The sequence below is a fragment of the Pseudomonas sp. PB3P13 genome, assembly GCF_054897735.1.
In genome coordinates, this window is the sequence record NZ_CM142702.1 from 5,084,828 (window position 1) to 5,304,207 (window position 219,380).

The window sequence follows — 219,380 nt, forward strand, 5'->3', positions numbered from 1 at the left end:
TGAAGTCACGCCGCCGAATACCACGGTCGAGCGCATCGAACAGCGCGTCTTCCGTCTGCCGGCCAATCACAAGCGCTCGCTGCTGGCGCATTTGATCACCGCAGGCGCCTGGGAACAGGTGCTGGTGTTCACCCGCACCAAACACGGCGCCAACCGTCTGGCCGAGTACCTGGACAAACACGGCCTCACCGCCGTCGCCATCCACGGCAACAAAAGCCAGAACGCGCGCACCAAAGCCCTGGCCGACTTCAAGGCTGGCGAAGTGCGCATCCTGGTAGCGACCGACATCGCCGCTCGCGGTCTGGACATCGACCAGCTGCCACACGTGGTCAACTTCGAACTGCCGAACGTCGACGAAGATTACGTCCACCGTATCGGTCGTACCGGCCGTGCCGGTCGTTCGGGCGAGGCGATCTCGCTGGTCGCCCCGGATGAAGAGAAGCTGCTCAAAAGCATCGAGCGCATGACCAAGCAGAAGATTGCCGACGGCGATCTGATGGGCTTCGACTCCAGTGCTGTAGAAGCCGAGAAGCCTGAAGCCCGCGAGCGTCCGGATGTGCGCAACCCGCGCAACCCACGTGGCCCGCGCGGTGATGGCCCGAACGGCAGTGGCGGTGGCGGCGGTCGCAAGGACAAAGGCAAGGACAAGGGCGGCAAGGAAAAACCTGCCGCTACCGGCCGTGGCGATCGTCCGGCGCGTGAGCAAAAACCGCGTGAAGGCACTCCGGCGCGCGAGCAACAGCGTCCGGCGCCACGTGCCGCTTCTGCTGATCGCGCCCCGGACGAGTTCCTCGACGACGACATCGATAACTTCGGTAATCGCGTCGATTACGTTCCGCAGGCCAAACCGGCTCAAGGCCGTGGCCGTCGTCCGGGTGCTCCGGCACCAGGCGCGGCAGCTGGCGCAGGTGCAGGTGCTCCACGCGGCGGCAAGCCACAGGGTCGCCAAAGCGGTCCGCGCAGCAGCGACGGCGCCAGCACTGGCACCCCGCCCGCCAAACGCAGCGGCCCACGCAACGGTGCTCCGCGCGACGGTCAGGCCCGTCGCGAAGAAGGCCGCAGCCGTCGTCCAGCCCGTGACGACCAGCCGCGGTCAGAGCCAGCGGTGCAAAACCCGCGAGGCCCGGCACCGAAGATCATCCACAAGGAGTCGAAAACCGATCGTTTCCCGACACCTGAACAACTTGATCAATTGCCAGGCCGTCCCCGTGGAGAGAAGCCGGCATTGCTGACCCGCAATCGCTGACTTTTCCCCGCCATGAAAAATGCCCCGGATCGTGAGATTCGGGGCATTTTTTTGGGGCGCTGCAAACTGCTTTTGTAGAAGCTGGCGAAGCCTGTGATCTTTTGATCTTGCCCTTATCAGCGGTGATCCTGCAAAGATCGCAACCTGCGGCAGCTCCTACGTCTCAGCATTACTTCGCTTTCACACCTTCAAACGTAACGTACAGCTCGACTGCATCGGACGCTGCGCCCAGGTCTTTCTGCTTGCCGAAATCGGAACGCTTGATGCTGGAGGTGCCTTCAAAGCCGGCACGGTAGCCGCCCCATGGATCCTTGCCTTCGCCCAGGAACGTGGCTTTGACCACGATTGGCTTGGTTACGCCCAGCAGGGTCAGGTCGCCGGTCACGTCAGCAGTCTCTTTACCCGCAGCGTTCTTGCCGGTGGACTTGACGCTGGTGGAAACGAAAGTGGCTTTGCTGCCGTTGAGGAAATCTTTGCTGGCGATGTGTTTATCGCGCTCGGCATGGTTGGTGAAGACGCTGGCGGTGTTCACGTTGAACTCGATCTTGCTGTCTTCCGGCTTGGCAGCGTCGAAGCTGAATTTGCCGTCGATATCCTTGAAGGTACCGGTGATGAAGCTGTAGCCCAGGTGGCTGATCTTGAAGTCAACGAAGGCGTGCTGGCCTTCCTTGTCGACGACGTAGTCAGCGGCCATGGCCTGACCTGCGGACAGCAGCGCGGAGCCGATTGCCAGAGCGGCGAGAGTCTTTTTCAACATGCTTTCTATTCCTTTGGAGTCGAGGTTGAACTTCAGGCTTTGCGACCGAGCATTCGATTCAGGGTCGCATCACGGTCGATAAAGTGGTGTTTCAATGCTGCCAACGCATGGAGCCCGGAAAAAATGACCAGCGCCCACGCTAGATAGAAGTGAATCAAACCAGCGGTGTCTGCCTGGGCCGGTAGCCCGGAAACCAGTGCAGGAACTTCGAACAAGCCAAACACCGGGATCCCGACGCCGTCTGCGGTGGAAATCAGGTAACCGGCAATCATCACAGCGAACAGACTGAGGTACAGAAAAGAATGGCCGAATTTCGCGCCGATGCGCGTCATGCGGCTGTAGCTTTCCAGGGTAGACGGCGGAGGGCTGACAAAGCGCCAGAGCACGCGAATAACCATCACGGCCAACAACACCAGACCGACGCTTTTGTGCAGGTCCGGCGCGTCTTTGCGCCAGGTGCTGTAGTAATCGAGACCGACCATCCACAGGCCCGATGCGAACAAACCAACCACTGCCAGGGCCACTGCCCAATGCATGAAAATGCTGACCCAACCATAGCGCGAAGAAGAGTTACGTAGCTGCATTGCCCAAATCCTGTGAGAAGTGCGACCAAGACTATCGAGTTATGTATCGAATTAAAGCGGAAAATTTCGCTTTGAAATATCGAATAATGCGATCAAGGAATCTGAATCAGGCGCGTTAAGGAAAGATTAAAGGCGATTTTGTGGCGGGATGTTAGTGGCCAGGTGGATTTATGAAATGTCAGTGACGGCCCCCATCGCGAAAGCCAGACGATGAAACGCACATTAAGGAATGGAAATTTTCGCCAGGCCCTCTCTAATCGTCCCTGGCAACCTGGCTATGCATTAATTTTTGAAGACTGGTGGCGGATTCAGGCAGTCATAATTATACGGATCGATGTCACATTTATAAGCCAGCTGACTGCCATGTCCCTTGGGGAAAACTCCCCACTCACACAGCCCGACAGTACGATTACTACGAGTATTGCTACTAGCGCTCTCATATACCCTCCAAATTTCTTGAAGAGCATATGTTTGTAGTTCACGCACTATCGATCATTTGCTTCTGATTATTTTGGGAAACCTCTCGTCCACCGCTGAACCTGTAGGACTGCAATCGTATGAGCAACAAAGCGCGACCCTCGGGCCGCGCTTTTTACACCCAAACGTTACTGAACCTTCGTCTCAATAGTCGCCGCCGGTTTGGCCGCTGGCTTCTTCGCCGGCTCAGCCTTCTTCACGGGTGCTTTTGCCGGCGCCTTCTTGGGCTCGGCCTTCTCCGCTGGCTTTTTAGCCGGCGTCTTGGCCGGGGCTGTTTTAGTTGGCTCGGTTTTCACCGGCGCGGCAGGCTTCGGCGCTTCGACCGGCGCGGGTGCCGGGGCTGGCACTGGAGCAGGCGTCGGAGTCACTGGCGCAGCGGCCTTGACTGGTGCCGGCTTCTTGTCTTCCTCCGACGAACCACCAAACAGATCGCTGAAGAAGTTACCCTTCTTCGCCGCCACCGCGCCCGCAGCAGCAGCAGCCGCCGTTGCTGCAGGCACAACCTTAGCCGGTTCAAACGACTTGCCGGCCGCCAGGTCTTCAACCTGGCTGGCCGCGCGCTGACCGGTGCGCAATGCGCCTTCCAGCGTGCCCGGGTACAAGGTGTCGGTGTGTTCGCCGGCGAACGCTACGCGTTGCAGCGGTCGCTCCCACAGGCGCCAGTATTTGCTGATCTGGCCCGGGCCGAAGGCCAGGTAAGCGCCGCCCATCAATGGGTCGGTGCTGTAGCGACGAATTTCATAACCGGTGAACGAACCGCGCGCCTGTGGATAAAACGCGTGCATGCGAATCAGCACCTGATCGGCCATCTGCTTGTCGCCAAACGCCTGCATCACTCGAGCGTTGTCGCCCGAGAGGTTGATCACCACGTTGGCGCCGCCCTTCAGCGCCGGTTCCACCCACAACATGCCCAGACCGGTGTTGCTGTAGATCTCACCGGACATGCGCGCCTTGCTTTCCCACACCGGCGTCTTGAATTTCAACATGATCTGGTCGCGCCAACCGTAATTGGTGCCCTTGATCGCAGCCAGATGCTGGGCGTCCAGCGCCGGGGTCATCTGGATCTTGTTCAGCGCACGCAACGGCACAGCCACCACTACATAGTCAGCCTGAAAGCCAACGCTGCCGACTTTGACCGTCACGCTGTCCTTGTCCTGAATGATGGCCGACACCGGGGAGCTGGTCTTGATGGTTTTGAGTTGCTTGACGAACGCCTGAGCCAGCACTGGGCTGCCGCCAAGCAGGCGCGAGGCACGCAAATCACGGTCGGATATGCCCTGATAAACGCGGCCCTGCTGTGCGAAATACAGCAGCGACAGGCGCGAAGGTTCGTCATAACGGGAACGAATCTGCTGATTGATCAACTGCCGGGCCGTGGCTGGCAAGGTCAGCCGGTCAAGCCAGTTGGCGACGTTGATCTGATCCAGAGCATGCAGCGTGTTGTTGGCTGCCGGGTTCTGCGGGTCTTCGATGGAACGCGCCAGATCGGCGACGGTTTTTTCGTAGCGCTTGAGCGCTTCGGCCGTCGCCGGTTCCTTGATGGCCAGGTCAGCAGCGGTGTAATACACGCCATCGATCAAGTAGCTCGGGGTGCGCACGAATTCAGGCGCCGGCGTGGTGCCCAGCTTGAAGGTCGAGACGTATTTGTTCAGGACCGGTTGCGTCTTGTCGTTGCCGATCCACTCGCTGCTGGCCATGCCGGAGCGACCGCCAAGGCTTGGCTTGGCTTCCAGCAAGGTCACCTGCCAGCCTTTGTTCTGCAGTTCGTACGCAGCCGTCAGGCCGGACAGGCCGCCGCCGATCACGATTGCTGTTTTATCCTTGGCCAGCGCGGACACGCTGAACAGGCCCAACATCACCAGCGCACAGGCGCGCAGCCAACCAGCAGACATTCAGCGAACTCCGGAAATAACGTAGGAAAAAGCGATTGTGCGAGCACGGCGACTCGACGAGCAGCGAAGAATACGTCAGCCATCAAATGGCCGCCAGCAACGTCTATCAGCCCGTACAAAGTTGCTCAATCGACACAATGGGTTGTTCCTGCGCGACGCATTGCATAGGCTTGCGCGATTGTATGACCGCGCCTGTCGCGGATCGCCTCGAGGAGACTGAACATGGGCCTGAACAACCAGTGGATGCAACGCGACCTCGCGGTGCTGTGGCATCCCTGCACCCAGATGAAAGACCATGAACAACTGCCGCTGATCCCGATCAAGCGCGGCGAAGGCGTGTGGCTCGAAGATTTCGAGGGCAAGCGCTATCTCGACGCGGTCAGCTCCTGGTGGGTCAACGTGTTCGGCCACGCCAACCCGCGGATCAACCAGCGCATCAAGGATCAGGTCGATCAACTGGAGCACGTGATCCTCGCCGGTTTCAGCCATCAGCCGGTTATCGAACTGTCCGAGCGTCTGGTGAAGATGACACCGGATGGTTTGACCCGATGCTTCTACGCCGATAACGGTTCGTCCTGCATCGAGGTCGCGCTGAAAATGAGCTTTCACTATTGGCTCAACCGTGGTCAGCCGAACAAGAAACGCTTCGCCACGCTGACCAACAGTTATCACGGCGAAACCATGGCGGCGATGTCGGTGGGCGACGTGCCGCTGTTCACCGAAACCTATAAAGCGTTATTGCTCGATACGATCAAAGTGCCGAGCCCCGATTGCTATCTGCGTCCTCAGGGCATGAGTTGGGAAGAACACTCGCGCAACATGTTCGCCGCGATGGAGCGGACCCTGGCCGAAAATCACGACACGGTGGCGGCGGTCATTGTCGAACCGCTGATCCAGGGGGCCGGCGGCATGCGTATGTATCACCCGGTTTACCTGAAGTTGCTGCGCGAAGCCTGCGACCGTTACGGCGTGCACTTGATCCACGATGAAATCGCCGTCGGCTTCGGCCGCACTGGCACCCTGTTTGCGTGCGAGCAGGCCGGTATCCGCCCCGATTTCCTCTGCTTGTCCAAGGCACTGACCGGTGGTTATCTGCCGCTGGCGGCGTGCGTCACCACAGAAGATGTCTACAGCGCGTTCTATGACGATTACCCGACCCTGCGCGCGTTCCTGCATTCGCACAGCTACACCGGCAATCCGCTGGCGTGCGCGGCGGCGTTGGCGACGCTGGATATTTTCGAAGAAGACAACGTCATCGAAAACAACAAGGCCCTTGCCCAGCGCATGGCGACCTCGACCGCACACCTGGCCGATCACCCGAACGTGGCGGAAGTGCGTCAGACCGGTATGGTGCTGGCCATCGAGATGGTCAAGGACAAGGCAACAAAAGAAGCCTATCCATGGCAGGAACGCCGTGGCTTGAAGGTGTTTCAGCATGCGCTGGAACGGGGTGCCTTGCTTCGGCCGCTGGGCAGCGTGGTGTATTTCCTGCCGCCTTATGTGATCACGCCGCAGCAAATTGATTTTCTGGCTGAAGTGGCCAGCGAAGGGATCGACATTGCGACCCGCGAAAGCGTCAGTGTGTCGGTGCCGGAAAACTTTCATCCGGGTTTTCGTGATCCGGGCTGAGTAGTTGACACAAGACGCTGTGGTAGCCGGGCCGACGCCTTAGCGGGCAAGCCCGGCTCCCATAATGGCCGCGTTATCCTGTGGTAGCGGGCTTGCCCGCGAATGAAGTCACCACATCGAGCTGATTTAACTTTCTTCAGAGACCCAGCATGAGACTGTCCCGCTTCTTCATCGACGCCCCCCTGAGCATTGGTCAGCACGAACTGCCCGAAGCCCAGGCCCATTACATCAGCCGCGTGCTGCGCATGGCCGAGGGCGATGCGGTGCAATTGTTCGATGGCTCGGGCCATGAGTTTCGCGCGACATTGGCCGAGGTCGGCAAAAAACGCGTCACGGTGCAGATTGATGAAAGCTTCGCCGGGCAAGTCGAGTCGCCGCTGCAGATTCACCTCGGCCAGGGCCTTTCCCGTGGCGAGCGCATGGATTGGGCCATTCAGAAATCCACGGAACTGGGTGTCAGCGAAATTACCCCGATCTTCAGCGATCGCTGCGAAGTCCGGCTGAAGGACGAACGCGCCGACAAACGCCTGATGCACTGGCGCCAGGTGGCGATCAGCGCCTGTGAACAATGCGGGCGTTCGCGAGTGCCGGTGATTCATCCGCCGTTGCTGTTGGCAGATTGGTTGAAGCAGACTGAAGCCGATTTGAAACTGGTGCTGCACCCGGTGGCGGAGCCGCTGGTGAGTCATGCGAAACCGGCAACGCTGGCGTTTCTGATCGGGCCGGAGGGTGGTCTCACCGATGCCGAGGTCGATCAGGCCGAAAGCGCGGGGTTCCATGCCGCACGGCTTGGGCCACGAGTATTGCGCACCGAGACCGCGCCGGTGGTGGCGCTGGCGGTGGCCCAGCAGTTATGGGGTGACTTCTAAGGCCTCCAGGACTCCCAAGACTCTGTGGCGAGGGGGCTTGCCCCCGTTGGGTCGCGAAGCGGCCCTCATGTTCTCGGCCACACATCGCGGAGTCTGGATGACAACTGCTTCGCAGCTGAACGGGGGCAAGCCCCCTCGCCACAGAGTCACAGAGTCACAGAGTCACAGGTTTACAAGACGTAAAACAAAATCGCCACAAAGTGCAGTGCACTCCCGGCGACGACAAACAAATGCCAGATCCCGTGCGCATGCCGCAACCGGTGGTCCAGCGCAAAGAAGATAATCCCCACCGTGTACAAAATCCCACCCGACGCCAGCCAGGCAAAACCGGTGCTGCCCAGCGCCGCCAGCAGTGGCTTGACTGCGATTAACACGATCCAGCCCATCACTGCGTAAATCACGATCGACAGAACCCGCGCCTCCGAGCGTGGTTTTATTTCCTGCACAATGCCGATCAGCGCCAGGCCCCAGACAATCCCGAACAGCGTCCACCCCCACGGCCCGCGCAAAGTCACCAGACAAAACGGTGTGTAACTGCCGGCGATCAGCAGGTAGATCGAAAAGTGATCGACCTTTTGCATGATCGCTTTTTTGCGCCCGCGCACGCTGTGGTACACGGTCGATGCGCTGTAGAGCACCATCAAGGTAAACCCGTAAATCGCCACGCTGACGATCTTCCACGGGCTGCCATCCATGCTGGCCACCACCAGCATCCACACCACCCCCACACACGCTGCAACCGCCCCGACCAAATGCGTCCAGGCGTTCAATTTTTCCCCGTGATACATGTGTTGCTTACCTCGTAATTCAATACAACAGCGTGCAAGGCTCAGTTGCGAGCCTGCTCGCGAAAGAGCCATCAGACCAACCCGGCACTCATCAGCAACTCCTCCAGCGCCAGCAGATCCGGGACCTTCGCCACTTGCTCGCCGACCTGAACCGCCGCCTGCTCCAGCGCGCATAACGGCACATCCACATAGCTCAACTGGCTGTCGAGCTTGTATGAACGAGGTATGCCCTGCACCAGCAAGGCGATGAATTTCAGCTGCGGCCGGCCGCCGAGCGCGTTCAGGATAACGATCCGCGCGCGTTCGCCGATGACGATTTTACTGCCACACGCCGACTCGAAACTCAGCAGCGGGATTTGCCGATTGCGCCACGTGACGAGCCCGAGGTACCACGGCGGCGTATCGAGATCGAATGCCGCAGGCTGATAGTCGATCAACTCGGCGATGGCCACGTTGGGCAAAACAAGGTTGCGGTCCGCCAGGGGCAGCAGCAACCCGGTCAGTTGGCTGGAGCGATGTTCAAGCATGCGAATGGCTCCACAAGGCGATGCTCTCGAGCAGCACCGATTCCTGATACGGCTTGCCCAGGTAATCGTTGACGCCGATAGCCATGGCGCGGTCGCGGTGTTTCTGCCCGGTGCGAGACGTGATCATGATGATCGGCAGGTGCTGCAAGCGTTCGTCGGCGCGTACTTGCGCGGCCACTTCGAAGCCGTCCATGCGCGGCATTTCGATGTCCAGCAACATCAGGTCCGGCAGGTGTTCCTCGAGCAGCAACATGGCGTCGACACCGTCCTTGGCGGTGAGCACGTTCATGCCGTGGCGTTCGAGCAAACGGCTGGTGACCTTGCGCACCGTCACGGAGTCGTCGACCACCAGCACCAGCAATGGCTTGTGCGGCTCGACATCGGCGTCCGGAGCCTGCGGTGTGTGCGGCAACCGCGCCTGCATTGCCCGAATCGGCGCCAGCAGGTCGAGAATCAACACCACCCGGCCATCGCCCAGAATGGTCGCCCCGGCCAAACCCTGAACGGCTGCAAACTGCGGGCCCAGGCTCTTGACTACGATTTCGCGCGTACCGGCCATTGCATCGACTTGCACGGCAATCTGGCGCTCGTTGCACTGCACCAGCAGCACCGGCAAGGGCTGGCTCTGGCCCAACAACTTAGGGCGCGTGCCGGTTTTCAGCAATTCGCCCAGATAGCACAGTTCGTAATGCTGCCCGGCGTATTCGTAAGTCGGCGGATCGAGTCGGTAATGCCCTTCCAGTTCGTTCGGCAACACCCGCACGATGCCGTCGATGGTGTTCAGCGGAATCGCATATTGATCCTCCCCGCACAGCACCATCAGCGCGCGATTGACCGACACGGTGAACGGCAGGCGAATGCGAAAGTGCACACCCTGCCCCGGTATCGAATCGATGGTCATGCTGCCACCCAGTTGCCGAACCTCTGCATGAACCACGTCCATGCCCACGCCCCGTCCGGAAATCTGGGTGATTTTCTCAGCCGTGGAGAAGCCCGGTTGCAGGATAAATTGCAGCGCGTCGCGGTCGCTGATGTCGCTGTCAGGCTGCAGCAAACCGCGCTTGATCGCCTTGCGCCGCACCGCGTCCAGTGGCACGCCGGCACCGTCGTCGCGGAGGTCGAAAATGATGTCGCCGCCCTCGCGCAACAGGTCGAGGGTGATCCGGCCCTGCGCCGGTTTCCCCGCGGCAACCCGCACATCGGCGGCTTCCAGGCCATGATCGACGGCGTTGCGCAGCATATGCTCCAGCGGCGCGGCCATGCGCTCGAGCACATTGCGGTCCATCTCGCCCTCAGCGTTGCCCACCACGAACACAACGTCCTTGCCCAGTTCGCTGGAGACCTGGCGGACGATGCGCTTCAAGCGCGGCAGCATTCGTTCGAACGGCACCATGCGCGTGCGCATCAGGCCTTCCTGCAATTCGGTGTTGATGCGGCCCTGCTGTTGCAACAGGTTTTGCGCATCCTGATTACGCCGCTCGAGCGTTTCCTTGAGATCGAGCAGGTCGGAAGCCGATTCGAACAAGGCACGGGACAATTGCTGCAACTGCGAATGGCGGTCCATCTCCAGCGGGTCGAATTCCTCGTAACCCGAGCGTTCGGCATCGGCGTGCTGGCGACTGAGAATGCGCCCCTGGGTTTCCGTATCGAGCCTGCGCAATTGATCGCGCATTCGCTCGATGGTGGTTTCCATTTCGTTCAGCGCCACCTGCGCATCGTTGACCTGCTGCTCGATCCGGCCACGGAAAATCGAAGTTTCCCCGGCGAGGTTGACCAGATCGTCGAGCAGTTCCGCAGACACCTTGACCATGTCCGCGCCGACGTCGGTTGATGGCGCCAGTGGCTCCACTTTTGGTATCGACAGTGGCTCGACAGATCGCGGCTCAACCGGGTGGCTGAAATTTTTGATCGCTTCGATCAACTGATCAGCTGGCAGCAGCGGCTGTTCGGCGCGTACAGCGTCGAGCATCTGCGCGAGGCGGTCATGGCAACGCTGCAACAGTGCGAACAACGCAGGCGTCGGTTGCAGGGTGCCGGAGGACAGACCTTCGTAGAGAAATTCCAGCTCGTGCGCGAGGTCGCCAATCGGGACGATTTCGACCATCCGCGCGCCGCCCTTGAGCGTGTGCAGGTCGCGCAGCAGGGTTTCAATTTCCTGGCGGCTGGAAGGCTCGGCCTGCCAGCGCAGCAGGGCGGCGCCGGAATTTTCGATGATGTCGAAACCTTCCTCGAGGAAGACGTCCAGCAGCTCCGGGTCATGCCCGGGGGCGCCCTCCGCGCCGGACGGTTCGACCGTGTCTGCCGTGATGATATTGTTCTGGCGGAACTCGCGGATCGCCTCGATCAAATCGTCCGGATCAGCCATGTGCACCTGGCGCTGCAACTGTTCAAGCAGCTGCGCTAGGCGGTCATGGCTTTGTTGCAGCAGTTGCGCCAACGTTTCGCTGTGGTTGTAGCGGCGATCGACGAGTCCTTCGTAAAGGCTTTCCAGCTCGTGGGCGAGATCACCGACCGGTTCGACTTCGGCCATTCGCGCACCGCCCTTGAGGGTGTGCAAGTCACGCTGCAACGACAGCAACGGTGCAGCGTTGTCCGGGTCGCCCAGCCAGCGCTGCAAGGCCTGGCCGGCACCTTCGAGAATATCCACCGCTTCTTCGAGGAAGATCGAGACAATCTCGTCGTCCAGCTCGACTGCACGATCCTTTGTGGGAGCGAGCCCGCTCGCGATGGATTTATAAACGCCGCGGTTATCCTTCGGTAATGCGTCATCGTTGACGTCCATCGCGAGCAGGCTCGCTCCCACAGGGGGGAGTGTGTTTTCAAGTTCGGCGGTGGCGCTGCCCAGTTCGCGAATGCTCAGGGAGCGGCTGCCATCGCTGCGAATCAGGCCCGTCGCCGATGGATCGAGCCCCTCGTCAAGCAATTCGCGCAGCGCTCGCGTGCGTTGCGGTTGCGCGCTGACTTCCTGGCCGGCGGCCAGTTCGTCGAGCATGTTGATCAGCGCTTCGTGGGCACTTTGCGCCTCGTGGAAAAACCGCTCGCTGACCGTCAGGCTGCTTTCTTCGACCGCGCCATATAAATCGAGCAACGCTTCGCACAGTTCATCCACCGGCTGCAAATCGGCCAAATGCGCGCCTTCGCCGAGGGTGGTCAGCTCGTCCAGCAGCGCGCTCAGTTCCTGACGCTCGCCGGGATGCTGCTGCCAGCGCTGCAGCAAACTCTCGGCGTCGAGCAGGATGTCCATGCCCTGGGCCAGGAAATTGTTGATCAACTGCGGGTCGCGTTTGGTCCGCAGCGCGCTGTTCGGCGCTTGCATGTGCGTGTCCAGCCGTGCAGCGAGCAGCGCCTGAGTGCGCTCGATCAACGACAGGGCGCCGGGGATTTCGGCCAGCGGATCGACCTTCAGCTGACGCAGCCCCAAGCGGAACATGCCTTCGGCCTCCAGCAGCAGTTGGACCTCATCAAGGTCCAGGGCAATCAGGTGCGCCTTGTACTCACGGGCCAGTTGATCCAGCGGCGCCGCCAGTTCGGCGATGGGCAGCACGCCGGCCATCGAGGCGCTGCCCTTGAGCGTGTGCAAGGCGCGCTGCAATTCATCGCTGGCCTGCAACGGCAGATGCTCGGCGGCCTGATCGAGGAAGCGGTTGAGGCTGGCCAGATGAGTGTCGGCCTCGTTGCGGAAGATCTCCAGCAGCAGAGGATCGAGGGCCGCGACATCCTCAAGGTCCTCGTCGGCCAGCGGCTGATGCCCCTTGGCAAACGCGTGAGCGCGGGCGGCCAATTGGTCAACATCGTTGCGCTGGCGCTGGGCATTGCCGGCAAATTCAGCGATCAGTTGCGGCAGCAGATCGAGCGTCTCCTCCAGCAGTTGCTGCACGGCGCGTCCAGGCACAACGCTGTTTTCGAGCACCCGATTGAGCAGGTTTTCCACGGCCCAGGCCAACTCGCCGAGCACCAGCGCACGCACCATTCGGCCGCTGCCCTTGAGCGTGTGGAACGCCCGGCGCAATTCGATCAGGGCAGGCTTGTCGCCAGGGCTTGCGGCCCAGCGCGGCAAATATTCGCGAATGGCCTCCAGCACTTCGTCGGTTTCTTCGAGGAAAACTTCGCGCAACTCATCGTCCACCGGCGCTTCGCCCATGGGCGGCGGCAGCAGACTGCCCGGCGTGTTCAGCGCCGGCGGGTTGACCGTCGACGCCGGGCTGGCGAGCACTTGCGCCAACGTTTGCACAACCTCGGGGTCGTCCAGTTCCTGCAGATCCTGCATCACCAGCGCTTCACTCGGGCTGAGCATATCCTCAAGCACCGGCACGTTTTGTTCAGCGGGAAAATAGCCCAGCGACGCCAGGCTTTTTTCGGCGACGTCGAGCAGTTGATCACCCGCGGCCTCGGGGTCGTCGCTGAGGCGCTCAAGGTAATACTCGAGGCTGGAGATGGCGTCTGCCAGGCTGTCGAGTTGCTCCCAGCCGGGCTGGTCCGCGTCGAGCAAAAGATGCTCGCTGATGAAGTGATTGCAGGTCTCGATCAGGCTTGCTGCCCGGCTGAGGGGGATCATCGCCAGCGCGCCGCGCACTTGCGTGAGCAGGGCCGGCAACGGCTGCAGCGGCTGCGGGTCCCAGTCGGCGTCGATGTAGTCGACGATCATGTCCTTGGCCTGCTGCAAGCAGATGCGCGCTTCCTTGATCACAATCTGATGGATCTGCGTCAAGTCAGTGGTGGGCAGCCGGCTTTCTTCCTGGCTCTGCGGCTCGACGGTGCCGACCATGCCGGCAAGCGTTGCCTCGACGTAAAGCAAGGCACCGGCAACGTCCATCAGGATCGCATCGTTGGGTTCGCGCTGGCCCTGGGCGAGGCTCAGGACTACCGCCAGTTGATCGATGATGACCTTGCGTGGCTGGCCAAACCCGAGCACCGCCAGTGTGTCGGCGATCTGCCGCAGCGGCGCCAGCAGGCTGTCGAGGTCCGACGCGTGCTGGCGGTCGCTGCGCACAAACAGGTCGAGGCGCTCCTTGACCCGCACCAGCTCTTCGCACAGCGCTGCCAGCACCGAGCGCATGGCATCGCGATCAGGCCCGGCCAGTCGCGCGCGTTCTTCGTCGACTATCGCGCTGTCAGGCAGCGCGTCGTCCAGTGCATAGCGATCTTTCATGGTCAGCATCTGCCCGGTGGGGTGTTCGGCCTTGGCAATATAGAACAGCAAGCTCTTGAGCAGCTCCGCCGGTGCCGGTTGATTGATGCCGCGCATGCCCTGTTCGAGCAGGCGTTTGAGTTCTTTATCGGCGTCCTTGAACAGGCTGCGCAACGCCGGACTGTTGGCGATCGAGCCGCCGCGCAGGCCTTCGACCAACGCCGACGCCACTTGCCACAGCAGACTCAATGGCGCACTGCCGCACAGGGCTTCGAGGCGTGAGAATACGTTGCTCAGATGACCAAGATGGGGCTCGCTATCCTGTTCGCGGAGCAATCCGACCAGTGCCATCTGCAAAATCTGCCGCAGTTTGCGCAGCACACCCGGCAGATCCGCGGGCTCCAGCAGCGCCAGTGATGCGTGATCCAGCGGCGGCAAGTGCGGCAACCGGGGGGTGAACAGACTGGTTTCCGATAGCAGACTTTCATTGCGGGCGCTACGCACGTCGTTGATCAGCGGCAGCACCACCAGCGGCAGGTCGCGGCGTGCGCCTTGCACGCGGTCGAGGTAGATCGGCAACTGCCCCAAGGCTTGCATCAACAGGTGAAGGGCTTCGTCGCGGTGGCTGACGCGATTGTTCAGCAGGGCGCCGGCCAGGTGTTCCATCTCTTCGGCCAGCAGCGCCGCACCGTAGAACTCAACCATCTGCAAGGCGCCGTGAACCTGATGGATGCACGCCAGACACTCGTCGAGCGGGTGCGTCGCCTGCGGGTCATCCAGCAGCGTTTCGATCGCTTGATGAGCGACTTTCAGCGTTTCGGCAATCTCGCCTTTGACCCACTCGAGGGCCACATAGTCGTGCCGATCACCCATAACCACTCCGAATTACTGCCCTACTCGAAAAATCATCCGCCTGCAGGCGCTTCACACTTTATCCGCGGCCGGCAACGTGAAACCGGACACCGAGCGCCGCAGTTCGCTGGCCATTTTCGCCAGGTTGCCGATGCTGTCGGCAGTGGCGGTCGAACCCGACGACGTCTGCGTGGTGATCTGCTGGATCACGTTCATCGTCAGCGAAATCTGACCGGCCGACGACGTCTGTTGCTGGGCCGCGTTGGAAATACTCTGGATCAACGCCGCGAGGGTTTTCGACACGCCTTCGATTTCTTCCAGGGCCACCCCGGCATCCTGCGCCAGACGCGCGCCGCGCACCACTTCAGTGGTGGTCTGTTCCATGGAGATAACCGCTTCCTTGGTGTCGGCCTGGATCGCCCGCACCAGCGTTTCGATCTGCCGGGTGGCGGCGGATGAGCGCTCGGCCAGGCGCTGTACCTCATCGGCAACCACGGCAAAACCTCGGCCGGCATCACCGGCCATCGACGCCTGAATCGCGGCATTGAGGGCGAGGATGTTGGTCTGATCGGCAATGTCATCGATCAGGCTGACGATGTCGCCGATCTCTTGCGAAGACTCGCCGAGGCGCTTGATGCGTTTGGCGGTGTCTTGAATCTGCTCGCGGATGTTGTCCATGCCATGAATGGTGTTGTGCACCACTTCGTTGCCTTTGTTGGCGATTTCAACCGAACGCTCGGCCACGGCTGAAGACTCGGCCGCGTTCGCCGAGACGTGATCGATGGATTGCACCATGTCGTTGATCGCCGTGGACGCGTCGGAAATTTGCTGCGCCTGATGCTCGGAGGCCTGGGCCAGGTGCATGGCGGTCGCCTGGGTTTCCTGCACGGCAGCGGCCACCTGGCCCGCAGTCAGGTTGATCGTCGCCACCAGGTCACGCAGCTGGTCCACGGAATAGTTGATGGAGTCGGCAATGGTCCCGGTGAAGTCTTCGGTCACCGAGGCCGTGACGGTCAGGTCGCCGTCGGCGAGGTCTTCGATTTCATCCAGCAAGCGCATGATCGCGTTCTGGTTGCGCTCGTTCTTTTCGGCGGTTTCCCGCAGCTGGCGATTGGTCTCGCGCACCATCACCAGACCGATGAGGATGATCGAGGTCAGTGCCAGCAAGCCCAATACGTAGCCGCCGATGGTTTCCAGATCGCGCCCGTCTGCAAGATTTTCAAAGCCTGTGGCCAGGTGGGAAGCTTCATCGAGCAGGGTCTGCGAGAGGCTGAAAATGTGGGTAGCCGATTCGCGAACCTTCAACAGCTCGGGCGAGGTTTCGAGGATTTCATCCACCGAGCCGGAGACAAATTCAAACAGCTCGGATATTTCGATCAAGCGAGCGCGAGCCTCGCGGTCTTCGACCTGACTGACCCTCAACACAGGATTACCTTGCAACATGCCGTTAAGCACCTGACCAAACCGCGCCGCGTCTCGACCGAAAGCATCGGCAGCCTGTTGCGAGTTCTCGTCGCCCGACAGCACAGTGTGCACCGCGCCAAGAATCCTTTCGGCCAGCAGTGATTGACGCTGGGCCATGGCCACCTGCGCGGACGGCGCGCCACGTTGCAGAAGGGTTTCGACAACTTTTTCGTACTCGACCTGCAATTGCGGCACGGTTTCGGCGAGGGTGGCGGCGACTTGATGCAGGGACAACACGGTCTGTTCGCTGGACAGAATCGCGTCGGCGTTCTTCAGCAGGCGCTCCCAGTCCATTTGCACCGCACGCATTTCCGGGCGCACCGTGGACGGCGCTGGCGGCAGGCCAGTGGCCGGGTCACCTTTTTTCAGATAACCCCAGCGCCGGGCAAAATCATTGCGCGCATCACTGAGCAACTTGAACGCGGCAGCCTTGCCGGCGGCGGCTTCGGTGGCGTTTTTGGCAATGCGTTGCGACAACACGCGCAGTTCACCGGCGTGACCGATGTACTGTTTGTCGTACGTCGCCTGGGTGTTGAGGTGCGCGAAGTTGGCGAACAGCAGCATGATGAACACGATCAGTGCGATAAACAGCACGACAATCTGTGTACGACTGCGCGATCCCTCCGGCTTGCCTGTTTTTGTGGTTGTCATCGGTCCTCGCCTGAACAGCTGAATTGGCTGTGATCGCCTGATACTTGCCACCTGCACGATCTCTTGTAGCAGCCTGCGTCCGACTGCGAAGCAGTCGCAAAACTCGGTCCGCGTTATATCTGGAAACCGTACTGCCCCTGCGAGGGCTTCGCCCTCGAACGCAGCCTTCGGCAGCAGCTACATAGGACGATGCGTGTTTGCTCAAATCGCGACCTGCATAAAGCTTTGCGACTGCACCAGCGCAAACGGGCTGAATACCTGCCAGGTCTGCTCGCGCTGAAACCGGCCGCTGACAAACGCAGACATCGGCCCGTGAAGGTCATCCATCAACACCGGCTCCAGTGTGTCCTGGGCAAAGTGTTGAAGACCGAACACTTCATCGACCAGCAACCCGGCGAACACCTCGTTGTGTTCCACCACCAACACGCGCCGCTGTTTGCGCGCCGACGACAGCTCCTGACCGACGAAAGCGCACAAATCCATGATCGGCAACAAGCGCCCACGCAGGTTGGCCACGCCTTTGACCCAGGGTTTTACGCCGGGCAACTGGGTATATCCGGGTTCATGCAGCACTTCGCCGATCTCGCCCATGTGCGCGACGTACCCGTGTTCCCCGAGGCGAAAACCGATACCGCTCCAGCGATCCTGTCGGCTCGGCTGGGACGGCAGGTCCGCCGCCAGCAAGCGACAGCGCTGATCGATCTGCAGCAACAGTTCGAAAGCGGTCAGCGATTCGCTCATGGCCGGGTGATCAAGCGAGCAGCACTTTGTTCAGCGTGGCAATCAGGGTTTCTTCATCGACCGGTTTGGTCAGGTAATCCTTGGCGCCCTGGCGCGTGCCCCAGACCTTGTCGGTATCCTGATCCTTGGTGGTGATGATGATCACCGGGATGTGCCCGGTGTCCGGGTCCTTGGTCAACTGGCGGGTGGCCTGGAAACCGTTGAGACCGGGCATGACGATGTCCATCAGCACCGCGTCGGGTTTTTCCTGACGTGCCAGGGCCACGCCGTCGGCGCCGTTTTCCGCTTTCAACACGGTATGACCGTGCTTTTCCAGCATGCCGGTCAGTTTGTACATTTCGGTCGGCGAATCATCGACGATCAGAATACGTGCCATGGTTTTCCCCATTTTTCTTGTCGACGCCGGGCCCGCTGGCCGGGCGTCATGGTGCATGTCCTACTGCGGCGAAGCCCGGCACATGGGCCTGGATCGCGTTCAGCAGCTCATCCTTGCTAAAAGGCTTGGTCAAAAACTGATCGGAGCCGACGATGCGCCCCTTGGCCTTGTCGAACAGCCCGTCCTTTGACGACAGCATAATCACCGGTGTCGACTTGAACGCACTGTTGTTCTTGATCAACGCGCAGGTCTGATAGCCATCCAGGCGCGGCATCATGATGTCGACAAAGATGATACCGGGATGATGGTCGGCAATCTTCGCCAGCGCATCGAAACCGTCGATGGCCGTAATGACTTCACACCCTACATTCTTCAAAAGCGTTTCAGCGGTGCGGCGAATCGTCTTCGAATCGTCGATCACCATGACCTTCAAGGCGCTGGAATGCTGTTCCATAAATGCTCTACCGTCGCCTTTGCGAATCAATATGACGTTTGCCGGTTATCGGCGGCCCGAAACCCTTGATGGTCAAGGGCCAGCACTGCATCGCAGCCTTTTTAGCACAGTCTCCAGAACCAATCTATCGACTGACCGTCACAGTGGTTTTTCCTTGACCGGGGACACACTCAGCGCCACTCTGACGCCACTTTTATACGGCCGTTCGGACTGATCTTCTGTAGGAGCGAGCCTGCTCGCGATGGTCGCCAACGGTGACGCGTCCTGGCAGGTTAAACGCGGTGTCTTGCAGTCCATCGCGAGCAGGCTCGCTCCCACAGGGATCGGCACAGGCCTCATCTAATTTCAGAGGAGTTACCCATGAGCGTTCGCGTCGGGATTGTCATGGACCCTATTGCCAGCATTTCCTATAAAAAGGATAGCTCGCTCGCCATGCTGCTGGCCGCGCAGAAGCGCGGCTGGGAACTGTTCTATATGGAACAGCGCGATTTGTATCAGGGTGAAGGCGAAGCCCGGGCGAGGATGCGTCCGCTGAAAGTGTTTGCCGACCCGGAAAAATGGTTCGAGCTGGAAGCCGAGACCGATGCGCTGCTGAGTGATCTCGACGTGATCCTGATGCGCAAGGATCCGCCGTTCGACATGGAGTTCGTCTACTCCACCTACTTGCTGGAGCAGGCCGAGCGCGCGGGCGTGCTGATCGTCAACAAGCCGCAGAGCCTGCGCGACTGCAACGAAAAGCTCTTTGCCACATTGTTCCCGCAGTGCACCCCGCCCACCGTGGTCAGCCGCCGCGCCGACGTGCTGCGCGAATTTGCTGCCAAACATGGCGACGTGATCCTCAAACCGCTGGACGGCATGGGCGGCACCTCGATCTTCCGTCACCGTGCTGGCGACCCCAACCTGTCGGTAATCCTGGAAACCCTGACCCTGCTCGGCACCCAGCAGATCATGGCCCAGGCCTACCTGCCAGCGATCAAGGACGGTGATAAACGCATCCTGATGATCGACGGCGAGCCGGTGGATTACTGCCTGGCGCGCATCCCTGCCGCTGGCGAAACCCGTGGCAACCTGGCGGCCGGCGGTCGTGGCGAAGCGCGTCCGTTAAGCGACAAGGATCGCTGGATCGCGTCACAAGTCGGCCCGACCCTGCGCGAAAAAGGCCTGTTGTTTGTCGGCCTCGATGTGATTGGCGAGCACCTGACGGAAATCAACGTCACCAGCCCGACCTGCATCCGCGAGATCGACAATGCCTTTGGCACCGACATCGGCGGACTGCTGATGGAGGCGATTGATCGCCAGCTGCAAGCCGCAAGCTCCAAGCCGCAAGTTTGAAGCCAAACGACAAGCTTTTAACTTGCAGCTTGATGCTTGAAGCTCGCAGCTGCTCCTATGCAGCTTGTCGCTTGAAGCTTGTACCTTGAAGCTAAAAACCAACATTGCGTTATCATGCCCAGCCCCTAAAAACGCGATGTTGGTTTTTTGACCCATGACACTTCCGTCCGATCTGCCCGCTGAACTCGCCCACCGTGGCGTGCGCCCGGCCGATCGTCTCGGTTTTACCCTGTTCCTCGCGGCGCTGATTCACCTGGCTTTGCTGCTGGGTGTCGGCTTCACCATGGTCGAACCCAAGCAGATCACCCGCACGCTGGAAATCACCCTCGCTACCTTCAAAAGCGAGAAAACGCCGGAAAAAGCCGACTTTCTTGCCCAGGAGAACCAGCAAGGCAGCGGCACCCTGGACAAGAAGGCGATCCCCAAGACCACCGAAGTTGCGCCGTTCCAGGACAACAAGGTCAAGAAAGTCACGCCGCCCCCGGCCGCCAAGCCTGAAGTTCAGGAAGCGCCGCCCAAGGCCGCTGTGACCACCGTCGCGCCTAAACCGAAAAAAGCCCCGACCAGGACCGAAGCGCCCAGGACCGAACCGAAGCCAGCCGTCGCCGCGCCGACGTTCGACAGCTCGCAGCTGTCCAGCGACATCGCCAGCCTGGAAGCGGAACTGGCCAACGAACAACAGCTGTACGCCAAGCGCCCGCGCATCCACCGCCTGAGCGCTGCCTCGACCATGCGTGACAAGGGTGCCTGGTACAAGGACGAATGGCGCAAGAAGGTCGAGCGCATCGGGAACCTCAATTACCCCGACGAAGCGCGGCGCAAGCAGATTTACGGCAATTTGCGCCTGATGGTGTCGATCAACCGCGATGGCTCGCTTTACGAAGTACTGGTGCTGGAGTCATCCGGGCAACCGCTGCTGGATCAGGCCGCGCAGCGTATCGTGCGGCTCGCAGCACCGTTCTCGCCGTTTACCGGGGATTTGTCGGACATCGACCGGCTGGAAATCATCCGCACGTGGAAGTTTGCGCGCGGGGACCGCCTCTCGAGCAACTGACACCCCGTAAATCCCCTGCGGGAGCGAGCTTGTTCGCGAATGGGGTGGATCAGCCGATACATTATTGAAAGTGCCGGCCCTTTCGCGAGCAAGCTCGCTCCCACAGGAGTCGACCTCGTTCTCGGGAATTTGCGGCATTTCCTACGCATCCCCGGCTTGTCAGTTCGTCCCTCCAACGCCACACTAGCGCTCATGAAGAACGTCAGCCCCAGCTACCTCAAGCATCACTTCCTGATCGCCATGCCCCACATGGCGGACCCGAACTTTGCGCACACCTTGACCTACATCGTCGAGCACACGGCTGATGGTGCCATGGGGCTGGTGGTGAACCGTCCGCAAGAGCTGAACCTGGCTGATATTCTCGAGCAACTGCGACCCGACATCGAACCGCCAGCACTCTGCCAGCATGTACCGATTTTCATCGGTGGCCCGGTGCAACCCGATCGCGGCTTCGTGCTGCACCCGTCCGGAAAAACCTTTCAGGCGACCGTTGATCTGGAAGGTGATTTGTCATTGTCGACGTCCCAGGATGTGCTGTTCGCCATCGCCGATGGCATGGGCCCGGCGAAAAGTGTGATCACCCTCGGCTACGCCGGTTGGGAAGCCGGGCAGCTCGAGGCCGAACTGGCCGACAACGCCTGGCTGACCTGCCCGTTCGACGCCGACATCCTGTTCAACACCAGCAGCGAATTGCGCCTCGAAGCGGCCGCCAGACACCTCGGTGTCAACCTCAGCCTGCTGACCAGCCAGGCGGGGCACGCCTGATGGCCCTGCGGCTTATTCTGGGTTTTGATTACGGCACCAAACAGATCGGCGTTGCGGTCGGCCAGGTGATTACCGGCCAGGCCCGCGAGCTGTGCACCTTGAAAGCGCAAAACGGCGTTCCCGACTGGAACCAGGTCGAGGCGCTGATCAAGGAATGGAAACCCGACGCCGTCGTGGTCGGCTTGCCTCTGAATATGGACGGCACGCCCAGCGAAATGTGCCTGCGCGCCGAGAAATTCGCCCGCCGCCTCAACGGCCGCTACAACCTGCCCTTCTATACCCACGATGAACGGCTGACCACCTTTGAAGCAAAGGGTGAACGGCGTGACCGTGGCGGACAAAAAGGCAGCTACCGCGACAACCCGGTCGACGCCATCGCTGCCGCACTGCTGCTGCAGGGCTGGCTCGACGAAAACAGCGCACTGTTCGAATCCTGAAGAGGCGCCAGCGCGTCTCTTATAGCTGCAACAACCCGAGCCACCCCACTGGCACAACCGGCTCGGGCCCAAGAAGGAGCTACCATGAGCCTGCCCAATCCCGCCGAACTGATCAGCCAGATGGCGATCCGTCTCGCGGAACATCTGCACCATCGCGGTATCAGCGAACCCCGCTACATCGGCATTCGCACCGGCGGCGTCTGGGTGGCCCAGGCATTGCTCGCCGAGATCGGCAGCGACTCGCCCCTCGGCACGCTGGACGTTTCCTTCTATCGTGACGATTTCAGCCAGAACGGCCTGCACCCGCAAGTGCGCCCGTCGGCCCTGCCGTTTGAAATCGAAGGGCAGCATCTGGTACTGATCGACGACGTGCTGATGAGCGGCCGCACCATCCGCGCGGCCCTCAACGAACTGTTCGACTACGGCCGCCCGGCCAGCGTGACGCTGGTCTGCCTGCTGGACCTGGACGCCGCCGAACTGCCGATCCGTCCGAACGTCGTCGGCGCGACCCTGGCCCTTGCGGCCAACGAGCGCGTCAAATTGTCCGGCCCGGAACTCAAGCTCGAATTCCAGGATATCGCCCCTTAAATCTGCCCTATTGAGAGTCCCCTCGCGATGACGCCTCTAGAAACCAAGCGCCCGCTGCAGCTCAATGATCAGGGCCAGCTGCGCCACTTCCTCTCGCTCGACGGTTTGCGCCGCGAGTTGCTGACGGAAATTCTCGACACCGCTGACTCATTCCTCGAAGTCGGCGCCCGGGCCGTGAAGAAAGTCCCGTTACTGCGCGGCAAAACCGTGTGCAACGTGTTCTTCGAAAACTCCACCCGCACCCGCACCACTTTCGAACTGGCGGCCCAGCGACTGTCGGCGGACGTCATCACGCTCAACGTGTCGACGTCCTCGGCTAGCAAGGGCGAAACCCTGCTCGATACCCTGCGCAATCTCGAAGCCATGGCCGCTGACATGTTTGTCGTGCGTCACGCAGACTCCGGCGCCGCGCACTTCATCGCCGAACACGTGTGCCCGCAAGTGGCGATCATCAATGGCGGCGACGGTCGTCATGCCCACCCGACCCAGGGCATGCTCGACATGCTGACGATCCGTCGGCACAAGGGCGGTTTTGAAAACCTGTCGGTGGCGATTGTCGGTGACATCCTGCATTCGCGGGTTGCCCGGTCAAACATGCTCGCGCTGAAAACCCTCGGCTGCCCGGACATCCGTGTGATCGCGCCAAAAACCCTGCTGCCGATCGGCATCGAGCAATACGGCGTGAAGGTTTACACAGACATGACCGAAGGCCTCAAAGACGTCGACGTGGTGATCATGCTGCGTCTGCAGCGTGAGCGCATGACCGGCGGCCTGCTGCCAAGCGAAGGCGAGTTCTATCGCTTGTTCGGCCTGACCACCGGGCGTCTGGCAGGGGCCAAACCGGACTGCATCGTGATGCACCCGGGTCCGATCAACCGTGGCGTGGAAATTGAGTCGGCGGTGGCCGACGGCCCGCATTCGGTGATTCTCAATCAGGTGACCTACGGGATCGCCATTCGTATGGCCGTGCTGTCCATGGCCATGAGCGGGCAAACCGCCCAGCGCCAATTCGAGCAGGAGAACGCCCAGTGAAGCTCAGCATCCTCGGCGCTCGCGTCATCGATCCCGTCAGCGGACTGGATCAAGTCACCGATATTCACCTTGAAGCCTGCAAGATTGTCGCGATCGGCGCCGCGCCTTCGGGGTTCGTCGCGCTCGACACGATCGACGCTCAAGGGCTGGTGGCAGCTCCCGGCCTGGTTGACCTGAACGTCGCCCTGCGTGAGCCGGGTTACAGCCGCAAAGGCTCGATTGTCAGCGAAACCCGCGCCGCCGCTGCCGGTGGCGTGACCAGCTTGTGCTGCCCGCCGAAAACCAGACCGGTGCTGGACACCTCGGCAGTGGCCGAACTGATCCTGGACCGCGCTCGCGAGGCCGGTAATGCCAAGGTGTTTCCGATCGGCGCCTTGAGTAAAGGTCTTGAGGGTGAGCAGCTTGCAGAGCTCGTGGCACTGCGCGATGCCGGTTGCGTGGCATTCGGCAACGGCCTGGAGAGTTTTCGCAACACGCGCACCCTGTGCCGAGCGCTGGAATACGCGGCAACGTTCGACCTGACAGTGATTTTCAATTCCCAGGATCATGACCTGGCCGAAGGTGGCCTGGCGCATGAAGGCCCGACCGCCAGCTTCCTCGGATTGCCGGGCATTCCTGAAACGGCTGAAACTGTGGCGCTTGCGCGGGATCTGCTGCTGGTCGAACAAAGTGGCGTGCGTGCGCACTTCAGCCAGCTCACCAGTGCTCGCGGCGTAGCGCTGATCGCTCAGGCCCAGGCGCGTGGTCTGCCGGTGACGGCTGATGTGGCACTGTATCAGCTGATTCTGACCGATGAGGCGCTGATCGACTTCAACAGCCTCTATCACGTGCAACCGCCGCTGCGCACGCGCGCGGACCGCGACGGCTTGCGTGAGGCGGTGAAGTCGGGGGTGGTTTCGGCTATCTCCAGTCATCACCAGCCGCATGAGCGGGACGCCAAACTGGCACCGTTCGGTGCGACCGAGCCGGGGATCAGCAGCGTCGAACTGCTGCTGCCGCTGGCAATGACATTGGTCGAGGACGGTTTGCTTGATCTGCCGACGTTACTGGCGCGCCTCAGCGCCGGCCCTGCCGAAGCGCTGCGCTTGCCGGCGGGTAAGCTGGCGGTGGGTGGGCCAGCGGATATTGTGCTGTTCGATCCAGCGGCATCCACCGTGGCCGGCGAAACCTGGCTGTCCAGGGGTGAGAACTGCCCGTTCGTTGGGCATAGCTTGCCAAGCGTGGTGCGTTACACGCTGGTGGATGGGCGGATTAGTCACCAGGCGTAACCAATGTGGAGAGGGTATGTGGCAGGAGGCTGTGTGGCGAGGGGGCTTGCCCCCGTTGGGTCGCGAAGCGGCCCCCAAAAACGCGACTGCTTCGCAGCCGAGCGGGGGCAAGCCCCCTCGCCACAGAAATGTTCTGGTCAAGTTTTTCCGGACACCGATTACGGTGATCAAGCTGCCTGTTGTTCCGTTGCTATTGGCGACAGGTAGCCGTTGTAACTGTGGAGCCTGATTCGGTTGTAGCGCATGAAGAAGCTGGTCATGTCCTTTCTCGCTTCTTCGATCTCTGTATAACCCCTGACAGGCACCCATTCTGATTTGAGCGTGCCAAAGAATCGCTCCGTTGGTGCGTTGTCCCAGCACTGGCCTCTGCGGCTCATACTTTGGATGATGCCGTGTTCAAGCAGTTCTGACTGGAAGCGTTGGCTGGTGTACTGGCAGCCTTGATCCGAATGGAACATCAAACCCGTATGCCTGCCTCTTACTTCAACCGCCATCCTTAGCGCCTTGGTGACCAGGTTGGCGTCATTGATCAGCGAAAACGCCCACCCGACGACCCGTCGGGCGAACAGGTCAATGACCACAGCCAGGTGATACCAGCGCTTCCCAACCATCAGGCTGGTAACGTCGCCGCACCAAACCTGATTGATTGCTGCTGGCTGGAAGTTACGTTCGAGCAGATTCCTGGCCACAAATGCCTCAACACCTCTGGAGCGGTACTGGTGGCGACGACGCTGCCTGCTGGTCAGGTTCGCCTCGGCCATGAGCTTTCCAGCCAGAAACCTTCCAACCCTGAACTGCTGGGCCTTCAAACACTTGGAAATCATTCTCGCACCGGCGCTTTCCCTGCTTTCAGCATGCAATTGCACGACCTTCGCCCTGAGCGCATCACGTTTGGCATTCGGTGCTGAGCGACGATGAAGCCAGTCATAGAACGCGCTGCGGGAAACGCCAAGGACGTCGCAAAGCTGGCTAGTCGGATACGAGCCCGACTCTCTCAGTTCCTCGATCAGGAAAAACGATCGGGATCCGACATCAAGAGAGCGGTAGCCTTTTTTAAGATTTCGGCCTCGGTCTCAAGGCGTTTGATCTTGGCACGTAGCTGCTGGAGTTCACGCTGTTCATCACTGATCGCCATGGTGCCTGCGACTGGCTGTCCTTTTTGACGTTCTTTACGAACCTGATCAACCCAGCGGCGCAGAGCCGTAGGGCCGACTTCCATTGATGCGCAGACGTCGGGAACCGAACAGTTGTCGTCAAGAACCATGCTGGCAGCACGTCGCTTGAACTCGCGGGTATAGGTCTTTCGTTCTTGCATGGAACCTCCTGATTGGGCGAATCATATCGCCCTTAAGAGGTGTCCGGGATCATTAGGCCAGTTCAAAACCCCTCCCGAAGGAGCCGCCTCCGAAGAAGCCTCCTCAACAAACAAGCTTCACGCCACTCCAGCTCCCTCGCCACATGACTTAGCGGAAAGCGCCGCGGTTCTGCGCATTGCGCACGGACACCTGGTCATTCAGCGTCCAGAAGTCATACAGCACCCCCAAAAAGAACAACCCGCCTGTTACCAGGTACAGCAACCCGCTGATCCACTTTCCCTGATACATCCGGTGAACACCAAAGATGCCAAGGAAAGTCAGCAGAATCCACGCGACGTTGTATTCGATCGGTCCGGCGGTAAAGCGCAAATCCGCTTCCCGGTCCATGGCCGGGATCAGGAACAGGTCGATCAGCCAACCGATTCCCAGCAAACCGAATGTGAAGAACCAGATCGTCCCGGTCACGGGCTTGCCGTAATAGAAGCGGTGGGCGCCGGTAAAACCAAGAATCCACAGCAAATAACCAATCAGCTTGCTGTGCGTGTCCTGATGCGAAACGGGATGTTGATAGGTGTTCATTTGGGCCTCGATGCACACGATAGATAAATATTGTTGAATTCTTTGTGACTTTTTTACAAGCGGCCGACGTACGGTCGTTCACACTGAGCGTCTGTTAAAGCCTTGTTGCCCTTAACTTTTGTCCGACAGTCCGGACGGATTCCGGTTTATTTGGTTCCCTTGACCAGTGGCTGAATCGACCAACGGACCCGGAAGGGGCAAAAAAGCTGTTATAAAGTTGCGCGCTAACCTATATGAGCCCTGCCGAATGCGTCCAATTTTCAAGACATGGCTAACCATTTGCCTATTAATGCCACTGGCCGCCCACGCCACCAATCGTGAGCAACGTCTTCCCAACGTCAATGGTTTCACCCCTAAATCTCATGTTGCTGCTCCGGCAAGCAAAAACAAGCAAACTGCTAAACGTCCGACCCAGCTGAGCAAAGCCAACAGCAAACTTGTGCCCCCGATGGGAACCAAGGAAAGCAGCAATGTGTTGAGTCGCGCGGTGAACGTGCTCGGTACACCTTACCGTTGGGGCGGCAGCAGCCCAAGTAAAGGTTTTGATTGCAGCGGTCTGGTGAAATACGCGTTCAACGACGCCACCTTTGACCTGCCGCGCACGTCCAATGCCATGGCCACAGGGCATGGCGAGAAAGTCGATCGCAAGGACCTGAAACCCGGCGACCTGATTTTCTTCAACATCAAGAGCCGCCGGGTCAATCACGTTGCTATCTACCTGGGTAACGACCGTTTCATCCATGCGCCTCGGCGTGGCAAATCGGTCACCATCGACACACTGAAGAAGCCTTACTGGCAGAGCCATTACGTGGTTGCCAAGCGGGTGTTGCCGAAAGAGAAGAGCACGCTGCAGGTTGTTCAGCGCTGATCAATGGTAAGCCCCTGTGGCGAGAAGACTTGTGTGGCTAGGGGGCTTGTGTGGCGAGGGAGCTTGTGTGGCGAGGGGGCTTGCCCCCGCTGGGTTGCGCAGCGACCCCGCTTCTTTGGGCCTGCTACGCATGCCAACGGGGACAAGTCCCCTCGCCACAAAAGCTCCAGCTACAAAGCCCCTGCTACAAAGCCCCTTGCCACATAGCCACCTGCCACAAAAGCCCCTTGCCACATAGCCCCCTCCCATAAAGCCCTTCGCCAGAGGGCCGTGTTCAACGTCAGAAATTATCCGGCGACCGCGCCTTCTCTCGTGCATGTTCGCGACCGATCAACCCTTTGGTCACCAGATCTTTCAGGCACATATCCAGCGTCTGCATCCCCAGGTGTCCTCCGGTCTGAATTGACGAATACATCTGCGCCACCTTGTCCTCGCGAATCAGGTTACGGATTGCCGAGGTGCCGAGCATGATTTCATGCGCGGCGATGCGCCCCCCGCCGACTTTCTTCACCAATGTCTGCGAGACCACCGCCAGCAGTGACTCGGACAGCATCGAGCGCACCATCGACTTTTCGTCCCCCGGGAATACATCCACAACCCTGTCGATGGTTTTCGCTGCCGAGGTGGTGTGCAGTGTGCCGAACACCAGATGGCCAGTCTCGGCCGCTGTCAGCGCGAGGCGGATGGTTTCGAGGTCGCGCAGTTCGCCCACCAGAATTACGTCCGGGTCCTCACGCAGGGCCGAGCGCAATGCGGTGGCGAAGCTGCGGGTATCACGGTGGACTTCGCGCTGATTGATCAGGCATTTGCGCGATTCGTGAACGAACTCGATAGGGTCTTCGATGGTGAGAATGTGATGGTGGCGATGGTTATTCAGGTAATCGATCATCGCCGCCAGTGTCGTCGATTTGCCGGAACCGGTCGGGCCTGTCACCAATACCAGCCCACGAGGCGACTCGGTAATGCGGCGAAACACTTCCCCCATGCCCAGGTCATCCATGCTCAGGACTTTCGAAGGAATGGTCCGGAACACCGCACCCGCACCGCGATTCTGATTGAACGCATTGACCCGAAACCGCGCGACACCGGGCACGTCGAAGGAAAAGTCGGTTTCCAGATGCTTTTCGAAGTCAACCCGCTGAGTGTCGTTCATGATGTCGTAGATCAGCTCCTGCACCTGCTTGTGATCCAGTGCCGGGAGGTTGATGCGGCGCACATCGCCGTCGACGCGAATCATCGGTGGCAGGCCAGCCGACAGGTGCAGGTCGGACGCGCCTTGTTTGGCGCTGAAAGCCAGCAGCTCAGTGATATCCATAGCGCTCCTCAATTCCAGTAGAATGCCGCGAACTCTGACCCGCTGGCGCACATTGAATGTCCACGATAGCAGACAACATCGTTCAGGTTACTTCGCGCATTCAGGCCGCGACTCTTGCCGCCCACCGCGACGAGCACAGCGTGCAACTGCTGGCGGTGAGCAAGACCAAGCCTGCCGAAGCGCTGCGTGAAGCCTGGGCTGCCGGAATCCGCGATTTTGGCGAAAACTATCTGCAGGAAGCCTTGAGCAAACAGCTCGAGTTGGCGGACCTGCCCTTGATCTGGCACTTTATCGGCCCCATTCAATCGAACAAGACTCGTGCAATTGCCGAGCATTTCGCCTGGGTGCATTCCGTGGATCGCTTGAAAATCGCACAACGTCTGTCCGAACAACGTCCCGCCGATTTACCGCCATTGAACATTTGCATCCAGGTCAACGTCAGCGGCGAAGCCAGCAAATCCGGCTGCACTCCCGCTGATCTGCCGGCGCTGGCCAATGCCATCAGTGAACTGCCGCGCTTGACGTTGCGCGGGTTGATGGCCATTCCCGAGCCGACGGAAGAGCGTGCCGCTCAGGACGCAGCGTTTGCCGCCGTACGAAATTTGCAAGCCAGCCTCAATCTGCCGCTCGACACACTTTCCATGGGCATGAGCCACGACCTTGAGTCGGCCATTGCCATGGGCGCCACGTGGGTCCGTGTCGGTACGGCCCTGTTTGGTGCCCGCGACTATCATCAGCCTTGAACCATGGCCGACTCTTCTCTTTATAAGGACCTGACATGAGCAACACTCGTATTGCCTTTATCGGTGCCGGCAACATGGCTGCCAGCCTGATCGGCGGGTTGCGCGCCAAGGGCCTCGACGCCGGACAGATCCGCGCCAGCGATCCAGGCGCCGAGACCCGCGCCAAAGTGAAGGCCGAACACGGCATCGACGTCTTCGCCGACAACGCCGAAGCCATCAATGACGCCGACGTCGTCGTGCTGGCGGTCAAACCCCAGGCGATGAAAGCCGTCTGCGAGGCGATCCGTCCGAGCCTGAAGCCGGATCAACTGATCGTGTCGATTGCGGCGGGCATCACCTGCGCCAGCATGAACAACTGGCTCGGCGCCCAGCCGATCGTGCGCTGCATGCCCAATACCCCGGCGCTGCTGCGTCAGGGTGTGAGCGGTTTGTTCGCCACCGCCGAAGTAACCGCGCAGCAACGCCAGCAGGCGCAAGAACTGCTCTCTGCAGTCGGCATCGCCTTGTGGCTGAATGAAGAACAGCAGCTGGACGCGGTCACCGCGGTGTCCGGTTCAGGCCCGGCCTATTTCTTCCTGTTGATCGAAGCGATGACCGCTGCCGGCGTAAAGCTCGGTCTGCCGGCAGACGTCGCTGCACAACTGACCGTGCAGACCGCTTTGGGCGCCGCGCACATGGCGGTGTCCAGTGACGTCGATGCAGCTGAACTGCGTCGGCGCGTGACTTCACCGTCGGGCACCACGGAAGCTGCGATCAAATCATTCCAGGCCGGGGGCTTTGAAGCCCTGGTCGAAAAAGCACTCGGCGCCGCTGCGCACCGCTCGGCCGAAATGGCCGAACAACTGGGTCAATAAGGAGCCTTACATGATTGGATTGAACACTGCAGCGGTCTACGTGCTGCAAACCCTCGGCAGCCTGTATCTGCTGATCGTGCTGTTGCGCTTCGTACTGCAACTGGTGCGCGCGAACTTCTACAACCCGCTTTGCCAGTTCATCGTCAAAGCCACACAACCGCTGCTCAAACCTCTGCGCCGGATTATTCCGAGCATGTTCGGCCTGGACATGTCTTCGCTGGTGCTGGCGATTCTCGTGCAACTGGTGCTGATGGCCCTGACGCTGCTGCTGACTTACGGCACTACCGGCAATCCGCTGCAATTGTTCATCTGGTCGTTGATCGGCGTCACGGCGCTTTTTCTGAAGATTTTCTTTTTCGCCATGATCATCAGCGTGATCCTGTCCTGGGTCGCACCGGGCAGCCACAACCCTGGCGCTGAACTGGTGAACGACATCTGCGAACCGGCCCTGGCGCCGTTCCGCAAGATCGTGCCGAACCTTGGCGGCCTGGATATTTCGCCAATCCTGGCGTTTCTGGTGCTCAAGCTGATCGACATGCTGGTGATCAATAACCTCGCGGCCATGACGATGATGCCGGAGATCCTGCGCCTGTTGATGTAACCAGCAGGCTCACGGAGTTATCCTTCATCGTCGGAATGCCGCCCAGACCAAGCCCGGCTCCCACAGGATGCAATCTCTGTGGGAGCGTGGCTTGGTCTGGGCGGCATTCCGACGATGGCCGCGCCTCGATCTGACTGAATAAAAACAGCCCCGGCCTTTGCTTGCCGCTGACCCCACCGGTCTTTAGACTTACGCCTCATTTCAACGAGAGCAGGGTCGATGCCAACTGCCTTTCCCGCCGATTCTGTTGGTCTGGTGACGCCGCAAGTGGCGCACTTCAGCGATCCTCTGGCCCTGGCCTGCGGCCGTTCGCTTCCAGCGTATGACCTGATCTACGAAACCTACGGCACGCTTAATGCCGCGGCGAGCAACGCCGTGCTGATCTGCCACGCCTTGTCGGGCCATCATCACGCCGCCGGCTTCCACAGCCCCGACAACCGTAAACCCGGTTGGTGGGACAGCTGCATCGGCCCCGGCAAACCGATCGACACCCACAAATTTTTTGTGGTCAGCCTGAACAACCTCGGCGGCTGCAACGGTTCGACCGGCCCCAGCAGTATCAACCCGGACACCGGCAAGCCTTTTGGCGCCGACTTCCCGGTGCTTACCGTGGAAGACTGGGTGCACAGTCAGGCGCGCCTGTCCGATCTGCTCGGTATCAGTCAGTGGGCCGCGGTCATCGGCGGCAGCCTAGGCGGCATGCAGGCCTTGCAGTGGACCATCACCTATCCAGACCGCGTGCGGCACTGCCTGGCCATCGCCTCGGCACCCAAGCTCTCGGCGCAAAACATTGCCTTCAACGAAGTTGCCCGCCAGGCCATCCTCACCGACCCCGAATTCCATGGCGGTTCGTTTCAGGAAGCAGGCGTGATCCCCAAACGCGGCCTGATGCTGGCGCGGATGGTCGGGCACATCACCTACCTGTCCGACGATTCCATGGGCGAAAAATTCGGCCGTGGCCTCAAGAGCGAAAAGCTTAATTACGACTTCCACAGCGTCGAGTTTCAGGTCGAAAGCTACCTGCGTTATCAGGGCGAAGAGTTTTCCGGACGTTTCGATGCCAACACTTATCTGCTGATGACCAAGGCGCTGGACTACTTTGACCCCGCGGCGAACTTCGACGATGACCTGGCGAAAACCTTCGCCGACGCCTCGGCCAAATTCTGCGTGATGTCCTTCACCACCGACTGGCGCTTCTCCCCTGCCCGCTCGCGAGAACTGGTGGACGCGCTGATGGCGGCCAAAAAAGACGTTTGCTACCTCGAGATCGATGCTCCGCAAGGTCACGATGCCTTCCTGATACCGATCCCGCGCTATCTGCAGGCGTTCAGCAATTACATGAACCGCATCACGTTATGAGAAAGCCATGAGAGCTGATCTGGAAATCATCCAGGAATGGATCCCCGCCGGCAGTCGCGTGCTCGACCTCGGCTGCGGTGATGGCGAGTTGCTGACCTGGCTGCGCGACCACAAGCAAGTGACCGGCTACGGCCTGGAAAACGACCCCGACAACATTGCCGAGTGCGTCGCCAAAGGCATCAATGTGATCGAGCAGGATCTGGACAAAGGCCTCGGCAACTTTGCCAGCAACAGCTTCGACATCGTGGTCATGACCCAGGCGCTGCAAGCCGTGCACTATCCCGACCGGATTCTAGACGAGATGCTGCGGGTCGGTCGTCAGTGCATCATCACGTTCCCCAACTTCGGTCACTGGCGCTGCCGCTGGTACCTGGCAAGCAAGGGACGGATGCCGGTGTCGGAATTCCTTCCTTACACCTGGTACAACACGCCAAACATTCACTTCTGTACCTTCGAAGACTTTGAAGCGTTATGTCGTGAACGTGAAGCCAAGGTCATTGATCGGCTAGCCGTGGATCAACAGCATCGCCACGGGTGGGCCAGCAAGCTATGGCCTAATCTGTTAGGTGAGATCGGCATTTACCGCGTCAGCAGTCCAGGGCTGCAGGATCACCGCATCGCGGTCTGAACCACGCCATATCACGGAGAACGATCATGGGTCGACCAGCACTGTTTTTACTTACTGCCTGCCTGAGCGTCGGCGCCATGGCTGCCGACGTCATCAAGGGCGACCGCCAGGAAAAATTTGGTGATGTGACGGTGCATTACAACACCTTCAACTCGACGTTCCTGACACCGGACATCGCCAAGGCTGCCGAGCTGACACGCAGCAAGAACCAGGGCGTGATCAACGTTTCGGTGCTCAAAGAAGGCAAGCCTCTGATGGCACAGGTCAGCGGCACGGTCAAAGACTTGACCAGCCAGTCGGTGAAGCTCAACTTCCGCCAGATCACCGAGCAAGGCGCGATCTACTACATCGCCCAGTTTCCGGTGGATCAGCAGGAAATCCGCACCTTCGAGATCAAGGTGCAGAACGGTGACAAAATCAACACCATCAATTTCAACCAAGAGCTTTTCCCCGGCGAATGATCAACCTCACTCAACTCGTACTGGCCAGTCACAACGCCGGCAAACTCAAAGAACTGCAAGCCATGCTCGGCGAATCGGTGCAGCTGCGCTCGATCGGCGAATTCAGCAGTGTCGAGCCTGAAGAAACCGGCCTGTCGTTTGTCGAGAACGCTATCCTCAAGGCGCGCAATGCCGCTCGTATTTCCGGGCTACCCGCCCTGGCGGACGATTCCGGCCTGGCAGTGGACTTCCTTGGTGGTGCGCCCGGGATTTACTCAGCCCGTTATGCTGACGGCCAAGGCGATGCGGCGAACAATGCCAAGCTGCTGGATGCGCTGAAGGATGTACCGCCAGCCGAACGCGGTGCGCAGTTTGTCTGCGTGCTCGCGTTGGTCCGTCACGCGGACGATCCGTTGCCGATTCTGTGCGAAGGCCTGTGGCACGGACGCATACTGCCGGCCGCGAGCGGTGCACACGGTTTTGGTTACGACCCGCTGTTCTGGGTGCCGGAGCGTGATTGCTCCAGCGCCGAGCTGAGCCCCAGCGAAAAGAACCTGATCAGCCACCGCGCCCGGGCAATGGATCTGCTGCGCCAGCGTCTGGGCCTGAAATGACCCACGACCGTTCCGCATCACCGCTGATTTTCGGCGGCGCTGCGCAATCGCCTCGGGCGGCCCTCCCCGTGCTGCCGCCACTGGCGTTGTACATCCACATTCCGTGGTGCGTACGCAAATGCCCTTATTGCGACTTCAATTCCCACACCGCCAGCCCGGTGTTGCCGGAGCAAGAGTACGTCGATGCATTGCTCGCCGACCTTGATCAGGACCTGCACGCCGTCTACGGTCGTGAGCTGAGTTCGATCTTCTTCGGCGGCGGCACGCCGAGCCTGTTCAGCGCTGAAGCCTTGGGTCGATTGCTCAAAGGCGTCGAGCAACGCATTGCGTTCGCCAGCGATATCGAAATCACACTGGAAGCCAATCCGGGGACGTTCGAGCAGGAAAAATTCGTGGCCTACCGGGCGCTGGGCATCAATCGGCTGTCGATTGGTATCCAGAGTTTTCAGCAGGCGAAGCTTGAAGCGTTGGGGCGGATTCACAATGGTGATGAAGCGGTACGTGCTGCCGGCATGGCGCGCGAGGCCGGGTTCGACAACTTCAATCTGGACCTGATGCACGGCTTGCCGAATCAGTCGCTGGACGATGCATTGAGCGACCTGCGTCAGGCCATCGCGCTGAAACCCACGCATCTGTCCTGGTACCAGCTGACCCTGGAGCCAAACACGGTGTTCTGGAATCAGCCGCCGACCCTGCCCGAAGATGACACGCTGTGGGACATTCAGGAAGCCGGGCAGGCGCTGCTGGCCGAGCACGGCTACGCGCAATATGAAGTCTCGGCCTATGCTCAGCCTGGTCGCCCGGCGCGGCACAACCTCAATTACTGGAGTTTCGGCGACTTCATCGGCATTGGCGCCGGCGCCCACGGCAAGGTCAGTCACCCGGACGGGCGCATTGTGCGCACCTGGAAGACGCGTTTACCCAAAGACTATTTGAACCCGGCGAAAAACTTCCAGGCGGGCCAGAAAGCCCTGACCAATGAAGAGCTGCCGTTCGAGTTTTTGATGAACGCCTTGCGATTGACGGCAGGGGTTGAATCGCATGTGTATCCCGAACGTACGGGTTTGCCGTTGGAAAGCCTGGCGGAAGGGCGTCGGGAGGCAGAACAAAGTGGCCTGTTGCAGGTCGAACCGTCACGTCTGGCGGCCACCGAGCGCGGACAACTCTTTCTCAATGACTTGCTGCAGAATTTTCTGACCTAAGGAATTCGAATGGATTTGGTACTCGACCTGCTCGCCACGGTGTCACGCTGGAGCCGCAGCAACCTCTCGGAAATCTCTCTGGCGCTGGTGGGCTGCTTGCTGGTGCTGTTCGGCGCGGACATCAAAGGCTGGGTCGATCAACGACTGGGCAGCATCGCTGGCGCTCTGCGCGTCCCGCTGATGGCCCTGGTGTGCATGATCGGCAGCGGCGCGGCGCTGATCTACGCCACCCCGTGGATCATCAAAGGCCTGAGCCAGTTCAACAACTACAGCCTTGCGCCGGTGTTGTTGGTGGTGCTGGTGCTGATTGGCGTGGTCGCTGACCGCCGGTAAATTCAGCTCACACCACAAACTGAAGTGCGCCCCAAAACCTGGACACCGGTTGGCTAAGCTATCGCGAACTGCGCCCTGTACGCTACAGGGCTCAGTCCGCCCAGTTTCATCTTGATTCGATCATGGTTGTAGTAACGGATGTATTCATCCAGCCCGGCTTGCAACTGGGCCACGCTGTCGAAGCGCTCGCGGTAGAAATATTCAGACTTCAATGTGCCAAAAAAGCTCTCCATCGTCGCGTTGTCCAGGCAGTTTCCCTTGCGCGACATGCTTTGTTCCAGGCCCGCTTTTTCCAGGCGTTCCCGGTAATCCGGGTAGCGGTAGTGCCAGCCTTGATCGGAGTGCAGCAGGGGCTTGACAGTCTCAGGTAGCCGCTCCAGAGCTTTCTCCAGCATGTCACCCACCAAGGTATAGCGAGGCCGGGTGGCGGTCTGATAAGCGACAATTTCGCCATTGTAGAGATCCAGCACCGGAGACAAGTACAACTTTTCACCCGCCACTTTGAACTCGGTGACATCCGTGACCCATTTCTGATTCGGCTGCCCGGCCTCGAAATCGCGAGCCAGCGTGTTGGGCGAGGCTTCGCCCATCAGCCCGCGGTATGAGCGGTATTTCTTCGGGCGCACCGTGCACTTGAGACCCAATTCGTCCATCAGCCTTCGCACCGTTTTACTGTTAACCCTCTGGCCGATGTTACGTAGCGCAGCAGTCATCCGACGATAGCCATAACGCCCCTTATGGGTGGCCTGGATGCTCTGGATAGCGGCTTTCAGTGAGGCGAACCGATCTCCACTCGCCATTGCCTTGGCTTGATAGTAGTAAGTGCTGCGTGGCAGGTCGGCGGCTTCAAGCAGCTCATCGAGCGCAAAATGCTCTCGCAACTCAGTAACTAGCGTGGTTTTTTGCCGACGGCTTTCGCCTGCTCCTGCCTTTTCTTCTCCTCCCTGAACTCTTTGAGCTTTTTTAGCCAGGCATTCTCCACCTGGAGCTTGCGAAGCTTGATCAGCAACTCTGCGTGCGAAAGGTCATCATCACTTGGCGATGTCGGGTCAGGAATCTTGTCAGGTGGCAGGGTCATGGCGGTGTTCAATCCTTTCCCTGCAGACAGGGCTTCGAAGCCGCCACTGTAATACCGCTGCTGCCATCTGCCCACCTGGCTTGAGTTGCCAAGATTGAAAAGGGCCGCCACGCGACGTAAAGACAGCTTGTCTCGCCACATGCGCTGTAGAACGCCGAGTTTGAACTCAGGGCTGTAGACCCTGTTGCGAACCTTCAGGCTGGCATCACCATGCAACCGGTAGGCCTCCACCCAGCGGCGAAGCAAGGTAGGGTCCATCTGGAATTGGGCTGCTATGAAGCGAAAACCTCTGCCTCGCTCGAGAAAAGCGGTGATAGCAGACAACTTGAATTGCGATGTGTACTGACTCATGAAAACACCCCAGAGATTGGATTGGATGTCCAACTTCTGGGGCGCACTTCAAACCAATGTGGGAGCGAGCCTGCTCGCGATGGCGGCTTAACAGTCAACATAGACGTTGAATGGGATGGCCTCATCGCGAGCAAGCTCGCTCCCACAGTTTTTACAGTGCTGTGATTCAGGACAGTCTTTCGAACTTCAAATCCCACACGCCATGCCCAAGACGTTCACCGCGGCGTTCGAACTTGGTGATCGGCCGCTCGGCCGGACGCGGCACGCACTTGCCGTCTTCAGCGAGGTTGCGATAACCCGGCGCGCCGCTCATCACTTCCAGCATGTACTCGGCGTACGGTTCCCAGTCGGTGGCCATGTGCAGCACACCACCGACCTTCAATTTGCTGCGCACCAGTTCCGCGAACGACGCCTGAACAATACGGCGCTTGTGGTGACGGCTCTTGTGCCACGGGTCCGGGAAAAACAGCATCAGGCGATCAAGGCTGTTATCGGCGATGCAACGGTTGAGCACTTCGATCGCGTCGCAGTCGTAGACGCGCAAGTTGGTCAGGCCCTGTGTCAGCACGCCATTGAGCAACGCGCCAACCCCCGGGCGGTGCACTTCCACGCCGATGAAATCCTGTTCCGGCGACGCCGCCGCCATTTCCAGCAGCGAGTGCCCCATGCCAAAACCGATTTCCAGCGAGCGCGGTGCCGAGCGACCAAACACTTGGTCGTAGTCGACCGGCGCATCGGCCAGTGGCAGCACGAACAGCGGCGTGCCTTGATCCAGACCGCGTTGCTGGCCTTCGGTCATGCGCCCGGCGCGCATCACGAAACTCTTGATGCGGCGGTGTTGGCGCTCGTCGCCTTCTTCCGTCTGGACGGGCGTGTCGTTCGATTCAGTCATCAATGGCTCTTACTTGATCAGACCATCCAGCGGCGAGGAGGCGCTGGCATAGAGTTTTTTCGGCATGCGACCGGCGAGGTAGGCCAGGCGGCCCGCGACGATCGCGTGTTTCATGGCTTCAGCCATCATGACTGGCTGCTGGGCATGGGCGATGGCCGAGTTCATCAGCACTGCTTCACAACCCAGTTCCATGGCGATGGTGGCATCGGAAGCAGTGCCGACACCGGCATCCACCAACACCGGAATCTTGGCTTCTTCGAGGATGATCTGCAGATTGTACGGGTTGCAGATCCCCAGGCCCGTGCCGATCAGACCGGCCAGCGGCATGACCGCGATGCAGCCAATTTCTGCCAGTTGACGGGCGATGATCGGGTCATCGCTGGTGTAGACCATCACGTCGAAGCCTTCCTTGACCAGCACTTCGGCGGCCTTGAGGGTCTCGATCACGTTAGGGAACAGGGTTTTCTGGTCCGCCAGCACTTCCAGCTTCACCAGGTTGTGGCCGCCGAGCAGCTCACGGGCCAGGCGACAGGTGCGCACAGCCTCAGTGGCGTCAAAGCAACCCGCGGTGTTCGGCAGAAAGGTGTAGCAATCCGGCGAGAGGACTTCGAGCAGGTTCGGTTCACCCGGAGTCTGGCCGAGGTTGGTACGGCGCACAGCGAAAGTGACGATCTCGGCACCCGAGGCTTCGGTGGCCAGGCGGGTTTCTTCCATGTCGCGATACTTGCCGGTACCCACCAGCAAACGCGACTGGAAAGTACGACCGGCCAGGACGAAAGGCTTGTCGTTACGAACGATGCTCATGGGAAATCCTCTGCTGGGGTGAGGTTCTTGCACAATTCTGTGCCGATGCGGATAGAGCGACTAGCCGCCGCCGATGGCGTGCACGACTTCTATTGAGTCGCCGTCATTAAGCGTGGTTTCTGCGTGTTGGCTGCGCGGGACGATATCCAGATTGAGTTCGACCGCCACCCGGCGTCCGGTCAGTTCCAGACGGGTCAGCAGGGCCGCAACGGTTTCACCGTCGGGCAGTTCAAGGGATTCGCCGTTCAACTGAATGCGCATACCGTAAGGCCGCCATCATTTTAGGGGCTGGCATTCTAGCCCGATCAGTCTTGGCGACCCAAGTCATTCGTCTTGAAATGGACTGGCCGGTCAACTCAACCGCCAGGCGGGGCTTCTGCAGCACGGACTAACCCTGCAATACCTTTAGGCTTTCGGCCACTGCGGATCCGTCTATATTTCTCGCTTCGCTTACAAATCAACCGCCAATGCTCATCCATGCAAGGAGGGCCCGTGACGCGCCTGCGATCGACAGCCAACATCCCTGCCATCGACGGCTTGCGCGCGGTGGCAGTGCTGAGCGTGATGATCTTTCACGCCGACTTCCTGGATGTACTGCCAGGCGGTTTTACCGGCGTCGACATTTTCTTCGTCATCTCCGGGTACGTCATCAGCCAGTCACTTTCCGGCCGCTCCGATCAGGGCTTTGCTGCGTATCTGACCGGTTTCTATCGTCGCCGTCTGCTTCGCATCGTGCCGGCACTGCTGGTGGTTCTGCTGACCTGCAGCCTGCTCTCCACGATGTTCGTGCCGCAAACCTGGCTTAGCCAGCAAAATGACAACACCGGCCTCGCGGCTTTTTTTGGTTTGAGCAACTTTTTGCTGGCATGGAACACCGACACCTATTTCTCCCCGTCCGTCTTGCTCAACCCCTACACCCACACCTGGACGCTGGCCGTGGAGGAGCAGTTCTACCTCATATTCCCGCTGATCTATCTCGCCTGGTTGCGCTACAAGGATCGGCACAGATTCGTCTGGCTTATCCTGCCGCTGCTGGCGTTGATATCACTGGTCCTGAGTGCCTTTCAAACACGGGACAGCCCACTCGAAGCGTTTTATCTGCTACCCGGCCGATTCTGGGAGCTCGCCGCCGGAGCCATTCTTTATCAGCTGATCGGGACTGGACGGTTCACCGTGCGCTCGCCTGCCAGCCTGCTTCACGGCGGGTTGGCACTGATCATCGGCGGGTTGTTGCTTGCCAACGAAAACCGGTTTCCGTTCCCCTGGGCACTTGTCACCGTTTCGGGCACCTTGCTCGTCATAACCGCTGTGGTGCAGCAAACGGGTGCGCCATCCTGGCCCTTGCGATTGCTGCAGTCGTCGCCTGCAACGTATATCGGCCGGCTGTCCTATTCGTTGTATCTCTGGCATTGGCCAGTACTGGTGTTCATGCGCTGGACCCTCGGCCTGGAGCAGCTCGCCGTGCAACTGGCCTACCCGGTTATCGTCATGGCACTCGCGGCAGCGTCCTATCACGGTGTTGAAACACCGTTGCGCAACGGCCGTTACTTGCTACCGCGTCGCGCCTGGATGCCGATAGCCGCGTGTCTCATGGCAATCGGCCTGTCCTGGTCGGCTGCGAGGTGGGTCTCCGATAACCCCGAAGTCCTGTCGCTGAGCAAAACTCGCGATACCTCAACCTGGTTTTCCCGACGGATACCCCCCTACCTGGCCAGCGGCCCGATCGAGGACCCGCAATGGCAGGACCGTCAGCTCTTTGTTATCGGCGATTCGCATGCGGCGGCCTATCGCACAATGTTGAGCATCGCCTCCCGACAACTGGGCATCAAGGTTGTGGAATATGAGCGAGGTGGCTGCGCGGTGGTCAACCTCATGGCACCTGACCCGCAAGGTGCGTGCACGCAGGCGCGGGAAAGCGCTCTGCGTAATGTGGAAGCGCAGGCGAATCCGGGAGACATCGTCTTTCTCGCCTCGTTACGCATGCCAGAGCTGGCCGGCCGCGAGTGGGCCCGAGGGGATACAGAAGTGCTCGACGAGGCACTTTCTGAACTCACGCCGCAACGGATCGCAGGCGCCCAAGCTTCCGCCGAGGCCGTGCTGAACCGCCTGATGGCCGCCAAGGTGCACGTGCTGATCGATGCTCCCAAGCCTCTCTTCAAAGCCCCACCCTATCGTTGTTCGGACTGGTTCAACCGGATGAACCCGATCTGCACCCCCGGATTCACCATGGAAAGAGACCAGCTGGAACAGTTACGAGCTCCTCAGATGGCACTGGTCGACCGGCTGACACGTCTATACCCCATGCTTGAGGTGTGGGACCCGCTGCCGCTTTTGTGCCCGGGCCGGACCTGCTCAGCCTTTGCCGACGATAAACCGCTTTTTCGCGACGCTGATCACCTCAGCGGATATGGCAACCGCGTTCTCGAGCCGGACTTTACCCGGGCACTGCTGACCGCCTTGAAAAATGCGGGCTGATGCAGCCATAACTTTACCGACCATTTCAAAAAGACTGCACGGTCAGCTCAACCTCCACGCGCCAAGGCCCAGGCAAAGCCAGCCGATCAAGAATGCCAAGCCACCAAAGGGTGTGATGATCCCAAGCTTGCTGATGCCGGTCATTGTCAGTATGTACAGGCTGCCGGAAAACAACAGGATACCGACGGCAAACGCCACGCCGGCCCACGTCACCCATCGGCCGGGAATCTGCGTCGCCAGCAGCGCTACGCCTAACAGCGCCAGGGTGTGCACCAGTTGGTAAGTCACGCCGGTATGGAAAATCGCCAGATATTCGGATGACAGGCGGCTTTTGAGGCCGTGGGCGGCAAACGCGCCCAATGCAACGCCGGTGAAACCGAAAAAAGCGGCCAGCATCAGAAAGCCACGCAGCATGAAGAACTCCAGTCAGACTCGATCCACAGGGTCTGTATAATGGCCCGCTCAACGGGTTCGGCCAAGCCATCTCTATGCTGCGTTTATTTTTGCGACGTTTTATCAAAGCCCTGCTGTGGTTCACCGGTGGCAGCATTTTGCTGGTTCTGATTTTCCGGGTGGTCCCGCCACCGGGGACGGCGCTGATGGTCGAGCGCAAGATCGAATCGTGGATCGACGGCGAGCCGATCGATCTGCAGCGCACCTGGAAACCCTGGGATGAAATATCGGATGACTTCAAACTGGCGGTGATCGCTGGCGAAGACCAAAAATTCCCGGAACACTGGGGTTTCGACTTCGGGGCGATCCAGAAAGCGTTGGCGCATAACGAACTCGGCGGTACGGTGCGGGGCGCCAGCACCCTGAGCCAGCAGGTCTCGAAAAACCTGTTTCTATGGTCGGGGCGCAGCTGGTTGCGAAAAGGGCTGGAAGCGTGGTTCACCGGACTGATTGAAGTGTTGTGGCCCAAGCAGCGAATTCTTGAGGTTTACCTCAACAGCGTCGAGCTGGATAAAGGTGTATTTGGCGCTGAAGCAGCTGCCCGGCATCACTTTGGCGTGAGCGCCCGGTCGTTGTCACGGCAACAGGCGAGTTTGCTGGCGGCCGTTCTACCCAACCCGCGGGTCTGGAACGCCAGCCGCCCAACCAGTTACGTCGCCCGCCGGGCCGGGTGGATTCGCCAGCAGATGAATCAGTTGGGCGGTGACAGCTATCTGGTAGGGCTCAACGATTCTCGTCGGGCGCCGTGGGCGCAATAACACCGCAAATCCCTTGTGGGAGCGAGCCCGCTCGCGATAGCGGTGGATCAGTCAATGAAGTGTCGACTGACACACCGACAGCGCGAGCAGGCTCGCTTGTATATTGGTTTTGTATCGACGCAAAAAAAACCGGGCACAAATGAAAACGCCCCGATCATCACTGATCGGGGCGTTTTTTATTGCCGGCGCGCCGGTTATGCGGCGATCGACAACTTGAGCTTGTTCATCGCGCTCTTTTCAAGCTGACGAATCCGCTCGGCCGACACGTTGTACTTCTGCGCCAGGTCGTGCAGCGTAGCTTTCTCTTCAGCCAACCAGCGCTGATAAAGAATGTCACGGCTGCGGTCGTCCAGCACTTCCAGCGCTTCGTGCAGGTTGTGGTTGGAGTTGTCGCTCCAGTCGGCATCTTCCAGTTGACGGGCCGGGTCGTACCGGTGGTCCTCCAGATAGTTGGCCGGCGATTGGAAGGCGCTGTCGTCGTCGGCTTCAGCAGCCGGGTCGAAGGCCATGTCATGGCCGGTCAGGCGACTTTCCATCTCGCGAACTTCCCGCGGCTCTACACCGAGGCTTTCCGCCACACGGTGGACTTCCTCGTTGTTCAACCATGCCAGACGTTTCTTCTGGCTGCGCAGGTTGAAGAACAATTTGCGCTGGGCCTTGGTGGTCGCGACTTTCACGATGCGCCAGTTGCGCAGGATGAACTCGTGAATTTCCGCCTTGATCCAGTGCACGGCGAACGACACCAGACGCACACCCATTTCCGGGTTGAAGCGCTTCACGGCCTTCATCAGGCCGACGTTACCTTCCTGGATCAGGTCAGCCTGAGCCAGACCGTAGCCGGAATAGCTACGGGCGATGTGTACGACAAAACGCAGGTGGGCGAGCACCATCTGCCGAGCCGCCCCCAAATCCTGCTCATAGTAGAGACTCTCGGCCAGTTCACGCTCCTGCTCCGGCGTCAGCAGTGGAATGCTGTTCACCGTGTGCACATACGCCTCCAGGTTCGCACCTGGGACCAGAGCATATGCAGGTTGCAAAGAATTGGTCATACGAAAAAACCTCCGTCTTACATAACTCGTGCAGTTCAGCACTGCGAAAATTGACCGGAAACCAAAAGACAAGTTCCCCCAAAAACTGAAAGGTCAATACGCGCAAAAGATACTACTTCGGCGCCAACTCCCTGAGATGACGAGCGACTGCAATCCATGCACCGATATAACCCAACAGCAACGCGCCGAGCAAGAGCGACAGACCGTCTGCCGCTGGCACTCCCGCCAGCGCAAAATCACTGCCGTACAAGCCGGCCAGCCCAACTACCGCATCGTTCAACCAATCAAGTCCGAAGGCCAGAACGCCCCAGGACAAAACCCCGGCACCCAACCCGTACAGCGCGCCCATGTAAAGGAAAGGCCTGCGCACATAGCTGTCAGTGCCACCGACGAGTTTAATCACTTCTATCTCTGTGCGGCGGTTTTCAATATGAAGACGAATGGTATTGCCTATCACCAAAAGTAATGCAGAAACCAGAAGCACGGTCAGACCGAAGACAAAACGGTCGCCCAGCTTGAGGATGGCTGCCAAACGCTCGACCCAGACTAGATCAAGTTGCGCCATTTGTACCTTGGGCAATTCGGAAAGTTTTTGTCGTAATGCTTCAAGCGCGGGCTTGTCGACCTCGTTCGGGGTGACCAGCACCACCCCGGGGAGCGGATTATCCGGCAGTTCCTTGAGTGCATCGCCCAGCCCGGACTGCTGCTGGAATTCTTCCAGCGCCTGGTCCCGGCCCACATATTCAGCTTCGGCGACACCAGGAATGCCTTTGATCTGCTCACGCAACGCTTCGCCCTCGGTCGGGCTGGCGTCCAGTTGCAAGTACAGCGAAATCTGCGCCGCCCGCTGCCAGGAACCGCCCAGACGCTCGACGTTATTCAGCAGAAGTGACAGGCCCATCGGCAGACTGAGCGCCACAGCCATCACCATGCAGGTGAAAAAACTACCAATCGGCTGCTTGCCCAAACGACGCAAGCTGTCGAGCAGACTCGCACGATGGCTTTCAATCCAGGCACGCAACAGTGTGGCGAAATCCGGGCCATCGTCCTCGTCGCGTTTCTTTTTCGGCGCCTGCGGGTCGGCGGCTTTCGGCGCTACTCGCTCAGACACCTTGGGGCTGCGTGTCGCACTCATACGCCTGCCTCCCCGTCGCCGATCAAGCGGCCGCGTTGCAAAGTGAGCATGCGGTGACGCATGCGGGCGATCAGTGCCAGGTCATGGCTGGCGATCAGTACGCTGGTGCCCAGACGATTGATGTCTTCGAACACGCCCATGATCTCGGCGGCCAGACGCGGGTCAAGGTTACCGGTGGGTTCATCGGCAAGCAGCAAGGCCGGGCGATGGACGATGGCGCGGGCGATGCCCACGCGCTGTTGCTGACCGGTGGACAGATCGCCGGGGTACAGATCGGTCTTGTCCGAGAGCGCCACGCGCTCCAGAGCCGAATCCACGCGCTTGGCGATTTCGGCTTTGGACAAACCAAGGATCTGCAACGGCAGCGCGACGTTGTTGAACACCGTTCGATCGAACAGCAGTTGGTGATTCTGGAACACCACGCCGATCTGCCGACGCAGGAATGGAATCTGCGCGTTACTGATGGTGCCGAGGTCTTGCCCGGCCAGCAGCAATTTGCCGGTGGTCGGACGCTCCATGGCCAGCAACAGGCGCAACAGCGTGCTTTTGCCGGCACCGGAATGGCCGGTGACAAACAGAAACTCGCCGCGACGCACTCGAAAGCTCAGCTCATGCAAGCCGACGTGACCGTTCGGGTAGCGTTTACCGACCTGTTCGAAACGAATCATGAACGCTCCCGCTCGGCAAACAATGCCTGGACAAAGGGTTCTGCTTCAAAGGTACGCAAATCATCGATGCCTTCACCGACACCAATGTAGCGAATCGGCAGACCGAACTGCTTGGCCAGGGCGAAAATCACCCCGCCCTTGGCGGTGCCGTCGAGTTTGGTCAGGGCCAAACCCGTCAGCTCGACGGTCTGGTGAAATTGCTTGGCCTGGCTGATGGCGTTTTGGCCGGTGCCCGCGTCGAGCACCAACAGCACTTCGTGCGGCGCATCGGCGTCGAGTTTGCTGATGACCCGGCGAACCTTTTTCAGTTCTTCCATCAGATTGTCTTTGGTGTGCAGACGACCGGCGGTGTCGGCGATCAACACATCGATGCCACGAGCCTTGGCGGCCTGTACGGCGTCGAAAATCACCGAGGCGGAATCGGCGCCGGTGTGCTGGGCGATGACCGGGATCTTGTTGCGCTCACCCCAGACCTGCAACTGCTCGACGGCAGCGGCACGGAAAGTATCGCCAGCCGCGAGCATCACTTTCTTGCCTTCAAGCTGCAGCTTCTTGGCGAGTTTGCCGATGGTGGTGGTTTTGCCGGCGCCATTGACGCCAACGACCAGAATCACGAACGGCTTGTTCTGCGAAGTGATTTTCAACGGCTGCTCGACAGGCTTGAGCATCGCCGCGAGTTCAGCTTGCAAGGATTTGTACAGCGCAGCGGCGTCGGCCAGTTCCTTGCGCGCGACCTTTTGCGTCAGACGCTGAATGATCACCGAGGTCGCTTCGACACCGACATCAGCTGTCAGCAGACGGGTCTCGATGTCTTCGAGCAGCTCGTCATCGATAATCTTTTTGCCGAGGAACAGGCTCGCCATGCCTTCGCCAATGCTGGCGCTGGTCTTGGACAGGCCTTGCTTGAGGCGGGCAAAAAAACCGGCTTTGTTTTCTTCGGTGCGCGGCGGCTCGACGGGGCTGTCGACCGGCGCAACGGGCTCGGCGACTGCGGGAGCCGTAACAGGCGCTGGCGCTGCAATTGCGGGCTCAACCGGAGCAACCGGAGCAATGACAGCCGGTAACTCTGCGACCACAGGCGGGGGCTCGACCACCACTGCCGGTTCAATCACCGGCGTTGGAACAGCCTCGGGAGAAAACGCAGCGGGCGCCGGGATGGGCGGTGCGACATGCGCAAATTGCTCATCTTCAACCAGCGCCACCGGCTCTTCCGCCACTGGCAAGGTCAGCCATGGCTCGCCAGCAGGCGTCAACGGCTGCTCAGTGAAAATTTCCGGTTCAGCCGCTATATCCGGCTGCAGCACGGGCTCGGCGATCGGCAAGACAATCGGCGCCGGCTCTTCTTCCATAAGCGGCGCGGGCGTTGGCTCGGGAAGTGGCTGTGGCTGTTCGACGACGGGTTCCTGCGGTTTTTTGCGCAGCCATCCGAACAGGCTTTTTTTCTCGCCAGCCGCAGCTGGGGCTTTCTTGTCGTCGTTGGAACCAAACATGGAGGACGGCTATCTCACGGTGGCGACGCGCCATGGGCGCCTCGGCAATTAAATATTCGATGCGGAACAGACTCTGATTTGCATAGCTTGTTCACACGCAACAATTTGTAGAGGCGCTCATCGGCATCTCAAGAACCATATAACGCAGGACTGTAGCGGTAAGATCGGCGAAAACACTGAATCCCGCTGATAAAAATCAGCTTACCGTCATAAACCCATACAACCTGACCAGGCAATCAGGCCTGATAGGCGTGGCCGCCGCTCTAACGGGTCAGTATCCTAGCACCCTCTCGCCCGCCGACGCTAAGACCTAGCGGGCAGCCCCAAAGGTTTAAAAACGAATGAATGCTTTTGTCCGCCGCGCTGCAGGCCTGCTGCTCAGCACAGTTTGTCTGCCATTTTCAGTCTTCGCTGCCGACCCGCAACCCACCCACGAATTCACCCTCGACAATGGCCTGAAGGTCGTCGTGCGCGAAGATCATCGCGCTCCGGTGGTCGTTTCTCAGGTCTGGTACAAGGTCGGCTCCAGTTACGAGACGCCGGGCCAAACCGGTTTGTCCCACGCCCTGGAACACATGATGTTCAAGGGCAGCGAGAAAGTCGGGCCCGGCGAAGCGTCGTTGATCCTGCGCGACCTCGGCGCCGAAGAAAACGCCTTCACCAGCGACGACTTCACCGCGTATTACCAGGTGCTGGCCCGCGATCGGCTCGGGGTTGCCTTCGAGCTGGAAGCCGATCGCATGGCCAGCTTGCGCTTGCCAGCCGACGAGTTTGCCCGCGAGATCGAAGTCATCAAGGAAGAACGCCGTTTGCGAACCGACGACAAGCCGATGTCCAAGGCCTATGAACGCTTCAAGGCCATGGCGTATCCCGCCAGCGGCTACCACACGCCGACCATCGGCTGGATGGCTGACCTTGACCGGATGAAGGTCGAGGAACTGCGCCACTGGTATCAATCCTGGTACGCACCGAACAACGCCACGCTGGTGGTGGTCGGCGACGTTACTCCAGACGAAGTCAAAACCCTGGCCCAACGTTATTTCGGCCCGATCGCCAAGCGCGAGATACCGGCAGCGAAAATCCCGCTGGAGCTGGCTGAACCTGGCGAACGGCAGCTTACTCTGCACGTACAGACTCAGTTGCCCAGCCTGATGCTGGGCTTCAACGTGCCAAGTATCGCCACCGCCGACGACAAGCGCCTGGTGAATGCACTGCGCCTGATCTCGGCCCTGCTCGACGGCGGCTACAGCGGACGCATCCCGACGCAACTGGAACGCGGTGAAGAGCTGGTCTCTGGTGGCTCGTCGAGTTACGACGCCTACACCCGCGGCGACAGCCTGTTCACCCTGTCGGCCACGCCGAACATCCAGAAAAACGTCACCATGGCGCAGACCGAAGCCGGCCTGTGGAAGCTGCTCGATCAGCTGAAAACCACCGCGCCGTCCGCCGAAGAGCTGGAACGCGTGCGTGCGCAGGTCATCGCCGGTCTGGTGTATGAGCGCGATTCGATCACCAGCCAGGCCACCGCCATTGGCCAACTGGAAACCGTCGGCCTGTCGTGGAAACTGATGGACAGCGAACTCGCCGACCTGGAAAGCGTGACCCCGGAAGATATCCAGAAAGCCGCCAAGCGCTATTTCATTCGCGAACGTCTCAGCGTCGCCCATGTACTGCCACAGGAGACGACTCATGAGTGAGCGTAAAAATTCGCGCCTGGCGCTGATCGGCCTCGTTGTCGTCGCACTGATCGGCTCTGCCGTTTTCTATTTTTCGAAGACCGATGAGTCCAATGCCAGCGAAGCGCTGGACAAGGCCAAGGCCAGCCAGAAACTGCAATCGCTGACCGAACTCAACGGCAAGGCGCCCAGCCATCGTTCGCTGAACGTGCAAACGTGGAACACCGCCGAAGGCGCCAAGGTGATGTTTGTCGAAGCCCGCGAATTGCCGATGTTCGACATGCGCCTGATTTTCTCCGCCGGCAGCAGCCAGGACGGCAGCGCACCTGGCCTGGCCGTGCTGACCAACGCCATGCTCAATGAAGGTGTCGCCGGCAAAGACGTCGGGGCCATCGCTCAAGGCTTCGAAGGCCTCGGCGCGGACTTTGGCAACGGCGCTTTCAAAGACATGGCGCTGGCCTCATTGCGCAGCCTGAGTGCAGCGGACAAGCGCGAGCCTGCGCTGAAACTGTTTTCCGAAGTGGTTGGCAAACCGACTTTCCCCGCCGACTCCTTCGCACGCATTAAAAACCAGATGCTGGCGGGCTTCGAATACCAGAAACAGAACCCCGGCAAGCTGGCCAGCATCGAGCTGATGAACCGCTTGTACGGCGATCACCCTTACGCCCACTCCAGCGATGGCACGGCGAAAAGCATTCCGTCGATTACCGAGGCGCAACTGCGCTCTTTCCATGCGAAGGCCTACGCCGCCGGTAACGTGGTGATTGCGTTGGTGGGCGATTTGTCGCGCAGCGAAGCCGAGGCAATTGCCGCTCAGGTTTCCGCGGCACTGCCTGCAGGGCCGGCATTGCCGAAACTGGCGCAACCGGCCGAGCCGGCCGCCAGCATTGGCCACATCGAGTTTCCGTCCAAGCAGACCAACCTGATGCTCGCGCAGTTGGGCATCGATCGCGATGATCCGGACTACGCCGCCCTGTCCATGGGCAACCAGATCCTCGGTGGCGGTGGTTTCGGTACGCGTTTGATGAGCGAAGTGCGTGAGAAACGTGGCCTCGCGTATGGCGTGTACTCGGGTTTCACTCCGATGCAGGCGCGTGGTCCGTTCATGATCAACCTGCAAACCCGCGCGGAAATGAGCGAAGGCACGTTGAAGCTGGTACAGGACGTGCTCGCCGATTACCTGAAAACCGGCCCCACCGAAAAAGAACTCGACGACGCCAAGCGTGAACTGGCCGGCAGCTTCCCGCTGTCCACCGCCAGCAACGCCGATATCGTCGGGCAGCTCGGCGCCATGGGTTTCTACAACCTGCCGCTGAACTATCTGGAAGACTTCATGCAGCAGTCCCAGAGCCTGACCGTCGAACAGGTCAGAACTGCACTGAACAAACACTTGAGCACGGACAAAATGGTCATCGTCAGCGCTGGCCCGACCGTGCCGCAAAAGCCGTTACCGGCACCATCTGATAAACCTGCCGAGCAGCCGCTCGGAGTTCCGGAGCATTGATGGCCACTTCCCGTCCAAAAAAACCGGTGCACAACGTGCACAACGTGCACAACGGCGTGAACCAGCTGCGCATCATCGGCGGCGAATGGCGCAGTCGCAAGCTGAGCTTCCCGGACGCCCCGGGCTTGCGACCGACACCGGACCGGGTACGTGAAACCCTGTTCAACTGGCTCGCGCCCTATGTTGCCGGAGCCAGGGTGCTGGATCCGTTCGCCGGTAGCGGCGCGCTGTTTCTCGAAGCCTTGTCGCGTGGCGCGGCCATGGGGCAGGCACTGGATGCCAGCAACATCGCGGTGTCGAGCCTTAAAGAACACCTGGGCACATTGCGCTGCACCACCGGCCAGGTGCAGACGGCCGATGCGTTGCGTTATCTGGAAACCCAGACCGCGGTCGCCTACGATCTGGTGTTCCTCGACCCGCCGTTCAATCAGAACCTGTTGCCGGCCGTCTGCACGCTGCTTGAGGAACGTCAGTGGTTGGCCGATGAGGCCTGGGTGTACACCGAAAGTGAGACCGCGCCCTCGACGCTCGGCTTGCCGGGTAACTGGCGGCTGCATCGCGAGCAAAAATCCGGGCGCGTCTACTATTCTTTGTGGCAGCGTATGGCAGAGATCGCCGGCTAATCGACCGGCTTGAACACGGTGCGTCAGCAATGATGCACCGCTGCATCGAGAAACCTCGTGTCCCATCCCGCAGAACGTTTCACCCCCGCCTTCGGCCTTGGCAACCCACACTTGCAAACCTTGTGGGGACCGCTCTGGCGCAAAACCACCCACATCGACCGTGAACGTGAACGTTTGTGGCTGGGCGATGGCGATTTCCTCGACCTCGACTGGCACGGCCCACACAGCGTCGATGCGCCCCTGGTCCTGGTGTTGCATGGCCTGACTGGTTCGTCGAACTCGCCTTATGTGGCCGGCCTGCAGAAAGTGCTGGGTGCACAGGGCTGGGCGAGTGCCGCGCTGAACTGGCGGGGCTGTTCTGGCGAACCCAATCTGCTGCCGCGCAGCTATCACTCCGGTGCCAGCGAGGACCTCGCCGAGGCCATTGCGCACCTGCGAGCGAAACGCCCGCTTGCGCCGTTGTTCGCTGTCGGCTATTCCCTGGGCGGCAATATCCTGCTCAAGCATCTGGGCGAGACCGGCAGTGACAGCGGGGTCATGGGTGCGGTAGCGGTGTCGGTGCCGTTTCGCCTCGACCAATGCGCCGACCGTATCGGCCAAGGGTTTTCAAAGATCTATCAGGCGCATTTCATGCGCGAAATGGTCGGCTACATCAAGAACAAGCAACGGCAATTCCAGCACGACGGCCGCGAGGACAGCCTGGCAGAGCTGGCAGCGCTCGGCTCACTGGAAAACATGCGCACATTCTGGGATTTCGATGGCCGGGTAACGGCGCCTCTGCATGGATTCACCGATGCGAACGACTACTACCGTCGTGCTTCGAGCCGCTATTTTCTGGGCGAGATTCGCACGCCAACGTTGATCATTCAGGCGGCTGACGATCCGTTTGTGTTTACTCACAGCTTGCCGCAGGCGGATGAATTATCAGCGTGCACGCAATTCGAGTTGCAGCCCAAGGGTGGGCATGTCGGATTTGTCGGCGGCACGCTGCGGCGACCGGATTACTACCTCGAAAGGCGTATTCCGCAATGGCTGGCAAGGCTCGGACAATAAATAGCGATGTGTTTATTCACCGACCGCGATGCCCCGCGCCGGCTCGTTGATCCACTCGCTCCACGATCCGGCATACAAAGCGCCCAGCGGATAACCGGCCAGACACAAGGCAAAAAGGTTATGGCAAGCGGTGACGCCAGAGCCGCAGTAAGCCACCAGGTCATTCGGTGAACGCCCGCCCAGTTTCTCGGCAAACCGTTGCTTGAGTTGATCGGCCGGCAGAAATCGTCCGTCACTGCCCAGGTTGTCGGTGAACGCAGCGCATTGCGCACCGGGAATGTGCCCGGCAACCGGATCAATCGGCTCCACTTCGCCTTTGAAACGCGGCAGTGCGCGGGCGTCGAGCAAGGTCAGCGCAGGCTGGCTCAGACGTTGCTGAAGCTGTTCGGCGTCGACCACCAACGAATCATCCGGTATCCCGATGAAGGTGCCACGGGTGATGGATGGCGCATCAAGGCTCAATGGCAATCCGGCGGCATGCCAGGCCTTGAGGCCGCCATCAAGAATGAACACGCCGTCACGCTTGCCCAGCCATGCCAGCAGCCACCACGCCCGGGCCGCGTAAGCACCGGGACCGTCATCGTACAAAATCACTTCGCTGTCGGCATTGACGCCCCAGGCTTGCAGTCGCTCGATCAGGTCTTGTGCCTGCGGCAACGGGTGACGCCCGGTTACGCCTTTGACCACCGCGCCGCTCAAATCGCGCTCAAGATCGGCGAAGCTCGACCCGGCGATGTGCCCCTCGGCATAGCTGCGCTGCCCGTAGACCGGGTCTTCGAGGGCAAAACGACAATCCAGAATCACCCGCCCCGGCTGCTCTTTCTTCTGGTCCAGTGCTTGCGGGCTGATCAGTTGCGCAATGGGCATAACAGGCTCCTGTGATGGGGACGATGCTGAATCCTACTGCACTTCCTCGAGGGCCTGGGCCAGCGGTACGTAAAACTCTTCGAACAAGGCATTGACCGCCGCGCGCGATTGATCCGTGACGAATCCGGCCTCCAGCACCAGCACTTGATACACGCCGCGTTTAATCGCCTGCTCGCTCAAGTGGCTGGAATTTTCCCGCGTGGTGCACAGAAAACGCACCCACGACGTCAGAATGATCCACGCATTGAGCGTCAGCGATTCGATTTGCACTTTGTCCATGCGCAGAATGCCGGCGTCGACGAAGCCTGCGTAGATGTGGGTGCCATGAATGAGGCAGCGCTGGGAAAAGCGTCGATAACGGGCCGCAAGGTCGGGGTCGCTGTCGAGCAGGTGTTCGAGGTCGCGATGCAGAAAACGATAGCGCCACATCGCGGCCAACAGTTCCTGCAGATAAAAACGCTTGTCATCCACCGTCGCCGGGCGACCTTGTGGTGGACGCAGAAAGCTGTCGACCAGGCTTTCATACTCGCTGAACAGCACGGCAATAATCGCCTGCTTGTTAGGGAAGTGGTAATACAGATTGCCCGGAGAAATCTCCATGTGGGCGGCGATGTGGTTGGTGCTGATGCTGCGCTCGCCCTGTTGATTGAACAGCTCGAGGCTGTTCTGCACGATGCGCTCGCTGGTTTTAATCCGAGGGGCCATGGCTTGAGCTTTAATTCAGAGTGCGATAACCGGCATCTTACGGCCTATCGACGAACGGATAAAACCACACAATGCGAACAGGCCATTTGACTTTTTAGAGTATCCACTCTAAAAACCTCATCATTACAATAAATCCGGAGCCGACGATGACTGCTGAAATTGCCTACCTTCAGAATTTGCAGCAGCCACTGGAAGAACTTCAACAGCGATTCAACGCCCAGCGCGCGGCCTACACTGCCAACCCGATGCCGCCCGCTGCGCAGCGCCTGCAATGGTTGAAAGCCCTGCGGGATCTGTTGAGCAATGAGCGCCAGTGCCTGATCGACGCTATCAGCCAGGATTTCAGCCACCGCAGTGCCGACGAAACCCTGCTTGCCGAACTGATGCCCAGCCTGCACGGCATTCGCTACGCCAGTCGGCATTTGAAAGGCTGGATGAAGGCCTCGCCACGCAAGGTCGGGCTCGCTTTCCAACCGGCCGCGGCCAAAGTGGTTTATCAACCGCTGGGCGTGGTCGGGGTGATCGTGCCGTGGAACTACCCGTTGTATCTGGCGATCGGCCCGCTGGTGGGCGCGCTGTCGGCGGGCAATCGGGTGATGCTCAAACTCAGCGAATCAACCCCCACTACCGGTTTGCTTCTCAAAGAATTGCTCGGCCGGATTTTCCCCGAAGACCTGGTCTGCGTGGTGCTTGGCGAGGCCGACATTGGCGTGGCCTTTTCCAGGCTGCGCTTCGATCACTTGCTGTTCACCGGTGCCACCAGCATCGGCAAGCACGTGATGCGCGCTGCTGCAGAAAACCTGACGCCAGTGACGCTTGAGCTGGGGGGCAAATCGCCTGCCATCGTTTCCCGCGACGTGCCGCTGAACGACGCGGCCGAGCGCATCGCATTCGGCAAGACGCTCAATGCCGGACAAACCTGCGTGGCGCCCGACTATGTTCTGGTGCCGCAGGAACGTGTCGGCGCTTTCGTCGAAGCGTATCGCCAGGCCGTTCGTGGGTTTTATCCGACGCTGACGGATAACCCGGACTACACCGCGATCATCAATGACCGACACCTGGCCCGCCTCAACGGTTACCTCAGCGATGCAACCAGCAAAGGCGCGCTGCTGATTCCGCTGTTCGACAAGAGTCAGGGTCGCCGCATGAGTCATAGCCTGCTGCTGAACGTTACCGACGATATGATGGTGATGCAGGACGAAATCTTCGGGCCGCTGCTGCCGATTGTTCCGTACAAGGATCTTGATGAGGCGTTTGCCTACATCAATCAACGACCTCGGCCACTGGCGCTGTATTACTTCGGTTACGACAAGCGCGAACAAAACCGCGTGTTGCATGAAACCCATTCCGGGGGTGTATGCCTCAACGACACCTTGCTGCACGTTGCTCAGGACGACATGCCTTTCGGCGGCATCGGCGCCTCGGGCATGGGCCATTACCATGGCCGCGAAGGGTTCCTGACGTTCAGCAAGGCCAAGGGCGTGTTGATCAAACAGCGCTTCAATGCGGCGCGACTGATCTATCCGCCATATGGCAAATCCATTCAGAAGCTGATCCAGAAACTGTTCATCCGTTAATAATCGTCTTCACCGGGTAATAACAATAATGAACCCAGGCCTGTCCGGATCACCCGCGCTGTCACGGCGTGGCTTGCTCAAATTCAGCCTGGGCGCGAGCGCTTTCCTGGCCACGGCCGGGCTGGGCGCAAGTCTGAGCGGCTGCTCTTCGAACACGGCCGCCGATGATTTCGCAGCACTGCGTAACGGCGACCTGCTGTTTTTACGCGCAGTGATTCCGGTCATGCTCGACGGGGCGGTGGCCCTGGAAAACATGAGGGCGGCGGTGGAAGGCACGTTGAAAACCCTCGACAACGGGCTCGATCATTTATCGCCGCAAATGCTCGAGCTGACGCGGCAACTGTTCGACGTGCTGGGGCTGGCGGTAACGCGCGGGCCGCTCACCGGGATATGGGGCAGTTGGGAAAATGCCAGTGCCGAAGAGATCCGGCACTTTCTGCAGCGCTGGGAAAACAGTTCGTTGAGTTTGCTGCGCATGGGGCACAGCTCGTTGCTGCAGATGGTGATGATGGCGTGGTATGCCCGCAAGGAATCGTGGGCGCATTGCGGGTATCCGGGGCCGCCTGCGGTTTGATACCGCGTCGCGCCCTTCGCGGGCACCGTTGCTCTTGTGGGAGCGTGGCTTGCCCGCGAAGACGTCAGCCGCATACCTTCAATTCCAGAACAATAAGAGATCATGAACATGCCCGTACCCGACCCCTTCCGCGAAGGCATGGCCCGTGGCTGGAAAACCCACGACGGCTCTCGTCTGACGGAGCACCTGACCCTGGAAGCCGACGTAGCGATCATCGGCAGCGGCGCGGGCGGTGGCACGACGGCGGAAATCCTCAGCGCCGCTGGCTACAAGGTGTTGTTGATCGAAGAAGGCCCGCTGAAAACCAGCAGCGACTTCAAGATGCTCGAAGACCAGGCTTACACCAGCCTGTACCAGGAAGGCATCGGCCGCATGAGCAAGGACGGCGCGATCACCATTCTGCAGGGGCGCGCCGTCGGCGGCACTACACTGATCAACTGGACCTCGAGCTTTCGCACGCCCAACCCGACGCTCGAACACTGGGCCAGTGAACACGAGGTAAAAGGCCACTCCGCCGCCGACATGGCGCCCTGGTTTGAACGCATGGAACGCCGCCTCGGTGTTGCGCCCTGGCAAGTCCCGCCCAATGCCAACAATGACGTGATTCGCAGGGGTTGCGAGCAACTCGGCTACAGCTGGCACGTCATCCCGCGCAACGTGCGCGGTTGCTGGAACATCGGTTATTGCGGCATGGGTTGCCCGACCAACGCCAAGCAGTCGATGCTGGTCACGACCATACCGGCGACCCTGGAATACGGCGGCGAACTGCTGTATCTGGCCCGCGCCGAAAAACTCCTGCTCAGTGGCGATCAAGTTACCGGCCTGCGTTGCGTGGCCATGGACGAACGCTGCGTTGAGCCCACCGGCAAGATCATCACGGTCAAGGCGCGGCATTATGTGCTGGCCGGCGGCGGCATCAACAGCCCCGCCCTGCTCCTGCGCTCCGATGCGCCCGATCCGCACCAGCGGTTGGGCAAGCGCACGTTCCTGCACCTGGTCAACATGTCCGCCGCGCTGTTCGACGAGGTGATCAACCCCTTTTACGGGGCGCCGCAATCGATCTATTCCGACCATTTTCAGTGGCAGGACGGCCTCACCGGCAAGATGTCCTACAAACTGGAAGTGCCGCCCCTGCACCCGGCATTGGCGAGCACCCTGCTGGGCGGCTTCGGCGACGAAAGCGCGCGCCACATGCAGAACCTGCCTCACACCCACGCCATGCTCGCCCTGCTGCGCGATGGCTTTCACCCGGACAGCCCGGGGGGTAGCGTCGAGCTGCGTGGCGATGGCACCCCGGTGCTCGACTACCCGGTTTCACGCTACACCTGGAACGGTTTGCGTCGAGCGTTTCACAGCATGGCCGAAATCCAGTTTGCCGGGGGCGCCAAAGCGGTGATGCCGATGCACGCCGATGCGCACTATGTGAAAAACCTCGGCGAAGCGCGAACGCTGATCGACGGCTTGAGCCTGGAGCTGTACCGCACGCGACTGGGCAGTGCGCATGTAATGGGCGGCTGTGCCATGGGCGAAGATCCGAAAAATGCCGTGACCGACAGCCTTGGCCGTCATCATCAAATTGCCAATCTGTCGATCCACGATGGCTCGCTGTTCCCCACCAGCATTGGCGCAAACCCGCAACTGTCGGTGTACGGACTGACCGCACAACTGGCAACTTCCCTGGCCGAACGTTTAAAAAACAGCTGAAAAGAGAGAATATTCCTATCGTCTATAGTGCCTTCTTACCCAACAGGCGACTTGGCCGACCGGGAAGGCTGCGATACCATCCGACTCCCCAACGGACTCCCGCCAGGACGACGCGATGAACCGAGTGTTGTACCCAGGTACCTTCGACCCTATTACCAAGGGCCATGGCGACTTGGTCGAACGCGCCTCGCGCCTGTTCGATCACGTGATCATTGCTGTCGCTGCCAGCCCCAAGAAAAACCCGTTGTTTCCCCTGGAACAGCGTGTGGACCTGGCCCGCGAAGTCACCAAGCATTTGCCGAACGTTGAAGTCGTCGGTTTCTCGACGCTGTTGGCGCACTTTGCCAAAGAGAAGAACGCCAACGTGTTCCTGCGTGGTTTGCGCGCGGTGTCAGACTTTGAATACGAATTCCAGCTGGCCAACATGAACCGTCAGCTGGCGCCGGATGTGGAGAGTCTGTTTCTGACACCGTCCGAGCGTTATTCCTTCATTTCCTCGACGCTGGTGCGTGAAATCGCAGCACTGGGCGGGGATATCACCAAGTTCGTCCACCCGGCTGTGGCGGACGCGCTGACCGAACGCTTCAAGAAGTAAACTACCGCTCAAGCGGCGCCCGCGTGCACTGCGGGCGCCAATGCGGCACAATTGCGCGCATTGGTTTATTGCGCCCGGGCCCTGCGCCCCGGCTGGAGTTAGCATGTCCCTGATCATCACCGACGATTGCATCAATTGCGACGTCTGCGAACCCGAGTGCCCGAACGCCGCCATTTCCCAAGGCGAAGAGATCTACGTGATCGATCCGAACCTGTGCACGCAGTGCGTGGGTCACTACGACGAACCGCAGTGCCAGCAAGTCTGCCCGGTAGATTGCATCCCGCTGGACGAAGCGCATCCGGAGACGCAAGAGCAGTTGATGGCGAAGTATCGGGTGATTACCGGGAAGGTTTGAATAGTGCGGTGTCCGTCCTGACGCAATCGTCGGATCGCCGCCCGGAGCAAGCCCGCTCCCACAGGGAGATGGGGTGTACACAAATGGTGTGATCAACTCAGAACATTGTGGGAGCTAGCCTGCTAGCGATGAGGTCATCAGCCACACCGAAGAAGTCACCGAGTCCTCACTCCCGCTGCTCGAATCCCTCGCCGATACACCCCAGGCACCGCACAAACGCGGCTTTGCCTGGATCAACCACCAGCGCCTTGCCAGCATCGCCAATGCCGCCACCGAACGCGGTAAACGGCAACGCCACCACGAACAGACCGGCGCCGATCACCGTGGCCACGATCAACAGGGGTCGGGCGATCAACAAGTCCCCGATCATGGCGTAGGCAGGCGGATTCTGGATGGTATAGCGCGGATCGCCACTTCCCACGTTGGCCGCCAGCGCTGGCGTGGCGGTACTGAGCAACAAGACAACCGCGAGCGTTCGAAACAGATTCATGACGCGATCCTTCGACGGGACAGTGAAAACACAGACTATAGACCTAAAGCCCTGTCACCTCTGACAGCGCGGGCAAAACACGCTGGCGCGCTGACCGAGTTTGACTTCGCGCAGCTCGGTTGCGCAGACCTTGCACGGCTTGCCGCCGCGGCCATACACGAACAATTCCTGCTGAAAGTAACCCGGCTGACCGTCGCCACCGATGAAGTCGCGCAACGTCGTGCCGCCACGCTCGATTGCGGCAGCCAGGATGCGTTTGATTTCGACCGCCAGTTTCAGGTAGCGCGCCCTTGAAATGCCCCCGGCCTCGCGACGCGGATCGATCCCGGCGGCGAACAGCGCTTCGGTCGCATAGATATTGCCGACGCCCACCACCACGGCGTTGTCCATGATGAACGGCTTCACCGCCATGGAGCGTCCGCGGGACTGTTGAAACAGGCGATCACCGTCGAACAGGTCGTTCAAGGGCTCCGGTCCCAGGCGCAGCAGTAATTCGTGGTTGTGCGGATCGAGGCTCCAGAGCATCGCACCAAATCGTCGAGGATCTGTGTAACGCAGGGCCAGGCCAGATTCCAGCTCGATGTCGACGTGCTCGTGCTTGGCCGCCGGCATGCCGATCTCCACCAGGCGCAAATTGCCCGACATGCCCAAGTGACTGATCAGCGTGCCGACTTCGGCGTTGATCAGCAGGTACTTGGCGCGCCGCTCGACCAGCACAATGCGCTGGCCGGACAGGCGCACATCCAGGTCCTCCGGGATCGGCCAGCGCAGACGCCGATCACGCACGATCACCCGGCTGACGCGCTGCCCTTCCAGATGGGGCGCGATGCCGCGGCGGGTGGTTTCGACTTCCGGCAGTTCTGGCATGGGGCTCTCGAATCAGGGGCTCAGGTGCGGCGTTGTCCGCGACTCAGCGAGGGGTACCGAGGTCGCGGATGGTTTGCTTGAGGGTTTCGAAGTCGTAGTCCGACAGCCCGACGTAATCCAGCACGATGGGCGCAATGCTGTTCCATTCATGGTCTTCGGCCTGGTTACCCAGCACTCGACAAGACGCACAAATGTGTTCAGCCATTTTCAGAATCGCCAGCAGGTTTTTCAACTGGCTGTTGCGCAACGATTCATCGTTGAAAATCGCCAGGGCATTGTGATGATTCGCAATAGCCGTACTCACATGTTCCGGCAGGCGCCAGGATTTGGCTGTGTAATAACCGACCACCGCGTGGTTGGTATTAAACGCCCGGTTTTCGGTGTCGACCACCCGGCATTCGCTGCTGGCGCTGGCGTAAGCCTCTTCCAGCACCGTCATGTACTCGGGAAAACGCTGGAGCATCAATGGCACGCCGCAGTCGTGGAACAGGCCCAGTGCGTAAGCCTCGTCGCCCGCCTGCACGCCGATGCGCTTGGCCAGGGTCAGGCAGGTCATCGCCACATCCTGGGCGGTGTCCCAGAAACGGTTGAGCGTGACGATGGTGTCATCGTTCATCTCACCCTTGATCGATTGTGCGTTGATCAGGTTGATGATCGAACGGCTGCCCAGAAGATTCACCGCGCGCTGAATCGAGGTGATCTTGTTGCTCAAGCCGTAATACGGCGAATTGACGATTTTCAGCAACGAACCGGAGAGGCCCGGATCCTGGGAGATCAGCTTGGCGATCACTTCCAGGTCGGGATCGGGCATGTACTGTTCCATCTGCAAATCCACCATGATCTGCGGCTGGGCAGGCACGCTGATGCCCTGCAGGGACTGTTGGATCTGTTCGGCGGTCAGCTCTTGGGACATAAGTACACACTCTGGGTCAGGCGCCGATTCTACCCTTTCCGACCCTGGATCCGACACACCAGCGGGCACATCGGAGGAACTTTCATTGTTCGCCAGGCTTCGGACTGTGTAAGGCCCGTGACGGCAAAACACACATTCAATTCAGGAGACTCAATCATGGCCACTTCCCTGAACGGCAAACGTGTTGCGATTCTGGTAACCGATGGTTTCGAGCAGGTCGAGCTGACCGGACCCAAGCAGGCATTGGAGGAAGCCGGCGCACAAGTCGATATTCTTTCCGCCGAGGAAGGCCAGGTAAAAGGCTGGAATCACGACAAACCCGCCGACGACTTCGACGTCGATCAAACCTTCAAAGGCGCCAGCATCGAACAATACGATGCCCTCGTGTTGCCGGGCGGCGTACAGAATTCCGACACAATTCGTATTGATCTCGACGCTCAGCATCTGGTGAAAACCGGTACCTCGGCGGGTAAACCGATTGCGGTGATTTGCCATGGCAGCTGGTTGCTGATTTCCGCCGGGGTGGTCCGTGGCAAGTCGATCACCAGCTACAAAACGCTCAAGGATGACCTGGAAAATGCCGGGGCGAACTGGGTCGACAAGGAAGTGGTCACCGACGGTCATTTGATCAGCAGCCGTCAGCCGGATGATATTCCGGCGTTTAATCGGGAGTTGATTAGCGCGTTGTCGGCCTGACGCCGAACCCTTGTGGCGAGGGGATTTATCCCCGTTGGGCTGCGCAGCGGCCCCAAAACCAATAGCGCAGAGATTACGAAATTCCCTTTGCGATGTGTTGCGGCTGCTGCGCAGCCGGACGGGGGGGGAGTATCAGATTTTTTGTGTGCGGGCCGGTAATGGCCTGCCGTCAGGCAGGCCGTATTTTTACCAGGTCAGCCTGATAAATCTGTCTCCGTACAGAATTGCAAATTGATTCATTGCACTCTTCCAGTCGTGCGCCGCGCTGCCCCAATTGGCGGTGATGTTTTGTAGTGCCAGCCAGATCAGCTTGGTTGCCGCATCGTCGGTTGGGAAGTGCCCGCGGGTCTTGATGATCTTGCGTAGCTGAGCGTTGATGCTCTCGATTGCGTTGGTTGTGTAGATCACTTTTCGAATGGCGGGCGGGAAGACGAAGAATGGAATTACTCGATCCCAAGCGCGCCGCCAGGCTGCCACTACCGTCGGATACTGCTTGCCCCATGGACCGTTTTCAAAAGCATCCAGCGCCTGTTCGGCCGCTTCGGCGGTGACTGCCTGATAGACCGGCTTGAGCGCTTTGGCCAGTTCCCGGCGCTTATCCCACGCCGCGTAATCAAGGCTATTGCGGATCAGATGAACGATGCAGGTTTGCAACGTCGTCGCCGGAAACACCGCGCTCAAGGCTTCTGGCATGCCTTTTAGGCCGTCTGTTACAGCGATCAGCACATCACCGACGCCGCGTGTCTTGAGGTCGTTGAAAACCTTCATCCAGAACTTTGCACCCTCAGTGTTCTCGATCCAGATCCCCAGAATATCGCGCGTTCCATCGGGCAAAACCCCTAATGCCAAATAGATTGCCTTGTTGCGCACCAAGCCCTCTTCACGGATTTTGACGCGCAGGGCATCAAAGAAAATGACCGGGTACATCGGTTCTAAAGGCCGCTGTTGCCACGAAGTGATTTCGTCCATGACTTCGCTGGTGACAGAGCTGATGAAGTCAGGCGAGACATCCGTCCCATATTGCTCGGAGAGAAATGCACGGATTTCCCGGACAGTCATTCCACGGGCATACATGGCGATGATCTTGTCGTCGAAGCCGGTGTACCGCCGCTCGTGTTTCGGAATCAGAATGGGTGAAAAACTACCGTCTCGGTCGCGGGGAATATCCAGCCGCAGCGGGCCGTCACCGGTCAGAACCGTCTTAGCGCTTTTACCATTGCGCTGGTTGGTTTCATCCTCGGGGCGCTGCGCGCCCGGCGGATAGCCCAGATGATGGCCGAGTTCGGCGTTCAAGGCGCGCTCGATCAGAGCCTTCTTGAACGCCGCAGACGCATCCTCGATGGCTTCAGCGGTCATCGGCCCGTCAGCAAACTGCTCGAGCAGCTCTTTCGGTATTTTTGGTAATTCTCGCAACGCGGGTTTCTTTTTGGTTGGCATACATGCACCTCTTGCTCATGTTATGCCCGAACACAAAATTTCTGACAGTCCCGACGGGGGCAAGCCCCCTCGCCACAGGCAAGCCCCTTCGCCACAGGCAAGCTCCCTCGCCACATGTCCACCCGCAAACCTGCGCGGAGCCCAACACGCTATACTCCCGCTCTTTTTTCCGGAGCGACGTCATGTCCCTGCCTAGCCTGCGCCTCAAAGCCAACGCCGACCGCCGCCTGCGAAACGGCCACTTGTGGGTTTACAGCAACGAAATCGACGTAGCTGCCACCCCACTGCACGGCTTCAAGGCCGGTGATCAGGCGATCCTCGAAGCCGCCGGCGGCAAGCTGCTGGGCATCGTTGCCATGAGCCCGAACAACCTGATCTGCGCCCGCCTGCTGTCGCGCGACATCAAGTTGCCGCTGGACAAGTCGCTGCTGGTGCATCGCCTGAATGTCGCCCTCTCCCTGCGCGATCGCCTGTTCGACAAGCCGTTCTATCGCTTGGTCTACGGTGATTCCGATCTGCTGCCAGGTCTGGTCGTCGACCGTTTCGGCGACATCCTGGTGGTGCAGATCGCTTCGGCAACCATGGAAGCGCATAAAGACGACGTGATTGCAGCGCTGACTCAAGTGCTCAAGCCGAGCGGCATTCTGTTCAAGAACGACTCCGCTGCCCGTGACGCCGAAGGCCTCAACCGCTACGTCGAAACCGTGTTTGGCCTGGTGCCGGAATGGGTCGCGCTGGAAGAGAACGGCGTGAAATTCGAAGCACCGGTCATTCAGGGCCAGAAAACCGGCTGGTTCTACGACCACCGCATGAACCGCGCGCGTTTGGCCCCGTATGCCAAAGGCAAGCGCGTGCTCGACCTGTACAGCTACATCGGCGGCTGGGGCGTGCAAGCCGCTGCGTTCGGTGCCAGCGAAGTGTTCTGCGTCGATGCCTCGGCCTTCGCCCTGGACGGTGTCGAGCGCAATGCCGCGCTGAACGGCTTCGCTGAGAAAATGACCTGCCTCGAAGGCGATGTGTTTGATGCCCTGAAAGAGCTGAAAGCCAGCGAAGAACGTTTCGACGTGATCGTTGCCGATCCGCCGGCGTTCATCAAACGCAAGAAAGACATGAAAAATGGCGAAGGCGCCTATCGTCGCCTGAACGAGCAAGCCATGCGCCTGCTCACCAAAGACGGCATCCTGATTAGCGCCTCCTGCTCGATGCACCTGCCGGAAGACGACCTGCAAAACATCCTGCTGACCAGCGCCCGTCATCTGGATCGCAACATCCAGATGCTGGAACGCGGCGGCCAGGGCCCGGACCACCCGGTGCATCCGGCGATTGCCGAGACGCGGTACATCAAGAGCATTACTTGCCGGTTGTTGCCGAATAGCTGATAACGCCGATTGATCGGGGGGGGGCCAATCGGCTCCCCTTCTTATTCATTCCTCCTCTCCTAATCCACCAATCCTAATTAGACGTTATTCCATGATCGCCGGGATTTTGTCGAACAAAACTTAACAAACTTATGCACACGTAGGACCACTCCGACAAAATCACCAGAAAACTCTTACCTGATATTTCCTTGAAAAATACCAGGTAACTTCTATGATTGAATTGTCACTATGAAGTGGCATTTACTTAAAACTACAAGGAGTTCCAAAAATGAAAGCAATTACTCTGGAAGCTTCTACCATCGCCAACCTGGCTTTTCTGGTTTCCCCAAAAGTCTGTTAAGTAAATGAGGCGCTGGGGAGTGCCGGCTACCCAGCGTTTCCTATGGAAGACTAGAGTGGATCGCCAGCCATGCAAATCAATCCTTATATATTCTTGCTTCCTTGCACACCAAACCAAATAGTCTGGGATTACAAAAATCACAAGCAATTTGAACTAAACCTAGAATACTCAACCCGTCTCGCCCGGCTTATCGAAAATCCAGCAAAGTTTGACTACAACAACAAAATAGACATTCAGCTCCTGAACTCAGAAATACTAATAATATCGAAACAAGACACTATCGAATGGGGCTGGGATGAATTATCAAAGATATTCCCTATCGTCACCAAGAACATCCCTTGTAAATATGTCCCTCAAGATATTAACGAATGGTCGAGGCACTACCTGGACCATTGCGCCGACGTATTGGCTACGCCTGCACCAGGGACCAGACTCACCGAGCGTCCGACAGACGAGTGGATTTCCCTGCCTCAACCTACGGGCCTGCCAGTTAATGCTCTTGTAGAGACGTTAATTAAGCGAAAGACCTGTCGCAGTTTCACGGGTGAAGGGGTTTCCCTCGACGAGGTGAGCACCCTCCTATATTTCTCTCTCGGGAATTTGCGTGAGCGCGAAAACGATATCGACGAAACCATTGCCAAAGGTCTCAGCGCCCGGCGCAGTAGCCCATCCGGCGGTGGGCTGAATGCCTGCGAAGGTTTTCTACATGTTCAAAGCGTCAGCGGCCTGAATCCTGGACTCTACGCCTACCACCCCACCGAACATGCGTTGAGCTTCGTCAATCCGGTGCCTGACTCGCCCATGGGGCAGTTGTTGTGTGCGGCTGGGACCAGCGTTTCACCCTCGGCGACTGGAACACCCGAGCCTCGGTACGAACCAGCGAACACACCTACCAGTTGCCGTCAGATCTGGAGCGGCAACTGGAAACACGACATTGGTTCCCGCCGAGCTTCCTGCCCTACCTGAGGCACCCGGCCATCGAAGCAGCAGGCTGCGAGACCACCCATCGATTATCTGCCAATCATCTGGTGTATTTCCTCGATTACACCACCCGACTTGAACATCGGATCGTCAACCGCTCCGTGGAAACCATCGTGCATGACGAACTCGGCCCGTACATCCCACAGCGAATGAAAATAGCCGCCCTTCAGCTCTATACCGATGAGGGTTATCACGCTCTGTTTTCCAGTAGTCTCGCCGAGCAGATAGCAGACCTTTACGGCATGACCCAACGCCCCGTAATGCCCCACCGCATTAGCCGACTGAACACCTTCATCGAGCACACCCCCGACACGCATAAAGCGCTGGCCTGGTTTCTCGTTGGCTTCGTGTCCGAAACAATCATTGCCAGAGAACTGGTTGAAGTTTGCCGCAACGGGCTGGTGTCCAGCGTCCAGGAAATGCTCAGGGACCACCTCACCGACGAGGCCCGACACTGTCGCTACTTTTCCGAAATGTTCCATTATCTGTGGCTGACCCTGAACAGCAGCCAACGCACTTTCGCCGCGGAGTTGCTGGTAGCCGTCATCCCGATGTTCTTTGAGGTCGATGAGCGATGGCTGAAGGAAAGTCTGAACAGTGCCGGCCTCGGCGAGAACTGCGTCGCAGAAATCCTCAGTGCCCTGACCGAACCGCAAGCCTGCCTTCATCGCTCCCGATCGGGTGCAGGCGCGACATTTCTGGCCATGGAAAAGGCAGGTTTTTTCGACCTGCGTTCCAACCAGCAGCTCTTCGTAAAGGCAGGACTTGTCCATGGATGAAGGAAAATCCGCAGTCAGTTTCAAAAACCGTCGGGCCACGGTCATTCTGTTGATGACCATGACGCTGCTCGGCGTCTTCCCCCTTGATGTGGTCCTCCCGTCCTTTCCCGTTCTTTCTGACTACTTTCAGACTTCACCGTCCGAGATCGCCCTGTCCATCAGCGTGTTCGCCATTGGTCTGGCGTTGTCCGTGGTGGTGGTCGGACCGCTGTCAGATTTGTGGGGGCGCAAGAAGCTGCTGCTGGCAGGTATCGCAATTGCGGTGGTCGGTGCGACGGGTTGCCTGGCTTCCAGCGAGTACAGCTGGTTCCTGTTCTTTCGCGTGATCCAGGCGGTTGGTTGCGGATCATTCGTGCTGTCACAGGCACTGGTTCAGGATTTGTTCGTCGGCAAAGAGCAGGAGCGAATCAGAATCTGGATGGTGACGGGCGGCGGGGTGTTCATCTCGATTTCGCCTCTACTGGGGGCCTGGTTGCAATCGCAGCTAGGCTGGCAGGGCAGTTTTTATGTGTTTATCACGCTGGCCGTCATGGTTTGGCTCAAAGCCTGCTTTCTGCTCAAGGAAAACCCGGACCTTCATACGGCATCGCACGGACGATTTTTCAGTGCCTATTGGCGTGTGTGCTCAGATCTACGCTTCATGGCTTACTGGCTAATTTCAGCGTTGGCCTTTGCCTGCCACTTTTCGTTCATCGTCATTTCACCGATCATTTTCATGGAGCGTCTGGCGCTTTCGTCGTACGAATATGCCTGGGCGTTATTGCTGTATGGCGTGGCCTATGTGTTCGGCGGAATCGTTGCCAGCTCGCTGCATCGGCGTCTGCAGGCGAGTACGCAGATTATTGCAGGCCTGGGCCTGATCGCCCTGTCGGGGTTGGTCATGCTCTGGCTGGCGAATCAGTTCGAGCTCAGTGCGGCGGCGGTGCTAGTACCGATGCTCATTTGCACGGCCGGAACCACCATCGCTAGGCCAATCGCCAATTCCAAGGCCATGAGCCTCTATGCGCAGGATGCTGGCACGTCCTCTTCGGTCGGCGGCGTGATGATCTTCATGTGCGGCGGTGTGGTCAGCGTTGTGATCAATCTCGCGTCCGAAAACCTGATCACGGCGCTTGCCCTGTGTTTTCTAATCTTGAGCGCCACGGGTCTTGGCCCGAACGCGTTGATCAGACGGCGACAACTGGCGCTGAACGTGAACTGAACCTGCCGGTCGTCATCCCGCACGGCGCCATCAACCATGGATCAATACGTCATGCCATTCCCTCCCGCCGTCAGCCGTGTAGAATCGCGACATTCATCGCCAGTCATCCCCCGGCGGGTTTATGAGCTCAAGCTGAAGCGCGCGGCGATCCCGCAAAGTTATCGGCAACTTCCGGACACACGGCCATTTCTGAGTGTTCCAGACGTCAACAGAAGCTCACTTCCCTTTTGATACCTGATTAGCCGCCCGGAGTGCTTCATGCCTGATTACCGCTCGAAAACATCCACCCACGGCCGCAACATGGCCGGTGCCCGCGCACTGTGGCGCGCCACGGGGATGAAAGATGACGACTTCAAAAAGCCGATCATCGCCATTGCCAACTCCTTCACCCAGTTCGTACCGGGCCACGTCCACCTCAAGGACCTGGGTCAACTGGTCGCCCGCGAAATCGAACGTGCGGGCGGTGTCGCCAAAGAATTCAACACCATTGCCGTGGATGACGGCATCGCCATGGGTCACGATGGCATGCTGTATTCGCTTCCGAGCCGCGAGATCATTGCCGACTCGGTCGAGTACATGGTCAACGCCCACTGCGCCGATGCGATCGTGTGCATCTCCAACTGCGACAAGATCACCCCGGGCATGTTGATGGCGTCCCTGCGCCTGAACATTCCGGTGATCTTTGTCTCCGGCGGTCCGATGGAGGCGGGCAAGACCAAGCTCGCCTCCCACGGCCTCGACCTGGTCGATGCCATGGTGATCGCCGCCGACGCCAGCGCGTCCGACGAGAAAGTCGCCGAGTACGAGCGCAGCGCCTGCCCGACCTGTGGTTCATGCTCCGGCATGTTCACCGCCAACTCGATGAACTGCCTGGTGGAAGCATTGGGCCTGGCATTGCCAGGCAACGGTTCGACGCTGGCCACCCACAGTGACCGCGAGCAACTGTTCCTGCAGGCCGGCCGCACCATCGTCGAGCTGTGCAAGCGTTACTACACCGACAACGACGAGTCGGTACTGCCGCGCAACATTGCCAACTTCAAGGCGTTCGAAAACGCCATGACGCTGGACATCGCCATGGGCGGTTCCACCAACACCATCCTGCATTTGCTGGCCGCCGCCCAGGAAGCAGAAATCGATTTCGACCTGCGCGACATCGACCGCCTGTCCCGCCACGTGCCGCAGCTGTGCAAAGTCGCGCCGAATATCCAGAAGTACCACATGGAAGACGTGCACCGTGCCGGCGGGATCTTCAGCATCCTCGGTTCGCTGGCCCGTGGCGGCCTGCTGCATACTGAGCTGCCGACCGTGCACAGCAAAACCCTGGCCGAAGGCATCGCCAAGTGGGACATCACCCAGACCGACGACGAAGCTGTGCACACCTTCTTCAAGGCCGGTCCTGCGGGCATCCCGACGCAAACCGCGTTCAGCCAGTCCACCCGTTGGGAAACCCTGGACGATGACCGTGAAAACGGCTGCATCCGCAGTGTCGAGCATGCCTATTCCAAAGAAGGCGGCCTGGCTGTTCTCTATGGCAACATCGCGTTGGACGGCTGCGTAGTGAAAACCGCCGGCGTCGATGAATCGATCCACGTGTTCGAAGGCAACGCGAAAATCTTCGAAAGCCAGGACAGCGCCGTACGCGGCATCCTCGCCGACGAAGTGAAGGCCGGCGACATCGTGATCATCCGCTATGAAGGTCCGAAAGGCGGCCCCGGCATGCAGGAAATGCTCTACCCGACGTCGTACCTCAAATCCAAAGGTCTGGGCAAAGCGTGCGCCCTGCTCACCGACGGCCGTTTCTCCGGCGGCACCTCGGGCCTGTCCATCGGTCACGCTTCGCCGGAAGCAGCAGCGGGCGGCGCGATTGGTTTGGTGCAGGATGGCGACAAAGTGCTGATCGACATTCCGAATCGCTCGATCAACCTGTTGATCAGCGACGAAGAAATGGCCGGCCGCCGCGCCGAGCAGGATCACAAAGGCTGGAAACCGGTTGAGAAACGTCCGCGCAAAGTAACCACGGCACTGAAGGCCTACGCCCTGCTCGCGACCAGCGCCGACAAAGGTGCCGTGCGCAACAAGGCGATGCTCGACGGGCTGTAAGCGCCGACCGCCGCAATAAAAATGCCCCGCCATGTGCGGGGCATTTTTTTGGATAAAACCCGATCAACTGTAGGAGCGAGCCTGCTCGCGAAAAACCTGAGAGCGCCGTGGGGTGTCAGGTAACCAGCATTATCGTTCACGACCATCGCGAGCAGGCTCGCTCCCACATTAAATCTCCAGTGTTTATTGAATCTCAGCCGGCGTCACGATCACCCAGTTTTTGTCCGCCGTCACCGGCAGCCCTTCCTTCGCCTGTGCAGCCGCGTTTTTGGCGATCATGCCGTTGAGCTGAGTCATGTATTTGTCTTTGCGGTTGACCCACAAGTGAATGCCGCCCTTGGCCACGTCGACCCCGTGAAAAAGCATGAAGCCATCGCTGGTCGGGGTGTCGCCGGCGACCAGAATCGGTTTTTTCCATTCATCGATGTAGGTGAGGATCGCGGCGTGTTTGCCGGCCATCCAGGTGGCCGGGGTCCACAGGTAAGGCGTCAGTTCCAGGCCAAGGTTTGCCTGTTCGTCATACTGACCGGCAGTGATCTGTTTGCGCGCCGTGGTCAATGCGCCGGACTCGCGATCCTTGAGCAGCATAGTCACGCCGATCACGTTCTGCGGTTTGACGTTGTAGCCGTACTGCGGATCGGCCGCGACCATGCGCACCAGCTCTTCGGAGGCGGCGGTCATCACGTAGACCTCGATGCCGTTCTCCATCAGTTTGGTGTACAGCTCTTTCTGACCGGTGAAAATCTGTGGCGGGTTGACCTCGATGGTCTTGACCACATCGCCTTCGTAATACGTGCTCGGTACCGGTTTACCGGACGCCATCAACTCGTCGACATAGCCTTTGAGCTCTTTGAGCGTGAAGCCGGAAAACACCTGGGCGACCCACGGGTAACACACCATGTCGTCGAGTTCGCAGAGGCGGTAGTAATAACTGAACAAACTTTCCTTGTGTTCGGCGGTGTCCTTGAACGGAATCAGCTTCAGCGAGGGGTCAAGCTTTTCGCGAGTGATCAGGCCTTTGTTCTCCATGAACGGCAGTAACGACTCTTCCAGATCGTAGCGGTAACTGGTGTTGTCCATGTCGAACACCGCGTAGTTACCTTTGTTCGCGTTGGCGGCAATCATCGCATCCAGCGCCTTGGCCTGATCGCGGGGCCAGTGTTTGAGGTCGGTGGCAAACGCCTGGCCGGCGAGGCCCAGACTCAAGCTTAATCCCACTGCAACAGCCAGAAATTTCGGAGCGAGTTTCATCGGCGTGCTTCCCTTGTGAAAAACCCTAGATCAAAGAAACCGACGCTAGCAAATAACCACAACGTGCTGCGCCTGCCTGCGACCGCTTGAGTCCCTTACGCGTCAGCTGCATCCCTGACAGCGACACCCGCTTATTCCAAAAACGACAGTCACCCTGCTTTTTTGATATTAATTCATTGCAAATCAAGCTGTTAGGCTTTCCGGTTCGCGGCTTCCCCGGAAGGTGGCTGGCACATGTCCTAGTGGAGTTTTTCAATGAACCTGCCGTTGATCCTCAATTTGCTGGTGTTCCTCGCCCTGCTCTTCGGCCTGGCGCAAACCCGTCATACCTCGTGGAGCCTGGCGAAAAAAGTCCTGCTCGCATTGGTGTTGGGCGTGGCGTTCGGCGTCGCGCTGCACACTGTGTACGGTGCCGGCAACCCGGTTTTGAAAGCCTCTATCGGCTGGTTCGATCTGGTGGGCAACGGCTACGTGCAACTGCTGCAAATGATCGTGATCCCGCTGGTCTTTGCCTCGATCCTCAGCGCCGTGGCGCGGCTGCACAATGCGTCGTCGCTGGGCAAGATCAGCTTCCTGACCATCGGCACGCTGCTGTTTACCACCGCCATTGCGGCGCTGATCGGCATCGGCCTGACCAACCTGTTCGGCCTGACGGCTGAAGGGCTGGTTGCCGGCACCCAGGAAATGGCCCGCTTGCAAACCATTCAGAATGATTACGCCGGCAAGGTCGCCGACCTGAATGTGCCGCAGCTGCTGTTGTCGTTCATCCCGCAAAACCCCTTCGCCGACCTGGCCCGGGCCAAGCCGACGTCGATCATCAGCGTGGTGATCTTCGCAGCATTCCTCGGCGTCGCGGCGCTGCAGCTGTTGAAGGAAGACGTCGAAAAAGGTCAGAAAGTGATCAACGCCATCGACACCCTGCAGGCCTGGGTGATGCGTCTGGTGCGTCTGGTGATGAAGTTGACGCCCTACGGCGTCATGGCGCTGATGACCAAAGTGGTCGCCGGCTCCAATGTGCAAGACATCATCAAGCTCGGCGGTTTTGTGGTGGTGTCCTACATCGGCCTGGGCCTGATGTTTGTGGTGCACGGCGTGCTGGTGTCCGCCGCCGGGATTAATCCGCTGCGCTTTTTCCGCAAGATCTGGCCGGTGCTGACTTTTGCTTTCACCAGCCGCTCCAGCGCCGCGACGATTCCTTTGAGCATCGAGGCGCAGACCAGTCGCCTGGGTATCCCGCAGTCGATCGCCAGTTTCGCGGCGTCGTTCGGCGCGACCATCGGCCAGAACGGTTGTGCCGGCCTGTACCCGGCGATGCTGGCGGTGATGGTGGCACCGACCGTGGGCATCAACCCGCTGGACCCGCTGTGGATAGCGACGCTGGTGGCGATCGTCACGCTGAGTTCGGCCGGGGTGGCGGGGGTGGGCGGTGGCGCCACGTTCGCCGCGCTGATCGTGCTGCCGGCGATGGGTTTGCCGGTGTCACTGGTGGCGTTGCTGATCTCGGTTGAGCCGTTGATTGATATGGGTCGTACGGCGCTGAACGTGAGTGGCTCGATTGCGGCGGGGGCGATTACCAGTCAGGTGATGCAGCAGACGGATAAAGAGTTGCTGGGGGCTGATGAGCATGGGGAACTGGCGCACGCTTGATTGGCGTCTGATCAACCGCTATCGCGAGCAAGCTCGCCCCCACTGGATCTGCGGTGTTCACGCGGGCCATGTGGGAGCGAGCTTGCTCGCGATGCTTTTAAGCTCTTTCCCAGACTTCAAAACTGTAAGCCGGTTTGTCATCGACAGCCGGATTCGGGGTATCGGACACCCTCTTCCACACCTTCTCATCGAACTCCGGAAACCACGCATCCCCGGCCGGACTCAACGCCACGCGCGTCAGATACAACCGGTCCGCCTGCGCCAGGCCTTGCGCGTACAACTGCGCCCCACCAATCAACATCAGCTCATCGACGCCCTGCTCCCGCGCCCACGCCTCGGCGCGGACAACGGCGGCGGCCAGCGACGGATAGACTTCCGCACCTTCCAGCACCAGATCCGCCTGGCGGCTGACCACCAGATTCAACCGCCCCGGCAGTGGACGGCCGAGGGAATCCCAGGTCTTGCGGCCCATGATGATCGGCTTGCCGAGCGTGGTCGCCTTGAAGTATTTGAAGTCCCCCGGCAAGTGCCAGGGCATGCTGTTTTCGACCCCGATCACCCGGTTTTCACCGAGGGCTGCGATCAGGCTGAGGGGGAGTGATTTAGTCATGCGGCGAGGATACCAGAGCGTCAGCTTCTCGCAACGTAGCCCCCCGACAAGCGCCACAGCGGTTATGCTCACGGCTCAATGCAGCGACGGGATGACGCGTGACTGAACTGAATACCCTGTGGTTGACCGAAACCATCCGCCTGCGCGAAGAACACGCCGGCCCTCTGGATGATCTGGAAGCCAACCGTCTGGCGCGCAACGCCGGTGGCGACCTGTCGGCACGAATCCAGCGCCGCGCGCTGTGGCTGGCCGAGCGCGACGGGCTGAGCAAGGCCCTCACGCACTGGTTGCAAGGCGCGCGCCTGGCGCTGATCGTCATGGCAGTGCTGGCCGTCGTCACCGGCGCCGGACTGGCTTTCACCGCACTCGGCGACGGCCAGACGCCAGTGAATGTGTTCTGGGCGCTGGGCAGCCTGCTTGGGTTAAACCTGATTTTGCTGTTGAGCTGGGCACTGGGCTCGGTCTTTGCCGGTGACCATGGCGCAACGCTTGGGCGCTTGTGGTTATGGCTCAGCGAAAAACTCGCCCGCGATGCCAAGGCTGCACAACTGGCACCGGCCCTGCTCTTGCTGCTGCAACGGCACAAACTCAATCGCTGGGCGCTCGGTACGCTGGTCAATGGTTTGTGGTTGCTCGCGATGATCAGCGCTCTGGTGATTCTGCTGATGCTGATGGCAACCCGCCGCTATGGCTTCGTCTGGGAAACCACGATCCTCGGCGGCGACACATTCGTGGCCATGACTCAAGCGCTGGGCGCTGTGCCTGCCCTGCTCGGTTTCAGCGTACCGACCGTGGACATGATCCGCGCCAGCGGCGACAGCGCGTTGAATATCGAAAGCGCTCGCCAGGCCTGGGCAGCGTGGCTGGTCGGCGTATTGCTGGTCTACGGGGTGTTGCCGCGACTGCTACTGGCGTTGTTCTGCCTGTGGCGCTGGAAAAACGGCAAAGCCCGTCTGCGTCTGGATCTCAACCTGCCTGGCTACGCGCAATTGCGCGAGCGGCTGATGCCCACCAGCGAACGCCTCGGGATCAGCGATGCGGCGCCCGAACACCTGCATCGCGTCCAAAGCACGGTCAATGCGCTGCAAAGCGACGGCGCGCTGCTGGTGGCGATCGAGCTGGATGATCAACGACCGTGGCCGCCGTCTCTGCCGAAAAATGTCAGCAACGCGGGCATTCTCGACAGTCGCGAGTCGCGCCATAAACTGCTCGAACAGCTCAACCGCTTCCCGCCCGCGCGCCTGGCCATCGCTTGCGATCCGCGCCGTTCGCCGGATCGCGGCAGCCTCGCACTCATCGCCGAACTGGCGCGTAACGCCAGCGACACCCGCGTCTGGCTGCTGCAAGCGCCACCGGGAGAAGCACTGGATGCCGATCGTCTCGGCGACTGGCACCTGGCGCTGCAACAACTGGAACTGGCATTTGCTGACAGCGCGCCGCTGAACTGGCTGGAGACGGGACATGACTAAGCCGGGCAAACCGCCATTGAAACTCGCCGTCGTCGGCCATACCAACGTTGGCAAGACTTCGTTGTTGCGCACCCTGACGCGGGACGTCGGTTTTGGCGAGGTGTCCCACCGGCCCAGCACCACGCGGCATGTCGAAGGCGCGCGGTTATCGGTGGACGGTGAACCCCTGCTCGACCTGTTCGACACGCCGGGGCTGGAAGACGCCATCGCACTGCTCGATTACCTCGAACGCCTGGAGCGTCCCGGCGAACGCCTTGATGGCCCGGCACGACTGGCCCGATTCCTTGAGGGCAGCGAAGCACGGCAACGCTTCGAACAGGAAGCCAAAGTGCTGCGGCAACTGCTGACCTGCGATGCCGGCCTCTATGTGATCGACGCTCGCGAGCCGGTCCTGTCGAAATACCGCGATGAACTGGAAGTACTGGCCAGTTGCGGCAAGCCGTTGCTGCCGGTGCTCAATTTTGTCAGCAGCGCCAACCACCGCGAACCGGATTGGCGCGATGCGTTAGCGCGGTTGGGTTTGCATGCGCTGGTGCGGTTCGACAGCGTCGCGCCGCCGGAAGACGGCGAACGTCGACTCTACGAAAGCCTCGCGCTGCTGCTGGAAACCTCGCGACCACAACTGGAGCGGCTGATTGCCGATCAACAGGCACAACGACTGGCGCGCCAGCACAGTGCGGCGCGGCTGATTGCCGGGTTGCTGATCGATTGCGCGGCGTGCCGGCGCAGTGTGGTCAGCGAGCCGGAGCAGGAACAACAAGCGATCAGCGAACTGCGCAAAGCCGTGCGGCAGCGCGAACAACGTTGTGTCGAAGCGCTGCTCAAGCTTTATGCGTTCCGCCCACAAGACGCGGCGGCCAGCGATCTGCCGCTGCTCGACGGGCGTTGGGGCGACGACTTGTTCAATCCGGAAACGCTCAAACAACTGGGCGTGCGCGTGGGCGGCGGTATCGCGGCGGGCGCGGCGGCAGGGGCTGGCGTGGATCTGCTGGTCGGCGGCCTGACCCTCGGCGCGGCGGCGCTGGCCGGTGCAATTGCCGGCGGCGCCCTGCAAACCGCGCGCAGTTATGGCAGCCGTTTACTCGGCAAGATCAGGGGTCAGCGAGAACTGACCGTCGACGACAGCGTGCTGAGATTGCTGGCGTTGCGTCAACGCCAGCTGTTGCAGGCGCTGAACGCGCGCGGGCACGCGGCGATGGACAGCATTCAGGTCGCCACACCGCAAGACAAGACCTGGCGCGAAGGCAAATTGCCCGAAGCCTTGAACAAGGCTCGGGCGCATCCGCAGTGGTCTTCGCTCAATCCTCATCCGAAGTTGAATGAGGCAGATCGGCAGGAGCAAGTTGAGATGTTGGCACAGCAGTTGTGACGGTCGGGTCGATTATTTGTGGCGACACCGCCGGCCCCATCGCCGCGCCTCGGTCACACCCACTCAGGCAGCCAACAGGCGCACTGCTTTTTCCTTCAATACCGCAAGATCAATCACCGGAACATCCATCTCCTTGGCCAACTCATCCCACTGCCGCATGCGCAGGCTGACCGCGCACAACGGATCACGCTCGAACGCTTCAGCCTCCACCTCGGTCATCACCCCGCCCTGATACTGCAACGTCCGGCGACTGGCTTCACTCAACCGCTCGAAATACCCGGGCTCCCTGAGCGTCAGATACCGCTTGGCCTGCACATGATATTCCACCAGCTGAGCCAGACGTTCGCCGAAGCCGGCGCGACGCAGGTAATCGGCGCCAAGACGCTCATGGCCGACCACGCCAAACCCGCCCATGCTCCGGGCATTTTCGGTGGCGCAGATGTGGCCGATGTCATGGAAGAACGCCGCAAGCACCACTTCATCATCGAAGCCTTCGGCCATGGCCAATTGAGCTGCCTGAGACATGTGCTCGATCTGCGACACGGGCTCGCCGATGTAGTCCGTGTCGCCAAAGCGTTCGTACAGCCCGAACACTTCGTCAATTATTCGCTCATTGCGGCCCATCAACACTCCCCCAACAACGTCGCGACATTACGCTCCGCCATGGCCGGGCCGACGCTCATGCCGACCCCGGTGTGCATCAGGGCCACACTCACGCCCGGCATCGGCCGCAGAAACGAGAACGGCCCTGGCCCCCGTGAGCCATAGACGCCCTGCCAGCGCTCCACCACTTGCACCTTGCAGCCTAGCGTCTGCTCGGCCAGTTCGATCATCCAGTCATCGACCTGCTCGGCGTTGAACGGTGAAGGGTCGCGGCCGTAGTGATGGGAATCGCCGATGATCAACTCCCCGTAAGGCGTCGGGCTGATCAGCAGGTGAATGCCGTTGTCATGCAAGTGTGGTTGCTCGCGCAGGATCTGCGCTTGCACGGCGGCCGCTTCCGGCAGATCGGCGAAGGCGCCGTAGTGCACGCAACTCAAACCGGTGAGCAGCGCGTGTTGCAGATTGAGGTTGATCTGCGGTCGGGCACGGAGCATTTGCAGGCGGCAGATTTGCAAGTCGAGCGCGGCGATCGGTTCTGCCAGCAGCGTCTGATAATCGTGACCGGAACACACGATGATTTGCGCGCCGCTGAAGATGCCCGCGGTGCTGTGCAGGCGACCCGGTTCGATGTCGCGCACCAGCGTCGAGAAATGAAACTCGACGCCGAGTTCGCGGCGCAGGTAGTCGATCAATGCCGGGATCGCTTCGCGCGAGTACAACTGCTGGTCATCCATGCCGTGCAACGCGGCGCGGTGATGGCGGAACTGGCCGCCGTACAGGTCGCGCAGCGCGGCGCCTTGCAACAATTCGACGCGATAGTTGTGCTCCACGGCGCGGCCGGTGCAGAACACTTCCAGCAAATGTTCTTCGGCTTCGGTACGGGGGAACAGGTACGAGCCGTTGCGCTTGAGTTGCAGGCCCGCGTGCCGGGCCCAGTCGCCCCAAATGGTGCGGCTGGCTTTGGCGAGTTCGAGCATCTGGCCCGGTGGCTGGCCGGTGACCAGTGCCTGGCCGAAGTTGCGCACCGACGCGCCAAGCGGGGTTTCACTGCGTTCGAAAACCGTGACCTTGAAGCCGCGTCTGGCAGCGGCGTAGGCATGGGACAGGCCAAGAATGCCGGCGCCGATGATCAGCAGGTCGTTGTGTTGTGTCATTTGAATAATGTCCTGAATGAAAGACCGCTATCGCTGGCAGGCCAGCTCCCACAGGGTTAGCGCTAAACACAAATCCTGTAGCTGCCCTGAAACTGTGGGAGCTGGCCTGCCAGCGATGAGGCCCTGTCAGTCGATGAAGGTTTACTTGGCAGCCACTTTCTCGGACTTGCCGTCATACCGTTTGCGCCACTCGGCCAGGATCGCGTCGCGATTTTTCGAGGCCCAGGCAAAGTCGTTCTTGATCAGCCGCTGCTCATAATCCGCCGGCAATTCGGTCTGCGGCTTGGCGATGCCAGGCTGCGCAAGGACAGCGAAGTTCTCTTTGTACAAATCCATCGCCGCCGGGCTGGCGGAGAAATCAGCCAGTTTCTTCGCCGCTGCTTCGTGCGGTGTGCCTTTGATCACGGCAGTTGCTTCGATCTCCCAGCCCAGGCCTTCTTTAGGCAGGATAATGTCCAGCGGCGCGCCCTGCCGTTTGAGCTGGACAGCCGGGTATTCAAAGGAAATGCCGATCGGGAATTCACCTGCCGCCGCCAGTTTGCAAGGCTTGGAACCGGAGTGAACGTACTGGCCGATGTTCTGGTGCAGGTCGTCCATGTACTGCCAGCCCTGCTTCTCGCCGAAGGTCTGCAGCCAGGCGCTGACGTCGAGGAAACCGGTGCCGGACGACGCCGGGTTAGGCATGACGATCTTGCCCTTGTACTCAGGCTTGGTCAGGTCCTGCCAGCTCACCGGTTTGCTCAAACCCTGCTTCTCGGCTTCGACGGTGTTGAAGCAGATGGTCGCCGCCCACACGTCCATGCCGACCCACGCCGGCGGGTTGGCGGCGTCGCGATAGTTGCCGCCGATCTTGTCCAGGTCCTTCGGCGCGTAACTCTGCAGCATGCCTTGTTGATCGAGAATCGCCAGGCTCGAAGCGGCCAGGCCCCACACGGCATCAGCTTGCGGACGAGCTTTTTCAGCGAGCAATTTGGCGGTGATGATGCCGGTCGAATCGCGTACCCATTTGATCTCGATGTCCGGGTTGGCTGTTTCGAAAGCTTGTTTGTACGTCTTCAACTGTTCGGCTTCGAGGGCGGTGTACACCGTCAACTCGGTGGTCGCCGCGAAAGCGTTCAGGCTGAAAGCGGAGAGGACAGCAGCGGCCAGGGCCAGGGGCTTGAACATGATCTTTTCCTGTTTTGAGTTGAGGGCTTTCGATATAAAAGCAGCGATTTCAGAAGAGCGAATCAGTTGCCGGGCGCGGTCTGCCGCCAGGCCTGGGAGCGGCGCAGCAAACCGCGCGAGGCCCAGGCCAGCAGCAAGGACACGCCCGCCGAGGTGAACAGAATCAGGGTCGACATCGCCGCCGCACCGCCGACGTTGCCGGCGTCGTCCATGTTCAGCACCGCCACCGCCGCGAGGAGGGTGTCGGGGCTGTAGAGGAAGATCGCCGCCGAGACGGTGGTCATGCCCGAGACGAACAGGTAGCGCACGATGTCCAGCAGCGCCGGCAGGCAGATCGGCACGGTGACGCGCAGGAAGTGCCTATACAGGGGCGCCTTGAGCGACAACGCGGCGGCTTCGAACTCGGCATCCAGCTGACGCAGCGCGGTGGTCGCAGTCATTTGCGCGGTGGTCAAATAGTGAGCAATGGTGCAGACGACCAGCAGCGTCATGGTCCCGTAGAGCACATGCAGCGGGTTGCCGCTGAGGTTGAAGAAAAAAACGTAACCCAGACCAAGCACCAGACCGGGCACCGCCATGGGCACGAAACTGAGCATGCCCAGGGTCAGGTTCAGCCCGCGCTGGCCTTTGGTTTTTTCCATCAGGTAGGCGCCGGTGAAAATCAGCACACTGCCGATCAGCGCCGTGCACAGCGCCATCTTCACGCTGTTGCCGTAGGCCAGCCAGCCGCCGCCCGCTGTGTCGTTGAACCGGTAATGGTTGAGCGAAAGCGACAGGTTGTACGGCCAGAATTTCACCAGCGACGAGAACACGGCCATGCCGAACACCAGCAGCAACGCCGCACAGATCAGCAAAACAATGGCGAAGTAGCAACCGTCGCGCAGTTTCGATGGCGCCGGTTGAAAGACCTGGGCCCGACCGCTCATGGAATCGCCATGCCGCCGGCGCAGCCAGGCATCCACCGCAAAACTGAGCAGTGCCGGCAGCAGCAGGACCATGCCGATCAGGGCGCCGCGACCGAATTGCTGCTGGCCGACCACGGCTTTGTAGGCTTCCAGCGCCAGCACCTGATAATCGCCGCCGACCACCACGGGCACCCCAAAATCAGTGATGGTCAAGGTGAACACCAGACAGAACGCGGCAAACACGGCCTGACGCGTCGCCGGCCAGGTGATGCTGCGGAAGGCTTTTGCCGGACTGGCGCCCATGCTGGAGGCAGCATCGAACAGTCGCGCGTCCGCCAGCGACAGCGCCGACAAAAGCATCATCAAGGCGTGTGGGAAGGTGTAGATCACCTCGCCGAGCACAATGCCCCAGAAACCGTAGATATTGTCCGAGAGCAAACCGCGCAACATGCCCTGATTGCCGAACAGATAAACCAGGGCAATCCCCGGCAGCATCGATGGCGCCATCAGCGGCAGCAGCGATATGCCGCGCCAGATACCTTTGCCCGGAATCAACGTGCGTTGCAGGGCGTAGGCAAACAGGTAAGCCAGCGGTACGACAATCGCCGCGACGCTGAGGGAAACTTTCAAACTGTTGCCGAGCAACCAATGGAAATTCGCACTGGTGACCAGTTCACGGGCAGCGACCAGACCACCGCCCTGCCCGGCTTCCGAACTGAAGCCGCGCCAGAAGATCGCCAGCAACGGCATCAACACCGCCACGCCGAGCAACACCAGCAACAGGACTTTGCCACCGACCACGAATACCCGGTCGCCGATTTCGGCACGGGAGGTCTGCCGAACCTGCTTGTGCGGTAACGGCAGCGCGAGGTTCGCGCTCATCAGGCGAACACCTGCAGACTGCGTGGAGGCAAGGCGACCATGATCTGCTGCGCGCCGAGGCGTGGCATGGATTCCGGCGCCAGTTCGGCGAGCAAGGCGTGGCCGGGCAATTGATCGAGTTCAAAGCTCATGCGGCAACGATTGCCGAGAAAGGTGATTTCGCGGATTTTTGCCGGGAACAGGTTTTCCTCATGCACCGGCGGGTTGACGTTGATCGCTTCCGGGCGGCAGAACAAGCGGCCCGACGCAGATTTCGCACTGCCGTCGACCAGACGCATGCTCATGCCGCCGACTTGTGCGTGGCTATCACTGCTGCGGTTGAAGGGCAGCCAGTTACCCTGGCCGACAAATTCCGCCACAAACGGCGTCGCCGGTCGGTCGTAGATGTCTTGCGGCGTGGCGTATTGCTCGACCTTGCCGTTGTTCATCACGGCGATGCGGTCGGCCATCAGCATGGCCTCATCCTGGTTGTGCGTGACCATCAGTGTGGTCACGCCGAGGTTGCGCTGCAGCTGGCGCAGCTCAGTGCACAAGTGCTCGCGAACGCGGGCGTCGAGGGCCGACATCGGTTCGTCGAGCAGCAGCAGCGACGGCGCCGGGGCCAGCGCGCGGGCCAGGGCAACACGTTGCTGCTGGCCGCCGGACAGTTGGCCTGGGTACCTTTTCTCGCTGCCGATCAGGCCGACCAGTTCCAGCATCTGCCCGACGCGCTTGCGCACTTCATCGCGACCATTGCCGGCGAGGCCGTAAGCAATGTTCGCTTCAACGGTGAGATTGGGGAACAGTGCGTAGGACTGAAACAAAATGCCGTAATCCCGAGCCTGCGGTGCCAGATGGGAAACGTCACGGCCACCGAGGTACATCTCGCCGCTGTCCTGCTTCTCGAGACCGGCAATGCAGCGCAGCAGCGTGGTTTTGCCACAGCCCGACGGACCCAGCAGACACACCAGCTCGCCCGCCGCGACGTCGAGCGAGACGTTGTCCAGCGCGGTGAAGGCGCCAAAGCGTTTCTGCACGCCACGCACTTTCATCGGCGCACCGGGGTTGGTCAGGGCAGTTGCGATCGAGTGGTTCATGGACAGGCCTCATCAAGCAGATGAGGCTCATCCTAGGGATGTAATGCGTCTGTCATGTGGCAGCGGAGCAAAAATGGCTGATAGTGGTATTCGGGGATTTGGGTTGGGGAGCTCTGCGGTCTTATGCCGGATGAAATTGTGGCGAGGGGGCTTGTCGGAATGCCGCACCACCCCGTTGGGTCGCGAAGCGGCCGTAAAACCTGTGATCGTGTTTCGTCAGGCAGAGCGCATTCAATGGTTTTACGACTGCTGCGCAGCCGACCGGGGTGGTGCGGCATTCCGACAAGACCCCTCGCCACAGGGATCTAAACAGGCGACATCTCCTGCGCCAACCCAAGAAATGCCGCCGGCAATCGCGCGCCTTTGCGCTCCTTGAGGCAGTACAAATACTCGGGAATCTGCGGTGCATTCTCCAGGGTCAGCACACGCAACTGCGGATCATGGGGAACTTCCTGCCGAGCGATCAGGCTGATGCCGATGTTGCGCAGCACGGCTTCGCGAATCGACTCGCGGCTGCCGATCTCCAGCAACGGGCCGAAGCTGACCCCGGCGCCGGCGAGCAATTGTTCGGTGAGGCAGCGGGTGGTCGAGCCCGACTCGCGCATCAACAAGGTGTGCCCGGCCAAGGCACTGAGCGGCACATGATCGTGCACCGCCAGCGGATGATTGCGATGCACCGCCAGCACCAGCGGATCGCTGCCGAGCACCCGGCGGATCAACCGCGCATCGTCGAGCATCTGCGAAGACGCAGCGACGTCGACCCGGTAATCCTCGAGTGCCTCGATCACCTGCTGGGAATTGCCGATCTCCACCGACACTTCCACCTGCGGCAGGCGCTCGCGAAAAGCCTTCACCAGATCGAGAATGTAATAAGGCGCCGTGGCGGCAATGCGCAATGTGCCCTGAACCTGACCACTGTTGCGCAGGAAAAACTCGATGTCCGCTTCCTGTTGCAACAGCGCCTTTACCATCGGCAGCAGACGCGCGCCGTCGTCACTGACGCTGAGGCGCCGTCCGCCGCGGTAGAACAATTCCACCGAATACTGGCTTTCCAGCTGGCGGATTTGCGTCGTCACGGTGGGCTGACTGAGGCCGAGCTTCTTCGCCGCCAGGGTGATACTGCCCAAACGGGCCACCATATAAAACGCCTTCAGCTCGGCACTCAGCACAGCTTTCCCTCATCGATCATTTACGCAACAGGCGTAAACCGTTGAACACCACCAGCAGGCTGACGCCCATGTCGGCGAAGACTGCCATCCACATCGTGGCAACCCCGGCAAAGGTTACCCCAAGAAAGATCGCTTTGATGACCAATGCCAGCGCAATGTTCTGTTTGAGGATGCGCGAAGTCTGGCGCGACAACTGGATAAACGTCGGGATTTTGCGCAGATCGTCGTCCATAAGGGCTACATCGGCGGTTTCTATTGCCGTGTCGGTACCAGCGGCGGCCATCGCGAAACCAATCTCGGAGCGGGCCAGCGCCGGCGCATCGTTGATGCCGTCGCCGACCATGCCAACTCGATGACCCTGTGCATAAAGTGCTTCGATGGCGTGCAGCTTGTCGGTCGGCAGCAGGTCGCCCTGGGCTTGATCAATGCCGACCTGTGCGGCAATGGCCTGCGCCGTGTGGGCATTGTCGCCGGTGAGCATCAGGGTTTTTATACCCAGCTCATGCAGTTGCCGGATCGCTTCGCGGCTGGACTCTTTCACCGTGTCCGCCACCGCGAACAGCGCCAGCGGGCCGGACGAATCAAGCAGCAACACCGCGGATTTGCCTTGTTTTTCCAGGGCGAACAGTTTCTGCTCCAGCGCGGGCGAACACAGGCCGAGGTCTTCGACCAGGCGGTGATTGCCCAGGTGGTAGGTCTGGCCGTTGATGTCACCGCGCACACCCCGCCCGCCCAGCGCCTCGAAGTTATCCACAGCCAGCATGGCAAAATTTTTGTCCTGCGCCGCATTGGCGATCGCTTGCGACACTGGATGATCCGAACGACCGGCCAGCGCCGCAGCAATCGCCGGAGCAGTTTCATCGACGGTCGGATCCAGCGACTGGTAATCGGTCTGCACCGGTTTGCCGTGGGTGATCGTGCCGGTCTTGTCCAAGGCCAGGTAGTCGAGTTTGTAACCGCCTTCCAGATAGACGCCGCCCTTGACCAGAATGCCTTTGCGCGCCGCTGCGGCGAGACCGCTGACGATGGTCACCGGCGTGGAAATCACCAAGGCGCACGGGCACGCGACCACCAGCAGCACCAGCGCCCGGTAGATCCAGTCGAACCAGAGCGCACCCATGAACAACGGCGGAATCACCGCCACGGCCAGCGCCAGAACAAATACCGCTGGCGTGTAGATTTTCGAGAATCGGTCGACGAAACGCTGGGTCGGCGCCCGCGCGCCCTGGGCCTGTTCGACGGCATGGATAATCCGCGCCAGGGTCGAATGACTGGCCGCAGCCGTCACCGAGTACTCCAGCGACCCGGCCTGGTTGATGGTGCCGGCGAACACCTGGTCGCCAGTGGTCTTCTCGACTGGCAGGCTTTCCCCGGTGATCGGCGCCTGATCGATCGTCGAGTTGCCCGACACCACCTCACCGTCGAGACCGATTCGCTCGCCAGGCCGAACACGTACGCGCGCCCCGAGGTCGACGGTTTTGACATCCTGTAAATGCCAGCTGCCGTCGGCCTGCAACACGGTGGCCTGCTCCGGCGTCATCTGCATCAAACCGCTGATCGCGTTGCGTGCCCGGTCCAGCGATTTCGCCTCGATCAATTCGGCGACGGTGAACAGGAACATCACCATCGCCGCTTCCGGCCACTGGCCGATCAGGATCGCCCCGGTCACCGCGATGCTCATCAACGCGTTGATGTTGAGATTGAAATGTTTCAGGGCGATCCAGCCCTTTTTGTAGGTGTCGAGACCGGCACTGAGGATTGAGAGCAACGCGATCACCGCCACCACCCAGTTGGGCGCGGCGTCGGTGAAGTGGATGACCTCGGCGACCAGCGCGCTCACCCCGGACAGTGCCAGCGGCCACCAGGATTTTTTCTGCGGCACCGGGGCCGGGGCGTCAACGCCCTGCTCCAACGGCTCGGCCTGCATACCCAGGGATTTGATCGCCTCGATGATCGGCGCAGTGCTCGGCAGGTCGTGAGTGACACCCAGCACGCGGTTGATCAGGTTGAATTCCAGTTGCTGCACGCCGGCGAGTTTGCCGAGTTTGTTCTGGATAAGCGTCTGCTCGGTCGGACAATCCATTGCGTCGATACGGAAACGATTCAGCCGTGCGTCGGCGCTGGGTGCCTCGGTCAATTGAACCAGCGACGGCGCTGCGACCTTCGAGGCACAACAGGCATCGGCCTGACCGCCATGCACATGCTTCGGCGCAAGTTGAGGGGTGCTGCAGCAATCATCTGCGACTTCATGTTTGTGCGTGTGCCGGGAATCGCTCATCGGTTTCGTCCATAAAGGTGCCTGTTGCCAAGTAAAGACCCTGTAGCCACTATAGGGTCAAGCACCTATTTGGAAGCAACCCTCATGAAGATCGGAGAACTGGCAAAACTCACCGACTGCGCCGTGGAAACCATCCGCTATTACGAGCGCGAACATCTCCTGCCCGAACCGGCGCGCAGCGACGGCAACTACCGCGTTTACACCCAGGCCCACGCCGAACGCCTGACGTTTATCCGCAACTGCCGGACGCTGGACATGACGCTCGAGGAAATCCGCAGTTTGCTGGCGTTGCGTGACAGCCCACAGGATCAATGCGAAAGCGTGAATGCGCTGGTTGATGAACACATCCATCACGTGAAGGCGCGCATCGACGGCTTGCTGGCGTTACAGGCGCAACTGCTCGACCTGCGCAAACGTTGCGGTGAAGGAATGGAAATCGATCAATGCGGGATTTTGCAACGGCTGGAAGTGAGTGGCGGCGTGGTGGCGACAGAGGTGGAGCACTCGCATGTGGGCCGCAGTCACGGCCACTGAGACCACCCCATAACCAAATGTGGGAGCTAGCTCGCTCGCGATGTCGGCCTGACAGTCAACATGGATGTTGGCTGTGATGGCCTCATCGCGAGCAAGCTCGCTCCCACAGGAATTTGAAGTTCAGGTTTAGACCGCCATTGGCGCGGTCATCGGTGGATGATGCTCATACCCTTCCAGCGAGAAATCACCCGGCTCGATCAGTTCCAGCCACTCGGGCTGATACACACCGGTCTTGGCGAACTCCGGCACGCGATCATTGATTTTCAACTTCGGCATCGGGAACGGCTCGCGCGTGAGCTGCTCGTTGAGCATGTCCAGATGGTTTTCATAAACGTGCGCGTCACCGATGAAATAGGTGAACCAGCGCGGCGTGTAACCGGTCAGGCGACCGATCAGGCTTAACAACGCTGCGCCTTCGGTGAGGTTGAACGGCGTTCCCAGACCCAAGTCGTTGGATCGAATATAAAGCGTCAGCGAAATCTCTTTGGTCGCGACGTTCGGATGAAACTGGTACAGCAGATGACACGGTGGCAAGGCCATTTCATCAAGCTGCGCCACGTTCCAGCCGTGGAACAGGATGCGGCGGCTGCCCGGGTCCTTGATGATGGTGTCGACGCACTGACGAATCTGATCGATCGCTTTGTACAACACCACATAGGCCTGGCCGTCTTCTTCGCCTTCGGCAATCTGACGATAACCCTGGCTCAGGGTTTGCTCGATGGCGGCCTGGTTGCTCATCGGGATCTGCTTGTACGCGGGCCATTTGCGCCACTGCACGCCGTAGATTTCACCGAGGTCGTCTTCGCCCTGACGGAACGGGTTGGCCAGCCACTGCGCGTTTTCGTTGGCATTCTGGTCCCAGACCTTACAGCCCAGAGCGCGGAATTCGGCAGCGTTGTTGACCCCGCGCAGAAAACCACACATCTCGCCGATGGCCGATTTAAAGGCCATTTTGCGCGTGGTGATCGCCGGGAAACCTTCCTTCAGGTCGTAGCGCAGCATGGCGCCCGGGAAACTGATGGTGTTAATGCCGGTGCGGTTGGCCTGTTTGGTGCCGTTCTTGATGACGTGGGCGACCAGTTCGAGATATTGCTTCATGAGTTACCTGTGTCCTTGAACCCGGGGCCGTCACCCCGGCGTTCGAATTTTATACAGCCGCTGCGGGTGTCGCCGGAGCGCGGTGATACGCCAGCCAGATCAGGAACAGTCCGCCAAGAATCATCGGTACGCAGAGCACCTGACCCATGGTCAGCCAGTTCCACGCCAGATAACCGAGCTGCGCGTCGGGAACGCGGACGAATTCGACAATGAAACGGAAAATGCCGTAGAACAGCGCGAACATTCCGGAGACCGCCATGGTTGGCCGCGGCTTGCGCGAAAATATCCACAGGATCGCAAACAGCGCCAGCCCTTCCAGGGCGAACTGGTACAGCTGCGACGGGTGCCTGGCCAGTTGCGCCGGATCGGTCGGGAACACCATCGCCCAAGGAACGTCGGTGGCTTTGCCCCACAACTCGGCGTTGATGAAGTTGCCGATGCGCCCGGCGCCCAGGCCGATCGGCACCATCGGCGCGACGAAGTCCATCAATTGGAAAAACGATTTGCCGTTCTTCTTGCCGAACCACAACGCGGCGAGCATCACGCCGATGAACCCGCCGTGGAACGACATGCCGCCCTTCCACACTTCGAAAATCAACGTCGGGTTGGCGAGGTAGGCGCTCAGGTCGTAAAACAATACATAACCCAAACGACCACCGACGATGACGCCCATCGACATCCAGAACACCATGTCGGAGAGCTTTTCTTTGCTCCAGGTCGGGTCGAAACGGTTGAGCCGGCGCGACGCCAGCAGCCACGCACCGCCGATGCCGATCAGGTACATCAAACCGTACCAGTGGATTTTCAGCGGACCGATGGCCAGGGCCACCGGGTCAATCTGCGGGTAAGGCAGCATTGCGACTCCTCGTTAGAGTTGAAACCTGAAAAATGCCCGGGCGACGCTGTCACGCCAGGATTAAGCCAGCATTGCGGTGCGTGCTAGAGCAAAAAGCTCAGACCGACGCAGAACAGCAATGCGGCGAACAATCTTTTCAGCAGGCGCGGCGACAGGCGATGGGCCAGTCGTGCACCAAAGCGGGCGAAGATCATGCTGGTCAAAGCAATCCCCACCAACGCCGGCAAATAAATGAAACCCAGACTATGGGCCGGCAACAATGGATCGTGCCACCCCAGAATCATGAAACTTGCTGCACTGGCCAGCGCAATCGGCAGACCGCAGGCCGAAGATGTCGCCACTGCTTGCTGCATCGGTACGCTACGCCAGGTCAGGAACGGCACGGTCAACGAGCCGCCGCCAATTCCGAAAATCGCCGACGCCCAGCCAATGACTGTGCCGGCAACGGTCAGCCCGACTTTACCGGGCACTGTGCGGCTGGCCTTGGGCTTGAAGTCCAGCGCAAGCTGAACCGCAATGATCAGCGCAAACACGCCGATGATCTTCTGCAAGTTGGGGCCGGAAATCGCTTCAGCGGTCAGCGCACCAAACCCTGCACCGATCAGAATTCCGGCAGTCATCCAGGCGAAGATCGGCCAACGTACGGCGCCGCGGCGGTGATGCTCGCGCACGGCATTGATCGAGGTGAAGATGATCGTCGCCAGAGACGTACCGACGGCCAAGTGAGTCAGGACCGAGGGATCGAAGCCCTGCAAGGTAAAACTGAACACCAGCACCGGAACAATGATGATCCCGCCGCCCACGCCAAACAGGCCCGCCAGCACGCCCGCGCAGGCGCCGAGCGCCAGATAGAGCAGAATTTCCATGGCCGTCCTGGTCCGCTTCGCAAAATAGCCTCGCATGTTAACGGATGCGTGACCCGAGGCCCACTGCGGATGGCGATGGATCGATCAGCGTCGACTGCGTAGAGTGAGCAAAAAACACACAAGGACCACCTTATGTGCCTGATTGTTTTCGCTTGGCGACCGGGTCATGCGCAACCGTTGATCGTCGCGGCCAACCGTGACGAATTCTACGCCCGGCCGAGCTTGCCACTGGCGCAATGGCCAGAAGTACCGCAGGTTTACGCCGGTCGCGATCTCGAAGCCGGCGGCACCTGGCTCGGCGTCGGCGCAAACGGACGCTTCGCCGCGCTGACCAATATTCGCGTCCCCCATCAACCGCCCGCGCGTAAATCGCGCGGCGAACTGGTGGCGCGCTTTTTGAGTGGCGACATGCCGATTGATGATTATTTGAGCGACGTTGTCGGGCGCTCGCTGGAATATGCAGGGTTTAACCTGCTGATCGGCAATGCGAATGAGCTGTGGCACTTCAACTCGCATGAAACCGAAGCGGTAATGATGCCGCCGGGAGTCTATGGGCTATCGAACGCCGCGCTGGATACGCCGTGGCCCAAACTGCTGAAAGCGCGTGGGGCACTGGAACTGTTGCTGGACGATCCGCAGCCCGAGGCGTTACTGGCCTTGCTGAATGACCCGCAGACCGCGCAGTTTGCCGAATTGCCGGATACCGGGGTGGGGTTGGCGACCGAGACGTTGTTGTCGAGTGTGTTCATTGCCAGCCCGACTTACGGGACCCGGGCGAGTACGGCGCTGATAGTTCAGGCGGATGGGACCCGGCGCATGGTCGAGCGGAGTTTCGGGCCGTATGGGGGACATCTTGGGGAAGTTGAGATCAGGGCCTGATCGTTGTTGTCTGGACTGGCCTCATCGCAGGCAAGCCAGCTCCCACAGGACTTGGGTCGGTTCACTGATTTGAAATCAGCACCAAAACCTGTGGGAGCTGGCTTGCCTGCGATGAGGCCATGAGGGTTTAGAGAGTCTTGGCCGACGCCGGATTGATCATCCGCGCCAGACCCAGATTCTTCAGCGCCAATTGCAGCGAGCTGTGGATAACTTGCGGATTGTCGATGGTCATCAGCTCCGCCAGCAATTCCCTGGCTTTGCTCAGATTGATCTGGCGCAGCATCCACTTCACCTTCGGCAGGTTGGTGGCGTTCATCGACAAGCTGTCAAAACCCATCGCCATCAACAGCACTGCCGCCGCCGGATCACCGGCCATTTCCCCGCAGATACTCACCGGCTTGCCTTCGGCATGGGCGTCGCGCACAACGTTCTGCAAGGCCTGAAGGACCGCCGGGTGCAGGTAATCGTAAAGATCGGCGACCCTTGGGTTGTTGCGGTCAACGGCCAGCAGGTATTGCGTCAAATCGTTGGAACCGACTGACAAAAAGTCCACCTGACGCGCCAGTTCCCTGGTCTGATACACCGCCGCCGGAATCTCGATCATCACGCCAATCGGCGGCATCGGTACGTCAGTGCCTTCATCGCGCACCTCGCCCCACGCCCGGTGGATCAGGTGCAGCGCTTCTTCGAGTTCGTGAGTGCCGGAGATCATCGGCAGCAAAATCCGCAGATTGTTCAGGCCTTCACTGGCCTTGAGCATCGCGCGGGTCTGCACCAGAAAGATTTCCGGGTGGTCGAGGGTCACGCGAATGCCGCGCCAGCCGAGAAACGGGTTGTCTTCCTTGATCGGGAAGTACGACAGCGACTTGTCGCCACCGATGTCCAGGCTGCGCATGGTCACCGGTTGCGGATGGAACGCAGAGAGCTGCTCGCGGTAGATCGCCAGTTGTTCTTTTTCACTCGGGAAGCGCTGGTTGATCATGAACGGCACTTCGGTGCGGTACAGGCCCACGCCTTCCGCTCCACGTTTTTGCGCGCGCGCCACGTCCGCCAGCAGGCCGGTATTAACCCACAGCGGCATGCGGTGGCCGTCAAGGGTCACGCACGGCAGATCGCGCAGCGCGTCCAGCCCGAGGGAGAGTTGTTTTTCTTCCTCGACCACTTCGGCGAACTGCTTGCGCAGCACGTCGCTGGGGTTGGTATAGACCTCGCCGTGGTAGCCATCGACGATCATCTGAATGCCATCGACCTTCGAATACGGCAGATCGACCAGACCCATCACCGTCGGGATGCCCATGGCGCGCGCCAGGATCGCCACGTGGGAGTTGCCGGAGCCGAGTACCGAGACCAGACCGACCAGCTTGCCTTCCGGCACCTCGCCGAGCATCGCCGGCGTCAGTTCTTCACTGATCAGAATGGTGTTGTCCGGGTACACCAGGGTCTGTTGACGCTCTTCTTGCAAATAGGCAAGCAGGCGCCGGCCGAGGTCCTTGACGTCGGAAGCGCGCTCACGCAGGTAGGCGTCGTCCATCAATTCGAAACGGTTGACGTGTTCGGTGACCACCTGACGCAATGCGCCCTGCGCCCACTGGCCGGTCTTGATCACCGTGGTGATTTCGCTGCCGAGCGAGGCATCGTCGAGCATCATCAGGTAGACATCAAACAGCGCGCGTTCTTCCGGGCGCAACTGGTTCGCGAGTTTGGCAGACAGAGCGCGCATGTCGGCGCGCACGCCTTCGATGGCGGTCTTGAACAGCCCGAGTTCCGCAGTGATGTCGGCGATGGTTTTGTCCGGCACCACGTCCAGATCGGCCGGCGGCAACATGACCACCGCAGTACCCACCGCCGCACCCGGCGAGCCCGGTACGCCGACGAACTTTGCCTCCTGAATGCCTTTGCCCTGACGACCCAGACCGCGGATCGAGCCGGTAGCCTCGGCGTGGGCGATAACCCCGGCGAGCTGTGCGCTCATGGTCACGAGGAAGGCTTCTTCACCTTCGTCGAACTGACGGCGTTCCTTTTGCTGAATGACCAACACGCCGACGACGCGGCGGTGGTGGATGATCGGCGCCCCGAGGAAAGACGCATAGCGCTCCTCCCCGGTCTCGGCGAAGTAACGATAACGCGGGTGATCGGCGGCGTTTTCCAGGTTCAGAGGCTCTTCACGCGTGCCCACCAGACCAACCAGACCTTCGTTCGGCGCCATGCTGACCTTGCCGATCGAGCGCTTGTTCAGGCCCTCGGTGGCCATCAGCACGAAGCGATTGGTCTCGGGATCAAGCAGGTAGACCGAGCAGACCTGACTGCCCATCGCCTCTTTCACGCGCAGCACAATAATCCCCAACGCCGCCTTGAGATCCTTGGCGGAGTTAACTTCCTGGACGATCTTGCGCAGCGTATTGAGCATGGCTCGGGGTCGAACTCCGTCGTCAGTCGCGCGTTAAAAGGCGCGGGGCAAGCTCTTTGAGAGCGCGTCGATACACCTCGCGCTTGAATGTCACCACCTGGCCCAACGGATACCAATAACTGACCCAGCGCCAGCCATCGAACTCCGGTTTACCGGTCAAATCCATCCGCACCCGCTGTTCGTTGGAGATCAGGCGCAGGAGAAACCATTTCTGTTTCTGGCCGATGCACAGCGGTTGGCTGTGCGTGCGGACCAGACGTTGCGGCAAACGATAACGCAACCAGCCCCGGGTGCAGGCGAGTATTTCAACATCCTCGCGCTCCAGTCCGACTTCTTCGTTCAACTCGCGATACAAGGCGTCTTCCGGCGTCTCCTGGGGGTTGATACCTCCCTGTGGAAACTGCCAGGCATCCTGATTGATACGGCGAGCCCATAGCACCTGTCCGGCATCATTCGTGAGAATGATCCCGACATTGGGGCGGAAACCATCGGGGTCGATCACGGCAACAACCTCGCAAACGCATGTCGTCGCATTGTTCCACAAAGGTTGTGAAGGCAGCAACGAGGCGGCCTACCTTATGTGCACTCTTGTGAAAAGTCCGTATTCTGGACGCCTTTCTACAAACTTTTCAGCGAGTAAGTGCAATGCGGCTGGCTTTATTCGACTTGGACAACACGCTTTTGGGCGGCGACAGTGACCACGCCTGGGGCGATTATCTGTGCGAGCGCGGCTTCCTCGACGCCGTGGCCTACAAGGCACGCAACGATGAGTTTTATCAGGATTACCTGGCCGGCAAGCTGGATAACGCCGCCTACCTGAATTTTTGCCTGGAAGTGCTCGGCCGCACCGAAATGGCCACGCTTGATCTATGGCACAGCGATTACATGCGCGATTGCATCGAGCCGATAATCTTGCCAAAAGCCGTTGAGCTGCTGGCCAGGCACCGTGAGGCCGGTGACAAACTGGTAATCATCACCGCCACCAACCGTTTCGTGACCGGGCCGATTGCCATGCGCCTGGGCGTCGAAACACTGATCGCCACCGAATGCGAAATGGTGGATGGCCGTTACAGCGGGCGCAGCACCGACATCCCGTGCTTTCGTGAAGGCAAGGTGACGCGGCTGAATCGCTGGCTGGAAGAAACCGGGTTTTCGCTGGAGGACAGCTATTTCTACAGTGACTCGATGAATGATTTGCCGTTGCTGGAACAAGTGGCGAATCCGGTGGCGGTGGATCCGGACCCGAGTCTGCGCGCTGAAGCCCGGAAGCGTGGCTGGCCGGTGATAACTTTGCGCGACTGAAACAACCTCGCGAGCAGGCTCACTCCTACATTGGAATGCGGTGTGAAGTGCGCCCCAGAAGTTGGACATCCAATCCAATCTCTGGGGTGTTTTCATGAGTCAGTACACATCGCAATTCAAGTTGTCTGCTATCACCGCTTTTCTCGAGCGAGGCAGAGGTTTTCGCTTCATAGCAGCCCAATTCCAGATGGACCCTACCTTGCTTCGCCGCTGGGTGGAGGCCTACCGGTTGCATGGTGATGCCAGCCTGAAGGTTCGCAACAGGGTCTACAGCCCTGAGTTCAAACTCGGCGTTCTACAGCGCATGTGGCGAGACAAGCTGTCTTTACGTCGCGTGGCGGCCCTTTTCAATCTTGGCAACTCAAGCCAGGTGGGCAGATGGCAGCAGCGGTATTACAGTGGCGGCTTCGAAGCCCTGTCTGCAGGGAAAGGATTGAACACCGCCATGACCCTGCCACCTGACAAGATTCCTGACCCGACATCGCCAAGTGATGATGACCTTTCGCACGCAGAGTTGCTGATCAAGCTTCGCAAGCTCCAGGTGGAGAATGCCTGGCTAAAAAAGCTCAAAGAGTTCAGGGAGGAGAAGAAAAGGCAGGAGCAGGCGAAAGCCGTCGGCAAAAAACCACGCTAGTTACTGAGTTGCGAGAGCATTTTGCGCTCGATGAGCTGCTTGAAGCCGCCGACCTGCCACGCAGCACTTACTACTATCAAGCCAAGGCAATGGCGAGTGGAGATCGGTTCGCCTCACTGAAAGCCGCTATCCAGAGCATCCAGGCCACCCATAAGGGGCGTTATGGCTATCGTCGGATGACTGCTGCGCTACGTAACATCGGCCAGAGGGTTAACAGTAAAACGGTGCGAAGGCTGATGGACGAATTGGGTCTCAAGTGCACGGTGCGCCCGAAGAAATACCGCTCATACCGCGGGCTGATGGGCGAAGCCTCGCCCAACACGCTGGCTCGCGATTTCGAGGCCGGGCAGCCGAATCAGAAATGGGTCACGGATGTCACCGAGTTCAAAGTGGCGGGTGAAAAGTTGTACTTGTCTCCGGTGCTGGATCTCTACAATGGCGAAATTGTCGCTTATCAGACCGCCACCCGGCCTCGCTATACCTTGGTGGGTGACATGCTGGAGAAAGCTCTGGAGCGGCTACCTGAGACTGTCAAGCCCCTGCTGCACTCCGATCAAGGCTGGCACTACCGCTACCCGGATTACCGGGAACGCCTGGAAAAAGCGGGCCTGGAACAAAGCATGTCGCGCAAGGGAAACTGCCTGGACAACGCGACGATGGAGAGCTTTTTTGGCACATTGAAGTCTGAATATTTCTACCGCGAGCGCTTCGACAGCGTGGCCCAGTTGCAAGCCGGGCTGGATGAATACATCCGTTACTACAACCATGATCGAATCAAGATGAAACTGGGCGGACTGAGCCCTGTAGCGTACAGGGCGCAGTTCGCGATAGCTTAGCCAACCGGTGTCCAGGTTTTGGGGCGCACTTCAGTGCCCTGTAGGAGCGAGCTTGCTCGCGATGGTCGTTAACGATGACGAGGGCTGCCTGAATGGCCACGGCGCACTCAGGTTCCTCGCGAGCAAGCTCGCTCCTACACCGGTTTGGCGCCCATCAATCCGGCAATGGCGACAAAACAGACGAAGCTGATCAGTGCGAGGGCAAAAGTAAACTTGCCGTTCCCTCCCGACGCCTTGCGCAACTTGTTCAGCCGCACCAACAGCCAGAACCAGCCCAATGCCGCCACCGCGTAAAGTACGCTCGAGGCCAGCAACCACGTCTGCCCCAACGGCCAGCCCACCAGGTGCACCATCCACCAACCGGTGAATGGCATGCTCAGCAAGGCAATGCCCATCAACAGCCAGGCGAACAGCCGCGGACGCTGCAGCGTGCGTGCCGCAGCAGTCGCATCGCCCCTGCGCCGTGCTTGCCAAACCCATATCCCCAGCGCCAGCGCACAGCCAAACATGATTGCCGTCGCCGCGGTGTGTGCCATTTTCAGGGCAGTTAACGTTTCCATGGTTCGATATCCTTATGGCGTGCCCATCAGCGTAGCCTTTCAGCCGAGAAACAGCTGATAGGCCGGGTTGTCGCTTTCATCCCAGTACGGGTAGCCAATTTCCTCAAGGGCTGCAGGAACCAGATGACGCTCGTCGTGAGGCACCTGCAAGCCCGCCACCACGCGACCGTCCGCCGCGCCGTGATTGCGGTAATGGAACATCGAGATATTCCAGCGCCCGCCGAGTTTGTTGAGGAAATTGAACAATGCGCCCGGACGCTCCGGGAATTCGAAACGCAGCACCACTTCATCGACGACATGCGCCGCACGCCCGCCGACCATGTGCCGGATGTGCAACTTGGCCAATTCGTTGTCGGTCAGGTCGAGCACCGGAAAACCCTGCCCGGTCAGACTGGCGAGCAATGCACTGCGCGGATCGTTGTCCGGATGCGTCTGCACGCCAACGAAAATGTGCGCCTCGCTGCCGGTGTTGTAACGGTAGTTGAATTCAGTGATCTGGCGTTTGCCGATGGCTTCGCAGAATGCCTTGAAGCTGCCCGGTTTCTCCGGGATGGTCACCGCGATAATGGCTTCGCGGCCCTCGCCCAGCTCGGCGCGTTCAGCGACATGGCGCAAGCGGTCGAAGTTGACGTTGGCGCCGGAATCGATCGCCACGAAGGTGTGGCCGGCGATCCCGTGCCGCTCGACGTATTTCTTGATGCCTGCAACGCCGAGTGCGCCGGCAGGTTCAGTGATCGAGCGGGTATCGTCGTAGATATCCTTGATGGCCGCGCAGATTTCATCGGTGCTGACGGTGATCACTTCATCGACGTGGTCTTTGCAGATTTCAAAGGTGTGTTGACCAATCTGTGCCACTGCAACGCCGTCGGCGAAGATACCCACCGTTGGTAACACCACACGCTCGCCGGCCGCCATGGCCATCTGCAGGCAGTTGGAATCGTCCGGCTCGACGCCGATGATCTTGATCTCCGGGCGCAGGTATTTCACGTAAGCGGCGATGCCGGCGATCAGCCCGCCGCCGCCCACCGGAACGAAGATTGCGTCCAGCCGCCCCGGGTGCTGGCGGAGAATCTCCATGGCCACCGTGCCCTGCCCGGCAATGGTGTGCGGATCGTCGTAAGGGTGAATGTAGACATAGCCCCTTTCGTCGACCAGTTTCAGCGAGTAGGCCAGCGCTTCGGGAAACGAATCCCCGTGCAGGACCACTTTGCCGCCGCGTGAGCGCACGCCTTCGACTTTGATTTCCGGGGTGGTCTTGGGCATGACGATGGTCGCTTTCACGCCCAGCACTTTCGCCGCCAGGGCCAGCCCCTGCGCATGGTTGCCGGCCGATGCAGTGACAACGCCACGGGCACGCTCTTCGTCGCTCAACTGGGTGAGCTTGTTGTAGGCGCCGCGAATCTTGAACGAGAACACGGGCTGCAAGTCTTCACGCTTGAGCCAAATGCTGTTGCCCAACCGCTCGGAGAGCTGGCGAGCAGTCTGCAACGGGGTTTCTACGGCAACGTCATAAACGCGCGAGGTGAGGATCTTTTTGACGTACTGTTCGAGCATCGGAAAGCATCACTGAGCGGGTTGGGCAGGGCCAAGGAGTCTAACCCGGCTTTTGGTTGGGCGACCACACTAAACCGGGGGTTTTAAAGTTACCCACAATCCCTGTGGCGAGGGGGCTTGTCGGAATGCCGCACCACCCCGTTCGGCTGCGTAGCAGTCGTAAAACCTATTCATGCGGTGTGTCAGGAAGAATGCAGGGGAGCGCTTCGCACTCCAACGGGGGCAAGCCCCCTCACCACAGGGTGTTTCCCCCTGCACTATCGCAAAGCCTATAATGCCGGCCTTTCCGTCCCCCTGCCCGCTTTCGGAGCCCGCATGAACCAGGATCAACTCAAACAGGCAGTGGCTCAGGCCGCCGTCGACTTCATCCTCCCGAAACTCGATGACAAGAGCATCATCGGGGTCGGCACCGGCTCCACCGCCAACTGCTTCATCGATGCCCTGGCGCAGCACAAGGGTGCGTTCGACGGCGCGGTCGCCAGCTCCGAAGCGACTGCCGCGCGCCTGAAAGGTCACGGCATTCCGGTGTACGAGCTGAACACCGTCAGCGACCTTGAGTTCTACGTCGACGGCGCCGATGAAAGCGATGAGCACCTGAACCTGATCAAGGGCGGCGGCGCTGCCCTGACCCGCGAGAAGATCGTCGCGGCTGTCGCCAGGACCTTCATCTGCATCGCCGACGCCAGCAAACTGGTTCCGGTCCTCGGCGCGTTCCCGCTGCCGGTGGAAGTGATCCCGATGGCCCGCAGCCATGTCGCCCGTGAGCTGGTGAAACTGGGCGGCGACCCGGTTTACCGTGAAGGCGTGCTGACGGACAACGGCAACATCATTCTGGATGTGTTCAACCTGCAGATTACCCATCCGGTGGAGCTGGAAACGCGGATCAACGCCATCGTCGGCGTGGTCACCAATGGCCTGTTCGCAGCGCGTCCGGCAGACGTGTTGTTGCTGGGGACCAGTGAAGGTGTGAAGACCCTGCGCACAAAATAAGCCGTACACATCCCTTGCAGGAGCTGGCTTGCCAACTCCTGCAAGGTAGACGCTAACGCGTTAAAGCTGTGCAGGTTTCTTGAACACGTAAAACAGGTTTGGCTCGCTCACCACATATATCGTTCCGTCGTCGTCCATGGCGATGCCTTCCGCTTGTGGCACAGATTTTTGCAATCCCTGACGCCCCTTGTTCAACGACAGGGTGCTCAGCGGCCGCCCGTCCACGTCCAGCTCCAGAATCAGCCGCGACTCATCGGACAGCGCCAGCAGATGCCCGCTGCGCTCATCGAATTGCAGGCTGGAGAGGTCCCGCACGAACAGCCCGGCATCGCGCTTCGGGTTATTCACTACGTGCACCGCATAAGACTTTTCCGGATCGTAATAAGGAAAACCCTGAATTTCATAAATCAGCATTGGGTCGCGTTCCTTGGCGACAAAAAGACGCTTGCCCACCGAATCGTACGCCAGCCCTTCAAAGCCTTTATTGCCGTTCATATGCACACCCAGCGTTATCTGCTCCGCATCCGCTGCGTCGAGGAACGCGGTGTCTTCGTCCAGACGAATCTTGATCAGCCGTTGCTGGTGTTCATCGGTGATCACGTAAGTATCTTCGCTGATGAATTCCACGGCTTCCGGATCGCCGAAACCGACCAGCGAGATGCGCCGGATAATCTGGCCTTCCAGCGACAGCTCAACCAGCTCGGAATCTTTGTTGGTCACGGTAAACAGACTTTTGCGCACGGGATCGTAGGTCAGCGCAGAGACATTATCGTTAAGCCCATCGATGACGCGCGCCTCGACCATGACCTGATAGCGATCAAGAGCGATGGACTGGGCGTTTTCCACCTGCCAGAACGTTTGCACATTGAACCAGGCGCGCTCGAACAGGCGCATGAACTGGCCAAGCGCAATCAGCGTGATCAGGGCGATTATCCCGAACATCAGGATCAAGGGTTTGGGACGGGCAAGTCGGCGCATTAAATGGGCTCGGAAACAGGACGGGTGGATGAAATACCACGGCAGTCTGAATTGAAACTTAAAGGCCATTAGCCTTGACCTACAGCCCGGCGTAAGAATTCCTACTCGTCAGTCGATCAGTGCTGCTTTTCGAAACGGTAGAACAGGTTCGGTTCGCTCACGATATACAGCGTGCCGGCCTCGTCCACGGTCACGCCTTCAGCGCGCGGAATGGTGTCTCTCAAACCGTTGAAACCGCCGAGCAAGGTCATGAAACTGACCTGCTTGCCCGTCTCGTCGAGCTCCAGCAGCAGGTGCGAATCGGCAGACAACACCAGCTTGTGGCCGGTGCGCGGGTCGATGGCCAGCGCCGAGAGGTTGCGGATATCCAGTTGGTTGCTGGCAAGCTTCTGCTTGTCGCCGGTCAGCGTCTGGCTGCCATCGCTTTGCCAGGTGAACAATGCCGGAGGACGCTCGTTGCCCAGCAGGATCCGCTGATGTCCCGGGTCCCAGGCAATCGCTTCAAAAGCCTTGTTTTGATTTTCGGAAGGCCCCAGGTCGTATGCAGGGAAGCTGGCGATGTTCAGCTCGCGGGTATCGGCGTCGACCTTGACGATGGACAAGACGTGCTTGCGCTCGTCAACAATAGCCAGCAGACCATTGGCCATGACCGTCAGTCCTTCCGGATTGCTCCAGCCCACCAACGGTATTTTGCGCAACACATCGCCCTGCAGTGTCAGCTCGACCAGAAAAGGATTCTTGCCCATCACCGAGAACAGGGTTTTGGTTTGCCGGTTGTAAGCGATGTCGGACGCTTCGTCCTCTTCCATACCCGGCAGCACTTTCGCGTCGATGACCGCCTTGTAATTGGGCAGCCAGATACTTTCCTGACGCTCCGCCGGGCTTTCGAAACGTTCCATCAACCACAACACACCACGGTCGTCCCAATGCATCGCGAAGGCCAGGCCATACGCAGCGGCGACGATCAGCGCAAGCCAGGCATACCAGCGCATGAAAAAGCGCGGGCGGCGGGCGGTTTCAAATTTTGCAGGTGGTTGGGTGGGCATCGAGGAACGTTCCAGGAATTCAGGCTTTGGGTTGCAGGAGCCGGCTTGGTGGCGATGAGGCAATCACATGCAACATTTATGTTGAATGTACCGCCGCGATCGCCAGCAAGCTGCCTCCTGCAGGGGCTTGCGGTGAACTAGCGGACGCTGCTGTTGAAGCTGCTGGCCCCCGGCAATTCGATCACCAGTTCGTCACCGACATTCAGCGGACCGACACCCACCGGCGTACCTGTCAGAATCACATCGCCGGCCTGCAGCGAGAAGCAACCCGCCATGTGCTGGATCATCGGCACGACAGGATTGAGCATCGCGCTGCTATTGCCGTCCTGGCGCACTTCGCCGTTGATGGTCAGGCGAATGCCAATGTCGGTCAGATCGGCAAAATGGCTGCCCGAAACGAATGGCGCGATGACCGCAGCGCCGTCGAACGACTTGGCGATTTCCCACGGCAAACCCTTGGACTTCAGCTCGGCCTGCTTGTCGCGCAAGGTCAGGTCCAGCGCCGGAGCAAAACCGGAAATGGCATCGAGCACTTCCTCGCGACTCGGTTTGGTGGACAACGGCTTGCCAATCAGCACCGCGATTTCCGCTTCGTAATGCACCGAGCCGCGATCGGTGGGAATGCTGAAACCACCTTCCAGTGGCACCACGCAGCTCCCCGGTTTGATGAACAGCAGCGGCTCGGTAGGCACCGGGTTGTCCAGCTCCTTGGCGTGCTCGGCGTAGTTGCGGCCGATGCACACCACTTTCCCCAGCGGGAAGTGAATACGGGTACCGTCGACATACTGGTGCTGATAGCTCATTGACCGACTCCTGATTCGTTGCACTTGGTTCAAAAAATCAAACAGCGAAAATTTTGCCCGGGTTCATGATGCCGTTCGGATCGAACACCGCTTTGACGGCTTTCATGTACTCGATCTCAACCGGCGAGCGACTGTAGGTCAAGTAATCACGCTTGGTCATGCCCACGCCGTGTTCGGCAGAAATCGAACCGTTGTATTTCTCGACTGTTTCAAACACCCACTTGTTGACGGTTGCACACTTGGCGAAGAACTCGTCTTTGCCGAGGTTTTCCGGCTTGAGGATGTTCAGATGCAGGTTGCCGTCGCCGATGTGACCGAACCAGACGATTTCGAAATCCGGGTAATGTTCGCCTACGATCGCATCGATCTCTTTCAGGAACGCCGGGACTTTCGACACGGTGACCGAGATGTCGTTTTTGTAGGGCGTCCAGTGGGAAATGGTTTCGGAGATGTACTCGCGCAGCTTCCACAGGTTCTGCAACTGCGTTTCGCTCTGGCTCATGACGCCGTCCATCACCCAGCCCTGCTCGACGCAGTGTTCGAAGGTTTCCAGCGCATGATTGGCTACTTCTTCGGTGGTCGCCTCAAATTCCAGCAGCGCGTAGAACGGGCAATCGGTCTCGAACGGCAGCGGTACGTCACCACGCCCCATGACCTTGGCCAAGGCCTTGTCGGAGAAGAATTCGAAAGCGGTCAGGTCGAGCTTGCTCTGGAAAGCGTGCAGCACCGGCATGATCGCGTCGAAATCCGCGGTACCGAGGACCATCGCAGTGAGGTTTTTCGGGGCTCGGTCCAGGCGCATGGTCGCTTCCACCACGAAACCGAGCGTCCCTTCAGCGCCAATGAACAGCTGACGCATGTCGTAACCGGTGGCGTTCTTTATAAGGTCGCGATTGAGTTCGAGCACATCGCCCTTGCCGGTGACGACTTTCATGCCGGCCACCCAGTTGCGCGTCATGCCGTAGCGAATCACCTTGATCCCGCCGGCATTGGTGCCGATGTTGCCGCCAATTTGGCTGGAACCTGCCGATGCGAAGTCCACCGGGTAGTACAGGCCTTTCTCTTCGGCGACATTCTGCAGCTGTTCGGTGACCACGCCTGGCTGACACACCGCGGTGCGGTCAGTCAGGTTGACCTCGAGAATCTGGTTCATATAGTCGAAGGACACCACCACTTCGCCGTTCGCCGCCACGGCAGCTGCCGAAAGACCCGTGCGCCCACCGGAAGGAACCAGGGCCACCTTGTGTTTATTGGCCCACAGGACAATGGCCTGGACCTGCTCGGTGGTCTTGGGAAACACGATGGCCGTCGGGGCCGGGGCGAAATGCTTGGTCCAGTCCTTGCCGTAAGCATTGAGGGAGTCGGCGTCGGTCAGTACCTTGCCAGGCTCAACCAGGGTCTTCAGCTCATCAATCAGCGCAGGATCGGTCATCGACAGAACTCTCGAACAATTCATGGTCATCCTGAGAACGCTTCACGTCGCAGGAATGAGTGTTTAGCGGGGCGCCTATGCTAGCATATCGACCCCGCAGGATAGCGCCCAAAGGCTATTCCGCGGTGACGGCTTTGTTGCCGTGCGGGTCAGCTCCTGTGCCCTGCCTCGTGTAAGGCAGGGCACCTAGCTCCCTTCCCTGCCATTTTTCTCCGGGATACAGGTTTACGCAGATGAGCAAGACTTCTCTCGATAAGAGCAAGATCAAGTTCCTTCTTCTTGAAGGCGTCCACCAATCGGCTGTCGACGTCCTCAAGTCGGCTGGCTACACCAGCATCGAGTACCTCACCGGTTCTCTGCCGGAAGCCCAGCTGAAGGAAAAGATTGCTGACGCTCACTTCATCGGCATTCGTTCCCGCACTCAGCTGACCGAAGAGATCTTCGATCACGCGAAGAAACTCGTGGCGGTCGGCTGCTTCTGCATCGGCACCAACCAGGTCGACCTCAACGCAGCGCGCGAACGCGGGATCGCGGTGTTCAACGCACCGTACTCCAACACCCGCTCCGTGGCCGAGCTGGTACTGGCCGAAGCGATCCTGTTGCTGCGCGGCATCCCTGAGAAAAACGCTTCCTGCCACCGTGGCGGCTGGATCAAGAGCGCAGCCAATTCCTTCGAAATTCGCGGCAAGAAGCTGGGTATCGTTGGTTACGGCTCGATCGGCACCCAACTGTCGGTGTTGGCCGAAGGCCTGGGCATGCAGGTGTATTTCTACGACACCGTGACCAAGCTGCCACTGGGTAACGCCACCCAGGTCAATAATCTGCACGAGCTGCTGGGCATGTCCGACATCGTCACCCTGCACGTGCCGGAAACCGCGGCGACTCAGTGGATGATCGGTGAGAAGGAAATCCGCGCCATCAAGAAGGGCGGCATCCTGATCAACGCCGCTCGCGGCACCGTGGTTGAGCTGCAAGCGCTGGCGGACGCGATCAAGGACAAGCACCTGATCGGCGCGGCCATCGACGTGTTCCCTGTGGAGCCACGCTCCAACGACGAAGAGTTCGAAAGCCCGCTGCGTGGCCTGGACAACGTGATCCTGACCCCGCACATCGGCGGTTCAACGGCTGAAGCGCAGGCCAACATTGGTCTGGAAGTGGCGGAAAAACTGGTCAAGTACAGCGACAACGGCACCTCGGTATCGTCGGTCAACTTCCCGGAAGTTGCCCTGCCGGCTCACCCTGGCAAGCACCGTCTGCTGCACATCCACGAGAACATCCCTGGCGTGATGAGCGAGATCAACAAGGTCTTCGCCGAAAACGGCATCAACATTTCCGGTCAGTTCCTGCAGACCAACGAGAAAGTCGGCTATGTCGTGATCGACGTGGATGCCGATTATTCGGAAATCGCCCAGGAGAAGCTGCAGCACATCAATGGCACCATTCGTTGCCGGGTGTTGTTCTGATCGCTGATTAAGCCAGCTCTGCTAGCAAACAACGCGTGGACTCGCAGGCACTCAGACTGCCCACATAAATGCCAGTCAGCCTAACTGACTGGCATTACACCAAGCGTCCACTGTATGCTAATTTGTTTAACACAGAAAAAATTGTAACCTTGTCTCTGGACTGGACAGATTCGCATTAGCACCAGAGAATCGGACATCCCCGTAGCAACAGATATTGCTTATCGCCCCGAAAGTTGACGGACGCTTGGCAATGTCAATCAAAAGTGTATTTCCCATCTAACATGAACGCGGGCTCTCTCCAGTTAATTCCCCTGACGATTCCAGTCCCATTAGATTCTATAAAGCCCTCGTCGCACATTTCCCACACGATTCGCAACAGCCCCATATTATCCCCCACATGCACCCAATTAGCTTGGTTGTACAGACGATCGAGCCGAGGAAAAGAGATACCTAATTCATTCTTGGTAAGAAAAAGAATTACCTCCTCGGGCCTCTCGTTGAGAACAGCTTTTCCTATAACACTCATTATCACATTCCTCCCAGTTGTTTGTACTCTCTGTCCGATTGCTTCTTATCAGCCTCTAAAGCTTCAGGGGTGTAGAGCAAGGCGGAACTATCTGTCAATTTATAGTCTTCTAGTGTTGCGGCGTGAGTGTTATTCCAAGTGGCACCGTCATCATCTGGCCTTACGCCGTCTGCCACACCTAATGTTCTGAATCGTTCAAGCTCTCTAAGTTCATGAGTATAGAAACGTTTGTCGATAGCCGAAATTATCAATTCACCCCGCAGGATTTTTTCCAGGCGACCAACCATGATGGCATTGGCATCCGAAGGGTCGAAGCGGCCCATATGTAACTTGACAAGGTCAATCCCCGCTTGAGTCACGGAGGCACTCGTCCAATCCAGATCCAGGATTGGGCCCCCAGCTTTGGCAGGATTGAAAAATCGACCGCTGTACTTTCCTCTAGTGGTAGCCCCTTCGTAAGGGCTATTGAAAACAACATAAATCGGCGGCAGGCCGCTGTTGATTGGAAAGCAGTAAATGCAATCCCTGAAGTCTGGTGACTCGAAGGCGGGCAGTGGACTGGGCTGCACGAGCAGTGGCAACAATTCAACGCCAGTGTAATGCGGCACTTGCACTGGTCGAGCAGGTGAAGTGGTTGAACTGCCTTCCCAGTGAATAATTGGAAAACTGAGGGTGATGGGCGGTGTGTCAGCGGAGGTGAAACTGTAACTGTTAGTTTTCTGGTCAAACTCCAGCGCCCGAACCGGCACCGCTGGCGAAATGCTCCCTCCCGCCGGTGTTGCAACCAGTGTGTATTGGCCAAGGTCACCAAAAATCCGATAGGGAAGGTCAATAGTTCCTTCGACAGCGGCGATTTCATTCAGGTTAGACGGTGCATGTGGCAAGACCGTGCTACCCGACAGTTTAAGAACCGTTTGAGGATAACGCTCGCCGTTACCCAGAGTGGGTGAGTAGAGCAAAGCGCCGATCCCAATCGCCGTCGCTCGACTGAGAAGTGCCTCTCCCAAACCCGCCAACAACAGACTGCTTTTACGGATTGCTGCCTCAAAGGTCCAGCCTGGTACGTTTTGGATAGTAGCGGCACCCGCCACAGTTACCATCTGTGCGGACTGACTAAGCGTTAGATTGAAGCTGTAGGCAGTTTCACCCCTAGCCAAGGCAGAATGGATGTCATCATCTATAGCTGGAGAGGCTTCCTCTAATATGGAAACAGCCTCGACAAGAATTCGTTTAACGTAAGCGGCTGTCAGAGACAGCAGAAAACCGTCGTAATAGCTTCGGCGTTCATACTCGTGCTCTGCCGAATCTACATAGGCCGCGAATAGCTCGGCAATGTCCATACTGTCCAAAGACAATGCGTCAATGCCAAAAAACCTACGCGCTTCATACCAGCTCCCATTCGATTCCACTCGCTGCAGGAGCTCGACAATAGTCGCTTTCTTTTTTAAAGCAACTTCCAGCTTATTGAATGGATGGGTAACAACAACTGAATTTATGCGCCGTTCTACTTCATCTCGCACACCCGCCATGCTATTTGCATATACACTTCCTATCTGATCTTGCACCGAAAGTGCTATAGCCACCAATAATGACCATGGATCGGGTTCTGCATTGATAGTTTCAATGCGGTGGGCCACAGTAACCGTCGGAATCGCTCCGTCCCAATTTAGAGCGTATTCAAAATTCGATGGAAATACTGGATATTCCCCTGGTGCGTTTAGCTGAGCCTCCGACGATTCCAGAGGCGGAGGAGAATCGATAGATTTTTGCATGCTGCATTCCTTGCAGTAATGTAAGTTCCATTTGATACAAACAACTAAGTTATGCCGCATCAACGGCAGCCTATCAACAGCAAAATGTTTACTGCATATGCCGTGATCAAATGGAGTAAATTCAACACCGACTAATTTCCACACTAAAAGTCGGTTATGTGGCTTTACTGAAGGGGCATCACATCATGACGCTCACCAGACGTAACTTCTGCTCAGCCTGTAGTCGCTGAAGGTAGTTCGAATCGTCTGATGGAAAGCCCTGTGGCTGAAGGTGTCGCTGCTCGCCTGCTTGAAAAACGCGCTGTTGCTGCTGTTGGTTCGGATTGATTTCAAGGCGACACCATCGCCTGACGCAGTTGCTTCACCGCTACGCCGCGAAAGCCCGGCCTGATCAGCCAGGCTTTCACGGTGAGTCTGCTTAACTGATCGAATCGCCCCTCGGGGCTCCCGTTTTTTATTTCACGTTAACAGTGATCTTCTCCGACACGATCGGCGGATCGAACGGCATGTGGCCGGCGTCGCCCAGTTCGAGCTGCAATGTATGTTTGCCCGGCGCCAGTTTGATGGTGGCCTCGGTTTGCGCCTTGCCGAAATGCATGTGGTTGGCGTCGGTCGGGATCGGCGCGCCGGCGGCAGGCAGATCTTTGACATCGATCAGCAAATGATGGTGGCCGGTGTGCTTGGTGGTATCGCCCGCCGGGGCCAACGAAATGTCCTTCACACCGAACTTGACCTTGAACTCTTGCGGCACGGTGGCGCCATCTTCAGGGGAAACAATGAACGCTTCTGCCCCTTTTGGAGCGGGCGTCGCCGCCGTCGCCAGCATCGAAGCACTCAGCAACAGGCCAGCAAAAGCTGCTCGTGACATAAAGGTTTTCATTTTCTTCTCCAGTTTTTCCGTAAAATCCGCTTGGGCATGACAACTTCATGACCATTCGTTGTCGAAGGCACGCATAACCATAGCAAAGCGAGCCTGATCCTGAGCCTCGCGATAATGAATTCAAAGGAGTGACCATGCGCTTTCTGCCTGGCCTGATCTGCCTGCTACCCCTTCTGAGCCCGGTGGCTCATGCCGAACTGATCGACGACATCAACGACCGCGGCGAACTGCGCATTGCCCTTGAGGCTAATACACCGCCCTTCAATTACAAGGACGACGGCAAACTCGCAGGTTTTGAAGTCGAACTGGGTCAGATGCTGGCCAGTGAACTGGATGTGCGCGCCGACTTTGTCGTCACCGATGCCAACGATCTGCTGGCCGGCGTCGAAAGCGGCAAGTACGACGTCGCCATCAACCACATAGCAATGACCCCGGATCTCAAGGATCGTTTCGACTTCAGCGAACCCTACGCGATTGCCGATGGGCAATTGCTTGCCCAGAAGGAAGAACAACCTCGGCCGATGGTGCTGGTGCAGGCGTTGCAGGAAGCGGCGCCGAAAGCCGAGCCGAAAGTGAGCCTGGCGATTCCGTTTCAGAAAGGTAACCCGGCGTTCCACGCCAGCCTGGAGAACGCGTTGCAGCGGATCAAGGCGGATGGGCGGCTGGCGGCGCTGGAGCAAAAGTGGTTGAAGGCGGATTCAACCGCAAACCCGAAACCTTGAACCTTACGCGATCAACTGTAGTAGCCGGCTTGCTGGCGATTGCGATTTAACATTCAACACTCGCATCGACTGTTACTGCGCTATCGCCGGCAAGCCGGCTACTACAGGGTATTGGGTGGGGTTTGGATTTGCAGGGCGACAGCGGCTTCGGACAATTCCAGCTCACTGAAAACCTGCACGCCGTGGCGCCTGAGTAGCGCCGCCGTCACACCTTCTCCCGGCACTTTCACCCCGCTGAACGTCCCGTCGTAGGTCAACAAATTCCCGCACGACGGGCTGTTGGCCTTCAACACCGCAACCCTAATGCCGTGCTCGCGCACCAACGCCAGCGCCTGATAAGCACCGCTCAGAAACTGCGCACTGACATTCTCGCCATCGGTCGTGATCACCGCGGCCTGTCCATCCAGCACTTCGCCACCCTGCCCGCCCGGGATCTCCGCCGCCGCACGCGGTGTCGGCAAACCGCCAGCCACTTCCGGACACAGCGGCACCACGCGACCCTCATCGAGCCACTGCTCAAGCACCTCAAACGGCCCGTTGGCCCCGCCGTCGTAACGCACGCGGTGACCCAGCAAACAGCGGCTTACCAGAATTTTCTGCATGATCAGAAGGGCTCGTTGCCGCGACGCCGAAACCAACCGGTCAACGACAGGCGATCACGCGTTGCAGGTAGAACTTCGTGGGGCACTTCGCCCGACAGGAACACCACCAGGCATCCGCCGGTCGGCACCACATCGTATTGCGCACCTTCCTTGAGGTACATGCGCAACTGACCACCGTGCTCGGGCAACCAGGCGTCATTGAGGTAGACCACGGCCGAGACCATGCGACGGTCGTCATCGCGAAAACGGTCAAGGTGCTTGAGATAAAAGGCCCCGGGCGGGTACATCGCAAAATGGCTCTCGAAGTCCTCGAGACCCAGGTACAAGCCGCGATTCATCGCCTCGCGCAGGCTGTTCATCAACTGCAGATAGCTGTCGCACGGCCACGCTTGACCCGGCTCGATCCACTGAATGTGATCACCGCGAATGCCCTCGCGAATTTCTGACGTCGGCCCGCGCCCCACGGCAGCCGGGGCCAGTTCACCCTCGGCTGCACGTTTACGGCACTCGGCCGCCAACGCTCGGGTCAGATCCAGAGGCAGGAAGATATTCTGCTGCGACCAGCCCTGTTCGGCCAGGTCATCGACGATACGTAACAGCAGCGGGTGATCAGAGGGTATTTGCATGGCGCGCATAGTATTCCTGTGCCCGAAAATCCGACAGAGCCGTGCAGCGCTTTGATACGAATTCTCGACAAGTCTGTATGCCGCACGGAGAATAGTCGCCTGCTGACAGGAGTCCCTATGCGCCGTTTGCTTTTCTCACTGCTGATGTTCTGCGTAATGCCCGCCTGGGCAGACGGCCACGACCAGTTGTACAAGGTCGCCGGTTGGCCGGAACAGCGCGCGCATTTCAATGACGCCCTGTCGGCGGCCCAGCAACGCTATCAGAACAGCTTGCCGCCGGCGGTGTTTCAAGCACTGGTGAACAACAGCAACAAGCGCTTTGCCCCGCAAGCCGTGGACCAGCGAGCCGAAGCGCAACTGCGCAAGACCCTAGCCGATCCGCAACCGGCACTGGCGTTTTTTCAGTCGCCCTTGGGCAGGAAAATCGTCGCTGCAGAATTGCTGGCGACCCGGCGCGATCAATTGGCAAAAAACGCCAAGGGCCTGCCGAAGATGCAAGTCAGCGATAACCGCCAACTGATCATCGGCCACCTGGCCCAGGCGCTGCCCGCCCGTGAGGCGGGTGCGGAAGTCAGTCTGGCCATTGCCGGTGTTGCCGCCGACAGCCTCAGTTCGATGATCCCCGGCTTGCTGGGGGGTGGACAGGCGCAAGGCATGTTGAATGGGCAGCGCCAGCGTTTGATGGACCAGATCGGCAGTGATTTGAACAATACGCTGCTTTACGTTTACCGCGACCTGTCGGACAACGAACTGGAAGAGTTCGCGACATTTGCCGAGTCCGCTGAGGGCAAGGCTTATTATCAGGCAGCGCTGGCGGCGATTCGGGCGGGGTTGGCGGTGGGGCAGAATCCTTGAGTCCAGATCGGTCATCTTGCGCCGGGCAGATCGCTATCGCTGCGGATCCCGGCCATTGATCCGCTTGCTCAAAAACCCGAAATACTCCTGCCGCATCGCCAACGTCTCGTTCGCCAAATGATGCCGCCCCTGCGGCAGCATGAAAACCTGCGGTCGATCGAACTTGGCGTTCAAGACAGCCAGATTGTGCTGCCAGTCCACCGTCATATCGGCCTGCCCCTGCACAATCAGCGGACGTCGAGTGCTGACCGGTGCACCTTCTATACGCTTGATCCAGCGTGCCAGCGCGCCAACCCACGCGGTCGGCAAGCGCCGCGGCTGTAACGGATCGGCCTGCAGGAATGGCAGAAAATCCGGATCGTTGGAATTCTCGCTGAAGCGTCGGGCGATGCCTTTGACGAAAGGCTTGAGCACGTAATAACTGAGTTGCGACCAGCCCCAGGCGCGCGGCCGCACCAACGGCGACAAGAGGATGACCTGACCTTGTGCCGGGCTGTCCGCGCCCACATTCAACACGTGATCAATCACGATCGCTCCACCGGTGCTTTGCCCGCATAGATGCCACGGCTTCGGCAAATCCAGCGCTTGCGCCTCGATAAACAGTCCTTGCAGCGTGTCTTGATACTCTTCGAAATCCTCGATGCTCGCCCGCTCGCCGCTGGACAGTCCATGCCCGGGCAAGTCGCAGGCAATCACCGCAAAACCCTGATCCAGCGCCCACTCGATCACATGCCGATACAGCCCTGTGTGATCGTAGAAACCGTGGAACAACAGCAGCGTCGCCTTCGCCCGCTTGGGCCACCAGACCTGGCTGACCACTTCGTAACCCCTCACCTCGAAGCGCCCCAGACCGCTGCGCAACTCGCGCCCGGGGAAATCCACACCGTAGAAGCGCCGATAAGCCTGCGCTTGCTCCGACAGCGGCTGCCACTCGGCCAATGGTCCAAGGCTGGCACGCAGAAGATCAGGATCGAAGTTGGCAGGCATGGATGATTCCAAAACATGAAACAGACTTTATGGGCCTGCGATATTCATCTGTCGCGGCAAGCATGGCAAGCTGGGCGATCTTCGAGGACCCCAACCCATGCGTTCGCCACACCGCGCCACACTGCTTGCCTGCCTGCTCGCTCTCGTGTGCGCCGGCGTGTTGTGGGCGGCGTACGACTGGTTTCAGGGGCGCTACCTGCGCGCATTCAGTTCCCACACGGCGGTGTTCTCCGGCGATCCCTTGCGCCTTCCCGATCAGCTCGCCGGCCCCGGCGCGATCCGCCTCGTGCACTTCTGGGATCCGGCCTGCCCATGCAATGTCGGCAATCAACAACACCTCACCGAACTGGTCGCCCGCTACGCGCCCCAAGGTGTGGAATTTTACGCGGTGCAAAAACCGGGCAGCCACGGACAGTTGCCCGAGACGCTGGGGAATCTGAAAAACATTACGGTTTTACCCGGCACGGAACAGGTACCCGCCAGCCCTGCCGTGGCGATCTGGGATCGCAGCGGCAAACTGGCGTACTTCGGGCCATACAGCGAGGGCCTCACGTGCAATTCCAGTAACAGTTTTATCGAGCCGATCCTGCAGGCCTTGAACGAAGGCCGCGCGGTGTATGCCACGCACACGTTGGCAGTGGGGTGCTACTGCCCGTGGCCCGCCACAACTGCGAAGCAGGAAAAACCCGGCAATACGAATCCCTCCTAAGGATGATGGGCCAAGTCAACAAGGCGTGTTAAACAGTGGCGCCGGGGAACTGCTGCCACTCATAACAAGAACAAGGAATTCTCATGAAGCGTCTGCTGACCGCACTCATCCTGCTCATCGTCGTGCTCGTCGCCGGTCTCGGCTGGTACGTCTACAGCAAGCAGCCGACACGCCAGGGCATGGTTGAGTTGCAGCATCTGCAGGGGTCGGTCACCGTGCGCTACGACGAGCGTGGCGTGCCGCATATTCGTGCTGAAAACGAACCGGACCTGTACCGCGCCCTCGGCTATGTGCACGCTCAGGACCGGCTGTTTCAAATGGAAATTCTGCGCCGTCTCGCCCGTGGCGAGCTGGCCGAAGTGCTGGGACCGAAACTGCTCGACAGCGACAAGTTGATGCGCAGCCTGCGCATTCGCGAACGGGCCGAAACCTACCTGGTGAATCTGGACAAGCAGTCACCGACTTTCATCGCCCTGCAGGCCTACCTCGATGGCATCAACCAGTATCAGGACAACCATCCCAAGCCTGCGGAATTCGATGCCCTGGGTATTTCCAGGCGCCCGTTTACCGCGCAGGACACCATCAGCATCGCCGGCTACATGGCTTACAGCTTCGCCGCCGCGTTTCGCACCGAACCCTTGTTGACCTACGTGCGCGATCAGTTGGGCAGCGACTACCTGAACGTGTTTGATCTCGACTGGCAGCCTAACGGCGTGCTGGCCAATCACCGCAAAAACGCCGCTCCAGCGCTTTCCAGCAGCGACTGGCAAGACCTCAACGCCCTCGCCCGCCTCAGCGAACAGGTGCTGGCCGACAACGGCCTGCCGCAGTTCGAAGGCAGCAACGCCTGGGTGGTCGCCGGCAGCCGCACCAAAAGCGGCAAGCCGCTGCTGGCCGGTGATCCGCACATTCGTTTTTCTGCGCCGTCGGTGTGGTACGAAGCGCAGCTTTCGGCGCCGGGCTTTGATCTTTATGGGCACTACCAGGCGTTGATGCCGTTTGCATCCCTCGGTTTGAACAGTCAATTCGGCTGGAGCATCACCATGTTCCAGAACGATGATCTGGATCTGATCGCCGAGAAGGTCAATCCGGACAATCCGAATCAGGTGTGGTATCGCGGCAACTGGGTGGACATGGTCACCAGCGAGCAGCAGATCGCGGTCAAGGGCCAGGCACCGGTGACGCTGGTGCTGCGCCAGTCGCCGCACGGTCCGATCGTCAACGATGCCCTGGGCAAAGGCGTCGGTAAAACGCCGATCGCCATGTGGTGGGGCTTCCTCGAAAGCGAGAACCCGATCCTTGAAGGTTTCTACCAGCTCAACCGCGCCGACACGCTGGCAAAGGCGCGCAGTGCCGCTGCCAAGGTTCAGGCGCCGGGCCTGAACATCGTTTGGGCCAACGCCAAGGGCGACATCGGCTGGTGGGCGGCGGCGCAACTGCCGAGGCGTCCGGCGGGCGCGCGGCCCTGGTTCATCCTCGATGGCGGTAGCGGCGAGGCAGACAAGGAAGGTTTTTACCCGTTCAGCGCCAATCCGCAGGAAGAGAACCCGGCGCGCGGCTACATCGTTTCGGCCAACTTCCAACCGGTGTCACCGGCCGGCATCGAAATCCCGGGCTATTACAACCTGGCCGATCGGGGGCAGCAGCTCAACCTCGAACTCGGCGACAACAACATCAAATGGGATCTGGAGACGAGCAAAAAACTGCAGCTGGGCACCACCACCGGCTACGGTCCGCGCCTGCTCGCGCCGTTGTTGTCGGTGTTGCGCGAAGCGACGAGCGACGCGGGCGAGCTGAAAATGATCGAGCAACTGGCGAAGTGGAAAGGCGACTATCCGCTGGATTCCACCAGCGCCACGCTATTCAACCAGTTTCTGTTCAACCTGGCCGACGCGACGATGCACGACGAACTGGGCAATGACTTTTTCGAAACGCTGCTCTCGACCCGAGTGATCGATGCTGCGCTGCCACGTCTTGCCGCGAATGCCGATTCGCCGTGGTGGGATAACCGCAACACCCTCGACAAGGAAACGCGCGCCGATACGGTGAAGCGGGCATGGCAAGCGAGCCTTGCGCATCTCAGGACCACGCTGGGTAGCGATGCCGGGCAATGGCAGTGGGGCAAGGCGCACACACTGACGCACGGCCATCCGCTGGGTCAGCAGAAGCCGCTGGACCGCGTGTTTAACGTCGGCCCGTTCGCCGCGCCGGGCAGCCATGAAGTGCCGAACAATCTGTCATCGAAAATCGGCCCGGCGCCGTGGCCCGTGACTTACGGCCCCTCGACCCGCCGCCTGATCGACTTCGCCGACCCGGAGCACAGCCTGACCGTCAACCCGGTGGGCCAGAGCGGTGTGCCGCTGGACAAGCACTATGAGGATCAGGCCGAGGCGTATATCGAAGGGGTGTATTTCCAGGCGTATCTCAATGATGAAGAAGTCACGGCCAATACGCGTAGTACGTTGAAGCTGCTGCCAACGAGGTCAGGGCAATAGATTTCTGTTGGCCGGACGGGCGCTTTCGCGGGCAAGTCGGATCGCCGCCCGGCCACCAGCAACAAGTCGTACGCCTCCAACGCTTCGCTGAAATGCCGATGGGCATTGAGCGCCAACCGTTGGAGCAAGGCATCACCCCGTCCGGGTTTCAAGCTTGCCTGTGGTGAGGGAAGGTGTTTTGGCGAGGGGCTTATCGTGGCGAGGGGGCTTGCCCCCGTTGGGCTGCCCAGCGGCCCCGCAAGCATGGGAGTACTGCGCACTCCAACGGGGGCAAGCCCCCTCGCCACAATAAGCCTCTTGGCCGCAACAAACCTCTGGCCACAAAATCGTCCGCTTTCGCGAGCAAGCTCGCTGCCACAGGGGCCAGGTTGACCACAGATTTGTGATCAACCTGATGGCTCAACCGGCTTGCGGCGCTGGCGCCCGACGCACATCCGGCTGCTTCCACGAATCGGCGGCGCTTTCTTCGATCGCTTGCTGAATCGCACGCTTGCGCGCTTCTTCGGCACGGCGGCTGAAGAACCACACCAAAAACGTCATCAGCGACACCGCCAGCAGAATCAGGCTGGCCACGGCGTTGATCTCGGGCTTCACGCCCAGACGCACCGCCGAGAACACTTCCATCGGCAAGGTGGTCGAGCCCGGCCCCGAAACGAAGCTCGCCAGCACCAGATCATCCAGCGACAGCGCGAACGACATCATGGCGCCCGCACCCAGCGACGGCGCGATCATCGGAATGGTGATCAGGAAAAACACCTTCCACGGCCGTGCGCCGAGGTCCATCGCCGCCTCTTCGATGGACAGGTCCAGCTCGCGCAAACGCGCCGACACCACCACCGCCACGTACGCCGAACAGAACGTCGTGTGAGCGATCCAGATGGTGACGATGCCACGCTCCTGCGGCCAACCGATCATCTGCGCCATCGCCACGAACAGCAGCAACAGCGACAGACCGGTGATCACTTCCGGCATCACCAGCGGTGCCGTGACCAGGCCACCGAACAGCGTGCGCCCCTTGAAGTGGCTGATGCGCGTCAGCACGAAGGCCGCCAGCGTGCCCAGCGCCACCGCCGCCACCGCCGTGTAGCAGGCGATCTCCAGCGAACGCAGCACCGAGCCCATCAGTTGCGAGTTGTCCATCAAGCCGACGTACCACTTGATCGACCAGCCGCCCCACACCGTCACCAGTTTCGAGGCGTTGAACGAGTAGATCACCAGGATCAGCATCGGCGCGTAAATGAACAGCAAACCCACGACCAGCATGAAACTCGAGAAACGGAAGCGCTTCATTACTTGCCCTCCATTTCTTTGGCCTGGCTACGGTTGAACAGAATGATCGGCACGATCAGGATCGCCAGCATCACCACCGCCAGGGCAGATGCCACCGGCCAGTCACGGTTATTGAAGAATTCCTGCCACAGCACTTTACCGATCATCAACGTTTCCGGGCCGCCGAGCAGTTCCGGAATCACAAACTCACCCACAACCGGAATGAACACCAGCATGCAGCCGGCGATGATGCCGTTCTTGGACAGTGGAATGGTGATCTTCCAGAAGCTGTTGAAAGTACTTGAACCCAGGTCGGACGCGGCTTCCAGCAAACTGTTGTCGTGCTTCACCAGGTTGGCGTAAAGCGGCAGGATCATGAACGGCAGGTAGGAATAAACAACCCCGATATAAACCGCCAGGTTGGTATTGAGGATTTGCAGCGGCTCGTCGATCCAGCCCATGGTCATCAAAAAACCATTGAGCAAGCCATTGTTACTGAGGATGCCCATCCACGCGTAGACGCGAATCAGAATCGCGGTCCAGGTCGGCATCATGATCAGCAGCACCAGCACCGTCTGCATCTCTTTGCGCGCGCTGGCGATGGCGTAGGCCATCGGGTAACCGATCAGCAGGCAGAGCACGGTGCTGATCAGCGCCATCTTCAGCGAGCCGAGATAGGCGGCGATGTACAACTCGTCGCCGGCCAGCATCGCGTAGTTGCCCAGGTTCAGCAGCAACTGCAATTTTTGCTCGGCGAACGTGTAGATTTCGGTGTACGGCGGAATAGCGACGTCGGCTTCAGCGAAGCTGATCTTCAACACGATGAAGAACGGCAGCATGAAGAACAGGAACAGCCAGATGAATGGAACCCCGATGACCAGCTGACGGCCACCGGGAATTATTCGGTTGAGGCGGCGTTTGAACTTGCGCATGTTCATGAGCGAAGCACCACGCCGCTGTCGTCTTCCCACCAGACGAACACCTGATCGCCCCAGGTCGGACGCTGACCGCGACGCTCGGCGTTGGCGACGAACGACTGCACGATTTTGCCACTCGGCAACTCGACATAGAACACCGAATGGCCGCCGAGGTAGGCGATATCGTGGACCTTGCCGCTCGACCAGTTGTATTCACAGGTCGGCATGTCGGCAGTGACCAGCAACTTTTCCGGGCGGATCGCGTAAGTGACCGACTTGTCCTGCACCGAGGTGCTGATGCCGTGCCCGACGAAAATATTGCGGTCCAGATCCTTGCAAGTAATCAGTGCATGCCCTTCGGCGTCGTCCACCACTTCGCCTTCGAAGATATTGACGTTACCGATGAATTCGCAGACCAGGCGACTGGTCGGGGTTTCGTAGATATCGATCGGGCTGCCGATCTGTGCGATCCAGCCCAGGTGCATGATCGCGATACGCTCGGCCATGGTCATGGCCTCTTCCTGATCGTGCGTTACCATCACGCAGGTTACGCCGACGCGCTCGATGATCTCGACCAGTTCCAGCTGCATTTGCGAACGCAGTTTTTTGTCCAGTGCGCCCATCGGCTCGTCGAGCAGCAACAGCTTGGGACGCTTGGCCAACGAGCGCGCCAGCGCCACACGCTGGCGCTGACCGCCGGACAACTGATGCGGCTTGCGCTTGGCATATTGGCTCATCTGCACCAGCTTGAGCATCTCGGCCACGCGCGCATCGACTTCAGTTGCCGGAATCTTGTCCTGCTTGAGGCCGAAGGCGATGTTCTGCGCCACGGTCATGTGCGGGAACAAGGCGTAGGACTGGAACATCATGTTGATTGGCCGCTCGTACGGCGGCATGTCGGTGATGTCTACGCCATCGAGGAAAATGCGCCCCTCCGTGGGCCGTTCGAAGCCTGCGAGCATGCGCAGCAATGTGGATTTGCCCGATCCCGAGCCGCCAAGCAAGGCGAAGATTTCACCTTTCTTGATCTCCAGGGACACATCGTCCACGGCAATCGTCTCGTCGAACTTCTTGGTGACCCGGTCGATCTTGACCAGCACCTGCTTCGGTGTCTGGTCGCCCTCGAGGGCTTTCTTGTAGGCGCCGGAGGCAACTGCCATTTACGAAACTCCCAACAAAATTGCAGTTCACCTCAAGCGGGCGAACCTTGGATAGTTTGAGCCTTGAAGCTATTTGCCCGACTTGACCTTGGTCCAGCTGCGGGTCATCAAGCGTTGAATGTTCGGTGGTAACTCGATCGACACGTAGGCTTTGTCGAGTACTGCTTGCGGCGGATAAATCGATTCGTCCGTGCGGATGGACTGCTCCATCAACGTGTCTGAGCCAGGGTTAGGGTTGGCGTAACCCACGTAGTCACTGACCTGGGCGATCACCTCAGGTTTGAGCAGATAGTTGATGAAGGCGTGCGCTTGCTTGGCGTTGCCCGAGTCTTTCGGGATTGCCAGCATGTCGAACCAGAGCGCGCCGCCCTCTTTGGGAATCGAGTAGGCAATGTCGACACCTTTGCCCGCTTCGGCCGCGCGGGCCTTGGCCTGGAAGATGTCACCGGAAAAGCCGATGGCGACGCAGATGTCACCATTGGCCAGGTCGGCGATGTATTTGGAGGAGTGGAAATACGTCACGTATGGACGCACTTTCAGCAACTTGGCTTCGGCCTTTTTGTAATCTTCAGGGTTGGTGCTATTGGCGTCGAGGCCCATGTAGTTGAGCACGGTGGGCATCATTTCATCGGCAGAGTCGAGAAATGCCACGCCGCAGCTTTGCAGCTTCTTGATGTTTTCCGGCTCGAAGACCACGTCCCACGATTCGATCTTGTCGAGGCCGAGCACAGCCTTGACCTTTTCAACGTTGTAACCGATGCCGTTGGTGCCCCACAGATACGGCACGGCGTACAGGTTGCCCGGGTCGTTCTGTTCCAGACGCTTGAGCAGCACCGGATCGAGGTTGGCGTAGTTGGGCAGTTGTTTCTTGTCGAGCTTCTGGAAAGCACCGGCCTTGATCTGTTTGCCGAGAAAATGGTTGGACGGCACGACCACGTCGTAACCGGTGCGACCGGCCAGCAGTTTGCCTTCCAGGGTTTCATTGGAGTCGAACACGTCGTAAACCGGTTTGATGCCGGTCTCTTTTTCGAAGTCCGCCAGGGTGGTCTCGCCGACGTAGTCCGACCAATTATAAATATGCACGGTACCGGCAGCCTGAACACCGACCGCCAGCGTGAGCCCGGCGCCGACCAGTAATGCATTGCGTAACAGAGAAAAAATTGGCAAGTGGAGGTCCTCTAAATTAGTTGGGCCCAAGTTGCCCGCGTTACATGACAGCCAAGGCTGTCCGGCAATCAACCGGCGCGCAACTTACCTTCGATAAACCATTCCAGCAAACTTTATGAAAATCCTTGTAGGAACGGGCTTGCTCGCGAAGGTCGCCAACGATGACGCGGAGTGTCTGATAGCCCGCGGTGTTGCGAATTTCTTCGCGAGCAAGCTCGCTCCTACAATGGTCATTTACCGGATTTGATCTTGGTCCAGCTGCGCGTCAGGATCCGCTGGGTCGCGGCCGGCAGGTCGGCAATCGCGTACAGCTTGGCCAGCACGTCCGCAGGCGGGTAGACGCCCGGGTCTTCGGTAATGTCTTTTTCCACCAACGGCGTTGCGGCCGAGTTGCCGTTCGGGAAGCGTACGGCGTTGGTGATTTCAGCCATGATTTCCGGCTTCATCAGGAAGGTCATGAACTTGTAGGCGCCTTCGACGTTTTCGGCATCTTTAGGGATGGCGACCATGTCGTAGAAACTGCCTGCACCTTCTTTCGGAATGTTGTAGCTGACTTTGACCTTGTCACCGGCTTCAGCGGCGCGCGCTTTAGCCTGGTAGATGTCGCCCGAGTAACCCACGGCTACGCAGATGTTGCCGTTGGCCAGGTCAGAGATGTACTTGGACGAATGGAAGTAGCCCACCGAAGGACGGATCTTCAGGAACAGTGCTTCGGCTTCGGCCAATTGTTTTTTGTCCTGGCTGTCGGTTGGATAGCCCAGGTAGTGCAACGCCACCGGAATCATCTCGGTTGGAGAATCGAGGAAACTGATACCGCACGATTTCAACTTCGCAGCGTTTTCAGGTTTGAACAGCAAGTCCCAGGAATTGGTCGGCGCATCGGCACCCAGCGCAGCCTTGACCTTCTCGGCGTTGAAACCAATACCAATCGAACCCCACATGTACGGGAAAGCGTGTTCGTTGCCCGGGTCACTCACCGAGACCGCTTTGAGCAGGTCGGCGTTAAGGTTTTTCCAGTCAGGCAGTTTGGATTTGTCCAACTTCTGATAGACCCCGGCCTTGATCTGCTTGGCCAGGAAGTTGTTCGACGGCACGACGATGTCGTACCCGGACTTGCCTGCCAGCAATTTGGCTTCCAGGGTTTCGTTGCTGTCGAAGACGTCATAAACGACTTTGATCCCCGACTCGGCTTCGAATTTCTTGACGGTATCCGGTGCGATGTAATCGGACCAGTTGTACACGTGCAGGACTTTGTCATCGGCCTGAACTGCGCCTGCCATCACGCCCATCAGGGACATGGCGAGGAGGGTCTTGCCAGCTATCTTCATACCTAATGCCTTCATGGGTAATGCTCCAGTTTTTCTTTTTAACCGCATGCTCGGCAGCCTCTCCCGGTCATCCGAACGGTGGGTAGTCTGGCAAGATCCAGGGCAGGCTTTCAAGGAAAGACCCAGCCTTCGTTTTGCTCCGGGCAAAATGCGCGCATCGCACTTCGCAGAGAGCCTAGCACTTAGCCCTGCAACGCACTCAGCGTCAGGTCCAGACACTTGCGTGCCTTGGTCACCAGCTCATCGATTTCAGCCCTGGTAATCACCAGTGGCGGCGCAATGATCATGGTGTCGCCGACGGCGCGCATGATCAGGCCGTTTTCGAAACAGAACGTGCGGCAGATCATGCCTACACCCTTGCCTTCGTAACGCTTGCGCGTGGCCTTGTCCTGAACCAGTTCGATGGCCCCCAACAGGCCAACCCCGCGCACTTCCCCCACCAACGGGTGATCGTTCAGCTCCCGCAGACGCTTTTGCAAATAGGGTGCCGACTCTGCGTGAACGCGCTCGATAATTTTCTCGTCGCGCATGATGCGGATATTTTCCAGCGCCACCGCCGCTGCCACAGGATGGCCGGAGTACGTGAAACCGTGGTTGAAATCGCCGCCTTCGTTGAGCACCGCGACCACCTCGTCGCGCACGATTAACCCCCCCATCGGGATGTAACCGGAAGTCAGGCCTTTGGCGATGGTCATCATGTCGGGTTTGAGGTCGTAGAAATCGGTACCAAACCACTCACCGGTGCGGCCGAAACCACAGATCACTTCGTCCGCGACGAACAGGATGTCGTACTTGGCGAGGATTTCCTTGATGCGCGGCCAGTAGGTTTCTGGCGGAATAATCACGCCGCCGGCACCCTGGATCGGCTCGGCAATAAAGGCACCGACGTTATCCACGCCCACTTCGAGAATTTTTGCTTCCAGCTGATTGGCCGCCCACACACCGAACTCTTCCGGCGTCATGTCGCCGCCTTCGGCGAACCAGTACGGCTGCGCAATGTGAACGATGCCCGGAATCGGCAAATCGCCCTGCTCGTGCATGTAAGTCATGCCACCCAGGCTCGCGCCGGCCACGGTGGACCCGTGATAACCGTTCTTGCGACTGATGATGACCTTCTTGTTTGGCTGGCCCTTGATCGCCCAGTAATGGCGGACCATACGCAGCATCGTGTCGTTGCCTTCAGAACCGGAACCGGTGAAGAACACGTGGTTCATGCCTTGCGGCGCGATGTCGGCGATGGCTTTGGCCAATTCCAGCACCGGCGGGTGAGCGGTCTGGAAGAACAGGTTGTAATAAGGGAGTTCGCGCATTTGCTTGCTGGCAGCGTCAGCCAGTTCATCACGACCGTAACCGATCGCCACACACCACAGGCCGGCCATGCCGTCGAGAATCTTGTTGCCTTCGCTGTCCCACAGGTACACACCTTTGGCGCTGGTGATGATGCGCGGGCCTTTCTCTTTCAGCTGCTTGAAATCGCTGAACGGGGCCAGGTGATGATCGTTGCTCAGGGTCTGCCATTCACGGGTTTGCGGATTGTTGCTGGTCATGCGAATTCTCCTAAAAAGATCAGCTGAAAGCGCCGCCCGACAGCGGCGGCGCCCGGCGTGTCAGACGGCGAAAAGCAGGAATTCCCGCTCCCACGAACTGATCACGCGCTTGAAGTTTTCATGCTCGGCCCGCTTGACCGCGACGTAGCCCGTGATGAATTTTTTGCCCAGGTATTTCTCGACAGTCGCGCTGTGTTCCATACGTTCCAGCGCGTCTTCGATGGTCAGCGGCAGGCGCAGGTTGCGGCGTTCATAGCCACGACCGACTACCGGCGCGCTTGGGTTCAGCCCTTCGACCATGCCGATGTAGCCGCAGAGCAGGCTCGCGGCAATCGCCAGGTACGGGTTGGCGTCGGCGCCCGGCAGGCGGTTTTCCACCCGACGGTTTTGCGGCCCGGCATCCGGAACCCGCAGGCCCACGGTGCGGTTTTCTTCGCCCCACTCCACGTTCACCGGTGCCGATGTGTCCGGCAGGAAGCGGCGGAACGAATTGACGTTGGGCGCAAACAACGGCAGCAGTTCGGGGATGAGTTTCTGCAAGCCACCGATGTGGTGCAGGAACAACTGGCTCATGGTCCCGTCTTCGTTGGAGAACACGTTTTTGCCGGTCTCGAGGCTGATGATGCTCTGGTGCAAATGCATCGCGCTGCCCGGCTCGCCGGTCATGGGTTTGGCCATGAAGGTCGCCGCGACGTTATGCTTGAGCGCCGCTTCACGCATGGTGCGTTTGAAGATCAGGATCTGGTCGGCGAGGGACAAGGCATCGCCGTGACGGAAGTTGATTTCCATCTGCGCAGTGCCGTCCTCGTGGATCAGCGTATCGAGGTCCAGCTCCTGCAATTCGCACCAGTCGTAAACGTCTTCGAACAGCGGGTCGAACTCGTTCGCCGCTTCGATCGAGAACGACTGGCGGCCAGTTTCCGGACGACCGGAACGGCCAATCGGCGGTTGCAGCGGGTAGTCCGGGTCGTCGCTGCGTTTAGTCAGGTAAAACTCCATTTCCGGCGCCACGATGGGCTGCCAGCCTTTGTCGGCATAGAGCTTCAACACTTTCTTGAGTACGTTACGCGGCGACAGCTCGATCGGGTTGCCTTGCTTGTCATAAGCGTCGTGGATCACCTGAGCGGTCGGCTCGATGGACCAGGGCACCATGTAAACCGCGTTCTGGTCGGGGCGGCAAATCATGTCGATGTCGGCCGGATCGAGCAGTTCGTAATAGATGTCGTCTTCGACATAGTCGCCGGTCACGGTCTGCAACAGAACGCTCTCGGGCAGGCGCATGCCTTTTTCAGCGATGAACTTGTTGGTCGGCGAAATCTTGCCCCGGGTGATCCCGGTCAAGTCGGCGATCATGCATTCGACTTCTGTGATCTTGTGGTCTTTCAACCAATCGGTGAGCTGGTCGAGGTTGTTACTCATAAATGCCTCTTAGGCTGAGTTTCCTGACTTTAATGAGTCAGGCGTTGTTTGACGCATGGGCGTCGCTTGGTACAAATTGCCACTGCCATTACCGCGCACGGATACCCGCCGCGACAGTGGCATGGGCAGGCATTGTAGGGTTTTCGCGGGCAGAATCATGAGCGGTGCAAGACGCATTGTCTGGGCCACACTCGGGAAACAGTTCTATATTGTCAGGAGAGCCGGTAAACAGACTGCCACAGAGCCCGTCCAGAATATCGGACGCTACCGGCACAAAGGTCTGCAGCGGGCAGGTGGTGACGCCGATTAACGGCAGGCAAGACATGAAGCACCCCGGTATTATTGCTGTTATGGGTTTGAATCGAGCTTAGCCTTGTTCATTTTTTTACACAACACCCCCGTAAAAAATACAACACGGTCCGCTCAAGCCCGTGCCAGGCAAAGCGCTCAAACCCATAAAAGCGCCCCAAAGTGCCGCAAAAAAGCCCCACAGGCGCTTTTTCAGGGCAAAAAAGGCCTCGCTTGACTTCGGCATGCCGTTCGGGTTGACTGAAACCCGAAGAGATCAATGATTGATATTTTTAACAACAAAGGTGTTGCATCATGTCGGTACCCCCGCGTGCCGTTCAGCTTAACGAAGCGAACGCGTTCCTTAAGGAACATCCTGAGGTTCTGTACGTCGACCTTCTGATTGCGGATATGAATGGTGTGGTGCGCGGCAAGCGCATCGAACGCACCAGTCTCCACAAGGTTTACGAGAAAGGCATCAACCTGCCGGCCTCCCTATTTGCTCTGGATATCAATGGCTCGACGGTGGAAAGCACCGGCCTGGGTCTGGACATCGGCGATGCTGACCGAATCTGCTATCCAATCCCGGACACCCTGTGCAATGAGCCCTGGCAGAAGCGCCCTACCGCGCAACTGTTAATGACCATGCATGAGCTCGAAGGCCAGCCGTTCTTTGCCGACCCGCGAGAAGTACTGGCCAATGTAGTGCGCAAGTTCGACGACATGGGGCTGACCATCTGCGCCGCGTTCGAACTGGAGTTCTACCTGATCGACCAGGAGAACGTGAACGGTCGTCCGCAACCGCCACGCTCGCCAGTTTCCGGCAAACGCCCGCATTCGACACAGGTTTACCTGATCGACGACCTCGACGAATACGTCGACTGCCTCCAGGACATTCTGGAAGGTGCGAAAGAGCAAGGCATCCCGGCCGACGCGATCGTCAAGGAAAGTGCCCCGGCGCAGTTCGAAGTGAACCTGCACCACGTCGCCGACCCGATCAAGGCGTGCGACTACGCGGTACTGCTCAAGCGTCTGATCAAGAACATCGCCTACGACCATGAAATGGACACCACTTTCATGGCCAAGCCTTACCCGGGCCAGGCCGGCAATGGTCTGCATGTACACATTTCGATTCTTGATAAAGACGGCAAAAATATTTTTGCCAGCGAGGATCCCGAGCAGAACGCCGCGCTGCGTCACGCGATCGGCGGTGTGCTCGAGACCCTGCCGGCGCAGATGGCTTTCCTCTGCCCGAACGTCAACTCGTACCGTCGTTTCGGCGCACAATTTTACGTGCCGAATTCGCCGTGCTGGGGCCTGGACAACCGCACCGTAGCGATTCGCGTGCCGACCGGTTCCTCGGACGCCGTGCGTATCGAACATCGGGTGGCCGGTGCCGATGCCAACCCGTACCTGCTGATGGCTTCGGTCCTGGCGGGCGTGCACCACGGTCTGACCAACAAGATCGAACCGGGCGCACCCGTGGAAGGCAACAGCTACGAGCAGAACGAGCAAAGCCTGCCGAACAACCTGCGCGATGCATTGCGCGAGCTGGACGACAGCGAAGTCATGGCCAGGTACATCGATCCGAAATACATCGATATCTTTGTGGCCTGCAAGGAAAGTGAGCTGGAGGAGTTTGAACACTCCATCTCCGACCTTGAGTACAACTGGTATCTGCATACCGTGTAAGCGGTTGCAGCAAAAAAAGAACGCCGCCGGCCTCACAGCCTGTGGCGTTTTTTTATGGCCGCCGAAACATCCCGTGGCGAGGGGGCTCGCCCCCGCTGGAGTGCGCAGCGCTCCCTTTGATGGCCCGATACAGTTCTGTCAGGCATACCGCACTGGCTGGCTTTGGGGCTGCTGCGCAGCCCAACGGGGGTAAACCCCCTCGCCACAGGTAAACACCCTCACCACAGATAAATCCCCTCGCCACAGGTAAACCCCTCACCACAGGTGAACGTTTTTTTATGGCCGACGAAATATCCCGTGGCGAGGGGGCTTGCCCCCGCTGGAGTGCGCAGCGCTCCCTTTGATGGCGCGATAGAGTTCTGTCAGGCATACCGCACTGGCTGGCTTTGGGGCTGCTGCGCAGCCCAACGGGGGTAAACCCCCTCGCCACAGGTAAACCCCCTCACCAGAGGTAAATACCCTCACCACAGATAAATCCCCTCGCCACAGGTGAACGTTTTTTTATGGCCGACGAAATATCCCGTGGCGAGGGGGCTTGCCCCCGCTGGAGTGCGCAGCGCTCCCTTTGATGGCGCGATAGAGTTCTGTCAGGCATACCGCACTGGCTGGCTTTGGGGCTGCTGCGCAGCCCAACGGGGGTAAACCCCCTCGCCACAGGTAAACACCCTCACCACAGGTGAACCCCTTGCCACAGGTAAACACCCTCACCACAGATAAATCCCCTCACCTCAGGGATGTGGAACATCTCTGCGCTCTGCGTACAATGCCCGCTGCCCCGCAGGAGACTCCAATGACGCGCACCGCCACCGTTCGCAAACCCCGCGCCCGCAGTCAGGCACGGATCGATTCGATACTCGACGCCGCGCGCACGTTGCTGGCGGCCGAGGGCGTGGCCAGCCTGTCGATTTACGGCGTCGCCGAGCGCGCGCAAATCCCGCCCTCCTCCGTCTACCACTTCTTCGCCAGCGTCCCGGCCCTGCTCGAAGCGCTGACCGCCGACGTTCACGCGGCTTTCCGCGCCTGCCTGCAAGCGCCCATCGACCACCATGCCCTGCACAACTGGCACGACCTGTCGCGCCTGGTCGAACAGCGAATGCTTGCGATCTACGACGAAGACGCCGCCGCCCGCCAGTTGATCCTCGCCCAGCACGGTCTGACCGAAGTGACCCAGGCTGACCGTCAGCACGACATCGAACTGGGCGACTTGATGCACAAGCTGTTCGATCACCATTTCGAACTGCCGAAACTGCCCACCGATGTCGACGTGTTCGCGCTGGCCATGGAGCTGGGTGATCGGGTCTACGCGCGCTCGGTGCAGCAACACGGGCAGATTACGCCGCGCATGGCCGAGGAAGGGATGCGGGTGTTTGATGCGTATCTGGGGTTGTATTTGCCGCCGTATCTGCACAAGCGCGCGGTTTCAGGCTGATCTCTGGGGCGGCTGCTATGGCCTCATCGCGAGCAGGCTCGCTCCCACACTGGATCTTCAGTGAACACAGCATGTGTGTACTACAAAAATCCCTGTGGGAGCGAGCCTGCTCGCGATGGCCGCGCCGCTGATATGACCTGTTCACACCCATAAAAAACCCCGAAAGGCTCGCGCCGTCCGGGGCTGCAGGTGGCGCATGCATCACAACTTGGCGATCGACACTTCCGTGGATTTCACAAACGCGATCACCTCGCTGCCGACCACCAGTTCCAGCTCTTTCACCGAGCGTGTGGTGATCACCGAAGTGACGATGCCGGAAGCGGTCTGCACGTCGATTTCCGACAGCACGTCACCCAGCACGATTTCCTTGATGTGGCCTTTGAACTGATTACGCACGTTAATGGCTTTGATGGTCATACGATTTCTCCTAGGGTCGAAAAAATCAGCTGCCAGTGGCAAGCCTCAAACTGCAAGTAAAAGCGATCCACTCCACTTGCAGCTTGTCGCTTGCAACTTGCCGCTGCTTCTATTGCGCCCAGCGCAATTGCGTGGGCAAGGGTGGAACAGGTTCCGGTTCCGGCGGTTGGCCGGGCAATGCGAGAACGCGGTTGAGGACTTCGGTTTCCAGCGTCGCCAGTCGATGAGAGCCACGCACCCGAGGGCGCGGGAGTTCGACGTGCAGATCGAGGCCAACTTCGCCCTCTTCAATCAGGAGCACCCGATCGGCAATTGCCACCGCTTCACTGACGTCATGGGTCACCAGCAACACGGTGAAGCCGTGCTTCAGCCAAAGCCGCTCGATCAGTTGCTGCATTTCAATGCGGGTCAGCGCATCCAGCGCGCCCAATGGCTCGTCCAGCAGGAGCAAGCGCGGTTGATGAATCAGCGCGCGGGCCAGCGCCACCCGTTGCTTTTGCCCGCCGGACAGTGCCGCCGGCCACTCGTTGGCGCGGTCCGCCAGACCGACCGATTCCAACGCTTCCAGCGCTTGAGGCCGCCAGTTGCCGGACAAGCCGAGACCGACGTTGTCGATGACCTTTTTCCAGGGCAGCAAGCGCGCTTCCTGGAACATCAGCCGGGTGTCTTCGCGTGCGTCAGTCAACGCAGCAGAGCCGGCCAGCAATTCACCGCCAGTGGCTTTATCGAGCCCGGCGAGTAAGCGCAGCAAGGTGCTTTTGCCGCAACCACTGCGGCCCACCACGACCACAAATTGCCCGGCCGGAATATGCAGATCAATGCCGCGCAACACTTGCCGTGAGCCAAAGGTTTTCTGCAGTTTGCGCACCGCCAGCGGAATTCCGCGCAACAGGCGTGGGGGTTGTTGAGCCGTCATGCCGCACCTCCCCTGGCAACCTGATACGCCGGATGCCAGCGCAGCCAGACGCGCTCCAGGCCACGGGCCGCGAGGTCGGCCAGCTTGCCGAGCATTGCATATAAAAGAATCGCCAGCACCACCACATCAGTTTGCAAGAATTCCCGGGCATTCATCGCCAGATAGCCGATGCCCGAGCTGGCGGAAATGGTTTCCGCGACGATCAGGGTCAGCCACATAAAGCCCAGGGCGAAGCGTACGCCGACCAGAATCGAAGGCAGCGCACCCGGCAGAATCACTTGGCGGAACAGGCTGAAACCGGACAGGCCGTAACTGCGCGCCATCTCCACCAGCGCCGGATCGACGTTGCGAATGCCGTGATAGGTGTTGAGGTAAATGGGGAACAACGTGCCCAGTGCCACCAGAAAAATCTTCGCCGACTCGTCGATGCCGAACCACAGGATCACCAGCGGAATCAGCGCCAGGTGCGGTACGTTGCGGATCATCTGCACCGAACTGTCGAGCAGTCGTTCACCCCATTTCGACAGGCCGGTGATGAAACCCAGTACCAGGCCGATGCTGCCGCCAATGGTGAACCCCAGCGCCGCACGCCAGCCGCTGATCGCCAGATGCGTCCAGATATCGCCACTTCGCACCAGGCTGATGCCGGCTTCGATCACCGCGAGCGGCGCCGGCAGAATCCGTGTCGACAACCAGCCGGCCGACACTGACAGCTGCCACACCGCCAGCAGCAAAACCGGCAACGCCCAGGGCGCAAGGCTGTGGATGATTTTCTTCATGGCGCGCCTCAGCTCTGCGACGCGGCTTTGGGAAGTATGTCGTTGGCGACCATTTCGCCGAACGGGCTGACGTAGTTGGCGCCTTGCGGCAACGGCGGGCGCTCGATGTCCAGGTGCGGGAACAGCAGCTCGGCGACCCGGTACGACTCTTCCAGGTGCGGATAACCGGAGAAGATGAAGGTGTCGATGCCCAGGTCTGCGTATTCCTTTACGCGCGCGGCCACGGTCGGGCCATCACCCACCAACGCCGTACCGGCACCGCCGCGCACCAGCCCGACACCGGCCCACAGGTTGGGGCTGACTTCGAGGTTGTCGCGGCTACCGCCGTGCAGCGCCGCCATGCGTTGCTGGCCGACCGAATCGAAACGCGCCAGGGAAGCCTGGGCACGGGCGATGGTGTCGTCGTCCAGATGCGAGATCAGGCGATCCGCCGCTTGCCAGGCTTGGGCATTGGTTTCGCGCACGATCACGTGCAGGCGGATGCCGAAGCGCACAGTGCGCCCCAGTTTGGCGGCCTTGGCGCGAACCTGCTCGATTTTCTCCGCGACGGCGGCCGGCGGTTCGCCCCAGGTGAGGACCATTTCTACTTGTTCCGCCGCCAGATCCTGCGCCGCTTCCGAGGAACCGCCAAAGTACAGCGGCGGACGCGGTTGCTGGATCGGCGGATAGAGCAGCTTGGCGCCTTTCACGCTGATGTGCTGGCCGTGGTAATCGACGGTTTCACCTTCCAGCACGCGGCGCCAGATGCGGGTGAATTCCACGGAGGCCTGATAACGTTCTTCGTGCGTCAGGAGCAACCCGTCGCCAGCCAATTCTTCTGGATCACCGCCGGTGACCAGGTTGAACAGTGCACGGCCACCGGACAGGCGATCCAGCGTGGCCGCCTGACGCGCGGCGACTGTCGGGGAAATGATCCCGGGACGCAATGCGACCAGAAATTTCAAGCGCTGAGTCACCGGGATCAGCGACGCGGCGACCAGCCAGGAATCTTCGCAGGAGCGGCCCGTGGGAATCAGCACCCCACCAAACCCGAGACGATCGGCCGCTTGCGCGATCTGCTGCAAATAGCCGTGGTCGACGGCGCGCGCTCCCTCTGAAGTGCCGAGGTAATGGCCATCGCCGTGGGTAGGCAGGAACCAGAAAATGTTGAGGCTCATGGAGTGGTCTCCTTGGGGAATCGAATTATCGCGCGGTGGCAACGGCGGCCGGTGGCGTCCAGATCACGTCTTTGATGCTGAGCGGCTTCGGAATCAATTTGAGCTGGTAGAAGCTGTCGGCGATTTTTTGCTGCGCGGCGACCACTTCCGGAGTCAGGAACAAGGCACCGTAGCCTTGGCGTTTTACCGAAGTCAGGGTGATGTCCGCTGGCAGGCCGAGCAGGGGCGCGACTTGCTGGGTCACGTCTTCAGGATTCGCCCGGGACCACTCGCCCACAGCGCGCACTTCTTCCACGAGGGTCTTGATCACCTGAGGATTTTTCTGTGCGTAGGGTTTGGTCGCGAGGTAGAACTGATGGTTGTCGACGATGCCTTGGCCATCGCGCAGGGTGTGCGCTTGCAACTGCTGTTCGGCGGCGGCCTGGTAGGGATCCCAGATGACCCAGGCGTCTACGCTGCCACGCTCAAAGGCAGCGCGGGCATCGGCGGGCGGCAGAAAAACGGTCTGGATGTCGCTGTATTTGAGGCCGGCCTCTTCCAGCGCACGCACCAGCAGGTAATGCACGTTTGAGCCTTTGTTCAGAGCGATTTTTTTGCCTTTGAGGTCCTGCACCGATTTGATCGGCGAGTCTTTCGGCACCAGGATCGCTTCGCTGTGCGGCGCTGGCGGTTCGTACGCGACGTAGAGCAGATCGGCGCCGGCTGCCTGGGCAAACACCGGCGGGGTTTCGCCGGTAACGCCGAAGTCGATGGAGCCCACGTTCAGGCCTTCAAGCAGTTGCGGGCCACCGGGGAATTCGGTCCATTTCACATCCACGCCTTGCGCGGCGAGACGGTTTTCCAGCGTGCCCTTGGCTTTGAGCAGCACCAGCGTGCCGTACTTCTGATAACCGATTCTTAACGTCTCGGCCTGAGCTTGTGTAATGGCGCCGAAGGACACAGCCGCAGCAAACAGAGCGACCAGACCACGACGCAAAATGACAGTGCGCATAGCGCTCTCCTTTTTGCAGTTGGGTTTTGGCTGCACCTGCTTGCCCGTTAGCGGGCGAGTAAGGTGAGTACATCAAATTCAGGTGTGGTTTGAGTGCGCTTAAATGCTCCAGCGAGCACTCAACAGACGTTCGTTCAATAGGCTCGGATCAAGCGGTTTCGGCCGTCGGGCCATCGCGCTGAAAAACAGTTCCAGTGATTCAGTCAGTCGCTGTTCCAGCTCCGGCGCCAATTGCGCCTGGGCACTGCCTTCGCCGTAAGCAATCTGGCTGTCGACGGCGAATATTCCGTGAAGCATTTCCTGGGCTTTCAACGCCGAGAGTACCGGCTTGAGCGCGTAATCGACCGCGAGCATGTGGGCGATGCTGCCACCGGTGGCGATAGGCAGCACCACTTTGTGCGCCAATGCGCGCTCGGGTAGCAAGTCCAGCAACGTCTTCAATGCACCCGAGAACGAGGCTTTGTAAACCGGCGTGGCAATCACCACGCCGTCGGCATTTTCAATCTGTTGCAGCAGGTCGATCACCTTCGGGCTGTCGAAGCGTGCGTGCAGTAAATCTTCGGCCGGGAAGTCCCGTATCCGGTAACTGACCACTTCCACACCTTGCTCCTGCAACCAGCGGTGCGAGCGTTCCAGCAGCACCCCGGAACGGGAGCGTTGGCTGGGACTGCCACCGAGTGAGACGACCAACATTGGGGTATTCCTTGAACGGTGCAGGCGGTTCGCAGTGTGCGATCTCGCTTTGATGGGATGACCTTAACAGGGGATTTATATATCCATAAATCATATTTATTCATTTGGTTATGCGTTTCAGGACTAAGCGAATTGCTGCATTATGCTTATAAAAAAGGCCGTCGAAACGGCCTGAAAATCCCCTGCTTGTGGTCCCTTGAGATCGTCAACGATTCGGTTGCGGCGTCAGGCGCAGGTAGGGCTTCACCGCGCGGTAGCCCTTGGGAAAACGCTGTCTGATTTCATCTTCATCCTTGAGCGATGGCACTATCACCACCTCGTCACCGTCCTGCCAGTTGGCCGGCGTGGCGACCTTGTAGTTGTCGGTCAATTGCAACGAGTCGATCACGCGCAGGATTTCATGGAAGTTGCGCCCTGTGCTTGCCGGGTAGGTGATGGTCAACCGAATCTTCTTGTTCGGGTCGATCACGAATAGTGAACGCACGGTGAGGGTGTCGTGGGCGTTAGGATGAATCAGGTCATACAGGTCCGAGACCTTGCGATCAGCGTCGGCGAGGATAGGAAAGTTGACGGCGGTGTTCTGGGTTTCGTTGATGTCCTCGATCCATCGGTGGTGCGAGTCCACCGGGTCCACGGACAGCGCAATGACCTTGACCCCGCGCTGGGCGAATTCGTCCTTGAGCCTGGCGGTAAACCCCAGTTCGGTGGTGCACACCGGCGTGAAATCTGCGGGGTGAGAAAACAGCACGCCCCAGCTATCGCCTAGCCATTCGTGAAAACGCAAGGTGCCGGCGCTGGAATCCTGTTCGAAGTCGGGGGCGATGTCGCCGAGTCTGAGGCTCATGGTGCTGCTCCTGGTGAGTGCTGTATGAGCTCACTGTGCCTGCATTTTTTTGTTGTTAAAAAGAATAAATATCAATTTAGTTAGACCTATTGAGAATATATAGATCTTGATGGAGTGGGCCCCTACAACGCAAAAAGCCCCGCTCGGCATAACGCCGGGCGGGGCTTTTTCTCAGCAGTGATGCGAGTGCTGTTACAACAGCGGGATCGAGTAGCTGAGGATCAGGCGGTTTTCATCCTGATCGCGCTGACCTGGAATGTCGTTGCGCCATGTCGCGTTTTTCCACATGAAGCCGACGTTCTTCAACGGACCTGCTGGAACGACATAGGCTACGGTCAGATCGCGCTCCCACTCGGACCGACCGGAACCATTCTCGGCGCCGTTGCTACCCACGGTGTCGATGTTGTCGCCACGCAGGTAAACCATACCGGCGGTCAGGCCTGGCAGGCCGACTTTGGCGAAGTCATACGAATAACGAGCTTGCCAAGTGCGCTCGCCGGCACGTCCGAACTTCTGGATTTGCATATCAGTGATGGTGTAGTTCGACGAACCGTCGCCCTGGTTCAACCAAGGGAAGTCGCTGCTGCCATTGCTGACCTGATAACCACCGCCAAAGGTGTGACCCGCAACGGTGTACAGGAACAGGCCGCTGTACAGGTTGTTGTCGACTTTGCCGCGACCGCTCGCGACGCCCGTGTAATTGCCGTTGCTGTAATAAGCCGGCGTATCACCGTTGGCGCCATCATCCGAGCTGTTGAAATAACGAAGATCAGACTTCAGCACGCCCGGTCCGATAGCCCAGTTGTGCACCAGACCAAGGAAGTGTTGCTTGTAGAAGTCCTCAAGATTGCCGTAGTAGTACTGGGCAGTCAGGTCCTTGGTGATTTTGTAGTCGCCACCGGCGTAGATGAACTTGTTGCTATCGCGACCGGAAACAGTCGGGCTGTTTGCGCCACCAATAGACAGCTGCTCATTGTTGCTGGAGTTACGGCCCTTCACGGATTCAATCTGGCCGCCGACCAACGTCAAATCCTTGATGTCACCTGAAGTAATTTGGCCACCCTGCCAGGTTTGCGGCAATAAACGACCGTCGTTGGTCGCGATCACCGGGTTCTTTGGCTGCAACGTGCCCAGTTTCAATTCGGTCTGGGATATCTTGGCTTTTGCAGTCAGACCCAAGCTGGAGAAGTTATCGACGGCTTCACCGTTAGACTTGCTAGGGAACACGGTGCCGCCATAAGAAGTTGCGGTAGCTCCGTTTGTACCGCCCCCCGAATCCAGACGTACGCCCAGCAGGCCAATTGCGTCTATACCGAAACCGACGGTGCCTTGCGTATAGCCGGAGATAAAGCGCAGGTCGAAACCTTGGCCCCATTCCTCGTTTTTGCTCTGGACACCATTTGTCCGGCTGGCAGGAGTGCCCGCCGCGCCATCACGGTTATCCGTATTGATGTAGAAGTTACGCAGCCCCAACGTGGCCTTGCTGTCTTCGATAAACCCGGCGGCGCTTGCCTGCTGCGCCATAACCCCTGCGACCACAGCCAGGGCCAGAGTGGACTTGTTCATGTGTTTCGCTCCTATCGTTTCTAATTTTTGTCCGGTCGTGAGTCGAATGCTCTGGATCCGGAAATGTGCGTCGGCACCGATCGTGGTTCACGTTTGGTGTGAGCCCAAGCGTCTACGTCAAGGGTCTGGCCACGTTGAAATCGGTGCGCATGGTAAACCTAAAAAAAATTATTTCATTCTTTTTCATGCCGTACGGAAATAAAAAACGACAGCGCTATTTCATTTATGGACCCAAGCTATCGGCCTGGGAGGGATGCACTTTAGGGGCAAAACGTAAAAGCTAAAAAGAATATTAAATTCCAAAGCAAGTCAAAATTGGAATATAAAAAACAGATGAAAAAAAACCTCGCCAAATGGCGAGGCTTTCTTTTTCGAGAGGAGCGTTACAGGAAGCTGTAGGTGTAGTTGAAGATCAGACGGGTCTGGTCTGCATCGCTGATACCGACAGCGTCGCCACGATACGTACCGTGACGGACCGTAGTCCCGAAACCTTTCAAAGCGCCCGTTTGAATCACGTAATCCACACGCAGGTCACGTTCCCACTCGGTGGCATCCGGGCCGCCAACAGTCCGCGATTTGATATCGTCGCCACGCAAGTAAGCAGCCGATGCCTTGAGGCCTGGGACACCCAGTGCAGCGAAGTCGTAAGTGTATTGACCGAAAGTAGTGTTTTCACCGGCACGAACGAAGCCGTTGATCATGGCGTCAGTGAACAGATAGAAGCTGGCACCGCCGGCTTCCTCACTACGACCACCATCGTTGGTCACACTGCCTTGGTTCAAATAAACGAAGCCGCCATCATCCCCGACCTGTTGATGACCCAACAGGAAAGCACTTCCACCCAGGGTGTACGTGAATATCGCACTCCAGGTTTTGTTGTCGACTTCTCCGGCCTTCTTCGCATAACCGCCGTTGTTGTTGAACGCGTAGCCAGCTTCGCCGTTTTTGCCATCGGAACTGCTGTCGAAATAGCGCAGGTCAGTCTTGAAGGATTGATTAGCACTGATCGGGTAAACGTGTGTCAGCCCGAGGAAAGTCTGCTTGTAGAAATTTTCCAGGTTGGAGTGGTAGGCCTGCAGCGTAAGTTCTTTAGTAACCTTCCAGTCAGCGCCCGCGTAACGGAATTGATTGCTTTCCTGAGTTGCACCCGCCACCGACAGCCCCGTTGAGTTGGACGAAGCACGACCCGATGCATGCTCCAGCTGACCAACGTTGAATGTCACGTTGTCAATTTCCTTCGAGGTGATGGTGCCACCTTCAAAGGTCTGCGGCAGCAAACGGCTGTCGTTCGCGACCAAGATCGGCATGTTGGGCTGCAGAGCGCCGCCATAGTGGGCTTCAGTCTTGGAGAAGCGCGCCTTGACGTTACCGTTCACCCGGCTCCATGAATCGGCAGCTGAATTGCCGGACTCACTCGGAAAGAATGAACTCGGGTATGTATGCTTGTTATCGCCACCCAGGTAAATCCCCACGAGGGCTTGAGCGTCAAACCCGAAACCAACAACACCTTGAGTAAAACCGGAAATAAAGTCGAATTTGAAACCCTGCGCGGTCTCACGTTGATCCGCCCCGCCATCACGGTTGTCAGCGTTGAAATACATAGTCCGCGAACTGACGGACGCCTTGCTGTCTTCGATGAAACCGGCGGCGCCTGCCTGCTGCGCCATAACCCCTACAGCCACGGCCAGGGCCAAGGTGGACTTTTTCATTATCAAGCTCCTCTCGTTTCTAATTCTTGTTTTCTTGGTCCGGGGTCGTGCGCCCCGAATTCCTAAGATGGTAGATTAGCGCCGCACCGTGACTAACAAGTCAATCGTAACTATGTGTGCCTACGACCATAGTCTAATCTTCGGTTTCGGGTGCGATTTCGGCCCATTTAATTGCATATAAACCAAATGATTTGACCATTTGAATTTCATACTTTTTCGAAATATAGCCAGTGAACGCGGTGGACGCGTTTAACTCCTGAGCTAACCCCATCGTTATTTACCTGTTTTTTTAGGTCGACTGCTTTGGGCAAATCAATCCAGGAAAAAGGCTCCATAACCACCAGACGCGCACTATCCAGACCATTTGTTACAGTTTTTGTATCGTCCACCGTCTTTTTCGGCGAGCGCGGAATACTCACCGTGGGCTATCAGACGGGCGCCGGTACAGGCAAAGGGGGAATGGCGGTATTGCACCAGCGCTGCGGGTTTCAGGGCGGCTGCGCAGCCCATCGGGGGCAAGCCCCCTCTCCGCACGTCAGAGTGACAGGTACCAGGTCACAGGAACTCGGAACACGCTAAAGCGTCTTTTCGAAGATCTTCGAATTACGCTGATAGTTGTACAGGGACGCCCGTGCCGACGGCAGGCGCTCAACGCTGCTAGGCACGAACCCACGCTCGCGAAACCAGTGAGCGGTACGGGTCGTCAGCACGAACAAGGTATTCAAACCCTGCGCACGCGCACGGGTTTCAATGCGCTCCAGCAGCTCATCGCCACGACCGCCGTGCCGGTATTCCGGGTTCACCGCCAGGCACGCCAGCTCGCCAGCATCCGAATCGGCAATCTGATACAGCGCCGCGCACGCGATGATCATGCCCTCACGCTCCACCACACTGAACTGCTCGATCTCACGCTCCAGCACCTCGCGCGAACGCCGCACCAGAATGCCCTGCTCTTCCAGCGGGCTGATCAGGTCGAGCAGACCGCCGACGTCTTCAATCGCCGCTTCACGGACCACTTCGAACTGCTCCTGCGCCACCAGCGTGCCGCCGCCGTCGCGGGTGAAGAGTTCGGTCAGCAGCGCGCCGTCTTCGGCATAACTGACGATGTGGCTGCGCGCTACCCCCCCGCGGCAGGCCTCGGCTGCAGCGTCGAGCAGCTCGGCCTGGTAATTGTTGCCCAGACGTTGCAGGTGGGCGGGCACCTGTTGCGGACGCAGCTCGCGAACCAGTCGGCCATTCTCGTCGATCAAGCCCATGTCGGCGCCAAACAGCAGCAGCTTGTCTGCGCCAAGATCGATGGCCGCGCGGGTGGCGACGTCTTCACAGGCGAGGTTGAAAATCTCACCGGTCGGCGAGTAGCCCAGTGGCGACAACAGGACGATGGAACGCTCGTCGAGCAGACGATTGATGCCCTTGCGGTCGACCCGACGCACTTCGCCGGTGTGATGATAATCCACACCTTCCAGCACGCCGATGGGCCTGGCTGTGACCAGATTGCCGCTGGCCACCCGCAGGCGCGAGCCCTGCATGGGCGACGAGGCCATGTCCATCGACAGGCGCGCCTCGATGGCGATGCGCAACTGGCCGACCGCGTCTATGACGCACTCAAGCGTCGCGGCATCGGTGACGCGCATGCCGTGGTGGTAATGCGGGGTCAGGCCGCGCGCGGCGAGACGGGTTTCAATTTGCGGACGGGAACCGTGCACCAGCACCAGCCGCACGCCCAGACTGTGCAGCAGCACGAGGTCGTGGACAATGTTGCCGAAGTTCGCGTGCTCGACGCCATCGCCGGGCAGCATGACGACGAAGGTGCAATCGCGGTGAGCGTTGATGTAGGGCGAAGCGTGACGAAGCCAATTAACGTATTCGGGCATGAACCTGGGCCTGTAATAAATAGCAGCCAAAAAATGGGCGAAACGGGAAACGCACAGCGGGCTGATGGTTATCGTCGGAACAGGTTTGGCGACACGCGCGCTCTCCTCATGAATACGGGTTTGAACACCGGCAATTTATAGGTTCAGTCAATCCACTGCGCTCCCACAATGGCTGTGCTCAACCCGGTGTCAGGCAGTAATGCTCAATCAGTTGCCGTAATAGATGCACCGTAGGTTGCAAACGTGACATTTCGAGGTACTCCCCCGGTTGATGAGCGCAGGCGATATCGCCGGGGCCGAGCACCAGGGTTTCGCAGCCAAGGCGCTGAAGATAAGGCGCTTCGGTGCCGAACGCTACTGCTTCGGCGCGATGGCCGGTGAGCTTTTCCGCCACCCGCACCAATTCGGCGTCCTCGGCCTGCTCGAACGGCGGCACTTCAGGGAACAGCGGTGCGTAATCGATCTTAACCTGATGCCGCTCTGCCACAGGTTTGAGTTTCTGCAGGATCTCGGCGCGCAGAGCCTTGGGGTCCATGCCCGGCAAGGGCCGCAGGTCAAACTCCAGCGAGCACTGCCCGCAGATACGGTTGGGGTTGTCACCGCCGTGGATGCAGCCGAAGTTCATCGTCGGCATCGGCACGCCGAACTGTGGATTGCGAAATTCGCGCTGCCACAACAGGCGCAAGCCGCGCAGCTCGCCGATGGCATCGTGCATCGCTTCGAGGGCGCTGTGGCCCAGGCGCGGATCGGAGGAGTGGCCGCTCTGGCCGAGGATGTCGATGCGCTCCATCATGATGCCTTTGTGCATGCGGATCGGCTTGAGCCCGGTCGGCTCGCCGATCACCGCCGCTCGCCCCAGCGGTCGGCCGGCCTCGGCCAGTGCGCGGGCACCGGACATTGAGCTTTCTTCATCGCAGGTGGCGAGAATCAGCAGCGGTTGCTTGAACGGCTTATCGAGCAAAGGCAGGACCGCTTCGATCGCCAGCGCAAAAAAACCCTTCATGTCGCAGCTGCCCAGGCCGACCCAGCGACCATCCACCTCGGTCAGCTTCAGCGGATCGGTCTGCCACAAGGCGCCATCGAACGGTACGGTGTCGCTGTGACCGGCCAGCACCAGCCCACCGGGGCCGGTGCCATAGCTGGCGAGCAAATTGAATTTGCCGGGGCTGACCTGCTGGATATCGCAGGCAAAACCAAGGTCGCCGAGCCAGGTCGCCAGCAAATCGATGACGGGGCGGTTGCTTTGATCGAGGTTGGCCTGTGTGCAACTGACGGACGGCGCGGCGATCAGCGCAGCGAACTGATCTTTCATGGACGGCAAAGGCATCGCTGACTCCAACTCCCGAATTGAAGACCATCATAGAACCATCCGGCGACAGGAATAAACCGCCGCGGCTCGTCACCAAGCGTCAACAGACCCTATCTCGAATGAGTCCTGTACACTGCACGGCCTTGGCAGCCACACATTCGCCCCGGCTGCGCTCCCGATTCTGGATTTTCCGGCCATGCAAAAAGAAACTGAAATCAAACTCCGCGTCAGCCGCGAAACCCTCGCCGCCCTGCGCGAGCACCCGCTGCTGAAAAAACGCAATAAAAGTGGCTGGGAACGCCGAGAACTGATGAACCAGTACTTCGACACGCCTGAGCGCGACCTGGCCCGCGCCAAGGTTGCCCTGCGCCTGCGCCGCGACGGCGAAGAAGTGATTCAGACCCTCAAGACCCGCGGCCACAGTGTCGCCGGTTTGTCCGAGCGTAACGAATACGACTGGAACCTGCCCAAAGCCAAGCTCGACGTGAAAAAGCTCGACGGCGAATGCTGGCCTGACGAATTGGCCGAACTGGACAAGAAAACCCTGAAACCGATCTTCACCACCGATTTTGTTCGCGAACGCGCTGAAATCGCCTGGGGCCGCGGCAAGACCAAAGTGGTCATCGAAGCCGCGCTGGATCTTGGCCACGTAATCGTCGGCAAGCAGAAAGAAGAAATCTGCGAGCTGGAACTGGAGCTGCGCGAAGGCGAGCCGGCCGCCCTGCTGGAACTGGCCGCGGAATTGGCCGCAACCCTGGCGCTGATGCCGTGTGACATCAGCAAGGCCGAGCGCGGTTATCGCCTGTACGACGCCAACAGCTATTCCTTGAGCCTGCCCGCGCCGCAGATCACTGCCGAAACACCGCTGGACGACGCGTTCGCGGCGCTGAGCTGGCACTTGCTGAGCAGCAGCCAGCGGCTGGCCGAACAGTATCGCTTCAATGGCCACTGGCGCCTGTTGCAGGACTGGGTGGAAAACCTGGCCGAATTGCGCGCGTTGCTGAGCAGCCTGGGTCAAGCCGCACCTCGTCAGTCGACGCACGATCTGCGCTTGGCGCTGGATGCTCTGCTCGAAGACTGGCGCCCGCTGATGCTGGCCGGTCTGGATGACGAAGACGTGCGCAAGGCCGCGCCGGAGCAGTTCCTCGAAGAACTGGAAGACCCGCGCTGGGGCCTGTTTTCTCTCAACACTTCGCGCTGGTTACTGGCCCGCACCTGGGCTGCCGATCGCAACGTGCGTGGCAATCGTCAGGGCGCTGCGCAGCTGGGTAGCTGGCTCCCGCGTTTGCTGGGTGAAGAAGCGACGTCCCTGCAACTGCAGCGCTATCAGCAACAGCCGGAAGACCTCGCGGAGCAATTGCCACGCATCGAGCGGATCCAGTCCTGGCTGCATCACGCCCGCGGCGTGCTGGAGATTCCGGAAATGGACCGTCTGTACGGCGAACTGAAGCAGCTTGCTCAATTGGCGAACGAGCCGATCACTGACGAATCGCTGGATGCGCGCAAGCAACAGGCTATTGCGGTTTATCAGAATCGTGCGTGGAAGATGCTGCTGCGTATGTAAGCCCCCTCGCCACAAAAATCGAGCACCGCACACACTGGCATACAAACCCCGACACGGCTTCGTCGGGTAGTGGCCCAACGGTCAGCGATTACGCGACTATCCTTTGCGAACTGTTGTTCATGAGGAGCCCGCATGTCCGTTCAACTTGCCACTCAGGACCGCTGGCTGGATCTCAATGAGTTATTGCGCGAACTGGTCGCGCAAGGCTTTATCAGCCAGGATTCGGCCGAGCTCGCGCTCAATGCGCGCCGCCGCCACACCGCCAGCGGCCAGATGCATCCGCTGGAGTTCATCGCCAGTCAGCAGCTGGACGACCTCAGCCGTGCCGGCAAACACCTCGATCTTGAAAGCCTGACTCTGTGGTTGTCGCAGCAGGCCGGTCAGCCGTACTTGCGCATCGATCCGCTGAAAATCAACGTCGCGGCAGTGACGCCTTTGATGTCCTACGCATTCGCACAGCGCCACAAGATTCTCGCGGTGTCGGTTGACCACGACGCCGTGACCGTGGCCAGCGCCCAACCCTACGTCAACGCATGGGAGGCGGATCTGACCCATGTGCTGAAGCTGCCGATCAAGCGTGTGGTGGCCAACCCGGTAGACATTCAGCGCTTCAGCGTGGAGTTTTTCCGCCTGGCCAAATCGGTCAGCGGCGCCACCAATGCCGATCAGCAGAGCAATACCCTCGGCAATTTCGAACAGTTGCTCAACCTGGGCGCCAGCGATCAGGAGCCGGATGCCAACGATGCGCATATCGTCAACATCGTCGACTGGCTGTTCCAGTACGCCTTTCAGCAACGCGCCAGCGATATCCACATCGAACCCCGCCGCGAGCAAGGCACGGTGCGTTTCCGTATCGACGGCGTGCTGCACAACGTTTACCAATTCCCGCCGCAAGTCACCATGGCCATCGTCAGCCGACTGAAAAGCCTTGGCCGGATGAACGTCGCGGAAAAGCGCAAACCCCAGGACGGCCGGGTGAAGACCAAAACCCCGGAGGGCGGTGAGGTCGAATTGCGACTGTCGACACTGCCCACTGCTTTCGGCGAAAAAATGGTCATGCGGATCTTCGACCCGGAAGTGCTGCTCAAAAACTTCGACCAGTTGGGATTTTCTACCGATGATTTGCGCCGCTGGCAGGACATGACCCGCCAGCCCAATGGCATTATCCTCGTCACCGGGCCGACCGGTTCGGGCAAGACCACCACGCTGTACACCACATTGAAAAAACTGGCGACGCCGGAGGTCAACCTCTGCACCATCGAAGACCCGATCGAGATGGTCGAGCCGGCGTTCAATCAAATGCAGGTTCAGCACAACATCGACCTGACCTTCGCCGCCGGTGTTCGCGCGCTGATGCGGCAAGATCCGGACATCATCATGATTGGCGAGATCCGTGATCTGGAAACGGCAGAAATGGCCATTCAGGCGGCCCTCACGGGTCACCTGGTGTTGTCGACGCTGCACACCAACGATGCACCCAGCGCCATCAGCCGCCTGCTGGAACTCGGCGTGCCGCATTACCTGATCAAGGCCACTGTGTTGGGCGTGATGGCTCAGCGTCTGGTCCGAACGCTGTGCCCGCACTGCAAAGCGCCCCTGACACTGGGCGACGAAGACTGGCAGACGCTCACCAGGCCGTGGCAGGCGCCACTGCCAACCAACGCCCAACGCGCCGTCGGCTGTGTGGAGTGCCGCGACACCGGCTATCGCGGTCGCGCCGGGGTGTACGAAATCATGCAACTGACAGACGGCGTGAAAGCCTTGATCAATCCCGACACCGATCTGCTGTCCATTCGCCGTCAGGCTTTCAAGGAAGGCATGCGCAGCCTTCGGTTGTCCGGGGCGCAGAAAGTCGCGGCGGGGTTGACGACCATTGAGGAAGTGCTGCGCGTAACGCCGCAAAGCGAGCAGAAATAGCGCTGCACTGGACAGCGCTGCGCACCGGTCACGGAACTGGCCAGCGCACTGGCGATCAAACGCGGTAGTTAACCCAGTGGAGTCACCCTATGCGTTTCAAACTTGCTGTCGCTACCCTCGCTTTGCTGTCCCTTCCCGTTGGTTCGGCGATGGCCGACAGCTTCTGGCGTAACGTCATTTCGTCCGGTGCGACCACAGGTTCGACTTACCTGACATTCAAGGACCACAAACTGATTATTGCCGCTCAGGACGATGCGGGCAGTTTCGTCGCCAGTGAGGGTGGCATCCGCGGCCCGTACCTTGAAGCGGCCATGCAGAAAGTCCGCGCCGACAACCCGGGCCTGCAGGCCACCGACATGGAACTGGCGAATGCGATTCTGGCGAAGAACGCCGTTGCATCGGAATAAATGTTTCAGCTGCATAAAAATGCCGCTCACTGAGCGGCATTTTTTTGCCCGCCACAAAACCCCTGTGGATGCTGGCCTGCCAGCTCCCACAGGGGTGATATGCGTAACCGGAGATCAGCGGTAATCATCCACCGGCACACAGGCGCAGTACAGATTCCGGTCGCCATAGACGTTATCCACCCTGTTCACCACCGGCCAGTATTTATGCGCTTTGGTGTGCGCGTCCGGTGTGGCGGCCTGCTCGATGCTGTAGGGCCGCTCCCACACCCCGGTGATGTCGGCCAACGTATGCGGCGCGCGCTTCAGCGGGTTGTCCTCGGCGGGCCAGTTGCCGTTTTGCACCTCGGTGATTTCCGCGCGGATGCTCAGCATCGCTGCGATGAAGCGGTCAAGTTCGGCCTTGGATTCACTTTCAGTCGGCTCGATCATCAATGTCCCCGGCACCGGGAACGACATGGTCGGCGCGTGGAAGCCATAATCCATCAGCCGTTTGGCCACGTCCTCTTCACTGATACCGGTCGATGCCTTGAGCGGTCGCAGATCGAGAATGCACTCATGCGCCACACGACCGTTGCGTCCGGTGTAAAGCACCGGGAACGCTCCTGACAAATGCTGCGCCAGGTAATTCGCCGAGAGGATCGCCACTTCACTGGCGTCCGCCAGTTGCGGCCCCATCATCGCGATGTACATCCAGCTGATCGGCAGAATGCTCGCGCTGCCCCAAGGGGCTGCGCTGACCGCACCGTTCTGCGGCAAGGGTCCGTCGACAGGCACCACCGGATGATTGGCCACGAACGGCGCCAGATGCGCGCGCACTCCGATCGGCCCCATGCCCGGCCCGCCTCCGCCATGCGGGATGCAGAAGGTCTTGTGCAGATTCATGTGAGACACATCGGCGCCGATGTCCGCCGGACGTGCCAATCCCACCTGCGCATTCAGGTTGGCGCCGTCCATGTACACCTGTCCGCCATGGCTGTGGATAACTTCGCAGATCTCGCTGATGCCCTCCTCGTACACACCATGCGTCGAAGGATAGGTCGCCATGAGGCACGCAAGTTTACTGCCGGCCTCGGCAGCCTTGTTTTTCAAGTCATCGAGATCGACATTGCCGGCCCCGTCACACTCGACGATCACCACGCGCATGCCGGCCATCTGTGCCGACGCCGGGTTCGTGCCGTGGGCAGATGACGGAATCAGGCAGATATCCCGTGCACCTTCGTGACGACTCTCGTGGTATTTGCGAATCGCCAGCAGCCCGGCGTATTCGCCTTGAGCGCCGGAGTTCGGCTGCATGCAGATCGCATCGAAGCCAGTGATCGCGCACAGCCAGCGCTCCAGTTCTTCGATCATCAGCGAGTAGCCGCTCGCCTGCTCTTGCGGCACAAAGGGGTGCAGGTTGGCAAACTGCGGCCAGGTGATGGGGATCATCTCGCTGGTGGCGTTGAGCTTCATGGTGCAGGAACCCAAGGGAATCATTGACTGGTTGAGCGCCAGATCTTTGTTCTCCAGTTGCTTGAGGTAACGCAGCATTTCGGTTTCGCTGTGATGCGCGCTGAAGACCGGGTGACGCAGGAAAGGCGACGTGCGCATCAGCCCCTCCGGTATGCCGCAATCCAGCGTTTCAGCATCCAGATCGTCGACGTTCAGCCCATGGTCAGCACCCAGAAACACATCAAACAATTTCGCGACCGTCGTCTCATCCGACGTTTCATCAAGACTGAGGCCTAACTGCCCGCGCCCCAAGATGCGCAAGTTGATCTGCGCCGCCTGAGCGCTTTCGATAATCGCCGTCTGCGTGCCGCCGACCTCCAGGGTCAGCGTGTCGAAAAAGTGCTGATTGAGGCGTGAAATGCCGTGGCGCTCCAGGCCGGCAGCGAGAATGCAGGTCAGGCGGTGAACGCGCTGGGCAATGCGCTTCAACCCTTCCGGACCATGATAAACCGCATAGAAACCGGCAATGTTGGCCAACAGTACCTGGGCAGTGCAGATGTTCGAATTGGCCTTCTCGCGGCGGATGTGTTGTTCACGAGTTTGCAAGGCCATACGCAGCGCGGTGTTGCCGCGCGCATCCTTCGAGACGCCGATGATTCGCCCCGGAATCGCCCGTTTGTACGCCTCGCGGCTGGCAAAAAAAGCCGCATGCGGCCCGCCGTAACCCATCGGCACACCAAAACGCTGGGACGAGCCACACACCACATCGGCGCCCAATTCTCCCGGCGGGGTCAGCAGCAACAGGCTGAGCAGGTCCGTTGCGACGCAAGCCAGCGCTTGTTGGGCGTGCAGATAATCGATCAGCGGGCGCAGATCACGGATCTCGCCGTGTGTGTCGGGGTACTGCAACAGCGCGCCGAACACCGAGTACTGCTGCAAGTTATCCACAGCGTCGACAATCAGCTCGAAGCCGAAACCTTCAGCCCGGGTCTGCACCACGGAAATCGTCTGCGGGTGACAGTTTTCGTCGACGAAGAACAGGTTGCTTTTTGACCTGGCAACGCGCCGCGCCAGCGCCATGGCTTCGGCAGCAGCGGTGGCTTCGTCCAGCAGCGAGGCGTTGGCCAGTTCCAGGCCGGTGAGGTCGATGGTCATTTGCTGAAAGTTAAGCAGCGCCTCGAGCCGGCCCTGCGCGATCTCGGGCTGATAAGGTGTGTACGCGGTGTACCAACCGGGGTTTTCGAGAACGTTGCGCAGAATGACGGTCGGCGTGAGGGTGCCGTGGTAGCCCATGCCGATCAGGCTGGTCCATACCTGATTCTGCTCGGCGTAGCCACGAAGCTTGCCCAGAGCGGCCTGCTCATCGAGCGCTGGCGGCAGATCGAGCGCACGGTTGAGGCGGATGCCCGGCGGTACCGTTTGCTCGATCAGCTCGACCCGACTGCCGAGGCCCAGACTGTCGAGCATCGCCTGCTGCTCGGTCGCGTCTGGCCCGAGGTGGCGGCGAAGAAAGGCGTTGGGGTCGCGTAACTGACTCAAGGAAGGCAACTGGGACATGACGGGGTCTCTCATGACTGGCGCTCAGCGTCGATGCAACACGGTCAAAACAGCATAGCAGCCGATGTCATGGGGCCCTTGGAACATCAGAAGATCTTGATCTGCAAGACGAAAAAAGCCCCGACGGGTCAGGGCTTTGGAGTGACGCTTGGGACTTACTCGCCGATGGCGGCCTTGTAGCCGGCGGCATCGAGCAGGTTGTCCAGCTCAGCCTCATCGCTCGGCTTCAGCTTGAAGATCCACGCGCCGTACGGGTCGGTGTTGAGCGACTCAGGAGAAGTACCCAGCTCTTCGTTGACTGCAATCACTTCGCCGCTCACAGGCGAATAGATATCGGAGGCTGCTTTAACCGACTCGACCACACCGGACGGAACACCGGCCTCGAAGACTTTGCCGACTTCCGGCAGCTCGACAAACACCACGTCACCCAGGGCTTCCTGAGCATGATCGCTGATGCCCACGGTGACGGTGCCATCGGTTTCCAGGCGCGCCCATTCGTGGCTTTCGGCAAAACGCAGGTCGGCAGGGATATCGCTCATGTTCTGTGTCCTCAAGAGAATTATCAGCGGTCAGGCCCGCCGGAAAAGATTAGATCAAGGTTTTGCCATGGCGGACGAAGGTCGGTTTGACCACTCGGACCGGGTACCACTTGCCACGGATTTCCACTTCGGCGCGGTCGGCAGTTGCCATCGGCACGCGCGCCAGTGCAATCGACTTGCTAAGCGTAGGAGAGAAACTACCACTGGTGATCTCCCCTTCGCCAACATTGGCGATCCGGACCACCTGATGAGCGCGTAAAACGCCGCGCTCCTCAAGGACCAGACCGACGAGTTTGTGCTGTATGCCATCGGTGCGTTCGGCTTCCAGCGCCGCGCGGCCGATGAACTGGCGAGCGACCGGATCCCAGGCAATGCTCCAAGCCATGTTGGACGCCAGCGGCGAAACCTCCTGATGGATGTCTTGGCCGTAGAGGTTCATGCCGGCTTCGACCCGTAGGGTATCGCGCGCGCCGAGGCCAATCGGCGAGATGCCTGCGCCCACCAGATCGTTGAAAAATCCTGGAGCCTGGTTGGCCGGCAAAATGATTTCGAGCCCGTCTTCGCCGGTGTAACCGGTGCGCGCAATGAACCAGTCGCCGTCAGGCTGCCCTTCGAAAGGTTTGAGTATCTGGATCAGATTGCCGCGGGACTGGGTCACCAGTTCGGCGATCTTGTGCCGGGCGTGGGGACCTTGAATAGCCAGCATTGACAGTTCGGTGCGCTCATTGATCTGGACATCGAAACCATCGAGATGCGCCTGCATCCACGCCATGTCCTGATTGCGGGTCGAGGCATTGACCACCAGCCGATAACCCTCATCGAGACGGTAAACGATCATGTCGTCCACGATCCCGCCGCGCTCGTTAAGCATGGCGCTGTACAACGCCCGGCCGGGGCTGTGCAGACGCTCGACGTCATTGGCCAGCAAATGCTGGAGCCAAGCCTTGGCCTGGGGCCCGGCGACATCGATCACGGTCATGTGGGATACATCGAAGACCCCGCAATCGCGGCGCACCTGATGGTGCTCCTCAACCTGGGAACCGTAATGCAGAGGCATATCCCAACCGCCAAAATCGACCATCTTCGCACCGAGGGCGAGGTGAAGGTCGTACAGAGGCGTACGCTGTCCCATGGGTTTCTCCTTCCGGGCGTGGCGAAGGTGCGGACCGGTGCCATACCTGCTGCAACCCTTGAAACAGAGGGCTTCTAGCAGATCTCAGCTACCGGGTCTGTAGGACGGACCGCACCGAATGCCGCGCATTGTAGCCTCAAGGTGTAGGACTGGCACCTAGGCGTTTCGATGCGCCGAGCGTCGGATCAATCCGATGACCGGCAACAAGCCGACAAGAACCAGGGTCAAGGCCGGCAACGACGCCCTCGCCCATTCACCTTCGCTGGTCATTTCAAAGACGCGCACCGCCAGCGTATCCCAGCCAAATGGGCGCATCAGCAGGGTCGCGGGCATTTCCTTGAGAACGTCGACGAACACCAACAACGCAGCGCTCAGCGTCCCCGGCAGCAATAACGGCAGATACACTTTGAAAAACAGTCGCGGCCCACTGACCCCGAGGCTACGGGCTGCTTCGGGCAAAGAAGGCCGTATTCGCGCCAGGCTGTTTTCCAGCGGCCCGTAAGCCACGGCGATGAACCGCACCAGATATGCCAGTAACAAGGCCGAGAGACTGCCGAGCAACAATGGTTTACCGGCACCGCCCAGCCAACCCGATAGCGGGATGACCAGCTCGCGATCCAGGTAACTGAACGCCAGCATGATCGACACCGCCAGCACCGACCCCGGCAAGGCGTAGCCGAGATTGGCAAGGCTGACCCCTGAGCGGATCGCCCGGGTTGGCGCCAGTCGGCGGGCGAAGGCCAGCACCAACGCCACGCTGACAGTGATCAACGCGGCCATGCCTCCCAGATATAACGTGTGAACGATCAGGCCGGTGTAACGCTCATCCAGATCAAAACGTCCGCGCTGCCAGAACCACACCACCAGTTGCAGCACCGGAATCACGAATGCACAGGCAAACACCAGAGCGCACCACCCCGTAGCGGCCAGCGCCTTGATGCCTCGCAGGTGATACAGCGCTTTCACCCGCGGCCGCTCATTACTCGCCCGATTGGCGCCGCGCGCGCGGCGTTCGCCGTATAGCACGAGCATCACCACCAGCAGCAACAGGCTGGCCAGTTGCGCTGCAGTAGAGAGGCTGAAGAATCCGTACCAGGTTTTGTAGATGGCGGTGGTGAACGTGTCGAAGTTGAAGACCGACACCGCGCCGAAGTCAGCCAGGGTTTCCATCACTGCCAACGCCACACCCGCACCGATCGCCGGGCGGGCCATGGGCAGGGCTACACGCCAGAACGCGTGCCACGGCGATTGGCCAAGGACGCGCGCCGCTTCCATCAGTCCTTTGCCCTGAGCGAGGAATGCGCTGCGGGCCAGCAGGTAAACGTAGGGATAAAAGACCAGCACCAGAACAAGGATGACCCCACCGGTGGAGCGCACACGGGGCAATCTGAAGCCGCTGCCGAAGCATTCGCGCATGAGAGTTTGCACCGGGCCGGCGAAATCCAGCAGGCCGACGAAGACGAACGCCAGCACGTAGGCGGGAATGGCGAACGGCAGCATCAGTGCCCAATCAAGCCATTTTCTCCCGGGGAATTCACACAGGCTGATAAGCCAGGCGAGGCTTACGCCCAGCAGCGTTACGCCAAGGCCGACGCCGAGCACCAGCGTCAGGGTGTTGCCCAGCAACCGCGGCATTTGCGTGTCCCACAGGTGGGACCAGATTTGCTGATCGAAGGTTTGCCAGGACAACAGCAAAACGCTTAATGGCAACAGGACCAGCGCAGCGATGGCGAAGACCAGGGGATACCAGCGGCGTTGGGCGGGGTGGGCCAAGGGGATTCTCGAGAAAAATTGGCCGGCGCAAGATTAATCGCGACGCCGCACTGTGGCGAGGGGGTTTACCCCCGTTCGGCTGCGAAGCAGTCGTAAATCTGCAGACGCGATAGGTCGGGAGTCATGCAGTCGCTGGCTTTAGGGCCGCTTCGCAGCCCAACGGGGGTAAACCCCTCGCCACACGTGACCACTCGCCGGGATCACAACGGTGTTAGTTCCAGCCGGCCCGATCCATCATCCGGATCGCTTCAGCCTGACGCTTGCCAGCAATTTCCACAGGCAAGGTGTCGGCAACAAACTTGCCCCAGCTTGCCACTTCTGCAGAAGGCGGAACAGCCGGGTTAGCCGGGAATTCCTGGTTTACGTCAGCGAAGATCTTCTGCGCTTCGGCCGTGGTCATCCACTCCACCAATGCCTTGGCCGCTTCCGGGTGCGGTGCGTGCCTGGTCAGGCCAATCCCCGAGAGGTTTACGTGCACGCCGCGATCCGCTTGATTCGGCCAGAACAACTTCACCGCAAGGTCAGGTTTTTGCTTGTGCAGGCGACCGTAGTAGTAAGTGTTAACGATGCCGACGTCGCACTGACCCGCGTTGATCGCCTCCAGCACCGCGATGTCATCCGAGAACACATCCGTGGACAGGTTGTTCACCCAGCCCTTGAGAATCTGCTCGGTTTTGTCAGCGCCGTGCACCTCGATCATGGTGGCAGTGAGGGACTGGTTGTAAACCTTCTTTGCCGTGCGCAGGCACAACCGACCTTCCCAGTTCTTGTCGGCCAGCGCTTCGTAAGTGGTCAGCTCACCCGGTTTCACGCGAGTGGTGGAATAGGCGATGGTTCGCGCGCGCAGGCTCAGGCCGGTCCAGGCATGGGAAGACGAGCGGTATTGCAGCGGAATGTTGGTGTCGATGGTCTTTGAGGTGAAGGGTTGCAGGATGCCCATCTGCTCGGCCTGCCACAGGTTACCGGCATCGACCGTGAGCAACAGGTCGGCGGTGGCATTTTCGCCCTCGGCCTTGATGCGCTGCATCAACGGCGCTTCCTTGTCGGTAATAAACTTCACCTGAACACCGGTCTTGGCCGTGTAGGCATCGAACACCGGTTTGATCAGCTCGTCGATGCGCGAGGAGTAGACCACCACTTCGTCGGCTGCCTGGGCGGCGGTGCTGCCGATCAGGGACAGGGCCAGTGCAGTCAGTAGACGCTTGGGTGCCGACATTGTGGTGGTCTCTCGTTTGAAATTGAGGGCAAATGATAAAGACTCACATTTACCTTCTCAATCGAAGTGTCAATGGAGGCGTAACCAGATGTTGCAGAGTTTAGAAAATGTATGGAATGTGACGAGGCCTTCGCGAAGAGCCCATCAGCCCCCAACGCCAGTCTCAGGCCTTGGCCAGCGCCGGCAAATCGCCAATCAACCCCAAGGCCTCGCGCACAAACAACGCCTTGGCCTCGGGCATCTGATCGACCAGCTTCAACCCGGCATTACGTAACCAGCGCACCGGCAGCGGATCGGCCTGGAACAACCGCTCGAATCCTTCCATCGCCGCCATCAGCGCCAGATTGTGCGGCATGCGCCGCCGCTCGTAGCGGCTGAGCACCTTCACATCCGCCAGACGCTCACCGCGCGCCGCGGCTTTCAGCAGCACCTCAGCCAGCACGGCAGCGTCGAGAAAACCAAGGTTCACGCCCTGCCCCGCCAACGGATGGATGGTGTGCGCGGCGTCGCCGATCAGTGCCAGGCCTTCTGCCACATAACGCTTGGCATGACGCTGACGCAGCGGCACACAAAGACGCGGGTCGGCACTGAGCACCGCGCCGAGTCGGCCTTCGAAAGCGCGCTCCAGCTCCAGACAAAATGCTGCGTCACCCAGGGCCATCAGTCGTTCGGCCTCGTTTGGCGTGGTCGACCAGACAATCGAACACCAATCCTGCTGACCATCACGCTCCAGCGGCAGAAACGCCAGCGGACCATTGTCGGTAAAACGCTGCCAGGCAGTCAGCTGATGAGGCTTGGCGCACCGCACACTGGTGACAATCGCGTGATGCAGGTAATCCCACTCACGGGTCGCCACACCGGTCAGGCGTCGTACCGCCGAGTTGGCACCGTCAGCGGCCACTACCAGCGGCGCGCGCAATGTGCGGCCATCGGCCAGTGTCAGCAGCCAGTCATCACCGGAGCGGCGCATCTGTTCCAGGCGCGCATTGGCCAGCATGCCCAATTCGCATTCATGCAAGCGGTCGAGCAAGGCATCCTGAACCACACGGTTTTCGACGATATGCCCAAGCACCTCGGCGTGCACACTGGCCGCCGAAAAGTGAATTTGCCCGGTGCCGCTGCCGTCCCAGACGTGCATGTCGGTGTAAGGACTGCTGCGTCGGCCGGCGATGCCATCCCAAACGCCCAGCCGCTCAAGTATCCGCTGGCTCGCGCTGGACAAGGCGCTCACGCGCGGCTCAAACGGCGCCTGGCCGTCGAAGGGTTTGACGCTCAGTGGGCTGCCGTCCAGCAACAAGACTTCCAGCCCGCGGTCCTGCAACGCCAGCGCCAAAGCGCTACCGACCATTCCGGCTCCGACAATCAGCAGATCTGCGCGCATGTCCATGCTTTAGCCTGTCTCGCTTGCGGCTTGAGCCGCTGAAAAAATGTGTGTGGATCACGCATCGGGGCGCGTACCCAGCCCCATGGCCTGACGGGCGAACCAGCGCTTGGCCGGTGGCAGCAGATCAAGGCCGAGCAGGCCGATATTGCGCCCCAGCGATACCAATGGCTGGGTGCTGCCGAACAGGCGGGTGACCTGATCGGAAAAGCCCACGGTGAGGTTCTGATCCAGCCGCTGGCGCTCACGATAAGCCTGCAAGGTTGCAAAGTCGCCGGGGGACGTTTGGCTGGCAAGCAGTGCATCGGCCAACGCCTGGGCGTCGCGCAGCGACAGGTTGAAACCCTGTCCGGCGATCGGATGCAGGCTGTGGGCGGCGTTGCCGAGAATCGCCAGATGCGGGCGCACCTGCTCTTCGGCTTCGATCAGTGACAATGGATACAGATGCCGCGCGCCGACTTGTTTCAGCGTGCCCAGACGATAACCGAACACGCCCTGCAATTCGCTGAGGAAACTGCGCTCATCCAGTGTCGCCAGGCGTTGCGCGTCCATGCCCTGGCGGGTCCAGACCAGTGCGCAACGGTTTTCCGGCAACGGCAGCAACGCCATCGGGCCATCGTCGGTAAACCGCTCGAACGCCACGCCGTTGTGCGCTTCGCTCGGGGTGATGTTGGCGATCAGCGCGCTCTGGTTGTACGGGCGCTTCTTGATGCCGACCCCGAGCTGCTCACGCAAGCCCGAACGGCCGCCATCGGCGAGCACCGCGAGATCGCATTCCAGCGTGGTTTCGTCATTCAGGGTCAGGCGGTAGCCGTCGGCCAGTGGCTCCATGCGGGTCACTTCGGCGGGGCAGCGCCAAGTCACAACATCCTTGTCCAGGCCTCGCCACAGACACTGGCCGAGCCAGGCGTTTTCCACCACATAGCCCAAGGCCGGTACGCCCTCTTCCATCGCTGAAAGGCGGGCAGTGGAAAACCGCCCACGGTCGGACACGTGGATTTGTTTGATCGGCTCAGCCCGGCGGGAGATTTCCTGCCACACGCCCAACCGCTGATAAATTTGCCGGGCGCCATAGGACAGCGCCGAAGAACGGGCGTCATAGCTCGGCTGATAGGTATCGCCCGGCGCGAACGGCTCGATCAAGACAATGTGCCAGCCCCGCGCCTTGGCCCCGGCCTGCAAGGCCAATGCCAGGCTAGCCCCGACCAGACCGCCGCCGATGATTGCCAGATTGATTCGACTCATGCCGCTTGCGCCCGCGCCGCAGCCATCAAGGCTTCGATCTCGGCGACCGTTTTCGGCACGCCGTGGGTCAGGATTTCACAGCCGGTTTTAGTCACCACCACGTCGTCCTCAATGCGCACGCCAATGCCGCGCCATTTTTTCGCTACGTTCCGGTTGTCCGGAGCAATGTAGATGCCCGGCTCCACGGTCAGCGCCATGCCGACTTCCAGCACGCGCCACTCACCGCCGACCTTGTACTCGCCCACATCGTGAACGTCCATGCCCAGCCAGTGACCGGCGCGGTGCATGTAGAAAGCCTTATAGGCTTCGCTGGCGATCAACTCGTCAACATCGCCCTGCATCAGGCCCAGTTTCACCAGCCCGGCAGTAATCACGCGTACCGTCGCTTCATGCGCCTGATTCCAGTGCTTGTTCGGGGCAATTTCGGCGAATGCGGCTTCCTGGGAAGCCAGCACCAGTTCGTAAATCGCCTTCTGTTCAGCTGAAAACTTGCCGTTGACTGGCCAGGTGCGGGTGATGTCACTGGCGTAACAATCGATTTCGCAGCCGGCGTCGATCAATACCAGGTCGCCGTCCTTGAGCACTGCATCGTTCTGCTGGTAATGCAGGATGCAACTGTTGCGCCCGGCGGCGACAATCGAACCGTATGCCGGCATCTTCGCCCCGCCCTTGCGAAATTCGTAATCGAGCTCGGCTTCGAGGCTGAACTCATACAGTCCAGCGCGGCTGGCCTGCATCGCGCGAATGTGCGCCTGGCTGGAAATGCGTGCGGCTTCACGCATCACTTTCACTTCTGCCGCCGATTTATACAGGCGCATGTCGTGCAGCAGATGATCCAGGGCAACAAATTCTTTGGGCGGCTGGGCGCCGAGGTGCGCTTTGGAACGGATCACGTTGATCCAGTCCATCAGGTGGCGGTCAAACTCGGGGTTGCTGCCCATCGCCGAATACACGCGGTCGCGCCCTTCGATCAGGCCCGGCAGGATGTCGTCGATATCCGTAATGGGAAACGCGTCGTCGGCGCCGTACTCGCGGATGGCGCCTTCCTGACCGGCACGCAGACCGTCCCATAATTCCCGCTCGGCATTGCGCTCACGGCAAAACAGCACGTACTCGCCGTGCTCGCGACCTGGCATCAGGACGATAACGGCTTGCGGCTCGGGAAAACCGCTGAGGTACTGGAAGTCGCTGTCCTGACGGTAAACGTGCTCGACGTCGCGATTGCGAATGGCGACCGCGGCGGCAGGCAGGATGGCAATGCTGTTGGGTTCCATCTGCGCCATCAGGGCCTTGCGGCGACGGCTGTATTCCGCTTTCGGGATATGAATCATGGGCAGATGGCTTTTCCTGGCTCGCAATTAGTGCAACGAAGGTTTCGCGGCCGCTTCGTCGGTTTTCCTGGTCTCGGTGAACAGCAGCAGCGGCGCGACGCGCAGGTACTCCATGACTTCCATGTAATCACTTTCGCCATCGTCGGATTCTTCCAGCGCGTCTTGCACCTGGGATATTGCTGCCAGGTCCTGCAGGACTTCGCTGGCTTCTTCGCTCAGCGCATATTCGCGGCGGGTCAGGCCAAAGCCGGTGAGAAAGCCCTGGCACCACTGGCCCAATGCGGCAGCGCGCTCGGTCAGCGGCGCGTCGTCGGTGGGCAACAGCAGCACGACGGTCATGTCATCGCTGGTCAGTTCACCTTTGACCATCTCTTGCAGACCGATCAAGGCATTGCGGACGTTATCCTGTGGTTCGCCTTCGAGCAGTTCGGCGGCGTCGGCCAGCCAGCTGTCGGCTTCAAAACCGGCACCGGCGCAACTGCGGCCAAGCAGCAGACCGTGCAGCTCGGCAGGCGAGACAGGATGACCACTGGTGCTCAGCAATGTGGCGAAGGCTTGATACGGGGAATTCTGAATGGGCATGGGCAGCTAGGCGCCAGACGGCGCTATGTCTAGAATGAAGGCCTTGTATCCTACAACGACTCTTCTGCAGGAGCGAGCTTGTTCCGGGCGGCGTTCCGACGATGGTCGCCAAACACGACGCTGGGTACCTGACACCCCACGGCGCTCTCAGGCTCATCGTCGGAACGCCGCCCGGACCAAGCTCGCTCCTACAGTTCAATATCCATCAGACAGTGAAGACAATGGAAGACACCGACGTGCAAGCGCTGATGGCCAGGCTCGAACTGCTAATTAATCGGGTCGAGCAACTTAAGGGTCAAAACGGACTCCTATTAGCTCAGGAAAAAACCTGGCGCGAGGAACGCGCTCACCTCATTGAAAAAAATGAAATCGCCCGGCGTAAGGTCGAATCGATGATTTCGCGCCTCAAGGCCCTGGAGCAAGACTCATGAGTTCAAGCAATAGCGTTACCGTGCAGATTCTCGACAAAGAATATTCGATCATTTGCCCCCAGGAAGAACGCAGCAATCTGGTGAGCGCTGCCCGTTACCTCGACGGCAAGATGCGTGAGATCCGCAGCAGCGGCAAAGTCATCGGCGCCGATCGCATCGCTGTGATGGCCGCGCTGAACATCACTCACGATCTTTTGCACAAGGAAGATCGCCCGGACGTGCAGGCCAGCAGCTCGACCCGCGAGCAGGTGCGCGACCTGCTGGACCGGGTGGATCTGGTGCTCGCCACCGATCCGGACGTCAGCAAGGGCTGATTCGTCGAGCCGCTTGGGTTATACTCGCAGCACTCCCTGGGGTGCTTGCCAGTTGACCACGTCCCTGAGCCGATTCGCACTACCCTGGAGGCTGCACGTTGGGCTGGTGTGCATGTCCGCTAGACGGAAAGCCTTAAAGCCTACTGCATCTTCCACCTTGAACTTTCGGGTTCAAGGGCTAAGTCAGCAGCGGTTCTTCCGGGGAGCCTGATTCGAGTCCGATGCCGGTTTTATTACCGGCATCGGCTTTTTTATGGGTACGCTTCACGTACCTGTCCTGCTGAAGCCGAACTCATGACCGAACCTGCGCTGCTGCCCCGCCCGCAACTTCGACGCATGCTGCGCAAGGCCCGTCGAGCACTGACACCCCATCAGCAGCGCCAGGCCGCCCGCGGGCTGTACCAGCAAATGTCCCAACATTCATTGTTTCGCCGCGCCAAGCACATTTCCCTGTACCTGCCGACTGACGGCGAGATCGACCCGCGCATTTTGCTGCGTGCGGCTCAACGTCGCGGCAAGGCGACGTATCTGCCGGTGCTCAGCGCCTGGCCGCGCACCAAAATGGTCTTCCAGCGCGTTCGCCCTGGCGAAAAACTCAAACCCAACCGTTTCCGGATCCTCGAGCCCAGGCACAATCTCGCCCGTCAACGCAAAGTCTGGGCACTCGATCTGGTGTTGTTGCCACTGGTAGGTTTTGACGATGTCGGCGGACGCCTGGGCATGGGCGGTGGCTTTTATGATCGAAGCCTGGCTTACCTGGCGCGACGCAAAACGTGGCGCAAGCCGACGCTGCTGGGACTGGCCCATGAATGTCAGAAGGTCGAGCGATTGGCTCAAGCAAGCTGGGACGTGCCGCTGCAAGGAACGGTGACAGACAAGGCGTGGTATTTCGCAGGATGACGCCACTGGAATCAGCGGCGCCGGAAGTATAATCCTAGCGCTTGAGCGCGGAAGACTGTTGCGGCTGGGCAATTTCAGGCGGTGCGTCGGTGTTGTTCGACCATAAGCTTTGGGCATAGCCGGTGGTCACGACGCCCAGACCAAACAAAATAACCAATATCCATAGTAAATCCGGTTTGCGTTTCATCGATTGCCCCCCAAAGGCATATCAACACGATGACAGCAGCGGTTTCCGTTTAGGCCGTGCAGCAGCGTCAGGCTTAGAAGGCCGGCATTCTGCGGCAACGTGAACCGACACGCAAACTCTGGCGTCAACCGACTGTCGGTTTCTCATAAAATTGCCCGACAACTTGCCCACCTCACTCACAAGGAGCAAAACCATGGCCTGTTGGCTGATGAAATCGGAGCCGGACGAGTTCGCGATCACCGACCTGGAGAAGCTTGGCAAGGCGCGCTGGGATGGCGTGCGCAACTACCAGGCGCGCAATTTCCTGCGGGCGATGGCGGTCGGTGACGAGTTTTTCTTCTATCACTCCAGCTGCCCGGAGCCAGGGATTGCCGGCATCGGCAAAATCGTCGCGGCGGCATACCCTGACCCAACCGCGCTGGAGCCGCACAGCCATTATTACGATGCGAAGGCTACTCCCGAGAAAAACGCCTGGAGCGCGATCGATGTCGCTCATGTGAAGACGTTTGCGAAAGTGTTGAAGCTGGATTACCTGAAGCAACAGACAGCGCTGGCGCAGATGCCATTGGTGCAGAAGGGATCGAGATTGTCGGTGATGCCGGTCACCAATGAGCAGTGGGCGGCGGTGATCGCTTTAAAGCCTTGAGCCTTGTTGCGGCTGAAAGAATGCATTCGCGAGCAAGCTCGCTCCCACTGGGGATCGCAGTGAACATTTGACCGGGTTCAGCACAAATCCTGTGGGAGCGAGCTTGCTCGCGAAAGCGCCCACCCAGACAGCTAAGGCTTATTGGATGATGAGGTTGTTAAACAACAAATCCTCAACCACCGGCTTGCCGGTCTCGTCATTCATGATTTGCTGAGTCTGCTTAAGCGCTTCCTGCCGCAACTTCTCTTTGGCTTCAACATTGTTCATCGCCTCAGTGGTCTGCTGCGCGAACAGCGCCACCAGTTGATTGCGAATCAACGGTTCGTTGGCCTTGACCAGTTTGGCCGACTCTTCGCCGGTCACCCGCAACGCCACGTCAGCCTTATAGACTTTGAGCTTCGGCGTGCCGTCCAGCCCGTAATTGCCCACGAACGGCGGGCTCAGGGTGATGTAATTCACCTTGGGCGCCTCACCTTCCTTGGCTTCTTCAGCCACTGCTGCCACAGGCAGAGACAGGGCCAGCAACAACATGATCCACGCTTTCACAATTCGCTCCTTATCCGGTTTGCGGCCTAGCATAACCACCCGCCACGCCAGCACAAGCTTATAGCTGACTATCAGGGCGGGGCATGCTCGTTGACCCGTTGACTCACACACCTACACTTATCGGCCATCACTCCCAAAGGAATAGCCCTGATGAAAGCCGTGCTGTGCAAAGCCTTCGGCCCTGCCGAATCGCTGGTGCTGGAAGACGCCGCCAGCCCTGTCGCGAAGAAGAACGAAATCCTGCTGGACGTGCACGCCGCCGGAGTGAATTTCCCGGACACGCTGATCATCGAGGGCAAATACCAGTTCAAGCCGCCCTTCCCGTTTTCCCCGGGTGGCGAAGCCGCGGGCATAGTCAGCGCCGTCGGCGAGAAAGTCAGCCACCTCAAAGTGGGTGATCGAGTCATGGCGCTGACGGGCTGGGGCAGTTTTGCCGAACAGGTCGCCGTGCCGGGCTACAACGTGCTGCCGATTCCGCCTTCGATGGACTTCAACACCGCTGCCGCTTTCAGCATGACCTACGGCACGTCGATGCACGCGCTCAAACAACGCGGCAACCTGCAACCGGGCGAAACCCTGTTGGTGCTCGGCGCATCCGGCGGTGTCGGCCTTGCCGCCGTGGAAATCGGCAAAGCCATGGGCGCCCGTGTCATTGCCGCCGCCAGCAGTGCCGAGAAGCTCGCAGTGGCCAAGGCGGCTGGGGCCGATGAACTGATCAACTACAGCGAGTCCAGCCTCAAGGACGAAATCAAACGCCTGACCGATGGCCAAGGCGCTGATGTGATTTACGATCCGGTCGGCGGCGATCTGTTCGACCAGGCCATTCGCGCCATCGCCTGGAACGGCCGCCTGCTGGTGGTCGGCTTCGCCAGCGGGCGAATCCCGGAGTTGCCCGTCAATCTCGCACTGCTCAAAGGCGCAGCGGTGGTCGGCGTGTTCTGGGGCTCGTTCGCCCAGCGCCAGCCCCAGGACAACGCGGCGAATTTCCAGCAGCTATTCGGCTGGTTTGCCGAGGGCAAGCTGAAACCGCTGGTATCGCAGGTGTATCCACTGAACGAAGCGGCGCAGGCGATCAATGACCTTGGGCAGCGCAAGGCTGTCGGGAAGATTGTTGTGCAGGTTCGCTGACACTGCGCTCAGTAAGTACAGAAGTATTTATCAGCATCAGAGAGAAAACAGACACCCAATTTCACGGAAAGCAACAAGCGCGGCCACAGGGTCGCGCTTCATGTGCGCTAAAGCAGCTCGCGAATTTCCTTTGGAAGAAGGCCTGCATATCGGCTCGCCGGGTACTGATTACACCGCCGAACAATCGCAGAAACACTTTTATTGAGCTTGGCAATCAGCGCGAGACGTCGCTCTTCAGGCAATTGCGCTGGTGCAATGGAATGAGTCAGATAACTCCGCGTCCAGCTGAAGACAGGCAAATCCACCCACGAGAATTCCGAATAATGCCGCGCGACTCGACTGACGTCCGCACAGCGCAATTTTTTCAAGGATTCGTTAGCGTGAAACGGCGGAGTGTCATCCAGCCTGAAGACCATCGGCGCGACGACTTCGATCTGCGCCGGATGCTCATCAGTAATGACCCATGGCTGAAAACGCCATTGGCTCACCGCGGACCGAGCGGCTTCGGCAAGCCCGGGATGAGCGTTAACGGGGACTGCCACTGTGTGAACTGAACCGTCAGCGTGCACAGAAAAACTGACGCGTACTTGCCCCGTCACGCCAGCCCTGTACAGCTCTTCGGGATAAATCGGCTTGGGATTGTCCGCAGGAATCAAAAATACCGACCCCGCCTGCGCTCCGCTGAAGACCACACATAAGAAAACCATTCCATACCACCGCATCGCCGCCCTCCCCTCGTCACTGAAATGCCAGAAACGGCAACAGCACAAAAGGTTAAAGCCCGAGGAGCTGAAACAGAACGCCACGCTTTCCCATAAATCCGCAGGACGTTTCCGAACGCTTCGCGGCATTTCGGACACAACCACCTCATAAAGCTCCGCTCGGTAATCTTTCCTACAACGCCTTTCACATATGCAAAAACGACATGTTCACAAAGGAACATGCGATCTCCAACATTTCTGCTGTTTGCTCGCTGCGACCCAGTGCTATTTTCGGTAACGAAACTGTAACATTCGCATCCGCAGCCAAAACAAGAAATCTGGAGCTTCTGAATGTTTGCTTTCTTTCGACCTGCCGCACATCAGGCTCCCCTGCCTGAAGAAAAAATAGACAACACCTACCGACGCCTTCGCTGGCAGATCTTCGCCGGGATATTCATCGGTTATGCCGGCTATTACCTGCTGCGCAAGAACTTCTCGCTGGCCATGCCGTACCTGATCGAAGAGGGTTATACCCGCGGCGAGCTGGGCCTGGCGCTGTCGGCAATCGCGATTGCTTACGGCTTGTCCAAGTTCCTGATGGGCATCGTCTCCGACCGCTCCAACCCGCGATTCTTCCTGCCATTCGGTTTGCTGGTTTCGGCCGGGGTGATGTTCATATTCGGCTTCGCGCCTTGGGCGACGTCCAGCGTGACCATCATGTTCATCCTGCTGTTTATCAACGGCTGGGCGCAGGGCATGGGCTGGCCACCGAGTGGGCGGACCATGGTTCACTGGTGGTCGCAGAAGGAACGCGGCGGCGTGGTGTCATTGTGGAACGTGGCACACAACGTCGGCGGCGGCCTGATCGGCCCGCTGTTTCTGCTCGGCATGGGCCTGTTCAATGACTGGCACGCGGCGTTCTACGTGCCAGCGGCGGTGGCCATGGCGGTGGCGGTTTTTGCCTTCGTCACCATGCGTGATACGCCGCAATCGGTAGGCCTGCCCCCCATCGAGAAGTACAAGAACGATTACCCGGAGGGCTACGACGCCAGCCACGAAGAAGAATTCAGCGCCAAGGAAATCTTCGTCAAATACGTACTGCGCAACAAAATGCTCTGGTACATCGCCCTCGCCAACGTCTTCGTCTACCTGCTGCGCTACGGCGTGCTGGACTGGGCGCCAACGTACCTCAAGGAAGCCAAAGGCTTCACCGTCGACAAAACCTCGTGGGCGTATTTTTTCTATGAGTGGGCGGGTATTCCGGGGACGCTGCTGTGCGGCTGGATGTCGGACAAGATCTTTCGCGGCAACCGCGGCCTGACCGGCATGGTGTTCATGGCGCTCGTGACCGTGGCAACGCTGGTCTACTGGCTCAACCCGGCCGGCAATCCAACCGTCGACATGATCGCGCTGGTCTCGATCGGCTTTCTGATCTATGGCCCGGTAATGCTGATCGGTTTGCAGGCACTGGAGCTGGCGCCGAAGAAAGCCGCTGGCACGGCTGCGGGTTTCACGGGCCTGTTCGGTTACCTGGGCGGATCGGTCGCGGCCAGTGCAGCCATGGGCTACACCGTGGACCATTTCGGTTGGGATGGCGGTTTCGTATTGCTGATCGGTGCGTGCCTGCTGGCGATGGCGTTTCTTGCGCCAACCCTATGGCACAAGCAGATCGCCAGTCAGAGCCGTGAAGCGGTGGCCTGATCAACCTGTGATTTACAGCGTTTGAGCCGCGCCTCCAGATTACGGTCTGGCATCGCGTGGCTGCGCAGGGCGTTGGCGGTCTGTTCGACATAATCGCGAGTGGTGCCGTAACGCCCGCAGGCGTTTTCGAATACATGGCTCAGCACATGATCCGGCAAGTTGCCCGCATAACTGGGCAGGTGGCGCTCCAAGACAAATCCCAATGCCTGAACCTGGCTGCCATCTTCGAGACGGCAATTGAGCCAGTGCGGGCGATAGGAAGGAAACGGCATTTCACGTTGCCACAGCGCATAAAGTGACGCTTCGAGCTGGTCTTCAGGAAGACGATAGGCAAAGCCGCTGCACGAGCCGCCCCGATCCAGACCAAATACCAGGCCTGGCAATTCCGGCGTGCCGCGATGTTCGTGAGACCACAGGTACAAACCGCGATGGTAACCATGCACCCGACCGCGCCTGCGCTCCACTGCCGCGCACTCTGGACGCCAGATCAACGAGCCATAGGCGAACAGCCAGACGGGTCCACCCTTATGGCGCGCCATGGTCGACTGCATCGAACCGAGCAATTGTTCGTGCGTAAGCTGCGGGCCCAGATCGAGCTGCGGGGGGTAGGCCAGATTCAGAAAAGACGATTCGATAGCGCTCATGGCGATTAGCGTTCAGCTCCCCGCGAATAAAGAATTTCGAAATAGAACGCACCGCTGAAACAATAAGGCACATATGTTTTCAGGCAATTTAAGTGCCATGGCACAGTAAGTTAAATGAACGCCTGAACGGGATATAACCTACCGGTATTTATATTATTTTATAAATACCGATCGGCTATATGAGAAGTTATATGCAGGAGCGAGCCCGCGCGCGTTCAGGTATCCCGCGTTATCGTTGACGAACATCGCGAGCAAGCTCGCTCCCACAGGGATCGCGGATCAAGATCGCGGCGCGTACGCAAACACGTCGGCGCGCATTTGATGGGCATCCATCCCCGCTTCTACCAGCGCATCCAGCGTGCCGTAAACCATCGCCGGCGAGCCGCTGGCGTAGACATGCAACGCTTTCAGTTCAGCGAAATCTTCACACACCGCCTGATGCAGCATCCCGCAGCGCCCTTCCCAACCGCATTGATCACTGACGACTTTATGCAGGAACAGATTCGGCAACTTCAGCCACTCGTCCCAGTGTTCGATTTCATAAAAATCTTCCGGGCGACGCACGCCCCAGTACAGGTGTACCGGGTGCTTGAAGCCTGCGGCGCGGCAGTGTTCGATCAGACCGTGGACCTGCCCCATGCCGGTTCCTGCGGCGATCAACACCAGGGGACCGTCCGGCAATTCCGCCAGGTGGGTATCGCCGAACGGCATCTCGATGCGCACCAGCGGATTGCGCCGCAGCTGTTCGATGAGGTTCAGCGCACTGCTTTCGCGCGCCAGCACATGAATTTCCAGGTCGCGCCCCGAATGCGGTGCCGACGCGAGAGAGAAAGCAGACTTCTCCCCGTTTTCGCGCTCGATCATCAGGTACTGACCGGCGTGGTAGCGCGGCGGTTTTCCGGCCGGCGCACGCAGATGCACGCGGATGGTGTCACCGCCGACATCTTTGCACTCGATGACCTGACACGACAGGCCGCGCACCGGCAACTCGCCCAGCGAGAGCACGCCATCCCAAAGCACGATGCAATCTTCCAGCGGCTGCGCTATGCACGTGTAGAACTCGCCATGGTCTCGCACTGTGCCGGACTGCTCGACGCGACCTTCAACCAGCAACGCAGCGCATACGTGGCAATTGCCGTTGCGGCAGCTTTGCGGGCAGTCAAAGCCCAGACGTCGTGCGCCATCGAGAATTCGCTCGCCCGGTTCGATTTCAAGCACGGCTCCGGAAGGCTGCAAGGTTACGCGCATCAATCTATTCCTAACTGATTCCAGATGTCATCGATCCGTCGGGTGACGGCTTCATCCTTGACAATGACCCGGCCCCACTCGCGAGTGGTTTCGCCCGGCCATTTGTGCGTAGCATCCAGTCCCATTTTCGAGCCCAGACCCGAGACCGGCGAGGCAAAGTCGAGGTAATCGATCGGCGTGTTATCGATCATCACCGTGTCGCGCTTGGGGTCCATGCGCGTGGTAATGGCCCAAATCACGTCGTTCCAGTCCCGCGCGTTGATATCGTCGTCAGTGACAATAACGAACTTGGTGTACATGAACTGTCGCAAAAACGACCAGACACCCAGCATGACTCGCTTGGCATGGCCGGGATACGACTTCTTCATGGTCACAATGGCCATGCGGTACGAGCAACCTTCGGGCGGCAGATAGAAGTCGGTGATCTCCGGAAACTGCTTCTGCAGAATCGGCACAAACACTTCGTTCAAAGCCACGCCCAGAATTGCCGGCTCATCCGGAGGACGACCGGTGTAGGTGCTGTGGTAGACAGGCTTGATCCGGTGAGTGATGCGCTCCACGGTAAACACCGGGAAGCTGTCGACTTCGTTGTAGTAACCGGTGTGGTCGCCGTACGGACCTTCGTCGGCCATCTCGCCCGGATGGATCACGCCTTCGAGAATGATCTCGGCCGTCGCCGGCACTTGCAAATCATTACCGCGGCATTTCACCAGCTCGGTGCGATTGCCCCGCAGCAGCCCGGCAAAGGCGTATTCGGAAAGGCTGTCCGGGACGGGAGTGACGGCACCCAGAATTGTCGCCGGGTCTGCGCCCAGTGCGACGGATACCGGGAACGGCTGGCCAAGATGCTTCTCGCACCATTCGCGGTAGTCCAGCGCGCCTCCCCGGTGGCTGAGCCAGCGCATGATGACCTTGTTGCGGCCAATGACTTGCTGGCGATAGATGCCGAGGTTCTGGCGGTCCTTGTTCGGACCTTTGGTGACGGTCAGGCCCCAGGTGATCAGCGGGCCGACATCGCCGGGCCAGCAGGTCTGCACCGGCAGCATCGCCAGGTCGACGTCGTCGCCTTCGATGACCACTTCCTGGCAGACCGCGTCTTTGACGACTTTCGGCGCCATGGCGATGATCTTGCGGAAAATCGGCAGCTTCGACCATGCATCCTTCAACCCTTTCGGTGGCTCGGGCTCTTTGAGAAACGCCAGCAGCTTGCCGATTTCGCGCAGTTCGCTGACGGCTTCTGCACCCATGCCCAGCGCTACGCGCTCGGGGGTTCCGAACAGGTTGCCGAGTACTGGAATGTCATAACCGGTAGGGTTTTCGAAAAGCAGCGCCGGGCCCTTGGCGCGCAAAGTGCGGTCGCAGACCTCGGTCATTTCCAGCACTGGTGACACCGGAACCTGGATGCGCTTGAGTTCGCCGCGCTTTTCCAGGCCGCTGATAAAGTCGCGCAAGTCGCGATACTGCATGCGTGAGCCTCGTGTTGGCCGTGGCGTTCGGGGCAGGCAGTTTAGCGCCGAACCCCTCTATTCAGAACCACGAACTGCCGATTCATCAACAATCAGATAGCAAAAAGCCGGGTTTCCCCGGCTTTTGCTGACTTTCTGCGAGTTACTTGCGCTTCATCGACAAGAAGAACTCGTCGTTGGTCTTGGTCGTCTTCAACTTGTCGACCAGGAACTCGATGGCGGCGATTTCGTCCATCGGGTGCAGCAGCTTGCGCAGGATCCACATGCGTTGCAACTCGTCATCGGCCGTCAGCAACTCTTCGCGGCGGGTACCGGAACGGTTGATGTTGATGGCCGGGAACACGCGTTTTTCTGCGATGCGGCGATCCAGAGGCAGTTCCATGTTGCCGGTGCCTTTGAATTCTTCGTAGATCACTTCGTCCATCTTCGAGCCGGTTTCAACCAGCGCGGTAGCGATGATGGTCAGCGAGCCGCCTTCTTCGATGTTCCGTGCGGCACCGAAGAAACGTTTCGGTTTCTCCAGGGCGTGGGCATCGACACCACCGGTGAGCACTTTGCCGGAACTCGGGATCACGGTGTTGTAGGCGCGAGCCAGACGGGTAATGGAGTCGAGCAGGATCACCACGTCTTTTTTGTGTTCAACAAGGCGCTTGGCTTTCTCGATCACCATTTCGGCAACCTGCACGTGGCGGGTTGGCGGCTCGTCGAACGTCGAGGCAACCACTTCGCCGCGCACGGTGCGCTGCATTTCGGTCACTTCTTCCGGGCGCTCATCGATCAGCAGAACGATCAGGTGAACTTCAGGATTGTTACGAGCGATATTTGCGGCGATGTTCTGCAGCATGATCGTCTTGCCGGCTTTCGGCGGAGCAACGATCAGACCACGCTGGCCTTTGCCGATCGGGGCGCACAGGTCGATGACACGGCCGGTGAGGTCTTCGGTGGAACCGTTGCCGGCTTCCATCTTCATGCGCACGGTGGGGAACAGCGGGGTCAGGTTCTCGAAGAGAATCTTGTTTTTCGCGTTCTCGGGACGATCGTAGTTGATCGTGTCGACCTTGAGCAGTGCGAAATAACGCTCGCCTTCCTTGGGAGGGCGGATCTTGCCAACGATGGTGTCACCGGTGCGCAAGTTGAAGCGACGGATCTGGCTCGGCGAGACGTAAATGTCATCGGGGCCGGCCAGATAGGAAGCGTCAGCGGAGCGGAGGAAGCCGAAGCCGTCCTGGAGAATCTCCAGCACACCATCACCGGAGATTTCCTCGCCGCTTTTCGCGTGCTTCTTGAGCAGGGAGAAAATCACGTCCTGCTTGCGCGAACGGGCCATATTTTCTATGCCCATCTGTTCGGCCAATTCGAGCAGTTCGGTAATCGGCTTTTGCTTGAGTTCAGTCAGATTCATATAGGAATGACGTAATCATTTATGGAGGGGGGAAAATTAAGCTTTTGGCTTAATGAGGCCGCGCCGCGGAGAAGGCGACAGGATCGCGTACTAATTCGAAAAGGAGTGCGTCGGCGACGGCTTGCAGGGGGCATTGGAGAAACCAGTGCGGGGCCGAATGTACCACCTGAGTTTCGGAGCGTCTAGCCCTGAATAACGAAAAAACCCCGCAATATCAGGCTGTGTGAAAACGCAGCCTGTGCCGGTCAAAAGCAAATGCCCCGACTTGTCGGGGCATTTGCTTTTCCGGTTTTGAAAAGCAAAAAAGGGCTTTTCAGCCCATCAATTCCATCATTCTCCGCACACCCAGCACGTTTATGGCTCTTTTCAGGTTGTACGTTTGTATCGCAAGCGCCATTTCCGTTCGAGCGCCTTTCAGTTGACGCAGTAAAAACCTGGCGTTGCCCATAGACCATTGCTTCAGGTTCCCAAACGGATGCTCAACGATAGATCGCCGCTGGCTCATCATGTCTCGATTGGCTTTCATGCGCCGTTCCATTCGTTCAAATGCGGCTTCGTGGGCATGACGCGTGACGTATCGGCGTTCGGCCTTGGTACATCGGTTTTTCAGCGGACAAACAGTGCAGTCGTCGACGGCGGCGTGATAGACCCGGTCTCCTTTGTTGAGGGCTTTAAGCGTGAGTATCTTGCCGTTTGGGCATTGATAGTTGTCACTTTCTTCGTGGTAATGGAAGAGTGTGCGATCAAAGTTTTGCTCTTCATCACCCTTGGTATTAACGGCTCGGTTTGGCGGGACATAGGGAGTGATGCCAGCGTCTTCACATGCCTGGAATTGACTGCCGTTGGAGTAACCCGCATCAGCAATGACACTGAGTTTGGCCTGCTCCAGCGCCTCTTGGGTAGCCTTGGCCATCGGCTCCAGTTGGCGGTTATCGGTTCCTTCCTGAGTCACTTCATGGTGCACGATCAGGCAGTGTTTTGCGTCAACCGCACTTTGAACGTTATAGGAAATACGCGAGCCTGAAGGGGTGCGCATTTTTTGCGCGTCGGACTCACCCACCACATGCTGCACCAGACCTTGAGCTTGCATCAGCACTTGGCAGGTCTGGTTATTGGCCTTTTTTATCTTCAGTTTCTCAAGCGCCGTCTGCACAGCAGAACGATCAATAGCTTCTTTGTGCTCGCCGCGATCAGCTTCATCAAGCTGAGCCAGATAGTGCGCAATACGCTTGTCGAGCTTTGCCTCGCGCTGTTGGAGCTTTTTAGGGGTGATCTGTTTTCGGTTCGAAGCCACGGCCTGGAACTTGCTGCCATCGATGGCCACCAACTCGCCAGCAATCAGGCCGGCTCCCCGACAAAATCGAACAAACGCACGGCATGTCGCGACAAAAGCTGCGCTGTTGTCGCGCCGGAAGTCGGCGATGGTTTTAAAGTCCGGAGCTAATCGGCCCAACATCCACATGACCTCGACGTTGCGCTGACACTCCGCTTCCAGCCGCCTGGAGGATCGAATTTGTTGGAAATAGCCGTAAAGATAGAGTTTAAGCAGGTCGCCGGGATGGTACGAAGGGCGCCCGGTTGCTTTGGGAGCAGCTTTGTCGAACCCGAGTTGCTCAAGGTCCAGCAGAGAAATGTACGCCTCGATCACCCGAACCAGATGGTCTTCGGGAATGAGTTCGTCCAGTGAGACTGGAAACAGAGTGCCCTGCGTACGATCTTCACCTTGGATGTAGCGCATAAGAAAAATGCCCGTATCTTGCGATACGGGCATTTTCTTAAACCCGGCGGCAGATTGCTAGGTTTTCACACAGCCTGAATATGCGGGGCCTTTTTTCGGACACTTTACGATGACGCTTAGATGTTGGCGTCGAGGAAAGCAGCCAGTTGCGACTTCGACAGTGCGCCGACCTTGGTGGCTTCAACGTTGCCGTTCTTGAACAGCATCAGCGTAGGGATACCACGCACGCCGTGCTTGGCCGGGGTTTCCTGATTTTCGTCAATGTTCAGTTTGGCAATGGTCAGCTTGCCTTTGTAAGTCTCGGCAATCTCGTCCAGGACTGGAGCGATCATTTTGCACGGGCCGCACCATTCAGCCCAGTAGTCGACCAGTACAGCGCCTTCGGCCTTGAGTACATCGGCCTCGAAGCTAGCGTCGCTAACGTGTTTGATAAGATCGCTGCTCATGGAAGTCTCCAGGTTGTAAGCAAAAAAACGTGGCCCATCATAGCTGCCCTTCCCCGGTTCAGGAAGCCGCAGATGATTGAGTCTCGCTATGGTGACGGATGAGTTTGGGTATAGCTCAATTCGACCATCGCGGGAACAGCCGTCAGCGCGATGCACTGTTGCGGTGCATGCGTGACCGCTAATTTTTTGAACACGCTTCAGGGGCAAGACCAACAAAATCAAGGCTCGCAGCGGCCCGATCAGCTGTTGGCACAGCCCGTGCTCTATCGAATCGCAGACATCATATTCAGCCGATTCGGAGCTTCGCCATGACCCAGCGCTACATCGCCCTCCTCGCTACCCTGTTCGCCAGCCTGATGCTGAGCCAGGCACCCGCCCACGCCGATGGTCTGGAAGATGTGGTCAAGCGCGGCGTGCTCAAAGTTGCCGTGCCGCAGGACTTCCCGCCGTTTGGCTCGGTCGGCCCGGACATGAAGCCGCGCGGCCTCGATATCGACACCGCAAAACTGCTGGCCGACCAACTCAAAGTCAAACTCGAACTGACACCGGTCAACAGCACTAACCGCATCCCGTTCCTGACCACTGGCAAGGTCGATCTGGTGATTTCCAGCCTGGGCAAGAATGCCGAACGCGAGAAAGTCATCGATTTCTCCAGCGCCTACGCACCGTTCTACCTGGCGGTATTCGGCCCGCCGGATGCTGACATCAAGAACCTCGATGACCTTAAAGGAAAAACCATCAGCGTCACCCGTGGCGCCATCGAAGACATCGAGCTGAGCAACGTGGCGCCCGAAGGCGTGACCATCAAACGCTTCGAGGACAACAACTCGACCATCGCTGCTTACCTCGCCGGTCAGGTCGACCTGATTGCCAGCGGCAACGTGGTAATGGTGGCGATCACCGAGAAAAATCCGAAGCGCGTGCCTGCGTTGAAAGTGAAGCTCAAGGACTCACCGGTTTACGTCGGCGTGAATAAGAACGAGCCGGCGCTGCTGGGCAAGGTCAACCAGATCCTCGCCACCGCCAAGACCGACGGCGCGCTGGAGAAGAACTCGCAAACCTGGCTGAAAGAGCCGCTGCCGGCCGATTTGTGATCGCCGGGAGGGAGAGGGACCATGGCCTATCAGTTCGATTTTCTACCGGTGGTGCACAACACCGATCTGCTCCTGCGCGGTGCGCTGTTCACCCTTGAACTGACGGCCATCGGCGCCGTATTCGGCGTCGGCCTGGGGATCGTCGGCGCGCTGGTGCGGGCATGGAACATTCGCCCGTTTGCGGCGATTTTCGCGGTCTATGTCGAGTTGATCCGCAACACGCCGTTCCTCGTGCAGCTGTTCTTTATCTTCTTCGGTTTGCCATCGCTGGGCGTGCAGATTTCAGAATGGCAGGCCGCGGTGCTGGCGATGGTGATCAACCTCGGCGCGTATTCGACAGAGATCATTCGTGCGGGCATCCAGGCTATTGCGCGCGGCCAGCTCGAAGCCGCTGCGGCGTTGGCGATGACTCGCTTCGAAGCCTTCCGCCACGTGGTCCTGCTGCCCGCGCTGGGCAAAGTGTGGCCGGCGTTGAGCAGCCAGATCATCATCGTCATGCTCGGCTCGGCGGTCTGCTCGCAGATCGCTACGCAAGAGCTGAGCTTCGCCGCCAACTTCATTCAGTCGCGCAACTTCCGCGCGTTTGAAACCTATGCCCTGACCACGCTCGTTTACCTGTGCATGGCGCTGATGATCCGCCAATTGCTGAACTGGATCGGTCGCCGCTACATCGCCCGGAGCAGCCAATGAGCGATTTCACTTTCTGGGACATCCTGCGCAACCTCCTGACCGGCCTGCAATGGACGTTGGCATTATCGCTGGTGGCGTTTATCGGCGGCGGGTTGATCGGTTTGCTGATCATGGTGATGCGCATTTCGAAAAAAACCTTGCCGCGCAACGTCGCCCGCACCTACATCGAACTGTTTCAGGGCACGCCGTTGCTGATGCAGCTGTTCCTGGTGTTCTTCGGCGTGGCGTTGGCCGGGGTGGAGATTTCGCCGTGGATGGCGGCGGCGGTGGCGCTGACGCTGTTCACCAGCGCCTATCTGGCGGAGATCTGGCGCGGTTGCGTCGAGTCGATCCCGAACGGCCAGTGGGAAGCTTCAGCGAGCCTGGCGCTCAACCCGCTGGAGCAACTGCGTTACGTGATCCTGCCGCAAGCCTTGCGCATCGCCGTGGCGCCGACCGTGGGCTTCTCGGTGCAAGTGGTCAAAGGCACCGCCGTCACTTCGATCATCGGTTTCACCGAGCTGACCAAGACCGGCAGCATGCTCGCCAACGCGACTTTCGAACCCTTCATGGTCTACGGCCTCGTCGCCCTCGGCTACTTCCTGCTCTGCTACCCCTTGTCGCTCAGTGCGCGCTACCTGGAAAGGAGACTGCATGCCCCTGCTTAGAATTTCCGCCCTGCATAAATATTACGGCGATCACCATGTGCTTAAAGGCATCGACCTGAGCGTCGAGGAAGGGCAAGTGGTGGCGATCATTGGTCGCAGCGGCTCGGGCAAATCCACCTTGTTGCGTACGCTCAACGGACTGGAGTCGATCAACGACGGGGTTATCGAAGTCGACGGCGAGTACCTCGATGCGGCCCGCGCCGACCTGCGTACCTTGCGCCAGAAGGTCGGGATGGTGTTCCAGCAGTTCAACCTGTTCCCACACCTGACCGTCGGCGAAAACGTGATGCTCGCGCCGCAAGTGGTACAGAAGGTGCCCAAGGCCAGGGCGGCGGAACTCGCACGGGAGATGCTGGAGCGGGTGGGGCTGGGGGAGAAGTTCGATGCGTTTCCGGATCGACTGTCCGGCGGGCAGCAGCAACGCGTGGCCATCGCGCGTGCCTTGGCAATGTCGCCGAAGGTGTTGCTGTGTGACGAGATTACCTCGGCGCTGGACCCGGAGCTGGTCAACGAAGTGCTGAGTGTGGTTCGCCAACTGGCCAAAGAAGGCATGACGCTGATCATGGTGACTCATGAAATGCGTTTTGCCCGGGAGGTGGGGGACAAGTTGGTGTTCATGCATCAGGGCAAGGTGCATGAGGTGGGAGACCCGAGGGTGTTGTTCGCGCGGCCGCAGACGGCGGAGTTGGCAAATTTTATCGGGACGGTTGAAGCCGGCCCTTAACCCTGTGGTGAGGGGGCTTGCCCGGCTTGCCCTGTGGCGAGGGGGCTTGCCCCCGTTCGACTGCGCAGCAGTCGTAGACCCTGAAGAAACGGTTACCCAGGAAGAATGCAAAGGGCCGCTGCGCGACCCAACGGGGGTAAACCCCCTCGCCACAGGGGGTGTTGGGTCATTGCTTTGAAGGATGCGCGTTGGCGTCAGCGTTTGATCGTGGCAGGATGTCGGGGTTATCGACCGAGACCCCCTGACCATGCCGCAATCCCAAGCCAAGAATCTGTCCCTGATCGCCGCAATCGACCTGGGCTCCAACAGCTTTCACATGGTCGTGGCCAAGGCCCGGAACGGCGAGATCCGCATCCTCGAACGTCTCGGGGAAAAGGTTCAACTGGCCGCCGGCATCAACGATGAGCGCCAGCTCAACGAAGAATCCATGCAGCGCGGGCTCGATTGCCTCAAGCGCTTTGCCCAACTGATCAACGGTATGCCGCTGGGCGCCGTGCGGATTGTGGGCACCAACGCCCTGCGTGAAGCGCGCAACCGCAACGAATTCATTCATCGCGCCGAAGAAATCCTCGGGCACACGGTGGAGGTTATCTCCGGTCGTGAAGAAGCGCGCCTGATTTACCTCGGCGTTTCGCACACCCTCGCCGACACACCGGGCAAGCGCCTGGTGGCCGACATTGGCGGCGGCAGCACCGAGTTCATCATTGGCCAGCGCTTCGAACCCCTGCTGCGCGAAAGCCTGCAAATGGGCTGTGTCAGTTTTACCCAGCGCTACTTCAAGGACGGCAAAATCACCCCGGCCCGCTACGCCCAGGCGTACACGGCGGCGCGGCTAGAAATCATGAGCATCGAACACGCCCTGCACCGCCTGACCTGGGATGAAGCCATTGGCTCGTCGGGCACTATCCGCGCCATCGGCCTGGCGCTAAAGGCCGGCGGGCACGGCACTGGCGAGGTCAATGCCGAAGGTCTGGCGTGGCTCAAGCGCAAGCTGTTCAAGCTGGGTGACGTCGAAAAAATCGATTTTGAAGGGATCAAGCCTGACCGCCGCGCGATTTTTCCGGCCGGCCTGGCGATTCTCGAAGCCATCTTCGATGCCCTCGAACTGCAACGCATGGATCACTGCGAAGGTGCGCTGCGCGAAGGCGTGCTCTATGACCTGCTCGGCCGTCACCACCATGAAGACGTCCGTGAGCGCACGCTCAGCTCATTGATGGAGCGCTATCACGTCGATCTTGATCAGGCCGCGCGCGTTGAACTCAAAGCCCTGCACGCCTTCGATCAAGTGGCGCAAGACTGGGAGCTGGACGACGGTGTCTGGCGCGAGCTGCTCGGCTGGGCCGCCAAGGTTCATGAGGTGGGCCTGGATATCGCTCATTACCACTATCACAAGCACGGCGCCTACCTGATCGAACACTCGGACCTCGCCGGTTTTTCCCGCGAAGACCAGCAAATGCTCGCGCTGCTGGTGCGTGGCCACCGTCGCAACATTCCCCGGGACAAGTTTGCCGATTTCGGCGATGACGGTATCAAACTGATTCGCCTGTGCGTATTGCTGCGCTTTGCGATCCTGTTCCATCACATCCGCGGCACCCAGCAAATGCCTCAGGTCATCCTGCGTGCCAGCGGCGACAGTCTGGATGTCCTGTTCCCCGACAACTGGCTGGACGAAAACCAGTTGACCCAGGCTGATTTTGCACTGGAGGCGGAATGGCTGATGCGGGTGGGGTTTGCCTTGAACGTGCGTTAATCCGACTTTGTGGCGAGGCGATTTATCCCCTCGCCACAGAATCCTTCCATGCCACAGATTTTCTCCCGCCACAGTTATTGAGCTAAAAAAAATGGCGATCCGCAGGGATCGCCATTTTTTATGCCTCTGGCGTGTTAACGCACCGCCAGAATCGGGCTGCCCAGGCGTTCCAGTAGCGTCGCCTGCGCACTGCGCGGGTTCTGGTTGCCGGTTGGCGTGTTGCGAATGTAACGACCGTCCGCCTGCAGGCTCCAGCTGTGGGTGTTGTCGGTCAGATAAAGCTCAAGCTCTTTCTTGACCCGCATGATCAGCTTCCTGCCCTCGACCGGGAAGCAAGTCTCGACGCGCTTGTCGAGGTTGCGCTCCATCCAGTCGGCGCTGGAAAGGAACATCTGCTCCTCGCCACCATTGAGGAAGTAGAACACCCGCGTGTGCTCAAGAAAGCGGCCGATGATCGAACGCACGTGAATGTTATGCGAGACCCCGGCAATTCCCGGTCGCAGGCAGCACATGCCACGCACGACCAGATCGATGCGCACACCGGACTGGCTGGCTTTGTACAGCGCGCGGATGACTTTCGGGTCGGTCAGCGAGTTGAACTTGGCGATGATGTGCGCCGGTTTGCCGTCGAGGGCGAATTGCGTCTCGCGGGCAATCATGTCGAGCATGCCCTTCTTCAGCGTGAACGGTGCGTGCAGCAGCTTCTTCATGCGCAGGGTTTTACCCATGCCGATCAACTGGCTGAACAGTTTTCCGACGTCTTCGCACAAGGCATCGTCGGAGGTCAGCAGGCTGTAGTCGGTGTACAAACGGGCGTTGGCGGCGTGGTAGTTGCCCGTCCCCAAGTGCGCGTAACGGACGATCTCGCCCGCCTCGCGACGCAGGATCAGCATCATTTTGGCGTGGGTCTTGAAACCGACCACGCCATAAATCACCACCGCACCGGCCGCTTGCAGACGGCTGGCCAGCTGCAGGTTGGACTCTTCGTCAAACCGCGCACGCAACTCGATCACTGCCGTGACTTCCTTGCCGTTGCGCGCGGCATCGACCAGCGCATCGACAATTTCCGAGTTAGCGCCGGAGCGGTACAGGGTCTGACGCACCGCCAGCACATGCGGATCTTTCGCCGCCTGACGCAGCAGATCGACCACCGGCGTAAACGACTCGAACGGGTGCAGCAGCAGAATGTCCTGCTTGCTGATCACGCTGAAAATGTTCTCGCTGTTCTGCAGCAGTTTCGGAATCTGCGGCGTGAACGGCAGGTATTGCAGTTCGCGCTGGCTGTCGAGGCCGGTGATGCTGAACAGACGGGTCAGGTTGACCGGGCCATTGACCTGATACAACTCGGATTCGTGCAGGTTGAACTGTTTGAGCAGGTAGTCGGACAGTTGTTTCGGGCAGGTGTCAGCCACTTCCAGACGTACCGCGTCGCCGTAGCGGCGGGAAAACAGTTCACCGCGCAAAGCGCGGGCCAAGTCTTCGACGTCCTCGGAATCCAGCGCCAGGTCGGCGTTACGGGTCAGCCGGAACTGGTAGCAGCCCTTGACCTTCATGCCCTGGAACAGGTCATCGGCGTGCGCGTGGATCATCGACGACAGGAATACGTAGTTGTCGCCCGACCCGCCGACTTCTTCCGGGACCTTGATGACCCGAGGCAACAGGCGCGGTGCCGGAATGATCGCCAGCCCGGAATCGCGACCGAAGGCATCAATACCTTCGAGCTCGACGATGAAGTTCAGGCTCTTGTTCACCAGCAGCGGGAACGGGTGCGTCGGGTCCAGGCCGATCGGGGTGATGATCGGCGCGATCTCGTCGCGAAAAAAGCGGCGTACCCAGGTTTTGATCTTCGTGGTCCAGTGACGCCGACGGATGAAGCGGACCTGATGTTTTTCCAGTTCCGGCAACAGAATGTCGTTGAGGATCGCGTATTGACGGTCAACGTGACCGTGAACCAATTCGCTGATGCGCGCCAGCGCCTGATGCGGTTGCAGGCCATCGGCACCGGCCTGTTCACGGGCGAAGGTAATTTGCTTCTTCAGACCAGCCACGCGAATTTCGAAAAACTCGTCGAGGTTGCTGGAGAAAATCAGCAGAAACTTCAGCCGCTCAAGCAACGGATAGGACTCATCCAGCGCCTGTTCCAGCACACGGATGTTGAACTGCAACTGCGAGAGCTCGCGATGGATGTACAGGCTGCTGTCATCCAGGCCGGGAATGGCAATCGCTGGCGCCGCCGTCGTTTCGGCCACGGTCGCGGGTAGAGCAGGCTCCAGTTCCGGCGGGGATTCGACGACTTGCTCCACCACGGGCAGAGCTTCTTTTACGGCAACTTCAGTGAGGCCTTCGGTATTCATGAAATGTTCCTGGGAGGGCTATTTCTGCTCTCGTAACAGTTGAGCAGCACGGGCGGCAAAGTAGGTCAGGATGCCGTCAGCGCCTGCACGTTTAAAAGCGGTCAGGGATTCAAGGATAACCCCTTCGCTCAACCAGCCATTCTGGATTGCCGCCATGTGCATGGCGTATTCGCCGCTGACTTGATACACAAAAGTCGGGACTTTGAATTCTTCTTTGACGCGGTAGAGGATGTCCAGGTACGGCATGCCTGGCTTGACCATGACCATGTCCGCGCCTTCTGACAAATCGGCCGCCACCTCGTGCAGGGCTTCGTTGCTGTTGGCCGGGTCCATCTGGTACGAAGCCTTGTTGGCCTTGCCCAGGTTTGACGCCGAGCCAACCGCATCGCGGAACGGGCCATAATAGGCGCTCGCGTATTTGGCCGAGTAAGCCATGATGCGCACGTTGACGTGATCGGCCAGTTCAAGGGCTTCGCGGATTGCCTGGATGCGGCCGTCCATCATGTCCGAGGGCGCGACGACCTGTGCGCCGGCCTGGGCGTGGGACAGGGCCTGCCTGACGAGCGCATCGACGGTAATGTCGTTCTGCACGTAGCCTTCTTCGTCGAGGATACCGTCCTGACCGTGAGTGGTGAACGGGTCGAGGGCGACGTCGGTGATCACACCCAGCTCAGGGAAGCGCGCACGCAAGGCGCGAGTGGCGCGTTGGGCAATTCCTTCGGGGTTCCAGGCTTCAGCCGCGTCCAGCGACTTGAGCTCTGGCGGCGTCACCGGGAACAGCGCCAGCGCCGGAATGCCCAGTTCGACCCACTTGGCCGCTTCTTCCAGCAACAGGTCGATGGTCAACCGCTCGACCCCCGGCATCGAGGCCACCGCTTCGCGACGGTTCTCGCCGTCCAGCACAAACACCGGCAGGATCAGGTCATCGACGGTCAAGACGTTTTCACGGACCAGTCGGCGCGAGAAATCATCACGACGGTTGCGGCGCAATCGAGTGGCAGGGAACAGACGGTTGGCGGGGGTAAAACTCACGGCAGACTCCTGAGCCCGCGCTGACGGGCGAGCGTGACAGTTATAAGCGGCCATTATGACGAACAGATGACAGTTATGCTTAGCCCTGTGACCAGGGGGCGTTCCATTGTCCGTGTAGGAAATGTTCACGTCGAGTCACCCCTGCACACTTTCATCAATGTGCCCGAAGGGTTAGGCTGCGCGTTCATTTCGCCAGCACCTAGACAATGCTCCAGCAATTTCTTCAGGAATTCGGGTATTTCGCCCTGTTTCTCGGCACCTTCTTCGAAGGCGAAACCATCCTGGTGCTCGCAGGCTTTCTCGCGTTCCGCGGTTACATGGACATCAAGATTGTCGCGATCGTGGCGTTCTGCGGCAGTTATGCCGGTGACCAATTGTGGTATTTCCTGGGACGCAAGCACGGCCGCAAGCTTTTGGCGCGCAAACCACGCTGGCAATTGATGGGTGACCGGGCGCTGGAACATATCCGCCGGCACCCGGACATCTGGGTGCTGAGTTTCCGTTTTGTCTATGGTTTGCGCACGGTCATGCCCGTGGCGATTGGCTTGTCGGGTTATCCGCCCGCACGTTATCTGCTGCTCAACGGCATTGGCGCAGCGATCTGGGCATGTGCCCTGGCCGCTGCGGCCTATCACTTTGGCGCAGTGCTGGAAGGCATGCTGGGCAGTGTGAAGAAATACGAGTTGTGGGTGCTCGGTGCACTGCTTGTGCTCGGCGTGGGGCTGTGGCTGCGTCGGCGCTTCAAGAATGCCCGTCTGGCGAAGAAGGTCTACGCCGATGAGCAAGCGTTGAAAGCCGAACAGACCAAAACCGCCGGACCTACGACGCCCATCGAGTGAGACGGTTTCTGCACCAGTAGAGGCCGATTGCGCTGAGCAGGCTGTAGCTGAGCAGCACAACCCAACCGATTGCATGGGCGGGCCACAGCCCGACCAGAGGGGCGAGCCATACCAGCGGCAGGTTTGACGCCAGCCGCAGCCACTCAAGCTTCAACGCCCACGGGCGATTTTCCAGCGCCACGCCCAACACGAATAGACCCAACGCCACTGCACCCCAGCCGAGCACCAGCGCCGCGGTCGGCAGCTGCTGCTCGACATTCATCAGGTAGCTGCCCAGTGCGACGTAGATGCAAAACTGCAGCAGCACGTATACCTGCTGACGTCCGTCCAGCGTCACTTCGTATTTGCGAAACTGGCGCAGGTCCGGCTTGCTCAGCGGGTATTGGGCGGCGACGTCTGCCGGACGCCACCCGGTGCGCATGAACCAGATCCGCAGCTTGTCCCACTTGCTCTCGGCCCGTCGGGCGTCGTCCCATAGTTGCGCATAAAACTGCACATTGGCCCACAACGGATTCCAGCTCGCCAACGGCGTGGTGACGCCGAAAATCACTGGCTCGTTATCGTCCTCTTCCTGGAACGAGCCAAATAGACGGTCCCAAATAATGAACACCCCGCCGTAGTTGCGATCCATGTAGAGAGCGTTCTGTGCATGGTGAGCCCGATGATTGGATGGCGTAACGAAGCACCACTCGAACCAGCCAAGTTTCGGAATGTGCCGGGTGTGCACCCAGAATTGATACAGCAGATTCAACGCAGCAACGCTGATGAACACCAGCAGCGGCACGCCGAGCACGGCCATCGGCAGATAGAAAATCCAGCTCAGCAGAAAGCCGGTGCTGGTCTGGCGCAACGCGGTGGAGAGGTTGTAGTCCTCACTCTGGTGATGCACCGAATGCGCAGCCCAGAGGATGTTGCGTTCATGGCCCAGGCGATGCAGCCAGTAGTAGCAAAAGTCATACAGCACGAAGGCGAAGGCCCAAACCCAGACGCTGTCGGCGGACAATTCGAACAGCGCGAGGTGCTTGAGGGCGTACGCGTAAGTGACCAGGCCAACGCCCTTGGTCAGCAGGCCTGTGGTGGTCGACAGCACGCCGGTACTGATGCTGTTGATTGCGTCGGCCAGACGATAATTGCTGACCCCGCGCCAGCGGTCGGCCAACAGCTCGACAGCGATCAGCACAAAGAAAAACGGCACCGCATACAGAATGAAGTCCATGGCGCGTCCTGATCAGAATCCTGAGGACAGATCCTACGTATAGCCGTGAACTAACCCTATGGCAACGAGTGACAAATTAGTGGACATTTAACGCCATAAACAAGGAGAAAAGACCATGAGCAAAAAAGTCGCAGTGATCCTTTCCGGCTGTGGCGTCTATGACGGCGCCGAGATCCACGAAAGCGTGATCACTCTGCTCCGTCTGGACCAGCGTGGCGCCCAGGTGCAGTGCTTTGCACCCAACATCGCCCAATTGCATGTGATCAATCATCTGAACGGCGAAGAGATGCCCGAGTCGCGCAATGTGCTGGTGGAATCGGCGCGGATCGCCCGGGGCAATATCAAGGATCTGCGCGAAGCGAGCGTCGAGGATTTCGATGCCCTGATCGTTCCGGGTGGTTTCGGAGCGGCGAAGAATCTGTCGAACTTTGCCGTCGAAGGTGCCGGTTGCTCGGTGCAACCGCAGGTGCTGGCATTGACCGAGGCCTTTGCCGAGGCCGGTAAACCGGTGGGACTCATCTGCATTTCGCCGGCACTGGCGGCGAAAATCTACGGCCCGGGCGTGACCTGCACGATTGGCAATGATGCCGACACGGCCGCAGCAATGAACAAGATGGGCGCCACGCACACCGAGTGCGCGGTGACCGACATCGTTGAGGACAAGGCGCGCAAACTGGTGAGCACACCGGCCTACATGCTGGCGCAGTCGATCAGCGAGGCGGCATCCGGGATCAACAAACTGGTCGACCGGGTGCTTGAGCTGACCCACGAAAACGACGAGTAACACGATTCGCGTGTGGGAGCGGGCTTGCTCGCGATGACGCCAAGATATCCAGCACACGAGTTGGCTGTCGGAGCGCTATCGCGAGCAAGCTCGCTCCCACCAGGTTGCCAGGCTCAGGACTTGCGATTCAAGCGCGTAAGAATTCGATCCAGCGCATTGGCGAACGCCTGCTTTTCACGCTCGCCAAACGGCGCCGGGCCGCCGCTCAGCTGCCCCTGCTCACGCAAATCGGTGAACAAATTGCGCACCGCCAGCCGATCGCCCATGTTTTGCGCATCGAACTCCTTGCCACGTGGGTCCAGCGCCGACACGCCCTTTTTTACCAAACGGTCGGCCAGCGGCACATCGCTACAGATCACCAGCTCACCCGGCACCGCGTGTTCCACCAGGTAATCGTCGGCTGCATCGGGGCCGCTCGGCACCACGATCAGTTTCACCAGTGCGAGCCCCGGCTTGATCTGCGGCTGCCCCGCCACCAGCACCACTTCGAATTGGCGCTTGAGGGCGAACTTGACCACCAGATCCTTGGCCGCTCGAGGGCAGGCATCGGCATCGATCCAAACGCGCATTGTGTTTACCTCTCAAAAAAATCGCGAGCAGGCTCGCTCCCACAGGTTATACGCGATCCGGTGGGAGCGAGCCTGCTCGCGAGGGTGAGCGCAGCGAATGCTTCAGGAAACCGTCACCCGACGCTTCTCGGCGATCCGACTCCGGCCATACAGCACGATGATCGCAATGATCGCCACCGCCTGCGCTCCCAGCGAATACGCATCGGCGTGAATGCCCAACCAGTCGAAATCAAAGAACGGCACAGGCCGTGTGCCGAAAATGCCGGCTTCCTGCAACGCTTTCACGCCATGCCCGGCGAACACCACCGACAACGCGCAGAGCAAAGCGGCGTTGATGCCGAAGAACAGAGACAACGGCAACTTCGCCGAGCCACGTAAAATCACCCATGCCAGCCCGACCAGCAACACCAGCGCCGTCGCTCCGCCAGCCAGCACCGCGTTATGGCCGGCCGGGCCCGCCTGCAGCCACAGGGTTTCGTAAAACAGGATCACTTCGAACAGCTCGCGATACACCGAGAAAAACGCCAGCGTCGCAAAACCAAAACGCCCGCCACCGCCCACCAGGCTGCTCTTGATGTAATCCTGCCAGGCTGCAGCGTGACGGCGGTCGTGCATCCACACGCCGAGCCACAGCACCATGACGCTGGCGAACAACGCCGTCGCGCCCTCCAGCAACTCACGCTGCGAACCGCTGACATCGATCACATACGCCGCCAGCGCCCACGTCGCCAGACCGGCCACCAAGGCCAGACCCCAACCGACGTTGACGCTGCGCACGGCCGATTGCTGACCGGTGTTACGCAGGAACGCGAGGATAGCGGCGAGCACCAGGATCGCCTCGAGGCCTTCACGCAACAGAATCAGCAAGCCGGAAATGTAGCTCAACGACCAGCTCAGGCCATCGCTGCCCAACAGGCCCGCCGACTCTTTCAACCTGGCTTTGGCCGCGTCCAGACGCTGCTCCACTTCGGCCACCGGCAAGCCGTCCTGCAGCGATTGGCGGTAAGCCATCAGCGATTTTTCAGTGTCCTTGCGCACGTTGGCATCGACGTTGTCGAGGGAGCTTTCGACCAGTTCAAAACCTTCCAGGTACGCCGCCACCGACAAGTCATACGCCTGGTCGTGATCGCCACCGCGATACGCGGCAATACTTTTGTCGAGCGTTGTCGCAGTGTAATCGAGCAATTGCCCCGGGCCACGTTTGACCTGCGGCGGTTGCGCACGCTGGGCACGGAATGTCGCTGCTGCTTGCGAGCCTTCGGCAGCCAGCACTTCGGCTGGCGTCTGACGTGCGAGGTCGGCGATGTTGTAGGTCGTTTCGGATGCAGCGGCAGCCGGATCGGCGCTGAAGCTGGCGATATAGGTCGCCAGGTCCCACTGCTGGCGATCGTCCAGTTGATCGGCGAAGGCCGGCATGTCAGTGCCTTCGACGCCCATCGCCACGGTGTTGTAGATCGCATACAGGCTGAGGCGATCCAGCCGCGCAGCATCGCGCAGGTTGGCCGGTGGCGGCGTCATGCCAACACCGGCAGGGCCGTCACCGGCGCCGGTATCGCCATGGCACACCGAACACTGCTGAAGGTAAAGTGCCGCACCGCGCGTTGGGTCGGGCGTAATCACCGGTGCCTGGCTGACTTCGTAGGCAACGGCAAGCTTTGCGCCCAGTTGCCGCGCCTGGCGGGCGACGTCTGCGCCGTCCTGCCTGGCCGCGACCGCCGCGCGCAACGTGCCAACCCCTTTTTCCAGCTCTTCACGTTCAGGTCTGGGCGGCAACTCGACAATCAGCCCTTGCAGCACGCCGAGAAATTCTTGCTGCTCGCGGTATTCCGACTCATCGATGACCTTGCCTGCCTCAACCGTTGCCGGGTAGTCGGCGCCGATGTAGTCGAGCAAATGCAGAGCCTTGGGCGCTCCTTCAGCGGTTTCGGCCAGCGCATTGAAGCTGCAAAACGCGATGACTGGCAGCGCCAGCCAGGCCAGGAATCGGGAGGAGGCAGTCATGAATGGCTCTCATTTGGAAATACGAAGTAATACATTGTTCACTTCGAATGCGTTCCGCTCAAGTTTTGTAACAATTTCTTTCGATGTCTCTCTCTCTGGCCACCGCGCACCTCGCCTGGCCGCGGACAGACCGGCAATATGATCGTCGCCCAATACCCTCTTATGACGTGCAATCGCGGCCAGCACCGCCGCGCAATAATCTGCCCGCGATACGGCGCCGGTGGTTCTGCGCTGATTTTGGTGGTCGGTCGGCAATATAAAAGGCGACCTGTCGAGGTCGACTTTTCTTTGCCTGAACGGTTTTACACCGGCGCTTTGCGCAACGTCGCCATGAATGCCGCAGCCCCGATGAACAGGCCGGCAAAAGTCCGGTTCATGCGCCTCTGCTGTTTCGGCGTACGCAACAGGCGCAGTACTTTGGATGCCAGGCCGGTGTAGCCAGCCATCACAACCAGATCGACGCAGACCATGGTCACGCCGATGATCAGGTACTGAGCCAGTAACGGCGCGTGCGGGTCAATGAACTGCGGCAGCACCGCCAGCATGAACACCAATGCCTTGGGGTTGCTGATGTTGACCAGAAAACCGCGAAATATCAGGACCAGTGGCTTGCCCATCGGACGCACCGGCGCATCGTCGCTCATGTCGCTGGGCAGTGCGCGCCATTGCTTGACCGCCAGATAAACCAGGTACGCCACGCCAAACCATTTGATCGCGTAGAACGCGGTGGCCGATGCGGTGAGGATCGCGCCGACCCCGGCACCGACAATCGCAATCTGCATCGCCAGACCCACTTGCAGGCCCAAGGCATTCCAATAACCGCGCCAGAACCCGTATTGCAGACCGCTGGACATCGACGCAATGGCGCCGGCACCGGGAGACAGACTGATCACCCAGCAGGCGGCAAAAAACGCCAGCCATGTTTGAAGCTCCATTGCACACCTCGACTCAGACTTGTGACAGATGCCTAAGCTAATGCGGCTTTGGGGAGATGACTACGGGTTTTTTGCTGGATAAGTTTGCGAGGGTCCTATCGCGAGCAAGCTCGCTCCCACAGATTGACCGCGTTGTTAGCAAACGACTCGGTTCAATGTGGGAGCGAGCCTGCTCGCGATAGCGGTGTGTCAGGCACCAAAGGATCTACTTCTCGAAACCACTCGACGCAAGCACATCGGTCCCGCGCCAGCGCCGCACGGAGCGTTGGAAGAACAGGTTGTTGGGCACTTGCACCATCGCACTGCCAGTCCCCGAATCTTCAGCTTCGACCAAGGTGGTGTAAAGCAGGTTGATCGCCACCACTCGCCCCTTGACGCCAGGCTTGTCGGTGGTGTCGACCAGCTCGACCACATCGCCAATGCGAAACGGGCCGACGGTGAAGATCAGCACTGCGCACAGCAGATTGGACAGCACACTCCACATGGCGAAAAACGCTACCGCAGCGACCGCCACGAACCCGGACAAGGCCGTCCACAGCACCGTGGCCGATACGCCCAGCCGCTCCAGAACGAAGATCAGCGCGCTGCCCATGATCAGCCAGCGCAACACGCCACGCAAAGGCATCAGCAATTGCGGCGGGAACGGATAACGCTCACCCAGTCGCGTCAGGCCCCGGGCCACAAATCGTTGCGCGAGATACCCTGCCAGCAAAATCAGGAGGATCTGCACGGTGAACCAGATCGGTTCGATCCAGACGGGCGACATCGACAGCGTGAAGCCTTCCATCAGGACAACGCCTCCAGTTCCGCTTGCATGCTTTCAAGCAGTTCCAGGGCTTCCATCCACGCTTCTTCAAGTTCGGCTTCGCGCACTTTCAGCCTGGCTTGCTCGGCCAGCAGATCGCGCAGATCGTTCTTGCGCGCCGGTTCGTAGATATCGCTGTCGCCAAGGCTGGTGTCGATTTTCGCCAGTTTTTCGTGCAGCTTGCCCAACTCGGCTTCCAGCTTGTCGGCCTCGCGCTTGTGCGGCGCCAGTTGCTGACGCAGCGCGGCTGCGGCCTGACGCTGAGCCTTCTTGTCGGTCTTGTCCGGATTCACCGGCGTGTTGCTGACCGGCGCGTTGCGCTGACGATATTCCACCAGCCAGCGGGTGTAATCCTCAAGGTCGCCGTCGAACTCCTCGACCTTGCCATCGGCCACCAGATAGAAGTTATCCGTGGTGCTCTTGAGCAAATGACGATCGTGGGAGACCACCAATACCGCGCCTGTGAATTCCTGCAGGGCCATGGTCAGCGCCAGGCGCATTTCCAGATCGAGGTGGTTGGTCGGTTCGTCGAGCAGCAACAGGTTCGGTCTGCCCCAGGCGATCAATGCCAAGGCCAGACGCGCCTTTTCCCCACCGGAGAAATTCAGCACCGGTTCATCGATACGTGCGCCACGGAAGTCAAAGCCACCGAGGAAATCGCGCAAGGTCTGCTCGCGCTCGGTCGGCGCCAAGCGCTGCAAATGCAGCAACGGGCTGGCCTTGGAATCGAGGGAGTCGAGTTGATGCTGGGCGAAATAACCGACGACGGTATTTTCGCCGCGAGTCAAACGCCCGGCCAGCGGCTCGAGTTCGCCGGAGAGGTTTTTGATCAGGGTCGACTTGCCTGCACCGTTCGGGCCGAGCAAACCGATGCGCGCGCCCGGGGTCAGTTGCAACCTGACCTTCTCCAGCACGGTTTTGTCGCCATAACCCAGGCGGGCATCAGACAGGTCGATCAGCGGGCTGGAAATCTTGGTCGACTCGCGAAAAACGAAGTCGAACGGCGAGTCCACGTGGGCGGCGGACAACTCTTCCATCCGCTCCAGCGCCTTGATCCTGCTCTGCGCCTGACGGGCTTTGGTGGCCTGGGCCTTGAAGCGGGCGATGTAGCTTTCCATGTGCGCACGTTGCGCCTGCTGCTTTTCGTACGCCTGCTGCTGCTGGGCCAGACGTTCGGCACGGGCGCGTTCGAAAGCGGTGTAGCCGCCGCGATACAAGGTGATCTTGCGCTGATCGACATGGGCGACGTGATCGACCACGGCATCGAGGAAATCCCGGTCGTGGGAAATCAGCATCAGGGTGCCGGGATAGCTCTTGAGCCACTCTTCGAGCCAGATGATGGCGTCGAGGTCCAAGTGGTTGGTCGGTTCGTCGAGCAGCAGCAAGTCCGAAGGACACATCAAGGCCTGCGCCAGATTCAGACGCATCCTCCAGCCACCGGAGAAATCGCCTACCTGGCGATCCATCTGATCGTTGGTGAACCCGAGCCCGGCCAGCAACTTGCGGGCCCGGGCATCGGCGGTGTAACCGTCGGCGCTGTCGAGTTCCGAGTGCAGGCGGGCCTGAGCGGCACCGTCATGCGCCGCTTCGGCGGCAGCGAGGTCGCGTTGCACCTCGCGCAGACGCAAGTCGCCATCGAGCACATAGTCGACCGCGATGCGATCGAGCGTGTCGATCTCCTGGCGCATGTGAGCAATGCGCCAGTCGGCCGGCAGGAAGCAGTCACCCGAATCGGGGTGCAGGTCACCCAGAAGCAAAGCGAACAGGCTCGATTTGCCGGCGCCGTTGGCACCGATGAGGCCGGCTTTGTGGCCGGCGTGCAGGGTCAGCTCGGCATCTTCTAGCAGACGCTGCGGGCCACGCTGTAAAGTCAGGTTCTGAAGTCGAATCATAATGGCGGCGGAGTCTACCAGCTTCGCTCGCAACTGGCGCGAGTAGCACTATGTCCTCTGACCTGTGGAGCTTTTCCCTTGGCACTTATGCCCGCCCGGGCGTTGAGTCGGCGTGCCTGACGTTGCAGTCGTCGGGGGTGAACGTGTGCGTGCTGCTGTGTGGGTTATGGCTGGCGGAACGCGGCGTAGCCTGCAGCCAGCAACGGCTGGAGCAGCTAAAAAGTGTGTCTGAGCCGTGGGAAGCGGATGTCGTGCGGCCACTGCGAGCCTTGCGCGTGCAATGGAAAACCGCAGCTGACGACGATGCCGGGCTGCGCGATCTGCGGGAACGAGTGAAAGCACTGGAGCTGGAAGCCGAGCGGCATCTGTTATTGCGTCTGGAGCGGGCGGCGATCAACTGGCCGCAAGATGAGGCGACCGATCACTCAGCCTGGCTGGACGGTGTGGCGGCAGGTGCCGCCAACCTGGATCGCAACGCGCTGCATCAGCTGCGCGTCGCGTTGACCGGCACTTAGGAAGCGCTGGTTGGAGTGTTGCTGTTCGCCGGGGCCGCAGGCGTTGGCGATGTGGCAGTCGTCGATGTGCTTGCTGCTGGCGCAGAAGCGGCCGGCGACGATGGCGTTGAAGTCGCTGGCTTGGCAGCAGGCACTGCAGTCGGCTTGGTTGCACCAGCCGGCTTTTTCACCGCCGGCTTGGCAGCGGTTCTGGTAGCCGGTTTGGCGACTGCCGGTTTGGCCGCCGCAGGTTTCGCTGCCGGTTTGGAAGCGGCTGGCTTGGCTGCAGCTGGTTTTGCGGCTGCAGGTTTCGCTGCGGTGGCAGGCTTGGCGGCTGCTGTTTTAGTAGCCGGTTTTGCGGCCGCTTTGGCAGCAGGTTTGGCCGCGGTTTTAGCCGCCGGCTTGGCTGCGGTTTTAGCCGCGGCAGGTTTGGCGGCTGGCTTGGCTGCAGAACGTGCGGCTGCGGTTTTAGCTGCCGGTTTTGCAGCAGCCGTGCGGCTCGCAGCTGGTTTGGCAGCAGGTGTTTTCGCAGTCGTTGATTTCGCAGCGGCGGATTTGGCGGCGGTGGTTTTAGCCGGTGGTTTTGCCGCGCTGGCCGCGACTGGTTTTTTTACCGCAGGCTTGGCAGAAACTTTTACCGGTGCCTTGGCGGCAGGAGTCGACGCAGCTTTTGCGGTGACCGATTTAGTTGCCGATTTTTTGGCAGCAACTGCAACAGGCTTGGCCGCACGCGAGGACAACGCCTTGCCGACTGCCTCTTGTACACGACCGATACCCTGGGCCAGTTTCAGGCTCTCCTGAGCATCGCGCTTGAGCTGGACGATGTAGTTACGTGTTTCGGACTGACGATCCTTGAGAGCATCAAGCAGGTCTTCAAGTTCTTTGACCCCACCCTTGGCCTTGGTCTGCGCCTTGGCTTTGCCGGCCGCGGCAGCGTCCTGCAATTTGGTGCGGGATTTGTGCAGTTTTTCCTGGGCCTTGCCGCGCTGCTTTTCCAGTTTGGCGAGCAGTTTTTCAGCATCAGCCAAGGCTTGCGAGCAAGCGGTTTCCAAATGCTCGAGCAGGCTGCCCGAAAGTTGTTGGAGTAAGTGCAACGGAGTATTTACAGGCTTCTTGGTGGCCGACATGGTTTACCTCCTGGCTGACGTGGGTGCGGCTCATACTAGACCTCTGCTGATACCGCCGCTAGGGCATGTTGACAGTATCGAAAGCGCTACGTTGCAACTGAGCGAAAATCTTCCACGCGCGCTTGAATCCAGTTCACCGTTTAACCCGCTCACACTGGCATAATCCGCCGCATCTCAGGTCGGAGAGTGCCCATGCCGCGCTACCTTTTTTTATCGCTGTGCGTGTTTTTTTCAGTAGCTCAGGCTGCGGAGAAATCCGCTGAAAACGAAGCTCACGATCTTGCCTACAGTCTGGGTGCAAGCCTCGGCGAACGCCTGCGTCAAGAGGTTCCCGACTTGCAGCTTCAGGCGCTGGTTGAAGGTTTGCAGCAAGCCTACAAAGGACAACCACTGGCGTTGAAAGATGAGCGGATCGAACAGATCCTGACTGAGCACGAAGCACAGACCGCCTTGAAACACGCCACGCCGCAGAGTGAAGTTGCCGTCGAAAAAGAACAGCGTTTTCTTGCCGAGGAAAAAACCAGACCTGGGGTTCGTGAATTGGCCGATGGAATTCTGCTGACAGAGCTGGCCCCAGGTACCGGTGCGAAAGCGGGGCCCAACGGGAGGGTACAGGTGCTGTATGTCGGCCGACTCCCGGACGGCAGCGTGTTCGATCAGAACAGCCAGCCGCAATGGTTCAGCCTCGACAGTGTTATCAACGGATGGCGCAGCGCGCTGCAAAACATGCCGGTCGGCGCGAAATGGCGGCTGGTGATTCCATCCGCTCAAGCCTATGGCGCAGACGGTGCCGGCGACTTGATCGAGCCTTTTACACCGCTGATTTTCGAAGTGGAATTGCGCGGCGCGACCCGCTGAATGACAGAAACGAAAACGGCGCGCCGAGCGCACCGTTTTGAGGTTTTGCGTGACGCGGTTCAGGCCTGAACCGGGTCCTCTTCCTTGTGAGCAGTGTGCAGCACTTCGATCAGGCAATCTTCCAGCTCGAAGCGTTCATGCAACAGTCCACCCAGTTCCTTGAACTTCTCGGCAACGCACTTGCCTTCGTCGCACAGGTCATTGAAGGCGAGCAGCTTTTCGGTGATGACATCGATGCGCGGATAGATCGTATCGGCGAGTTCCAGACCACGCGTGTCGTTGAAGGCCTTGGCCTCCCCGGTCAACTGTTCGTAGATTTCGAAGTGCCCGGCGGAAACGTAATCAACAAGTACTCCGCAGAATTCCTGCAACGGTTTGCGATTCTCGCTCAGCGCCTCAGGCTTTTCGCCGAGATCATCATAAGCCCGAACCAGTTCGTGACGCTCCTGCAACCAGCGATCGATCAGCAGATGCACTCCACCCCAGCGTTCCTGAGCATTCTGACAACTTTCGAGCATGGTGATCTCTCTTCCCTTGTGGGTCATGCTGCTCTACACCGACCGTCCTCCGGAAATCAGAAATCGGTCAAGCGGAGCGCCATTCGAGCAACATTATTCCAATGACACGTGCCGGCCAGATTATGCCCGCACGCCAATGGCATCAAGGTACGCAGGAGATAAAGTTCATACAAGTGTTTAATCGCCCACCAGTGTGGGGTGCGACGACTCGGCGCTGACAGGGCGCTGACAGACAATCCAGACCTGCCGCATTACCTGGTAGACACACAGGATCGTTATTGCCACGAAGAACAGCAGGCTCCACTCGGCAATGCTCAGATCGAACAGGGTCCAGCTGATTCGGCCGCAATCCGCCGCTCCCGCGAACAGCCGTTGCACGACGCACGTCCACGGCGTAGTCGCGAACAGCTCCGAGAGATCGGTTGGGCAGGTTGCGAACTGTTTTGCCGGATCAGTCTGCAATAGCACCTGACGCCATGCAGTCACCGTACCCGCCAAGGACGCCATCAGTCCCAGGAACCAATACACAAACGTGCCGAAACGTGCGGGACCGTGCACTGACGCCAACAGACAAACGCCCGTGAGCATCGCCAGGCAAACTCGCTGTAACAAACACAGACCGCAAGGTTGCAGGCCGACGGCATATTCCAGGTAATAGGAAACGCCCAGGGCCATGGAGCCGGCAATGAAAACCATGAAAAACAAGGAGCGTGAGCAGGCCGGGGACATGGCTTTTCCGTACCAGTAGAGACAAGTGGTTACGGTAGAGGAAAGCGCGACCGCCTTTCAAGACGCACTACCCGCGACACTTCTGCAAACATGTAGGGAAATCCCGACAGAAACGACCGGACAAGATGTAAACCGTTGTAGGACTTTGCTGAAGACGGAAGAAACGTGTAGGAAATGGAGAACTTCCCCTGTGCAAAAAAGCCCACTCCACGGCGATATGTAACAGCCGGACGCAGGCTGCGCCAGCTGCTTCAGGTAGCAATCATTACACGTGGGCCGGCAAAGGCAACGGCGCCGCCAGCAGACGTTCGTCCAGCAAGCCCAGGCCTTCCTGGAACAATTGATTACTGCGTTCGGTATCGCCCAGTTGTGCCAATAGTCTTGCAAGCTCAGCGCAGGCTTCCGGGTTACGCTGCACGCGCAGGCTGCTTTCGAGATAGTCGCGCGCCTTGCCCCACAAACTGCTTTGCAGGCACAGGCGACCCAGCGTCAACAGCAGGCCTGGGTCGGCCGGATGATCCTTGAGCCACCCCTCGGCCACTTGCAACTGGCGTGCAGGATCACTGCCGCGAACCAATCCGTAAAGACGAGCCAGATGGCTGTCGTACTGGCGCTTGAGCGCGGTGCGCAAAATCTCTTCGGCTTCGGCCTGAGCACCCAACTGTCGCAGCTGCTCGGCATACGCCAACACCAACTGCGGTTCCTGGCGTTGCGCGGAGGTCAGTTGCTGCCAGGCACGGGTCAGTGATTGAAGGCCTACCGTTCCGTCCTCTTCGCGATGCGCCGCCAGAGACAGGTTTTCACCCCACGCCCGACGTTCCAGCTCGGCCAGTTCTGCCGCAGGCAAAACCTTGTCCTTGCGCAGCTCTGGCAGCAGGCGAATCACCGCGGACCAATCGCCGCGCTGTTGATGCAGACGCTGCAACTGACGCAGGGTCTGTGCGTTGTGAGGATGACGCTCGTGCATCGCCTGCAGGGTAGCCAGCGCGCCTTCGGTATCGCCGCGATCAGTTTGCAACTGCGCGTGACTCAGGGCAATTGCCAACTCCGCCTGCGGCTGACGCTCGAGCGCCCGCTCCAGCAGGCTGTCGCTTTCTTCATAGTTTCCCTGCTCGTTGGCGGCACGTGCGGCACCGAGGTAGTAAAGCAGCGGCTGACGTTCTGCTTCGGCGGCGCGATGCAAATGGCGTTGCGCACTGGCCCAGCGGCCCTCGGCAAGATCGAGCTGACCGTGTTCGATCGCGACCTGAACGCGGCGACTGCGATTTCGCCGCGACCAGGGATTAACCACACCGCTGGAAGCCATGACCAACTCGATCAGCGCCTTGATGCCCCAGAACAGCAGCCAGAGCACAGCCACAACTGCGAGGCTCGCCCACAGGCTCGACTCATACCGGAAGCTTCTGTAAGCCACCAGCACGTAACCCGAATGCTCGGCGATGGCTAGCCCCAGTACAGCAGCGGCAGCGATCACCAGAAACACGATCACATAGAGGCGCTTCATGGCGTGGCCTCCGGCGCCGAGCTTGCGGCAGGTTTTTCCATCGGCTTGATCGAATCGACGGCGTTAACGTTACGGCGTTCGAGATAACCCTGAACCGCGCTCAACGTGCCGGCGAGGTCCGGCGTGACCACCGTCACGGGCTCCTTGCTCAACTCGCCGACCTGCTCAAGCATCACTTTGCTCTGTGGATTGTCCGGGTTGAAATTTCCCGCAAGCACATCTCGCGCTTCCGCCAGTGCCTGCGTGTACACCGCAGCCTGACCGTTCAACGCCGCCCATTGCGCCTGCTCCAGTGCGAGGCTGAGCGCCAGACGCACCTGGCTCAGACCCTGACCTGCCAGAAGCGGCCGGACATTCTTGTCGGCGTTGAAATCGATGCGGATGTAGCGCGAGATCTTGTCCCACCACTGCTCCCAACGACTGGTGCCGTCACCATCAGCAGTGAGGCCCAGCAAAGATTCGCCACGGTCCTTGTACTCGGGCGCCAATTCGGTGAGGTTGATGACCTGATCGCGCAGCGCACCCAGTCGCAAAAACAGACCCGTGCGGTCCGGCTGCTCGGTGCTGCGCAGGGCAACCAGGGTTTTGGCGACTTGCTCGCGCGCGGCGAAAGAACCCGGGTCGTTCTGTTCGCGGAGAATTTCGTCGGCACCCTGCACCAGCGCCTGGGCACTGCTGACGTCTTGCAAGGCGGATAGTCGCAGGCTGGCCAGACGCAACAGGTGTTCAGCCTCAGCCAGACGCCAGTCCTTGCGACTGGCGCCGAGCACGGTTTCCAGACGCTGGTTCAGGCGTTGCTGATCGACTTGAAGTTGCGCGACCAGACGACTGCGCGCCTCGAGCTCGTCAGCTGCCGGCATTTCTGCGAGACGAGCCGTCAGGCGTTGTTCGTTGAGTTTCAGGCTCTGCGCCTGATCGTTCAACGCCTGCACCTGACTCAACTGTTGCTGGGTATTGGCTTGCAGGTGACGCACTTGCCAGACTCCCCAGCCGCCCACGGCTACACCGGCGGCGCCCAACAGCAGCGCGACGATTGCCAGCCCGTTGCCCCGGCGCGACGCTGCGGCAGGTGGCGGCGTTCCAACCGGAGCATCAACCGGCGATTCGAGCACGGGCTGGACGTCATCTTTTGGCAAGGTTGTTTCGCTCACGTATCCATCCTTTGCATTAGAGAACGGGTTCGGGATGCTCCCGTAACGCCGTCAGCAAAGCCGTGGCACTGGCGCCACGACAATCCACAACTGTTTGAGCCCCGGCGGCGCGTGCCAGCTCGGCGACCCTTGGGCTTGGAACAAACAACGGCAACTGCGCCAATCGTGGCCAGGCATCGCCAGCCAATTGATGCAGGTGCTCAAAACCCTGTCCACTGCTGACCACCAGCCCGTTCAAGCGTTCCGCTTCGATCCGCTCGGGCAGTGTCGTCGGTGCGTACTGCGGCAACTCGCGACGGTACAACTCCAGATAATCGACATTGGCACCCAGCTCGCGCAACCGCTCTGCAAGCAACTCGCGTCCGCCCTCCCCCCGCAGGATCAACACGCGAGAACCGGATTTGGCGACCGCCTCGCGCAGTTCACTCATTTCCAGCAAGGCTTCGCTATCGTCACCCTCGGCGGGAAAGCACACCGTCAACCCTTGATTCTCGAGGATTTGCGCAGTAGCCGCGCCCACACTGAACCACTGCACAGCCGGCACCTGAGCGCCGAGTTCTGCAACCAGCGCCAAAGCAATTCTGGCGGCCGGCTTGCTGACCACAATGACCGCGCAATAACGCTCCAGGTGCTCGACAACCTCACGCATTGTGGCAGAGACCGCAAGGGGGTGGGTCTCCATCAGCGGCAGGCTGCTGCTGAAAATCCCCGCTTCGGCCAGAATGCTGCCCAGCACCGCAGACTCCTGCGCAGGACGCGTCAGCAGCAGGCGCCAGCCGGTCACTCGTGACCCGCCTCGCCGTACACCGCTTTCAGGATGTCATCGGCGCCTTGACTCAACAGGTCTTCGGCGACTCTGACACCCAACGCTTCGGCATCCCCTCGCGACGCCCGACCTTCAGCCCCCAGCAGTAGCCTACCGTTCGGATCACCTACCAGGCCACGCAGCCAGACCTGTTCCCCTTCCAGTACGGCGTAACAGGCGATTGGCACCTGGCAACCACCGTTCAGGTGTTTGTTGAGTGCTCGCTCGGCGAATACGCGCGTGGCAGTGTCGTCGTGATGCAAAGGCGTCAGCAAGGCCTGGATTTCGCTGTCGGCACTACGGCATTCGATGCCCACTGCGCCCTGCCCGCCGGCCGGCAAGCTGTCATCGACACTGATCGCCGTGGTGATGCGATCCTCGAATCCGAGACGAATCAGGCCGGCCGCCGCCAGGATGATCGCGTCATACTCGCCCGCATCAAGCTTGGCCAGTCGCGTGTTGACGTTGCCGCGCAGGAAGCGTATTTCCAGGTCCGGCCGGCGCGTGAGCAACTGCGCCTGACGACGCAAACTGGAGGTGCCGACGACGCTGCCTTGTGGCAATTCATCCAGGCTGGCACAGGTATTGGAAACGAAGGCATCGCGCGGATCTTCGCGCTCACAGATGCAGAACAGACCAAGACCTTCGGGGAAATCCATCGGCACGTCTTTCATGGAATGCACGGCGATGTCGGCTGCGTTTTCCAGTAGCGCGGTTTCCAGTTCCTTGACGAACAAACCCTTGCCGCCGATTTTCGAAAGTGGCGAGTCGAGCAGTTTGTCGCCGCGACTGACCATGGGAACCAGCGTTACGAGCAAGCCCGGATGAGCTTCTTCAAGCCGCGCTTTGACGTATTCGGCCTGCCACAGGGCAAGAGCACTTTTGCGGGTGGCGATGCGGATTTCGCGAGAGGACATGGATCAATCCGTACTGAATAGATACGGCGGATAATAACAGCTCAGCCAAATCCACTTTGACTTGTATCAGGTAATACCTGGCCTCCCTGGCCCTGAACGTCCGGTATTCGGTTGCGGTATTCGCCTGGTTGCTGCGAATTAAAGCTGTTGCATCATTTTGCGCACACCGGCCACGTGTCTGCGACTGACGATCAATGCATCACCGTTCAGACCTTTGAGGAACAGTTGAAAATGCCCCAGAGGCGTGCGCTGCAGGCGTTCGATACGTTCGCGGGCGACCAGCGCGTTGCGATGAATACGCACGAAGCGATCACCAAATTCATCTTCAAGGGCTTTGAGCGGTTCATCCAGCAACACTTCGCCGCCTTCGTGGCGCAAGGTCACGTACTTGTGATCGGCGATAAAATAAACCACCTGATCCAGCGGAATCAGCTCGATCCCTTTACGGGTACGGGCACTGATGTGGCTGCGCGGACCGCTGCCGGTTTCGGCGGCGGGACGAGTCAAGGCTGCGAGCTGAACGCGATTGGGCCGCTCGGCTTTTTTCAAGGCGTCATGCAATTGTTCTGTACGCACAGGTTTCACCAGATAGCCTACGGCGCTGGCCTGTAAGGCTTCCACGGCAAATTCATCGGGCCCCGTGCAAAACACCACGGCTGGCGGGGTTTCGCGCTCGCACAATCGGGCAGCTACTTGCAGACCATCAAGGCCCGGCATGCGGATATCAAGTAAAACAATATCCGGCTTGTGGCTGTCGATCAGTGCCAACGCTTCTTCGCCATTCGTGGCGCTGGGCTCCAGGACACTGTATCCCTCGAGTTCGCCGACCATTCGGCTCAGGCGCTCGCGGGCCAAGGGTTCGTCATCAACGATCAGGACATTCATATTGCGCTGGATTCCTGCGTGAGTCTCGCACAAGGATAGCGTAGACAAGTGAAGTGACGTCCGTCACCGCGATCCACGCTAAGACTGGCGCGAAGGCCAAAAAGTGCCGTTAGACCGACGGCTAAATTTTCAACTGTCTTGAGTTTGGCGGCCCGGCCCCGCGTTGCCGAGGCATCGCCGTAGGGTTTGCTGGTCAACAATCTGAACACCCCCTCTTCTTATAGTCGCTAAAGCGCCAGGACGTGCGCTGAGCCTACTGTCCAACTGTAGACGGTTGCCGGCGCGATATTGCTCAATCGAAAAATATCGTTGCGTAATTCCTGCAGAGTCCCTGCACACCCGTGGCCGCAGACCGAGGAAATCGTGTCGACCAGTGTCAACGCCAGGGTTGGCAACCCTGTTATTATCCGCGGCAGCTTTCAACGTCATCTTTTTCAGCAGACACGAGCGAATTCATGAGCACTGACAAGACCAATCAGTCCTGGGGCGGCCGCTTCAGTGAACCCGTCGACGCCTTCGTCGCCCGCTTCACCGCCTCCGTCACTTTCGATCAGCGCCTGTATCGCCACGACATCATGGGCTCAATCGCCCACGCCACCATGCTGGCCAAGGTCGGCGTACTGACCGATGCCGAGCGCGACAGCATCGCCGATGGCCTCAAAACCATTCAGGGCGAAATCGAGGCCGGTCAGTTCGACTGGCGTATCGACCTTGAAGACGTGCACATGAATATCGAGGCGCGCCTCACCGACCGCATCGGCGTGACCGGCAAAAAACTTCATACCGGACGCAGCCGAAACGATCAGGTGGCCACCGATATTCGCCTGTGGCTGCGTGACGAAATCGATCTGATTCTGGCTGAAATCACTCGCCTGCAAAAAGGGCTGCTGGAGCAAGCCGAGCGCGAAGCCGCAAGCATCATGCCGGGCTTTACGCACCTGCAAACCGCCCAGCCGGTGACCTTCGGGCACCACATGCTGGCCTGGTTCGAAATGCTCAGCCGCGATTACGAACGTCTGGTCGACTGCCGCAAACGCACCAACCGCATGCCACTGGGCAGCGCTGCACTGGCAGGCACCACCTACCCGATCGACCGCGAATACACCGCGCAGTTGCTGGGTTTCGAGGCAGTCGGTGGCAACTCGCTGGACAACGTTTCCGATCGCGACTTCGCCATCGAGTTCTGCGCGGCCGCGAGCATTGCGATGATGCACTTGTCGCGCTTCTCCGAGGAGCTGGTGCTGTGGACCAGCGCGCAATTCCAGTTTATCGATTTGCCTGACCGCTTCTGCACCGGCAGCTCGATCATGCCGCAAAAGAAAAACCCGGACGTGCCGGAGCTGGTGCGCGGCAAGACTGGCCGTGTGTTCGGGGCGCTGATGGGCCTGCTGACCCTAATGAAGGGCCAGCCGTTGGCCTACAACAAGGACAATCAGGAAGACAAGGAACCGCTTTTCGATGCCGCCGACACACTGCGCGATTCGCTGCGGGCGTTTGCCGACATGATCCCGGCGATCAAACCCAGACACGCCATGATGCGCGAGGCAGCGTTGCGCGGTTTCTCCACTGCCACCGACCTCGCCGACTACCTGGTGCGCCGCGGCCTGCCCTTCCGTGACTGCCACGAAATCGTCGGCCACGCCGTTAAATACGGCGTGGAAAGCGGCAAGGACCTGGCGGAAATGAGCCTGGAAGAGCTGCGTAAATTCAGCGACCAGATCGATCAGGACGTGTTTGCCGTGTTGACCCTGGAAGGCTCGGTGAATGCCCGCGACCATATCGGTGGAACAGCGCCGGCCCAGGTCAGGCAGGCGGTGATTCGCGGCCAGGCGTTGCTCGCCAGCCGCTAAGACACCAGGCAAAAAAACAGCGCGATGGCTGCCCGGCCATCGCGCTTTTTCATGCCTGGCCGGTGGCCCGGCCGACTGCCTGTACGCGTGCCAGGAATGCCGGCGCCTCGGCAAGCCGGTCAGCGGCGATCTTTTGCACATTCGGATGACTGCCCAAACGCTCCAGCAGCAACCGGGCGCCAGGCATATCGGCCAGGAAATCCACGTCGAACAATCGCTTGCCAACTTCCACCGCCAGATCGACGCTGTACAGAAAGTACAAATCGGCCAGGGTGAATTGCTCGCCCGCCACGTACGGCGCAAATCGCCCACGCTGTTTGAGCGCCGTGAATCCTTTGATCAGGTCACGTTCGGACTTGGCTTTTAACGCTTCGGGCGTGGGTCTGCCGCCGAAGAACACTTCGACGTAACAGACTCGCGCAGGCAATTCGATGTACAGCTCGATTTCCTTGGCCAAAGCCCTCACGCCGGCACGAGCAAAGGGGTCTGCGGGCAATAGAGCAATCCCGCGTTGCGTCTCTTCGATGTAATCGAGAATGGCATCCGTTTCACTGAGGAAACCCTGATCGGTTTCCAGCACAGGCACTTTTCCGCGCGGGCTGACGGCGAGGATTTCCGGGTTCTGGCAGCCATGAAACGGGACCGTTTCAAAAGGCACGCGCTTTTCCAGAAGGGCCAGTTTGACCATGTTGAAATAGTTGCTTGCTGCAAAACCGTAAAGCTTGAGCATCATCGGGTCTCCTTGACCATACAGATTCGATGGCCAAGGTAAACATTGCTGAAAATCCTGTACGCGTTTGCTTATTACCGCATGAGACAAAAGTGCCTGGAGACACGGTTTTAAAAGGGTCGCAGCCTTATGGGACAAAAGATTGCAAATTCTCTGACACGCCCCAAAGGCCGCCCGTGCTGTCAGCGCCTGGCTGCAATCATTGCCATAAACGCCGGCATCGCCGCTTCCCGATCCGCAGCGATCCGCTGCACATTGGAGTTCTGTTCAAGACGTTCGAGCAAGGCTTTGGCCGCCGGCATCTGCGCCAACAAATCCAGGTCGAACAGCTTCTTCGCTACTCCACAGGCCAGCGGTACGCTGTAGAGAAAATACAGGTCGGCAATACTCAGGCTTCCGCCCGCGACATAGGGCGAGAACTTGCCGTGGCGTTCAAGCGAGGCAAAACCCAACAGCAATTCAGCTTTGCTCTTTTCCTTGATCGCATCAGGCACCGGCATGCCGAAGAACGCTTCGGGATAACAGGCGCGCCCCGGCAGCTCGATATACAGCTCGATTTCCTTGGCCACCGCCAACACCTGAGCGCGCTCGAAGGGATCGCTCGGCAGCAGCGGCGTTGCCTGCGAACTCTGTTCGATGAACTCGAGAATGACGGAAGTTTCGTTGATGAAACCTTGCTCGACGCCCAGCACAGGCACCTTGCCCCGTGGGCTGATAGCCAGTGCTTCGGGAGTCTGGCCGGCATAAAACGGCACCTCCTCGAACGGCAGGCCCTTCTCCAGCAACGCCAGTTTCACCATGTTGTAGTAGTTGCTGACGGAAAATCCATAAAGCTTGATCATTTCAAAGCCTCCAGGCCGTGCGGGGGTTGGCAGTGCTGTTTATAGAACGCCGGAGCTTGTCTTGCCAACAGCATCACCGTGCTGAATGCAGGTAAACTGACCGCCTTAACTTTGAGGAGCCTGCCATGAGCGAGCCAACAGATATCGAGATGGACGAAGAAGAGTTCGCCGAGACCACATTGACCGAAGCGATCCAGAACCAAATCGACAGCGACAACCCGCCAGCAGCCAAGGCCACTTTCAACAAGCTGACACTCGTGGGTTACGAGCGTGACGAGATTCTGAATCTCATGGCGCACGTTCTGGCGGTGGAAATCGACGCGATTCTGGAAGAAGACCGCGCGTTCAATACCCAATGGTACGAAACAGCGCTGCGCGCCTTGCCAGAGTTGCCGCCGGAAAAGAAATAATCCCCCGTTCCCGTGGGAGCATGGCTTGCCCGCGATTACCGCGCTGCGGCCGGTCAGACGACCTGCTCCAGGTTCATCGCGAGCAAGCTTTGCTTCTACAGAGAATATACGGTGTGAAAAAACCCTGTCTCGAGCACTGGACATGCGCCACGAGCGGGTTCACTTTAGGGGCGCTGTCGTCTAATTCCTAGAAAGTCTGGAGTCCTTATGTCGCTTACCCCTGAGTTGGTTGCCGAACTGGAAATCCTTGCACTCTTCAACCTGGACAGTTCCCAGGAAGGTTTGAAAATTCATCAGACCGCTGCCCCGAAAGCCATTGCCGCCGCTCAACGCCTGTACGAAAAAGAGCTGATCGACCAGCCTGATGGCGGTTACCTGACCAGTCTGGGTCGTGACGCCGCGCAAAACGTGCAGACACTGCTGACCATTCTGAGCGTTCCGCAAACGGCCTGAGCCTTGGCGTATCGCCCGCGCAAAATCCTGATACGGGATTTGCGCGGGCGCACTCACTCTAGCGGTCGGGATTGGCGGTAGAAATCCGATGGTTAAATCAAATTCAGCTTAAATGTCCGGAGAACGAGGCGCTAAACTGCCCGACATCCTGAGACCTTATACGTCCGCGCCCTGCACGCCGGTTTGAGCTGACATGACCCGCACCCACGAAATCCGCCCCGATCTGGACGAGGGAATCGACCGTAAGGTTCTCAGTCAACTGCGCGCGCGTTTTCTGAAACTGAATGAAGGTCGCATGGCTCGCGCCATGGAGGGGTTGTCGACGCGCCAACAAAGCGTGTTGACCCTGCTGCCGCTGTTTTTTCACGTCAATCATCCGCTGTTGCCAGGGTATGTCTCGGGCAGTACGCCCGCCGGATTGTCCAGCTTCGAGCCCGATGCCAACACGCTCGCCGAAGCCCAACGGCTGACCCGTTCGTTTTCCTACAAGCCGCGCCACGGCAGCAATCCGCCGCGACCGATCCACGGGCTGTTCCTGATGGGCAGCCTCGGCACGCTGGCGCAGGAGGATCAGAGCGACATGGATGTGTGGGTCTGCCACGCCCCCGATCTGGACGAAAGCGAACTCGCCGAGCTGCGCAAGAAATGCCAGCTCCTGGAACTGTGGGCGGCGAGCCAGGGCGCTGAAGCGCACTTTTTCCTGATCGATCCCGCCCGCTTCGTACTCGGCGAGCGTGACGCGCAACTGAGTTCGGAAGACTGCGGCACCACCCAGCATTATCTGTTACTGGATGAGTTTTACCGCACGGCCATCTGGCTGGCCGGCCGCACACCAATCTGGTGGCTGGTGCCGGTATACGAAGAATCTTCCTACGACCGCTACACCCATACCTTGTTGTCGAAACGATTCATCCGCGCCGATGAAAGCCTGGACCTGGGGCATATGGCGTATATCCCGCCGGGCGAATTCATCGGTGCCGGGCTCTGGCAATTGTTCAAGGGTATCGAATCGCCCTACAAGTCAGTGCTCAAGCTTTTGCTGATCGAGGTTTATGCCAGCGAGCATCCCAAGGTTCATTGCCTGAGCCTGCGCTTCAAGCAAGCAGTGTTTGCCAATCAACTCGACCTCGACGAGTTGGACCCCTACATCGTGGTCTATCGGCGTATTGAGGAATACCTCATTGCCCGCCGCGAGCCGGAGCGGCTGGAGCTGGTGCGCCGCGCGCTGTATTTGAAGGTCAACCGTAAACTGACCGGCAACAGCCGCACGCAAAGCTGGCAACGTTCGCTGCTGGAGCGACTGGCCCATGAGTGGAACTGGGACGCCCGCCAGCTGGCCTTGCTCGATAGCCGCAGCCAGTGGAAAGTCCGTCAGGTCGGCGCCGAGCGGCGCGCGGTGGTCAACGAACTGAATTACAGCTACCGCTTTCTGCTCGCGCTCGCCCGCAGCGAACAAACCGTCAGCCTGATCAACAAGCGCGACCTCAATGTGCTCGGCAGGCGCCTTTACGCAGCGTTCGAGCGCAAGGCGAACAAAGTCGAATTCATCAACCCGGGCATCGCTCCGGACCTGGCTGAAGACACCCTGACGCTGGTGCATGCGCCGGACAAGAAAGAACCGGGCCAGACTCAGTGGGGCCTGTACAACGGCAGTCTGACCGCCATCGAGTGGGAGAATTTTGCACCGATCAAGCGCAGTCGGCATCTGCTGGAATTGCTGACCTGGTGCCATCGCAACGGCGTGATCGACAGCAGCACGCGTCTGGCGTTGCATCCGGGCGCCACCGACCTGAGCGAGTTCGAGCTGTTCAACCTGCTCGGCAGCCTGCAACAGAGTGTCGCGCTGCCCTTGCCTGCGCTCGCCGAAGAGCCATTACTGCGCGCCAGTGTGCCGAGCGAAGTGCTGATGCTGGTGAATGTCGGCGTGGATCCGCTCAAGCATCATCGCGATCTGAATATTCTGATGACCACCGAGCGCACCGATTCACTGAGTTATGCAGGGGTTCGCGAGAATCTGGTGCTGACCCTGGATCAGGTCACGCTCAATAGCTGGAACGAGGTCATGGTCAGCCGATTTGACGGCCCCCACGCCTTGCTCGACTGTGTTCGCGATTACCTCAACAACCTGCCCAAGGGACTGCAGCAGCCCAGCCTGCGGGTCCGGTGTTTCTGCCATAACCGCGCGCAGTTCATCGCCCGACGGGTCGAAGAAATCGTCGACACTGCGCAAAACCTGCTGTTGAGCAGGCTCAATCATCGTTATCTGATCCAGGTCCAGCAGCACTATCACGTGCTGGAACTGGTGCCGGGCCAAGTCCATCACGTCGCTCTCGCCACACTGCCGGCGCTGTGCGATTACCTCGGCGAAGAGTTGCCGGCCTACAGCCCGCTGCACTTGGACCCAATGGCACTGGAAGACCATGACCTGTCGCTGATTCTGCCCATGGGTCAGCCCGAAAGCCTGCAGGTTTTTTACCGGATCCAGGATGATCAGGCCGATCTGTACGTGCTGGATGAGTTCAATGCGCTGTGGCTACAGCGACTGCCTTATCACGACGAGCAAAGCCTGCTGGTTCCGCTGCAGCGTTTTCTACAGTCCATCGTGTATCGGCGCGACGCCTTGCTGCCGATGGATGCTGCCCAGCCGCAGACACTGGAAGTGTTGTACTACCAGCTGCTGCCTTCCGGCCCCGCGCGCGCCCGTCGGGTCGAGGCCCGCGCCGCGCCGCAAACGCCGGTCAACCAGCCGTTCTACGATGTGCAGGCGATCATCGGCAAGGCCGCGGCGGATGAGGTGCAGGTGACGTTGTACTGCAATCAAAAGGAATTTTCGGAGCTGGAGCATGGCGACCACCTGTTCAATGTGGTCGCCCGGGAAATCGTCGAGCAGCGTCGCGAAATCGAACGCTATCGCTGCTATATCACCGACCTGGATCTGTCGGGCCTGCTCGGTGATGGTCAGAGCTCAAGCAATTTGTATTTGCGCTACAAGGCTGATCTGGAGCGCGCGCTGAATGACGCGCTGGAACAGATCTGAGGACAGTTATTCCGGAAATGCGCCGCCATTGGCCGGCTGCGACTCCACTTCAAGCAGGGTCAGTTTGAGGGTCTTGCCACCTGGCGCTGGCCAGTCTATGTGCTGGCCGACCTTCAGGCCCAGCAGTGCGCTGCCGACCGGTGCAAGAATGGAAATCTTGCCTTCGTCGGCATTGGCGTCCTTGGGATACACCAATGTCAGGTGATAGTCCTTGCCGCTGCTTTCTTCACGGCAATGCACTGTTGAATTCATGGTCACGACATCGGCAGGCACTTCTTCGTGACCGACCAGAGTATCGGCGCGATCCAGTTCGGTTTGCAGCGCGATAACGCCCGGCAGCGTGTCGTCCAGGCTGTCGATCAGGCGCTCCAGACGTTGGACGTCCAGACGGGTAAGGGTGATGGAAGGTGCGGTCATGATCAGGGCAGACTCCTTTCTTCTGCACGAAAAAAGCAAAACCCCGCCAGAAAAAGGCGGGGTTTTCACGGACCTCGATGAGTTGAGGCGTACCCGGACACTATCACAGCTCAATAAATATACAAGCCAGGAGGGGGAGGCGCTTCAGACGAGGGGAATACACGCTGTGGCGAGGGGGCTTGCCCCCGTCGGGTTGAGAGGCAAACCCCAAAGGCTCACGACTGCTTCGCAGCCGAACGGGGCCAGCCCCCTCGCCACAAAAGCGATTAGGCCAGGGCCTTGCGATTGGCAGCCTGGGCACAGATGACCCGGCGCCGCTCGTCATCAGCCGAGCGCCACTCGCGAATGTCTTCGACGTGACGAAAACACCCCAGGCAGACTTTCTGCTCATCCAGCCGGCACACGCCACTGCACGGCGACGGCACCGCCGAGCTGATATTGCTGTAAAGCGGTTTGGGCGCACGAGCGGGTGCTGGCTGGGTCACGAACTCACAGACCTTCGAAATCGAGTTCGACGTCGGCTTGCTGCTTGACGATGCGTTCAAGCATTTCACCCAGTTGCTCTTCGCTCTTGTCACACATCCAGCGCTCGCTCTCGGCGTCGTAGTCGAAGTGGAAACCGCCGGACACTGCCGCCAGCCATAGCTGACGAAGCGGCTCCTGCCGGCTGAAAATCAACTGGCTGCCATTTTCGAATTTGACGGTGAGCACACCGGCAGAGCTTTCCAGATCGAGATCCAGGTCACTCTCATCGAAAATATCCTCCAGCGATTGCTGGGTGGCATCGACCAGATCGTGAAAACGGGCTTCGGTCAAACTCATTACGGCAACCTCAAAAAATGTCTAGTCACGCTCAAGCGCCGCAAGATACGGCCGAGCCCCGGCGATTGCAAAGGATAACCGACGGATCACGAAACCTGTGGGAGCGGGCTTGCTGGCGATGAGGCCATCATATTCAACATAAAGTTGACTGATACTGCGCCATCGCGAGCAAGCTCGCTCCCCAGGGATTGCAGATAACTGGCCGGCACTGCGCCAAGCCCCGCCGGACGGGAGCCCTGTCGCATAGGCAAGCTGCCGGGTGGCCGGTATACTCCGGCGCAATTAAAGTATTTTCAAGGATTTCGCCATGAAGCGCCTGATCTCTTCCCTTGCCGCGCTCGTCGCGGTCGCCTGCCTCGTTTCGGCCTGTGGTCAAAAAGGTCCGTTGTACCTGCCTGACGAAAATCAGGACCCGGTCGAGCAGGCCAAGTCGTCGCAACAACAGCCTGCCTCCAAGGCGCACAAGCACGACGTCTACTAAGGGAACGCCATGGACGCTTTTAACTACCGTGACGGCGAGCTGTTCGCGGAAGGGGTTTCCCTGTCCGCCATCGCCGAACGCTTTGGCACGCCGACTTACGTCTATTCCCGCGCCCACATCCAGGCCCAGTATCTGGCGTACGCCGATGCGCTGGCCGGCGTGCCACACCTGGTGTGCTATGCGGTCAAGGCCAATTCCAACCTGGGCGTGCTGAACGTCCTGGCGCGTATCGGCGCCGGTTTCGACATCGTTTCCCGGGGCGAACTGGAACGCGTACTGGCCGCCGGCGGCAGCGCCGACAAGATCGTCTTCTCCGGTGTCGGCAAGACCCGTGACGACATGCGTCGTGCACTGGAGGTCGGCGTGCATTGCTTCAACGTCGAGTCCACCGACGAGCTGGAGCGCCTGCAGGTGGTCGCCGCCGAGCTGGGCGTTCGCGCTCCGATCTCGCTGCGGGTGAACCCGGACGTCGATGCCGGCACTCACCCGTACATTTCCACCGGCCTCAAAGAGAACAAGTTCGGCATCGCCATTGCCGACGCCGAGGACGTGTACATCCGCGCCGCGCAGTTGCCCAACCTGGAAGTGGTCGGCGTCGATTGCCACATCGGTTCGCAACTGACCACCCTGCCGCCCTTCATCGATGCCCTCGACCGCCTGCTGGGCCTGGTCGATCGCCTCGGCGATTGCGGCATCTATCTGCGCCACATCGATCTTGGTGGCGGGCTGGGCGTGCGCTATCGCGATGAAGAGCCGCCACTGGCGGCCGACTACATCAAAGCCGTGCGCGAGCGACTCGATGGTCGCGACCTGGCGCTGGTGTTCGAGCCGGGACGCTTCATCGTCGCCAACGCCGGTGTACTGCTGACTCAGGTTGAGTATCTCAAGCATACCGAACACAAAGACTTCGCCATCGTCGACGCCGCCATGAACGACCTGATCCGTCCGGCGCTGTACCAGGCCTGGATGGACGTGACGGCCGTGCGCCCGCGCGCAAGCGCTGCCCGGGTCTATGACATCGTCGGACCGATCTGCGAGACCGGCGATTTCCTGGCCAAAGCGCGTGAACTGGCCCTGGCAGAAGGTGATCTGCTGGCCGTGCATTCGGCCGGTGCTTACGGGTTTGTCATGAGTTCCAACTACAACACCCGCGGCCGTGCCGCTGAAGTGTTGGTGGACGGTGATCAGGCATTCGAAGTGCGTCGCCGCGAGACGGTAGCCGAGTTGTTTGCTGGCGAAAGCCTGCTGCCGGAGTAAAACCATGCTGCTGCGCTTTACCAAAATGCACGGCCTGGGCAATGACTTCATGGTCCTCGACCTGGTCAGCCAGCACGCGCACATTCTGCCCAAACACGCAAAGCAATGGGGCGACCGGCACACCGGCATCGGCTTTGATCAGTTACTGATCGTCGAAGCGCCGAGCAACCCGGATGTGGATTTCCGTTATCGGATCTTCAATTCCGACGGCTCTGAAGTTGAACAGTGCGGCAACGGTGCGCGCTGTTTCGCCCGTTTCGTGCTCGACAAGCGCCTGACCGCCAAGCGGCAGATTCGTGTGGAGACCAAAAGCGGCATCATCGAGCTGGATGTGCGCAGCGATGGTCAGATTGGCGTCAACATGGGTGCTCCGCGCCTGGTGCCCGTCGACATTCCTTTCGATGCGCCGGAACAGGCCTTGAGTTACCAGATAGACGTCGACGGCACGCCGGTCGATCTCGCCGCAGTGTCCATGGGCAACCCTCATGCCGTGCTGCGGGTCAGTGATATCAACAACGCGCCGGTGCATGAGCTGGGGCCGAAAATCGAACATCACCCGCGCTTCCCGGCACGGGTCAATGTCGGTTTTCTCCACGTCATCGACCGCAACCGCGCGCAGCTGCGCGTCTGGGAACGCGGAGCCGGGGAAACCCAGGCTTGTGGTACCGGCGCGTGCGCTGCCGCAGTGGCCGCAATCAGCCAGGGGTGGATGGATTCACCGCTATTGATCGACCTGCCCGGCGGGCGTCTGTCCATTGAATGGGCGGGCCCTGGCCAACCGGTCCTGATGACCGGCCCGGCAGTTCGAGTTTACGAAGGACAAGTGCGTCTTTGAGTGAGTCAAACCCATGACCGACAAGCCCCAGGTTCCCGCCCTGCAGCCCGACGAATCCCCTTCCGAAAGCCTCGAGGCGGCGGCAATTGCCGCATACCTGGAGGCTCATCCGGACTTCTTCGTCGAGCACGAGCAATTGCTCGCGACGTTGCGCATCCCGCACCAGCGCGGCGATACCATCTCGCTGGTCGAACGGCAGATGACCATCCTGCGCGACCGCAACATCGAGCTGCGACATCGCCTGTCACACCTGATGGACGTGGCCCGCGACAACGACCGCCTGTTCGACAAGACCCGCCGCCTGGTTCTTGCGCTGATGGACGCCACCAGCCTGGAAGACGTGGTGATCAGCGTCGAAGACAGTTTGCGTCAGGATTTTCAGGTCCCGTTTGTCAGCCTGATCCTGTTGGGCGACAACCCGATGCCGGTCGGCCGCTGGGTAACCCACGCCGATGCGCAAACCGCCATTGGCGGTTTGCTGTCCGAAGACAAAAGCGTCAGCGGCAGCCTGCGCGAGCACGAACTGGACTTTCTGTTTGGCGAAGAACAGCGCAAGCAGATCGGCTCGACCGCCGTCGTCGCCATCAGCCATCAAGGCATTCACGGAATTCTGGCCATCGCCAGCCGGGATCCTCAGCACTACAAAAGCTCGGTCGGCACGTTATTTCTGAGTTACATCGCCGAAGTCATGGGCCGCGTGCTGCCCAGGGTTAACAACCCTCTGCGCTCGGTGCGCTGAGCATGGAACGGCAACTGGACGCTTACTGCGAACACCTGCGCAGTGAGCGGCAGGTGTCGCCTCATACCCTGTATGCCTACCGCCGCGACCTGGATAAAGTGTTGGGCTGGTGCGTCAAACAGAACATCGGCAGTTGGGCTGCGCTGGACATCCAGCGGCTGCGCAGCCTGATTGCGCGCCTGCACTCGCAAGGCCAGTCTTCGCGCAGTCTTGCGCGCCTGCTCTCGGCCGTGCGCGGGCTTTATCATTACCTGAACCGCGAAGGCCTCTGCGATCATGACCCGGCCAATGGCCTGGCACCGCCGAAAGGCGAACGGCGCTTGCCGAAAACCCTGGACACCGACCGCGCGCTGCAACTGCTCGAAGGCGCTGTCGAGGATGATTTTCTGGCCCGTCGCGATCAGGCGATTCTGGAGTTGTTCTATTCCTCGGGTTTGCGACTGTCCGAACTGACCGGGCTCAACCTTGATCAGCTCGATCTGGCGGACGGCATGGTTCAGGTGCTCGGCAAAGGCAGCAAGACCCGCTTGTTACCGGTCGGCAAAAAAGCCCGCGAAGCGCTGGAACTGTGGTTGCCCTTGCGCGCGCTGACCCATCCTGCCGACGATGCCGTGTTCGTCAGTCAGCAAGGCCGGCGCCTGGGTCCGCGGGCGATTCAGGTACGGGTCAAAGCTGCGGGTGAGCGGGAGCTGGGGCAGAACCTGCATCCGCACATGCTGCGGCACTCCTTCGCCAGCCATTTGCTGGAGTCTTCTCAGGACCTGCGTGCCGTGCAGGAATTGCTCGGCCACTCTGACATCAAGACCACCCAGATTTATACCCACCTGGACTTCCAGCACCTGGCGACGGTCTACGACAGTGCCCATCCACGGGCCAAACGTATTAAGGGCGACGATTAATGACTATCCAGTTGATCACCTTCGACCTCGACGACACCCTGTGGGATACCGCTCCGGTGATCGTCAGTGCCGAGGCCGTATTGCGCGAATGGCTGACCGCGCACGCACCGAATCTGGGCGCAGTACCGGTGGAGCATTTGTGGTCAATTCGTGAGCGTGTACTGGGCGAAGAGCCGAGCCTCAAACACCGCATCAGCGCGTTGCGCCGGCGCGTGCTGTTGCATGCGCTGGAGGATGCCGGCTATGCCCATGCCGACGCGGCAGACCTGGCCGATCAGGGTTTTGAAGTGTTTCTGCATGCGCGGCATCAGCTGGAAATTTTCCCTGACGTGCAGCCGACTCTGGAGATTCTCGCTAACCATTACGCCTTGGGCGTGGTCACCAATGGCAACGCCGATGTGCGTCGGCTGGGACTGGCGGATTTTTTCAAGTTTGCGTTGTGCGCCGAAGACATCGGCATCGCCAAGCCTGATGCTCGCCTGTTTCATGAGGCACTGCAGCGTGGCGGTGCGACGGCGCAAACGGCGGTGCATATCGGTGATCATCCCGGCGATGACATTGCCGGAGCGCAACAGGCGGGGTGGCGCGCAATCTGGTTCAACCCGACGGGCAAGGCGTGGGAGGCAGAGAAAGCACCGGATGCCGAAATTCGCAGCCTGACCGAATTACCGGAATTGCTGGCGCGGTGGAATGCCCATCACTGAACTTAAGAATACTGCTTACCCCTGTGGGAGCGAGCTTGCTCGCGATGAGGCCGTAACATTCACAAATGATGCTGACTGACACACCGCCTTCGCGAGCAAGTTGCCCCCACAGGGACCTGTGTCGGACTCAACATTTTTACCCACCCATAAAAAAGCCCGCAGCGACGGCAGGCTTTTTCAGCAAGCAAGGGCAGATGCTTAGATAGGCCGACTGCCGTACTTGTTGTCAGGCTTCTTGGGCGGATCGGCGACCACGTTGGCCTCCACTTCCTGCACCTTGCCACCTTTGGCCAGGAACTCTTCCATGGCCTTGGCCAGGGCGTCGCGTTCCTTGTTCTTGGCTTCGACACTCGGCAGCTCATCGACCGATACCGCAGCCTTGGCCTTGCCTTTGGCAACCGGAACGGGCGCATCACCGCCGTCGTCTTCGGCGACGTCTTCGGCTGCCGCTTCAAGGCCTTCCTCGGTTTCGTCGTCGTCGCCTACTTCGAGTTCGTCGTTTTCCAGATCATCGTCGCTCATGTTCTACCTCATGACTTTCGAAAAGCAGATTAGTTATAGCCCAGCTTCGCCGCCTGTCGACGGCCGCCGGAGAAAATTCCACAACCGCTGGCAACCAGCGGCTCATGCCTCTTCACCGTGCAAGGTGGCGAGGACTTTACGGGCACCGCCATGATCACGGTGCTCGCCCAGATAAACGCCTTGCCAGGTTCCCAGCGCCAGTCGGCCCGCCGAAATCGGCAAACTGAGCTGACAGCCAAGTACGCTGGCCTTGAAGTGCGCCGGGAGGTCGTCCAGGCCTTCGTCGTTATGCTCATAGTCGGCTGTTCCTTGTGGGATCAGCCGATTGAAAAATCGTTCGAAGTCGCGGCGTACCGCCGGATCGGCGTTCTCGTTGATGGTCAACGACGCCGAGGTATGCTGCAGCCACAAATGCAACAGACCGACCCGACATGCCTTGAGTTCAGGCAACCCGGCGAGTAACTCGTCCGTTACCAGATGAAAGCCCCGGGGCCGCGCCCGCAGAGTAATCAGAGTCTGTTGCCACATACAGTTCTCCGCACGTTCGGGGCGCATTCTAGCGCGCTCTGGGAAAAAACAAAGGCCCTAATAATCCTTCAATCATGTAAGCCATTGCCCGTACAAAAACCGTTGTCGTAAACGCTGCTTAACGCGTACGAAAAAACCTTTCAGCCATGCTTCACTGACAAATTCCAGACAAAAAAATGCCCGGCAAGCCGGGCAGATTTTTTAGTCGTGTCTTACAGGTTGTAGCCACGTTCGTTGTGCAGAGCCAGATCGATGCCGACCGCCTCTTCTTCTTCGGTTACGCGCAGCCCCATGACCGCGTCCAGCACCTTGAGAATGATGTAGGTAACGATACCGGTATAGACGACCGTGAAGCCGACGCCTTTGCACTGAATCCAGACTTGTGCGGCGATGTCGGTAACCGTGCCGAAACCACCCAGCGACGGTGCTGCGAAAACACCGGTGAGGATCGCACCGAGAATGCCGCCGATACCATGCACGCCGAAGGCGTCCAGCGAATCGTCATAGCCGAGTTTGCGTTTCAGGGTGGTGGCGCAGAAGAAGCACACCACACCCGCTGCCAGACCAATCACCAGCGCGCCCATCGGGCCCACGGTGCCAGCGGCCGGAGTGATCGCAACCAGGCCCGCTACTACCCCCGAAGCGATACCCAGCGCACTTGGTTTACCGTGAGTGACCCACTCGGCAAACATCCAGCCCAGAGCAGCGGCGGCCGTTGCAATCTGAGTGACCAGCATCGCCATCCCGGCCGTGCCGTTGGCGGCCGCAGCGGAACCGGCGTTGAAGCCGAACCAGCCGACCCACAGCATGGCCGCACCCATCAGGGTGTAACCGAGGTTATGCGGAGCCATCGGCGTGGTCGGGAAACCTTTACGCTTGCCGAGCACGATGCACGCCACCAGACCCGCTATACCGGCATTGATGTGCACCACGGTGCCGCCAGCAAAATCGAGCACGCCCCAGTCCCACATCAGGCCGCCGTTACCGGCCCAGACCATGTGCGCAATCGGCGCGTAGACCAGGGTGAACCAGATGGTCATGAAGATCAGCATTGCGGAGAATTTCATCCGCTCGGCGAACGCGCCGACGATCAGCGCCGGGGTGATGATGGCGAAAGTCATCTGGAAGGTGATGAACACCGCTTCAGGAAACAGCGCCGCGGGACCGGTCACACTCGATGGCGTGACACCGGCGAGGAACGCCTTGCCCATGCCGCCAAAGAACGAATTGAAGTTGACGACGCCCTGCTCCATACCCGTGGTGTCGAACGCGATGCTGTAGCCGTAAATAACCCACAGAATGCTGATCAGACCGGTGATGGCGAAGCACTGCATCATCACGGAAAGAATGTTTTTGGAGCGAACCATGCCGCCGTAGAACAGTGCAAGGCCAGGGATGGTCATGAACAGCACAAGGGCTGTCGAGGTCAGCATCCAGGCAGTGTCGCCGGAATTGAGGACTGGGGCCGCCACTTCGTCTGCCGCCGTGGCCAGGCTGGGCATTACGAGGGACAACAGGGCTCCTAGCCCTGCGAATTTACGCAGAGTCATATTGTTTTCTCCTGGGGCGTTGGGGTTTGTGGCGGCTTAGATTGCGTCGGTATCGGTTTCGCCGGTACGGATGCGGATCGCCTGTTCCAGATTGACCACGAAGATCTTGCCGTCACCGATCTTGCCGGTGTTGGCAGCCTTGGTTATCGCCTCGATAACCCGATCAAGATCCTTGTCGTCAATGGCGACATCGATCTTCACCTTCGGCAGGAAATCGACCACATACTCCGCGCCGCGATACAGCTCGGTGTGACCCTTCTGCCGCCCGAAGCCTTTGACTTCAGTAACGGTAATGCCCTGCACGCCGATCTCGGACAGCGACTCGCGCACGTCGTCCAACTTGAACGGCTTGATGATGGCAGTGACTAGCTTCATGAAAACTCTCTCCCGAATTGGTGGACTTGCCCCAGGAAAACAAACCCGTCTCAAGTCTAAGCGCAGTGCCTGGCTTTGTAACGCATCGTCGGCCTGTATCGCGCGTCCGACGCCAGCTAACCACTCCGCACGAAACACTTCCCCCGTTCCGCTTGGCGCACTGCATTCGTCACATCGACTGCATCAGTGCATGGGTCACTTGCGACTAAGCAGAAAGCTTGCCATCTCCCATGAATTCGCTGAATTCAATGCATTAACCCTGGCTGATCGCCGTCGCCGTTGTGCGAAGCTGCCGTGACGCACCACAACAGTGCATTACCGTCCGTCCGCATGCACGAAAACCGTGCATGGCCGGCGTTGGAATTGACCCTGGACACTGCGTGATACACTGCCCGCCATTGTTTCCAGGACATTTGCCATGCTCGCGCCCAAAGACTTCCTCGACGCCCTGACCGGCACCGCCTCCCGCCTCTTCAGTGGCGACACCCCACTGCCCAAAAGCGAAATCGAAAGCCAGTTCAAGGCATTGCTGCAAAGCGGCTTCAGCAAACTGGACCTGGTGAGCCGCGAAGAATTTGATAGCCAGATGGTTGTATTGGCGCGAACCCGGGCGCGGCTGGAGAGTCTGGAAGCGAAAGTCGCCGAGATGGAAGCAAAGCTGAATCCGCCGGGCGAGTAACACACCGCTCATCTGTGAACGCGGCTCTCTGTGGGAGCGGGCTTGCCCGCGAATGAAGTCACCTCGGTCTATCAGTCCCCACTGAACAGACACCCTGCAGGAGATGCCGCAAGCTGCGACCTTTTAGTGTTTGGCCCTATTTCATCGGGCCATTGCGCAAAGTGCGCCCCAGCAACATCCTGCGAAAGTTTGACACCTGCACCGCCACGCCAAACCCCCGACTCCCGACTACCCTTGAAAAAACCGCAGGAAGCGGTGCTCTTCAGTTCAAGGAACGACCATGTCCCTCTCCATCGTCCACAGTCGCGCCCAGATAGGCGTAGATGCGCCTGCCGTCACCGTTGAAGTTCATCTGGCCAACGGCTTGCCATCGCTGACGATGGTCGGTTTGCCGGAAGCGGCGGTGAAGGAAAGCAAGGACCGGGTGCGCAGTGCGATCATCAATTCGGGCCTGCAATTTCCGGCGCGGCGGATCACCTTGAATCTGGCCCCCGCGGATTTGCCAAAGGACGGCGGACGGTTTGATTTGGCGATTGCCTTGGGGATTCTTTCAGCCAGCGTGCAGGTGCCGACGCTCACGCTTGATGACATCGAATGCCTGGGAGAACTGGCGTTATCCGGCGCGGTGCGTGCCGTGCGGGGGGTGCTGCCGGCGGCACTGGCGGCGCGCAAAGCCGGGCGCTCGCTGATGGTGCCGCGGGCGAATGCCGAGGAGGCGTGTCTGGCATCGGGATTGAAGGTGTTCGCAGTGGATCATTTGCTGGAAGCGGTCGCCCATTTCAATGGTCACACGCCGGTCGAGCCCTACGCCTCCAACGGTCTGCTGTATGCCAGCAAACCTTACCCCGACCTGAATGAAGTGCAGGGCCAAATCTCGGCCAAGCGTGCCTTGCTGATTGCCGCAGCGGGAGCGCATAACCTGCTGTTCAGCGGACCGCCGGGTACGGGTAAAACACTCTTGGCGAGTCGATTGCCAGGGTTGCTGCCTCCGCTGGCCGAACATGAGGCGCTGGAAGTGGCGGCCATTCAATCCGTCACCAGTTGTGTGCCGTTGAGCCATTGGCCGCAGCGCCCGTTTCGCCAGCCTCACCATTCGGCGTCGGGCCCGGCATTAGTGGGCGGTGGATCGAAACCACAACCCGGCGAAATCACCCTCGCTCATCACGGCGTTCTGTTTCTTGATGAGCTGCCAGAGTTTGATCGCAAGGTTTTGGAGGTATTGAGAGAGCCGCTGGAGTCCGGGCATATCGTGATTTCCCGCGCCAAGGATCGTGTGCGTTTTCCGGCGCGATTCCAGTTGGTTGCAGCGATGAATCCTTGCCCCTGCGGATATCTTGGCGAGCCCAGTGGCAAGTGCAGTTGCACGCCGGACATGGTTCAGCGCTATCGCAACAAATTGTCGGGGCCGCTGCTGGATCGTATCGACCTGCACCTGACCGTCGCCAGGGAAGCCACGGCATTGAACCCAGCGTTCAAACCGGGCGATGACACTGCAACGGCCGCGCTGCTGGTCGCCGACGCCAGGGAGCGGCAGCATAAACGCCAAGGCTGCGCGAATGCTTTCCTCGACCTGCCAGGACTGCGCCGGCACTGCAAGTTATCCACCGTTGATGAAAACTGGCTGGAAACGGCGTGTGAGCGACTGACACTGTCGCTGCGCTCGGCGCATCGGCTGCTCAAGGTGGCGCGGACGCTGGCCGACCTCGAGCAGGTCGATGCCATTACCCGGGCACACCTGGCCGAAGCGTTGCAGTATCGGCCAAATACAAACTGACGTTTTCCAGCGTAGCGATTTCTGGATCAGGGTCGACACGGCGAACGAGTCGATCCTGTCGCGGGCAAGCCACGCTCCCACAAGGCTCGGGGGTTTTCAAGGAGCGAGGCTTGCCTGCGAAGGCGGCTTCGAGGTCGACTCAACGAAAGCGGTCGACCTCAGCTCGCAACTCCGCAGCCAGGCTTTCCAGCTCTTTGGCAGTGACGGCCAGATTCGACACCACTTCACGCTGCTCACTGTTGGCCAGCGCAATGCTCTGCAGATTGCTGCTGAGCAACGTCGCGGTGCTGCTCTGCTCTTGCGTCGCCGTGGTGATCGCAGCGAATTGCTGCCCGGCCGAGCGGCTCTGCTCATCAATCCGCGCCAGCGCCGACGCCACGTTGGCGTTGCGCGACAGGCCTTCCTGCATGAGCACGTTGCCCTGCTCCATGGTGCTGATGGCGTTGCCGGTTTCCTGTTGGATGCTTTGAATCATCCCGGAAATCTCATCCGTCGCCTGACGCGTGCGCGAAGCGAGGTTGCGCACTTCATCGGCCACTACCGCAAACCCGCGACCCTGCTCGCCGGCACGGGCGGCTTCAATCGCGGCGTTCAAGGCCAACAGATTGGTTTGTTCGGCGATCGAAGTGATCACACCAACGATGCCGCCGATTTCCTGGGAGCGCTGGCCCAAGGTGTTGATGACCGTCGCGGTGCTGTTCAGCGCCCCGGCAATTTGCTCCAACGACGAGGACGCCTCGTCCATCGAAGTACGGCCGATCTGGGTTTGCTGGGCGTTTTCCTGGGCCAGGCGCTGTGTGCTGCCCATGTTGTCGGCGATGTTCAGCGAGGTCGCGCTGAATTCTTCCACCGCGCCTGCCATGCTGGTGATCTCGCCAGACTGCTGCTCCATGCCGTCATAGGCTCCGCCGGACAGACCGGACAACGCCTGGGCGCGACTGTTGACCTCATGCGAGGCCTTGCGAATATGTTCGACCATGGTCGACAGCGCCTGGCTCATCTGGTTGAAAGCACGTGCCAATTGGCCGATTTCGTCATTGCTCGAAACGTTCAGACGCACGCTCAGATCGCCGGCGCCCAAGGCCTCGGCCTGACGCACAAGATCACCCAGCGGTGCGAGCTTGCTGCGCAGCAACCACACGGCCGAACCGACGGCGATCAACATCGCCAACAGGCTGCCGATTGCCAATTGAATACCGACGCTCCAGGTTACCGCACTGATTTCTGCTTTTGGCATGCTCGCTACGACCGACCATGGGCCGCCTTCGAACGGCACAGCGACGCTGTAGAAGTCTTCGGACTTATCGCTCCAGAACTCGCCCTTGCCAGGCGTTTTCGTCAGGCCGACGATGGCCGGGACCGCTTGATCCAGCGCTTGCACACCGGCAATCGGCACCAGCCATTTGCTGTGTTCATCGAGCAAGGCCAGGGAACCGGTCTGACCGATACGGAAGCGTTTCAAATTGGCAAACTGCGCATTCTGCGCGTCGGTGTAATCGAATCCTACGTACAAAACGGCAATCACCTTACCGGCGCTGTCGCGGACAGGGGTGTATTGCGACATGTAGAGGCGTTCGAACAGCAGCGAACGACCCACGAAACTCTGGCCAGACATCAAGCGTGCATAAGCCGGGTTCGCATGATCGAGCACAGTGCCGATGGCGCGGGTCCCGTCCTGCTTGCTGACGTTGGTGCTGACCCGAATGAATTCATCGCCGCTACGTACAAACACGGTGGCAACCCCGGCGGTCATCTTCTTGAACTCGTCAACTTCCTTGAAGTTGTTGTTCAACACTTCGCTGCCCAGGTGCAGCCCCGGCGTTTGGGTGCCTGCCACGGTCACCGGCTGATCCGCGTGCACGGTCAAGCCCTCAGTGAAGCGCGTCTCGAACAGCCCTGCCAGGCGCTGCGTGCTTTCGCGCAGAGTACCGTGAAAAGTGCTCAACTGATCGGCAAGCAAGCGGGCCTCACTGGCCAGGTGCTCTTCGCGAGTGGCGAGGTTGGCCGTATCCAGCGAACGCAAGGCGAACAGAGTACTGCCGGTAATCACAATCGCCAGAATCACGGCGAGCGCAAGACCAAGCTGTGAGGCAATCCGGGCACGAGGTTGAGACATGACAGCTCCTGGCCAAGCGAGCGGATCATCCTGATCACGACACACGCTCGGCAAAATATTTCCAAAAATGGGAGTTACATCGAACCTGCACGAAGGTTCCACCTGCAGATTTTCGGCGGCAAACCTGAATACTTGAGTAAATAACCGGGGTATGGCGCAAAGCCTCTATCGTGGCGGCTCTACGATTCAGCTCAAATGCTCCACCTCGGGCAATTCCATGGCGTTTACCTCGTCTTGCAGGAAGATGCTGAGGCGGCGCATTCGCTCACCACCTGGACGTGTTTTCGGCCATACAAGGTAATATTTCTCACCGCTGGCGACGGCGGTCGGCCACGGCAAACTCAGACGGCCTTGCGCCACGTCTTCGGCCACCATCAGCAAATCACCCATGGACACACCGTAGCCACGGGCTGCGGCGATCATGCCCAGCTCCAAAGTGTCGAACACCTGCCCGCCCTTGAGCGAGACCTGATCGGCCAGGCCCATGCGCTCCAGCCAATTGCGCCAGTCGCGCCGGTCCGGTGCCGGGTGCAGCAATTCAGTGCTTGCCAGCCGCGCTATATCCCAGGGTTGATCATCCAGCAGATTGGGCGCGCCAACCGGAATCAATTCTTCGGGGAACAGCAGCGTGGTCTCCCAATCCAGTGGGAAATTTCCGTTGCCGAGAATCACTGCGCAGTCGAATGGTTCTTGATTGAAGTCCACCCTGTCGATGTCCATCCAGGCACTGGTCAACTGCACTTCATTGCCGGGCTGCAGATGCCGGAAGCGACTGAGCCGCGCCAACAGCCAGCGCATGGTCAAGGTGGACGGGGCTTTCATGCGCAGGATGTCATCTTCGGCGCGCAACGTATTGCAAGCGCGTTCAAGGGCGGTGAACCCTTCACGAACGCCTGGCAGGATCAATCGTGCCGACTCGGTGAGTTGTAGATTGCGCCCGCTGCGATGAAACAGCCGACAGGCGAAATGCTCTTCGAGTGTACGAATGTGCCGACTGACCGCACTCTGCGTAATCGACAATTCTTCGGCTGCTCGGGTGAATGAACTGTGACGCGCTGCCGCTTCAAATGCGCGCAGGGCATACAAGGGAGGAAGACGGCGAGACATTGGGAAAGCTCCTGCAGCGAGGCCGAGTGACGTTAGCAGAAAATCTCTGCATGAGTCTGACTCATGCAACCCATCCTTTTTATCCCTTTGTGCAAACGCCGCAGAGCGCCGAGAATCTGCGCTTGCCTGTCCCTCCAAATATGTCGAGCGTGATGATCATGCAGCATCCAGCACGTACTGAACTCTGGGCCATCTTGCGGCTATCGGCGCCGCTGATAGCCTCGCAGTTGGCGCACATGTTGATGGTCCTCACCGACACCCTGATGATGGCGCGCCTGAGCCCCGAGGCATTGGCAGGTGGTGGATTGGGCGCAGCCACCTATTCCTTCGTTTCCATTTTCTGCATCGGGGTGATTGCGGCGGTTGGCACGTTAGTGGCGATCCGTCGGGGCGCGGGCGACATCGTCGGTGCCGCGCGCCTGACGCAGGCCGGTCTGTGGCTGGCATGGTTGATGGCGCTGGTCGCGGGATTACTGCTGTGGAATCTCAAACCGGTGCTGCTGCTGTTTGGCCAGACTGAAACCAATGTTCAGGCCGCGGGCCAGTTTTTGCTGATCCTGCCCTTCGCCCTGCCCGGCTATTTGAGCTTTATGGCCTTGCGCGGTTTCACCAGCGCCATTGGCCGGGCGACCCCGGTGATGATCATCAGCCTTGCCGGTACGGTGGCAAACTTCCTGCTCAACTATGCGCTGATCACTGGCATGTTCGGCCTGCCGAAGATGGGCCTGGTGGGCATTGGCCTGGTAACCGCGATCGTCGCCAATGTGATGGCCGTCGCGTTGGCATTGCATATTCGCCGGCATCCGGCCTACGAGGCTTATCCGTTGCTCCCGGGGCTGTCGCGGCCCAATCGACAGTATCTGAAAGAGCTTTGGCGCCTGGGCCTGCCGATTGGCGGTACCTACGCTGTGGAGGTCGGGCTGTTCGCGTTCGCGGCGCTGTGCATGGGCACCATGGGCAGTACGCAACTGGCCGCGCATCAGATTGCCCTGCAGATCGTTTCGGTCGCGTTCATGGTTCCGGCGGGGATGTCCTACGCAATCACCATGCGTATCGGCCAGCACTATGGCGCGGGACAACTGCTGAAGGCACGCCTGGCGGGACGAGTGGGGATTGCATTCGGTGCGGCGGCGATGCTCGGCTTTGCGCTGGTGTTCTGGTTCTTGCCGAGCCAGTTGATCGGTTTGTTTCTGGACCACAACGACCCGGCGTTCCGTGAAGTCATCAACCTGGCGGTGAGCCTGCTGGCCGTGGCTGCGTGGTTCGAGCTGTTCGACGGCACGCAAACCATTGCGATGGGCTGCATACGCGGGCTCAAGGACGCCAGGACCACCTTCCTGATAGGCCTGGGCTGTTATTGGCTGATTGGTGCGCCTGCCGCGTGGTGGATGGCCTTCCATTTGAACGCAGGCCCGACCGGTGTGTGGTGGGGCCTGGCACTGGGGCTGGCGTGCGCAGCCGTGAGTTTGACGCTCGCGTTTGAATGGAAGATGAAACGGATGATCCGGCGGGAGCCGTTTTCACAGGGTTTCCAGATCGCCCAGCCAGACTGAAATCTGCGTAGGAGCGAGCGGGCAAGTCGGATCGCCGCCCACTCGCTCCCTGGTTTTGTGCCGGACGCCAGAGCGGTTAACTCACGACGTCCAGAATTGCATGCTGGCCCGAACCAAAGTTCAAATACTCAACCAGCTCTGCCAGCGGCAAAGGTTTGCTGATCAGAAACCCTTGAACCTGATCGCAACCAAACCCGCGCAGCAGATCCAGTTGCTCTGGGGTTTCCACGCCCTCTGCGACCACTTCCAGGTTGAGGTTGTGCGCCAGATTGATCATCGCGTGAACCAGTTTGCGATTCTCTTCACGCCCTTCCATGCCGCCGACAAAGCTCTTGTCGACCTTCAACAAGGCAATCGGCAGGCTGTTGAGGTGCACGAACGATGAAAAACCGGTGCCGAAATCGTCCAGGGAAAAGCGTACGCCCAGACGTCCGAGCGCGTCCATGGTCTGCTTCACCAGGTCGCTGCGGCGCATCACGGCGGTTTCGGTCAGTTCGAATTCCAGCCACTGCGCCTCGACGCCCCGCTCGGCAATCAGCCGGCTCAAAGTCGACAGCAACTGACTGTCCTGAAACTGCCGGAACGACAGGTTGATCGCCATGTGCAATGCCTGCAGCCCGCGCTCACGCAGGGCCTGCATGTCGCGCAAGGCACGCGAAATGACCCAGTAACCCAGGGGCACGATCAGTCCGCTCTGTTCGGCCAGCGGCACGAATTCGCTGGGTGGCAACAGGCCGCGCTCGGCATGCCGCCAACGCACCAGTGCTTCGAGGCCGACGATCTCGCCGGTTTTCAGATTCAGGCGGGGCTGGTAATGCAGCTCCAGTTCGTCGCGACGCAAGGCTCGGCGCAGCTCGCTCTCGAGGTCGGCCATGCTGCGAGCGTTGCGATTGATCCGTTCGTTGAAGATATGGAAGGTGCAACCCTGGGTGCTTTTGGCCTGCTGCATGGCGATGTGCGCATGCCACATCAACGGGTCGGCGCCTGCCTGCGCCCGGGCGTGAGCGATGCCAAGACTGGAGCCTATCAACAGGCTTTCGCCATCGACCCAATAAGGTTCGGCCAAAGCTTCGGTGATTCTCTCGGCCATCCACTCGGCGCGTTGCGGCGCGCGACGGGTGTCGATCAGCAAGGCGAACTCATCACTGCCCAGCCGTGCCAGTTGATCGCCCACTTCCAGCTGGCTTTTCAGGCGTGCAACCACTTGTAGAATCAACCGGTCACCGGCCTGATGGCCGAGGGCGTCGTTGGCGTGGCGGAAATTGTCGAGGTCGAGGTGACCGAGCGCCAGACCGCGGCCCTCGTTTTCAGCCAGCCGCGCGGTGAGCAAGGTCTGAAAACCCTGGCGGTTGGCAATGCCAGTCAAAGGATCCTCCTCGGCCAGACGTTGCAGGGTGTGTTCCAGCAACCCGCGTTCACGCACATGGCGCAGGCAACGGCGCAACATGCCCGGATCAAGGTGATCGCGCACCAGCCAGTCACTGACGCCAACGGGCGGCGCTGCGGGCTCGTGCTCCAGCAGCAATACCGTTGGCAGACTGCAGCGGCCGGGGGCCGGCTGAAGTTCGGGTAATGTCAACAACACCGCGTTGCGGTTGTCATCGAACAGAGTGCTGACCGATTCCCAGCTCGGCGCGCTGATAAGCACGGCCGAGCTCCCCATCGGAGCCAGACACTCGCGCAACAACGCTGCCCACGCTGACTCTTCGGCCAGTAGTAGCAAACGCAAGGGTTCGACAGGCGTAGACAAGCTAGCTCCTAGACTCTGCAATGAGGTCGGCGGCGGCATTATGCCGTTACACCCACCTATGACCAAACGACATCAGTGATCAAACAAGGCCTTTGTATCTCGAATCGCGAACATTAGCCGCAATTTCGTTGCGTATCCTGCGTGAAAGTAACAAAACCGGCAAATATAGATAGCCTGTTGCGTCACAAGTCGCAGAGAGCAGCACAATTCGCTGAGCCTGTTAAAATGCCGGCCCATTTCGCAAACGACTCCCTGATTTCAT

General features: G+C 59.6%; 201 protein-coding genes, 1 other RNA gene and 3 pseudogenes (1 of these 205 cut by a window edge). 84 read left to right on the forward strand and 121 right to left on the reverse strand.

All coding sequences use genetic code 11. From position 1 onward, the window contains the following. Positions 1–1,246, forward strand: the 3' portion of a protein-coding gene (locus tag ACYZT1_RS23465) for a DEAD/DEAH box helicase (protein ID WP_462016910.1). The gene continues 635 nt to the left of window position 1, outside the view; the window shows 1,246 of its 1,881 coding nt (coding positions 636–1,881); its start codon lies beyond the left edge, outside the window; it ends in the stop codon at positions 1,244–1,246. A 169-nt stretch (positions 1,247–1,415) separates the two neighbouring features. Here ACYZT1_RS23465 and ACYZT1_RS23470 read toward each other — a convergent pair whose 3' ends face one another. The 3 genes from ACYZT1_RS23470 to ACYZT1_RS23480 all read right to left on the reverse strand — a co-directional run bounded on the left by ACYZT1_RS23470 (position 1,416) and on the right by ACYZT1_RS23480 (position 4,956). Next, positions 1,416–2,003 carry a YceI family protein gene (locus tag ACYZT1_RS23470; RefSeq protein WP_462016911.1) on the reverse strand — a complete coding sequence of 196 codons (588 nt, stop codon included), beginning with the start codon at positions 2,001–2,003 and terminating at the stop codon, positions 1,416–1,418. 32 nt (positions 2,004–2,035) lie between these two features. Continuing rightward, positions 2,036–2,587, reverse strand: coding sequence for a cytochrome b (locus ACYZT1_RS23475; protein WP_462016912.1), 552 nt, complete (start codon positions 2,585–2,587; stop codon positions 2,036–2,038). Between the two features lie 605 nt (positions 2,588–3,192). Continuing rightward, positions 3,193–4,956, reverse strand: a complete 1,764-nt coding sequence (locus ACYZT1_RS23480) for a flavin monoamine oxidase family protein (RefSeq protein ID WP_462016913.1) — start codon at positions 4,954–4,956, stop codon at positions 3,193–3,195. A gap of 222 nt (positions 4,957–5,178) precedes the next feature. On the opposite strand from ACYZT1_RS23480, the gene ACYZT1_RS23485 reads away from it, so the two are divergent. Beyond that, complete coding sequence (locus ACYZT1_RS23485) at positions 5,179–6,585, forward strand: adenosylmethionine--8-amino-7-oxononanoate transaminase (RefSeq protein WP_462016914.1); 1,407 nt, start codon at positions 5,179–5,181, stop codon at positions 6,583–6,585. A 149-nt stretch (positions 6,586–6,734) separates the two neighbouring features. After that, positions 6,735–7,454, forward strand: a complete 720-nt coding sequence (locus ACYZT1_RS23490) for a 16S rRNA (uracil(1498)-N(3))-methyltransferase (RefSeq protein WP_462016915.1) — start codon at positions 6,735–6,737, stop codon at positions 7,452–7,454. 170 nt (positions 7,455–7,624) lie between these two features. Here ACYZT1_RS23490 and trhA read toward each other — a convergent pair whose 3' ends face one another. The 7 genes from trhA to pilG form a co-directional block, all read right to left on the reverse strand. Further along, on the reverse strand, positions 7,625–8,242 hold the full coding sequence (gene trhA / locus ACYZT1_RS23495) for a PAQR family membrane homeostasis protein TrhA (protein WP_462016916.1): 618 nt from the start codon (positions 8,240–8,242) through the stop codon (positions 7,625–7,627). A 71-nt stretch (positions 8,243–8,313) separates the two neighbouring features. Next, positions 8,314–8,769, reverse strand: coding sequence for a chemotaxis protein CheW (locus tag ACYZT1_RS23500; RefSeq protein WP_462016917.1), 456 nt, complete (start codon positions 8,767–8,769; stop codon positions 8,314–8,316). Beyond that, positions 8,762–14,770, reverse strand: a complete 6,009-nt coding sequence (locus ACYZT1_RS23505) for an Hpt domain-containing protein (protein WP_462016918.1) — start codon at positions 14,768–14,770, stop codon at positions 8,762–8,764. Before ACYZT1_RS23505 ends, ACYZT1_RS23500 begins: the two co-directional genes overlap by 8 nt. 51 nt (positions 14,771–14,821) lie before the next feature. Further along, the gene (locus ACYZT1_RS23510; RefSeq protein WP_462016919.1) at positions 14,822–16,864 is read right to left on the reverse strand and encodes a methyl-accepting chemotaxis protein; all 2,043 of its coding nucleotides are present in this window, start codon (positions 16,862–16,864) and stop codon (positions 14,822–14,824) included. Between the two features lie 201 nt (positions 16,865–17,065). Then, positions 17,066–17,605 carry a chemotaxis protein CheW gene (locus ACYZT1_RS23515; protein ID WP_462016920.1) on the reverse strand — a complete coding sequence of 180 codons (540 nt, stop codon included), beginning with the start codon at positions 17,603–17,605 and terminating at the stop codon, positions 17,066–17,068. A 10-nt stretch (positions 17,606–17,615) separates the two neighbouring features. After that, entirely contained in the window at positions 17,616–17,981 is a 366-nt protein-coding gene (gene pilH / locus ACYZT1_RS23520; protein ID WP_462016921.1) for a twitching motility response regulator PilH, read from the reverse strand. A 46-nt stretch (positions 17,982–18,027) separates the two neighbouring features. Then, on the reverse strand, positions 18,028–18,435 hold the full coding sequence (gene pilG, locus ACYZT1_RS23525) for a twitching motility response regulator PilG (protein WP_462016922.1): 408 nt from the start codon (positions 18,433–18,435) through the stop codon (positions 18,028–18,030). Between the two features lie 360 nt (positions 18,436–18,795). Between pilG and gshB the strand changes: the two genes are divergently transcribed. The 7 genes from gshB (at position 18,796) to ACYZT1_RS23560 (ending at position 24,911) form a co-directional block, all read left to right on the forward strand. Further along, positions 18,796–19,767 (forward strand): glutathione synthase, encoded by a 972-nt coding sequence (gene gshB / locus ACYZT1_RS23530; protein ID WP_462016923.1) that lies wholly within the window; start codon positions 18,796–18,798, stop codon positions 19,765–19,767. 154 nt (positions 19,768–19,921) lie between these two features. Beyond that, positions 19,922–20,821, forward strand: a complete 900-nt coding sequence (locus tag ACYZT1_RS23535; protein WP_462016924.1) for a TonB family protein — start codon at positions 19,922–19,924, stop codon at positions 20,819–20,821. A gap of 192 nt (positions 20,822–21,013) precedes the next feature. Further along, entirely contained in the window at positions 21,014–21,586 is a 573-nt protein-coding gene (locus ACYZT1_RS23540; protein ID WP_462016925.1) for a YqgE/AlgH family protein, read from the forward strand. Then, the gene (ruvX, locus tag ACYZT1_RS23545; protein ID WP_462016926.1) at positions 21,586–22,023 is read left to right on the forward strand and encodes a Holliday junction resolvase RuvX; all 438 of its coding nucleotides are present in this window, start codon (positions 21,586–21,588) and stop codon (positions 22,021–22,023) included. Before ACYZT1_RS23540 ends, ruvX begins: the two co-directional genes overlap by 1 nt. A gap of 84 nt (positions 22,024–22,107) precedes the next feature. Continuing rightward, positions 22,108–22,611, forward strand: a complete 504-nt coding sequence (gene pyrR / locus ACYZT1_RS23550) for a bifunctional pyr operon transcriptional regulator/uracil phosphoribosyltransferase PyrR (RefSeq protein WP_462016927.1) — start codon at positions 22,108–22,110, stop codon at positions 22,609–22,611. A gap of 27 nt (positions 22,612–22,638) precedes the next feature. Continuing rightward, positions 22,639–23,643 (forward strand): aspartate carbamoyltransferase catalytic subunit, encoded by a 1,005-nt coding sequence (locus ACYZT1_RS23555; protein WP_462016928.1) that lies wholly within the window; start codon positions 22,639–22,641, stop codon positions 23,641–23,643. After that, positions 23,640–24,911: a dihydroorotase gene (locus ACYZT1_RS23560; RefSeq protein ID WP_462016929.1), complete on the forward strand. Its 1,272-nt coding sequence runs from the start codon at positions 23,640–23,642 to the stop codon at positions 24,909–24,911. Before ACYZT1_RS23555 ends, ACYZT1_RS23560 begins: the two co-directional genes overlap by 4 nt. Before the next feature lie 167 nt (positions 24,912–25,078). Here ACYZT1_RS23560 and ACYZT1_RS23565 read toward each other — a convergent pair whose 3' ends face one another. From ACYZT1_RS23565 to ACYZT1_RS23575, 3 genes are all read right to left on the reverse strand, one after another. Further along, entirely contained in the window at positions 25,079–25,921 is an 843-nt protein-coding gene (locus ACYZT1_RS23565; RefSeq protein ID WP_462019180.1) for an IS3 family transposase, read from the reverse strand. Further along, positions 25,918–26,226 carry a transposase gene (locus ACYZT1_RS23570; RefSeq protein ID WP_462016930.1) on the reverse strand — a complete coding sequence of 103 codons (309 nt, stop codon included), beginning with the start codon at positions 26,224–26,226 and terminating at the stop codon, positions 25,918–25,920. The genes ACYZT1_RS23565 and ACYZT1_RS23570 overlap by 4 nt, the downstream gene beginning before the upstream one ends. 148 nt (positions 26,227–26,374) lie before the next feature. Beyond that, entirely contained in the window at positions 26,375–26,806 is a 432-nt protein-coding gene (locus ACYZT1_RS23575) for an NINE protein (RefSeq protein WP_462016931.1), read from the reverse strand. Between the two features lie 247 nt (positions 26,807–27,053). Here ACYZT1_RS23575 and ACYZT1_RS23580 point away from each other — a divergent pair, with 247 nt between their 5' ends. Further along, on the forward strand, positions 27,054–27,674 hold the full coding sequence (locus ACYZT1_RS23580; RefSeq protein ID WP_462016932.1) for a C40 family peptidase: 621 nt from the start codon (positions 27,054–27,056) through the stop codon (positions 27,672–27,674). Positions 27,675–27,954: 280 nt separating this feature from the next. Here the strand turns inward: ACYZT1_RS23580 and ACYZT1_RS23585 are convergent, their stop codons facing one another. Then, complete coding sequence (locus tag ACYZT1_RS23585; RefSeq protein ID WP_462016933.1) at positions 27,955–28,989, reverse strand: type IV pilus twitching motility protein PilT; 1,035 nt, start codon at positions 28,987–28,989, stop codon at positions 27,955–27,957. A gap of 56 nt (positions 28,990–29,045) precedes the next feature. Here ACYZT1_RS23585 and ACYZT1_RS23590 point away from each other — a divergent pair, with 56 nt between their 5' ends. From ACYZT1_RS23590 to ACYZT1_RS23630, 9 genes are all read left to right on the forward strand, one after another. After that, on the forward strand, positions 29,046–29,732 hold the full coding sequence (locus ACYZT1_RS23590; protein WP_462016934.1) for a YggS family pyridoxal phosphate-dependent enzyme: 687 nt from the start codon (positions 29,046–29,048) through the stop codon (positions 29,730–29,732). A 35-nt stretch (positions 29,733–29,767) separates the two neighbouring features. After that, positions 29,768–30,586, forward strand: coding sequence for a pyrroline-5-carboxylate reductase (proC, locus tag ACYZT1_RS23595; RefSeq protein ID WP_462016935.1), 819 nt, complete (start codon positions 29,768–29,770; stop codon positions 30,584–30,586). 10 nt (positions 30,587–30,596) lie between these two features. Beyond that, positions 30,597–31,187: a YggT family protein gene (locus tag ACYZT1_RS23600; protein WP_462016936.1), complete on the forward strand. Its 591-nt coding sequence runs from the start codon at positions 30,597–30,599 to the stop codon at positions 31,185–31,187. 219 nt (positions 31,188–31,406) lie between these two features. Then, positions 31,407–32,546 (forward strand): homoserine O-succinyltransferase MetX, encoded by a 1,140-nt coding sequence (gene metX, locus ACYZT1_RS23605; protein ID WP_462016937.1) that lies wholly within the window; start codon positions 31,407–31,409, stop codon positions 32,544–32,546. Positions 32,547–32,553: 7 nt separating this feature from the next. Then, positions 32,554–33,174, forward strand: coding sequence for a methionine biosynthesis protein MetW (gene metW / locus ACYZT1_RS23610; RefSeq protein ID WP_150581407.1), 621 nt, complete (start codon positions 32,554–32,556; stop codon positions 33,172–33,174). A 26-nt stretch (positions 33,175–33,200) separates the two neighbouring features. Next, complete coding sequence (locus ACYZT1_RS23615; protein ID WP_462016938.1) at positions 33,201–33,635, forward strand: DUF4426 domain-containing protein; 435 nt, start codon at positions 33,201–33,203, stop codon at positions 33,633–33,635. Beyond that, the gene (gene rdgB / locus ACYZT1_RS23620; RefSeq protein ID WP_462016939.1) at positions 33,632–34,228 is read left to right on the forward strand and encodes an RdgB/HAM1 family non-canonical purine NTP pyrophosphatase; all 597 of its coding nucleotides are present in this window, start codon (positions 33,632–33,634) and stop codon (positions 34,226–34,228) included. Before ACYZT1_RS23615 ends, rdgB begins: the two co-directional genes overlap by 4 nt. After that, positions 34,225–35,430, forward strand: coding sequence for a radical SAM family heme chaperone HemW (gene hemW, locus ACYZT1_RS23625; protein ID WP_462016940.1), 1,206 nt, complete (start codon positions 34,225–34,227; stop codon positions 35,428–35,430). Before rdgB ends, hemW begins: the two co-directional genes overlap by 4 nt. A gap of 9 nt (positions 35,431–35,439) precedes the next feature. Beyond that, positions 35,440–35,763: a DUF3392 domain-containing protein gene (locus ACYZT1_RS23630; protein WP_462016941.1), complete on the forward strand. Its 324-nt coding sequence runs from the start codon at positions 35,440–35,442 to the stop codon at positions 35,761–35,763. Between the two features lie 53 nt (positions 35,764–35,816). Here ACYZT1_RS23630 and ACYZT1_RS23635 read toward each other — a convergent pair. From ACYZT1_RS23635 to thiS, 4 genes are all read right to left on the reverse strand, one after another. Further along, positions 35,817–37,192 (reverse strand): IS3 family transposase gene (locus tag ACYZT1_RS23635; protein WP_462016840.1). Its coding sequence is split into 2 segments (ribosomal slippage): positions 35,817–36,719 and positions 36,722–37,192, totalling 1,374 coding nucleotides; the frame shifts between segments, so codons are not numbered across the junction. 166 nt (positions 37,193–37,358) lie between these two features. Further along, positions 37,359–38,084 carry a tRNA (guanosine(46)-N7)-methyltransferase TrmB gene (gene trmB / locus ACYZT1_RS23640; protein ID WP_462016942.1) on the reverse strand — a complete coding sequence of 242 codons (726 nt, stop codon included), beginning with the start codon at positions 38,082–38,084 and terminating at the stop codon, positions 37,359–37,361. Between the two features lie 9 nt (positions 38,085–38,093). Beyond that, positions 38,094–38,888 (reverse strand): thiazole synthase, encoded by a 795-nt coding sequence (locus tag ACYZT1_RS23645; RefSeq protein ID WP_462016943.1) that lies wholly within the window; start codon positions 38,886–38,888, stop codon positions 38,094–38,096. Between the two features lie 60 nt (positions 38,889–38,948). Beyond that, positions 38,949–39,149: a sulfur carrier protein ThiS gene (gene thiS / locus ACYZT1_RS23650; RefSeq protein ID WP_454246176.1), complete on the reverse strand. Its 201-nt coding sequence runs from the start codon at positions 39,147–39,149 to the stop codon at positions 38,949–38,951. A gap of 231 nt (positions 39,150–39,380) precedes the next feature. Between thiS and ACYZT1_RS23655 the strand changes: the two genes are divergently transcribed. After that, complete coding sequence (locus ACYZT1_RS23655; RefSeq protein ID WP_462016944.1) at positions 39,381–41,363, forward strand: acyltransferase family protein; 1,983 nt, start codon at positions 39,381–39,383, stop codon at positions 41,361–41,363. A gap of 42 nt (positions 41,364–41,405) precedes the next feature. On the opposite strand, the gene ACYZT1_RS23660 is transcribed toward ACYZT1_RS23655, so the two are convergent. Next, positions 41,406–41,777 (reverse strand): DUF423 domain-containing protein, encoded by a 372-nt coding sequence (locus tag ACYZT1_RS23660; RefSeq protein ID WP_462016945.1) that lies wholly within the window; start codon positions 41,775–41,777, stop codon positions 41,406–41,408. Between the two features lie 74 nt (positions 41,778–41,851). Here ACYZT1_RS23660 and mtgA point away from each other — a divergent pair, with 74 nt between their 5' ends. Next, complete coding sequence (gene mtgA, locus ACYZT1_RS23665) at positions 41,852–42,574, forward strand: monofunctional biosynthetic peptidoglycan transglycosylase (RefSeq protein WP_462016946.1); 723 nt, start codon at positions 41,852–41,854, stop codon at positions 42,572–42,574. Between the two features lie 194 nt (positions 42,575–42,768). Here the strand turns inward: mtgA and rpoH are convergent, their stop codons facing one another. From rpoH to ftsY, 4 genes are all read right to left on the reverse strand, one after another. Next, entirely contained in the window at positions 42,769–43,623 is an 855-nt protein-coding gene (rpoH, locus tag ACYZT1_RS23670) for an RNA polymerase sigma factor RpoH (RefSeq protein ID WP_007897890.1), read from the reverse strand. A 112-nt stretch (positions 43,624–43,735) separates the two neighbouring features. Next, positions 43,736–44,758 (reverse strand): permease-like cell division protein FtsX, encoded by a 1,023-nt coding sequence (ftsX, locus tag ACYZT1_RS23675; protein WP_462016947.1) that lies wholly within the window; start codon positions 44,756–44,758, stop codon positions 43,736–43,738. Then, positions 44,755–45,426 carry a cell division ATP-binding protein FtsE gene (gene ftsE / locus ACYZT1_RS23680; RefSeq protein WP_017341290.1) on the reverse strand — a complete coding sequence of 224 codons (672 nt, stop codon included), beginning with the start codon at positions 45,424–45,426 and terminating at the stop codon, positions 44,755–44,757. Before ftsE ends, ftsX begins: the two co-directional genes overlap by 4 nt. Next, positions 45,423–46,916: a signal recognition particle-docking protein FtsY gene (gene ftsY, locus ACYZT1_RS23685; RefSeq protein WP_462016948.1), complete on the reverse strand. Its 1,494-nt coding sequence runs from the start codon at positions 46,914–46,916 to the stop codon at positions 45,423–45,425. The genes ftsE and ftsY overlap by 4 nt, the downstream gene beginning before the upstream one ends. A 341-nt stretch (positions 46,917–47,257) precedes the next feature. Here ftsY and ACYZT1_RS23690 point away from each other — a divergent pair, with 341 nt between their 5' ends. Genes ACYZT1_RS23690 through ACYZT1_RS23705 form a run of 4 tightly spaced genes read left to right on the forward strand, consistent with a single transcriptional unit; the run spans position 47,258 to position 51,772 of the window. Then, on the forward strand, positions 47,258–48,613 hold the full coding sequence (locus ACYZT1_RS23690; RefSeq protein ID WP_462016949.1) for a M16 family metallopeptidase: 1,356 nt from the start codon (positions 47,258–47,260) through the stop codon (positions 48,611–48,613). After that, positions 48,606–50,096: a M16 family metallopeptidase gene (locus ACYZT1_RS23695; RefSeq protein ID WP_462016950.1), complete on the forward strand. Its 1,491-nt coding sequence runs from the start codon at positions 48,606–48,608 to the stop codon at positions 50,094–50,096. The genes ACYZT1_RS23690 and ACYZT1_RS23695 overlap by 8 nt, the downstream gene beginning before the upstream one ends. Further along, positions 50,096–50,719: a 16S rRNA (guanine(966)-N(2))-methyltransferase RsmD gene (rsmD, locus tag ACYZT1_RS23700; protein WP_462016951.1), complete on the forward strand. Its 624-nt coding sequence runs from the start codon at positions 50,096–50,098 to the stop codon at positions 50,717–50,719. The genes ACYZT1_RS23695 and rsmD overlap by 1 nt, the downstream gene beginning before the upstream one ends. A 57-nt stretch (positions 50,720–50,776) precedes the next feature. Continuing rightward, entirely contained in the window at positions 50,777–51,772 is a 996-nt protein-coding gene (locus tag ACYZT1_RS23705; RefSeq protein WP_462016952.1) for a hydrolase, read from the forward strand. Positions 51,773–51,784: 12 nt separating this feature from the next. Here ACYZT1_RS23705 and ACYZT1_RS23710 read toward each other — a convergent pair whose 3' ends face one another. After that, complete coding sequence (locus ACYZT1_RS23710) at positions 51,785–52,639, reverse strand: sulfurtransferase (RefSeq protein WP_462016953.1); 855 nt, start codon at positions 52,637–52,639, stop codon at positions 51,785–51,787. 33 nt (positions 52,640–52,672) lie between these two features. Further along, positions 52,673–53,344: a TetR/AcrR family transcriptional regulator gene (locus ACYZT1_RS23715; protein WP_462016954.1), complete on the reverse strand. Its 672-nt coding sequence runs from the start codon at positions 53,342–53,344 to the stop codon at positions 52,673–52,675. Between the two features lie 146 nt (positions 53,345–53,490). Between ACYZT1_RS23715 and ACYZT1_RS23720 the strand changes: the two genes are divergently transcribed. The 5 genes from ACYZT1_RS23720 (at position 53,491) to ACYZT1_RS23740 (ending at position 58,149) form a co-directional block, all read left to right on the forward strand. Further along, a complete protein-coding gene (locus ACYZT1_RS23720) occupies positions 53,491–54,921 on the forward strand; it encodes a coniferyl aldehyde dehydrogenase (protein WP_462016955.1) in 1,431 nt (476 codons plus the stop codon). Between the two features lie 28 nt (positions 54,922–54,949). Further along, complete coding sequence (locus ACYZT1_RS23725; RefSeq protein WP_462016956.1) at positions 54,950–55,495, forward strand: twin-arginine translocation pathway signal protein; 546 nt, start codon at positions 54,950–54,952, stop codon at positions 55,493–55,495. A gap of 108 nt (positions 55,496–55,603) precedes the next feature. Beyond that, positions 55,604–57,199 (forward strand): GMC family oxidoreductase, encoded by a 1,596-nt coding sequence (locus ACYZT1_RS23730; protein ID WP_462016957.1) that lies wholly within the window; start codon positions 55,604–55,606, stop codon positions 57,197–57,199. 115 nt (positions 57,200–57,314) lie between these two features. Next, positions 57,315–57,794, forward strand: a complete 480-nt coding sequence (gene coaD / locus ACYZT1_RS23735; protein ID WP_462016958.1) for a pantetheine-phosphate adenylyltransferase — start codon at positions 57,315–57,317, stop codon at positions 57,792–57,794. A 103-nt stretch (positions 57,795–57,897) separates the two neighbouring features. Continuing rightward, positions 57,898–58,149 carry a YfhL family 4Fe-4S dicluster ferredoxin gene (locus tag ACYZT1_RS23740; protein ID WP_462016959.1) on the forward strand — a complete coding sequence of 84 codons (252 nt, stop codon included), beginning with the start codon at positions 57,898–57,900 and terminating at the stop codon, positions 58,147–58,149. A gap of 166 nt (positions 58,150–58,315) precedes the next feature. Here the strand turns inward: ACYZT1_RS23740 and ACYZT1_RS23745 are convergent, their stop codons facing one another. Genes ACYZT1_RS23745 through ACYZT1_RS23755 form a run of 3 tightly spaced genes read right to left on the reverse strand, consistent with a single transcriptional unit; the run spans position 58,316 to position 60,365 of the window. After that, the gene (locus tag ACYZT1_RS23745) at positions 58,316–58,639 is read right to left on the reverse strand and encodes a multidrug transporter (protein WP_462016960.1); all 324 of its coding nucleotides are present in this window, start codon (positions 58,637–58,639) and stop codon (positions 58,316–58,318) included. A gap of 54 nt (positions 58,640–58,693) precedes the next feature. Next, positions 58,694–59,506 (reverse strand): bifunctional DNA-formamidopyrimidine glycosylase/DNA-(apurinic or apyrimidinic site) lyase, encoded by an 813-nt coding sequence (gene mutM / locus ACYZT1_RS23750; protein ID WP_462016961.1) that lies wholly within the window; start codon positions 59,504–59,506, stop codon positions 58,694–58,696. A gap of 43 nt (positions 59,507–59,549) precedes the next feature. Then, entirely contained in the window at positions 59,550–60,365 is an 816-nt protein-coding gene (locus ACYZT1_RS23755; protein ID WP_462019310.1) for an HDOD domain-containing protein, read from the reverse strand. 210 nt (positions 60,366–60,575) lie between these two features. Between ACYZT1_RS23755 and ACYZT1_RS23760 the strand changes: the two genes are divergently transcribed. Next, on the forward strand, positions 60,576–61,115 hold the full coding sequence (locus ACYZT1_RS23760) for a type 1 glutamine amidotransferase domain-containing protein (RefSeq protein WP_462016962.1): 540 nt from the start codon (positions 60,576–60,578) through the stop codon (positions 61,113–61,115). Between the two features lie 186 nt (positions 61,116–61,301). Here the strand turns inward: ACYZT1_RS23760 and ACYZT1_RS23765 are convergent, their stop codons facing one another. Then, positions 61,302–62,552 carry an IS256 family transposase gene (locus ACYZT1_RS23765; RefSeq protein WP_462015873.1) on the reverse strand — a complete coding sequence of 417 codons (1,251 nt, stop codon included), beginning with the start codon at positions 62,550–62,552 and terminating at the stop codon, positions 61,302–61,304. A 182-nt stretch (positions 62,553–62,734) separates the two neighbouring features. Between ACYZT1_RS23765 and ACYZT1_RS23770 the strand changes: the two genes are divergently transcribed. The 5 genes and pseudogenes from ACYZT1_RS23770 to ilvD all read left to right on the forward strand — a co-directional run bounded on the left by ACYZT1_RS23770 (position 62,735) and on the right by ilvD (position 69,332). Then, a complete protein-coding gene (locus ACYZT1_RS23770; RefSeq protein ID WP_462016963.1) occupies positions 62,735–63,931 on the forward strand; it encodes a class I SAM-dependent rRNA methyltransferase in 1,197 nt (398 codons plus the stop codon). A 409-nt stretch (positions 63,932–64,340) separates the two neighbouring features. Further along, a pseudogene (locus ACYZT1_RS23775) lies at positions 64,341–65,090 on the forward strand (nitroreductase family protein); the annotation flags it as partial. Next, positions 65,087–66,031 carry a diiron oxygenase gene (locus ACYZT1_RS23780; RefSeq protein ID WP_462016964.1) on the forward strand — a complete coding sequence of 315 codons (945 nt, stop codon included), beginning with the start codon at positions 65,087–65,089 and terminating at the stop codon, positions 66,029–66,031. The pseudogene ACYZT1_RS23775 and the gene ACYZT1_RS23780, both read left to right, overlap by 4 nt. Continuing rightward, complete coding sequence (locus tag ACYZT1_RS23785) at positions 66,024–67,232, forward strand: MFS transporter (RefSeq protein WP_462016965.1); 1,209 nt, start codon at positions 66,024–66,026, stop codon at positions 67,230–67,232. Before ACYZT1_RS23780 ends, ACYZT1_RS23785 begins: the two co-directional genes overlap by 8 nt. Before the next feature lie 258 nt (positions 67,233–67,490). Beyond that, on the forward strand, positions 67,491–69,332 hold the full coding sequence (gene ilvD, locus ACYZT1_RS23790) for a dihydroxy-acid dehydratase (protein ID WP_462016966.1): 1,842 nt from the start codon (positions 67,491–67,493) through the stop codon (positions 69,330–69,332). Positions 69,333–69,385: 53 nt separating this feature from the next. Here the strand turns inward: ilvD and ACYZT1_RS23795 are convergent. Together ACYZT1_RS23795 and ACYZT1_RS23800 are read right to left on the reverse strand one after the other, a co-directional pair. Further along, positions 69,386–69,478: pseudogene (locus tag ACYZT1_RS23795) on the reverse strand (outer membrane lipoprotein carrier protein LolA); the annotation flags it as partial. 37 nt (positions 69,479–69,515) lie between these two features. Continuing rightward, positions 69,516–70,583, reverse strand: a complete 1,068-nt coding sequence (locus ACYZT1_RS23800) for an HAD family hydrolase (protein WP_462016967.1) — start codon at positions 70,581–70,583, stop codon at positions 69,516–69,518. A 255-nt stretch (positions 70,584–70,838) separates the two neighbouring features. Between ACYZT1_RS23800 and ACYZT1_RS23805 the strand changes: the two genes are divergently transcribed. Next, the gene (locus ACYZT1_RS23805) at positions 70,839–72,230 is read left to right on the forward strand and encodes an L-cystine transporter (RefSeq protein ID WP_462016968.1); all 1,392 of its coding nucleotides are present in this window, start codon (positions 70,839–70,841) and stop codon (positions 72,228–72,230) included. 97 nt (positions 72,231–72,327) lie between these two features. Here ACYZT1_RS23805 and ACYZT1_RS23810 read toward each other — a convergent pair whose 3' ends face one another. Further along, positions 72,328–72,840, reverse strand: a complete 513-nt coding sequence (locus ACYZT1_RS23810; RefSeq protein ID WP_462016969.1) for a dihydrofolate reductase — start codon at positions 72,838–72,840, stop codon at positions 72,328–72,330. Positions 72,841–72,938: 98 nt separating this feature from the next. On the opposite strand from ACYZT1_RS23810, the gene ACYZT1_RS23815 reads away from it, so the two are divergent. Together ACYZT1_RS23815 and ACYZT1_RS23820 are read left to right on the forward strand one after the other, a co-directional pair. Next, the gene (locus ACYZT1_RS23815; RefSeq protein ID WP_462016970.1) at positions 72,939–74,309 is read left to right on the forward strand and encodes a DUF2868 domain-containing protein; all 1,371 of its coding nucleotides are present in this window, start codon (positions 72,939–72,941) and stop codon (positions 74,307–74,309) included. Further along, a complete protein-coding gene (locus tag ACYZT1_RS23820; protein WP_462016971.1) occupies positions 74,302–75,678 on the forward strand; it encodes a GTPase/DUF3482 domain-containing protein in 1,377 nt (458 codons plus the stop codon). The genes ACYZT1_RS23815 and ACYZT1_RS23820 overlap by 8 nt, the downstream gene beginning before the upstream one ends. 63 nt (positions 75,679–75,741) lie before the next feature. On the opposite strand, the gene ACYZT1_RS23825 is transcribed toward ACYZT1_RS23820, so the two are convergent. From ACYZT1_RS23825 to ACYZT1_RS23855, 7 genes are all read right to left on the reverse strand, one after another. Continuing rightward, a complete protein-coding gene (locus tag ACYZT1_RS23825) occupies positions 75,742–76,302 on the reverse strand; it encodes a phosphonate degradation HD-domain oxygenase (RefSeq protein WP_462016972.1) in 561 nt (186 codons plus the stop codon). Beyond that, a complete protein-coding gene (locus tag ACYZT1_RS23830; protein WP_462016973.1) occupies positions 76,302–77,435 on the reverse strand; it encodes a TIGR03364 family FAD-dependent oxidoreductase in 1,134 nt (377 codons plus the stop codon). Before ACYZT1_RS23830 ends, ACYZT1_RS23825 begins: the two co-directional genes overlap by 1 nt. A 141-nt stretch (positions 77,436–77,576) precedes the next feature. Next, positions 77,577–78,602 carry a putative 2-aminoethylphosphonate ABC transporter substrate-binding protein gene (locus tag ACYZT1_RS23835; protein WP_462016974.1) on the reverse strand — a complete coding sequence of 342 codons (1,026 nt, stop codon included), beginning with the start codon at positions 78,600–78,602 and terminating at the stop codon, positions 77,577–77,579. Between the two features lie 62 nt (positions 78,603–78,664). Next, complete coding sequence (locus ACYZT1_RS23840) at positions 78,665–80,389, reverse strand: putative 2-aminoethylphosphonate ABC transporter permease subunit (protein WP_462016975.1); 1,725 nt, start codon at positions 80,387–80,389, stop codon at positions 78,665–78,667. Continuing rightward, positions 80,389–81,465, reverse strand: coding sequence for a putative 2-aminoethylphosphonate ABC transporter ATP-binding protein (locus ACYZT1_RS23845; protein ID WP_462016976.1), 1,077 nt, complete (start codon positions 81,463–81,465; stop codon positions 80,389–80,391). Before ACYZT1_RS23845 ends, ACYZT1_RS23840 begins: the two co-directional genes overlap by 1 nt. 305 nt (positions 81,466–81,770) lie before the next feature. Further along, positions 81,771–82,634 carry a LysR family transcriptional regulator gene (locus tag ACYZT1_RS23850; RefSeq protein WP_462016977.1) on the reverse strand — a complete coding sequence of 288 codons (864 nt, stop codon included), beginning with the start codon at positions 82,632–82,634 and terminating at the stop codon, positions 81,771–81,773. Between the two features lie 16 nt (positions 82,635–82,650). Then, positions 82,651–84,912, reverse strand: coding sequence for a heavy metal translocating P-type ATPase (locus tag ACYZT1_RS23855; RefSeq protein WP_462016978.1), 2,262 nt, complete (start codon positions 84,910–84,912; stop codon positions 82,651–82,653). 84 nt (positions 84,913–84,996) lie between these two features. Between ACYZT1_RS23855 and cadR the strand changes: the two genes are divergently transcribed. Further along, positions 84,997–85,446 carry a Cd(II)/Pb(II)-responsive transcriptional regulator gene (gene cadR, locus ACYZT1_RS23860; RefSeq protein ID WP_462016979.1) on the forward strand — a complete coding sequence of 150 codons (450 nt, stop codon included), beginning with the start codon at positions 84,997–84,999 and terminating at the stop codon, positions 85,444–85,446. 126 nt (positions 85,447–85,572) lie between these two features. Here cadR and ACYZT1_RS23865 read toward each other — a convergent pair whose 3' ends face one another. From ACYZT1_RS23865 to ACYZT1_RS23875, 3 genes are all read right to left on the reverse strand, one after another. Further along, a complete protein-coding gene (locus ACYZT1_RS23865) occupies positions 85,573–86,544 on the reverse strand; it encodes a thymidylate synthase (protein ID WP_462016980.1) in 972 nt (323 codons plus the stop codon). A gap of 49 nt (positions 86,545–86,593) precedes the next feature. After that, entirely contained in the window at positions 86,594–87,400 is an 807-nt protein-coding gene (gene lgt / locus ACYZT1_RS23870) for a prolipoprotein diacylglyceryl transferase (protein WP_462016981.1), read from the reverse strand. 83 nt (positions 87,401–87,483) lie between these two features. Beyond that, a complete protein-coding gene (locus ACYZT1_RS23875) occupies positions 87,484–88,266 on the reverse strand; it encodes a sulfite exporter TauE/SafE family protein (RefSeq protein ID WP_462016982.1) in 783 nt (260 codons plus the stop codon). A gap of 132 nt (positions 88,267–88,398) precedes the next feature. Here ACYZT1_RS23875 and ACYZT1_RS23880 point away from each other — a divergent pair, with 132 nt between their 5' ends. Beyond that, the gene (locus ACYZT1_RS23880) at positions 88,399–89,145 is read left to right on the forward strand and encodes an NRDE family protein (RefSeq protein ID WP_462016983.1); all 747 of its coding nucleotides are present in this window, start codon (positions 88,399–88,401) and stop codon (positions 89,143–89,145) included. Between the two features lie 127 nt (positions 89,146–89,272). On the opposite strand, the gene ptsP is transcribed toward ACYZT1_RS23880, so the two are convergent. Both ptsP and ACYZT1_RS23890 read right to left on the reverse strand, forming a co-directional pair. Continuing rightward, positions 89,273–91,552 carry a phosphoenolpyruvate--protein phosphotransferase gene (gene ptsP, locus ACYZT1_RS23885; protein ID WP_462016984.1) on the reverse strand — a complete coding sequence of 760 codons (2,280 nt, stop codon included), beginning with the start codon at positions 91,550–91,552 and terminating at the stop codon, positions 89,273–89,275. 22 nt (positions 91,553–91,574) lie between these two features. After that, positions 91,575–92,054, reverse strand: coding sequence for an RNA pyrophosphohydrolase (locus ACYZT1_RS23890; protein ID WP_007945562.1), 480 nt, complete (start codon positions 92,052–92,054; stop codon positions 91,575–91,577). Between the two features lie 143 nt (positions 92,055–92,197). On the opposite strand from ACYZT1_RS23890, the gene ACYZT1_RS23895 reads away from it, so the two are divergent. Both ACYZT1_RS23895 and ACYZT1_RS23900 read left to right on the forward strand, forming a co-directional pair. Beyond that, positions 92,198–92,854, forward strand: coding sequence for a histidinol-phosphatase (locus ACYZT1_RS23895; protein WP_462016985.1), 657 nt, complete (start codon positions 92,198–92,200; stop codon positions 92,852–92,854). 94 nt (positions 92,855–92,948) lie between these two features. Then, positions 92,949–94,324, forward strand: a protein-coding gene (locus tag ACYZT1_RS23900) for an IS3 family transposase (RefSeq protein ID WP_462016840.1) whose coding sequence is annotated in 2 segments (ribosomal slippage) — positions 92,949–93,419 and positions 93,422–94,324 — 1,374 coding nt in all. Because the reading frame shifts where the segments join, the coding sequence is not laid out codon by codon here. A gap of 134 nt (positions 94,325–94,458) precedes the next feature. On the opposite strand, the gene ACYZT1_RS23905 is transcribed toward ACYZT1_RS23900, so the two are convergent. Both ACYZT1_RS23905 and ilvA read right to left on the reverse strand, forming a co-directional pair. After that, positions 94,459–94,884: a DUF2269 domain-containing protein gene (locus ACYZT1_RS23905; protein WP_462016986.1), complete on the reverse strand. Its 426-nt coding sequence runs from the start codon at positions 94,882–94,884 to the stop codon at positions 94,459–94,461. Between the two features lie 39 nt (positions 94,885–94,923). Continuing rightward, entirely contained in the window at positions 94,924–96,438 is a 1,515-nt protein-coding gene (gene ilvA, locus ACYZT1_RS23910; protein WP_462016987.1) for a threonine ammonia-lyase, biosynthetic, read from the reverse strand. Between the two features lie 315 nt (positions 96,439–96,753). Between ilvA and rpiA the strand changes: the two genes are divergently transcribed. Further along, positions 96,754–97,428, forward strand: a complete 675-nt coding sequence (gene rpiA / locus ACYZT1_RS23915) for a ribose-5-phosphate isomerase RpiA (protein WP_462016988.1) — start codon at positions 96,754–96,756, stop codon at positions 97,426–97,428. Positions 97,429–97,488: 60 nt separating this feature from the next. Here the strand turns inward: rpiA and ACYZT1_RS23920 are convergent, their stop codons facing one another. The 4 genes from ACYZT1_RS23920 to ACYZT1_RS23935 all read right to left on the reverse strand — a co-directional run bounded on the left by ACYZT1_RS23920 (position 97,489) and on the right by ACYZT1_RS23935 (position 101,687). After that, on the reverse strand, positions 97,489–98,406 hold the full coding sequence (locus ACYZT1_RS23920; RefSeq protein ID WP_462016989.1) for an SdiA-regulated domain-containing protein: 918 nt from the start codon (positions 98,404–98,406) through the stop codon (positions 97,489–97,491). A gap of 116 nt (positions 98,407–98,522) precedes the next feature. Continuing rightward, positions 98,523–99,452, reverse strand: a complete 930-nt coding sequence (locus ACYZT1_RS23925) for an SdiA-regulated domain-containing protein (RefSeq protein WP_462016990.1) — start codon at positions 99,450–99,452, stop codon at positions 98,523–98,525. Positions 99,453–99,589: 137 nt separating this feature from the next. Beyond that, a complete protein-coding gene (locus ACYZT1_RS23930; RefSeq protein ID WP_462016991.1) occupies positions 99,590–100,255 on the reverse strand; it encodes a fumarylacetoacetate hydrolase family protein in 666 nt (221 codons plus the stop codon). A gap of 37 nt (positions 100,256–100,292) precedes the next feature. Beyond that, a complete protein-coding gene (locus ACYZT1_RS23935; protein ID WP_462019311.1) occupies positions 100,293–101,687 on the reverse strand; it encodes an FAD-binding oxidoreductase in 1,395 nt (464 codons plus the stop codon). Positions 101,688–101,920: 233 nt separating this feature from the next. Between ACYZT1_RS23935 and serA the strand changes: the two genes are divergently transcribed. After that, on the forward strand, positions 101,921–103,150 hold the full coding sequence (gene serA, locus ACYZT1_RS23940) for a phosphoglycerate dehydrogenase (RefSeq protein ID WP_028623688.1): 1,230 nt from the start codon (positions 101,921–101,923) through the stop codon (positions 103,148–103,150). A gap of 528 nt (positions 103,151–103,678) precedes the next feature. On the opposite strand, the gene ACYZT1_RS23945 is transcribed toward serA, so the two are convergent. Then, positions 103,679–105,448 (reverse strand): S-type pyocin domain-containing protein, encoded by a 1,770-nt coding sequence (locus tag ACYZT1_RS23945; RefSeq protein ID WP_462016992.1) that lies wholly within the window; start codon positions 105,446–105,448, stop codon positions 103,679–103,681. Between the two features lie 454 nt (positions 105,449–105,902). Then, positions 105,903–106,328 carry a DUF4399 domain-containing protein gene (locus ACYZT1_RS23950; protein WP_462016993.1) on the reverse strand — a complete coding sequence of 142 codons (426 nt, stop codon included), beginning with the start codon at positions 106,326–106,328 and terminating at the stop codon, positions 105,903–105,905. Between the two features lie 134 nt (positions 106,329–106,462). Here ACYZT1_RS23950 and ACYZT1_RS23955 point away from each other — a divergent pair, with 134 nt between their 5' ends. Next, entirely contained in the window at positions 106,463–107,050 is a 588-nt protein-coding gene (locus ACYZT1_RS23955; protein ID WP_462016994.1) for a transporter substrate-binding domain-containing protein, read from the forward strand. Positions 107,051–107,151: 101 nt separating this feature from the next. Here ACYZT1_RS23955 and ACYZT1_RS23960 read toward each other — a convergent pair whose 3' ends face one another. After that, positions 107,152–107,652: a 2-thiouracil desulfurase family protein gene (locus tag ACYZT1_RS23960; protein WP_462016995.1), complete on the reverse strand. Its 501-nt coding sequence runs from the start codon at positions 107,650–107,652 to the stop codon at positions 107,152–107,154. Positions 107,653–107,654: 2 nt separating this feature from the next. Further along, positions 107,655–108,287 carry a 2OG-Fe(II) oxygenase gene (locus ACYZT1_RS23965; RefSeq protein WP_462016996.1) on the reverse strand — a complete coding sequence of 211 codons (633 nt, stop codon included), beginning with the start codon at positions 108,285–108,287 and terminating at the stop codon, positions 107,655–107,657. Between the two features lie 108 nt (positions 108,288–108,395). Here ACYZT1_RS23965 and ACYZT1_RS23970 point away from each other — a divergent pair, with 108 nt between their 5' ends. Beyond that, positions 108,396–109,133 (forward strand): DUF2059 domain-containing protein, encoded by a 738-nt coding sequence (locus tag ACYZT1_RS23970; protein ID WP_462016997.1) that lies wholly within the window; start codon positions 108,396–108,398, stop codon positions 109,131–109,133. Positions 109,134–109,166: 33 nt separating this feature from the next. Here ACYZT1_RS23970 and bipL read toward each other — a convergent pair whose 3' ends face one another. Next, on the reverse strand, positions 109,167–110,120 hold the full coding sequence (bipL, locus tag ACYZT1_RS23975) for a phospholipase BipL (RefSeq protein WP_462016998.1): 954 nt from the start codon (positions 110,118–110,120) through the stop codon (positions 109,167–109,169). Positions 110,121–110,217: 97 nt separating this feature from the next. Between bipL and ACYZT1_RS23980 the strand changes: the two genes are divergently transcribed. After that, the gene (locus ACYZT1_RS23980) at positions 110,218–110,829 is read left to right on the forward strand and encodes a DUF6436 domain-containing protein (protein WP_462016999.1); all 612 of its coding nucleotides are present in this window, start codon (positions 110,218–110,220) and stop codon (positions 110,827–110,829) included. Between the two features lie 83 nt (positions 110,830–110,912). Then, positions 110,913–113,324, forward strand: a complete 2,412-nt coding sequence (locus ACYZT1_RS23985; protein WP_462017000.1) for a penicillin acylase family protein — start codon at positions 110,913–110,915, stop codon at positions 113,322–113,324. Between the two features lie 399 nt (positions 113,325–113,723). Here ACYZT1_RS23985 and ACYZT1_RS23990 read toward each other — a convergent pair whose 3' ends face one another. The 7 genes from ACYZT1_RS23990 to ACYZT1_RS24020 all read right to left on the reverse strand — a co-directional run bounded on the left by ACYZT1_RS23990 (position 113,724) and on the right by ACYZT1_RS24020 (position 122,131). Then, entirely contained in the window at positions 113,724–114,614 is an 891-nt protein-coding gene (locus ACYZT1_RS23990; protein ID WP_462017001.1) for an ABC transporter permease subunit, read from the reverse strand. Then, the gene (locus ACYZT1_RS23995) at positions 114,614–115,492 is read right to left on the reverse strand and encodes an ABC transporter permease subunit (RefSeq protein WP_462019312.1); all 879 of its coding nucleotides are present in this window, start codon (positions 115,490–115,492) and stop codon (positions 114,614–114,616) included. The genes ACYZT1_RS23990 and ACYZT1_RS23995 overlap by 1 nt, the downstream gene beginning before the upstream one ends. A gap of 35 nt (positions 115,493–115,527) precedes the next feature. Continuing rightward, entirely contained in the window at positions 115,528–116,670 is a 1,143-nt protein-coding gene (locus ACYZT1_RS24000; protein WP_462017002.1) for an ABC transporter ATP-binding protein, read from the reverse strand. 69 nt (positions 116,671–116,739) lie between these two features. Continuing rightward, positions 116,740–117,837, reverse strand: a complete 1,098-nt coding sequence (locus ACYZT1_RS24005; RefSeq protein WP_462017003.1) for a polyamine ABC transporter substrate-binding protein — start codon at positions 117,835–117,837, stop codon at positions 116,740–116,742. Between the two features lie 230 nt (positions 117,838–118,067). Further along, the gene (locus ACYZT1_RS24010) at positions 118,068–119,165 is read right to left on the reverse strand and encodes a polyamine ABC transporter substrate-binding protein (RefSeq protein ID WP_462019313.1); all 1,098 of its coding nucleotides are present in this window, start codon (positions 119,163–119,165) and stop codon (positions 118,068–118,070) included. A gap of 182 nt (positions 119,166–119,347) precedes the next feature. Continuing rightward, entirely contained in the window at positions 119,348–120,712 is a 1,365-nt protein-coding gene (locus ACYZT1_RS24015; protein ID WP_462017004.1) for an aspartate aminotransferase family protein, read from the reverse strand. Between the two features lie 60 nt (positions 120,713–120,772). Then, a complete protein-coding gene (locus tag ACYZT1_RS24020; RefSeq protein ID WP_462017005.1) occupies positions 120,773–122,131 on the reverse strand; it encodes a glutamine synthetase family protein in 1,359 nt (452 codons plus the stop codon). A gap of 603 nt (positions 122,132–122,734) precedes the next feature. Between ACYZT1_RS24020 and ACYZT1_RS24025 the strand changes: the two genes are divergently transcribed. After that, on the forward strand, positions 122,735–124,111 hold the full coding sequence (locus ACYZT1_RS24025; protein ID WP_462017006.1) for a glutamine synthetase family protein: 1,377 nt from the start codon (positions 122,735–122,737) through the stop codon (positions 124,109–124,111). Between the two features lie 790 nt (positions 124,112–124,901). Further along, entirely contained in the window at positions 124,902–125,540 is a 639-nt protein-coding gene (locus tag ACYZT1_RS24030) for a TetR/AcrR family transcriptional regulator (protein WP_462017007.1), read from the forward strand. A gap of 201 nt (positions 125,541–125,741) precedes the next feature. Here ACYZT1_RS24030 and ACYZT1_RS24035 read toward each other — a convergent pair whose 3' ends face one another. The 12 genes from ACYZT1_RS24035 to argE form a co-directional block, all read right to left on the reverse strand. After that, positions 125,742–125,957: a TOBE domain-containing protein gene (locus tag ACYZT1_RS24035; RefSeq protein WP_003444581.1), complete on the reverse strand. Its 216-nt coding sequence runs from the start codon at positions 125,955–125,957 to the stop codon at positions 125,742–125,744. Between the two features lie 109 nt (positions 125,958–126,066). Continuing rightward, positions 126,067–126,873, reverse strand: coding sequence for an aliphatic sulfonates ABC transporter ATP-binding protein (gene ssuB, locus ACYZT1_RS24040; protein WP_462017008.1), 807 nt, complete (start codon positions 126,871–126,873; stop codon positions 126,067–126,069). Next, on the reverse strand, positions 126,870–127,652 hold the full coding sequence (gene ssuC, locus ACYZT1_RS24045; protein ID WP_462017009.1) for an aliphatic sulfonate ABC transporter permease SsuC: 783 nt from the start codon (positions 127,650–127,652) through the stop codon (positions 126,870–126,872). Before ssuC ends, ssuB begins: the two co-directional genes overlap by 4 nt. Before the next feature lie 8 nt (positions 127,653–127,660). After that, a complete protein-coding gene (gene ssuD / locus ACYZT1_RS24050) occupies positions 127,661–128,809 on the reverse strand; it encodes an FMNH2-dependent alkanesulfonate monooxygenase (RefSeq protein ID WP_462017010.1) in 1,149 nt (382 codons plus the stop codon). Positions 128,810–128,834: 25 nt separating this feature from the next. Continuing rightward, complete coding sequence (locus ACYZT1_RS24055; RefSeq protein ID WP_462017011.1) at positions 128,835–129,800, reverse strand: sulfonate ABC transporter substrate-binding protein; 966 nt, start codon at positions 129,798–129,800, stop codon at positions 128,835–128,837. A 99-nt stretch (positions 129,801–129,899) separates the two neighbouring features. Next, positions 129,900–130,493, reverse strand: coding sequence for an NADPH-dependent FMN reductase (ssuE, locus tag ACYZT1_RS24060; protein WP_462017012.1), 594 nt, complete (start codon positions 130,491–130,493; stop codon positions 129,900–129,902). A gap of 205 nt (positions 130,494–130,698) precedes the next feature. Then, positions 130,699–131,337: a peroxiredoxin gene (locus ACYZT1_RS24065; protein WP_462017013.1), complete on the reverse strand. Its 639-nt coding sequence runs from the start codon at positions 131,335–131,337 to the stop codon at positions 130,699–130,701. 192 nt (positions 131,338–131,529) lie between these two features. After that, positions 131,530–132,903, reverse strand: coding sequence for an OprD family porin (locus ACYZT1_RS24070; protein ID WP_462017014.1), 1,374 nt, complete (start codon positions 132,901–132,903; stop codon positions 131,530–131,532). 383 nt (positions 132,904–133,286) lie between these two features. Then, entirely contained in the window at positions 133,287–134,612 is a 1,326-nt protein-coding gene (locus ACYZT1_RS24075; RefSeq protein WP_462017015.1) for an OprD family porin, read from the reverse strand. Positions 134,613–134,818: 206 nt separating this feature from the next. Continuing rightward, a complete protein-coding gene (locus ACYZT1_RS24080; RefSeq protein WP_462017016.1) occupies positions 134,819–135,031 on the reverse strand; it encodes a hypothetical protein in 213 nt (70 codons plus the stop codon). Positions 135,032–135,187: 156 nt separating this feature from the next. Continuing rightward, entirely contained in the window at positions 135,188–136,486 is a 1,299-nt protein-coding gene (argA, locus tag ACYZT1_RS24085; RefSeq protein WP_462017017.1) for an amino-acid N-acetyltransferase, read from the reverse strand. A 178-nt stretch (positions 136,487–136,664) separates the two neighbouring features. Beyond that, the gene (gene argE / locus ACYZT1_RS24090; RefSeq protein ID WP_462017018.1) at positions 136,665–137,813 is read right to left on the reverse strand and encodes an acetylornithine deacetylase; all 1,149 of its coding nucleotides are present in this window, start codon (positions 137,811–137,813) and stop codon (positions 136,665–136,667) included. 178 nt (positions 137,814–137,991) lie between these two features. Between argE and ACYZT1_RS24095 the strand changes: the two genes are divergently transcribed. From ACYZT1_RS24095 to ACYZT1_RS24105, 3 genes are all read left to right on the forward strand, one after another. Continuing rightward, complete coding sequence (locus ACYZT1_RS24095; RefSeq protein ID WP_462017019.1) at positions 137,992–139,359, forward strand: CYTH domain-containing protein; 1,368 nt, start codon at positions 137,992–137,994, stop codon at positions 139,357–139,359. A 132-nt stretch (positions 139,360–139,491) separates the two neighbouring features. Further along, a complete protein-coding gene (locus ACYZT1_RS24100; RefSeq protein ID WP_462017020.1) occupies positions 139,492–141,276 on the forward strand; it encodes a GspE/PulE family protein in 1,785 nt (594 codons plus the stop codon). Positions 141,277–141,365: 89 nt separating this feature from the next. Then, positions 141,366–141,683, forward strand: coding sequence for a DUF2388 domain-containing protein (locus tag ACYZT1_RS24105; protein WP_462017021.1), 318 nt, complete (start codon positions 141,366–141,368; stop codon positions 141,681–141,683). A gap of 114 nt (positions 141,684–141,797) precedes the next feature. On the opposite strand, the gene gcvP is transcribed toward ACYZT1_RS24105, so the two are convergent. From gcvP to ACYZT1_RS24150, 9 genes are all read right to left on the reverse strand, one after another. Beyond that, entirely contained in the window at positions 141,798–144,671 is a 2,874-nt protein-coding gene (gene gcvP, locus ACYZT1_RS24110) for an aminomethyl-transferring glycine dehydrogenase (protein WP_462017022.1), read from the reverse strand. Positions 144,672–144,826: 155 nt separating this feature from the next. After that, positions 144,827–145,210: a glycine cleavage system protein GcvH gene (gcvH, locus tag ACYZT1_RS24115; protein WP_462017023.1), complete on the reverse strand. Its 384-nt coding sequence runs from the start codon at positions 145,208–145,210 to the stop codon at positions 144,827–144,829. Positions 145,211–145,259: 49 nt separating this feature from the next. After that, the gene (gene gcvT, locus ACYZT1_RS24120; RefSeq protein ID WP_462017024.1) at positions 145,260–146,342 is read right to left on the reverse strand and encodes a glycine cleavage system aminomethyltransferase GcvT; all 1,083 of its coding nucleotides are present in this window, start codon (positions 146,340–146,342) and stop codon (positions 145,260–145,262) included. 156 nt (positions 146,343–146,498) lie between these two features. Beyond that, complete coding sequence (locus ACYZT1_RS24125) at positions 146,499–148,115, reverse strand: ABC transporter permease (RefSeq protein WP_462017025.1); 1,617 nt, start codon at positions 148,113–148,115, stop codon at positions 146,499–146,501. A gap of 211 nt (positions 148,116–148,326) precedes the next feature. Beyond that, positions 148,327–149,331, reverse strand: coding sequence for an extracellular solute-binding protein (locus tag ACYZT1_RS24130; protein ID WP_462017026.1), 1,005 nt, complete (start codon positions 149,329–149,331; stop codon positions 148,327–148,329). 163 nt (positions 149,332–149,494) lie between these two features. Beyond that, complete coding sequence (locus tag ACYZT1_RS24135) at positions 149,495–150,712, reverse strand: 2-octaprenyl-3-methyl-6-methoxy-1,4-benzoquinol hydroxylase (RefSeq protein WP_462019314.1); 1,218 nt, start codon at positions 150,710–150,712, stop codon at positions 149,495–149,497. Between the two features lie 57 nt (positions 150,713–150,769). Next, a complete protein-coding gene (gene ubiH, locus ACYZT1_RS24140; protein WP_462017027.1) occupies positions 150,770–151,957 on the reverse strand; it encodes a 2-octaprenyl-6-methoxyphenyl hydroxylase in 1,188 nt (395 codons plus the stop codon). Then, a complete protein-coding gene (gene pepP / locus ACYZT1_RS24145; protein WP_462017028.1) occupies positions 151,954–153,288 on the reverse strand; it encodes a Xaa-Pro aminopeptidase in 1,335 nt (444 codons plus the stop codon). The genes ubiH and pepP overlap by 4 nt, the downstream gene beginning before the upstream one ends. 27 nt (positions 153,289–153,315) lie before the next feature. Then, positions 153,316–153,870 (reverse strand): YecA/YgfB family protein, encoded by a 555-nt coding sequence (locus ACYZT1_RS24150; RefSeq protein WP_462017029.1) that lies wholly within the window; start codon positions 153,868–153,870, stop codon positions 153,316–153,318. Between the two features lie 221 nt (positions 153,871–154,091). Here ACYZT1_RS24150 and ACYZT1_RS24155 point away from each other — a divergent pair, with 221 nt between their 5' ends. The 4 genes from ACYZT1_RS24155 to ACYZT1_RS24170 all read left to right on the forward strand — a co-directional run bounded on the left by ACYZT1_RS24155 (position 154,092) and on the right by ACYZT1_RS24170 (position 155,515). Further along, on the forward strand, positions 154,092–154,301 hold the full coding sequence (locus ACYZT1_RS24155) for a TIGR02449 family protein (RefSeq protein ID WP_462017030.1): 210 nt from the start codon (positions 154,092–154,094) through the stop codon (positions 154,299–154,301). After that, positions 154,298–154,615 carry a cell division protein ZapA gene (locus ACYZT1_RS24160; RefSeq protein ID WP_462017031.1) on the forward strand — a complete coding sequence of 106 codons (318 nt, stop codon included), beginning with the start codon at positions 154,298–154,300 and terminating at the stop codon, positions 154,613–154,615. The genes ACYZT1_RS24155 and ACYZT1_RS24160 overlap by 4 nt, the downstream gene beginning before the upstream one ends. Before the next feature lie 30 nt (positions 154,616–154,645). After that, positions 154,646–154,824, forward strand: a non-coding RNA gene (gene ssrS / locus ACYZT1_RS24165) — 6S RNA. An 85-nt stretch (positions 154,825–154,909) separates the two neighbouring features. Then, positions 154,910–155,515, forward strand: coding sequence for a 5-formyltetrahydrofolate cyclo-ligase (locus ACYZT1_RS24170; RefSeq protein ID WP_462017032.1), 606 nt, complete (start codon positions 154,910–154,912; stop codon positions 155,513–155,515). Positions 155,516–155,549: 34 nt separating this feature from the next. Here the strand turns inward: ACYZT1_RS24170 and ACYZT1_RS24175 are convergent, their stop codons facing one another. Next, positions 155,550–155,702 carry a hypothetical protein gene (locus tag ACYZT1_RS24175; RefSeq protein WP_462017033.1) on the reverse strand — a complete coding sequence of 51 codons (153 nt, stop codon included), beginning with the start codon at positions 155,700–155,702 and terminating at the stop codon, positions 155,550–155,552. 193 nt (positions 155,703–155,895) lie between these two features. On the opposite strand from ACYZT1_RS24175, the gene ACYZT1_RS24180 reads away from it, so the two are divergent. Further along, positions 155,896–156,348: an EVE domain-containing protein gene (locus ACYZT1_RS24180; RefSeq protein WP_462017034.1), complete on the forward strand. Its 453-nt coding sequence runs from the start codon at positions 155,896–155,898 to the stop codon at positions 156,346–156,348. A 138-nt stretch (positions 156,349–156,486) separates the two neighbouring features. Here the strand turns inward: ACYZT1_RS24180 and ACYZT1_RS24185 are convergent, their stop codons facing one another. Beyond that, on the reverse strand, positions 156,487–156,894 hold the full coding sequence (locus ACYZT1_RS24185) for a flagellar basal body-associated protein FliL (protein ID WP_462017035.1): 408 nt from the start codon (positions 156,892–156,894) through the stop codon (positions 156,487–156,489). Positions 156,895–157,044: 150 nt separating this feature from the next. Here ACYZT1_RS24185 and ACYZT1_RS24190 point away from each other — a divergent pair, with 150 nt between their 5' ends. After that, the gene (locus ACYZT1_RS24190; RefSeq protein ID WP_462017036.1) at positions 157,045–158,022 is read left to right on the forward strand and encodes an NADPH:quinone oxidoreductase family protein; all 978 of its coding nucleotides are present in this window, start codon (positions 157,045–157,047) and stop codon (positions 158,020–158,022) included. 107 nt (positions 158,023–158,129) lie between these two features. Here the strand turns inward: ACYZT1_RS24190 and ACYZT1_RS24195 are convergent, their stop codons facing one another. Continuing rightward, the gene (locus ACYZT1_RS24195; protein ID WP_462019315.1) at positions 158,130–158,873 is read right to left on the reverse strand and encodes an energy transducer TonB; all 744 of its coding nucleotides are present in this window, start codon (positions 158,871–158,873) and stop codon (positions 158,130–158,132) included. 201 nt (positions 158,874–159,074) lie between these two features. On the opposite strand from ACYZT1_RS24195, the gene glpT reads away from it, so the two are divergent. Next, positions 159,075–160,424: a glycerol-3-phosphate transporter gene (gene glpT / locus ACYZT1_RS24200; protein WP_462017037.1), complete on the forward strand. Its 1,350-nt coding sequence runs from the start codon at positions 159,075–159,077 to the stop codon at positions 160,422–160,424. Here glpT and ACYZT1_RS24205 read toward each other — a convergent pair. From ACYZT1_RS24205 to trxA, 6 genes are all read right to left on the reverse strand, one after another. Then, on the reverse strand, positions 160,400–161,068 hold the full coding sequence (locus ACYZT1_RS24205; protein ID WP_462017038.1) for a gamma-glutamylcyclotransferase: 669 nt from the start codon (positions 161,066–161,068) through the stop codon (positions 160,400–160,402). The two genes, glpT and ACYZT1_RS24205, sit on opposite strands and share 25 nt — an antisense overlap. Positions 161,069–161,347: 279 nt before the next feature. After that, entirely contained in the window at positions 161,348–162,316 is a 969-nt protein-coding gene (locus ACYZT1_RS24210; RefSeq protein ID WP_462017039.1) for a CDP-6-deoxy-delta-3,4-glucoseen reductase, read from the reverse strand. Further along, positions 162,316–163,782, reverse strand: coding sequence for a 4-hydroxy-3-polyprenylbenzoate decarboxylase (gene ubiD / locus ACYZT1_RS24215; protein ID WP_462017040.1), 1,467 nt, complete (start codon positions 163,780–163,782; stop codon positions 162,316–162,318). Before ubiD ends, ACYZT1_RS24210 begins: the two co-directional genes overlap by 1 nt. 142 nt (positions 163,783–163,924) lie before the next feature. Then, positions 163,925–165,184: a transcription termination factor Rho gene (gene rho / locus ACYZT1_RS24220; protein ID WP_007942421.1), complete on the reverse strand. Its 1,260-nt coding sequence runs from the start codon at positions 165,182–165,184 to the stop codon at positions 163,925–163,927. Between the two features lie 313 nt (positions 165,185–165,497). Further along, positions 165,498–166,922 (reverse strand): IS1182 family transposase, encoded by a 1,425-nt coding sequence (locus ACYZT1_RS24225; protein WP_462017041.1) that lies wholly within the window; start codon positions 166,920–166,922, stop codon positions 165,498–165,500. A 116-nt stretch (positions 166,923–167,038) separates the two neighbouring features. After that, the gene (gene trxA / locus ACYZT1_RS24230; RefSeq protein ID WP_003177349.1) at positions 167,039–167,368 is read right to left on the reverse strand and encodes a thioredoxin TrxA; all 330 of its coding nucleotides are present in this window, start codon (positions 167,366–167,368) and stop codon (positions 167,039–167,041) included. A 308-nt stretch (positions 167,369–167,676) separates the two neighbouring features. On the opposite strand from trxA, the gene ACYZT1_RS24235 reads away from it, so the two are divergent. The 5 genes from ACYZT1_RS24235 (at position 167,677) to ppx (ending at position 172,273) form a co-directional block, all read left to right on the forward strand. After that, positions 167,677–168,462: a transporter substrate-binding domain-containing protein gene (locus ACYZT1_RS24235; protein WP_462017042.1), complete on the forward strand. Its 786-nt coding sequence runs from the start codon at positions 167,677–167,679 to the stop codon at positions 168,460–168,462. A 21-nt stretch (positions 168,463–168,483) separates the two neighbouring features. Next, positions 168,484–169,152, forward strand: coding sequence for an amino acid ABC transporter permease (locus ACYZT1_RS24240; RefSeq protein WP_462017043.1), 669 nt, complete (start codon positions 168,484–168,486; stop codon positions 169,150–169,152). Continuing rightward, positions 169,149–169,799: an amino acid ABC transporter permease gene (locus ACYZT1_RS24245; protein WP_462017044.1), complete on the forward strand. Its 651-nt coding sequence runs from the start codon at positions 169,149–169,151 to the stop codon at positions 169,797–169,799. The genes ACYZT1_RS24240 and ACYZT1_RS24245 overlap by 4 nt, the downstream gene beginning before the upstream one ends. After that, a complete protein-coding gene (locus tag ACYZT1_RS24250; RefSeq protein WP_462017045.1) occupies positions 169,786–170,523 on the forward strand; it encodes an amino acid ABC transporter ATP-binding protein in 738 nt (245 codons plus the stop codon). The genes ACYZT1_RS24245 and ACYZT1_RS24250 overlap by 14 nt, the downstream gene beginning before the upstream one ends. Positions 170,524–170,770: 247 nt before the next feature. Beyond that, positions 170,771–172,273, forward strand: a complete 1,503-nt coding sequence (gene ppx / locus ACYZT1_RS24255) for an exopolyphosphatase (protein ID WP_462017046.1) — start codon at positions 170,771–170,773, stop codon at positions 172,271–172,273. 134 nt (positions 172,274–172,407) lie between these two features. On the opposite strand, the gene ppk1 is transcribed toward ppx, so the two are convergent. Then, positions 172,408–174,627 carry a polyphosphate kinase 1 gene (gene ppk1 / locus ACYZT1_RS24260; RefSeq protein ID WP_462017047.1) on the reverse strand — a complete coding sequence of 740 codons (2,220 nt, stop codon included), beginning with the start codon at positions 174,625–174,627 and terminating at the stop codon, positions 172,408–172,410. An 18-nt stretch (positions 174,628–174,645) separates the two neighbouring features. Then, on the reverse strand, positions 174,646–175,659 hold the full coding sequence (gene hemB / locus ACYZT1_RS24265; RefSeq protein ID WP_462017048.1) for a porphobilinogen synthase: 1,014 nt from the start codon (positions 175,657–175,659) through the stop codon (positions 174,646–174,648). A gap of 206 nt (positions 175,660–175,865) precedes the next feature. Here hemB and ACYZT1_RS24270 point away from each other — a divergent pair, with 206 nt between their 5' ends. Continuing rightward, positions 175,866–176,498 (forward strand): DedA family protein, encoded by a 633-nt coding sequence (locus ACYZT1_RS24270; protein ID WP_462017049.1) that lies wholly within the window; start codon positions 175,866–175,868, stop codon positions 176,496–176,498. Here ACYZT1_RS24270 and ACYZT1_RS24275 read toward each other — a convergent pair. Then, the gene (locus tag ACYZT1_RS24275; protein ID WP_462017050.1) at positions 176,479–177,714 is read right to left on the reverse strand and encodes a sterol desaturase family protein; all 1,236 of its coding nucleotides are present in this window, start codon (positions 177,712–177,714) and stop codon (positions 176,479–176,481) included. The two genes, ACYZT1_RS24270 and ACYZT1_RS24275, sit on opposite strands and share 20 nt — an antisense overlap. A 115-nt stretch (positions 177,715–177,829) precedes the next feature. Between ACYZT1_RS24275 and elbB the strand changes: the two genes are divergently transcribed. Next, a complete protein-coding gene (elbB, locus tag ACYZT1_RS24280; RefSeq protein ID WP_462017051.1) occupies positions 177,830–178,498 on the forward strand; it encodes an isoprenoid biosynthesis glyoxalase ElbB in 669 nt (222 codons plus the stop codon). Positions 178,499–178,611: 113 nt separating this feature from the next. On the opposite strand, the gene ACYZT1_RS24285 is transcribed toward elbB, so the two are convergent. The 5 genes from ACYZT1_RS24285 to ACYZT1_RS24305 form a co-directional block, all read right to left on the reverse strand. Beyond that, positions 178,612–179,067, reverse strand: coding sequence for a YaiI/YqxD family protein (locus ACYZT1_RS24285; protein ID WP_462017052.1), 456 nt, complete (start codon positions 179,065–179,067; stop codon positions 178,612–178,614). A 102-nt stretch (positions 179,068–179,169) separates the two neighbouring features. Beyond that, the gene (locus ACYZT1_RS24290) at positions 179,170–181,068 is read right to left on the reverse strand and encodes an FTR1 family protein (RefSeq protein WP_462017053.1); all 1,899 of its coding nucleotides are present in this window, start codon (positions 181,066–181,068) and stop codon (positions 179,170–179,172) included. Between the two features lie 302 nt (positions 181,069–181,370). After that, positions 181,371–182,003: a LysE family transporter gene (locus ACYZT1_RS24295; RefSeq protein WP_462017054.1), complete on the reverse strand. Its 633-nt coding sequence runs from the start codon at positions 182,001–182,003 to the stop codon at positions 181,371–181,373. Between the two features lie 205 nt (positions 182,004–182,208). After that, positions 182,209–182,790, reverse strand: a complete 582-nt coding sequence (locus ACYZT1_RS24300) for a mechanosensitive ion channel domain-containing protein (protein ID WP_462017055.1) — start codon at positions 182,788–182,790, stop codon at positions 182,209–182,211. After that, positions 182,790–184,700, reverse strand: coding sequence for an ATP-binding cassette domain-containing protein (locus ACYZT1_RS24305; RefSeq protein WP_462017056.1), 1,911 nt, complete (start codon positions 184,698–184,700; stop codon positions 182,790–182,792). The genes ACYZT1_RS24300 and ACYZT1_RS24305 overlap by 1 nt, the downstream gene beginning before the upstream one ends. Before the next feature lie 50 nt (positions 184,701–184,750). Between ACYZT1_RS24305 and ACYZT1_RS24310 the strand changes: the two genes are divergently transcribed. Continuing rightward, positions 184,751–185,215, forward strand: coding sequence for a TIGR02444 family protein (locus ACYZT1_RS24310; protein ID WP_462017057.1), 465 nt, complete (start codon positions 184,751–184,753; stop codon positions 185,213–185,215). On the opposite strand, the gene ACYZT1_RS24315 is transcribed toward ACYZT1_RS24310, so the two are convergent. Beyond that, positions 185,212–186,321 (reverse strand): AlgP family protein, encoded by a 1,110-nt coding sequence (locus tag ACYZT1_RS24315; RefSeq protein WP_462017058.1) that lies wholly within the window; start codon positions 186,319–186,321, stop codon positions 185,212–185,214. The genes ACYZT1_RS24310 and ACYZT1_RS24315 overlap by 4 nt on opposite strands. Before the next feature lie 192 nt (positions 186,322–186,513). Here ACYZT1_RS24315 and ACYZT1_RS24320 point away from each other — a divergent pair, with 192 nt between their 5' ends. After that, positions 186,514–187,179, forward strand: coding sequence for an FKBP-type peptidyl-prolyl cis-trans isomerase (locus ACYZT1_RS24320; RefSeq protein ID WP_462017059.1), 666 nt, complete (start codon positions 186,514–186,516; stop codon positions 187,177–187,179). 59 nt (positions 187,180–187,238) lie between these two features. On the opposite strand, the gene rsd is transcribed toward ACYZT1_RS24320, so the two are convergent. From rsd to ACYZT1_RS24360, 8 genes and pseudogenes are all read right to left on the reverse strand, one after another. Next, complete coding sequence (gene rsd, locus ACYZT1_RS24325; protein ID WP_462017060.1) at positions 187,239–187,697, reverse strand: sigma D regulator; 459 nt, start codon at positions 187,695–187,697, stop codon at positions 187,239–187,241. 177 nt (positions 187,698–187,874) lie between these two features. Continuing rightward, a complete protein-coding gene (locus tag ACYZT1_RS24330; protein ID WP_462017061.1) occupies positions 187,875–188,426 on the reverse strand; it encodes a disulfide bond formation protein B in 552 nt (183 codons plus the stop codon). Between the two features lie 265 nt (positions 188,427–188,691). After that, the gene (locus ACYZT1_RS24335) at positions 188,692–189,930 is read right to left on the reverse strand and encodes a heme biosynthesis HemY N-terminal domain-containing protein (protein WP_462017062.1); all 1,239 of its coding nucleotides are present in this window, start codon (positions 189,928–189,930) and stop codon (positions 188,692–188,694) included. Further along, the gene (locus tag ACYZT1_RS24340) at positions 189,927–191,081 is read right to left on the reverse strand and encodes a uroporphyrinogen-III C-methyltransferase (RefSeq protein WP_462017063.1); all 1,155 of its coding nucleotides are present in this window, start codon (positions 191,079–191,081) and stop codon (positions 189,927–189,929) included. Before ACYZT1_RS24340 ends, ACYZT1_RS24335 begins: the two co-directional genes overlap by 4 nt. Positions 191,082–191,097: 16 nt before the next feature. Beyond that, on the reverse strand, positions 191,098–191,865 hold the full coding sequence (locus ACYZT1_RS24345; RefSeq protein WP_462017064.1) for a uroporphyrinogen-III synthase: 768 nt from the start codon (positions 191,863–191,865) through the stop codon (positions 191,098–191,100). Further along, positions 191,862–192,803 carry a hydroxymethylbilane synthase gene (gene hemC, locus ACYZT1_RS24350; protein WP_462017065.1) on the reverse strand — a complete coding sequence of 314 codons (942 nt, stop codon included), beginning with the start codon at positions 192,801–192,803 and terminating at the stop codon, positions 191,862–191,864. Before hemC ends, ACYZT1_RS24345 begins: the two co-directional genes overlap by 4 nt. Before the next feature lie 138 nt (positions 192,804–192,941). Then, positions 192,942–193,688: a LytR/AlgR family response regulator transcription factor gene (locus ACYZT1_RS24355; protein ID WP_462017066.1), complete on the reverse strand. Its 747-nt coding sequence runs from the start codon at positions 193,686–193,688 to the stop codon at positions 192,942–192,944. Next, a pseudogene (locus ACYZT1_RS24360) lies at positions 193,685–193,798 on the reverse strand (sensor histidine kinase); the annotation flags it as partial. The pseudogene ACYZT1_RS24360 and the gene ACYZT1_RS24355, both read right to left, overlap by 4 nt. A 345-nt stretch (positions 193,799–194,143) precedes the next feature. Between ACYZT1_RS24360 and argH the strand changes: the two are divergent. Continuing rightward, a complete protein-coding gene (gene argH / locus ACYZT1_RS24365) occupies positions 194,144–195,538 on the forward strand; it encodes an argininosuccinate lyase (protein ID WP_462017067.1) in 1,395 nt (464 codons plus the stop codon). Positions 195,539–195,587: 49 nt separating this feature from the next. Here the strand turns inward: argH and ACYZT1_RS24370 are convergent, their stop codons facing one another. Continuing rightward, positions 195,588–196,268, reverse strand: coding sequence for a glutathione S-transferase family protein (locus ACYZT1_RS24370; RefSeq protein ID WP_462019316.1), 681 nt, complete (start codon positions 196,266–196,268; stop codon positions 195,588–195,590). 182 nt (positions 196,269–196,450) lie between these two features. Further along, positions 196,451–197,110: a glutathione S-transferase family protein gene (locus ACYZT1_RS24375; protein ID WP_462017068.1), complete on the reverse strand. Its 660-nt coding sequence runs from the start codon at positions 197,108–197,110 to the stop codon at positions 196,451–196,453. Positions 197,111–197,235: 125 nt separating this feature from the next. On the opposite strand from ACYZT1_RS24375, the gene ACYZT1_RS24380 reads away from it, so the two are divergent. The 3 genes from ACYZT1_RS24380 to ACYZT1_RS24390 all read left to right on the forward strand — a co-directional run bounded on the left by ACYZT1_RS24380 (position 197,236) and on the right by ACYZT1_RS24390 (position 201,010). Next, positions 197,236–197,520 (forward strand): hypothetical protein, encoded by a 285-nt coding sequence (locus ACYZT1_RS24380; RefSeq protein WP_462017069.1) that lies wholly within the window; start codon positions 197,236–197,238, stop codon positions 197,518–197,520. A 207-nt stretch (positions 197,521–197,727) separates the two neighbouring features. Then, positions 197,728–197,973, forward strand: coding sequence for a TIGR02647 family protein (locus ACYZT1_RS24385; RefSeq protein WP_462017070.1), 246 nt, complete (start codon positions 197,728–197,730; stop codon positions 197,971–197,973). Positions 197,974–198,166: 193 nt separating this feature from the next. After that, positions 198,167–201,010 carry a class I adenylate cyclase gene (locus tag ACYZT1_RS24390; protein ID WP_462017071.1) on the forward strand — a complete coding sequence of 948 codons (2,844 nt, stop codon included), beginning with the start codon at positions 198,167–198,169 and terminating at the stop codon, positions 201,008–201,010. A 6-nt stretch (positions 201,011–201,016) separates the two neighbouring features. On the opposite strand, the gene rnk is transcribed toward ACYZT1_RS24390, so the two are convergent. The 3 genes from rnk to cyaY form a co-directional block, all read right to left on the reverse strand. Beyond that, on the reverse strand, positions 201,017–201,427 hold the full coding sequence (gene rnk / locus ACYZT1_RS24395) for a nucleoside diphosphate kinase regulator (RefSeq protein ID WP_462017072.1): 411 nt from the start codon (positions 201,425–201,427) through the stop codon (positions 201,017–201,019). A gap of 266 nt (positions 201,428–201,693) precedes the next feature. After that, entirely contained in the window at positions 201,694–201,912 is a 219-nt protein-coding gene (locus ACYZT1_RS24400) for a DUF1289 domain-containing protein (RefSeq protein WP_462017073.1), read from the reverse strand. Between the two features lie 4 nt (positions 201,913–201,916). Beyond that, positions 201,917–202,249: an iron donor protein CyaY gene (cyaY, locus tag ACYZT1_RS24405; protein WP_028621441.1), complete on the reverse strand. Its 333-nt coding sequence runs from the start codon at positions 202,247–202,249 to the stop codon at positions 201,917–201,919. Between the two features lie 307 nt (positions 202,250–202,556). Between cyaY and lptM the strand changes: the two genes are divergently transcribed. The 6 genes from lptM to ACYZT1_RS24435 are packed head-to-tail and all read left to right on the forward strand — an operon-like array spanning position 202,557 to position 207,164. Further along, entirely contained in the window at positions 202,557–202,730 is a 174-nt protein-coding gene (lptM, locus tag ACYZT1_RS24410; protein ID WP_462017074.1) for an LPS translocon maturation chaperone LptM, read from the forward strand. 9 nt (positions 202,731–202,739) lie between these two features. Beyond that, positions 202,740–203,987: a diaminopimelate decarboxylase gene (gene lysA / locus ACYZT1_RS24415; RefSeq protein WP_462017075.1), complete on the forward strand. Its 1,248-nt coding sequence runs from the start codon at positions 202,740–202,742 to the stop codon at positions 203,985–203,987. 4 nt (positions 203,988–203,991) lie between these two features. Next, entirely contained in the window at positions 203,992–204,822 is an 831-nt protein-coding gene (gene dapF / locus ACYZT1_RS24420) for a diaminopimelate epimerase (protein ID WP_462017076.1), read from the forward strand. A gap of 13 nt (positions 204,823–204,835) precedes the next feature. Further along, positions 204,836–205,561 (forward strand): DUF484 family protein, encoded by a 726-nt coding sequence (locus ACYZT1_RS24425; protein ID WP_462017077.1) that lies wholly within the window; start codon positions 204,836–204,838, stop codon positions 205,559–205,561. 2 nt (positions 205,562–205,563) lie between these two features. Beyond that, entirely contained in the window at positions 205,564–206,460 is an 897-nt protein-coding gene (xerC, locus tag ACYZT1_RS24430) for a tyrosine recombinase XerC (RefSeq protein ID WP_462017078.1), read from the forward strand. Beyond that, positions 206,460–207,164: an HAD family hydrolase gene (locus ACYZT1_RS24435; protein WP_462017079.1), complete on the forward strand. Its 705-nt coding sequence runs from the start codon at positions 206,460–206,462 to the stop codon at positions 207,162–207,164. Before xerC ends, ACYZT1_RS24435 begins: the two co-directional genes overlap by 1 nt. Before the next feature lie 198 nt (positions 207,165–207,362). On the opposite strand, the gene sutA is transcribed toward ACYZT1_RS24435, so the two are convergent. From sutA to glnK, 4 genes are all read right to left on the reverse strand, one after another. Beyond that, the gene (sutA, locus tag ACYZT1_RS24440; RefSeq protein WP_462017080.1) at positions 207,363–207,686 is read right to left on the reverse strand and encodes a transcriptional regulator SutA; all 324 of its coding nucleotides are present in this window, start codon (positions 207,684–207,686) and stop codon (positions 207,363–207,365) included. A 102-nt stretch (positions 207,687–207,788) separates the two neighbouring features. Then, positions 207,789–208,214 (reverse strand): secondary thiamine-phosphate synthase enzyme YjbQ, encoded by a 426-nt coding sequence (locus tag ACYZT1_RS24445; RefSeq protein WP_462017081.1) that lies wholly within the window; start codon positions 208,212–208,214, stop codon positions 207,789–207,791. Positions 208,215–208,426: 212 nt separating this feature from the next. Further along, positions 208,427–209,764: an ammonium transporter gene (locus ACYZT1_RS24450; RefSeq protein WP_462017082.1), complete on the reverse strand. Its 1,338-nt coding sequence runs from the start codon at positions 209,762–209,764 to the stop codon at positions 208,427–208,429. A gap of 36 nt (positions 209,765–209,800) precedes the next feature. After that, positions 209,801–210,139 (reverse strand): P-II family nitrogen regulator, encoded by a 339-nt coding sequence (glnK, locus tag ACYZT1_RS24455; protein ID WP_002555808.1) that lies wholly within the window; start codon positions 210,137–210,139, stop codon positions 209,801–209,803. Positions 210,140–210,557: 418 nt separating this feature from the next. On the opposite strand from glnK, the gene ACYZT1_RS24460 reads away from it, so the two are divergent. Then, positions 210,558–210,818 carry an accessory factor UbiK family protein gene (locus ACYZT1_RS24460; protein WP_462017083.1) on the forward strand — a complete coding sequence of 87 codons (261 nt, stop codon included), beginning with the start codon at positions 210,558–210,560 and terminating at the stop codon, positions 210,816–210,818. A 280-nt stretch (positions 210,819–211,098) separates the two neighbouring features. Next, positions 211,099–212,592: a YifB family Mg chelatase-like AAA ATPase gene (locus ACYZT1_RS24465; RefSeq protein WP_462017084.1), complete on the forward strand. Its 1,494-nt coding sequence runs from the start codon at positions 211,099–211,101 to the stop codon at positions 212,590–212,592. A 139-nt stretch (positions 212,593–212,731) separates the two neighbouring features. On the opposite strand, the gene ACYZT1_RS24470 is transcribed toward ACYZT1_RS24465, so the two are convergent. Next, positions 212,732–214,708 (reverse strand): methyl-accepting chemotaxis protein, encoded by a 1,977-nt coding sequence (locus ACYZT1_RS24470; protein ID WP_462017085.1) that lies wholly within the window; start codon positions 214,706–214,708, stop codon positions 212,732–212,734. 186 nt (positions 214,709–214,894) lie between these two features. After that, the gene (locus tag ACYZT1_RS24475) at positions 214,895–215,815 is read right to left on the reverse strand and encodes a LysR substrate-binding domain-containing protein (protein WP_462017086.1); all 921 of its coding nucleotides are present in this window, start codon (positions 215,813–215,815) and stop codon (positions 214,895–214,897) included. A 158-nt stretch (positions 215,816–215,973) separates the two neighbouring features. Here ACYZT1_RS24475 and ACYZT1_RS24480 point away from each other — a divergent pair, with 158 nt between their 5' ends. Further along, entirely contained in the window at positions 215,974–217,368 is a 1,395-nt protein-coding gene (locus ACYZT1_RS24480; protein WP_462019317.1) for a NorM family multidrug efflux MATE transporter, read from the forward strand. A 76-nt stretch (positions 217,369–217,444) separates the two neighbouring features. Here ACYZT1_RS24480 and ACYZT1_RS24485 read toward each other — a convergent pair whose 3' ends face one another. Then, positions 217,445–219,118 (reverse strand): putative bifunctional diguanylate cyclase/phosphodiesterase, encoded by a 1,674-nt coding sequence (locus ACYZT1_RS24485; protein WP_462017087.1) that lies wholly within the window; start codon positions 219,116–219,118, stop codon positions 217,445–217,447. Positions 219,119–219,380 lie beyond the last annotated feature (262 nt).

Coding starts and splice junctions, on each gene's coding strand:
- ACYZT1_RS23590 (WP_462016934.1), top strand. CDS start 29,046: ATGTCCACGATAGCAGACAACATCGTTCAGGTTACTTCGCGCATTCAG.
- rdgB (WP_462016939.1), top strand. CDS start 33,632: ATGATCAACCTCACTCAACTCGTACTGGCCAGTCACAACGCCGGCAAA.
- ilvA (WP_462016987.1), bottom strand. CDS start 96,438: ATGCTCGAACAGTACGTCAAAAAGATCCTCACCTCGCGCGTTTATGAC.
- ptsP (WP_462016984.1), bottom strand. CDS start 91,552: ATGCTCAATACGCTGCGCAAGATCGTCCAGGAAGTTAACTCCGCCAAG.
- ACYZT1_RS23950 (WP_462016993.1), bottom strand. CDS start 106,328: ATGAAAACCTTTATGTCACGAGCAGCTTTTGCTGGCCTGTTGCTGAGT.
- ACYZT1_RS24425 (WP_462017077.1), top strand. CDS start 204,836: ATGACCGACAAGCCCCAGGTTCCCGCCCTGCAGCCCGACGAATCCCCT.
- ACYZT1_RS24335 (WP_462017062.1), bottom strand. CDS start 189,930: ATGAAGCGCCTCTATGTGATCGTGTTTCTGGTGATCGCTGCCGCTGCT.
- ACYZT1_RS23585 (WP_462016933.1), bottom strand. CDS start 28,989: ATGGATATCACTGAGCTGCTGGCTTTCAGCGCCAAACAAGGCGCGTCC.
- ACYZT1_RS24295 (WP_462017054.1), bottom strand. CDS start 182,003: ATGGAGCTTCAAACATGGCTGGCGTTTTTTGCCGCCTGCTGGGTGATC.
- ACYZT1_RS23575 (WP_462016931.1), bottom strand. CDS start 26,806: ATGAACACCTATCAACATCCCGTTTCGCATCAGGACACGCACAGCAAG.
- coaD (WP_462016958.1), top strand. CDS start 57,315: ATGAACCGAGTGTTGTACCCAGGTACCTTCGACCCTATTACCAAGGGC.
- ACYZT1_RS24375 (WP_462017068.1), bottom strand. CDS start 197,110: ATGATCAAGCTTTATGGATTTTCCGTCAGCAACTACTACAACATGGTG.
- ACYZT1_RS24290 (WP_462017053.1), bottom strand. CDS start 181,068: ATGACTGCCTCCTCCCGATTCCTGGCCTGGCTGGCGCTGCCAGTCATC.
- rho (WP_007942421.1), bottom strand. CDS start 165,184: ATGAATCTGACTGAACTCAAGCAAAAGCCGATTACCGAACTGCTCGAA.
- metW (WP_150581407.1), top strand. CDS start 32,554: ATGAGAGCTGATCTGGAAATCATCCAGGAATGGATCCCCGCCGGCAGT.
- ftsY (WP_462016948.1), bottom strand. CDS start 46,916: ATGTTTGGTTCCAACGACGACAAGAAAGCCCCAGCTGCGGCTGGCGAG.
- ACYZT1_RS23800 (WP_462016967.1), bottom strand. CDS start 70,583: ATGAAACTCGCTCCGAAATTTCTGGCTGTTGCAGTGGGATTAAGCTTG.
- ACYZT1_RS23960 (WP_462016995.1), bottom strand. CDS start 107,652: ATGCAGAAAATTCTGGTAAGCCGCTGTTTGCTGGGTCACCGCGTGCGT.
- ACYZT1_RS23930 (WP_462016991.1), bottom strand. CDS start 100,255: ATGAGCTATCAGCACCAGTATGTCGACGGTACCCGTATTCACTTCCCG.
- ACYZT1_RS23880 (WP_462016983.1), top strand. CDS start 88,399: ATGTGCCTGATTGTTTTCGCTTGGCGACCGGGTCATGCGCAACCGTTG.
- ACYZT1_RS24450 (WP_462017082.1), bottom strand. CDS start 209,764: ATGACTCTGCGTAAATTCGCAGGGCTAGGAGCCCTGTTGTCCCTCGTA.
- ACYZT1_RS24250 (WP_462017045.1), top strand. CDS start 169,786: ATGCCCCTGCTTAGAATTTCCGCCCTGCATAAATATTACGGCGATCAC.
- ssuC (WP_462017009.1), bottom strand. CDS start 127,652: ATGAAGAAAATCATCCACAGCCTTGCGCCCTGGGCGTTGCCGGTTTTG.
- xerC (WP_462017078.1), top strand. CDS start 205,564: ATGGAACGGCAACTGGACGCTTACTGCGAACACCTGCGCAGTGAGCGG.
- gcvT (WP_462017024.1), bottom strand. CDS start 146,342: ATGGGACAGCGTACGCCTCTGTACGACCTTCACCTCGCCCTCGGTGCG.
- ACYZT1_RS23855 (WP_462016978.1), bottom strand. CDS start 84,912: ATGAGCGATTCCCGGCACACGCACAAACATGAAGTCGCAGATGATTGC.
- ACYZT1_RS23600 (WP_462016936.1), top strand. CDS start 30,597: ATGATTGGATTGAACACTGCAGCGGTCTACGTGCTGCAAACCCTCGGC.
- ACYZT1_RS24310 (WP_462017057.1), top strand. CDS start 184,751: ATGTCCTCTGACCTGTGGAGCTTTTCCCTTGGCACTTATGCCCGCCCG.
- ACYZT1_RS24380 (WP_462017069.1), top strand. CDS start 197,236: ATGAGCGAGCCAACAGATATCGAGATGGACGAAGAAGAGTTCGCCGAG.
- ACYZT1_RS23720 (WP_462016955.1), top strand. CDS start 53,491: ATGACTGCTGAAATTGCCTACCTTCAGAATTTGCAGCAGCCACTGGAA.
- ACYZT1_RS23835 (WP_462016974.1), bottom strand. CDS start 78,602: ATGTTCAAGCCCCTGGCCCTGGCCGCTGCTGTCCTCTCCGCTTTCAGC.
- ACYZT1_RS23615 (WP_462016938.1), top strand. CDS start 33,201: ATGGGTCGACCAGCACTGTTTTTACTTACTGCCTGCCTGAGCGTCGGC.
- ACYZT1_RS23945 (WP_462016992.1), bottom strand. CDS start 105,448: ATGCAAAAATCTATCGATTCTCCTCCGCCTCTGGAATCGTCGGAGGCT.
- ACYZT1_RS23480 (WP_462016913.1), bottom strand. CDS start 4,956: ATGTCTGCTGGTTGGCTGCGCGCCTGTGCGCTGGTGATGTTGGGCCTG.
- rnk (WP_462017072.1), bottom strand. CDS start 201,427: ATGACCGCACCTTCCATCACCCTTACCCGTCTGGACGTCCAACGTCTG.
- ssuE (WP_462017012.1), bottom strand. CDS start 130,493: ATGTTGGTCGTCTCACTCGGTGGCAGTCCCAGCCAACGCTCCCGTTCC.
- ACYZT1_RS24475 (WP_462017086.1), bottom strand. CDS start 215,815: ATGTCTCGCCGTCTTCCTCCCTTGTATGCCCTGCGCGCATTTGAAGCG.
- ACYZT1_RS24135 (WP_462019314.1), bottom strand. CDS start 150,712: ATGCGCGCAGATCTGCTGATTGTCGGAGCCGGAATGGTCGGTAGCGCT.
- ACYZT1_RS23695 (WP_462016950.1), top strand. CDS start 48,606: ATGAGTGAGCGTAAAAATTCGCGCCTGGCGCTGATCGGCCTCGTTGTC.
- ftsE (WP_017341290.1), bottom strand. CDS start 45,426: ATGATTCGTTTCGAACAGGTCGGTAAACGCTACCCGAACGGTCACGTC.
- metX (WP_462016937.1), top strand. CDS start 31,407: ATGCCAACTGCCTTTCCCGCCGATTCTGTTGGTCTGGTGACGCCGCAA.
- ACYZT1_RS24195 (WP_462019315.1), bottom strand. CDS start 158,873: ATGCCGCGAAGCGTTCGGAAACGTCCTGCGGATTTATGGGAAAGCGTG.
- serA (WP_028623688.1), top strand. CDS start 101,921: ATGAGCAAGACTTCTCTCGATAAGAGCAAGATCAAGTTCCTTCTTCTT.
- ACYZT1_RS23920 (WP_462016989.1), bottom strand. CDS start 98,406: ATGCGCCGACTTGCCCGTCCCAAACCCTTGATCCTGATGTTCGGGATA.
- ACYZT1_RS23810 (WP_462016969.1), bottom strand. CDS start 72,840: ATGACTAAATCACTCCCCCTCAGCCTGATCGCAGCCCTCGGTGAAAAC.
- ppk1 (WP_462017047.1), bottom strand. CDS start 174,627: ATGAATACCGAAGGCCTCACTGAAGTTGCCGTAAAAGAAGCTCTGCCC.
- ssuD (WP_462017010.1), bottom strand. CDS start 128,809: ATGAGCCTCAACATTTTCTGGTTCCTGCCTACCCACGGCGATGGCCAT.
- ACYZT1_RS23905 (WP_462016986.1), bottom strand. CDS start 94,884: ATGGAAACGTTAACTGCCCTGAAAATGGCACACACCGCGGCGACGGCA.
- ACYZT1_RS24190 (WP_462017036.1), top strand. CDS start 157,045: ATGAAAGCCGTGCTGTGCAAAGCCTTCGGCCCTGCCGAATCGCTGGTG.
- ACYZT1_RS24180 (WP_462017034.1), top strand. CDS start 155,896: ATGGCCTGTTGGCTGATGAAATCGGAGCCGGACGAGTTCGCGATCACC.
- pilG (WP_462016922.1), bottom strand. CDS start 18,435: ATGGAACAGCATTCCAGCGCCTTGAAGGTCATGGTGATCGACGATTCG.
- ACYZT1_RS24175 (WP_462017033.1), bottom strand. CDS start 155,702: ATGAAACGCAAACCGGATTTACTATGGATATTGGTTATTTTGTTTGGT.
- ACYZT1_RS24205 (WP_462017038.1), bottom strand. CDS start 161,068: ATGAGCGCTATCGAATCGTCTTTTCTGAATCTGGCCTACCCCCCGCAG.
- ACYZT1_RS24245 (WP_462017044.1), top strand. CDS start 169,149: ATGAGCGATTTCACTTTCTGGGACATCCTGCGCAACCTCCTGACCGGC.
- ubiD (WP_462017040.1), bottom strand. CDS start 163,782: ATGCAGTATCGCGACTTGCGCGACTTTATCAGCGGCCTGGAAAAGCGC.
- ACYZT1_RS23895 (WP_462016985.1), top strand. CDS start 92,198: ATGCGGCTGGCTTTATTCGACTTGGACAACACGCTTTTGGGCGGCGAC.
- ACYZT1_RS24235 (WP_462017042.1), top strand. CDS start 167,677: ATGACCCAGCGCTACATCGCCCTCCTCGCTACCCTGTTCGCCAGCCTG.
- ACYZT1_RS23490 (WP_462016915.1), top strand. CDS start 6,735: ATGAGACTGTCCCGCTTCTTCATCGACGCCCCCCTGAGCATTGGTCAG.
- argE (WP_462017018.1), bottom strand. CDS start 137,813: ATGCCTTTGCCGTCCATGAAAGATCAGTTCGCTGCGCTGATCGCCGCG.
- gshB (WP_462016923.1), top strand. CDS start 18,796: ATGAGCGTTCGCGTCGGGATTGTCATGGACCCTATTGCCAGCATTTCC.
- ACYZT1_RS24315 (WP_462017058.1), bottom strand. CDS start 186,321: ATGTCGGCCACCAAGAAGCCTGTAAATACTCCGTTGCACTTACTCCAA.
- ACYZT1_RS23730 (WP_462016957.1), top strand. CDS start 55,604: ATGCCCGTACCCGACCCCTTCCGCGAAGGCATGGCCCGTGGCTGGAAA.
- ACYZT1_RS23770 (WP_462016963.1), top strand. CDS start 62,735: ATGTCCCTGCCTAGCCTGCGCCTCAAAGCCAACGCCGACCGCCGCCTG.
- ACYZT1_RS23485 (WP_462016914.1), top strand. CDS start 5,179: ATGGGCCTGAACAACCAGTGGATGCAACGCGACCTCGCGGTGCTGTGG.
- ACYZT1_RS23840 (WP_462016975.1), bottom strand. CDS start 80,389: ATGAGCGCGAACCTCGCGCTGCCGTTACCGCACAAGCAGGTTCGGCAG.
- trxA (WP_003177349.1), bottom strand. CDS start 167,368: ATGAGCAGCGATCTTATCAAACACGTTAGCGACGCTAGCTTCGAGGCC.
- ACYZT1_RS23660 (WP_462016945.1), bottom strand. CDS start 41,777: ATGCTGCGTGGCTTTCTGATGCTGGCCGCTTTTTTCGGTTTCACCGGC.
- ACYZT1_RS24465 (WP_462017084.1), top strand. CDS start 211,099: ATGTCCCTCTCCATCGTCCACAGTCGCGCCCAGATAGGCGTAGATGCG.
- lysA (WP_462017075.1), top strand. CDS start 202,740: ATGGACGCTTTTAACTACCGTGACGGCGAGCTGTTCGCGGAAGGGGTT.
- ACYZT1_RS24270 (WP_462017049.1), top strand. CDS start 175,866: ATGCTCCAGCAATTTCTTCAGGAATTCGGGTATTTCGCCCTGTTTCTC.
- pepP (WP_462017028.1), bottom strand. CDS start 153,288: ATGATTCATATCCCGAAAGCGGAATACAGCCGTCGCCGCAAGGCCCTG.
- ACYZT1_RS23970 (WP_462016997.1), top strand. CDS start 108,396: ATGCGCCGTTTGCTTTTCTCACTGCTGATGTTCTGCGTAATGCCCGCC.
- ACYZT1_RS24445 (WP_462017081.1), bottom strand. CDS start 208,214: ATGTGGCAACAGACTCTGATTACTCTGCGGGCGCGGCCCCGGGGCTTT.
- ACYZT1_RS23745 (WP_462016960.1), bottom strand. CDS start 58,639: ATGAATCTGTTTCGAACGCTCGCGGTTGTCTTGTTGCTCAGTACCGCC.
- ACYZT1_RS23555 (WP_462016928.1), top strand. CDS start 22,639: ATGACGCCTCTAGAAACCAAGCGCCCGCTGCAGCTCAATGATCAGGGC.
- ACYZT1_RS24055 (WP_462017011.1), bottom strand. CDS start 129,800: ATGCGCACTGTCATTTTGCGTCGTGGTCTGGTCGCTCTGTTTGCTGCG.
- ACYZT1_RS23955 (WP_462016994.1), top strand. CDS start 106,463: ATGCGCTTTCTGCCTGGCCTGATCTGCCTGCTACCCCTTCTGAGCCCG.
- ACYZT1_RS23510 (WP_462016919.1), bottom strand. CDS start 16,864: ATGACAACCACAAAAACAGGCAAGCCGGAGGGATCGCGCAGTCGTACA.
- ACYZT1_RS24210 (WP_462017039.1), bottom strand. CDS start 162,316: ATGCGCGTAACCTTGCAGCCTTCCGGAGCCGTGCTTGAAATCGAACCG.
- ACYZT1_RS23845 (WP_462016976.1), bottom strand. CDS start 81,465: ATGAACCACTCGATCGCAACTGCCCTGACCAACCCCGGTGCGCCGATG.
- ACYZT1_RS23785 (WP_462016965.1), top strand. CDS start 66,024: ATGGATGAAGGAAAATCCGCAGTCAGTTTCAAAAACCGTCGGGCCACG.
- ssuB (WP_462017008.1), bottom strand. CDS start 126,873: ATGACGGCTCAACAACCCCCACGCCTGTTGCGCGGAATTCCGCTGGCG.
- ACYZT1_RS23740 (WP_462016959.1), top strand. CDS start 57,898: ATGTCCCTGATCATCACCGACGATTGCATCAATTGCGACGTCTGCGAA.
- hemC (WP_462017065.1), bottom strand. CDS start 192,803: ATGTCCTCTCGCGAAATCCGCATCGCCACCCGCAAAAGTGCTCTTGCC.
- ACYZT1_RS23865 (WP_462016980.1), bottom strand. CDS start 86,544: ATGAAGCAATATCTCGAACTGGTCGCCCACGTCATCAAGAACGGCACC.
- ACYZT1_RS24370 (WP_462019316.1), bottom strand. CDS start 196,268: ATGCTCAAGCTTTACGGTTTTGCAGCAAGCAACTATTTCAACATGGTC.
- lgt (WP_462016981.1), bottom strand. CDS start 87,400: ATGCTGCCTTACCCGCAGATTGACCCGGTGGCCCTGGCCATCGGTCCG.
- pyrR (WP_462016927.1), top strand. CDS start 22,108: ATGAGCCTGCCCAATCCCGCCGAACTGATCAGCCAGATGGCGATCCGT.
- ACYZT1_RS24035 (WP_003444581.1), bottom strand. CDS start 125,957: ATGACCATCAAAGCCATTAACGTGCGTAATCAGTTCAAAGGCCACATC.
- ACYZT1_RS24285 (WP_462017052.1), bottom strand. CDS start 179,067: ATGCGCGTTTGGATCGATGCCGATGCCTGCCCTCGAGCGGCCAAGGAT.
- ACYZT1_RS24065 (WP_462017013.1), bottom strand. CDS start 131,337: ATGAGCCTCAGACTCGGCGACATCGCCCCCGACTTCGAACAGGATTCC.
- ACYZT1_RS24015 (WP_462017004.1), bottom strand. CDS start 120,712: ATGACCAGCAACAATCCGCAAACCCGTGAATGGCAGACCCTGAGCAAC.
- ACYZT1_RS24130 (WP_462017026.1), bottom strand. CDS start 149,331: ATGTCGGCACCCAAGCGTCTACTGACTGCACTGGCCCTGTCCCTGATC.
- ppx (WP_462017046.1), top strand. CDS start 170,771: ATGCCGCAATCCCAAGCCAAGAATCTGTCCCTGATCGCCGCAATCGAC.
- thiS (WP_454246176.1), bottom strand. CDS start 39,149: ATGCGCATTCAGTTGAACGGCGAATCCCTTGAACTGCCCGACGGTGAA.
- ubiH (WP_462017027.1), bottom strand. CDS start 151,957: ATGAGTCGAATCAATCTGGCAATCATCGGCGGCGGTCTGGTCGGGGCT.
- ACYZT1_RS23935 (WP_462019311.1), bottom strand. CDS start 101,687: ATGACCGATCCTGCGCTGATTGATGAGCTGAAGACCCTGGTTGAGCCT.
- ACYZT1_RS23965 (WP_462016996.1), bottom strand. CDS start 108,287: ATGCGCGCCATGCAAATACCCTCTGATCACCCGCTGCTGTTACGTATC.
- ACYZT1_RS23725 (WP_462016956.1), top strand. CDS start 54,950: ATGAACCCAGGCCTGTCCGGATCACCCGCGCTGTCACGGCGTGGCTTG.
- sutA (WP_462017080.1), bottom strand. CDS start 207,686: ATGAGCGACGATGATCTGGAAAACGACGAACTCGAAGTAGGCGACGAC.
- ACYZT1_RS24390 (WP_462017071.1), top strand. CDS start 198,167: ATGACCCGCACCCACGAAATCCGCCCCGATCTGGACGAGGGAATCGAC.
- bipL (WP_462016998.1), bottom strand. CDS start 110,120: ATGCCTGCCAACTTCGATCCTGATCTTCTGCGTGCCAGCCTTGGACCA.
- ACYZT1_RS24435 (WP_462017079.1), top strand. CDS start 206,460: ATGACTATCCAGTTGATCACCTTCGACCTCGACGACACCCTGTGGGAT.
- ACYZT1_RS23710 (WP_462016953.1), bottom strand. CDS start 52,639: ATGCCCATTGCGCAACTGATCAGCCCGCAAGCACTGGACCAGAAGAAA.
- ACYZT1_RS24030 (WP_462017007.1), top strand. CDS start 124,902: ATGACGCGCACCGCCACCGTTCGCAAACCCCGCGCCCGCAGTCAGGCA.
- ACYZT1_RS23715 (WP_462016954.1), bottom strand. CDS start 53,344: ATGGCCCCTCGGATTAAAACCAGCGAGCGCATCGTGCAGAACAGCCTC.
- ACYZT1_RS23470 (WP_462016911.1), bottom strand. CDS start 2,003: ATGTTGAAAAAGACTCTCGCCGCTCTGGCAATCGGCTCCGCGCTGCTG.
- ACYZT1_RS24075 (WP_462017015.1), bottom strand. CDS start 134,612: ATGAAAAAGTCCACCTTGGCCCTGGCCGTGGCTGTAGGGGTTATGGCG.
- ACYZT1_RS23760 (WP_462016962.1), top strand. CDS start 60,576: ATGGCCACTTCCCTGAACGGCAAACGTGTTGCGATTCTGGTAACCGAT.
- trhA (WP_462016916.1), bottom strand. CDS start 8,242: ATGTATCACGGGGAAAAATTGAACGCCTGGACGCATTTGGTCGGGGCG.
- mutM (WP_462016961.1), bottom strand. CDS start 59,506: ATGCCAGAACTGCCGGAAGTCGAAACCACCCGCCGCGGCATCGCGCCC.
- ACYZT1_RS23980 (WP_462016999.1), top strand. CDS start 110,218: ATGCGTTCGCCACACCGCGCCACACTGCTTGCCTGCCTGCTCGCTCTC.
- ACYZT1_RS23990 (WP_462017001.1), bottom strand. CDS start 114,614: ATGAAGCGCTTCCGTTTCTCGAGTTTCATGCTGGTCGTGGGTTTGCTG.
- gcvP (WP_462017022.1), bottom strand. CDS start 144,671: ATGTCCCAGTTGCCTTCCTTGAGTCAGTTACGCGACCCCAACGCCTTT.
- ACYZT1_RS24330 (WP_462017061.1), bottom strand. CDS start 188,426: ATGTCCCCGGCCTGCTCACGCTCCTTGTTTTTCATGGTTTTCATTGCC.
- elbB (WP_462017051.1), top strand. CDS start 177,830: ATGAGCAAAAAAGTCGCAGTGATCCTTTCCGGCTGTGGCGTCTATGAC.
- ACYZT1_RS23805 (WP_462016968.1), top strand. CDS start 70,839: ATGAACCTGCCGTTGATCCTCAATTTGCTGGTGTTCCTCGCCCTGCTC.
- ACYZT1_RS23645 (WP_462016943.1), bottom strand. CDS start 38,888: ATGAGCATCGTTCGTAACGACAAGCCTTTCGTCCTGGCCGGTCGTACT.
- ACYZT1_RS24355 (WP_462017066.1), bottom strand. CDS start 193,688: ATGAATGTCCTGATCGTTGATGACGAACCCTTGGCCCGCGAGCGCCTG.
- proC (WP_462016935.1), top strand. CDS start 29,768: ATGAGCAACACTCGTATTGCCTTTATCGGTGCCGGCAACATGGCTGCC.
- cadR (WP_462016979.1), top strand. CDS start 84,997: ATGAAGATCGGAGAACTGGCAAAACTCACCGACTGCGCCGTGGAAACC.
- ACYZT1_RS23925 (WP_462016990.1), bottom strand. CDS start 99,452: ATGCCCACCCAACCACCTGCAAAATTTGAAACCGCCCGCCGCCCGCGC.
- rsd (WP_462017060.1), bottom strand. CDS start 187,697: ATGCTCGAAAGTTGTCAGAATGCTCAGGAACGCTGGGGTGGAGTGCAT.
- argH (WP_462017067.1), top strand. CDS start 194,144: ATGAGCACTGACAAGACCAATCAGTCCTGGGGCGGCCGCTTCAGTGAA.
- ACYZT1_RS23500 (WP_462016917.1), bottom strand. CDS start 8,769: ATGCTTGAACATCGCTCCAGCCAACTGACCGGGTTGCTGCTGCCCCTG.
- ACYZT1_RS23820 (WP_462016971.1), top strand. CDS start 74,302: ATGACTAAGCCGGGCAAACCGCCATTGAAACTCGCCGTCGTCGGCCAT.
- cyaY (WP_028621441.1), bottom strand. CDS start 202,249: ATGAGTTTGACCGAAGCCCGTTTTCACGATCTGGTCGATGCCACCCAG.
- ACYZT1_RS24100 (WP_462017020.1), top strand. CDS start 139,492: ATGTCCGTTCAACTTGCCACTCAGGACCGCTGGCTGGATCTCAATGAG.
- ACYZT1_RS24305 (WP_462017056.1), bottom strand. CDS start 184,700: ATGATTCGACTTCAGAACCTGACTTTACAGCGTGGCCCGCAGCGTCTG.
- ACYZT1_RS24105 (WP_462017021.1), top strand. CDS start 141,366: ATGCGTTTCAAACTTGCTGTCGCTACCCTCGCTTTGCTGTCCCTTCCC.
- ACYZT1_RS24300 (WP_462017055.1), bottom strand. CDS start 182,790: ATGGAAGGCTTCACGCTGTCGATGTCGCCCGTCTGGATCGAACCGATC.
- ACYZT1_RS23515 (WP_462016920.1), bottom strand. CDS start 17,605: ATGAGCGAATCGCTGACCGCTTTCGAACTGTTGCTGCAGATCGATCAG.
- ACYZT1_RS23540 (WP_462016925.1), top strand. CDS start 21,014: ATGAAGAACGTCAGCCCCAGCTACCTCAAGCATCACTTCCTGATCGCC.
- ACYZT1_RS23535 (WP_462016924.1), top strand. CDS start 19,922: ATGACACTTCCGTCCGATCTGCCCGCTGAACTCGCCCACCGTGGCGTG.
- lptM (WP_462017074.1), top strand. CDS start 202,557: ATGAAGCGCCTGATCTCTTCCCTTGCCGCGCTCGTCGCGGTCGCCTGC.
- ACYZT1_RS24225 (WP_462017041.1), bottom strand. CDS start 166,922: ATGCGCTACATCCAAGGTGAAGATCGTACGCAGGGCACTCTGTTTCCA.
- ilvD (WP_462016966.1), top strand. CDS start 67,491: ATGCCTGATTACCGCTCGAAAACATCCACCCACGGCCGCAACATGGCC.
- ACYZT1_RS24170 (WP_462017032.1), top strand. CDS start 154,910: ATGACCGAACCTGCGCTGCTGCCCCGCCCGCAACTTCGACGCATGCTG.
- ACYZT1_RS23875 (WP_462016982.1), bottom strand. CDS start 88,266: ATGGAAATTCTGCTCTATCTGGCGCTCGGCGCCTGCGCGGGCGTGCTG.
- ACYZT1_RS23690 (WP_462016949.1), top strand. CDS start 47,258: ATGAATGCTTTTGTCCGCCGCGCTGCAGGCCTGCTGCTCAGCACAGTT.
- glpT (WP_462017037.1), top strand. CDS start 159,075: ATGTTTGCTTTCTTTCGACCTGCCGCACATCAGGCTCCCCTGCCTGAA.
- trmB (WP_462016942.1), bottom strand. CDS start 38,084: ATGACTGAATCGAACGACACGCCCGTCCAGACGGAAGAAGGCGACGAG.
- mtgA (WP_462016946.1), top strand. CDS start 41,852: ATGCTGCGTTTATTTTTGCGACGTTTTATCAAAGCCCTGCTGTGGTTC.
- ACYZT1_RS23765 (WP_462015873.1), bottom strand. CDS start 62,552: ATGCCAACCAAAAAGAAACCCGCGTTGCGAGAATTACCAAAAATACCG.
- ACYZT1_RS23630 (WP_462016941.1), top strand. CDS start 35,440: ATGGATTTGGTACTCGACCTGCTCGCCACGGTGTCACGCTGGAGCCGC.
- ruvX (WP_462016926.1), top strand. CDS start 21,586: ATGGCCCTGCGGCTTATTCTGGGTTTTGATTACGGCACCAAACAGATC.
- ACYZT1_RS24025 (WP_462017006.1), top strand. CDS start 122,735: ATGTCGGTACCCCCGCGTGCCGTTCAGCTTAACGAAGCGAACGCGTTC.
- ACYZT1_RS24240 (WP_462017043.1), top strand. CDS start 168,484: ATGGCCTATCAGTTCGATTTTCTACCGGTGGTGCACAACACCGATCTG.
- ACYZT1_RS24470 (WP_462017085.1), bottom strand. CDS start 214,708: ATGTCTCAACCTCGTGCCCGGATTGCCTCACAGCTTGGTCTTGCGCTC.
- ACYZT1_RS23505 (WP_462016918.1), bottom strand. CDS start 14,770: ATGGGTGATCGGCACGACTATGTGGCCCTCGAGTGGGTCAAAGGCGAG.
- ftsX (WP_462016947.1), bottom strand. CDS start 44,758: ATGAGTGCGACACGCAGCCCCAAGGTGTCTGAGCGAGTAGCGCCGAAA.
- ACYZT1_RS24320 (WP_462017059.1), top strand. CDS start 186,514: ATGCCGCGCTACCTTTTTTTATCGCTGTGCGTGTTTTTTTCAGTAGCT.
- ACYZT1_RS24155 (WP_462017030.1), top strand. CDS start 154,092: ATGGAAGACACCGACGTGCAAGCGCTGATGGCCAGGCTCGAACTGCTA.
- ACYZT1_RS23830 (WP_462016973.1), bottom strand. CDS start 77,435: ATGACACAACACAACGACCTGCTGATCATCGGCGCCGGCATTCTTGGC.
- ACYZT1_RS24000 (WP_462017002.1), bottom strand. CDS start 116,670: ATGGCAGTTGCCTCCGGCGCCTACAAGAAAGCCCTCGAGGGCGACCAG.
- rsmD (WP_462016951.1), top strand. CDS start 50,096: ATGGCCACTTCCCGTCCAAAAAAACCGGTGCACAACGTGCACAACGTG.
- hemW (WP_462016940.1), top strand. CDS start 34,225: ATGACCCACGACCGTTCCGCATCACCGCTGATTTTCGGCGGCGCTGCG.
- ACYZT1_RS24150 (WP_462017029.1), bottom strand. CDS start 153,870: ATGCCCATTCAGAATTCCCCGTATCAAGCCTTCGCCACATTGCTGAGC.
- glnK (WP_002555808.1), bottom strand. CDS start 210,139: ATGAAGCTAGTCACTGCCATCATCAAGCCGTTCAAGTTGGACGACGTG.
- ACYZT1_RS24385 (WP_462017070.1), top strand. CDS start 197,728: ATGTCGCTTACCCCTGAGTTGGTTGCCGAACTGGAAATCCTTGCACTC.
- ACYZT1_RS23475 (WP_462016912.1), bottom strand. CDS start 2,587: ATGCAGCTACGTAACTCTTCTTCGCGCTATGGTTGGGTCAGCATTTTC.
- ACYZT1_RS23580 (WP_462016932.1), top strand. CDS start 27,054: ATGCGTCCAATTTTCAAGACATGGCTAACCATTTGCCTATTAATGCCA.
- dapF (WP_462017076.1), top strand. CDS start 203,992: ATGCTGCTGCGCTTTACCAAAATGCACGGCCTGGGCAATGACTTCATG.
- ACYZT1_RS24275 (WP_462017050.1), bottom strand. CDS start 177,714: ATGGACTTCATTCTGTATGCGGTGCCGTTTTTCTTTGTGCTGATCGCT.
- ACYZT1_RS24095 (WP_462017019.1), top strand. CDS start 137,992: ATGCAAAAAGAAACTGAAATCAAACTCCGCGTCAGCCGCGAAACCCTC.
- ACYZT1_RS24160 (WP_462017031.1), top strand. CDS start 154,298: ATGAGTTCAAGCAATAGCGTTACCGTGCAGATTCTCGACAAAGAATAT.
- ACYZT1_RS24070 (WP_462017014.1), bottom strand. CDS start 132,903: ATGAACAAGTCCACTCTGGCCCTGGCTGTGGTCGCAGGGGTTATGGCG.
- ACYZT1_RS24010 (WP_462019313.1), bottom strand. CDS start 119,165: ATGAAGATAGCTGGCAAGACCCTCCTCGCCATGTCCCTGATGGGCGTG.
- ACYZT1_RS24480 (WP_462019317.1), top strand. CDS start 215,974: ATGCAGCATCCAGCACGTACTGAACTCTGGGCCATCTTGCGGCTATCG.
- ACYZT1_RS24020 (WP_462017005.1), bottom strand. CDS start 122,131: ATGAGTAACAACCTCGACCAGCTCACCGATTGGTTGAAAGACCACAAG.
- pilH (WP_462016921.1), bottom strand. CDS start 17,981: ATGGCACGTATTCTGATCGTCGATGATTCGCCGACCGAAATGTACAAA.
- argA (WP_462017017.1), bottom strand. CDS start 136,486: ATGCCCGAATACGTTAATTGGCTTCGTCACGCTTCGCCCTACATCAAC.
- rpiA (WP_462016988.1), top strand. CDS start 96,754: ATGAACCAGGATCAACTCAAACAGGCAGTGGCTCAGGCCGCCGTCGAC.
- rpoH (WP_007897890.1), bottom strand. CDS start 43,623: ATGACCAATTCTTTGCAACCTGCATATGCTCTGGTCCCAGGTGCGAAC.
- ACYZT1_RS23825 (WP_462016972.1), bottom strand. CDS start 76,302: ATGGGCCGCAATGAGCGAATAATTGACGAAGTGTTCGGGCTGTACGAA.
- ACYZT1_RS23985 (WP_462017000.1), top strand. CDS start 110,913: ATGAAGCGTCTGCTGACCGCACTCATCCTGCTCATCGTCGTGCTCGTC.
- gcvH (WP_462017023.1), bottom strand. CDS start 145,210: ATGAGCGATATCCCTGCCGACCTGCGTTTTGCCGAAAGCCACGAATGG.
- ACYZT1_RS24460 (WP_462017083.1), top strand. CDS start 210,558: ATGCTCGCGCCCAAAGACTTCCTCGACGCCCTGACCGGCACCGCCTCC.
- ACYZT1_RS23570 (WP_462016930.1), bottom strand. CDS start 26,226: ATGCAAGAACGAAAGACCTATACCCGCGAGTTCAAGCGACGTGCTGCC.